This is a genomic window from uncultured Gilvimarinus sp., from assembly GCF_963972205.1.
GTDB lineage: Bacteria > Pseudomonadota > Gammaproteobacteria > Pseudomonadales > Cellvibrionaceae > Gilvimarinus > Gilvimarinus japonicus.
Genome location: NZ_CAXAUC010000001.1, coordinates 1 through 230686 on the forward strand (window position 1 = coordinate 1; position 230686 = coordinate 230686).

Below are 230686 nucleotides of genomic sequence, written 5' to 3' on the forward strand. Positions count from 1 at the left end.
AAAAACACATTAGCCTATGAAGCTAGTTGGCTGACACAGAGTTTTGAACACCCTCAACGGTCGAAGCAAATTCTCTGCAAGCTCGATGGTTATACTGAAGAATAGTCTGCGCTTCTCATTCTTCCTGCAGGCTCTCCAAGACGATGAATCTAGAATTCCTAATTTTCTAATAATGGATAACATTGAGGATAAAGGAATGGTTGCTAAGCGTAGCCAAAACTTCCAGCATCTAATAATCGATGCATGCAAAGGTGTGGCGGCCGATTATCAGTTAATCTTCACAACATCTATGATTGCAGAAGACCTCAATGATACTCCTTACTGTGTTGGCCCCTACTACCCAGAAGGTTCTTACACATTGAATCTAACCAGTTAGTAGATTAGTCAAGGTGCAGTAATTTACCACTAATGTCCGCTTTTGGCCGGATTTGGATATAAAGAAGTTGATGCAGGTAACGTATAACAAGCGCAAGCAGTCGGAAAATTTACTCGATACGCTCCTAATTTTCCGCTATTGCGAGCTTTAGGATGCCAGATCAAAACCCTGATCTGGCCCTTTCGTTACCCGTTAACCATTCTCCGTCTCCCGTTAATCAATCTTCTCCAGCTCCACTTTCAGCTCTTCCAAATACGCCTTAACTCGTTTGCGATTCTCGGGCCCAATACGCAGCATAAGTTTTTGCGGGTCGGGTAGGGCTTCGAGCTTGGGGTCGGCGAAGGTGTACATGACCGCGGGGCGCTGCAGCGTTAGCGGTTTGTTTACCTCTGGGGTGGCGAGCATGTTATTGATCGCATTCAGGGCAACTTCTTTAAAGTCGCCTTCAAGGCCTTGCTCAGCGTAGGCTTCGTTAAAAATCGGCGCCATTTCTTGGTACATGCCGGCGAGTGTTGCGGGCTCGATAGACTCCATTAGCTTTAGGTGGCGCTCATAGCGTTTAAAGTTATCGTCGGTTAAGCGGTACTCGGCGTCGGGGCCACTGGTGGTTTCTACGACTTTCATGGTGGGCAGTGGCGACATGACAGGGCGGTATTGATTAACCAGGCGGTTGTCGGATACACCAATAACGGCGCGTACCGTTTTGCGCACGACTTCTTCGGGCACAATTAAGCCCAATAGTGGGGCGTCGATTTCGGGTTTTAGTTGCTCGCCGACAAACGCATCGCTGCTGTCCAGTGGTGGCAGCTCAACCTTGGGCTCTGGCGGCTCTACCTCGGCCGCAGGCGGTGCGGGTTCTGGTTCTACTTCGGGCTCGGGCTCGGGTTCTGGCTCTGGGGCAGGCTTGGGCTGCGGCATAGGTGCTACGGGTGCCGGAGTAGCGACTGGCGGTGGCGGCGCCAGCTCGGGCTCTGGAGCGGATGTTTTATACCAGTATATAAAGCCTCCCAGCAGCACGATAACGATAACCGCAATCACTAAAACTACTGTGTTATTGGACGCTTTGCTCTCACTCATATTTTCCACCTAATGTTGCACCATGGTTGTAAAGTCTTCGTTACGGTTACGATTTGCGCGGTTGTGACGAAAACTAAGAGGCTTGGTTAACTTTGCGTTACGCGAGCCACTATTACAAGCATTAGAAGGTGAATTAATGTGATGGTTCGATTTTTTGGCGCATTTTATTTCCGGGCCGCTTGCGGCCCGGGGCAAGGTAGGAGTCGCGTTTAGAACAGCGGCTGAATCTCGGGCAGTAGCTCTCGGGCCATGGCACGGTGCTGCTGACCGGTAGGATGGGCGTCGCATTGATCGCCGGGGTGGTATTGCGACAAAATCTGGCGTAAACGGGGGTTGTTGACCTGCGCGACTGTGGCGGCAATGTAGTCGCGCAGCACGGTCTTTTGGGGGCGACTGGGGTCGGCGTTATCGTTGACGATGGCGCCCTCTGTTACAGCAATCTCGGTGCTGGGATAGAGCGTGAGCAGGCGCTGGGTAAAGTCTACGTAGGTGGACACAAAGTGCTCGCGCTCGGGCAGTTGGCCGATCCCCAGGCTGAAATCGTTGGTGCCGAGTGAGATTAAGATCACATCGGGCACAAACGCGGTTAAGTCGGCCGGTGGCGCCTCGTTGTTGGCCACGGCTTGGTTAAAAAATTGCGGCGCTTGGGGGTCGCGGGTGTTGCCGTCCCAGCTGCGGGTTAAGCCCCGGCCGCCGTAGCACACAAGCTGAGTCTCGGCGTTGAGCTTTTGCCCGAGTAGCATGCCGTAAGAATGATCGGGATCGGGCCAGCTCGCGTTCTCGGCGCAGCTGTGGTCTGCCGGCCGGTGTACGCCCTCACCGCAGGTAACCGAGTCGCCAATCACCAGAAGTTTGCGTTTAGGTGCCGGTGGTGGTGCGAGCAGCTTACCGCCGGTAAGTTCAAAGTGCTCCAGCGTAATCACGCCGCGCCAAGTCTCGGATAAGTGGCTCAATCTGATGCGGTGAGCCTCGCCGTCGTTTTTGACCAGCGTGTACAGTTGGGGCTGGGTCGATAACTCAAACCGGCGGGGTGGCTGATCGTCCACCGTTACCGCTAGGTAGCTTTGCGCTTTGCTGCTGGAGGCGAGCACTGAGAGCTCGCCACCGCTAATGTTAAGGTTGGCGCTTACGCTTGGGTAGCCAAAACGCATCGCGCCGTCCGGGAGCGCTTGGGTGCGACCACTCCAGCGGATCTGGTGATCCTGTGCCGCTATGGTCTGGAGTTGGGCTTTGGTTTGTTGCTCGGCGCAGCCCCCTAGAGCGATGAGGCCAAGGCTTATAAGTAAAGCGATTCGCATGGTTTACGACCCCTTGGCATCCAGTAGCGCTGACAAAATCGGTTGCAACGCTTCGGCCCATATTTGGTAGCCGCGCACGGAGGGGTGTAGGCGGTCTTCCATAATCTCGGCGCTAATGCGGCCATCGGCCTCTAAAAACAGTGGGCCAAAGTCGTAATAGTCGATGCGGTCGTTGTCGGCTAAGCGTTTGATTAGCTGGTTTGTCGCACTTACTCGCTGGCGCTCCGGGGTGCCCGGCATTTCGCCGTAGGGGAAGATACCTTGCAGCACGATATGGGCGTTGGGGTAGCCGTTTAATGCGCGTTTAACCACTTCGCTCACACCGGTGAAAGTGTCTTGGGCGTTGGTGTCGTTGTGCAAAAAGTTGTTAACGCCGATTAAAATCACCACAACTTCCGGGTCAAGCTTTTCAATGGCGCCGTGATCCAGGCGCCACAGCAGATTTTGCGTTAAGTCGCCGCCAATACCAAAGTTGGCCGGATGATAGGGACCAAAGGTGGCGTCCCAGGTGGCTTGGGCTTTGTTCCAGTTGTCGGTGATGGAGTCGCCTAAAAATACCACGCGCGCTTTACCCGCTTCGGCGATTTTTACGTCGTCGGCGTGTTTTTGATACCAAGTTGAGAGGCTCATCCACTCAAACTGCTTGGTGCGTGGTACTGGGTCGGTGGAGGGTAGGCCGCTAGCAAATACTGGGTAACCGGTTACAAAGGCGAGCAGAAAGCTGATGAGTAGGGCGTTTATACGTGTCTTCATGGCGGAGAGGTCTTGTTGAGGGTTAGAGTTTTAAGCCAAGCCGTACGTTGGCGGGTTTTAAGCTTACCACACCGGAAAAGCTGAGCACTAGATCGAGCAGCTCATCCCACGGGCTGGCGTTGCGCATACCTTTGATGGCGCGATCGACACCGTTGGCTTGGCGCAACAGCAGTTGCAGTTGGCCTCCGCTTAGGCGATTTAACGCGGTGCCCATAATGGCCTGGCGCTTGGCCCAGACGCCAGCCTGTTTCATCGCCCAATCTTTATGGCGCCCTTGCTGAATCAATTGCGCGCACTGCAACAGTTGGCGGATGTCGCGAGTTAGTGCCCACAGCACGGCGGGTGCCTCGGTGCCCTCGGAGCGCAGTCCGTGCAGACTTTTAACGGCGCCGCGAGCGTCTCCGGCAAGTGCTTTATCGGCCAAGGTAAAAATATCGTAGCGGGCGCTGTCGGCCACCACCGAGGCCATAAGCTGGCTGGTGATAACGCCGTCGTCAGTGAGTAGTTTTAATTTTTCGATTTCTTGTACGGCAGCCAGTAAGTTGCCCTCGACCCGCGAGACTAATAAGTCGATAGCGCTACTGTCAGCGGTTAACCCCGCGCTTTGCAGGCGCGCGCCAATCCAGCGCGGCAGTTGCGCTGCGTCTACCGGCCAAATGGTTACGTGCGCGCCGGCGCCCTCAAGTGCTTTGTACCACTTACTGCGCTGCGCGGTGCCGTCGAGCTTGCCGGTGACGATCAGTAAAATCGTGTCCTCCGGCGGGGCGCTGGCGTACTCGGTAAGTGCGCGCGAACCTTTGTCGCCGGGTTTGCCGTTGGGGATGCGCAGCTCAATGATTTTTTTGCTGGCAAACAATGACAAGCTGTTGGCGCTGGCGTGCAGTACGCCCCAGTCAAATCCGGGGTCGATATGATGCAGCTCGCGTTCGCTGTACTCTTGCTCGCGGGCAGCGTTGCGAATGGCATCGCTGGCCTCTTGCACCAATAAGGGCTCGTCGCCACTGACAAGGTAGATCGGTGCCAGCGCGCCACTCAGCGCGCGGCTGAGTTGATCACTGCGCAGTTTTGCCATCGGCGCCGTTGTCGTCCTGAAGTAAAATGTAAGCGCGGCGCATCATTTGTTGCACAAGGTCAACGCGCATTTCGCTCATTAGGATTTCTTCTTCACGCTCAATGCCAGTGGAGTCGGACGCGTCGTAACTGCGGGTAACGCGCGCCTGCTCTTGCGCGCCCACGGGAACATTGTCGGGGGTTAAAATTTGGTAGCGCACCATTAAGGTAATCGAGTAAGCGCTCGCCAAAGTGTCGGCGCCGATGCCCACGGTACGGCGGCGGGTGGTTTCGTCACCCAGTGCTAAAATGTACTCGGGGTTTTCGTCGGCGGCGACAATCTCAATATCTTGGCTTGCCAGCGAGCGGGTGAGCTCGCGCAGCAGTTCGGTATGCTCTTCAGAGCTGACCACCCGGATACGCTCAAACTCCAGCGGCGGGTTTAGGCTGCCGCGCAGGTGCCAACCGCAGGCACTGGTCAGTAGTAGCAGCGACAGGCTAAGAATCAGCGCCTTCATGAGCGGTTCCTTTTAATTGGCAACGATGTTGACGAGTTTGTTGGGAACGACGATGACTTTACGCACAGTGGCGCCGTCGATAAAGCGTTGCACGTTCTCTTGCGCCAGCGCTAACGCCTCGACATCATCGCGCTCGGCATCCACCGGGGCTTGCACTTTATCGCGCACTTTGCCGTTGACCTGAACCACAATTTCGATGCTGCTGCGCTTTAGGGCTGACTCATCCACGCTGGGCCACGGAGCATCCAAGGGGATGTCATTGTGTCCCAGTGCCTGCCATAGCGACTGGCTAATATGCGGCACGATCGGGGCCAGCAACAATGTGGCCGCGTTTAAGGCTTCACGCTCAACCGCAAGGCCCTGGCCGGTGGCGCGGTCGGCCAGCTTGGCCACCTCGTTCATAAGCTCCATAACCGCAGCGATAGCGGTGTTAAAGGTCTGGCGGCGGCCGTAATCGTCACTGACCTTATGAATGGTCTCGTGGGTTTTGCGGCGCAAGTCGCGCTGAGCATCGTTGAGGCTTTCGGTGTCGAGCTTGTCCGGTGTGCCAGCCGCCAAATGGGCGTGGACGTTTTTCCATAGGCGGCGCAAAAAGCGGTGCGCGCCCTCAACGCCTGAGTCGCTCCACTCCATGCTCTGTTCGGGCGGTGCGGCAAACATTGAGAATAACCGCACGGTGTCGGCGCCGTATTGCTCGATCAGCTCGGCCGGGTCGACAGTGTTGCCCTTGGATTTGCTCATTTTGGTGCCGTCTTTCAGCACCATGCCCTGGCACAGTAAGCGCTCGAAGGGTTCGTCGCATTCAACTAGGCCTTCGTCGCGCATTAGCTTGTGAAAAAAGCGCGCGTATAAAAGATGCAAGATGGCGTGCTCAATACCGCCCACGTATTGGTCCACTGGCAGCCAGTAATTGGCGGCATCAGAGTCGAGCATGCCGTCGGCGTAGTTGGGGCAGGTGTAGCGCGCGTAGTACCAAGACGACTCCATAAAAGTGTCGAAGGTATCGGTTTCGCGCTCGGCGGCTTGGCCGTCGATCTCGGTTTTGCGCCACTCGGGGTCGGCTTTGATGGGCGATTGGACACCGTCCATAACCACATCTTCTGGCAATAGCACGGGCAACTTGCTGGCGGGGACGGCTATCTCACCGCCATTGGGCAAGTTTAGCATTGGGATGGGCGTGCCCCAGTAACGCTGGCGTGAAACGCCCCAATCGCGCAAGCGGTAGTTGGTTTGCACCTTGCCTTTTTGCGCGGTTTTAAGGGTTTGGGCAATGGCATCGAAGGCGGCTTTAAAATCGAGGCCGTCGTACTCGCCGGAGTTAACCAGCACGCCTTTATCGACAAAAGCCTCTTGGGTTAAATCGATCTCGGCGCCGTCTTTGGGGGCAATGACCTGATGAATCGGCAAGTCGTATTTCTTGGCAAATTCAAAGTCGCGCTGGTCGTGGGCGGGCACGGCCATCACCGCACCCGAGCCGTAATCCATCAGTACGTAATTGGCGACCCATACCGAGACTTCATCACCGGTTATAGGGTGCAGTGCTTTTAGGCCGGTATCCATGCCTTTTTTGTCCATGGCGGCCATGTCGGCCTCAGCGACCGATTGCTCTTTGCAGTCGGCTATAAAAGCAGCCAGATCCGGGTTGTTGCTGGCAAGCTCGGCGGCAATTGGGTGCTCGGCGGCGAGGCTGACGTAGGTTACCCCCATAATGGTGTCGGGGCGCGTCGTGTAAACGTCAAAGCCTGCGTGCTCACCCACGGGTTGGGCCAGATCAAAGCGCATATCAATACCGCGGCTTTTACCGATCCAGTTGCGCTGCATGGTTTTTACTTGCTCGGGCCAGTGGGGTAGCTTGTCGAGGTCTTTTAATAGCTCGTCGGCGTAGGCGGTGATTTTAATAAACCACTGGGCCAGCTCGCGGCGCTGTACGGTGGTGCCGCAGCGCCAGCAGCAGCCGTCTTCTACTTGCTCGTTGGCCAGCACGGTTTGGTCCGTGGGGCACCAGTTAACGGCAGAGTTCTTTTTATACACCAAGCCTTTCTCGTACAGGCGGGTAAAAAACCACTGCTCCCAGCGGTAATAATCGCTCTGGCAGGTGGCCAGCTCGCGGGACCAGTCAAAACCAAAGCCCAGCTGCTTGAGCTGACCTTTCATATAGTCGACGTTAGAGTAAGTCCACTTAGCCGGTGCGGTGTTGTTTTTGATAGCGGCGTTTTCGGCCGGCAGGCCAAAGGCATCCCAACCCATGGGGTGCAAAACGTTTTTGCCCTGCATACGCTGGAAGCGGGCGATCACGTCCGAGATGGTATAGTTGCGCACGTGCCCCATGTGCAGTTTGCCGCTGGGGTAGGGGAACATGGCCAGGCAGTAGAACTTCTCGCGGCTGGTGTCTTCGCGCACGGCAAAGCTTTGATGTTCTTCCCAGTGTTGCTGGGCGCTAGATTCTACCTCGGACGGATGATATTGCTCTTGCATTGGGGCCAAAATTCCCTGCGGTTATGAGTTGATGATAGTAATACGATTATAAAAGACCCGGCATTATAGGGCCTCACAGGCCATAACACCAAGGGGCGTGCGGTTGCCAGTGGCCTGTCAAATAATTTCTTTTGGGCCTTGCTATAGCCGGCGGTTTCGCCTAAAATCGCCGCCCCTAAAGCTGATGATACGGCGCAAGTCAGTTGAATACGCGGCAAAGCTGCGTAACTTCGTGCCGTCCAAGACGATTGGAGCATTTATGTACGCAATTTTTGAAAGCGGTGGTAAGCAACACCGTGTAGTGGAAGGTGAAACCCTGAAGCTCGAAAAAATCGAAGTCGCCACTGGCGAGAAAATCGAATTCGATAAAGTTTACCTGGTTGCCAACGGTGACGACGTCAAAATTGGCGGTCCGGTTGTCGCTGGTGCCAAAGTGACTGCCGAGGTAGTCAGCCACGGTCGTGCGGATAAGGTGAAAATCATCAAATTCCGTCGCCGTAAGCACTCTATGAAGCGTCAGGGCCACCGTCAGTGGTTTACTGAAGTAAAAATCACCGGTATCACAGGTTAATCTAGGAGTTGACTCATGGCTCATAAAAAAGCAGGCGGTAGTACTCGTAACGGTCGCGATTCGGAAAGTAAACGCCTTGGCGTTAAATGTTTCGGCGGCCAAACAGTTTCTGCAGGTAGCATCATTGTTCGTCAGCGCGGCACTAAGTTCCACGCTGGCGCCAACGTAGGTATCGGTAAAGATCACACTTTGTTTGCCAAGGCAGACGGTCAAATTAAATTTGACGTAAAAGGTGAGCACAACCGTCGTTTTGTTAGCGTTGTAAGCGCTTAAAACGTCTGCACCTGTTGCTCGGCTGAGGGGTTTTGCCCCTGCGCCGAACTGAAAAGAGCCCCGTCGTACGCGATGGGGCTCTTTTTGTTTGTTAGACCTCTTTATTTGTTAGAATAATGTTTTACGCCACGGGGCGTATAAGCCAATAGCGCGGGAGTTGCTGTGAAATTTGTCGATGAGGCACCCATTGTTGTCGAGGCGGGTAAGGGCGGTAATGGCTGCTTGAGTTTTCGCCGTGAAAAATACATCGCTAAAGGTGGCCCCGATGGTGGTGACGGCGGCGATGGCGGCAGTATCTTTTTAAAAGCTGACGAAAACCTAAATACGCTGATCGATTACCGTTACACGCGGCGTTTTCGCGCCCAGAGCGGCGAGGGCGGTCGCGGTAAAGATTGTCGTGGTAAGGGCGGCGAAGATTTAATCCTGCCGGTACCGGTCGGCACCACCGTGATTGACGTTGATACCGGCGAGACGCTGGGTGATTTAACGGAGATTGACCAGGTGCTTAAGGTCGCTCAGGGCGGCTTTCACGGGTTGGGTAATGCCCGCTTTAAATCCAGTACCAACCGTGCGCCACGCCAGACATCAAATGGCAGTGAAGGCGAAGTACGCGAAATTAAGCTTGAGATGAAAGTGCTGGCCGACGTTGGCCTGCTGGGCTTGCCTAATGCGGGTAAGAGTACCTTTATTCGCTCGGTTAGCTCGGCCAAGCCGAAGGTGGCTGACTACCCGTTTACCACATTAATACCCAACTTGGGCGTGGTAAAAGTGCAGGAACACCGCAGTTTTGTGGTGGCCGATATCCCCGGTGTGATTGAAGGTGCGGCCGATGGCGCAGGCTTAGGGATACGCTTTTTAAAGCACTTAACCCGCTGTCGTGTTTTATTGCACTTGGTGGATGTAATGCCACCCGATGGCTCTGACCCAGTGGCAAATGTGCAAGCGATCTCCCGCGAGATTACCACCTTTAGTCCGTCACTGGCCGAGCGTGAGCGCTGGCTGGTGCTGAATAAAATTGACTTGCTGCCCGATGATGAACGCGAGCAGCGCTGCCAAGAAATTGTCGATGCGCTGGGCTGGGAAGGGCCGGTGTATCACATAGCCGCCGCTAGCGGTCTGGGCACGGAGGCGCTGGCCTCGGCCTTGATGAAGAGTCTTGAGGCGCGCTGGCAGGCCGAGCGCGAAGACCCTGAGCTCAAGCAAGTCGAGTACGATTTTCAAGATAAAATGCAAGCCGAAGTTCGCGAGCGTATTGATACTTTGCGCGAGGAGCACCGAGCGGCACGTAAGGCTGCCAAAGAGGGTGAAAGTCACGATGACGACGACTTTTACGACGATGATGATGACGATGTTGAAGTGGTCTACGTTCCCTAATGGCTAAAGTGTAAAGGCTGAGTGTAAAGGTTCATGAGTCGACGCGATCAAATAAAGACCGCCCGCCGTTGGGTGATAAAAATTGGCAGTGCGCTACTGACCAATGACGGTAAAGGCCTAAACTACGCCGGCATTGCCCACTGGGCCGAACAAATGGCCGAACTAAAAAAGCAGGGTATAGAGTTGGTGCTGGTGTCATCGGGCGCGGTCGCGGCGGGCATGACTCGGCTTGGTTGGAGCGAGCGGCCCACCGAGCTGCACCGGTTGCAGGCGGCAGCGGCCGTCGGTCAAATGGGGCTGATTCAAAACTACGAGGCTGAGTTTGCCCGGTTTGGTCTGCACACCGCCCAGGTACTGCTTGATCACGATGATTTATCATCCCGTGAGCGCTACCTTAATGCACGTTCAACACTGATTACCTTGCTGGAGCTAGGTGTCGTATCCGTGGTGAATGAAAACGATACCGTGGTAACCGACGAAATTCGTTTTGGCGATAACGACACCTTAGGTGCCTTGGTGGCCAACCTGATTGATGCCGACCTATTGGTGATACTGACCGATCAGGACGGTATGTTTGACGCCGACCCGCGCAGCAATCGCGCCGCAAAGCTGATATCTGAAGTGGCGGCGGCCGACCCCTCCCTCGATGCGATGGCCGGTGACGGCGGTAGCCTTGGGCGTGGCGGTATGATTACCAAGGTGCGGGCTGCGCGTGTCGCTGCGCGCTCGGGTGCCGACACTATTATTCTCGGTGGAAGACAAGATAATGCGTTAAAGCGATTAGCCTCGGGCGACAATATTGGTACCTACCTATGGGCTGATCAAGAGCCACAAGCGGCTCGCAAGCGCTGGTTGGCCGGGCACTTGCAAACCCGCGGCACCTTAGTGCTAGACGACGGCGCGGTGGCGGTGTTGTCAGGCCAAGGCAAAAGTCTGTTACCGGTAGGGGTTAAAGCCGTGCAGGGCACCTTTCGTCGCGGCGATATGGTGGTGTGCACTGACAGTAGCGGTCGCGAGGTTGCACGGGGGTTGGTGAACTATTCTATTGATGATACCCGCAAAATTATTGGGCAACCAAGCAGCCAAATTACCGTGTTGCTGGGTTACCAAAGTGATGAAGAGCTCATTCACCGCGACAACATGGTGTTGAGTTAAAAAGCTGGAACATTCTGTAAGTAACCCCTAAAACCGCCGTATGCCTTTCTGTGTATATTGATTGATTCCCCCATTAAAGATCGGGTCGCGCTGACCTGATCTGTTGTGTTTTTTCGTGCCCTTTGAGCATTTTTGTTTCTTAATCCTGCCGTCGACCTTTTGAGGTGTACTCCGCACCTATCGGTTTATCCGCTTGCAATTTCTAGGTATTTGTAGACAATGAGAATCATTATCTTTTTGTGCTTTGTTAGGAGGAGGTTAAGTGCGCGAGTCGGCCGAGTTAACGCATATGCAGGGAGAGCTTCAGGATTATCTTTTACAACGCTTTGGAAGTGTCCGGTTGGCACGATGGGCAACGCGCGAAACGCTTCGGCGACTTAGCGGCAGCCCGATACTGGAAACGGTGGGTAATCCCTATTTATACGCCGTGGGTTATGCGCTGTCGCTAGCTCTAAAGTGCGATGCGGAGCCGCCTTTAGCCACGGTATCTGCAGCTGCGCCGGTGCTGGTGCCGTGAGTGAGTGGTTGGCCAGAGCTCAGCTGGACCGTTTGTACAGTCATGCTATAGCCGCGCAGCGCTGGCCAGAGCTCGGCTTGGTCGATAGCGCGGCCGCCCAACTGATGAGCATCGTCTCGGGCGGTGATCGCACGTCAGTCTCGCGTGCGGAGCCGTTAGCCGTGGTGCGCAGCCGCGCGCTTGATGCACGTTGTCTGACGTTTTTACAAGAGGAGCCAAACGCCTTGGTCATTAATATCGGTGCTGGCTTGAACACGCGGTTTCATCGTTTGAGTCAGCAGTTGGACTGGCCCAGGTTCCATTGGCTTGAGCTGGGCTCCCCTGAGCTTGTAAAGGCGCAGCAGGCCTATTTGCCGTTAACCGACCATTACCGTTGTCGCGGGGTCAGTGCCGAGCAGCTCACCAGTGATGTGCAAAAAGCGCTGCAGCAATGGCAGGGGGCGGTGCTTATAATGGCCGAAAGTCCGGCTGCTTGGCTCTCGGCCGATCAGTGGCAAATGCTTTTAGCCCTGTGTAGTCAAACACCTAATAACGCTCGCTGCGATATTGTGTACGATTATTTATCCCCGGGGGCTCGTCGACGCATTTATTATTGGGGGGCGGCATTGCGCCGCTTGTATCCGCAAGCGCATTTTGCGAGCCCTGTTGTGCCTGCGCCATGGCAAGTTCGGCACCGAACAGGTTTACACGGCGACACCCGTTGTCGTATCTGGGGACACTGGTACACGGCGCATTTGTCGGTGAGCTAACGCTCTATGCAAACGTTTTGTCTTTGGTGTTAGCTCTCCTTGTTGTTCGTCATTTTTGCGTCATAACTTTTGTCTAGGTTATTTGGCAAGCTTTGTGCTTTGTACTAAGGGTGGTGACGACAACATAAAAGGGGACTGCCATGTCCGTTAGTCCAGATTCACTGTGGCCCGATTATTTTACCGAGCTAGGCCGGGCTCCCCGCGGTCACGACCCGGTTGCGGGTTTGCTGGAGCGCGAGCTGCGCTTGTCAAAGGCCGTGGCCGAGCAGCTAACGCGTACTTATACACCGCTGGCTGGCTATTGTGCGAGCAAAGTCGAGGCCAGCCCTTACGCGCCGGTTATTGTCGGCATTAACGGCGCGCAAGGGACGGGCAAATCGACCGCCGCTTACATACTGCAACACTTGCTACAGCAGCAATTCGATTTAACCGTCTGCCAAATCTCGATTGACGATTTATATTTACCCCTCGCCAGTCGCCAGCAGTTGGCTGAACAAGTGCACCCGCTATTGGCCACGCGCGGCGTACCCGGCACCCATGATTTACCCTTAGCGTTAGATGTGTTTGCGCAACTCGCTGGCGCCCAGCCGGGCACCCAAACGATGATCCCGCGCTTTAACAAAGCGACGGACGATCGCCGCCCACCGGAACAGTGGGATATTGTGATCGGGCGACCGCAAGTGATTATTTTTGAGGGATGGTGTGTGGGGGCTCGCGCGCAGCGCGCCAGTGATTTAACGCAGCCTGTGAACTCGCTAGAAGTTAATGAGGATGCCGACGGGCATTGGCGAGAATTCGTCAATCAGCGTTTGCGTGAGTATCAGCAGTTGTTCGATAAGCTTAACCTTCTGGTGATGCTAAAAGCACCATCGTTTGATCAGGTATTGCAATGGCGTCAACTGCAAGAGCAAAAGTTACGGGATACGCTAACGCCAGAAGAGCTGTCACATTCGCGAGTGATGAGCAGCGGTCAGATCGAGCGTTTTATCGCGCATTACGAGCGTTTAACTCGTTGGATGTTGCAAGAAATGCCTGCGCGCTCGGATATATTATTACAACTCGAGCGTGATCACAGTATCGCCAAGATCGACTGCCACCTGACTGGCTGATCTATATTGCTCGCTATTTTGTACTATGGGAGATTACCTTGATATCAACCGATAGCCATTCCCGCGCTTATCATACGGTTGTTTTTACCGACCTAGATGGCACCTTACTAAATCACGATGATTACTCCTATAAAGCAGCCATGCCGGCCATTGACGAACTTCGCGCAAATGGTACGCCGCTTATTTTAGTGTCCAGTAAAACCCGTGCTGAGATGGCGCAATTGTGCGCTGAGCTTGTAATTACCGATCCCTACGTGTGTGAAAACGGCAGTCTTATTGTTATGCCCGAGGCATGGGTAAAGTCTTTTGGCATCGCGACTGATTCGTTTACCTTTAGCGATGGCGCATGGCAGTTTGTGCAAGGCGCCAAGCGGCCACAAATACTGATGTTGTTAGCTGAGTTAAAGCGACATTATGACTTTACCGGCTTTGCCGATATGAGCGTGGCTAACGTCGTCGACTGTACCGGCTTAAGCGAGGCGGCCGCCGCCCAAGCGATGCAGCGTTTAGCGACAGAGCCTTTGCTGTGGCACGACAAAGAGTCGGCGTTAATTGAGTTTGCCCAACAACTGAGCAAGCACAATTTACGGGTGGTTAAAGGTGGTCGTTTTTATCACGTAATGGCTCATTGCGATAAATCCGATGCGGTACGCTATTTGCTGAACACCTATGAGTCCCATTATGGGGCGAAAGTAAAGAGCATTGCCTTGGGTGATAGCCCTAATGACCTGATAATGCTCAAAGAGGTGGATCAGGCAGTGGTAATGCCGCACAAAGATGGAACCTATATGCACGATGATGAGCTCTTAAATGAGATTCGTGCACCACAAGAGGGCGCGAGAGGTTGGCGCGCCGGTGTTGAAGCAGCGTTGCAAGCGCTGCGCAATGGCGAGGAAGCGTAATGAGCGATTTTTTTCAGAATGGCCGTATCGGAACACTGCACAATTTAGGTGACCGCCCCATTGAAGAGTTAGAGGCCGAGTTGCTGGAGTGGAGTAAGCAAAAACCCATGTGCTTGGTGTTGCCTTGCTTGTACTCTGAGCTAGAAGGCCCTGCGATGGAAAACATCGTCGACGAGCTTTCCAAAGTGCCATTTTTAGATGAAATTATTATCGGCCTCGATCGCGCCGATGAAGAGCAGTACAAAAAAGCCAAAAAATTCTTTGCCCGCTTGCCACAAAAACACTCAATTTTGTGGAACGATGGCCCGCGTTTAAAAGCCGTCGACAAAGTGTTGGATGAAGTCGGGCTCGCGCCGCAACAACTGGGTAAAGGCCGTAACGTCTGGTACTGCTTAGGTTATGCCCTAGCCAAAGGCCGAGCCCGCGCTGTTGCTCTGCACGATTGCGATATCGTCACTTACAAACGCGATATCGTCGCCAAACTTTTTTACCCCATTGCCCACCCCACCTTTAATTACATGTTCTGTAAAGGCTATTACTACCGCGCCGCCGGCGGAAAGTTAAATGGTCGGGTGAGTCGTTTGCTGGTATCGCCGTTAGTGCGCGCGCTGCAAAAAGTGTGTGGTCACAACGATTACTTAGATTTTATCGACAGCTTTCGCTACGCCCTGGCCGGTGAGTTCTCGATGAGCATGGATGTGGTTAGCTCGATTCGTATCCCCAGCGATTGGGGGCTAGAGATTGGCGTATTGTCTGAGGTAAACCGCCGCTACTCCGATGAGCGGGTGTGTCAGGTAGATATCGCCGATGCATACGACCATAAGCATCAGGATTTGTCGGCGGATGATTTAGATGCTGGCCTGTCAAAAATGAGTACCGATATTTCCAAGTCGTTTTTCCGAAAACTTGCTATTAAAGGTGAGGTGTTTACGCCCGAAGTGTTTCGCACACTTAAAGCAAGCTATTATCGCTTAGCGTTAGACTTGATTGATCGCTACCATAACGACGCCGTGATTAACGGCATGACGCTCGATCGCAACAAAGAAGAGGAAACCGTAGAGCAGTTTACCCAGTGCATCATGCGCGCCGGTGAACAGTTTTTGAATGACCCGACCGAAAAACCTTTTATGGCGAATTGGTCGCGGGTGTTAAGTGCGGTGCCGGATGTATATCAACGGTTACTGAGTGCTGTAGAGGCCGATGAAGATGACATTTAAGGCGTGATGCTGTACTAGTCAGATTTAGGTGTAATCGCTTTGAGCTAGATTGGGGGCTGGTGGGTTTTAGAGCCATGTCTAATGGGCGTAATGCCGGCGATAATGAAAACTGAGGCTTTTAAGGTGCACTTTTTAACTACGTAAGGAGAGTGAACTCGTCACTCTCCTTACGTGTCATTGCGCGTTGATGGGCAGGTGTTTGTTGAGAAAGCGACTTATGGTGTTAAAGGTTGTTACCCGGCTGTCTTCATTTGCAAGAAAGTGACCTTCATTCTCTAATACGATGTAGTCTACCGGTTTGTCTAATGCCTGCAGAGCATCGTACATGCGTTCGCTGTGTTCTGGGGGCACTTGTCTATCGGAGTCGCCGTGTATTAACAGTATCGGGACTTTGATTTTCTCGGCGTGATTAACGGGTGATACATCTTTTAACTGCTCGCCAAGCTCACCGATCTGTTCATCGACAATGTTGTGCGCTGAGCGAAAGTCGCGGTTACCCCGAACCCACTCAAAAACATCGCTGACCCCGGCAAAGCTGATCGCGCATTGGTAAAAATCCGGTGTCTTAACCGTGCCCATTAACGCCGCGTAGCCGCCATAGCTGGCACCTGCGAGGCAAATTTTATCGGGGTCGGTAATGCCATCTTTAATCAATTGTAAGGCGCCGTCCTGGATGTCGTCTTGCATCTCTTGGCCCCACTTTTTTAACCCTGCATTGCGGTGGCTAAAACCTTCGCCAACGGAGCCACGAAAGTTCATTTGTAAAACAGCGTAGCCTTGATTGGCAAAAAATTGCGCCCAGTAATCGAATGCGGCACTGTCCCTAGCCTGCGGCCCGCCATGGGGAAATAGGATGGTTGGGAGTTTTTTGGCTTTTTTGCCCTTGGGTAGAGTCAGCCAGGCTTCAATGCTCAAGCCGTCGCGGGCACTGTAGTGGTAATCTCTCGTGCTGCTCAATACTTCTGGCGGTAAGCTGCGGTAACGGTATTCTAGCGCCGTTAGTTTAGCCGGGTTGCGCTGACCTAAATAGTAAGTGCCTGATTCTTTGGCGCCGGTGGTATAGAGCAAGTAGCGGTTTTTGTCGTCTGTCAGATCGTAAATAAAGTTCTGTGTGTCGGGCATTAGCTTATTGATGCTGTTTTGCAATGCACTCAGTTTATCTGAGAAGTACACAGAGCCCTGATGAGAGGCGGAGTTAACACCAATAACATCGGCGGTGTTCGGGTCGTAAATCAGCGAGCCCATGACATCGTAGGTAGGGTCTGCGTAAACCAGCGTTTTTTCAAGTTTTGGGTCTGTTAAGTTGGTTTTAAAAATCGCAAGGCGGTCTTTGTAAGCGGCGCGTAGGTAAACAATATCAGGGTTTTTAGCAAAGCCGATAACAGAGGTTTGTGCTTTAGAGAAGGGCGTGTACGGCCAAAGTTCACGCCATTGTTTGGTGTTTAAGTCGTAAATTTGGCTGCTAACAACGCCGTCGTTAAAGCGTAGGCCAACACGCACTCGGTGTTGCAGGTCGGTCCCCCAGCCCATAATACTAGGCTCTGAGTTTTGTACGGCGGTGACGCGTTGATTGCGGATGTTGACTTTATAAACCACGTTATAGGGGCCGCCAGAAAAACCGGGCATTGCCATCAATAGGTGATCCGGGTCATCGGGTAAGAGGTCGACGATCTGGTCTTGAGATACGGGTAAAACCCGAAAGTCGTCGAGGAATGTGTGCTTAAACGGACGGGTGACGTCGCCGCTCTCGGTATTAATAATAAGCAGTCGTGTTTCCCGGGTGTCGCCACGCACTTGCCCCCAGCCGGTCCAGGTATCTCGGCGGGAGGGGTAGAAGGTGTGCACTAATAGAGTATTACTGTCTTTCCATTGGACTCTGGAAATAAAATATTTGCTGTTATCCGTAAAGAGGTGAAATTTCTTCTTTTGAGTGTTGAGGTTGGTTACCTGAACCGCAATGCCTTTTTGATCTTTTGCATCTACGCGGACTAAAGCGGCAACCTTCTGGCCATCAGGTGTTAGCGTTAACCCATCGGCATCAGGTAATTGCGCGAAATTCTCAACGCTAAGGCTGGCGGCTGCACTGTAAGCGCTTAACGTGAATGACAGTGCGGCAATCGTGCTAATAAACAGGAGCGACAGGGCTCTTGAGTGTATGGGCATACATCATCCTTGTTTCGTTATTATCATCTAAACTAGCAGAGACTGCTATTGGATGTATTTTTACCAAGCTGACGTTAAAATGCAAGTAAAGAGGTGCCGAGCTCAATCCACGACGGTTATGGTTTAAGCTCGGGTTGGGGTGAGTATTGATGGGTAGTCTATAAGGGCTCGTTGTAGTTGGTCAGCCACAGTGCTTGATAAGGGCTGAGCGTGATTTTTCCGTATAGGTCAGTGATCGGTTGATCACTGATTAAATCGAACCAGGTCTCGGTGCTGATTAGGTTTAAGTCCGATAGGCTAATCTCTTGTGGTTGGTCACTGAGGTTGTAGATGCAAAAAATGCTTTGCGTGCGGCGTATGCTCTGCCGCCAAAAGGCAAAAATCTCAGGGCGTATGTGCAGCGTAAATTGTGTGGCATTGGGATGAAATGCCGGTTGATGTGAACGCAGCCGGATAAGCCGTCGCAGCTCATCAAAGACTCGTTGGCCTGGGCCGCCGGGTTCATCAATACGCGCCTGTAAATCGCTTAAACTCCAGTTGCGTCGATTGATTGAACGGTTGTGGCCGGTGGCTTCGAGTTTGTCTTCGTCATTGGGAGTGGCAAATAGCGTATGAATATAAAACGCGGGAATCCCTTCAACGGCAAGCATGATAGTTTGCGAGCAAATAAGCCGTTCGACTTGCCATTTGTCAGTGCCGTTATACGTGCCTTTAAAGGCATCAAACAGGGCGATGTTGGCCTCGTAGGGTTTCTCGTTGCCCTCGGCGTCGGTTCGGGTTGATATGCGACCGCCAAACGATTCTAGCGTGCCTAGCATTTGTTGCAGCTCACCATCACTGAGTAACCCCTCGGCGGGTCGCAGGCCGATACCGTCGTGGCTGGCGGTAAAGTTTAAATAAGTGCAGCCCACGGGTGAGGGGGGCATACTCATCATCCAGCTTTTTAAGTAGCTGCAATCGCCCGCGAGCAGCGCGTGAATAACCAGTGGCGGCAAACTAAAATTATAAATGATGTGGGCTTCGTTGCTGTTGCCAAAGTAGGTGAGGTTTTCCCGATTGGGTACGTTGGTTTCGCTAATGAGCAGCGCGTGCGCGTTTTTGTACTCGGTAAGCAGGCGTACCAGTTTTACGACATCGTGGGTTTGCGGCAAGTGAATACAGTTGGTGCCCAGCTCCTTCCATAAAAAAGCAACGGCATCCAGCCGAATCCACTGCGCCCCCTCGTCTAAATAGCGGCCGATAATACGTAGATACTCCAGTAGCACTTGCTCGTTGCGAAAGTCCACATCGACTTGGTCGTGACTAAAAGTACACCACACATGTTTAATGCCTTCGGCGGTTTCTGTTTTGCGCAGCAGCGGACTGGTACGTGGGCGTACTACGTTGCTTAAGTCGTAGTTGGGGTCGGCCTCGACAAAGTAGCCCCGGCCTGGGTCTTTACCGTACTGATAATTGCGAAACCACAGGCTCTGGCTGGAAACGTGATTAATCACCAAATCGGCCATCAGTTTAAAGTCGTGGGACAGTGCATTGATATCGTCCCAGTCACCCAGCTCCGGGTCGACCTGGGTGTAGTCGATAACGGCAAAGCCATCGTCCGACGAGTGCGGAAAGAACGGCAGTACATGTACGGCGCTAAACACATTCTGGAGGTTGTCGTGTAAAAAGTTTTGCAGGGTGTCGAGCGGTTTATGGCCCGCTTCACGAACCGAGTTGCCATAGGTAATCAAAAGGCTGTCTTTTTCGGACCAGAGCCGCTCGGGGGCCACCACGTCTTTATTTTGTCGCGGACCAATAGCGTCCAGACAAGCTTTGGTAAGCTCGTCGGTATCCCGGTTGGGGTAGAGGGTTTCGAGCAGTGCGTGTACTTTGCAGTGCAGTTCATCAAGGGAGAGAAAATCGGTTGTCATTGCTGCGGGCCTTTTGCAGTGTGAGCAGGCCTAATGTAACGCAAGTAATATGCCGCTGTCAGTGAGCGTCCAGTGGTTGAGGCCTCTGAGCTATTCGGTCGTCGATTTTCTCGATGCAGTTGGCGATGACCTCCTCGAGCGGCGGCTCGATAGAGATTTTGCTGACCTCGGGCTCGGCCGTGGGTGATTGCATACTGGCTAGTTGGCTATCGAGTAGGCTGGAGGGCATAAAATGGTCTTGCCGACGATTCATACGCTCGGCAATGGTGGATTTTTTGCCCGCAAGGTAGATAAACACTCGGCGAAAGGGCAGTTGGCGTAATTGCTGGCGATGATCACTACGCAAACCTGAAAACGCCAGCGTGCAACTTACCTTGGCGGCGGCGCATTCACGTAAATAGGCACCAATGTTGTGCACCCAGGGGGCGCGTAATGCGTCAGTAAGGGGCGTTCCTTTGGCCATTAATGCTTTAGCCTCATCGCTGTGAAAGTCATCAGCATCGAGATAGCGGTACCCGTAATGTTGCGCGAGCGCTTTGGCGACACAGGATTTACCGGTACCGGAGACCCCCATAACGATGACTAAAACGGGTTGCTCCGTGTATGGCATTAGCGTTCTCACTTAGCTCGGTTTTAGGCGGCGAATATGGGGTTGGCTTAACAATGCTTATGATAGCGCAAACATCTACCACTGTGCTACCATGCGCGATCGAGCGAATGTAAATTTTTATTAGGACAGTGTTATGGTAGGCCGCACGCGCAATACCAAATCAAAACGGGCGACTTTGGCCGATGTGGCGAAGCTTGCTGGTGTTAGTGCGATTACCGTCTCGCGCGTGTTAAATCACCCCGATAAAGTGTCGGATGATTTATGTCACCGCGTGCGCGAGGCGATTGACACTCTTGGCTATATACCTAATCAGTCGGCCAGCTCGCTGGCGTCAGCTCGCTCGCAAGTGATTGGAGTGGCAATCCCGTCGCTGTCCAACGTCGTGTTTAACGATGTTTTACGCGGTATCTATGATGTCGCCGGGGCTGGTGGTTATAAAGTGTTGTTGGTCGATACCCACTACTCGCCCATCGAAGAAGAGAACATGATTCGCACACTGCTCAGTCAGTCGCCCGAGGCAATGATTGTCACCGGTGGCGATCAGACCCGTGCCTGCCAGCGCATGCTCAGCTCGGCGGCGATCCCGGTGGTGCAGATGATGGAAGTTTTAGAGGAGCCGTTGGACATGAATATAGGCTTCTCGCATTTTCAGGCCGGTTTTGAGGTTGCACAAAAACTGATGGCCTGCGGTTATCAACGCATTGGTTTTATCGGCGCGCGCATGGACACCCGGGTGCAGCAGCGGATGGCGGGTTTTAAAGAGGCGCTGCAAACTCAAGATTTGTATCACAGCGAGCTTTTTACCACCACGCCGTCACCGTCATCAATTGCCCTCGGTGGCGAGCTGCTGCGCGGCTTGCTTAGCACCTCTGGTGGTAAGCTGGACGCAGTGTTTTGCTGTAATGATGACTTGGCGTTGGGGGCGTTGTTTGAAAGTCAGCGCATGCACCTGAGCGTCCCGAAAGATATAGCCCTGTGCGGCTTTAACGACTTTGAAACCTCGGCCTTTGTAAACCCGTCACTGTCGAGCGTCCATGTGCCGCGCTATGAGATGGGGGTACAGGCGGCGCAGATGATTTTGAATGTGCTTAAAGGCGTACCTAATAAAGAGACGCAGGTGGACATCGGCTTTGAGATACGGATGCGCCAATCAACCCGGATGGCGAGCGCTTAGCGCTCGTCGCCGATCACTACCTCAAGCTTATAATCTTTACCTGCTTCTAACCCCTCAATACGATTACTCGTTTGCTGAACACCATCGAGCCAAACCTGTAGGCCGGCAACATCATTGGTGCGACGATAATTGACGTGCAATTGTGCACCACGAAACCGGCGGGTTACGTGAGCACTTGGCCAGTCGGCAGGAAGCTGTGGCTCGATTCGTAAACCATTGCCATCGCCCTTTAAGCCAAATAATCCTTCCGCCAGTGAACGGTATACCCAGCTCACCGTGCCGGTATTAAACAGCTGGCTTGAGCGTCCTGCGGTGCGAGGGTACTGGTGGTAGGCGCCGCGATAGTAGTTGGGAATGTAAATGGGCATTTGCCCGCGCTGCTCAAAGTCTTGCATGTCTGGGCCCGGAATCATCTGGCGCAGCAGTTTGTAGGCGCGGTCGGCCTCGCCAATGGTGTAGAGGCTGTAAATATAGAAAATAGCGGCGTGATTGTAGACCGAGCCATTTTCGGCCGAGCCGGGGTGTTTTTGTGTTACCCGGCCCACGTCTTCGCGCATGGCGGTGAAGGCGGGGGCGAGCATAGCGACGCCGTAGGGGGTTTCCAGTTGTGCCTCCACGGCTTTGATCATTTTTGCGCGCTGCTCATCTGTGCAGGTGCCAGCGAGTATGGCCCAGCTTTGCGGGTTGAGGAATATACGCCCCTCTTTGTCTTTGCTGATGCCGAACGTGACATTGTCATCGGTGATGCCGCGGCCATACCAATCGCCGTCCCACAGGTGTTTGTTTACCGACGCGTTGATCTCATCGGCCCCCGCGCGAAAATCTTGTGGGGTGTTAATGGCGTTTTGCTCGTAGATATCCGCCCACAGGTTAAGGGCGTAAGCGGTGGCAACGCTTAACCAGCCGGACACCCCTTTGCCTTTGTAGCCCACCATGTTCATTGGGTCACACCAGTCGCCCTGAGCGATGTAGGACAAGCCACGTTCATCGCGCGAGTTTAGCAGCCAGCTCATGGCGGCGCTGATACGCTCGGCAACGGTCAGGTTTTTGCCGTCTGAGCCGCTCACAGTTTCTCTAAGCAGGGCAAAGTCGCCGGTCTCATCTAAGTAGGCCTTTAGGCATACGGGCAGCCACACGCAGTGGTCGGTGTGCGGCACCTGGTTAATGTATTTAAGCTCTGCGTCTTCGTGCAGCAGTATCCCGTCGGGCATGGCGCCGGAGGCTTCCTGCTGGCTTAGGGCATGTACAAACGCGTGGCGGGCAACGGCCGGCTTAATATAGCTCATACCCATGTTGTCTTGCAGGTAGTTGCGGGTTTGCGGATCGGTACTTAGGCGGTTGACATCGCCGTGGTAAAACACTTGGCGGGCAAGCCAGTGGTTAACAAAATTATTCAGCCCGTCGTCGGGTGTTTCAATTTGCAGCACGCCGCTGCCCGAGGCTATGTAGTCGGCATATTCTTCGCGCGCTCTGGCAAAGCCTTGCTCAGATAGATAGCGCTCGCGAATGTGTTTTATTTCGGCATCGTCTAACGCTGGCCCAAAGGCAAACCGAAAAGTCTCTTGTGCATCGCAGGCTATGTTAAGGCGATACTGCAGTGCTGCCAGTGGCGTTTCATAGCGGGCGTCATCGCAGGCGAGTTGCTCGTGTTGCAGTGCGTCAGGGTTGTGCAGCCCGCCTTCGCCTTCAAAGGCTTCGCGTTGAACCTGCCAGGCAGCCGGGTCGCGCTCGTGCAAAAAATAGGTCTTATCTTTAAAGTGCTGGTTTTTAAAATAGTCGGGGTATTTTTGATACGGGGTGACACAGCTTGCGACAATGGCCCCTAACTCTTTGCGGTATTCTGCGCTTTGGTTCATCCAGCTCATATAGCCAGGCGTAAAATAGGGGTAGAGGCTAATGTTGCGTGATCGTCCGCTAAGGTTTTTAACGGAGACTTCCCACAGCTCCACCACATCGTCTACTGGCAGGGAAAGGCGCAGATTGATTTCTAAATCGCTGCATTTTACCGTCCAACGGATATCACTTTTGCCGGGGGAGAAGCAGAACTCGCTGTCGCGGTGGCGCACCGGCTCGTAGGGGGCAGAAAAGATTTCGCCGGTGTTCTCGTCTTTTACGTAAAAAAAACGACCGGGGTGATGGGCGTAGTATGGCTGCTCTGGTTGCATAAAGGTCTTTGCTTCCAGATTGGGAGCGTAGGCGTATTTAGCCGGCTCCGGTTGCATAAACTGCGCGACGGCAAAACCGCGACAGTTCATCTGGATCATCATTTGTCGGTTCCACAAAAAACCGGCGGCGCGAGGCATTAAAACGGGGCTGGTCAGATGGTAGGACGAACCGTCAGTGGCAGGAAAAAGCATAGGGACCTCGTGAAAAAAGAGCGCCCATTAACTGCGGCGCTCAAGCGTAAGAGATTTATGGAAACTTGATGGCTACTCGGTGGTGTACTTTCGCTCACTCAGCTCCTTTTGAATCTTGGCCAGTTTGTCACCGGTCAAATCATAAAAAAGTAGCGCGATAATGGCGATAAACGCAAAGGCGCCTGGGGCTAACGTTTGCATATACACGATTCCCTCTAGGGATGCGTCGCTTTGCACCTGATTGGCCTCGTAGCCCAGCATCGCTAGTACTGAAAGCATAATTGCGGAGCCCGCTGCGCTGCCTAGTTTTTGTGAAAAAGTGGTGGCAGAGAATGTCATGCCCGTAGCACGGCGGCCGGTTTTCCATTCATTGTAATCGGCCACGTCGGCATACATTGCCCAGGTTATTGGGGCTTTGGGCCCTAGCGCCAAGCTAATTAAAATGCTGAGCGCAAACATTAATAGGATTTCACCGGGGATTTCTGCGCTGTCTAAGACTGAACCATCCGCGCGGGTTTTTATGACACTGATGGTTTCGTTCTGCAGCCCTGCAAGCTCTAAAGTTGCAGAGTTATCGTCGAGGGCAACCCGATCTTTAATAATCCAAAAGACCTTTTGGTAGCGAGTCCAGGCATAAGTATCGCCGGGTTGATGAGCTTCGCCTAATAAATCCTGGGCTTTAAGGCTAGTGCGTTCGGCGTCATTAACGTCGACCACGCCCAACGCATCTGGCTTGGGTACAAAGGAGAACGCAAAGCACAGTACACTGACAATCGCCATCAGTATCATTAGGAGTTTTACTTTTTCAACATAGCGCGTCAGGGTCGATGCTGACATGGCACCAATCATAAGCCCTAACACTTGTAAGCCGATAAACGCACCGAGCAAATCGGGGCGCTCGACAAAGTATTTAAAGTAATAGGTGGCGGAGCTACCGCGCAGGGTAAAGGTGGTCATAATTACCATGGCGAGTATAAAAATAATGATCCATGGTTTGCAGACCAGCAGGTTTTTTAGATCCTCTAGCGGCTTGGACTTTTGTTCGGGCGGCGGCGTAATACGCTCTTTGGTGGTAGCAAACGTAATCACAAATAAAATAGAGGCTATGACGGCATAAATGCTCATGGTAATTTGCCAGCCAATGGGGCTGTAACGATCGCCACCGCCAAAATACTCGGCTAAATCGGGGGTCGCGGCGCCGACAATAATACCGGTGAAGTAAGCAAAGAAAAAACGAGTGCTGTTAAGGGTGTTGCGCTCCTGCGGATCGGCCGTTAAAACGGCAGAGAGGGAGTTATAGGGCATGTTGAGGACGGTGTAGGTCAGCATCAAAATCATATAGGTGGCATACGCCCATATAAGTTTGCCGCTTTCATCTAAGTCGGGCGTGGTCATGGTAAGCAGACCGGCGCCCATCATGGGTAAGGTGCCAAACAGTAGGTAGGGCCGGAATTTGCCCCAGCGTGTGTTGGTTTTGTCCGCAATAGCGCCCATTGCTGGGTCGGTAAAGGCGTCGACAATTTTGGTGACAGTCACCATGGTGGCGGCCGCCGCCGCCGATATGCCAAATATATCGGTATAAAAAAAGATTAAGTAGGACCCAATAATAGCCCAGTAAAAGTTAAAGCCAGCGTCGCCCAAGCCGTAGCCAATCCGCTCGCGCCAGCTTAATTTTGCCAATCTATCGTTGGGTGTTTGCTGTAACACTGTCTGCCCTCGCAATTATTATTTGTAGGCTTGCTGCTATGCCCGGCCTTTTTATCGTTCAGCCCGGCGCGAATTTGACGCACAGGCCAACCCTTTAAGGGAGTGGTTTGTGGCGTAGCAATCAGATGGTAGCGCTATCATATTGTGATTTGCGACAAAAATCTACCGGTGGTGCGCAAAGAAGCGTTAGGTGGTCAGTGTTGCGGGGTGTTTGCCTGACGCAAACCGGTGTCAGGCAAACGGTTGAATTGGAGGGGGGAGGGCTTAAGCGCTGCGCTTGAGGCGGCGGTTGGGTTTTTGCTCGGCCAGCAGCGCCTCGTACTTGAGCCAGGCTTGCTCTACCGGGTTAGTGGGGGTGCTTTTTTGGGTGATGATTTTAACCGTGCGCATATCGCTTAGGCTCGGGTTAAGCACGTCATCGTTAAGCAGCGCCGTAATAAGAGAGCCGTGCTTTTTAATCAGGCGCGACTGAGCGCTGGTCAGTGCCTCGGGGTTTTGCAAGTCACGGTGCCCCTGAAACGGTTGCTTAAGGTAATGTTCTCTTGGCAGCATGGCGTTAATCCTGTGTTGTTTACCTGCACAGAGTTATACGTTAGCTTTTTGATGGTTGTGTGCCAGTTTTTTGAAAGATTTGTGACAGCGGGGCGGGATGGCTGTTGCAGTGTGGAGCGGCAGGCACAAAAAAGCCGGCATAAAGCCGGCTTTTTATGCTTGAGCGCTAACTAGCTTAGGCGGCCAAGGCTTTGATTTTGCTGTTCAGGCGGCTCTTGTGACGAGCGGCTTTATTCTTGTGAATAATGCCTTTATCAGCAATGCGATCCAGAACGGGTACCGCTGCTGCGAAAGCCGCTTTAGCTTGTTCTGCGTCACCTGCTTCGATGGCTGCGTCTACTTTTTTCAAGTAGGTGCGCGCCATGGAGCGCAGGCCGGCGTTGTGCTTGCGAGCTTTTTCGTTCTGGCGTGCACGTTTTTTGGCTTGGGGTGAATTTGCCACCGTGTTGCTCCTATAATTACTGTGTATCTGAAATGATTACGAATCTGAAAGACGCGGCATTTTACCTATTTTCGACCGCATGTCAATAGCTATGATGGGCTAGCCGAGAGTCTCTGGCCGTTTGGCAAACATTCCCGGATTTTGTGCGGGGAACTCCACCGAAAAACAAACCCCGTTGGCGATGTTTTCTGCCTGAGCGCGGCCCTGGTGGCTGCGCGCGATTAGCTCGACAATATACAGCCCTAAGCCCAAATGTACTCGGTGTTCGGTGTCTTTGTTGCCCGTTGTGCCACTGCGCCAAGATGTTAGTGAATTAAACAGCTGGCCCTCAAGAGCGGGCGGTAATGCCGGCCCAGTATTGCTCACGCTGAGGCGGTAACTGGCCTCCAGCTCGTCATCCTGACACAGTTCAAGGCGTAATTCGATGACTGCGTCCGGCGGGCTAAAATCTGTGGCGTTATCGACCAGTTTATCGAGCAGCTGCACCAATAGTTCAGGTGCCGCTATGGTGCGATAGGCATCGGCACTGGTTTGGGCAATAGTGCTGTTAAATTGGTGGGAGGGGTAGGCACTGCGATAAGCCTCGGTCATGTCAATAACCAGTTGCGCCAGATCAATAGCCTCCGGCTCACTGGCTTGAATGCTGGCCTCTACCCGGTCGGCTTCGCTCATAGCGGTGATGATGGCGCTTAGGCGCTCGCTGCCCAGCCTGGCCCGCTGTAGGTAAATCGCTAGGGGCTCATCGGCGCCCGTGGTGTTGCTGATGTTATCCAGCGATGAACGAACAATGGCCAGCGGCGTGCGCAACTCGTGCGAGAGCTTGCCGGTCAGACTTTTTAGGTAATTGGTATGACCGTGTACTTGGGTGAGCAGCTCGCGATACTGACCGGCCAAGTCGGCCAGCTCGTCGTTTAGCCGATAGCGTGGCCAGCGCTCTAAAACGTCATCGAGTGGTTGGCCTTGCGCGCTGTTGGCCGCGCGCGAAAGCGTGCGAATACGCGCCGAAAGCCAGCTGGCGTAACCAATTAGCACCAGCATTAGCAGCGCACCACTGACCGCGCTAACCCACGCCAGGCGGCCGAGTGTGGTGCGGCCTAGCCCTTGCCAGGGTTGCAAGCGCTGCTCGATGATGACAGCACCCGCCAATTGCGACTCTACCGCGCCCGCGCTGGGCCACCCGAGGTACAGGGGGACGGCGACGCTGGCAATGTCGTCGTCCTCGGCGCGGTACCAGCGGCTATCGCTGTGACCGGCTATCGCCAGGCTCGCGGGCGGCTGCGTTCGCCGGCCATTGTGGCTCGGCTGCCATGGCTTTAGCGTTTGGCGATTGCCTGCAAAGTCCAGCAGCCATTGTAATACCCGGTTTCGCTGTGGGCTTAGGGACTCTAGTTGACCGGCCTGAGCCATTTTCCAGCCTTGCCGGTCGGCGACTTGTAAGCGCACTCCGGGGCGGGCAAATACCTTTAAAGCGTTGCCCAGCGGCGCGCTTTGTTGAATAAGCCGGCCTTCTGTGCCGGGTAGCACCCCGGCATCGGGGCCACCGGCAAGCTCGGCCCAGTGCCCGGCGCTTCCTGCGGCGCTAATACTGGTGCCGCTTTTGCTGATGGCCGATATGGCAAAGTGGGGTTCTGCCATATCGAGCGGCATGCGCAGCTCTATTTGGTAACCGCCGGTGGTTTCACGCCAAAAGCCGCGAATACGATAGTCCGGCCTAATGTGACCGTGGGCGTCTCGGTACACCGCCTGTATGCGCCCGGGCGCATTGGCCCGAATGGCGTAGTAGCGGCTGCCTCTACCGGTTTGTTGGTTGGCAAGAATAAGGTGATCCCCGCTGGCGAGATTGTCGCTGCCAGGTTGGTGATAGTGGCGTTCAGGGTCTTTAACCTGGGCGAGTAAAAACAGGTTGTCATTATGGATGCCGGTAGTAAGAGTAAGCGCAGGGTCGGATTGCCCTTGGGGGGCGCGTTCGCTTGCGCCGGAAAACAGCCGAGGAGTGTGTTTGTAAGCACGCCAGTCCTCGGCGTAGCCATCCACCATGGGCGGTGATGCAAGCGAGTGGGCGTAAATCTCGTGCTCGGCATCGAGGGTGGCGCGGTTGCTGAGTCGGGCGGTATCGAGCAGTGTCGTATCGGCGCCAAGCCTTGCCGCTACGGCCAGAGCTGTGGCGTTCAGGGCGCGAATTTGCCCCTCGCGCAATAGGCGGTCAAACACTTGCAGGTATTGCCCTAGCGCCCAAGGCAGTACCAGGGCAATTAGGCTAACCAGTGCCAGCTGGCGGCGTAGTTTCATGTCTATGGCGCTTCACGCCAGCGGTATCCCATGCCGTAGGCGGTTTGGATGCGGTCAAAGTCGCTGTCGTATTGGCTAAACTTGCGCCGGATGCGCTTAATATGTGAGGTGATGGTGTTGTCATCCAGCACCACGTTGGCGGCATCCATTAATTGTTGGCGGTTTTTAACGTGGCCCGGGTGCTGTGCCAGCGAGTGTAAGATCCAAAATTCGGTTACGGTTAAATCCACGGGTTGCTCTCGCCAGTGCACGCTCATGCGTGAGGTGTTAATGCGCAGCTCGCCACGGGTTAAGGTGTCGTCGGCGCGGGCCGGTTGGCGCAGAGCATCGACTCGTCTAAACAGGGCGTTAATACGCGCGAGCATATGGGCTTGGCCAATATCTTTGGTGAGGTAATCATCGGCGCCGAGGCGCAGCCCAGAAATCACATCAAACTCATCACTGCGAGCGGTTAAAAAAACGATGGGCAGCTCGGGCGCGCGGCTGCGCAACTCCCGGCACAGTTCAAAGCCGCCTTCTACGTCGTCGCCTAGGCCGACATCGATAATGGCCAAGTTAGGTAGTACCTGGCTAAAGGCGGCGGTGGCACTGGGGCGATCTAAGTAGTGGTTAACCCGATAGCCAAGCCGGGTTAGAGCGTCGCGGTAGTTGTCGGCGATGGCCTGTTCGTCTTCTACAATGGCGATAGTACGGGCCATAGGTTTCTCAGTATTAAAGAATATTGATCAAAGATGGTATCTTAAAAAGATAATAGAATACAAAAAAGGAAGCGGATATGGCTCACGGGGAAACCTACATTCAAGCGGGCACTAGAGCCTCAACCGGAATGTGGACTCGTTTTAAAAAACGCTGGGTAGGGCTGCTGTTTGGATTGCCCTTCGCGGGTGTGGGTATTGGAATGTTGCTGTTTGGAGTGATGCCACAGTTTATGGATTGGCAGCACATGAAGCACTGGCAAGCGGTGCCGGCGCAAGTGACTCAGGCCGAGTTAAAAGTCAGCCACGGCGATGAATCAACCAGCTACAAGGCGACGGCGCGTTATCACTATCAGTTTCAGGGGGCACGCTATAGCGGCTGGCGAGTGGCTATTCACGACTCGTACGATAACGTCGGTGATTTTAATTACGACCTTGGCCGCCGGTTGGAGCGCGCCGCTGAAAATAGCACCGCAGTAACCGCCTATGTTAACCCAAATAACCCAGCAGAGGCGGTGCTAAACCGCGACCTTCGGCTGGAGATGATCGGTTTTAAAATGGTTTTTGTGGTGCTGTTTGGCGGGGTGGGTGTTGGCATAATCGCCTACCTTTTACTCGCCCCTCTGGATGAGATAGAGGAGGTTGTCGAGAGCGACAAGCCTTGGCTAACCCGGCGCAGCTGGGCAAGCTCTACTATCAAGAGCAACGGTAAACTCACGATGATATTTGCCTGGTGTTTTGCCGGCTTTTGGAATGTCATTGCGATACCAACGGGCATTAACTGTATTTACGAGTTTATCAAGGGCAACAAACTGGCGCTGATCGGGCTGCTTTTTCCGCTGGTGGGGGCAGGGCTGCTGTATTGGGCGATTAAAGAGACGGCCAAGTGGCGCCGCTTTGGCCCCGCGCCGCTCACCTTAGAACCATACCCCGGCGCTATTGGCGGTCAGGTGGGCGGCACGTTGGAGGTGACTTTGCCCTATCAAGCCGACAACCGCTTTGCCGTGACCTTGCAGTGCTTGCACAGTTACTATTCGGGCTCGGGCAAAAATCGCGAGCGACACGAGTCGATGGTGTGGCAGAGTGAGGGGCTTGCCCAAACCGCGCGCACTGCCTATGGCACGCGAGTACAGTGGTTGTTTGAGGTAGAAGACGGGCTGCCGGTATCGGAGCCGCCGGGCAAACGTTATCACCTGTGGCGGGTGAATATTAAGTGTGAGCTGGCGGGCGCAGATTTTGATCGCAACTATGAGATTCCGGTCTTTGCCACGGGCGAGAAGTCTCGACAATTGGCGCAGGTAAGTGCGAGCAATCAACACCCCGAGGTGGCGCAAAAGCGCGAGCAATTACTGGAGAGTTTGTTTGATATTCGCCAAGTGCCGGGCGGTGTGGTGTTGCACTACCCAGCTTTTAGTAGCCCTAGTAGTAAAATGGTTTTGATCGTTATGGGCGCGATATTTTCGGGGGTAGGGCTGCTGGTTGATGCCGATGGATTTCCCGCGTGGATTTTTGCCGTTATTGGCCTGCCTATGTTTTTTGGGGGCCTCTATGCATTACTGTCGAGCTTAGATGTGCGCATCGACCGCACCGAGCTGGTTACCCGTCGCCGTCTTCTGGGGGTGGGGCTGGGTAATAAGCACACCCCTCGCAGCGAGATCACTAAATTGTTTATCGATGAAAGCTACTCATCCCGCACGGGCAACCAGCACACCACTTACTACAAAATAAAAGCCGAGTTGCGCAGTGGTGGCTGCAAAACCATTAGCCACAGCTTACCTGGCCGCGAGCTCGCTCAAGAGGCGTTAAAATCCCTTAGTCTGTTAACCGGAGTACCCGACGCATGAACCAAAGCATTGCCTTGCCTTTATTGTTGTTGTGGGTTGCGTTAAGTGCCGGCTGCACATCGGCCGACACCGGCGAACAACCGCTGACGCTACCGGACGGCTCACGTTATAGCGGCGCTATGAATGATGGCTTGCTTAGCGGCGAAGGTCGCTTAGAGTGGCCTAACGGCGATGTCTACGAGGGGGAGTTTCTGCAAGGTTTACTGCATGGCACTGGTACCATGACGCTTAACACCGGTGATGTTTATAGCGGCGAGTTTAGCCGAGGCGAATTTACCGGGGTAGGTGATTATATCGGTAGCGATGGTACTCTTTACCATGGTGATTTTAGCAATTACGAGTTTACCGGTGAAGGCGAACTGACCACCCCTGAGGGTGATATTTATCGCGGCGATTTTAGCTCTGGTCTGCTAACTGGAATGGGCACTTTTACCGGTGCAGACGGCAGCCAATACGCGGGTGAATTTGTCGATAACGTGTACGAGGGCTATGGCGTATGGGAAAACGACAAATGGCGCTATACCGGTGAGTTTGCGGCGGGCTACTTTGACGGTTTTGGCGAGCGGGTCGATGTAAATAACAACGAGGTATTGGAGTCTGGCCAGTGGGAATATGGTCGTTTTACGGGGGAGTCGGAGTCGGCGGATGAGCGTCGCGCACGTCAGCTAAAGGTCGAGAAAGCCCTGTTTGATCAGCCTGCGGTGTTGCAAAAAGCGTTGGATGCGCTCGCGCTGCAAAACCCAGAGTCGATTGATCTGTACCCGGTAATTGTCGCCGGCGATGGCACCCAAGATGTGTTTACTCTGGAGGCAAAAACAGTGCAAACATTATTGGATACGGAGTTTGCTAGCCAAGGGCGTTCGCTGCTAATGGGGAATCATCCCGATACTTTCGGCGCAGCGCCATTGGCGACAAATCTATCGTTGCCTCTAGCGTTGCAGTCGGTAAGTCAAAAGCTGGATCCTCAGCAGGATATTTTATTGTTATACCTGAGCAGTCATGGGTCGAGTGATCATGAGTTTTATCTGGCCGCACCGGGGCACGATTTCTTGGGGCTGGCAGCCGAGGATCTAGCCAACACCATTAACGATTTAGCGGTAAAGTGGAAGGTAATTATTATCTCGGCGTGTTATTCCGGCGGCTTTATCGAATCGCTTAAAGCGCCAGAGCATTTGGTGATTACCGCCGCGCGGGACGACCGCACCAGCTTTGGTTGTGGCGACAGTGATACCATGACTTATTTTGGGCGGGCGTATTTTGAACAAGCGCTACCCACAGCGGACAGCTTTGAGTCTGCCTACACGCGAGCGCGCGAGTTAATTACCCAGTGGGAGAGCGAAGAGGAGTTTACCCACTCAGAACCGCAGATGTACGCCGGTGAGGCAATTGTCGAGTACCTGCCGCAGTGGTGGCGTCTCCGTAAAAGACAAGCTCCCGGCGAATGACCGATTACTGATCGCTAGTGTCATCAACCGGCCAGGGAGTATTTTTGGTGCGCTCTTCACAAGGCAGCTGCATATGCAGCGCGGCTTTGCCTACAATATGCGCACTTACTGGGGCGGTAATAAATAAAAACAGTGCAATGAGCAGTTCGTGTAGGCTGAGCCCATCGCCCTGATTTGAGAAAAAAATAATCGAGCCAATGATCATTCCACCCACGCCAAGGGTCGTGGCTTTGGTGGGGCCGTGCAAGCGCAAGAAAAAATCTTGCAAACGCGCCAAACCAATCGAACCTACTAGCGCAAATCCGGCGCCGGCAAACAGTAATACACTGATTAGAATTTCCAATGCCATACTCATAGTCTATTCCTTCTCAGCCTTATTCAATGATATCGCCGCGCAATAAATATTTTGACAGCGCGACTGTGCCGACAAAACCCATAACCGCCACCAATAAGGCCGCCTCAAAGTAGAGGTTGTTGCGCTCGTACATACCAAACAATACCAGCAGGGCGATAGAGTTAATATACATCGTGTCGAGCGCTAAAATGCGATCGGGCAATGATGGCCCGAGGCACAGGCGCCAAAGGTTGAGCGCCAGCGCCAAGGCCACCATAAACAGTGTGATTTGAATTACGGAGTCGAGCATTCAAAGATCTCCTTCAGGGGTGCTTCGTAGCGGCGCTTGATCTCGGCGATGGCGGCATCTACGTCAGTGACGTGCAGGCTGTGTACCAGCAAATAACCTTCTTCCATTTGCAGGTCGACTGTTACCGTACCCGGCGTGAGCGAGATGGTATTGGCTAGCAAGGTAATGGTGAAGTCTTGCTTTAGCTCAAGCGGGATTTTCATAAACGCTGGCTGCAACTTTTCGCGCGAGCTAAGGATCAGTACGGCCACTTGCATATTGGCGATAATAATGTCCCACAGCACCAGAAAAATAAAACGCATGGCGAGCAGCGGTGACGATAACACCATCGATTGTGGCCAAAACGATTGGGTTAAAAACGGAATGCCCCAGGCCAGCAGCGCGCCCAATAACCATTGGCCCGGGCTGATGCTGTTGGCCATAAGCAGCCAGAGCACCAGCATAAACACGCTGAGCAGTTTGTGGGGAAACAGCGCTTTTTTATGAGCGGTATCAGTCATGCTGAGCTCCCGGTGCATGGGCACGGCTTACAGGTTCATGGCTTAGCACTGCATCAATGTACAATGCCGGGGTCATGGTTTGCTTCGCCAGTGCTTGGGTGAAACGTACCACCGGATCACCGGCCAAGCTTAAGAATAACGCTAAGCTCAGCATGCAAATTACGGCAAGCAGGGCGCCGCGATCGGCTTTGTCAGCTTTGGCTACGCGGTTTTCGGTACGCCAGAAAATAGTGCTGCCACTGCGGCTCAGCGCGGTAATCATGACAAAGCTTGCCAGTAGTAATATTGCCCACAGCCAAAATGTTTGCTGCTCGCTTTCGGCGGCGCTCAACATCATTAACTTACCAATAAAACCCGAAAGTGGCGGCATGCCGATAATGGCCGCCGAGGCAATAAAAAATAAACCGCCAAGTTTTACCGCTTGGCGTACCGCAGGGCCGGTAATAATGCGGTCGGCGGTGGCGCCACGCTGGCGTACGATGAGATCGGCAAGCAAAAACAGCGCCCCGCAAATCCATGTGGAATGCACCAGATAATACAGAGTCGCGCTTAGCGCTGCGGTGTTATTAAGGGCAATACCCGCTAGCAGAGTACCCACCGAGACGATCACTAAGTAGGCAATTTGCAGCCGCAACTCGCGGGCGGCGAGCGCGCCGGTGGCGCCCAGCGCCAAGGTCACCAACGCCAGCGGCCAGAGAAACGGCTGGGCAATATTGGCCAGCGCCCCGGCCTCGGCACCAAAGATAAGCGTATAGACCCGGATGATGGCGTACAGACCAATTTTGGTCATGATGCAAAACATCGCCGCCACAGGCGCTGATGCTGAAGCGTAGGCGCGCGGCAGCCAAAAATACATGGGCACCATGGCCGCTTTAAGGCCAAACACGACGAGCAGTAATAACGCCCCGGCGGTTAATAATGGCGCTTGTGCCGGTGTGGCATTGGCAACTTTAACGGCCATGTCGGCCATGTTGAGCGTACCGGTCACGCTGTACAAAATCGCGGCGGCCAACAAAAACAAACTGGAGCCGGCTAAGTTAAGCAGCACATAGTGCAGCCCCGATTTAATCCGCGCGGCGCCGCCGCCGTGCAAGAGCAGCGTATAAGAGGCGATGAGCAGCACTTCAAAAAACACAAACAAGTTAAATAAATCGCCGGTTAAAAATGCTCCGTTGACGCCCATTAATAAAAAATGCACCACACTGTGAAGACTATCGGCGGGCTTGTCGTTATCGCGCACGGCGTACCAAAGGCTAAAAAATGCCAGCACGGCGGCGGTAAATACCATTAAAGCGCTGAGCCTATCGACCACCAACACAATACCAAACGGCGGTGCCCAATTGCCTAGCGCGTAGACGGTGATGTCGCCGCCTACGGTGCCGAGGATCAGTGCGGTGGCAACGGCGAGCTGCGCGACAATACTTAAAAAGCTAATACTGCGCTGAATCACTAGCGGTCGGCCGGTGCCAAGCAGCAATAAAATGCCGGTAAGCAGCGGTATTAAAACGGGGGCAATGGCCAAATGATTCACGAGTTTACATCCTCCACACTGATGCGGCCGTCAACGTGGTCGTTGCCAAGCTCGGCGCGCGCGCGCAGGGCCAGAACCAAGACAAACGCGGTCATGGCAAAGCTAATGACAATGGCGGTTAATACCAGTGCTTGGGGAAGCGGGTCGGCGTACTGCTCGCCAATACCAATAATGGTACTGCTGTCGGGGTTAAGTCGGCCCGAGACAAAAATAAACAAATTGACGCCGTAGGTCAGCAGCGTTAAGCCGAGAATAATCGGAAAGGTGCGCCCGCGTAGCAACAGATAAACCCCGCAGCTGGTGAGCACCGCAATGACGGCGGCGATTAAAATTTCCACTAGTCCTCTCCTTTGATCAGATCTTTGCTGCTGTAGGGCTTGCTGGTAGCAGGGCGCGGCGAGTGGCTGCTTTGGGCTAACTTACCCAGATGCGCAAGAATGAGCATGGTGGCACCTACCACTGTGGTGTACACGCCAATATCAAAGGCCATGGCCGAGGCAATTTCGACCTCGCCGATGAACGGAATCGCAAAGTGACCAAAAGCGGAGGTTAAAAACGGGTAGCCGAAAAACCAACTGCCGATACCGGTAAGTGCCGCGATTAGCACACCAGATACCGCTACGCGGCGGTAACGCCAGCGCAAGCGCTCCTGCATCCAGCCGGTGCCAGAGGCGACGTATTGCAAAATTAGCGCGACACTGGTGACCAGCCCCGCGATAAATCCGCCCCCCGGCGCATTGTGACCGCGCAAAAAGATAAACACGGAAACTAACAGCGCCAGCGGTAACAGAATACGCGCCATCACGGCCAAAATAGGCGGGTGAGGCTCTTTATCCCAGCGCCGGCCTTCACCGTCGGCTTGCGGTAGGGGCAGGTGCAAACCGTTTAACATGGCGTAAATACCGACGGCGGCAATGGCCAATACGGTGATTTCGCCCAGCGTATCAAAGCCCCGGAAGTCAACCAGAATAACGTTGACAACATTGGCGCCGCCCCCGCCACTGACACTGTTGGCGAGGTAGTAGTCGGCGATGGATGTAAACGGTTGGGTAAGCATGGCGAGGGTAATTAAGCCCATGCCGAGTCCCGCCGCGCCAGCTAGTAGTACATCGCGGCTAACGCGCTTGCCGCCCGACTCGTTGGGCGTAAGCTGGGGCAAAAAGTACAGTGCCAGCATCAGCAAGACGATGGTGACAACTTCGACCGATAACTGGGTTAACGCCAAATCGGGGGCTGAGTAGCGAACAAAAATAAGCGAGACAATGAGCCCCACCACACTTAATAGCAGCAAAGCGGCGATGCGGTTGTGGTGTAGCAGTACCGTACCGAAGGCGCCGATAATTAAGATGACCGCACAGAGCAAGCTAACCGGCTCGATGTCGCTGATCGCGATAGGTCCCAGCAGTTGCGGCATACCCCACAGGGCGTAACCGATCGCCGCTACTGCGGTGGTGATCAGCAATGCCATGTAGCGTTGCAGCGAGTTGTTCTGGATAAAATCGGTAAAGCGCTGAGCGACCCGCACCGAAAACTGCACCCGTGACTCAAACACGGCTTTCTCATCGTGGCGGTATTTGCGCTCGTAAAAGGCAAATAAGCCCGTGCGCTGACTGTACATAATAATACCACCGGCCATGGCGACAAAGCTCATGACCAGCGGCAGGTTAATACCGTGCCAAATAGCAATGTGGTACTCGGGCATCTGTTCGCCCAGCACCGCGAGGCTAGCGGCCTCTAAAAAGGGTGCCACGGTTAGATTGGGAACAATACCAACCAATAAACATAGGCCCACCAGAACCTCCACCGGTACGATCATATAGCGCGGTGGCTCGTGGGGCGGAAATTTGGGTAAGTCGATGGGCTCGCCGTTGAAGAACACGTCGTGAATAAAGCGCACCGAATAGGCCACCGAGAAAATCCCGGCAAGCGTCGCCAGCAGCGGGAAAATCCAGCTGAACATGCCCATGGACTCTAGGTGCAGCGCCTCGGAAAAGAACATCTCTTTACTTAAAAAGCCATTGAGCAGCGGTACGCCGGCCATGGCCAGTGCCGCAACCATCGCCAGTAGCGCGGTGTGCGGCATGTACTTCCACATACCGTTAATTTTGCGCATATCCCGGGTGCCGGTTTCGTGGTCGATAATACCGGCGGCCATAAACAGCGAGGCTTTAAAGGTGGCGTGGTTGATGATGTGAAAAATACCCGCCGCTACCGCGAGGGGCGTCCCAAAGCCAAACAGCATGGTGATCAGCCCTAGATGGCTGATGGTGGAATAGGCCAGCAGACCTTTTAAATCGTGTTTAAAGAGCGCGTTGTAGGCGCCAAATAGCATGGTCGCCATGCCGGTAAAGGTAACGATGTAAAACCACCAGTCGGTACCGGCTAGGGCGGGATACATTCGCGCTAACAAAAAGACCCCGGCTTTGACCATGGTGGCCGAGTGCAAATACGCGGACACCGGGGTGGGGGCGCTCATGGCGTGGGGCAGCCAAAACTGAAACGGAAACTGGGCCGATTTGGTAAACGCGCCCAATAGCACCAAAATTAAGATAACGGGATAGCTGGAGTGAGCGCGAATCTCATCGCCGGCGGCAAAAATAGCCCCCAACTCAAAACTGCCGACAATGCGCTCGATTAACAGCGCGCCGGCGATCAAGCACAGGCCACCGGCGCCGGTGACCGCCAGAGCCATGCGGGCACCTTTGCGCGCGTCGGATTGGCTCGACCAGTAGCCGATGAGCAAAAAGGAGACGAGGCTGGTGATCTCCCAAAACACAATCAGCAGCATTAGGTTGTCGGACATGACGATGCCCAGCATCGCCATCATAAACAGTTGCAGCAAGGCGTAGAGTTTGGCCAGTGAGTCGCGCTGGGCCAGGTAGTAGCGGGCGTAGAGCGTGACCAATAGGCCGATGCCTACGATCAGCAGGCCAAACATTAAGCTTAAGCCATCAAGGCGCAGGTTAAGGTTGAGCCCCAGCGAGGGGAGCCAGCTTATCTGACTGTAAAGCACCTCGCCGTTAAAAATGGTGGGGGCGCTGCCGATCAGTAGCCCTAAAGCAATTAGGGGGCCGAGCGCGGCAGAGTAGGCGCAAAAGGTGCGCCCCATACGCTCGGTCATAAAGGGCACGGCGGCGCCAATCATGGGCAGCAGAATAATGATTAACAATGTCATGGTGTGAGAACACCCCAGTTGCTTGGCGCGCGCGGTTGCGGCACCCGTATTAAATAATAATTAGATGACAGTGTGGGGTAGACACGCAGGAGGATCTAAGTAGTAGGGTTGGTAGCGTCTGCCCTGACGGCTATGCATATGCGCAGAAGCTCCGGCAGAATCGGGCCCCCACAGGGTTGAGCATGCTTGTCGATTATATTGGTGTACTGCCATAAACTCGCACAGATTATGTATGACTCAAATCGGCTTTAGTGTGCATGGGGGATCGCCAATTAAGTGTCTGCGAGCCGCAAACAGCGCTCGCGCGTTTTATCGCTAATCGGCTGATCCACGACAACTTTATACACAAAGTCGCCGTTAAGTACCAGCCCTAGACGCGCTAAGCGGCGGTGCCGTTATGGGGTTTTGCTGATCACCAGCTGGATGGTGCCGACGGTAAAGCCCCATTTACTGAGGGTCGACTGATTGATCACGGTGCGTTGGTCTACCCGCCACATCCAATCGTCTACGGCCAACGCCAGTTTGCTGTCGTTGTAGTCGACTTCTAATACGTACTTAAGGTTAAGGGCGTTGCCGGCGGTGGCCCCTGTACCCGTGCCAATTACATCTCCGGCGGTAGCATCAAAAGTGGTGTCTGAGGTGGGGGTGAGGGTCCAGGTACGGTATTGAATTTCGCCATCATCAAACTCAAAGCGCTCTTCTAACGTGCCGATACCGTTTTTCCAGTTGGCCTTGATCGTGGCGTTGAAGTAGCGAGTGACATCGCCCGAGCGATTTTTTAAGACGCCGTGGGCGGTTAAATCGCCCTGAAAAAACTCTTGCGGCGCAAACCCCGGCTGGTTGCCTTGGTATTGATCCACTGAAGGGCCGGCGCAGCCCGTTAGTGCCAGCAAAAAAGTGATTAGTGCGGGGGCAAGCCAAGTGTGTGCACGCATGGGTATCTCCTGTCTGTTGGGGCGACAACAGATAATACGCACTAACGGCTAAAACAGATCGCTAAAAACGACGCCCAGCCCCAGGGATTCAGTCTCGACGTTGTAGTCGATTAAACTTGCTCCGTAGCCATTAAAGTACTTTAAATAGCCGCGTACCGTGGGGCGGATGGGAAAGCTCCAGCCCAGCTCGACGGAGCCCTTGTTGCTAAAGGGGCGGCGAGTTATTACATCAAAGATATGATTTTTATAAGAGTAGGCGCCGCCGAGTTCATAATGGCCCAGGTACTCTTCAATGTCCGGGTTGTCATCGTCCTCGGCGTCCTCCGGTAGGCGGTACCAGGGCGAGAAAGCCAGCGCTAAATTGCCGCGCTCAAAGATCGAACGCGCACGAATTCGATTCCAGCTGCGGGACAAGGTGCCTGACTGGCCGTTGGATTGGTGTACCAGGCCAATTTGGTTTACAACGTTACGAAAGCCCAAAAACTCCCAATCGCTTGTGGCGGAAAAGAGCAGCTCAGGCTCGTGATTAGTCTCGCGAAAAGGGCGCGATATATCGGCGTTGTACGCCTGCCAAAAGGAGTGGTTGGTATAGGCGATATACAGGTTGCCATTGTCGTGCAATAAATCCTGCGCGATCAGTACTTTTAAACTGATCTGAAAATCAATTTCGGTATTTTGCAAATCGATGGGTTTGCCCTGAGCCTCTTCGAAGGGGGCCGCGTTGGGGTGACGGGTGTAGCTGGCCGGTAGAATATAATTGCGATTGTGTGGCGTGAGCACAAAACGGTTAGCGCTACTGATACTCTCGACTCGCAGCCTGGTATCCAGCACCCCAATATCCTGCTCGTGCAAGGTGTTAGTGGTGGTATCAACCAATAGGGCCTGGCAGGATTGGCGCAGTTGGGCGATGGTCATATCGGGTGCTGCGCGCAAAACGTTTTCTTTTAAGCACGCTTCCATGCTCTGGTAGCGCGGCATAAGCGTTTTGTTCGCTTGGGCGTCCGGCGCTGCACCCATGGCGCCGCCGCTTGCGACGAGGGCAAAGCTCGCCACCCAAAAGTGCTTTTGTAAAACCATGCTTAACCGCCCGCACACTATTTATCGAGCCATTATTGTGCCTCATCCCGCGCGCCGGGTGCTAGTGTGCGAGTGCCTTATGGCGTTGCCGCCTGGCCGATGAGCCACTGATCCATATCGGCATCGTGCCACTGGCTGATAAGGTCGACACCGTTATCGACGATGGTTAGGTAGACGTCGATAATATCCGTGGCGAGGTTATAAATGCGGTTGCTGTCGGCGTTTTGCGCCCCTTCATGAAGGATGTCAGTCTCAACCATGTTCAGTAAAAACATCAGTTTTAACTCGTAACTTTTTAATTGGCTAAGCAGGCCAATATCTTGCTCTAAAATACCTTCTAAGCGCTTAATTTGGTGGCGCAGCTTTTCGTTGTTAACCCGCGTGCACTGGATGACATAACGCAATTTGCTGTCGTGGTGAGCATCGACATACCCGGCCGCGGCCGAGTAGGTGCCCAGCGCTCGGATACGACCTATTTGCTCCACCACAGCTGGCAAGAGCCGGGTGGTAAAATGCAGTACCTCTAAGTGCTTAAAGCGGCTCGGGTAGCTGGTGGACTCATGGGTAACGGTGGTGTCGCCCATCGCCTCGGCGCACGGTTGTTCCATTTGTCGCGACAGGCCGGCGAGCATTGCCAGCGATTGTTCGATCAAATGGCAGTGCAGTTCGTAGTTGTCAATCACACTGTCTTCTTGCCAGTCGCGACTAATAGTGACCCACGCACTGCGCAGGTTTTGTTGGTCGCGTTCGCTGAGCAACCCCTTGCTGGCTTGTGCCAGCGCTTGCAGCGCCAGAATACGCCGCTCCAGTTGGTGCTCGAGTTGGTAGAACTCTTCTTTAAAAAGCTCGTTGCCCCCCAGCAGGCCCATACTCATACCGCGATGGCGCTGTGCGGCCTTGATGGCGCGGTTAAGTTGCCTAATAAGGTTTAAGGCATCTTGCCGGCGGCGATAAAATTGATAGTACTCGGCAAACGCCGCCGAGCTGGTGCTGAGTTGTGGTGCAGTGTGCGCGCTGTTTTGCCCGTTCATAGTGCTAGCCTGTCATCCCGTTGAGCGTCCCTGATCAATAAACAACCGAGGCTCGCTAAAACATGGTTGGAAGTGGTGCATAAATCGGCTCACAGATGAATATTTGAGTTTTTGGGGTGTTAATCGGCATTTATAATTACTGCATAGCAACAGCTATGCCAACTAAGTTTAGGGGGAGCCGCTACGGGTTCTATTGGCGTGCTGATCCCGGTGAGCTTCAGCAAACGCAAAAGAAAATGCGACCTGGCGCAACTTTTTGCGTCGTGGTGGCGTCTATCTGCTCAAGCGGTAAAGGGCGCTGAGGGCGCTATCTGAGCAAAATCGGGGCACGCTGGCGGGGCGCGCATTTTATTGGGTCATTTAGGGCGATGCTGAGCGGGCAAATGCCGAGTCTTACTAAAATGCCTGGCAAGGCCTTAATGGTGCCGAGTCCCTTATAACGCTGTATGATAGCGCAACCTTTTGGGGCTGAGCCGCCGCTAACAGAGCGCACTGAATAACACTAACAACGATACTGATCGTGACTTGATCGAGACAAAGGAGCAGGTTGTACATGTCTAACCCAGGGTTTTACACCAGAAACAAGCGTTGGATTTTACCGGTCGTTATTCTACTGGCCGCGATCGTTATCGCTATTGCGCTGGCCTCCATGCGTAAGCCCCCGCCGCACAAAGAGGCAAAAGAGGGCGTGGCTCTGGTCAATGTACAGCCCCTGCAAACGCAGGCTATTCAGTTGCAGGTGTTATCCCGTGGATTAGTGCAGCCTAGATATTCCACCGAGTTAGTGGCTCAGGTCAGTGGCGAGATCGTCGCCCTCGACGAGGCTTTTGTCCGTGGCGGCATTATAAAAAAAGGTGAAGTGCTGGCGCAGATTGATCCGACTAATTACGAAGTCCAATTAGAAGAGGCCCGCGCCGGGCTTGCCAGCGCGACGGCGGCGCTGGAGCTCGAGCAAGCTCAAGGAGAGGTGGCCCGGGTAGAGTGGGAGGGCATTAGTGACCATCCGGCCCCGGCGTTGGGGCTACGCAAACCCCAGCTAAAGCAGGCCCAAGCGCAAGTTGCGGCGTCTCAGGCCAGCGTAAAACAAGCGCAAAAAGATCTGGAACGTACCAAGATTATCGCCCCATACGACGCCTTGATTGCCGAGCGTCGGGTGAGCTTAGGGACTTTTGTTAACGTAGGCTCGATGATGGGCGAAGTGCTGGATGTGAGCAGCGCCGAAATACGTTTGCCTGTTGCCAACAGCGAGCTGCAGTACCTTGTGGGCAATGGCGTGGGAAGTCAGGTCGAATTAACCGGCGACTCCATGGGTAGCAACTACCGCTGGCCCGCCAAAATTGTGCGTACCGAAGGGGTGATCGACGACGATACCCGGATGAGCTACTTAGTGGCGCGGGTGAGCGACCCCTACCATTTAAACACCAAGAGCGTAAAAAGCGAGCAACCCGGAGCGCAGACAGACTTAGCGTTTGGCAGCTTTGTGGTGGCCAATATTGTCGGCCGCGAGCTGGAAAACGCGGTACGTATCCCCCGAAACCTGATTAAAAATGGCACTCTGCCGGTGTATCACGAGGGTAAGCTGCAGCTTAAACCTGTGACGGTACTGCGTCATATCGGCGGTGAAAGTGTGGTGACAGACGGCGTCGGCAATGGTGATTTATTGGTGACTACCTCGCTGGAATACCCGGTCGTGGGCATGGCGCTTAAGCGGTTTGACGATCAGGCGGAAGAGGCTGCTGAGCCAGCTGATACGCCCAAGCCTGACGTGGCAGCGGTTGCGCGTGGCGAGCAGGGAGAGGGGTAATGGAACACGCTGACGATACTCGCAAAGGCATTATTGCGTGGTTTACCCGCAACAGTGTTGCCGCCAACTTGTTGATGATTTTTATTTTGCTGTTGGGGGTGGCAACGGCCATGACCATCCGCAAACAAATGTTCCCTCAAATCGAGATCAACTGGCTCAATATTAATATTGCCTACCCAGGTGCCGCGCCACAAGATGTGGAAGAGGCGATTACGGTTAAGCTAGAAGAGTCACTCGCCAGTATCCAGGGACTAAAGCGCGTGATTACCCGCTCCAATCGCGGCAACGCCTCGGCCAGTATCGAGGTGATGGAAGAATACGATGCGCAAGAGGTGCTGGACGAAGTTAAAACGGCGGTGGACTCTATATCGAGCTTTCCCGACGGCATGGAGCGGCCACGTATTAGTCGCGCCAAGTACCGGCAAGAAGTCATGTACGTTAGCCTTTACGGCGATTTAAACAACCACGATTTAAAACATTTGGGCGAGCGTATTCACGATGAGCTGCGCGCGCTGGATGACGTGAGCATTGTCGACTACTACAGTGGCGCCAACTACGAAATTGCCATTGAAGTTAGTCGCGATAAGCTCTACGAGTACGGCCTGTCGTTTGAAGAGATTGCGGCCGCCGTGCGCAACTGGTCGACGAATCGCTCCGCCGGGCAGATACGCGCTAAGGAAGGTTTTATTTCGGTGCGGGTAGAAGACCAAGCTTATGTGGGTGAAGAGTTTGAGCGCTTACCGCTGCGCACCCGCGCCGACGGCACCAAGATTTTGCTGGGCGATGTGGCAACGGTTAACGACGGCTTTGAAGAGGGCATCAACTACACCAAAATGAACGGCCACAATACCGTGACCTTTTTTGTCGGTGCTACCCGCGATCAAAGCATTGGCGATGTGGCCGATATTGTCGATGAGTATATTGCCGAGCGCGCTAAGAGTTTACCCGATGGCGTTACGCTGGAGCCCTGGGTTGATTTAACTTATTACCTAGATGGCCGCTTGAACATGATGCTGAGCAATATGTTCTGGGGTGGTTTGTTGGTCTTTATTATTCTCGCCTTGTTCTTGCGTATTAAGCTCGCCATGTGGGTCATGATGGGGCTGCCGGTAAGCTTTTTAGGTGCCATCATGTTGCTGCCCATGAGCTGGGTTGATGTCACCATTAATATCGGCAGTTTATTTGCCTTTATTATGGTGCTGGGGGTGGTGGTGGACGACGCCATTGTGATTGGCGAAAGTGTCCACACTGAGGTCGAAGAAAAAGGCCAGAGTATCGATAATGTTATTCGCGGTGCGCAAAAAGTCGCTATGCCGGCCACGTTTGGGGTGTTAACGACCTGTGCGGCGTTTTTCCCAATGCTACTGGAAACCGGACCGCAATCGGCATTCCCGCGCTCGATTGGTTTTGTGGTGGTGTTTTGTCTGCTGTTCTCGCTGGTGGAGTCGAAATTGATTTTGCCCGCACACTTGGCGCATATGAAGCCTCTTAAGCCCAATCCCAACAATCCGGTTTACCGCTTGCAGAGCCTTATTGATCGACACTTGCAACGTTTTATCAGCAACGTCTACCGTCCATTGTTGCAGTGGTGTTTGGCGTATCGCTACGCGGTAATGGCTATTTTTACCGGCGTTGTGTTTATTACCGCCGCACTGTTTGCCGGTGGTTTGGTCAAGTTTGTTAATCAACCCAAAATTCCTAACGATTTTGTCCGTGTCACCTTAGAGATGAATGCCAGCGTCGCCGAGCAAGAGACTATGCAGGCGATGCTTGATGTTGAGTCGATGATTCAACGAATCGAGTCTGAGACGATCGCTGAATTCGATCAGCCGATGATCGACAACCTTTTTGTCTCGATGGAGGGGCGTACCGAGGCGCGCATTGAAGTTAAATTAGTCGATCCAGAAGATCGCCCGATCGGTACTTTTGCGTTGTCGGCCAAGTGGCGTGAACAAATGCCTGAGATCAGTGGTTTAAAGAGCCTTGAGATCGCGGATACCGTTATGGGAGGCGGCACCAACGATGGTGATGTGAGTTTCCGGATTATCGGTAACGACATTACCTCGATGCGCCAAGTGGCCAGTCAAGTGCGTGAGGCTATGGGCACTATCGATGGCGTTTACGAGATCAATGACTCAGAGCAAGTGGGCGCCCAAGAGGCGCGCTTTAAGCTCAAGCCTTTGGCGGCCAGTATGGGGCTTACTACCGCCGATGTGGCGGCACAGGCCAGTTACAGTTTGTACGGCATTGAGGCGCAGCGCATTGTGCGCAACAGCGAAGAAATCAAAGTGATGGTGCGTTACCCCGAGTCTGAGCGCAATGTGTTGGGTGCGGTAAACGACTTACTGATCACCACCCCGGACGGTAGCAAGGTACCGTTAATGGAGGTGGCTGACATTGAGTTGGTCGAAGGGGTTAATCAGGTGTATCGCGAGGATGGCCGGCGTACCATTACAATGTGGGCATCGCTCGATTTTGCCAAAGTACAACCTTTGCAGGTCGCCAATGAGTTGCGTGATGGCGTATTTTCCGAAGTGGGTGATCGCTACCCTAATATCGAGATTGAAGAGGCGGGCAACCTAAAAGAAGAGCGCGACAGCGTGACGGACTTTATTATTAACTTTATGAAGATTCTGCTGCCCATTTATATTTTATTGGCTTTGCCTTTGCGCTCGTACACGCAACCGCTAATGATTATGTCGGTTATCCCCTTTGGTGTTATTGGCGCTATTTGGGGCCACGTTATTATGGGCTATGACCTGAGCGGTTTGTCGCTGTTTGGTATCTTTGCCGCCGTGGGTGTGGTGGTTAACGACTCACTGGTAATGGTGGATTACGTCAATAAAGCACGCGAGCGTGGCGAGACGTTGTTTGATGCGGTAATGAACGGCGGGCAGCGCCGCTTTAGGGCGATTATTTTAACCTCGCTGACTACCTTTATCGGCTTACTGCCCATTATGTTTGAAAGCTCGCTGCAGGCGAAATTTGTGATCCCGATGGCGATCTCGCTTGGCTACGGGGTGTTGTGCGCAACCTTTGTGACCCTAATTTTAGTACCGTGTTTGTATTTGGTGATGAACGATATGGGGCATATGAAGCGTCGTGTAGGGCGCTGGTTTGTACCGTATCGTGAGCCGCATGCTAGCCATCAGCACCGCTAAACGCGTAATTAATTAAGTTTTCAGTGACGCTACCAGCGCTCTGAGGTAGGGTGGGGAGTGTTTATTCCAACCCTACCTCAGGAGGTTAATATGAAGGTTGTAGCCGTTAGTGGCAGCTTGCGCCAAGATTCGTTTAACTCAGCTCTTTTGTCCGCTGCGCGAGAGTACTTTTTTGCCGCGGGAGAGTCGCCCGAGGTGGAGTGGATCGAAGCCGATATTGCCGCTATACCCTTGTATAACCAAGATCTCGATGGTGACACCAAGCCTGACGCAGTTGCGTTGTTGCTCGATCAAATTGCCGGTGCCGACGCGCTGGTAATCGCCACTCCCGAGTATAACTATGGTATTCCCGGCCCCCTAAAAAATGCCATCGACTGGGTTTCGCGCCCAGCGTATCGTTCAGTGCTTGCCCATATTCCTACATTAATTATGAGCGCGTCTATGAGTCCGATCGGTGGTGTGCGCGCCCAAGGCCAGCTCAAGCAGGTGTTGGCCGGCACGTTAACCCCGGTGTTTCCCTGCCCGGAGTTTGCCGTAGCCAGCGCCCATGAGTGTTTTTCGGATGGCCAACTAACCGATGCGGCCACCGCACAAAAATTAGAGCGTTTAGTCGTAGACTTTATGGCTTGGGTTAATGCCGAGATCGATTTTGAGCATTAACACTTAAGCCAACTCGGCCAGCGCACGAATCGCCAGCGCGGCGGCCGAGGTGCGGTTTTCTACCCCGAGCTTTTTAAATATTTGCTCTAAATGCTTGTTCACTGTGCGCGGGCTCATGTCTAAAATTTGGCCGATCTCCCGGTTGGTTTTGCCATTGGCGATCCACAAAAGAACGTCCGCTTCGCGTTGGGTAACAGTAAACTTACGACGTAGAACATCGGTGTTGGTTTCGTTACTCGGGGTATCAATCAGCCTAAGCAAGTACTCGCGCTGATCGACCAGCGCGAGAAACTCAACGGTAAGCGATGAGCCTAGAAAGTCGAGGTTGAGCTTATGTCCGGGCTCTGGGCTGTGGCTAAACCAGCGGCTGAGGGCCTCGGTAAACTGTGCCTGGCGGGCATCTTGATCGTTTAGCGCGCTTGCCAGCTGTGCGTGTACCGCTGGGGTTGCCCAGAGTGATTGCCCGCGCGCGTCGGTGGCAAATAGGTTTTGCCCCGCTAAGTCTAGCGCCGCCCGAGCACTGCGAGTCATACGGGCATTGGCGAGATGCACCTGCATGCGGGCGACTAATTCGTCGGCATTAATAGGCTTGGTAATATAGTCGACACCGCCGGACTTTAAGCCCATCACGACATGTTCGGTATCGCTTAGACCGGTCATAAATATGATGGGCACATCCATAAGCCTGGGGTTTTCTTTGAGTGCCCGGCAGGTTTCAAAGCCGTCCATGTTGGGCATAATGGCATCAAGTAAAATAATATCAGGGGTAATGTTACGGGTGATGGTAATGGCTTGCGCGCCCTCTAGCGCAACCAGGACCGTCATATCGGCGGCTTCTAAGACATCGTTTAGCATGCGAATACTGTCGATGGCATCATCGACCACGAGGGCGACGGTTTTACCACTGTTAGCCGTGTTCATTAGGTGTTCCTTGCAAAAGCTCGATCAGCTGTTCGAATTGAAAGTGATTGGCGTAGTCGGTGGCGGCGTTAAAAAACGCGCGCTGGCACTGACCGTTTGCCATTAAGTTATTTAAATAATGCGTGATGCCTGTTTTGTGGCCAATTTGCGCGAGCGCCTGCAACTTTTGGCAGTCGGCTTCGGTGGGTAACGCAATGCTATTGCCGCTGCGCTGCACTTGTACGGCCGGGTTTGCGAGCCTGGTTTGGTTGGTATCGTGTCGCCATTGTAAATTCAGCAGGACGCCAATTTTATCCAGCATGGCGTTGACATTAATCGGTTTAACTAAATAGGCATCGTGGGGAGCAGCGCCAGTGTCGACGGGGCGGTTTTCTCGGGCATCGGCCGATACCATAATGATGGGCGCGCTGTGGCGGGCGTCCCGTAGCTGGTGTGCTAGTTGCCATCCCGATAGAGCCGGCATGTTGACGTCGAGCATAATTAAGTCGGGTGCTTGTTGCTCGGCGATTTGTTGTGCGCTCAAAGCGTTGTCGACAAACACTAAGTCAAACTCAAGTGGCGTTAAGATGGCTTTTATCAGTTCTCTGTGGCTGGCTTCGTCATCCACGACTAAGAGTTTTTTTCGTGGCCCTTTATACCCGGTAATGTCTTTTACGCTATCGTCACTGCGCTCGGCTTGTGAGGGGTGAATGCTGGATAACATTAAGGCGACTTTAAATTCACTGCCTTGACCTACTGTGCTGGTTAGGCTGATGTCGCCGCCCATAATATCCGTTAGCAGCCTCGTGATCGTGAGCCCGAGCCCAGTGCCAGCGATGTTGCTGCCGGGGCGTTTTACTCGTTCGAAAGGGCGAAAAATACGCTCGGCATTTTCCCGGGCGATACCTTCGCCGGTATCCGTGATAATAAACTCGGCCACTTGGCTACGATAGCGCACCTGAAATGACACCTTACCCTGCGCTGTGTATTTAATGGCATTAGAGAGAAGGTTAATGAGTATCTGCCGCAGGCGCTTCTCGTCGGTTTTAACAAATTCGGGAAGATGGCTGGCACACACATAGTCAAATATTAGGCCTTTGGCTTCGGCTTCGGGCCGAAACATGTACACCAACTGCTCTAGTAGTTGCGGCAAGCGCACTTGCTCGGTGTGTAAATCGAGTTTACCGGCTTCAATTTTAGAGATATCCAGCAACCCTTCTACCAAATCACCTAAATGTTCCCCACTGCGGCGAATAACTCCGATAGCATCGCGCTTTACATCGGGAATCGTCGGGTCTTTTTCCAGTAATTGGGCGTAGCCCAAAACGGCGTTTAGCGGTGACCGCAGCTCGTGGCTTATCCCCGTTAGATAACGGCTTTTGGCTTGGTTAGCCGCCTCGGCACTTTCTTTGGCGCGCTGCAACTCGCGGTCGGTTTGCTCATGGGCAACGATCTCTTCGGTTAATAATCGAGTTTGGCGCTGAGTTTCCTCTTGTGCAACGACGCGGCTTTCATGGGCTAAAACAAACAGCCAGCTAATAATTCCGGTGATAATAACCAGTAAAAAAAACACCTTCCAAAGCGTTGAGGCGGTATTGGGCGTGGGGCTTTGAAAGTAAATCAGCGATAACAGCAGGCCAGAGAACCCGTTGATGATAACCAGTAGGCCTAAAAAGTGACCGATTCGAGAGTTGATGTTGGGGATAAATCGGGCGGGTAAAAAACGTGTAAACAGCGAGCGAATTTGTTCACTGTAACCCGCGCCGGGTTTACAGTAATCGCCGCAACGCGCGTCCAGTGAGCAGCACAGTGAGCAAATGTTGCCAGCGTACGCGGGACAGTGGCTGATATCTTCGCGCTCGAAACGGTGCTCGCAAATGCAGCAGATGGCCGTAGCTTGATCTGGTGTATCGAACTCTATATCACTGGCGATCAGCTCGCGGGCTAAATAATAGCGACCTTTAGTAAGCCAAGCGATAAATGGCACTAACAGTAGGGCCACCGCCAGAGTCATAAAGTGTGCTAGCGCCTGCATTGCATCGCCCATAACACCGCTGTAGCTAATCATGCCAAATAGGGTGGCTAAAATCATCGCGCCGCAACCGACCGGGTTAATGTCGTATAGGTGGGCGCGTTTAAACTCGATGTGCTTGGGCGATAACCCCAGGGGTTTGTTGATTATTAAATCGGCGACTAAACAGCCGACCCACGCGACGGCAACAATGGCGTAGAAGCCCAAGGTTTGTTCCAGGGCTTGATAAACCCCTAGCTCCATTAACAGCAACGCAATGGCTACGTTAAACACCAACCAAACCACGCGCCCAGGGTGTGAGTGAGTGAGACGTGAGAAAAAGTTGGACCAGGCAATAGAGCCCGCATAAGCGTTGGTGACGTTGATTTTTAGCTGACATAACACCACAAAAATACCGGCGACCGCCAAGGCAACCTCTGGGGTGTTGGAAATGTAGCCAAAAGCGATCATGTACATGCGGGTTGGGTCGGCCGCCTCCTGAGTGCTGACGCCGTAGCTAAGTGCTAATACCGCTAAAAATGAACCCGCCAACATTTTTATGGCACCGACAATAATCCAGCCGGGACCGGCGGCCATAGCGCAAACCCACCAGCGTTTGCGTGTACTTGGCGTGGGTTCGGGCATAAAACGCAAAAAATCGACCTGCTCGCCAATTTGCGCAATCAGGGCAAACATCACCGCGCAAGCTGCGCCAAAAAGCATCAGGTCGAACTGGCCGGTGGGGTCCGCGCTAGTGGTGTACTGCGTCCAGTCGTTAACGGCACTGGCATCGGCATAGATAATAAATGCAAAAGGCAGTAGCTGAAGTGTGAGCCAAATGGGCTGACTCCATACCTGAAAGCGACTAATAAAAGTAATGCCGTAAACCACTAAAGGAATCACCAGTACGGCGCTGACTAAATAGCCAATTGCCAGCGGTAGGCCAAACAGCAGTTTTAAGGCCATCGCCATAATGGCCGCTTCTAGGGCAAAGAATATAAATGTGAACGAGGCATAGATCAGTGAGGTAATGGTCGATCCGATATAGCCGAATCCAGCGCCACGAGTGAGTAAGTCGATATCGACACCGTACTTGGCGGCGTAGTAACTAATAGGTGTACCGGTGATTAAAATAATAATACTGACGGCAAAGATAGCGGCTATGGCATTGGTGAAGCCATAGTGCAGCGTAACTGTGCCGCCTATGGCTTCAAGGGCAAGAAATGAAATGGCGCCGAGGGCGGTAATGGCGACTCTGGTGGCACTCCAGCGGCGCGCGCTTTTAGCGGTGAAGCGCAGCGCGTAATCTTCTAGTGTTTGGTTGGCCACCCATTGGTTGTAATTGCGGCGCACCCGAAAGATATGCTGTTTGGCGGTCATAGGGCGCGACTACCGGGACGAGATCGCTGTGAATTTTTACGAGTTTGATACAAGGTGCTGCCTCTATTGGGTGCACCTCGCTGTGCATGGTTTCCTTTGTGGTGCGTTTGTCTTACTGAGACTTGCGTCTAATGGTTGCTGCCATTGGCGCGCGATGGTGTACAGCCAAACAACAGTCAAAAGCCATACCAATTGATCAAGTTAAACGCTTTATATTGAGTGCGCACGACCTTACGCCGCAGGTGCGGTAAACCCTATGCGTCAAATGACGTAGCTCCATGGTGCGTTTGGCGAATAGTGCCTAAGCGCGAGTTTCCTGAGAATAAACACCGTAGGCACAGCGTGTCTGTTGCTGGGCTAACCCACTTCTGGGATAACCAACGAGGAAAGAACATGGGAACTTTAAAAAATGCACAGGCCGGCCTTGGGGGTCGACTGCCAAGCTTAATGAAGGGCATCGCCTCTGCCGTCGCTGGGGCGACAATGGTGTTGTCTGCAGCGGTTAACGCGGCACCCGCGACTTCCGAGGTCAACACCACGGATCTTGCGGTGACCGACGATACAGTCACTGTCGGTATCTTACACTCGGTAACCGGGACCATGGCCATCAGTGAGACTGGCTCGGTTCAGGCAGAGAAGCTGGCCATTGAGCAGATCAATGCCATGGGTGGTGTGCTAGGCCGTCAAATCGAATACGTACAAGAAGATGGTGCCAGCGATTGGCCAACCTTCGCCGAAAAATCTCGTAAGCTGTTGCTGCAAGATAAAGTGGCCACCGTGTTTGGTTGCTGGACCTCGGCTTCACGTAAAGCGGTATTGCCCGTGTTTGAACAGTATAACGGCATGCTGTACTACCCCACGTTTTACGAGGGTTTGGAGCAATCACCTAACGTAATTTACACCGGTCAGGAAGCCACTCAGCAAATTTTGGCGGGTATTGACTGGGTAACCAAAGAGAAAGGCGCTAAAACCTTTTACTTGCTTGGTTCGGATTATATCTGGCCACGTACCTCTAACAAGATTGCGCGCAAGCACATCGAGAAGCTGGGCCTGAAAGTTGTGGGTGAGGATTACTACCCACTGGGTCACACTCAGTTCAACTCGATCATCAACAAGTTCAAGCTGAAAAAGCCTGATGTCATCTTCGCCTCAGTGGTGGGTGGTTCTAACGTTGCCTTTTATAAGCAGCTTAAAGCCGCTGGTATCGATATGACCAAAGAGAAGCCGCTGGTGCTGACCATCTCTGTGACCGAAGACGAAATCTTGGGCATCGGTGGTGAAAACATTGAAGGCGCTTACGCTTCAATGAAGTACTTCCAGAGCTTAACCAACGACAACAACCAGGCTTTTGTTAAAGCCTTTAAAGAGCGTTGGGGCGATGACATTGTTATCGGTGACGTAACTCAGGCCGCTTATCTCGGACCTTGGTTATGGAAAGCAGCGGTCGAAAAAGCCGGATCATTTGATGTGGACAAAGTACGTGAAGCATCGCCTGGTATCGAGTTAACCACTGCGCCAGAAGGCTATGTGAAGGTTCACCCGAATCACCACCTGTGGTCTAAAACCCGCATTGGTAACGCCAAAACCGATGGTCAGTATGAAATCGTGTACGAAACTGACGAGCTGATCGAGCCAGATCCGTTCCCAGAAGGTTACCAATAAGCCGCATTACCGGCCGCGCGAGCGGCCACCAGAACCCACTGCCACAGGCGGTGGGTTCGTCCCTTTCGCAAGATGAAGTTTCTTTTGAGTTTTCTGCACGAGGATTGAGCGATGTTCGCCGATTACACGACCTCTGAGTTAATGTCGATATTTGCTATGCAGGGCTTTGCAGGATTAATTTTATTTTCTGTTTTTGTCCTTATGGCGTTGGGGCTGGCTATTATTTTTGGCCAGATGGGCGTTATCAATATGGCGCATGGCGAGTTTATGATCCTCGGTGCGTACATTACCTATTTAACCTCTAATGTGTTTGCCGACTATATGCCCAATTTGTTTGGGGCCTACTTTTTTATCGCCATGATACTGGCGTTTATCGCCGCGGGCGCGCTGGGCATGCTAGTGGAGTGGGCAATGATTCGTCATTTGTACCACCGTCCATTGGATACCCTGTTGGCGACCTGGGGCTTAAGTCTAATTTTGCAGCAGTGCTACCGCACCATCTTTGGCGCCCGTGAAGTGGGTGTAACCTTACCCGATTGGCTGATGGGGTCATTTCAGTTAACGGACATTATCGAGGTGCCGATTAACGGTATCTTTGTAATGACGCTGGCGGTGGGTATCTCGGTAGCGATTGCAGCGCTTATGTACAAATCACGCTGGGGCATACAGGTGCGCTCAGTGGTGCAAAACCGCCCTATGGCGGGCGCGGTGGGCATTAATACCGCACGCGTAGATAGACTGACCTTCGGTTTAGGCTGTGGTATTGCCGGTGTTGCCGGTAGCGCATTCACCATGATTGGCTCAACCGGGCCCACGTCGGGGCAGTTGTACATTGTTGATACCTTCCTGGTTGTGGTGTTTGGTGGCGCGGCAAGTTTGCTGGGTACCATCGCTTCAGCTTTTACTATTTCGCAGGCGCAATCCACTATGGAGTTCTTCCTGAGCGGGTCAATGGCCAAAGTACTGACGCTGTTGTTTGTTGTCTTCATTCTGATGTTAAGACCACAAGGTCTTTTCTCACTGAAAGTGCGTCGCTAGGAGGGTTAGCGTATGTCTTATGCAGGTTTACGATCTCTATTGCCTAAAAATGATCTCATTAATTTTGCGGTACTCGCGTTAATTTTGGTGGTGGTCTTACCTTTAAGCCTTGATATTTTCCGGCTTAATCTGGTGGGTAAATACCTTACGTACGCGTTTGTCGCGCTTGGTTTGGTCTTGTGCTGGGGCTATGGCGGTATTTTAAGTCTAGGTCAAGGGGTGTTTTTTGGTTTGGGCGGTTATGCCATGGCGATGTTTTTAAAGCTTGAGGCATCGTCACCGGAAAACACCGCAATTCAGTCAACACCTGGGATTCCGGACTTTATGGATTGGAACCAGTTGACGGAATTGCCCTGGTTTTGGCAGCCGTTCCATAGCCTGACCTTTACCGTGATCGCCATTATTGTTATCCCGTCGATCTTTGCTTACATCATCGGTGTTGCCATGTTTAAGCGCCGGGTGGGCGGGGTGTACTTTGCCATTATTACCCAGGCAGTGGCGGCAATCTTGACGATTCTAATCATCGGTCAGCAGGGCTATACCGGCGGCGTGAATGGTATTACAGACTTGCGCACATTGTTTGGTTGGGATATCCGTACCAACGAAGCCAAGTATGTATTTTACTTTTTATGTGTGTTTATGCTGTTTTTGTGCCTGGGTGTTGCGCAGTTTGTACGCAAAAGTAAGTTGGGCCGTTTGTTGGTTGCCATGCGAGAAATGGAAGACCGTGTGCGTTTTTCAGGCTACGACGTAGCCAACTTTAAGATCTTTGTGTTTTGTCTGGGTTCGGCCTTTGCCGCAATCGGTGGCGCCATGTTTACCCTTCAGGTTGGTTTTATGTCACCTACCTTTGTGGGTATTGTTCCTTCGATTGAAATGGTGATCTTTTGTGCCGTGGGTGGCCGCCTGTCAATCTTTGGCGCGGTATATGGTGCGCTGGTGGTTAACTGGGCTAAAACGACTTTCTCCGAGAGCTTTCCTGAGTTGTGGTTGTTTGCCATGGGCGCGCTGTTTATCGGTGTGGTTATGGCGTTCCCCAATGGTTTGGCAGGGCTGTACACCAAATACTGTGAGCCTAAGGTCAATCAGTTGATTGAGCGCTTTACGGGTAAGTCAAACGATACGTCAGCGGAGCTGGCTCCTCAGATGAAAACCGAAGGGGGTAACCCATGAATTCGAGTAACACAGATTTCGTGCTGGCGGTTGAAGGGCTAACGGTTTCATTCGATGGTTTTAAAGCGGTTAACGATTTGAGTTTTTACGTTGATAAAAATGAAATACGGGTAATTGTGGGGCCGAATGGAGCGGGTAAAACCACGGTGCTGGATTTGGTGTGTGGACGAACCAAAGCCACAGAGGGCTCGATTAAGTTTCGCAACAAAGAACTCACCAAAATGAAAGAGCACCAGATTGTGCGCGCGGGGGTGGGGCGAAAGTTTCAAACTCCGTCAATCTACGGTGACTTAACGGTGTTTGAGAACCTGGAGATCTCGTTTCCTCGCGGCCGATCTGTATTGGGTGCGCTGGCGTTTAAACGAGATGCGGAGGTTCTTCAGCGTGTCAACGAAGTAGCCGGCATGATCTTTTTGGATGAGCTGCTGCACACCCGCGGTGACCTACTCAGTCACGGTCAAAAGCAATGGTTGGAAATTGGTATGTTGCTGATTCAAGACCCAGAGCTTTTGATGCTGGATGAGCCGGTGGCAGGCATGTCGGTATCCGAGCGACGCAAAACAGCAGAGCTGTTGCGCACCATCACCAAAGATCGTTCGGTGATTGTGATCGAGCATGATATGCAGTTTGTCGCCGAGATTGCCGACAAGGTTACTGTTTTGCACCAGGGTAAGATCCTAGCCGAAGGTTCGGCCGAGCACGTAAAGCAAGATCCTAAAGTCATCGAAGTGTATTTGGGTCATTGAGGAGACAACCATGCTGAATGTATCTGATTATCGAGTCAGTTATGGCCAGAGTAATATTATTAGTGGTATGAACTTCTCGGTAGCGCCCAACGAAATTGTGGCGGTTATGGGGCGTAACGGGATGGGTAAAACCACCCTGATGAAATCCTTGATGGGTGTTATTCCATCCGAGAGTGGTAGCGTCAAGCTGGAGGATACCGAGGTATCTAAGATGAAAAGCTACCAGCGGGTAGAAGCCGGTTTTGGTTTTGTGCCCCAGGGGCGCATGATTTTTTCCAGCATGACCGTTAAAGAAAATATCGAGACGGGACTGACTACCACAAAATCGCGCAACGTACCGCGCGATCTTTACGATATGTTTCCGGTGTTACTGGAGATGCGCAATCGTCGAGGCGGTAACTTGTCGGGTGGCCAGCAACAGCAGCTGGCTATTGCCCGAGCACTTGCCAGTAATCCTAAGATGTTGTTGTTGGATGAGCCCACCGAAGGTATTCAGCCTTCTATTATTCGCGATATGGCGCGCACGCTTAAAGAGATTCGCGATCAGCGCGGCCTGTCGATTGTGGTGTCAGAGCAGGTGTTGAGTTTTGCCTTGGATATTGCCGACCGCATACTGGTGATTGAAAAAGGCGAGATTGTCCACGAAGAGCTCAGATCGAGCGTGGACGAGGCGAAAGTCGCCTCGTACCTCTCGGTGTAATTTTCTAAGATTCGTTTTGGTGTAACAGCCTCACGGTTGTTGCACCGGTTTTATAGGAGTAAATCATGCGTCACGGTGATATTTCCAGCAGCCCTGATACGGTCGGTGTTGCGGTGGTCAACTACAAAATGCCTCGGTTACATACTAAGGCCGAAGTGATGGACAATGCCCGTAAGATTGCCGATATGATTCTCGGCATGAAAAAAGGCTTGCCGGGGATGGATCTGGTGGTCTTCCCCGAGTACAGCACCATGGGCATCATGTACGATAACGACGAGATGATGGCTACCGCTGCCACTATCCCGGGCGATGAGACCGCTATCTTTTCCGAAGCCTGTCGGCAGGCGGATACGTGGGGTGTTTTCTCACTGACCGGTGAGCAACACGAAGATCACCCGAATAAAGCGCCTTATAACACCTTAGTGTTGATTAACAACCAGGGTGAAATTGTACAAAAATACCGTAAATGTATTCCCTGGTGTCCGATTGAGGGCTGGTATCCGGGTGACAAAACCTATGTCACCGAAGGGCCTAAAGGTATGAAGATCAGCCTGATTATTTGTGACGACGGCAATTACCCCGAAATTTGGCGCGACTGCGCCATGAAGGGCGCTGAACTGATCGTTCGCTGTCAGGGCTATATGTATCCAGCCAAAGAGCAGCAAGTGATGATGGCGAAATCAATGGCCTGGGCAAACAACTGCTATGTGGCTGTTGCGAATGCCTCGGGTTTTGACGGGGTTTATTCCTACTTCGGGCACTCGGCCATTATTGGGTTTGATGGTCGCACCTTGGGTGAATGCGGTGAAGAAGATATGGGCGTACAGTACGCTCAGTTGTCTGTCTCGCAAATTCGCGATGCACGTAAAAACGATCAATCACAAAATCACCTGTTTAAATTACTCCATCGCGGTTATAGCGGTGTACATAACTCTGGTGATGGCGATAAAGGCATCGCCGAGTGCCCGTTTGATTTCTATCGTAGCTGGGTGCTTGATGCCGAAAAAACTCAGGCCGATGTGGAAGCTCTAACACGATCGACCATTGGTGTGGCGGATTGCCCGGTAGGGAATTTGCCGGTGGACGGAAAAGAGAAGTCGGCGGATTAACCGTTTCGCTCGCCGTAACAGGCTAACCTGTTACGGCGTTTTTTAATGTCTTGAGGTAGTTGTGCCTTTTATTAATGATATGTTAGCCGAGCAAGCACAAGGTACACCAGCGCCGGCTGTAAATACCCGCCCAGCGGCTACTCGATTAGGGCAAACCCGGTTTCGTTTTGACTTGCCTAAAGCCAAAGAGCGATTGCGCGAGCGCATTGTCGGGCAGCCCGAGGCGATGGCGGCACTTGATGATGCGTTAGATGTGATCAAGGCTGATATAGCCGACCCCGATCGACCCTTGTGGTCGGCACTACTGGCGGGGCCTACTGGCGTAGGCAAAACAGCAACGGTAAAAGCGCTCGCTGAAGTACTAACGGGTAGAGCGGATAATTTTTGTCGTATCGATATGAACACCTTGTCGCAGGCTCATTACAGTGCAGCGCTATCTGGCGCCCCACCGGGGTATGTTGGCAGTAAAGAAGGGCACACATTATTTGATGCGGCGCAGATCGCCGGTGATTATTCTACGCCCGGCATTGTATTGTTTGACGAGGTTGAGAAAGCAAGCCCAGAAGTATTGCGGGCCTTGCTAAACGTATTGGAAGACGGCCACCTGCGCTTAAGCGCCGGTGAAAAAAGTCTCGATTTTCGCAACACCCTGCTACTAATGACCAGTAACCTGGGCGGGCGTCAGTTAAGCGCCTGGCTTAAACGCTCAAGCTGGTGGCCAGGGAGAGGTGGTGCCGATTTGCCCCGTCGTGTTCAGCGGCAAGTGCACGAGCAAATAGAAGCATTTTTTGCCCCAGAGTTTATTAACCGGTTGGATCGGGTGCTTATTTATCGCCCCCTGGGAGACACCCATACCCACAGTCTTTTAGAGTTGGAGCTAGATCGATTAAATCGGCGGCTCAACAAAAAAGGTTGGCGCCTAACGCTGACGGCTGAGGCTTATGAGGGGCTCGGTAAGAACGCTCTGGACAACCGTTACGGCGCCCGCTCAGTAAGACGGCTAGTGCGCGATGCTGTTGAAGCGCCGCTGGCGAGCTTTTTATTGCAGGCGGGCGCTGAGTCTACTTCTCCTGAGTTGTGCCTGGCCGAAGGGCACTGGCAATCGGGCCAGCTTATTTTTATCGCACGTTAATATTAGTTGCTATAAGCACGGCGCTGGCAATCCGGCTGGCGCCGCGCTTATGCTATGTTCCGTCACCCGTCACCCGTCACCCGTCACCCGTCACCCGTCATCCGTTTTTCGTCCCCATTTAAGCAATGCGTCAAATGACGTAGTTCGCGGGCTATTTGTCGTATTGCCGATTTTGCTCCCGAATTCGATACTGAGCCCACATTCGCAGTCAGCCGCAATCGCGTCCTTACTGCATTATTGCTGAGCTATTCAGGAGCCTAAGTCATGACAGAAACGATCGTCAAAATCGATTTATCCAAGTCGGCCTATGAGAACGACATGATTCACAACCGTTGGCATCCGGACATTCCGATGGTGGCAACGGTTAAGCCCGGCGACGATTTTATTATGGAGTGCTACGACTGGACCGGTGGCCAGATCGAGAACAACGATAACGCCGACGACGTGCGCGATGTCGATCTTACTCAGGTGCATTTTCTGTCCGGGCCGGTCGGTGTTGAAGGTGCGGAGCCGGGCGACTTGCTGGTGGTTGATATTCTTGATATTGGTGCATTTCAAGAGAGCCAGTGGGGGTTTAACGGTTTCTTCTCTAAGCAAAACGGCGGTGGCTTTTTAACCGAGCACTTCCCCGATGCGCAGAAGTCGATCTGGGATTTTAACGGTATGTTTACCAAGTCTCGCCACATTCCGGGCGTTGAGTTTGCGGGCCTGATTCACCCGGGGTTGATTGGCTGCTTGCCATCCAAAGACCTTTTGGATACCTGGAATGAGCGTGAGAAAGAGCTCTATGACACCAACCCGGATCGGGTGCCCACGTTGGCAAACTTGCCGTACGCCGATACCGCCCATATGGGGCGTATGAAGCCCGATGAAGCAAAAGTAGCGGCGGCTGAAGGGGCCCGTACCGTACCGCCACGTGAGCACGGCGGTAACTGCGATATTAAAGATCTGTCGCGCGGCTCTAAGGTGTACTTCCCCGTTTACGTAAAAGGCGGTGGCTTGAGCGTGGGTGATTTGCACTTTAGCCAGGGCGACGGTGAGATCACCTTCTGTGGTGCGATCGAAATGGCCGGCTGGATTCATATGCGGGTTAACCTGGTTAAAAACGGTATGGAGATGTACGGTGTTAAAAACCCAATCTTCAAGCCGAGCCCGATCAAGCCGGTATACGATGATTACGTGATTTTTGAAGGTATCTCGGTCGATGAAGATGGCGGTCAGCACTTCTTGGATGTGAATGTCGCCTACCGTCAGGCCTGTTTAAACGCCATCGAGTTTTTGACTAAGTTTGGGTATAGCAAGGCGCAGGGCTACGCGCTCTTGGGTTGTGCGCCGGTACAAGGCCATATCAGTGGGGTGGTGGATGTGCCAAATGCCTGCGCTACTTTGTGGCTGCCAACCGAAATCTTTGATTTTGATATTAATCCGACGGCAGAAGGGCCAAAGAAAATGGTCGATGGCACCATCGATATTCCACTGTCGAAAGATAAGGAGTAAGTCATGCCTGTCTACGATTACCGTTGCACTGAACACGGTGTGTTTAACCAGCTAGCCACTATCGCTCAAAGTGCTGAGCCGGCTCCGTGCCCCCAGTGCGGCACAATGGCCGGTCGGGTGATTATGGTGTCGCCAACGATGTTGGATATGGCGCCCGGTAATCGTGACGCCCACGCGCGCAATGAAAAAGCGCGCGAGGCGCCACGCTTCTCTAACCCTGAGTCCCGTCTCGAGGACAAAGCGCGGCGCGAGCACAAACATGGTAAAGGGTGTGGTTGCAGCGATCGATCGGTGCGTAAGTCGCAAGTGCTTTACACGCCTGATGGCAGTAAGATCTTTCCGTCGGCTCGGCCGTGGATGATCAGCCATTGATTCCGAAAGGGTAAGATTTCTTGTTTGAGGTTTGGGGAGCTTTGCTCCCCTTTTTTTTGCCCCAAGGAGAGTGGTGAATAGTTGTCGGGTGCGGTTAGGTTGCGGTTGCGCTGATTTACATAAGTTTACATTTTGCGGTGATCTTTTGTTCACTTTGGCGCGTAAAATCGCCAGCCTTTAAATTTTGTACCGCTATTGGAACCCTATTATGTCAGGTAGTTATAACCTAACGCTGGTTTTTGCCTCGTATTGTGTGGCTGTTATCGCCGCTTACACCGCGATTTATTTTGGCACGCGAATTTTTAGTATGCACGACGGTGCCGGCCGCAAATTTTGGCTGGGTATGGGGGCTGTCTGCTTGGGTTCGGGCATTTGGTCGATGCACTTTGTGGGTATGAGTGCCTATACGATGCCCGCGGGCATGACTATGAGCTTTAGCGCGCCCTTGACGGTTTTGTCGTGGATTCCCGCGGTATTGGCGTCGGCACTGGCGCTGTATGTGATTACCCGACCTAATGTCAGCGCCCTGAGTATTGTCGCCAGTGCGGTGATTATGGGGGCGGGTATTTGCGCGATGCACTACGGCGGTATGTACGCCATGCGTATGGACCCGCAAATTCAATATGACGCGCTTATCGTGGCTATCTCGGCGGTGATTGCTGTGGTGGCCTCGGGGGCGGCGTTGGTTATCTGTCGCCAAGTGCGAGTGGTGCCTGCCAAATACGCCATGGCGGTAAAGGGTGTGGCCGCTTTAGTGATGGGAGCGGCTATTTGCGGTATGCATTATACCGGTATGGCGGCGGCAAGTTATCCAATGAACTCCATGGCCGCACAGAGCAATACATTGCAAGGGCAGTGGATGGGTATTCCCACGGCGATCGTCGCCAGTATTGTGTTGTTGTTGGCACTGATTGTCGCGTATCGCGATTTTAAACAAGCCGAGAGTGAGCGCCGTAGCGCCGCCCAGGCTCACGATAAAGTCATTGAAAATGCGTTTGTCGATCAAGCCACTGGGCTTGCCAATCGCACTCGCTTTGAGCAGCTGTTAATGCAAAAGATGGCAACGCAACATAGCCGTTTTAGTTTGCTTTATATTGAAATGAATGGTTATCGTGATTTAAACAATGCCCTGGGCGAGCAGGCGGCGCAGCAAATGGCTCAGGAGTTTGCCGGGGCTGTCCGCAGCGGGCTGGGTGATGCCAGTGAGTTGGCGCGTTACAGTAGTTCTGGGTTTATCGCTCTTGTGCCCGAGCTTAGCAATAATACCTTGGCGAATACGTTTGCCCAGCTAAAGCGCACAGTTGGCCAAATCAAATACGCGCCGTCTTACGGTCAGTGGTCGTTGGGGTACAGTAACTACCCGGACTCGGCAAGTAATAGTCGGTTATTGGTGCGCGCGGCGCAAAAAACGCGCTATACCATGGACTACCAAGCTCAGACCGCGTCATAAAGTGTCATAGGCGCCGCTCGCGAGCGATGACGGCGCCGGTGGTTCACTCAATATCGGCATTAGCCATGATCTCTATGGCGTGCGCCATTAATACCCGGATAGCCGCAAATTGCTTAGCGGAGCCGGTAATGGCGTCCGCCGATTGCACATAGCGGCTGCCGTCCAGTTCATCGCCACAGTGTTTAAGTAACGCCTGGGCCGAGTCGGTTGTTGTCTCTAGGTGAAATTGCAGGGCAAGAACCCGTGTGCCAAAGGCAAAGGCTTGCTGTTCGCAGGCCTCGCTGGCGGCTAGCGGCAGTGCTCCTTGGGGGAGGGCGAAGGTGTCCCCGTGCCAGTGAAACACTGTTGGATTGCTGGCGAATAAAGGACCGTAAATCGAGCGCGTGGGCACCCCTTGTATCGGGTGCCAACCGATCTCTCGGTGGCGGCCGGGCGTTACCGGCGCACCCAGCGCGCGCGCAATCAACTGTGCCCCGAGGCATATCCCTAATACCCGCTTACCACTGCTTATCGCCGTGGCAATAAGATGCTTCTCGGCGGTGAGCCACGGATACTGCGCGGTATCGTCGACATTCATGGGGCCGCCCATAACCACCAGCCAATCAAACTCATCTTGTTCTGGCAATGGCTCGTTGCGGTACAGGTGGTGGGTAGTAATGCAATACCCCCGCGCGGCAAACTCATCGGCCATGCTGCCGATGCCCTCAAACGGCACGTGCTGTAATACACTAATACGCATGTTAAAAAGCTCCCTAGTTTCAGAGCGTAATCATAGCCGCTTTAAAGGGCTTAGCACAGTCTCACTGGGGCGCACGGGGCACGTCACTATGCGAGGCTTTAGCGCCCGTAAAGGGCTAATAGCGGCGTAATCGTGTATACTCCGCCCACATTTTAATCAACAGGTGTTCTATTTTGATCGCAAAGCTGTTCAAAAAGATTGTCGGTGGCGACAGCTCGCCGAAGCAAACGGCAAAACCCAATCAAGACGCCGACGCGCCCAAGACCGCGCGCGGCCCTAAAAATAAGCCGGGCGATAAAACCAACGCCAAGCCTAAATCGGGCGGTAGCAAAGGTGGGGCAAATAACCGCAATAAGCGTGATGGTAAGGCCTCCAGCAAAGATAGCGCCGATACGCGCGCGCCTAAGAATACTAGCTCCAGCCGGGAGCGTTCGGGCAAAAGCGCTAAGCGCCCGCCCAAGCAGCCTTGGGATATCTCTCAGTTTCCGGTCCCGGAAGTGGCAGGCAAAGTGCGTTTCCATGACTTCCACTTAGATAACGATCTGATGCATGCCATTGCTGACTTAGGCTTTGAGTACTGTTCGCCGATTCAGGGGCAGTCGTTGCCCTTCGCCCTAAAAGGGCGCGATGTGGTGGGTAAGGCCCAGACCGGGACAGGGAAAACCGCCGCCTTTTTAACGGCGATTATTGAAGATTTATTGAAGCACCCCTTAGAGGAGCAGCGCTACGCCGGTGAGGCGCGAGCGCTGGTGATTGCACCGACCCGTGAGCTGGTGATGCAAATCGCGGAAGACGCCGAGCTGCTGTGTAAATACACTGACCTGCAAGTGCATACCTTGGTGGGTGGTATGGATTACGGCAAACAGCAACGGCGTCTCAACGATAGTTTGGTGGATATTCTGGTGGCGACACCGGGGCGTTTGTTGGACTTTTGTCGCAATAAAGATGTGCATTTGGATCAGCTCGAGATCATGGTGATCGATGAAGCCGACCGCATGTTGGATATGGGTTTTATTCCGCAGGTGCGGCAAATTGTGCGGCAAACACCGCGCCGCGAAGAGCGTCAAACCTTGTTCTTCTCGGCCACCTTTACCGATGAAGTGCACCGCTTGGTAGATCAGTGGACCAATAATCCCGAGACCATTGTGATCGAGCCGGAAAGCGTGGCCACCGATACAGTAACCCAATATGTGTATCTGGCCAGCACCGATGAAAAATACACCTTGCTCTACAATTTGATCCAAGATGAGTCGGTCGAGAGCATGATTGTATTCGCCAACCGCCGCGACGAATGCCGCCGGCTAGAAGATAAGCTCAAGCGCCACGGTATTAAAGTCGGCTTGCTGTCTGGCGAGATCGCCCAGAATAAACGCGTGTCCACCCTTAACGCCTTTAAAGATGGCGCCATTAAGGTGCTGGTTGCAACCGATGTTGCCGGCCGCGGGATTCATATCGATGGTATCAGTCATGTGGTGAACTTTACCTTGCCGGAAGAGCCCGAAGATTACGTTCACCGGATTGGCCGCACTGGCCGCGCGGGCAATAGCGGCACGTCTATTAGTTTTGCCTGTGAAGACGACGCCTTTTTGTTGGAGCCGATTCAGCAGTTGCTAGGCAAACCATTGCCCTGTGAGCAGCCGCCCGAGGCGCTGTTGGCCGAGATGCCGCCGATGGCGCCAGCGCCGCGCCGCAGTAGTAGTGATCGCTCGTCGCGCAGTGGCGGGGGCGGTCATAAGCGCGGCCCGAGCCGGGGTAATAGCCGTGGTCCGCGAGGTGGTCATCGCTCTTCGCGCTGATCGTATAATGTCTTTGTGATGGCGGGCCGGGCTCGTCCCCAAATTTATGTATAGCGCTCGTTCGGCAATGTTTACCTTGCACCTGACGGTCGTGCTCATGGGCGCGACCGGCATCTTTGCGCGGATTATCGATTTGCCCGCGTGGGAGATTACCGGTTACCGAACCGCGATTGCCGCGCTGGTGTTGTTTGCGTGGGTGCAGTGGCGCGAGGGTACTATTCGTCTTAGCAGCGCCCGCGCTTATGGTCGCATGCTGGTGTTGGGCTTATTACTTGGCCTACACTGGATTACCTACTTTCAGGCCATGCAGGTATCCAGCGTTGCCATCGGTATGATTGCATTGTTTGCCTACCCGGTGATGACCGTCTTTCTCGAACCCTTCTTTACCCGTATTCGGCTTAATTGGCGCGACTTAGTCAGTGGTCTGTTAGTGCTGCTGGGTATTTACTTGCTTGTGCCCGAGTTTGATTTAGCCAATAACGGAACTCAGGGTGTGCTGTGGGGGTTGCTCTCGGCGCTGTTGTTTGCCTTGCGCAATATCTTGCTGGGGCACTGGTTTAGCGATGTAAGCGCGGCTCGCTCACTCGCGTATCAAACCGCCATTACCGCCGTGATGATTGCCCCGGCATTGTTGTTGGTGGGAGAGTTGCCGCAAGTGGCGGACATCGGCCTGGTGCTGTTGCTCGGGGTCGTGTTTACAGCGGTTGCCCATACGTTACTGGGCTATTCTTTGCGTTTTTTACGGCCCAAAACTGTCGGCCTGGTCTCGTGCATGCAACCGGTTTACGGCGTACTTTATGCGTTGTTACTACTTGGCAGTGTGCCTACCGTTGCGACAATAGTCGGTGGGCTGCTGGTGTCATTGGCGGCTTTTTACGAAACTTTGCAGGTGCGGCGCTAACGGTTGAGTAGCAATGCTGCGCCCTGGGCCGATTTCTGCTAACGTTGCGCATTTGAGCAACCGGCCCGGGCTATGCAAAAAACCAGTACCGCTGCAGCCCATCCTTGGCTTGCGGCATTTAAGCAATACCGCGATATTCGCCTGCTGTATGTATTTTTACTGGGCTGTTCGTCTGGTTTCCCCTTCGTTTTAATTGGTTCTAATTTAACCGGCTGGTTAACCGACGCCGGCATCTCGCGCGCCGAGGTAGGGCTGATCGGCGCTGTGTTCGTCGTTTACGCTATCAATTTTTTGTGGGCGCCGCTGCTCGATAGGGTGCAATTGCCGTTTTTTACTCGCCGTTTAGGGCTGCGTCGCAGCTGGATTTTTTGCCTGCAAGGTTTGATGCTACTGCTGATTGTGGGGGTGGTTGGTACTCAGCCCGCCGTCAGTTTGCTGTGGACGGGTATTTTAGCCTTGGGTATTGCCATTTGCTCTGCCACTCACGATATCGCGATAGATGCTTACCGTATTGAAATTATCGGCAGTGATGCCGGCCGGGTTCCGGCAGCCTCGGCGGTGAGTATTATCGGTTGGTGGACGGGCTATTCTCTGCCGGGCTATTTGGCTTTTGCCAATGCCGATGTGGTCGGTTGGTCGGGCGTGTATTTGTGGATGGCGCTGGTGATGGCGTTATTGATGGTGTTTACCTTGCTCGTACGCGAGCCGGTGACGGACCGCGAACAGCTGCAAGCGGCCGCGCAGTTGCGCTATGCCGGCGCGCTAAAGGCGGGCAGTGGGCGTATTGATCGTATCTTGGTGTGGCTGAGCGTGACGGTGATTGAGCCGTTTGCTGATTTCTTTCGGCGCAACGGATGGCGCCTGGCGGTGTCGATACTGCTGTTTGTCTTTTTGTTTAAGATTGGCGAGGCATTTTTAGGGCGTATGTCGATTGTGTTTTACCGCGAGATCGGCTTCTCCAATGAAGATATTGCCCACTATTCAAAGTTGATCGGCTGGGGGTTAACGGTCGGTTTTACTTTACTGGGCAGCACCATCAATATTCGTTACGGTATTGTACGCGGCTTGTTTATTGGCGGTGTGGCCATGGCCGCTAGCAACTTAATGTTTGCCTGGATTGCCGTAACCGGCCCCGATGAAAGACTATTTATGGCGGCGATTGTCGTCGATAACTTTTGTGCGGCTTTTTCGACGGTGGCGTTTGTCTCGTTGCTTACCTGGCTTACCGGCCGCGCGTTTTCGGGCGCGCAATACGCGCTGCTGGCGTCGCTTGGCAACTTAGGCAGAACCACTTTGGCCTCTGGCAGTGGTACCTTGGTCGATTGGCTGGGCGGTAACTGGGCGTTATTTTTTGTGTTGACGGCGGTGATGGTGATGCCGGGGCTAATATTGTTGCTGGTGATTGGACGCCAGCTTAAACCTGATCGCGAGAGCCATCAGCGCGACCGGGTAGAGCGCCCTCAGCCAGATCGTGAACCCTCAGCCCGTTGACGGGGCGGTTACTCGGCAAGCCAGCGATAATGCGCAAGCCGAATACGCTCGCCCCGAAACACGACGCCTTCGGCCTCAAGCCGTGTGCGTTGACGATTGGCCGCGTCGGAGCCGGCTGGCAGTGACAGCTTGCCGCTAGCCGCCACGACCCGGTGCCAAGGCAATAGGGTGTCGTTTGGCAGGGCGCGCAATAGCCTGCCGGCCCAGCGGGCCGCGCCAGGGCGGCCCGCCAGTGCGGCCAACTGGCCGTAGGTGATAACTCGCCCTGCGGGTACCCGGGCCAGTACAGTGTAAAGTGCCGTGTAAAACGGATCGGGCGGCTTGTCAGTAAGTTGAGGCGTCTGCATGGATCGCATAAGAATTCCTTGAATAAAGCTAATGTGGGATGCGTTAGCTCGTTTGAATTAGTGTAATGCGAGAGTGGTTGCGAGTGTGAAAAAACTGGGACTCATTGTACTTTTATTGCTTAACGCGAGTGCGGCGCAGGCGGGGTTCGTCGAGTTGTTTAATGGCGACCGTCTGGAGGGGGACTTTGTTAAGCTCGATGGCGAGTCACTGGTGTGGGGCAGTAGTAATTTTGGCGATGTGAAAATAGCCCGTTCTAAAATCAAAAACATCAGCACGACTATGCCAATGAAATTAAGTGGCAGTGCGACACCGTGCTTGATCGACGGTATGAAACAGGAGTACTTGTTTTACTCCTGTGGGGGTGACCCGGATCAACGCAGTGTGCCCTTGGCGTCGCTCGAGATCATGCTGCCGTTCGAGAGTCATATCGAAGGCGAGTATATTTATCGGGGTAAGTTTGGCCTGTCGGGCTTTTTTGCCGAGGGCAACGACATTCGCAGCGATATAAAGATGAAGACCCATATCGAGTATCGCCGCAGTGAGTTTCGTCACAACGCCAATATTGAATACGCCAGCTACTCTTCTGATCGCGAAGCGCCCGATGAGCTGTGGCTGGGGCGCTACACGCTGGATTGGTTTTTTCGCGAGCGCTGGTTCTGGACCAATGATGTCTCCGTTGGCGCCGATGAGTCCCGCGGTGTTGAACAGTACTACACGTTAGGTAGTGGTACCGGTTATCAGTTTTGGGAAAACTCAGATACCGCCCTAGCGCTTACTGCCGGGCTCACGTACTTGAACGAAAAGTACGAGATACCCGATGAGCCAGAAGATGACTTTAGTGAAGTGAATGAACGGTTTGCTTTACGCCTGGGAACTAACTTCCGCTATCTGCTGCCTTTTGGCGTATCGTTTTTCCATGAAAATGAAATCACCCGATCACTCGAAGACAGCAGTGATTGGCGCCTGACCTCAGGGACCGGGCTGAGCACCTTGCTGGCGGGCAGTTTGTACTCTGAGGTCAAGGTCGATTACAACATCGACAACCAACCGCAGCAAGACAAAGAACGCGAAGACACCCGCCTGATGGTGGGGGTAAGTTACGAGTGGTAGCGCTTCAACGCTATTAAACCGAGCACACCGGAGAGCCCAGATGCCGATATTCTTTATTCTTTTTATTGTTGTTCCACTGTTGGAGATTGGCCTGTTTATTCAGGTGGGTAGCCGGATTGGGGCGATGCCCACGGTGGCGCTGGTGGTATTGACCGCCGTTTTTGGCGTGTTGCTGCTGCGCTGGCAAGGGCTGGCGACACTGATGCGCGCCCGCAGTCGCATGCAGCAGGGGCAAATGCCTGCAAGGGAGATGGTAGAGGGTATTATGCTGGCTTTTGCCGGTGCGATGCTGTTAACCCCGGGCTTTTTTACCGATACCCTAGGTTTTGTTTTGTTGATACCCGCTTGTCGGCACGCCTTGTTTAACGCTCTGGGTAAGCGCATTGTAGTAGGGGGTGCAAGCATGAACCCCGGCCGGGCCGGGCCTACTCACCCGGCCGATGGTGATGTTTACGATGGCGAGTTTAGCCGTACTGACGACGTAAAAAACGACCCCTCACTGCCTAAAAAGTGATCGCCTTGGTGTGGTCTAGACTAAATCCTTGCAAAACCTCTGCTTTTTTTGCTTTTTTCCTGTTTGAGCCATTGAAATACTCAGTGGCCAACCCCACCTTTTGAGCAAGTTCGCAAGTGTGTGGCGATGGCTGCGCGCAATATCCGAATTTTTGCCGGTTCGGCAAAGGTCCGGGGTAACCCGGGTTTGACATTGTTGTTACTACCTTTTGTTACTACATCTGTTAGTTGGAGATAGAAGTCCATGAATATTCGTCCGTTACATGATCGCGTTGTGGTTCGCCGCAAGGAAGAAGAGCAAACGACCGCTGGTGGTATTGTTTTGCCAGGCTCTGCCAAAGAAAAGCCCAATCAAGGTGAAGTTGTGGCAGTAGGTAATGGCCGCGTGCTGGATAACGGTGAGGTTCGTCCGGTAGACGTGAAAGTGGGTGACACCGTTGTATTCGGCAAATACGCCGGCAGCGACACCATCGAAGTTGAAGGTGAAGAGTTGGTGATTTTGAGCGAAGGCGATATCAAAGCCGTACTTGCTTAAGATACCCCCCTTAACGTGTTGTTGAACGATTTATTGCAAGGAATTGAATTATGTCTGCTAAAGAAGTGAAATTTGGTGATAGCGCCCGTCAGCGTATGGCAAAAGGCGTTAACATTCTGGCTGATGCCGTAAAAGCAACCTTGGGGCCCAAGGGCCGCAACGTGGTGTTAGAGAAATCTTTTGGTGCACCGACTGTCACCAAAGATGGTGTTTCTGTGGCTAAAGAAATCAGCCTGGAAGACAAGTTTGAGAACATGGGCGCGCAGATGGTGAAAGAGGTTGCCTCTAAAGCGTCTGACGATGCCGGTGACGGTACCACTACCGCGACGGTATTGGCGCAATCCATTGTTAATGAAGGTTTAAAATCAGTGGCTGCGGGCATGAACCCGATGGATCTGAAGCGCGGCATCGACAAAGCCGTGATCGCGGCGGTTGCTCACATTCAGTCTATTGCGCAACCTTGCGATACCCCTAAAGCGATTGCTCAGGTGGGTACTATCTCGGCCAATAGCGATTCGCACATCGGCGATATTATTGCCGAAGCGATGGCCAAAGTGGGCAAAGAAGGTGTGATCACCGTTGAAGAGGGCACCAGCCTTGAGAACGAGCTAGACGTCGTTGAAGGTATGCAGTTTGATCGCGGTTACTTATCCCCTTACTTTATCACCAACCAAGACAACATGATGGTTGAGCAAGACGCGCCTTACGTGTTGCTGGTCGATAAAAAAATCTCCAACATCCGCGAGCTGTTGCCAACCCTAGAAGCGGTTGCTAAGTCTGGCAAGCCGTTAGTGATTGTTGCCGAAGACGTAGAAGGCGAAGCGCTGGCCACCTTGGTGGTAAACAACATGCGCGGTATTGTTAAAGTATCAGCGTGTAAAGCGCCGGGCTTTGGTGATCGCCGTAAAGCCATGCTGCAAGACATCGCCGTACTGACTGGCGGCACTGTAATCAGCGAAGAAGTTGGCTTGGACCTAGAGAACGTGACGCTCGAGCACTTGGGTACCGCTAAGCGAGTGACCATGAGCAAAGAGAACACCACCATTGTCGATGGCGCCGGTAACGCTCAAGAAATTGAGTCGCGTGTTGGTCAACTCCGCACTCAGATCGAAGAGACTTCATCTGATTATGATCGCGAAAAACTGCAAGAGCGCGTGGCCAAGTTGGCCGGCGGTGTTGCTGTGATCAAAGTTGGTGCAGCCACTGAGATGGAAATGAAAGAGAAGAAAGCGCGCGTTGAAGATGCCCTGCACGCGACTCGCGCTGCGGTAGAAGAGGGCGTTGTGCCTGGTGGTGGTACCGCCTTGTTACGCGCTGTGGCCGCTATTATGGATCTGAAAGGTGACAACGAAGAGCAAGATGCCGGTATCGCGATCGCTCGTCGTGCGATGGAAGCGCCTCTGCGTCAAATCGTCACCAACGCCGGTGAAGAAGCCTCTGTGGTGGCCGATGTGGTTCGTAAAGGTGAAGGTAACTTCGGCTTTAACGCCGCTACTGGTGAATACGGCGATATGCTGGAAATGGGTATCCTTGATCCGGCGAAAGTAACCCGTACCGCACTGCAAGCGGCAGGTTCGGTGGCCGGCTTGATGATTACCACCGAAGCCATGGTTGCCGACAAGCCTGACGAAGGCGGTGCCGGTGGCGCGCCTGATATGGGCGGCATGGGCGGTATGGGTGGCATGGGCGGCATGATGTAAGCCCAGCCCCACTAAAGGCACCTACTTGGTAGGTGCCTTTATTTTTTTAAGAGGCGATAGTTATGGCCTCACAATTGCTTTATCTGTATAAGCATCGATCGCAAGCCCCATCGATGACAAATCTTACAAATACCGGCTGAGACTGGTGTAGTTTTTTCACGGTGTACCTTTTATCGTGCAAAATTTTAACCGTGTAGCTTTTTACCCGTGTACTTAAGGAGAACGTTATGGCTTTTGAATTACCGGAACTGCCCTACGCAAAAGATGCTTTGGCTCCACACATCTCTGAAGAGACCTTAGAATTCCATTACGGCAAACACCACAAAACCTACGTTGATAAGCTCAACGCTGCGGTACCAGGCACTGAGTTTGAAGGCAAAACTCTGGAAGAGGTGGTTAAAACTTCTAAAGGTGGTGTGTTTAACAACGCGGCACAAATTTGGAACCACACCTTTTACTGGCACTGCCTGAGCCCCAACGGTGGCGGCGCCGCTAGCGGTTCGGTGGCCAGCGCAATCGATGCAGCGTTTGGCTCTTTTGACAAGTTCAAAGAAGAGTTTACCGCGCAAGCTGTGGGTAATTTTGGTTCGGGCTGGACTTGGCTGGTTAAAAAAGCCGACGGTTCTGTGGCCATTGTTAACACCTCGAACGCTGAAACCCCGCTGACTGACGATTCAGTAACCCCGTTGCTGACCGTTGATGTGTGGGAGCACGCGTACTACATTGATTATCGCAACGCTCGTCCGAAGTACATGGACGCGTTCTGGGCACTGGTTAACTGGGAATTTGTTAACGCCAACTTTGCCTAAGTTGTTGTTTTATTGTACGAGCAAGTGCTGTGTTTATGTGCTGTAAACCAGCCCTTGTCACAAAAAACGCCGGCAATGCCGGCGTTTTTTGTATCGCAGGAACATCCCTTCTTTTTTACTGCCATAACTGTTATAACCACTACCATATTCATTGGCATGATGATTTCATGCGTTGTTGTGACTATTAGATTTGCAGTATAGGACCCTTATGGAACGCAAAGAGCCCACTCTGGGGGGAGTGATCCCCGACCGTGACGAGCATGACGATCAACCCGTACCGCGCGCAGGTGCCAATCGTGCATCGGCTGCGCATCGTCCACCGCCACCACCACCGCCATCCGATGAGCGGCAAGGGCCAGGTGCCGTTGCTGTGTTGGCGTTGTTGGTTGCTATTGCTGGCGTAGGTGGTAGTGGTTATCTAATGTGGCAATTAACCGAATCCCAAAAAGAGCTGGCCGATGCTGAGCATCGTATTGCCGGCCTAGAAACCCGGCTTAATTTAAATTCGGATCAGTCCAGCCAAACTGTGGATGAAATCCAGGACAAATTGCAGTGGGCGGACTCCGAGATCCGTAAACTTTGGGGGGTATCGCAAGACACCAACCGCAAGAGAATCGTTGCTAACGAGGATGCCTTGGCCTCAGTGAAGCGGCAGTTAAGCGCGGTCGAGAAAAGCGCCGCGAGTGCCAGTGCCAGCGCCAACGGTGTTAAGCGCGAGTTGCAAGCCCAGCTCGACAAATTGACGGCCCAGCTGACTCAGGCAAACGAGGCGGTTGCCAAGCTGAAATCCAGCGCCGATCAAATCGCAAGCTTGAGCATTGACGTGCAACGCGTATCCCAGCAGTTACCCGGGCTAAGGGATTTGGCAACTAGGGTTAAGACCAACGAAGAGGCAGTCGCCGCCATCGATGCCTACCGCCGCAACACCAACAACGATATCTTGCAGCTCAAACGGCAAATCAGTAATGCCTCTGGCGGGTCGGTAACGGCGCCGTAACGCATTAAGTTGATTGTTTTTCGTGGCGCTCGTGCCATGTACATAATGCGTACAGCGTCGGGCGCCTCCTTGGTTATCTACTGAGGGGCGTGTCCTGATCGCAGCCTTATCTAGGCGCATAGTGCGTAAGATACGTTGACGTTATGCACCCTCCCGCTAAATGGCTCGTGTAGTTTTGTCTCTGGGCAAGGATCTCTAAGCAAGTTACGGGGAGCGAGTCGTCGGCATTAATCTGTGTAGCCAGCTCATTAAAGTTCAGTGCGTATCGTAGGTGGTGCGGCTTAGTGTTACTTTGGAGATTGGTGTAAAATTGCCGGCAAAGATCCATACCCCAGAGATTTTGCTATGACTACCGTGATTAAAGAAGCCGATTTTATCGAGAGCGTCGCCGACGCCCTGCAGTTTATTTCTTATTACCACCCCGTCGATTTTATCCAGGCTGTCCACCAAGCTTACGAGCGTGAAGCTAACCCCGCCGCGAAAGACGCCATGGCACAAATTTTAATCAATTCGCGCATGTGTGCCATGGGACATCGCCCCATTTGCCAGGATACTGGCATTGTTACCGTCTTTGTAGAGGTGGGCATGGATGTACAGTGGGATGCTAGCCAAGGCGTGACCGATATGGTCAACGAGGGCGTGCGCCGCGCCTACAATAACCCCGATAACGTATTGCGCGCTTCTATTTTGGAAGATCCGGATGGTGCGCGTAAAAATACCGGTGATAATACCCCGGCGGTGATTCATTACAATATCGTGCCCGGCAACACAGTCGATGTGCACGTGGCCGCCAAAGGCGGGGGCAGTGAGGCAAAAACGAAGTTCGCCATGCTTAACCCCTCTGATTCGGTGGTTGATTGGGTGCTGGATATGGTGCCAAAAATGGGCGCGGGCTGGTGTCCACCAGGTATGTTGGGCATTGGTATTGGCGGCACCGCCGAAAAAGCCATGCTGTTGGCCAAAGAAGCACTGCTGGATCCGGTTGATATTCAGGAGCTGCAAGCGCGTGGCGCGGATAATCGCAGTGAAGAGCTGCGCTTAGAGTTATACGACAAAGTAAACCGTTTAGGGATTGGTGCGCAAGGCTTGGGCGGCCTGACCACCGTACTGGACGTTAAGGTTAAAGATTATCCCACCCACGCGGCCAACAAAGCGGTCGCGATTATCCCCAACTGCGCCGCCACCCGACACGCTCACTTTACCCTTGAGGGGGATGGGCCGGCGCTGCAGACCCCGCCTTCGCTGGATGATTGGCCAGAGATCAGCTGGGAAGTGTCCGATACCGTGCGTCGCGTAAATCTGGATACGGTTACGGCCGAAGACGTTAAACAGTGGCAACCGGGCGATACTATTTTGCTGTCGGGAAAAATGCTCACCGGCCGCGACGCCGCGCATAAAAAAATGACCGATATGCTCGCCAAAGGTGAGACATTACCCGTGGATATGACCGGGCGCTTTATCTACTACGTAGGGCCGGTCGACCCGGTGCGCGACGAGGTGGTAGGGCCTGCGGGGCCGACCACGGCAACACGCATGGACAAGTTTACTCGCACTATGCTGGAAGAAACTGGTTTGCTGGGCATGATCGGTAAAGCCGAGCGCGGTCCTATTGCAATTGAGGCTATTCGCGACAATGAATCGGTTTATCTGATGGCCGTTGGCGGCGCCGCATATTTGGTGGCACAAGCAATTAAGTCAGCAAAAGTGTTGGGCTTTCCGGAGTTGGGGATGGAGGCAATCTACGAGTTTGATGTTAAAGATATGCCCGTCACAGTCGCGGTTGATAGCAAAGGTGAGTCGGTTCACAAAACCGGTCCACAGGTATGGCGTGCCAAGATAGAAGAGGGTGTGGTGAAGGTTAGCTAATATCGCGGCTGCCACGCCTTTGGGCGTAGCAGGAACGTACCGTTTATCGGGGTGTCGCAACTAGTGAATCCAAATGATAGGAGATTGATTATGTCTGCATTACACGAGCAAACCTGCGAGGCGTGCAGCGCCGATGCAGCAAAGCTGACGAAAACGGAAATCGACAAACACGCCACTGATGTACCCGGGTGGACGGTAAAGTCTGTCGAAGGTATTCCGGTGTTGACGCGGGAGTTTGAGTTTAAAAACTTTGCCGAGGCTTTAACCTTTACCAATCAGGTTGGTGATTTGGCCGAAGAGGTTCAGCACCACCCCAAAATTGTAACCGAGTATGGCAAGGTGACGGTGGATTGGTGGACCCATAAGATCAAAGGGTTACATAAAAACGATTTTATTATGGCCGCAAAAACCAGCAAATTAGGCGATTAGGCCGCATGGATTTTCGCTGAGTGCAGCGGCGTGTAGGTAGTACATGTGCCTACTGTGCGCTCGGCGTACAGTACTAGGAGAATAAGGTTTGAAAATTATTAACCCTGATGTGGTAGCGCAGGCTTCTTTGTTGCGAGAAAAGTTTGCCTCTGCTAAGCCGTTTGGTCATGTGGTGATTGACAACTTTTTGCAGCCAGAGCTGTGTGAAACGGTATTGCAGCAGTTTCCCAGCTTTGATGAGCGACTTGCCATGAACGAGAATGGTCACGTTGGTCGCAAAGCGGTAAACGAGAAAGTGGCAAGCCTGGGCAGTGCTTATCAAGAGCTCGATAAGCTCGCGAGCTCCGATGAGTTTCGGGCCTTCGTCGGTCAAATCACGGGTTTGGATAACTTGCTTTATGATCCTTACTATTTTGGTGGTGGCAGCCACGAGAATTTATCGGGACAAGGGCTCGACGTTCACGTCGACTTTACCCACCACCCGGTGACTAACTGGCACCGCCGTCTAAATTTAATTATTTACCTTAATCACGATTGGGATCCAGCGTGGGGCGGTAACATCGAGCTGCATAAAAACCCGCGTTTGCCGCCAGAGCAAGACGAGGTAGTGACTGTGCCGCCGGTATTTAATCGCGCGGTGTTGTTTGAAACGCACAACAGCTCGTGGCACGGCTTTAAAAAAGTGCGGCTGCCTGACGAGGAAAGTGATCGGAGCCGTAAGTCATTTGCGCTTTATTACTATACCGACGATCGAGAGCAAAAGGTTCGACCGCACTCGACCATTTATGTCGAGGAACACGTAGACCCAGAGATTACCGCGCCGGGGCATACCTTAAGTGCCACTGACAGCCAGACGATTCGTGATCATGTGATGACCAGAGATCACCATTTGGGGCGCCTGTATAACAATATTACCGACCTTATGGGGCAGTTACAGGACGCGCGGGAATACATCCAACACTTGCAGCAATTTGAAGTTAAGTTTGAGGCACTGCAGCGCGAACAAGTCGCAGCGCCGCCACAAACGTTGCCGGCTTCTGACGACGCATCGAATCAAGCACCGCCGCCGATGGCCGCTAACACAGAGGCCGACATTGCGGCGCAACTGGCATTGGCAAGCTCGCGTGAACAAGCATTGCGACAACAGTTAAGCGCGATTGAGAATGCTCGTCTGTGGAAAGTATCGCAGCCGTTAAGGCGGCTCATTGATAGGATGCGAGGCTAGTCGGTCTGAGTGCGGGCAATGTACACCGAGTTGCTCGCCTCAACCTGCGCAAGCGCGTTGTAAAAACTCACAAGCTCGCTGCTCACTGTGGCGAAGACACTTTCTAGTAACTCGATAAATGATGGGTCTGGCGGGTTTTGGCTCCACATGGCAAATACGCCACCGGGTTTAAGTTGCTGTGCCATGGCGCTTAGGTTGGCTTGCGTGTAAAAGCCAGCGTTACTGCTGTTGAGAAACTCGCTGGGCGAGTGATCGATGTCCAGCAAAATGGCATCAAACAGACACTCGGGTGCGTCCGGGTCAAAGCCTACGTTGGGCTGGGCTAGTTCAAAAAAACTGCCCAGTACATAGCGGCACCGTTTATCGTTATTTAACGTCTCACCCACTGGTACCAGTTCGTTTTTGTGCCAGTTAATAACTGGCTCTAAAAACTCTACCACTAATAGCTCATCGATACGTGGATCTTTAAGCGCTGCCCTGGCGGTGTAGCCAAGCCCTAAACCGCCCACCACAACCTTAAGTTGCTCACCGGCGGTGGCGGCAAGTCCAAGGTCGGCCAGCGCCACTTCTGCGTCGACAAATAAGCTCGACATTAAAAACTCGTCGCCCAGCTTTACCTCGTAAATGTAATCATCGCCCAGCGCCGGGATCATCCGTCGGCGCAGGGAGATTTCACCTATGTCGGTGGGCTGGCTGTCTAGCTCGGCAAAGAGGCGGGCCACGTCAAATCCTTGGGCAGCCCTCGGGCTACATTGGTGTGTTAGTGGTGCTATACGATGCGGTAGCGCTCGCTAATATCGTCGGGTCCCACGATCGGGTCCATCAGATCTCGAATGATGCCGTCTTTAATACTGTAGCACCAGCCGTGTACGGTCAGCTCCTGGCCGCGCTTCCAGGCGTTTTGCACAATATTGGTGTGGGCCACGTTGGCCACTTGTTGCATCACATTGAGTTCGCACAAGCGGTCGATGCGGTCGTCTTCGTCGCCAATCGCTTCCAGCTCTTCTTGGTGGGCAAAGTACACATCGCGAATGTTGCGAATCCAGTAGTCAACGATACCAAACTGTTGGTTTTGCATAGAGGATTTAACCCCGCCGCAACCATAGTGGCCGGTAACCATAATGTGCTTAACTTTTAATACATCCACCGCAAACTGCATCACTGACATGCAGTTTAGGTCGGTGTGGACCACGAGATTGGCAACGTTGCGGTGTACAAAAAGGTCGCCCGGCATAAGGTCGACGATCTGATTGGCCGGTACGCGGCTGTCGGAGCAGCCTATCCAAAGGTATTCGGGTGATTGCTGTTGCGATAGTTTAGAAAAAAAATCAGGGTCTTCAGCTTTGATTTTTTCCGCCCAGCGGGCGTTGTTGGCAAAGAGTTCTTCCAGCTTGTTCATTGGGGTCCCCTTAAGTTTTTAAGCGTGAGCATTATATTTCAATGCGCCGCCAAAGTGTTACAGTAAAGCCACTTTTGTGGTTTTTTTGTATTTAAGGAGGGGCGGTGGCGGCCAACAACACGGGACACAACACCTTTTATTGGCACGATTACGAAACGTGGGGAGAGGTGCCGGCCAGTGATCGGCCCTCACAGTTTGCCGGGGTGCGCACGGATACCGATTTAAATGTGATCGGCGAGCCTTTAATGATCTACTGTAAGCCGCCAGAGGATTTGTTACCTAAGCCAGAGGCGTGCTTAGTGACCGGCATTGCCCCTCAGCACGCCGAGGCTCACGGTTTACCTGAAGCCGAATTTATGGCCAAAATTGCCGCCGAATTTGCGGTGGCAGGCACCTGTGGAGTGGGCTATAACTCGATTCGTTTTGATGATGAGGTAACCCGTTACGGCTTGTACCGTAACTTTTACGACCCCTACGAGCGCGAGTGGAAAAACGGTAACTCCCGCTGGGATATTATCGATATGGTGCGTATGACGCGTGCGCTGCGGCCCGAGGGTATTGAGTGGCCCAATTATGATGATGGCACGCCGTGCTTTAAGCTGGAGGCGCTTACTCAGGCCAACAACCTTGAACACGGCTTGGCCCACGATGCCTTAAGTGATGTTTACGCCACCATCGCCTTGGCTAAACTGGTTAAACGACGCCAGCCCAAATTGTTTGATTACGCCTACCGGTTGCGCAACAAGCGCTTTGCCGGCGGCATGATCGATATCGATAGTTTTAAGCCGTTGCTGCATATATCGTCGATGTTCCCTTCAAGCCAGGGCAATTGCGCACTGGTGCTGCCGTTGGCGTTCCACCCACAGAATAAAAACAGCGTTATTGCCTATAATTTGAGCGCTGCACCGGACGATTTGTTTAATCTTGAAGCCGAGGCCTTGGCCGAGCGCTTATTTGTGCGCAGCGATGAGTTGCCCGAAGGGGTGGAGCGGCTGGCACTGAAAGAAATCCACCTGAATAAATCCCCCATGCTGCTTCCCCCGGCGATGCTGGATAATGCCGCCGCAGAGCGCCTTGGCGTCGACCGCGCGCAGGCCGAAACCCATTGGCGGCGCTTTTCCGACATGACCTTAGTGGAGTCTACCGCTCTGCGCGCCAAGTTAGCTAAGCTCTACCAGAGCAGTCAATTTGCCCCGCGCACTGACCCCGAACAAATGTTGTACGACGGCTTTTTGGATGATCACGACAAACGTTTGCTCGCCATCGTGCGGCGCAGCGGTGGGCCAGAGTTGGCGGCGGACCCGCTGGATTTCCACGACCCGCGCTTGCCCGAGCTGTTGTGGCGCTATCGGGCGCGCAATTTCCCCGAGACTCTCAGCGCTGAAGAGCGCCAGCGGTGGCGCGACTTTTGTCATGCACGGCTCACAGATCCGGCAGCGGGTGCGGGGTTGGTGAAAGCCGACTTCGATCAAAGGATGAGCGCTTTGTTAGCACAAGAGGCATTAACTGCTGAGCAACAGCAGCTGCTGGTTCAGCTACAAGATTACGCCGATTCCCTGCTGCGCCGCGCTTCAGGGGGCTAAAGAAACAGCGCTATTGGACGATAGCTAAAACAAGTGGTTTAATTTTTATACGCTCCTGCGCCGACTTGTAGGCTTAGGGCTACCCTAGTAATGTCGGGTCACCACTGATAAAAACGATAAACCAGTTGAGGTCGGGTATTTATGCGTCTGTCCCTAAGAAAAAAAATAAGTGGCTCTGCCGCTGTGGCATTGATTGTAGTGGGTTCGGTGGTCGCGTGGTTAGCCTACTCGGCCGCTATGAGCCAAATGGAAAATAATATCCGCAGCCAGGTTAAAGGGATTTCCGGTACTTTTTCGCAGTACGTCAGCGATTGGTTTAGCAGTAAAGGGCGCGCGCTCGAGAGCTTTCCGGGGGAGGCCCTACCTGAGGATTATGTTACTCACCTCAACCAGGTTAAAAGGGCTGCTGATGTCGATAACGTGTTTCTCGGTTTTGAAAATGGCGATTTGGTCAATGCTAAAGAGCTAGTGCTTCCCGAGGGGAATAACGATCCGCGGATCTGGAGTTGGTATATCCACGCCAAAGAGCAGCCCAGGCAAACCGTGGTCGAAGACCCTTCGGTTGCCTCTGCCACTGGAAAAAATGTGGTATCGCTTGGGCGCGTGGTGCGCGATGGCGGCGGGCAAGTGATTGGCGTAATTGGCGCCGATGTGGTGCTCGACAGTATTGTCGAGCAGCTGCGCAGTATTAGCCTACCGGGTAACGGCTCGATGTTTATCGCTAAGCGCAAGGGGACGGTTTTTGCCCATAGCAATCAGGCACTTTTAAACGCAGAATTGGATTCGATTTCACCAGAGCTGACCACGGGTTATCTCGACCAACTACTGCGCGGCACTGATAATATCAACCTGCTTGAGGTAGAGGGTGAGACCTATCAGGTTTTTGCCGCCGAGGTGCCAAAATCTGAACTGGTACTGGTGATGATGCTTAATCGCGACGCACTGGTGGCACCAGTGCACTCGAGCCTCACCCAGCAGTTGATGGTGATCTTGCTGTTGGTGGTGATTAGTATTGTGGCGCTTAACTGGTTAATTGGTCGGTTGTTTGTGCCTTTGCATCGAGTGTCCGACGCGCTGCGCGAGATCGCCTCGGGCGGTGGCGACCTGACGCGCCGGTTACCGGAGGCTTCGAATGACGAAGTCGGTTCGCTGGCTCATAGCTTTAATCAGTTTGTTGAGCATATGCACGATTTGGTGGAGCATATTCGGCTGCAAGCCACTGAGTTGGACGCAAACGCCACGGCTACCGCAGGGCGGGCGACCGGCTCGGTGAATGAAATGCTGCATCAGCGAGAGCAGATTGACAGTGTTACCCGCGCCATGAGCGAGATGACCAACGCCACCGGCGAAATCGCCCGGCACGCAGAAAATACCGCCAACTCGGTGCACGAGGTGGTCAGCAGTGCCGGTGACGGAAAAAAACAAGTGGATACCACCACCGATTCGATTAACTCTTTGGCGCAAAAACTAGAGCAGGCCGGCGGTGTTGTCGGCTCGTTAAACGAGCGAGTGCAAGAGATTAACGGTATTTTGGCGACTATTCAGGGGATTGCCGAGCAAACCAATTTACTGGCGCTAAATGCTGCCATCGAGGCCGCCCGTGCCGGGGAGCAGGGGCGCGGTTTTGCCGTGGTGGCCGACGAAGTGCGAGTGTTGTCGCAGCGCACCCACGCTAGCACTGAAGAGATTCAAGGCATGATTAGCGCGTTGCATGACACCTCGAAAAACGCCGTCACCATTATGGACGATAGCCGCGAATTGGCCGCAGGTAGCGTCACCAACGCCCATAGTGCCTCACAGTCGCTTGTCACGATCAACGAGGCCGTTGCCACGATCAGTGCAATGGCGACGCAAATTGCCACAGCCGCCGAGCAGCAAAGTCACGTGGTGCAGGAGGTGATGCAGAATATGCAAACCATCTCGGATGTGGCCGAGCGCTCTTTGGGCGAAGCCGAGCAGGGCCAGTCGCGGGCGAAGGTGTTAAAAGAGCACTCAGAGGCACTCACAGACAAAGTGTCGACCTTCCGCCTGTAAGCGCGAGCAATACGCGTTTTCGCGCGCGAGCCCCAAGGTTATCCACAGGCGTGTTACCTAACTGTTTATCTGTGTAATTAGGTGACATTGGTGTGGGAATTTATCCGATTTGCGGGTACAATTTCGCCGCGCTGTGTAAGGCGTTTGTAAAACTGGACTGTTTAGCCAATACGGCTAGCCAACTGCGGGAGATCTCTATGTCATCCATCAAAAAAGTTGTATTGGCCTACTCTGGGGGGTTGGATACCTCGGTTATCGTTAAATGGCTGCAAGAAACCTACAACTGTGAGGTGGTGACCTTCACGGCCGACATCGGTCAGGGTGAAGAGGTGGCACCGGCGCGGGCTAAAGCCGAGGCGCTGGGTGTTAAAGAAATTTACATCGATGATCTGCGCGAAGAATTTGTGCGCGACTTTGTCTTTCCTATGTTTCGTGCCAACACGATTTACGAGGGCGAGTACTTGCTGGGTACTTCCATTGCCCGCCCGTTGATTTCTAAGCGTCTGATCGAAATTGCCAATGAAACGGGTGCCGATGCTATCTCCCACGGTGCGACCGGTAAAGGTAACGATCAGGTGCGCTTTGAGCTGGGCGCCTACGCGCTTAAGCCCGGTATTCAGGTCATCGCCCCTTGGCGCGAGTGGGATCTGACCTCCCGCGAAACCTTGATGGACTACTGCGAAAAACACAATATCCCGGTGGATTTTTCCAACAAAAAGAAAAAGTCACCTTATTCGATGGATGCCAACCTACTGCATATCTCCTATGAGGGCGGTGTGCTGGAAGACCCCTGGACCGAAGCCGAAGACGATATGTGGCGCTGGAGTGTCTCGCCCGAGAATGCCCCGGATGAGCCTACCTATGTCGATCTAACCTTTGAAAAAGGCGATATCGTGGCCATCGATGGCGAGCGCTTGTCGCCCGCTACCGTGCTGGAAAAACTCAACAAGCTTGGCGGCGATAACGGTATTGGCCGCTTGGATATCGTCGAGAACCGCTACGTGGGTATGAAGTCGCGCGGCTGCTACGAAACTCCCGGGGGCAGCATTATTTTGAAGGCGCACCGAGCCATTGAGTCGATCACCCTAGATCGCGAAGTGGCGCATTTAAAAGACAGTTTAATGCCCAAGTACGCCGAAATTATTTACAACGGTTACTGGTGGAGCCCAGAGCGCAAAATGCTGCAAACGGCCATCGATGAGTCGCAAGAGCCGGTAAACGGCGATGTCCGCGTTAAGTTATACAAAGGCGCGGTACACGTAATTGGTCGCCGCTCTGCGGATAGCCTGTTTGACGAAAAAGTCGCCACCTTTGAAGACGATGCCGGCGCGTACGATCAGAAAGATGCCGAGGGCTTTATTAAGCTTAACGCCTTGCGTATGCGGATCGCGGCCAGCAAAGGGCGCAACCTGCTATAAGTCTGAAGTGCCGGTAAGCCTTTGGCTTGCCGGCGTATTACTGCAATACCTTATTTTTCCGCGCTGCCATATACAGCGCCGGGGTTTGTACTATAGTTGATGCAAATCAGCTCATGATAAGCCCAGCGTGCGCACTTGTGTTTAACCTGTAGTGCGCCAGCGGACAGATAGACCACCTCTAATAATACAACTTTAATTAACTGTGTTTTGCCAAATATAGGGAAGATCCTATGAGTAGTAACCTTGTGATGGCCGGCGATCACCCGACCTACGATTATAAAATCGTACGTCAATTTTCGATTATGACGATCGTTTGGGGTATTTTCGGCATGGGGGTAGGTGTTTTGATCGCCGCCCAGTTGTGCTGGCCCGAGCTGAACAACCTGTTTCAACCCTTTACCCATTTTGGTCGTTTGCGTCCACTGCACACCAACGCGGTTATCTTTGCGTTTGGCGGCTGTGCCCTGATGGGAACCAGCTACTACGTGGTTCAGCGCACTTGTCAGGCCAAGCTCTTTGGCGGTTGGTTAGTGCCGTTTACGTTTTGGGGTTGGCAGTTAGTAATTGTTTTGGCCGCCATCACATTGCCACAAGGGCTGACGACGACCAAAGAGTATGCCGAGCTAGAGTGGCCCATTGATATTCTTATCGCCCTGGTGTGGATCTCTTACGCAATCGTCTTTTTTGGCACTATCGTCAAACGTAAAACCTCACATATTTATGTGGCCAACTGGTTCTACGGCGGCTTTATTTTAACCATTGCGATACTGCACATCGTTAACAGTGCCGCGATTCCGGTGAGCTGGTTTAAATCTTACTCGGCTTACGCCGGTGCGGCGGATGCCATGGTGCAGTGGTGGTACGGCCACAACGCCGTTGGCTTCTTTCTGACAGCCGGTTTCTTGGGCATGATGTACTACTTCGTGCCTAAGCAGGCGGGGCGTCCGGTTTATTCTTATCAACTGTCTATCGTTCACTTTTGGGCGCTAATCTCGGTGTACATCTGGGCCGGTGCTCACCACTTACATTACTCTGCGCTGCCCGATTGGGCGCAAAGCTTGGGCATGGTGATGTCATTGATTCTGCTTGCGCCATCGTGGGGCGGGATGATCAACGGTATTATGACGCTCTCGGGCGCTTGGCATAAATTGCGCACCGACCCGACCCTGCGCTTTTTGGTAGTGTCATTGTCGTTCTATGGTATGTCGACCTTTGAAGGGCCGATGATGTCCATCAAAACTGTTAACGCTTTGAGTCACAACACGGACTGGACCATCGGTCACGTGCACTCTGGTGCGTTGGGTTGGGTGGCCATGATTTCTATCGGCGCGGTTTATCATTTGCTGCCTATCTTGTTCGGCCGTAAAGAGATGTACAGCGTTAAGTGGGTAAACGTGCACTTTTGGTTGGCGACTATTGGCACGGTACTTTACATCGCGGCAATGTGGGTCAACGGCATTATGCAAGGCTTAATGTGGCGCGCATTTAACGACGACGGCACCTTAACCTATAGTTTCGTCGAGGCGGTGCAAGCCAGCCACCACGGTTATGTGGTGCGGTTTGTAGGTGGGGTGTTCTTCCTCTCCGGTATGATTTTGATGGCTTACAACACCTACCGTACCGCGCAAACACCGCGCGAGGTGGAGTCAGACAGCAACCCACAAGCGCAAGCGGTTTAAGGAGGCCAGTCGATGAAAGGTCACGATATAGTCGAAAAAAATATTGGTCTAATGACCGTGCTGGTGATTGTCGCCATTAGTTTTGGCGGTTTGGTAGAGATTGTTCCGCAATTTTTCTTAAAAGAAACCACCGAACCAGTCGCGGGACTTAAACCGCTTGGTCCCGTTGAGCTAGAAGGCCGCGATATCTACATTCGCGAGGGCTGCCACGTTTGCCATACACAGATGGTGCGTCCGCTGCGCGCCGAGGTAGAGCGTTATGGTCATTACTCGGTTGCCGGTGAAAGCGTGTACGAGCACCCATTCTTGTGGGGCTCTAAACGCACAGGCCCTGACCTTGCTCGTGTTGGCGGTCGCTACTCGGACGACTGGCACAAAGTGCATTTGTTTAATCCGCGCATTGTGGTGCCCGAGTCAAACATGCCTGAGTTTCCCTGGCTGTATGATAACAAGCTCGACGGCAAGCACACCGAAGATAAAATGCGAGCCTTACGCAAAGTGGGTGTTCCCTACACTGATGAGACCATCGAAGGTGCGGGCGATAAAGTGCGCGGTATGACGGAGATGGATGCATTGGTGGCTTATTTGCAACAGCTGGGCACATTGCTCAAGGAAAAACGCTAATGGATAAGGGCACTTGGGGCGCTATTAGCACCGTGTTGGCGGCCATCGCGTTTGTCGGTATTTGCTGGTGGGCGTTTGCGCCGAGCCGCCGTAAGCGCTTTGATGATGACGCTAATTTACCTTTTGCCGATGAGCAAGATGACAACGACACAACACAAAAAAGCAAAAGATAACACCCATCGACCGGTGATGTAGCAAGGCGGAATTTACTATGAGCATTTTTTGGAATATTTGGATTATCGGCCTCACCTTAACCAACTTAGCTCTGCTTTTTTGGGTGTTAATGGCCAATCGCAAAGTGGCGGTGCGGGACGACGAAGCGCCCGAAAACCGCACCACGGGCCACGTTTACGACGGTATTGAGGAGTACGACAACCCGCTGCCCAGCTGGTGGTTTAAATTGTTCCTCGCCACCTTTGTCTTTGCCGGTGTGTATTTAATTATTTATCCCGGTTTGGGTTCATACAAAGGTTTAGCTGGCTGGACGTCCCACAACCAGCTCGAGGGACAACAGCAAAAAGCCGATGAGCTTTACTCTGAGCAGTTTGGCGAATACAGCGCTATGCCCATTGAAGAACTGGCGCGCAACTCGGATGCCATGAAAATGGGCCTGCGTTTATTTGCCAACAACTGCGCCGTTTGTCACGGCGCAGACGGTGGCGGTAACTATGGGTTTCCCAATCTGACGGATCACGATTGGCTGTACGGGGGCGAGCCTGCCACTATTAAGCAAACCATCACCGGCGGTCGCAAAGGCGCTATGCCAGCATGGGCACCGATTTTGGGTGAAGAGGGGGTTCACGAAACGGCTGAGTACGTCTTGAGCCTCAGTGGCCGTGAGCACGATGCCGAATTGGCTGAGGCCGGCGCTAAACACTTTGCCCAAAACTGCGTGGTCTGCCACGGCTCGGATGGTAAAGGCACTCAGGCGATGGGTGCGCCTAACTTGACCGATGATATTTGGCTTTATGGCGGCGAGCCGCAGGATATTCGTCAAACCTTGCGCGAAGGTCGCAACGGTGTGATGCCGGCACAGCAGGATCTGCTAAAAGAAAGCCGTATTCATTTGTTGGCGGCTTATGTGTATAGCTTGTCTTTACCAATAGACGAGCAGTAACCACTCCCGGCCGAGACTATGTTTCGGCCGTCTCTCCAGCCAGTGCCTTGGATAATTTATGGGCACATCGCTGGGTGTCTGGGTAAACCCACTCGCAATGAGGTGTAGCTGTGAGTAAAGACCCGTCTTCGTCAGAGCAGGCTGCCGGCGAACCTACCATTCGTTACGTCAATTTATATGAAGCCGAAGACAAAGTTTATACCCGTCGTATTACCGGCTTTTATCAAAAACTGCGTCGCTATACCGGCCTGCCACTGATTGCTGGTTTTGTGCTAATGCCTTGGTTGTCCATTGATGGGCGCCCGGCGATGTTATTCGATTTAGCCAACCGAAAATTTCACATTCTCTGGACCACATTCTGGCCGCAGGACGGCATTTACCTCGCCTGGCTACTGATTATTGCCGCGTTTTTGTTGTTTACCGTCACCGTGCTGGTGGGGCGGGTGTGGTGCGGTTTTACCTGCCCCCAAACCGTTTGGACGCAGATGTTTATCTGGGCGGAATTTCTGTGCCAGGGCGATAGAAACAAGCGCATAAAACTAGATGCCGCGCCGTGGAGCATGAATAAAGCTCTGCGTATCGGTGCAACACACGCGATTTGGGTGCTTATTGCGCTGGTAACCGCATTAACGTTTGTCGGTTATTTTGTTCCGGTGCGAGAGTTAATTGGTGGCCTACTGCAGTTTGATAGCAGCGTTCCGGTGGTTTTTTGGGTGGCGTTTTTTACCTTAGCCACTTACACCAACGCCGGCTTTATGCGCCAGCAGGTGTGTAAGTACATGTGCCCGTACGCCAGGTTCCAGTCGGTGATGTACGATGCCGATACCCTAACGGTGTTTTATAACCATATTCGCGGTGAAAAGCGCGGCCCGCGCAAGGTTGGCGAAGATTATAAAGCCGAGGGCAAAGGCGACTGTATTGATTGCTCGTGGTGTGTGCAGGTGTGTCCGGTGGATATTGATATTCGCGATGGCATGCAAGCCGAGTGCATTGACTGTGGGCTGTGTGTGGATGCCTGTAATACCGTGATGGATAAGATGGAATACCCTCGCGGGTTGATCAGTTTTACGACCGAAGACGCGATTAAAGAGGGTAAAACCCGGGTGTTGCGACCGCGTTTGATTGGCTACTTGGTGGTGCTGGTGGTGATGATTGCGGTATTTGTCAGCAACCTGACGCACCGTACCCCGTTAGGGTTAGAGGTTCTGCGTGATCGTGGAGTGCGGATGTATCGCATTAGCGGCAAAGATGTGCAAAACGTGTACACCTTAAAGATCAATAATATGGATAATGAGCCACACCGTTACGACATTACCCTTAACGGTGAGTTTGATTTTCAACTGCAGGGCTACCGGGCCTTAGAGGTTGAGTCGGGTGAGTTGTTAACTGTTCCAGTGCGGGTGGCGGTGCCTCGCGAGGCGTTAACTGAGGTGAAGTCCGAGATAGAATTTACCTTGACGGCGAAAGACAAGCCGACACTTCGCACCACTAATAATTCATCATTTATCGGTCCGCAACAGCGAGAGTACTGAAGCTTGCCGCGCGGGCGTTGAGCGTTTGGTCGCCCGTTTTGATCGTAATCACACAGTAAGAGAGTATATGACTACAGCAGCGCAAAAACTTGAACGCCCATGGTACAAAGAGCCTTGGTTATGGTTTGTGTTAACGCCGCTAATTGTGGTGGTCGTTGTGTCAATGGTGACTGTGACGTTGGCGGTTAAATACGCTGACGATACGGTGATTGACAATTACTACAAAGAAGGGCGCATGATTAACCAAAGCCTTGAGCAAGATAAGCGCGCGAAACTGTGGGGGTTGACGGCGGATATGAGTTGGCAGGCCGAGGGCCGTGAGTTAACGGTTGTACTGCACTCCGACGCCATCCCTATGCCGGCGAGCTTATCGCTGTGGCTTGACCATCCGTTTGATGAAAAGCAAGATGCGTTTATGGTGTTGCAGCGCAGCGGCAAAAACCAGTTTCACGGTACCTTGCCCGCTTTTGACAACCTCTGGTACGTCACGCTAGCGCCCGAGCAAACTCGCGACGCGCGCCGAGCTGCCCCCTGGCGCTTGCGCACAGAGGTTAACTTTGCCGAGCGCACTGACGTAAAGCTCGCGCCTCCCGTACCTTAACTACGCGCTAGCGCCGTTTTGGAAATCATTTATTGCTATCATTGTGCCGAGCCCGTGCCAGCGGGCGTCGACTATACGGTAGAGATTGGCGGTGAGCCACAAGCCATGTGTTGCCCCGGCTGCCAGGCCGTGGCTAGCGCCATTGTCGATGGCGGCCTCACGCGCTTTTACCAGTACCGCACCGAAGCCAGCGAGCGCCCGACGAACGACGGGGCACCGAGTTGGCACATCTACGACTTACCCGAGATTCAGCAAGATTTTGTGGTCGAACTGCCGGGCGGTCATGCCCAGGCCAATTTATTATTAGAAGGAATCAGTTGTGCGGCCTGCAGCTGGCTTATTGAAACCCACCTCTATCGGCTTGATGGTGTGGAGCAGGTGCGGGTCAACGTCACCAGCTTTCGCACGCAAATCACCTACAATCCCGAGACTATTGCGTTAAGTCATGTCTTAAGCGAGCTGCACGCCATTGGCTATCGGCCGCGTCCGGCCACCGACGATCAACAGCGCGCTCTGGAGGTGCGGGACAATCGTCTGGCGTTGGCCCGCCTTGGTGTGGCTGGCTTTGGCATGATGCAGGCGGGCATGGTGGCGGTGGGGTTGTACACAGGGGCAAGTGACGAGTGGCAATCGCTGTTGCGCGGTTTAAGCATGTTGCTCTCGACTCCGGTGGTGTTTTTTAGCGCCTGGCCTTTTTTTCGTGCCGCTTGGCGCAGCCTTAAAGCCGGGCAGCTGGTTATGGATGTCCCTGTGGCATTGGCGGTGGGTATTGGTTATGGCGCCAGTTGCTGGGCGACCTTTACCGGTACTGGCGATGTGTACTTTGAATCGATCGCCATGTTTGTGTTTTTTTTATTGGTGGGGCGCTATCTAGAGATGCGTGCGCGGTATCGGCATCGCATCGGCGGCGCCAATGTTGCCCAGCTGTTACCGCCGGTGGCCAATCGCTGGGAAGCGGACGAGTGGCGTCAGGTAGCGGTTAAAATGCTGTGCACGGATGACCGTATTCGAGTGGCCGCAGGGGACACATTTCCCGCCGATGGCGAGGTGCTTGCGGGGGCCTCGGGTGTGAATGAGGCATTGCTGACGGGCGAGTCGGTTCCCGTGGCTAAAGGTGTTGGCAGTTTTGTGATTGCCGGCAGCCAAAACAATGAAAGCCCGCTGGAAATTCGCGTTAGTGCGATTGGCGGACAAACTCAGCTGTCGGCTATCGAGCAACTAATAGGCCGGGCTCAGGCCGAAAAGCCACCGCAAATGGCGCTCGCCGATAAAGTGGCGCGCTATTTTATCGCGGTTGTGCTGTTGGTTTGCACCGCAGTATTTACGGTATGGAGCTTTGTGGCACCGGAGCGAGCGCTGTGGGTGGCTTTGTCGGTATTGGTCGTTACCTGTCCCTGCGCGTTAGCGCTTGCCATGCCAACCGCGATTACCGCCGCGACTGAGTACTTGCGCCGCACTGGTGTGCTGATCGCTCGGGGCCATGTGCTCGAGACTTTAACCAAGGTCAATCGGGTGATTTTTGACAAAACTGGCACCCTGACCGAGGGGCAACTGTGTGTCGCCGAGGTTAAATCGTTGGCTGAGGGGGTAGATCGCGAGCACCTCTTAGCGCTGTGCGCCGCGCTAGAGCAGGGCAGCAACCACCCCATAGCCCGGGCTTTTAGCGGCTTTGAGACGGAGGTTACCGCCAGCTCTATAAGGCAGGTAACTGGCGGCGGTGTTAGCGGCCAGGTTGGCGCTGCGACTTATCGCTTGGGCAATGCTGCGTTTGCCGGTGGTGAGGATGCTCCCAAGCTGCCGTCCGAGCCGTATTTGTGGCTACTACTGACACGCGATGGCGTGCCCCAAGCTTTTATCGGCTTGGCCGATCAAGTGCGCCAAGAGGCCGCAGGTGTTGTGGCTGCGCTGGCGCAAAACGGGTTGGCAGTGGAGCTACTGAGCGGCGATACCGCAGCCAATACCGCGCGCTTGGCGCACGAGCTGGGTATTGGCACCTATATGGGGGCCGTGTCGCCGGCTGACAAGCTCGCGCGGTTGCAGCAACGCCAAGCTCAGGGCGATACCATTTTAATGGTGGGTGATGGCATTAATGATGTGCCGACCCTGTCTGGTGCCGATGTTTCTATTGCGATGGCTGGCGCTTCTGACCTTGCCCGCACCCACGCCGACTGCCTGCTGTTGCAACACAGCCTGCAGCCGCTGCTATTGTGCCTAAGCCGGGCCCGCGCGACGCGCACGGTTATTCGGCAAAACCTGACTTTATCGCTTGTGTACAATACCGTAGCCCTGCCGCTGGCGGCCCTTGGCTTGGTGCCGCCCTGGGCGGCGGCGCTTGGCATGACTGCCAGCTCGCTGCTGGTGGTGCTAAATGCATTGCGGTTAACCCGCTAGTTGACCTTAAGAGGCCTGATTGTGGACAGCTTGTATTTGCTTATACCCATTGCCCTGATATTTGTTGCTATTGCGATTCGGGTGTTTTTTTGGGCTATTAACTCAGGCCAGTACGATAACCTTGATACCGAGGCCCACCGCATCTTATTTGATGATGACGAGACCGCCAGCGCCTCTGAACCGCAGCAAAGCGATTCCCACCCCAACGGCAGTCATAAAACAGGGCGCACCAAGCGCGCTGCGGGCAAGCCTCACGATGATTGATGTTGCGGCTTTAAGCACCGGCTTACTGTTGGGCTTTTTTAGTAGCACTCACTGCTTGGGTATGTGTGGCGGCATTATGGGCGCACTGACCATGGCCGTTGAGAGCCCATCACAATGGCGCGCTGCTGCGATAGTCGTCTGTTATAACCTGGGCCGCTTGGCAAGTTACGCGCTGTTGGGGGCATTGGCCGGGGCGTTTGGCGAAACGGTCTATGCCCTAGGGGCGGCAACTGTATTGCGTGTTATTGCCGCTGCACTGTTGTTTGCCATGGCCTTTTATTTGGCCGGCTGGTGGCGCGGGCTGTTAAAGCTCGAGGCCATTGGCCAGCGTTTGTGGCGTTATATTCAGCCCATAGGGCGCCGTCTAATGCCAGTGCGCGGGCCGCTGCCGGCGCTGGGGTTGGGGCTTGTGTGGGGTTGGTTGCCCTGCGGTCTGGTATACAGTGCGCTTGGTTATGCCATGACGCAGCCTGCGGCTTCGGCCGGTGCACTGTTTATGCTCGCCTTTGGGGTTGGCACTTTGCCCGCGGTTTTATTAGCGGCTTTTGCGACTGGTCGGGTGCGTGGCTGGGCCCAGCGGCGCAGCTTGCGGTTGGCGGGGGCCTTGCTGTTGCTGGTTTTTGCCGGCTGGACGCTCTACGGGGCGCTTGCCCCTAGTCATGCCCATCACAATCACGGCTCGGCCCCGCCCGCGAGCGAGGCCCAGGGCCACTCCCACCATCACCACTAGTGCGCAGCGCTGGTTAAAATCTCGCCAACAAAAAGATTTATGATCTCGTTTACACTTTTATATGGCGCGTCTTAATAGTCGTGGTAACCTAGATTGACCAGATAAAACAGATTGTTAGGAGTACCCGTGATAAAACCACAAACTCGGGGTGTGCAAGGTAATCGCTCAGGTGTTGATCTAATTTGTGTATGTTAAACCCTAAAGTATTCAATAACCTGAGGTTGCCCCGGTTTCGTGGTCGGGGCCGTGGGCAAAGCTTTGTTGGTGCCTTGTCCCGCTGCATTTTGCTAGGGTTTGCGGTAATTATTGTCGTGCTACCGGCGTTAGCGCAGGCGCGCGAGAGCGAGCTAGAACAGCAGCTTCGCGGTATCGAAGAAGACCTACCCGAGGGCTGCCAAAAGCTGGATATCCGCGAGACCATTCGCAAACGTTTTACCGGTAGCCGCATCAGTACAGAAGATATTGAATCACTGCAGGGCATGACCATCCGTTCGATTGGTTACTTACAGGTCGGGGTTTTTGACGAAGAAAACCCCGATGAGAACAATAGCCTCTATCGTTTTTTAAACAAAATTCATATTAATACCAAAGAGTATGTCGTGGCGCCTCAGCTGTTGTTTGAGGAAGGCGACAGCCTTGATGCCGATATTATTTTAGAAACCGAGCGGCTGTTGCGTACCCGGGGTTACTTTTATACCGCGTTTATCGTGCCCCATGTGATTTGTGAAGGGCAGGTGGATTTGGTTGTGGTAACCCGCGATAGCTGGTCGCTTGAGGTCGAGGCTTCTTTTAGTCACAGCGGTGGCGACTCTGAGTCGAGCTTTGGGTTTAGTGAAGGCAATATTTTTGGTTCGGGCAATAGCTTTTCGGTCGGTTACGAGCAAGAAAACGAAAGCAAGGGCATGAGCTATACCTTTCGCACCGACCACCTGTTAAATTCTCGTGTTTCGACACGATTATCGTATGCCGATAAATCCGATGGCGAAGATGTGATCGCCGAGGTCGAATTACCTTTCTATTCGCGCTCTTCAACGTGGGCCGGCGGTATTGCCTATCGAGATACCGGCGAAGAAGAAATTATTCGCGCTCAAGGGGAAGAGATCAGTCGCTTTCGCCATGAGCAGCTTTACCAAGAGGCTTTTGTCGGCCGCTTATTGCACTCCAACAAGCACTCAACGCAGCGTTTACTGGTCGGTGTTGCCAGCGAGGATGATACCTTTTACGCCACCGATGATACTTTTTTAGGGTTGCCTGATGCACGCGGCGCAAAGTACCCCTGGGTAGAGTATCAATATCTAGAAGATCGTTACGCCATCTACCGGAACCTTAACCAAATTCAGCGCACCGAAGACGTTGCCATGGGCATCACTTTTGGTTTTCGTTTGGGGTATGGTGAGGCCGACCCTTCGAGTCATGGCAATGTGGTGCGCTACATCGGTAATTACCAGCATATTATCGGCGTGGGTGACGATCACTTGCTGGTGTTGGAGCTGGGAGTCGATGGCCGCGACCATCTGGATTCCGATGGCCAAGATAGCGCCATTTGGCGCAGTAAAGTGGCTTACAACATTATGCAGAACGTCAATAATCGTTGGTACGCCAGCATTCGCTATGACGCGGGCCAAGATCTGGAGCAATACGAAGAGCTGACGGTGGGCGGAAGCGACGGTATGCGGGGTTATCCCGCTGACTTCCAACGAGGTAAAAAACGCACGGTGGCCACCATCGAGCGCCGTTATTACTCCGACTGGCATTTATTTAACCTTGTGAGGGTGGGTGCCGTGGGCTTTATCGAGGCGGGTAAGGCTTGGGATGGCCCCATTCAAGGGGACAACAAAGTGCTCGCCGATGTTGGTTTCGGTTTGCGTTTCAGCTCCAGTAAAGCGCGGGTGGGCAGCGTTGTACACGTTGATATTGCTACTCCTCTGGTAGAAAAAGATGGCATCGACGAGTACCAGCTGTTGATCGAAGCCAAAAGGCAGTTTTAGCTCTGTAGCCTGTCACTACCCGCCGGCTTGCGGGGCGGACTTGGTTTTTGTCATAAATTTCATTTACAGTAGATCTTTTAGACGCGCTTAGCACCTATATCGCGGTGCTCTGTCTGTGTGATTGTTGATCGCGGGTCTGGCTGAATGTCTGCGCTGTTAAATGGCCAAGCGATTGATTGTCGATAAACAGGAGGTTGTTATGTTAAAGCATTTGCTTAATATGTCGGTACTCACCTTGGGGTTAACCATTGGCTTGGCGGGGCACGCGGCCGAAGGGCCTGAGTTTAAAACGCACAAAATTGCCGAAGGTCTATATGTGGTGTCGGGGGTAGGAGGATTTACCGGCGGCAATATCCTTATCAGCACTGGTGATGACGGCACCGTAATAATTGACGATTCTATGCCACCGCTGTTAGACAAACTGCGTGCGGCCATTGCCGATATTAGTGGCGATGATATCGAGTTTTTGATTAACACCCATCTGCATGACGACCACACTGGCAACAATGCTGCATTTGCCACACAAGGCTCGCATATTGTGGCCCACGAAAAAATGCGTTCGCGTTTAAAGTTGGATGCAAAACGCACGGCCCAGGCGCTTCCGGTTATCACCTTAAATGACCAAATGAATTTTTATTTAAACGATCAGCCCGCCCGTGTGTTTCATTTGGCTCGGGCTCATACGGATGGCGACTTGGCCATCGAGTTTAGCGATGCCAATGTACTTCACACTGGCGATGTGTTGTTTAACGGTATGTTTCCGTTTATTGATCTCGATAGCGGCGGCAGTGTTGACGGCTATATTGCGGCGCAAAAAACATTGCTTGAGCTGGTTGATGACAATACAGTGATTGTTCCGGGCCACGGCACCTTAGCCAATAAAGCGGATTTGCAGCGTGCCAACAAAATGCTGATGGATGCTCGCCAGAAAGTGGCAAAATTAATTGCACAAGGTGAGACCGAAAAAGAAATTTTGGCGGCCAACCCGCTGGCAGAGTACCACGACGACTGGAATTGGGACTTTATTACCACCGAAAAAATGACGCGTACTTTGTATCGCGATCTGACTGCGCATCGTCATGCCAGTACTAGCACCAATAGCACTAAACCTGCCGGGGGCCATGCCGGCCACAGCCATTAAATATCAATAAATAGGGACGATCGATGAAAAAATTTTTAGGGTTAATACTTGTGGTTTTGGCCTACGTGGGCTTGAGTTATTACTCGGGCATGGTGGGCGAGCAATACATTAAAGATCAGGTAGAGCTTAATCGCATTCAGGCAAATAATGCGAACATCAGTCTTGATGTTGCGAACTATCAGCGCGGCGTATTTAAAAGTAGCTTCGACTTTAGTGCGCAAACGAACGCCGAACAGTTTGATCTTGAGTCGGCGACAGTAGATTCTAAAGCCGAAGTTTTTCACGGTCCGGTTATTTTTGCCGACGGTTTAAAGTTTGGTTGGTTTTACGCTCGCACCGAAAATGCGTTAACCACGAGCGACTCCGACGTCAATGCTTTGCTTGCCACCATATTACCCCAAGGGCTTGGTCGGCTTAGTATGCTGGGCGAATACGGGGGCAGCTACGACGCCAGCTGGCGTACTGATGTCATCGCCTTTCAGGATGAAAATGGTCAATTTAACGTTGCCGGCCTTGATGTTCACAGCACCGGCTCGTTTGATTCGCTCGATTCAAGCAGTACCATCACCACCGGCGATATTAGCGCGCGTAGCAGCGATGGTATGGAGCTGGCGGTGACACCGATCCACGGCGAACTGGATGTGGAGTTTATTGCGCCGCAGGTGCCGCTGTCCTCCGGCCGTATGCAGGTGGATACTATTACGATAACGTCAGCCGAAGGACAGCAGAGCGTCGTCAATAACCTTGAGTTTGTGCAGCGCCAACGAGTAGAAAACGACAAAGTAGACACTAAAGTTCGCATGAGTGTAGCAAGTGTCGCAGGCGCTATGCCAATGAGTAACTTGTATTATGAGGTGGAGTTTAATCAGATCAGCCAAGCTGCGATTGCCGCATGGGCCGAGTTGTCACCCAAGCTGCAAACGGCTGATGATTTCAGTGCCTATGAACAAGAGCTCAATGATGCGCTGGCGCTGCTGCTGCATAAAGACTTGGCGCTGAGAATGGCCAGCGGTGGTGAGGCTATGGGTGGCTACGTTAACACCAAGTTGGATTTAAACTATGTGCCACCAGTTGGCGGCCGTACCGTAGCGAGCTTGACGACAGCCGATGAATACCTAAAGCTGATAAAAGGCAGCGGCCAGGTGGTTATCTCTAAAGAAATTATGAACGGCACGCCGCTGATGTTTTTACTGTCGCCTTATATGGATACCTATATTGTCCAGCAGGGAGATGAGTATGTCGTTAACGCCCGAATCAGCGACGGCAAGTTATGGGTTGGCGACACACCTATCGACCTAACGCCGATCGTTGCGGCATACCTCGCGCAGTAAGCGCGAGGTTTTCAGTAATTTACATAGGCGCAACAAGGGTTTTCGTTGCTAACGGTACTCTGTAAGGGTAGTGATCATTCGTTTACTGATTACCCTTTAGGAGATACACAATGAAAAAGACACTGACTACTTTAGCGTTAACCTCAGCATTGGTACTGACTACCGCAGCTTATGCGGGTAACGGCCCGCGCGATATGATGGGGCCTGCAGCGCTACTAAACGACCGGGTTGCCGAGCGCTTGGCGTTAACCGACGATCAGCAAGTGCGAATTTCTGAGCTGATTGAGTTACATCGCAGCCAGTATCCACAAGGCGACGCTAAAGAGGCCTTTGCGCAAAAACGTGAGGCGATGGACGCTTTAATGACGGAGCCTGAGTTTGACGAGTCTGCGGCACGGGCATTGTTAAGCGAGGATACAGAGCGTCGGTTGGCCGGCATGAAGTTGCGCCATGACCTTGCTCAAGTACTGACCGACGGGCAGCGCGAAAAGCTTGAGAAAATGCGTGAGCGTCAACACAAAAAAGGGCGCAATAGCAAAGGTCGCGATGGCGAGCGCCGTGGCGGGAAGCCGGAGCGTTATTAAGTGGTTGCCGGCTTACATTCAGGGTTACGACTGATAAGCAGTTGGCAGTAACCTCGCAGAAGCCAAAAAACGGTGCCATTTGGCACCGTTTTTTTGTTAGCGTATTGCTTCGGCTGCTTAAGTGGTTATCCCTAAAACTGTCAGGTGCTTTACTGGGTAGCGTGGGACAAACCGGGGTAGCTTAGGGTAAAGCACAGCCCGCCCGATGGGGCAGGGCTGGCGGTTAGATTGGCGCTCAGAGCCTGTGCGGCAGCGTGCGCGATGGCGAGGCCCAAGCCGATATTACCTTGGTGGCCTCGGGCCGGATCTCCTCGGTAAAAGGGCTCAAACAAATGCGCTAACCGCTCAGCGCTAACCCCCGGGCCATTGTCGGATACACGCAGTTGCCAAGCACCGGCTTGAGCGCTGCTGAGCGTAACCTCAATGGTGTCGGCGTAACGGCATGCATTTGACAGTAAATTATCCAGCACGCGCTGCAACAGCTGCGGTTTGGTGTTGACCGTGAGTTGCGAGGGGCCGCTGTAAATGAGCTGCTTGCCCTCGCTTTGAAAACGCCAATCGTCGATAGCTTGTTGCACTTGTTCGGCGATGTCGGTGCTTTCATTTTGTTCCTGGTAGTTAGAACCCTCCAAGCGCGATAGAGTTAATACTTGATCGACTAAATGCTCCAAGGTTTCGCACTCTTTTTCTATACGATCAATATACGAATTGCTGCCCTGGTCGGCCAGTAAACCGGCGGCTAACTTTAGCCGCGTAAGAGGCGAGCGCAACTCATGGGAAACGTCGGCCAGCAACCGTTGCTGGGTCGCGATGGAGGTTTGTAGTTTTTCGGCCATTAGGTTGAAATCGTGACCTAGCTGACCTAGCTCGCCTTTGCCCGATGCCACGCGGACTGATAACTGGCCGTCTCCGAATTGTCGTGCGGCGCGTGACAGATGTCGAATAGGGCGGCTAAGCCAGCGCGCTAATATGAGCGATAACAGTAGCACCAGCGCCATAGACGCAATCAGCCGCCAGTGGGGTGAGTCTCGTAGTGCTTGGCGCCAAATGGGTACCGGCTGTGGCGGCATAACCCAAACCGCCAGCAGGGGGCGGTCTCGGGTGTTAATAAGGAACGGGCCGATGGCCACCAAACCGCGATCTAGCGCTAAGGTATGCACGGTGTCTTGACTTGCAAGCTCGGCTAAACGCCAGTGCATTCGGTCTCTCTCGATCGGTTCGAGGGTGGTTGGATCGTAAAAGGCTAAACCGTGCCGATTGCGGCCTTTGAGTAATCGCTCTGACGACCGGCCGGCATAACGCTGTAGCGAGCGTTGATATTGATGTAAGTCCTTCATTTGTTGCGCGCTGGGTTGGTGCAGCTCGTCGTGCCGGTCTAGATAGTTACCCAAAAAAAAGTTGGCCACCAACAGCAACGTTAGTGAGAGCCAGAACCATAAAAATAATCGCCCGGTAAAACCGCTAAAAAAAGACAGCTTCATGTGCTTTGCGCCAGTAACTGATAGCCGGAGCCTCGGACGGTCTTAATACAAGGGGCGGCGTTAATGGCCGTCATTTTTTTGCGTATATGGGAGATGTGAATATCAATATGACGATCAAACGGTTGTAGTCTGCGGCCAAATGCCTCACGCGAAATCATGTCTTTATCGACCAACTCACCGGCTCGGTCAAACAAAATGTGCAGTACGCGAAACTCGGCCGCTGTCAGGTCCAGGTGCTCGTCAAAATAATAGGCCTCAAACGATTCCGGTTTCATTCGTAACGGGCCTGTCTGGGGCTTGGCCTGCGGTTGCAGTCGGCGCAAAATAGCTTGTATTCGGGCTACCAGTTCGCGATGAGAGAAAGGCTTGGCAACATAATCATCGGCGCCCAGCTCCAGCCCAAGCACTCGGTCAATCTCGTCGCCCCGTGCGGTGAGCATCAGTACGGGTACGTGAGTTTCTTGACGCAGTGCACGCAACACCTCAAAACCACTCTGGCCGGGGAGCATGACATCCAGCAGCACTAAGTCGGGTTGCTCCTGTAAGGTAACGTTTAAACCCGTAATGCCGTCGTGGCTGGCGATAACGCTAAAGCCGTTGTCGCGCAGATAATCGCCCAGTAGCTCGCAAAGAGCTTCGTCATCATCGATGATATGTACACTTGTCATAGCGTTATTGTAGCTCCAGTGGCGTATCACACACGGCTATTTACGTTAGTTTACGTCAAAAAAAACGGGGCCGAAGCCCCGTGTTGCGATACGACTAATGAAGCCGCTTAGGCCGCATCGGATTTTTGCGTAACAGGCGCGTCGGCGTGAACATCCATTTGTGGGAATGGGATCGTAATGCCGCCCTCGTCGAATGCAAGCTTGATGTTCTCAACCAAGTCGAATTTAACTGGCCAGAAATCAGATGTTTTAACCCAGGGGCGCACCACAAAGTTAACGCTGCTATCGGCTAACTCTGATACCGCAATGGTGGGGGCGGGCTCGGCCAGTACGCGTTCGTCGGCCTTAACCACACGTTCCATAATCTCTTTGGCTTTTTTGATGTCATCGCCGTAACTAATGCCAAATACCATATCTACCCGGCGGGTAGGCAGTTTGGAGTAGTTGGTAATGTTGTCATTGTAAATCTGGCCGTTGGGTACGATCACTTCTTTGTTGTCGGGAGTGTTTAAGGTAGTGGTGAAGATACTGATGGTTTTCACCACACCAGCGGTGCCACCGGCCTCAACGTAATCGCCGGCGGTAAAGGGGCGAAATACCAGCAATAAAAAGCCCGAGGCAAAGTTCTGCAGCGACCCCTGCAGTGCCAAACCAATGGCCAAGCCGGCGGCACCGATTAAGGCGATCATTGAGGTGGTATCGACACCGAGCTGATCCAGTGCCGCAATAATAACCACAATTAAGAGTAGGGCGTTGGCAATGGCCTGAACAAAGTCGACTAAGATGTTATCCAGCTTAGTGCGGCCGAGCACTTTGCCCAGTAGGTTTACCAGAATTTTAACGACGATTTTACCGATAATAAATATTAGCAGCGCAGTGACAATATTAATGCCCCACGGAATGACATGATTGTGGACAAAGGTCATGACATCGTCTTGGTTAAACTCAAACATAGTGCTTCCCTCAATATTGATTGACCGTGGCTTGCGCCCGCGCGGATAAATATGACTGGCCAACGTTGGCGTGGAATTGTGTCAAACCTATGACGGCGGTTTAGGAACCGTCAGCGTTAGCTGATTATTGCCACTAATAGGCATCAGTGCAACTTTCAAAGGCATAACAACCGCACAAGGTTGTTATGCCGTATGAATTTTAGGCGATTGTACCGGTGGTGCGCACCCGTTTGTTGCCTTTTACCGGCTTCTCTTTGCGGGCCGCGGCGCGCTGGGCCTGATGATGGTCGATGATGTTTTTTAGCGCGATCAAAAAACCCGTTACGATAAAGGCGCCGGGCGGCAAAATGGCGACTAAAAACCCTGGATAGTCGGCAAACAGCGTTAAGGTCCAACCCCGGGCAAGCTCGCCAAACAGCAGGTGCATATTGGCAAATAGAGTGCCGCTGCCCAAAATTTCACGTATCGCACCCACGGTCAGCAGCACCAAGGTAAAACCTACGCCCATCATTAAGCCGTCGATGGCGGAGGGCAATACCGGATTTTTACTGGCAAAGGCATCGGCGCGGCCTAAAATGGCGCAGTTAGTAACGATCAACGGAATAAAGATCCCCAAAATCGTGTAGAGCTCGTAAGTGTACGCTTGCATTAATAACTCAATGCAGGTGGTGAGCGAGGCAATAATCATCACAAACGCCGGCAAGCGCACGGCATCGCTCACGGTTTTGCGAATCAGTGATACGGCAATATTAGAGCTGGTCAGCACCATCATGGTGGCCAGCCCCAAACCCAGGGCATTGACCACTGAGCCGGACACGGCCAGCAGCGGGCACAGCCCCAGTAGCTGCACCAGCGCGGGGTTGTTGGTCCACAGACCTTTTTTACTGATCGTTTGCCATTCGGCGGTATTGCTCATCACTTGTCACCTACGTTGCGCGGTGTATTTACCTCAGCTTGCTCGGGGATCTCGAACAATAGGTTGCGCTCTGCTTGCACTTGTTGCAAGACCCGCTTGATTTGCCCGGTAACGGCGCGCGGGGTAATCGTCGCCCCGGTAAACTGGTCGAACTCGCCGCCGTCTTTTTTTACCGCCCAGCGCTCAGGCGCGGGGTCGGATAGTGACTTACCGTTAAAGCCTAAAATCCAATCGCTTTTGTTGGTGTCGACTTTATCGCCTAAGCCCGGTGTCTCTTTGTGCACTAAGGCCCGTGCGCCGGCTACGGTGCCATCGCGATTTACACCCACTAGCAAGCGGATGGCGCCACTGTAACCGTCGGGCGCGACGGCCGGGACGATAACGGCGATGACTTTACCGCTTTTGCGCGCGCGATAAATCGGCTCGGGTTGAGTAAGGCCTAAATCAGCCATCATGCCCGCCGGTGTGGCTATGGTGTCACTCAGCATGTCGTTATCGACGCGATCTGCGGTGACTAGCTCGTAAAGCGCGCGCTCGGCGGCTTGGCGCTCGGCCTCGGCGATACGATCGCGAGTGCTAACGTTGGTGACAGCCAGCACGCCGGCGGTTACCAGGGCAAACAGCCCGAGCAAAACACTGTTTTTACTGATTGATGCGCCCAGCATTAGAGGTCAGCCTTTTTGGTTGCGCGTTGGCTTTTCTTGTGCCCGTAAGTGCGCGGCACGGTGTAATAATCGATAAAGGGTGCGGCAAAGTTCATGAGCAGCACCGCAAAGGCGATAGCGTCTGGGTAGTTGCCCCAAATACGAATAACGTATACCAGTACGCCGATGCTGGCACCGTAGATCAATCGGCCGCGATTACTTACCGCCGAGCTGACCGGGTCGGTGACAATAAAGAACGCCCCGAGCATGGTGGCACCCGAAAACAAATGAAACAAAGCCGAGCCACCGCTGCTTGAGCTGCCGCCATCGTAAAAAATAACCGCCATCAGGGCTAGCGCGGCAAGCATACTAACGGGCGCGTGCCAGGTAAAAATACGGCGGTACAATAAGTAAACGCCGCCAACTAAAAAGGCGACATTGGCCCACTCCCAGCCGGCACCGGCAAACTGGCCGGCGGCGAGTACGGGGTCTTGTAGGTAAACACTGTCGAGCATCAACGAGCTGTTTTGTTTTACGGTATCCAGTGGGGTCGCGGCGGTGTAACCGTCAATGGCCGTGCCGGCCCAAATTTGTTTTAGCGCCTCGATTAATGTTGGTGTGTGGCCACCTACATCCATGGGCGCGGCCCACTGGCTCATTTGCAATGGAAACGAGATCAGCAAAATAACGTAGGCGACCATGGCCGGGTTAAACGGGTTAAACCCCATACCGCCGTATAGCTGTTTGGCCAGGACAATGGCGCAAAAGCTACCCACCACGACAAGCCACCAAGGGCAGTAGGGCGGTAACGCTAAACCGAGCAATACCCCGGTAACCAGCGCGCTGCAATCGCGTAAGTAAAACAGTACGGGCCGGCCGCGCAGCGCCATAATGGCCGCTTCCAAGCCCATGCAGACGGCACTGGCCAGCACCACATTGTGCAAAGCGCCGATACCAAAAAAGTACGTCAGCACGGCCAGCCCTGGCAACGTCGCCATAACCACGGTGCGCATGACCTGACCGGTGCCCAAAGCCCGGTGCGTATGCGGTGATGTGATGCGTGTCAGTGCCATGGTGTGTTCCGTCGGTTAAAGGCTAAACCTATAAAGCCTACGCCTTAATGGTTAGGCTTGCTCGTTGTGTTCGGACAGCTGTTCGCGGGTCGCGGCCAGTTTAATTTCGAGCTTTTCCACGCCGCTTTTAAAGGCGTCGATGTTGTCGTCGTTATCCGCCTCGGCTTTGGCTAGGCGGGCGCGCGATTTTTCCAAACGCGCTTCCAGCGAATCCACTTGATTGCGCAGTTTGTCGGCAACGCTCATGGTACTCATGGCTGCCGCGCGTGCTTTGGCTTTTTCGATAGCGCTGCTGGCGGCGTCAGCTGTTGTGTCAGATGTAGACGGGTCCCGTGGCGTCGGCTCGGCAACGCTTGTGGGGGTCAGCTCGTCCAATTCTTTTTGGCTGCTGGCAATTTTCTCTTTCAATTTGGCCACGCCTTGCTCTAACGCTTCGGCTTTATCCGACTCTTGCTCGCGTGCCTCGCGGGCCTTGTCTTCGGCTTTGGCTAAGCGCTTGTATAAGGACTCCAGCGAAGAGCGCAGTTTTTCCTCGGGGCTCATAGTCGCTTTGGCTTTTGCGCGCTCGATCGCGGCACTGACCGGATCGTCAGTTGCCGGTTTTGGGGTTGACGCAGGTTCCGTCGCAGCGGCGGGCTTGCTGGGCGCTGCGCCTAATGCTGCCAGCTTATCCCGCGCCCCGGCGAGTTTAACCTCGGCCTGTTTAATGCGCGCTTGCTGTTTTTCTAGCTGCTCATCGGTCGCGTCGTCCTGCGGTTTTTGCGCCTGCTTTAAGCTGTCTTCGGCGGCGGCCACAAGTCGTTCGAGTTTGGCGCGTTGTTTGTCGTTATCAACCGCACTGGGCTGCGCGGCTGGTGTTGCGCTATCGCCTGCCGCTGGTGTGGCCGCTTTTTGTTCGGCGAGTTTCTTTTTCGCCGCTTCGGCCGCTTTTTTACGGGCGAGGCGCTTGGCTTCTTTTTCGGCCTCTTCTTTCTCGATCCGCTCTTTGCGGAACTCAAAGCGACGGCGCGAGCGGTCGGATTTTTCTTTGTCAATCCGGTGCTGGCGAATCTCGCCTTTAGCTGCGCGATAATATTGCACCAGAGGAATATGGCTGGGGCAGACATACGAGCACGCGCCGCACTCAATGCAGTCAAATAAATTGTGCGCCTCGAGCTTTTCTAAATCTTCGCTCTGGGCGTACCAAAACAACTGTTGGGGCAGTAAGTCGGCCGGGCATGCCTCGGCGCACATGCCACAACGAATACACGCCTGCGCCGGCGAGGGTGCGGGTAGCTCTTTGCGGGTCGGCGCCAAAATGCAGTTGGTGGTTTTGACCAACGGCACCGAGGTGTCCGGCAGCGAGAAGCCCATCATCGGCCCGCCCATCACTAAGCGCGAGGCTTTTTTCTCGTTAAAGCCGTGTTGCTCCAACACAAACCGAATCGGCGTGCCCAGTAGCACCTCAACGTTGCGCTGAGTGTCGAGCGCCTCGCCCACGACCGTGGTAATGCGTTTTACCAAAGGCTCGCCAAAACGCACAGCGCGATACACTGCCGCAGTGGTGCCGACGTTTTGGCAGACAATGCCAATGCTGGCTGGAATCTGGCCGGCAGGCACTTCGCGCCCGGTAAGAATTTGAATGAGCTGCTTTTCGCCACCGGACGGGTACTTGGTGGGGAAGCTCACCACTTCAATGGTGGTGCCTTTGGCCGCTTCACGCAGGGTCGATATTGCCTCTGGCTTATTGTCTTCTATGCCGATGACAACACGGCCCGGCTCACCCAATAGCTTGCTTAAAATTTGCGTGCCGGCGATGACCTCGTCGGCACGGTTTTGCATCAAAATATCGTCGGCGGTGATGTAGGGCTCACACTCGGTGCCGTTGATAATCAGGGTGTCGATCACTTGATTGGCGCGCGGGTTGAGTTTTACCGCCGTGGGGAACCCAGCGCCGCCCAGTCCGGCAATACCGGCGGCGCGCACGCGCGCAAGCAGTACGGTTTTATCAAGGCTTTGGTACTCGGGCGCCTCGTCCAGTGCTAACCAGTGGTCGTCGCCATCGGTGTCTAAAATAACGCATGTGTCGGTCATGCCCGAAGGGTGCGGTACCACGTGCTCGACAATCGCGGCCACGGTGCCCGAGGTGGGGGCGTGCACGTGGGCGCTAAACACACCGTCGGCTTCGGCCAGCAGTTGCCCGCCCAATACTTTTTGGCCTACCTCGACTAATACTTTAGCCGGCGCGCCAATATGCTGATTGAGCGGTAGAATTAACTGCGGCGCTATCGCCAGTGACGTTAGCGGCTCGGTCAGCGACTGCGCTTTGTTTTCGGGCGGGTGTACGCCACCGGGAATATCCCAGACTTTGATCAACTGCGTCATTAGGCGGCTTCACCTGTATCGCTTTGCGTGTGACCGCGACCGGTATCGGTCGCAATCAAGTTGGCGGCTTGCTCGTGGCTTGCCGCGGGCAAATCCCAGCTCCATTCGCGAATGCCGGACGCCACGGGAATCATATCGATACAATCCACCGGGCAGGGCTCTACGCACAGGTCGCAGCCGGTGCACTCATCGGCAATCACGGTGTGCATTTGTTTGGCAGCGCCCAAAATAGCGTCCATGGGGCAGGCCTGAATACACTTAGTGCAGCCGATGCATTCGTCTTCGCGAATAAAGGCCACCGTGGGTACGTCGGACTCTTCGCCGTGCTCTTCATCCAGTGTCGGCGCTTCAACGTCCAGCAAATCGGCCAGCTCGTTGATGGTGGTTTGGCCACCGGGCGGGCACTTGTTGATGGCATCGCCGTTGGCAATCGCTTGCGCATAAGGCTTGCAGCCGGGGTAACCGCATTGGCCGCACTGCGTTTGCGGTAGCAATGTGTCGATTTGTTCGACCAGCGGGTCGCCCTCCACTTTAAAGCGGACGGCGGCGTAGCCCAGCAGTGCGCCAAATACGAGCGCGAGGCCGATCAGGGCGATCAGCGCCGAGGCAATGGGATGTTGTGCAATGGTTTCAAACATAGATAGCAACGCGGTGGATTAAACCAAACCGCCGAACCCCATAAAGGCGAGCGACATTAAGCCTGCGGTAATCATGCCGATAGCGGCCCCTTTAAAAGGCAAGGGTACATCGGCGACCGCTAAACGCTCGCGCATAGCAGAAAATAAAATCAGCACCAGTGAAAAACCCAGCGCAGCACCAAACCCAAACAGGGTGGACTCCATAAAATTGTGGGCTTTTTGCGTGTTTTGCAAGGCGACACCCAATACCGCGCAGTTGGTGGTAATGAGCGGCAAAAACACACCCAGCACGCGATACAGCAGTGGGCTGGTTTTTTCGATAAACATTTTGGCCAGCTGCACCACCACGGCGATCACCAGAATAAAGCTGATGGTGCGCATGTACTCCAGCCCCAAGGGCTGCAGCACCCAGGTGGCGACTAAATAGCTGCAAATAGAGGCCAGGGTGAGAACAAAGGTGGTGGCGCTCGCCATACCGATGGCGGTTTCTAATTTGTTAGAAACCCCCATAAACGGACACAAACCCAGAAACTGAACCAACACAAAGTTGTTCACTAGGATCGCGCTGAGCAAGATAACCGCAAGTTCGGTCACACTGTTCCCCTCAAGTCGTCCGCAGGCCGGGCTACCGGCGCTAAAGGCGCATTATCCGTGATGCGACCCCTACGGTTCAATATAAAACCCATTCTCAATTAGGTTGATTGGGCATATGCTTATAAATGGTTTGCGAGTACGGGTTACGGCGAGCGGAGTACGGTCTTTGTACCGTTCCCCATTATCCGTTCACCGCAACCTCTACATTACTCGTTGCCCAGGCTTGGAGCCGCTGTCGGGCTCTAATAGATAAATTTCGCTGCCACCAGGGCCGGCGGCCAGCACCATACCTTCTGACAGACCAAACTTCATCTTGCGCGGCTTGAGGTTGGCGACCATCACGGTTAAGCGGCCCTCTAAGTCTTCTGGTTGATACGCGGCCTTAATGCCCGAGAATACGTTGCGGGTTTCGCCGCCCACATCCAGTGTTAATTGCAGCAGCTTATCGGCGCCTGCAACGTGTTGTGCCTTAACGATGCGCGCCACGCGCATATCAACTTTGGCAAAGTCGCCAAATTCGATTTCATCGGCAATAGGCTCATCGGCTAATGGGCCGGTAGCGGCGGGCTTGGCTTGCTCGGCCGCCTCTTCTTTGCTGGCCTCTATCATGGCGTCTACCTTGTCTTTATCAATGCGCTGTAACAGCGGCTTAAAAGCATTGATGCGGCCCGTGCGGTAACCAGGTGCACTGTTCCAGTCGAGGGTTTCGCCTAAAAAGTCTTCGGCGCGTTTACCAAGCTCGGGCAATACTGGCTTAAGGTAAATCATTAGTGCGCGGAACATGTTGATGCCAAGGCTACAAACGTCCTGAACCTCTTGCTCGTGACCGGGTTCTTTGGCTAGCGTCCAAGGGGCTGCTGCTGCGATATATTCATTGGCGGCATCGGCCAGCGCCATAATCTTGCGCATCGCCTTAGAAAAACTGCGCGCCTCGTAGTGGGCGGCAATGCTCTCGCTGGCGTCAACAAAGCGCTGCCATAGCTCGGCATCGGCCGGTGCGGGGGCGAGTTCGCCGCCGGCTTTGCTGACAAACTTAGCGGTGCGGCTGGCAATATTCACCACTTTGCCGACTAAGTCGGAGTTTACCCGCTGCACAAAATCGTCGAGATTTAAGTCTAAATCGTCGACGTTGGCGGTGAGCTTGGCGGCAAAATAGTAGCGCAAATATTCAGGGTCTAAGTATTTTAAGTAAGTCTGACCGTTAATAAAGGTGCCGCGCGACTTGGACATCTTTTTGCCGTTGACGGTAACAAAGCCGTGTACATTCACCTTGGTGGGCGTGCGCATATTGGCTGAGTGCAGCATAGCCGGCCAAAACAAGGCGTGAAAGTTGACGATGTCTTTGCCAATAAAGTGGTGCACCTCAGCGGTGGAGTCGGGGCGCCAGTATTCTTGCCAGTCAATGCCGTTTTTGTCGGCAAAGTTTTTTAAGCTGGCGATGTAGCCAATTGGTGCGTCCAGCCAGACGTAAAAATATTTGTTCGGGTGGCCCGGAATTTCAAAGCCAAAGTAGGGCGCATCGCGCGAGATATCCCACTCTTGTAGGTCGGCGTCGAGCCATTCGGCCACTTTGTTGGCCACTTCATCTTGCAAGTGACCGGCGCGGGTCCACTGCTTTAAAAAGTCTGAAAACTCTGGCAGCTTAAAGAAAAAATGCTCGGACTCTTTGGGCACAGGGGTTGCGCCGGTTAAGGCGGAAACCGGGTCAATTAGGTCCATCGGCGCGTAGGTGGCGCCGCAGGCTTCGCAGTTATCGCCGTATTGGTCGTCAGTTTTGCACTTAGGGCAGGTGCCTTTAATGTAGCGGTCGGCCAAAAACAGCTGCTTTTCGGGGTCAAACGCCTGCACAATCGAGCGCTGGGCAATATGGCCGTTGGCCTCGAGCTTGGTGTAGATTTGCTCGGCCAGCTCGCGGTTTTCACTTGAGTGCGTGCTGTAGTAATTGTCGTGACCGATTAAAAAGCCTTGCGAGACTTCGAGGTGCGCCGCGTGCATATTCTCGATGTGCTCTTGCGGGCTAATGCCTTGCTCTTCGGCCTTGAGGGTAATGGCGGTGCCGTGAGCATCGTCGGCGCAAAAGTAATGGCACTCGTGACCGCGCAGGTTTTGAAACCTCACCCAGATATCGGTTTGGATCTGCTCCATAATATGGCCCAGGTGCAACTCGCCATTGGCGTAAGGCAATGCGCTGGTTACCATAATCTTGCGGCGTGTGGTCATAGTCTCGACATCTACTCTCGTTAGTGGCGGTAGCCCGCAGCGTATGGGCCGCGTTAGCCGTCGTAAAAAGCCTTGCCGCAGGTGGGCGGCGGGGGCAAAAATGGAGCGGTACTATACCATTTTCATCCCTTTTTTGCGCGGCGTTTCAGGGGTTTACGTTACTGATGGTTGGATTTTACAACTGTGCCCCCACCAATAGGGCACAGTTACTTATCAGAGCGCTTGCCAGAGGTTACCAAAGCCATGACTGACCAAACCGAAATTGCACGTGTACTCGGCGCTTTAGCCGATCCCTACAATGGCGCCAGCCTCGATAGCTTAGGGGCGGTAGAGTCGTTGAGCGTAGCGGGCGGCAAGGTTCAGGTGAGCCTTGCGCTGGGTTATCCGGCCGCGACCGACGAGCGCCTTGCGGAGCAAGTGCAGCGAGCGTTAATGGCGCTGGATGGCGTTGACGCGGTAGACCTCGACTTACGTTGGAGCGTAGCGGCGCACCCGGCGGCCAATAGTGCCCAAGCGGTGCCGGGGGTTAAAAATATTATCGCGGTGGCCTCGGGTAAAGGCGGGGTTGGTAAATCCACCACCGCGGCTAATTTGGCTTTGGCTCTCGCGGCGCAGGGGGCCCGTGTGGGTGTTTTGGACGCGGATATTTACGGCCCAAGCCAGCCGCAAATGTTGGGGGTAGGCCAGCGCCGCCCACAAATTGTGGGTGAGGGCAAAGCGCAACAAATGGTGCCCATTGAGGCCCACGGCTTGCAGACAATTTCGATGGGATACCTGGTGACTGAGCAAACCCCGATGGTCTGGCGTGGCCCTATGGTCAGTGGCGCGCTAAAACAATTGCTGAGTCAAACCCGCTGGGACGACGTGGATTATTTAATTATCGATATGCCACCTGGCACTGGCGACATCGCCCTAACGCTCTCGCAAAGTGTGCCGGTCACTGGTGCCGTGATTGTCACCACCCCGCAAGATATCGCGCTGTTGGATGCGGTCAAAGGCATTGAGATGTTCCGCAAGGTGAATGTGCCCGTGTTGGGTGTGATTGAAAATATGGCGACCCACGTGTGCAGCAACTGCGGTCATGAAGAGGCCATATTTGGCGCCGGTGGTGGCGAGCGTATCGCCCGAGACTACGATACCTCACTACTTGGTGCGCTGCCTTTGTCTTTGGCGGTGCGCGAACAAGCCGATAGCGGCGTGCCCTCGGTGGTCGCAGAGCCCGACGGCGATGCCGCCCAAGCGTACCGGAGTATTGCGTTAAAAATGGCGGCGCGTTTGTGGCAAGAGAACACTCAAGCGGCTCCTGCGCCTATTTTTGATGCGGTGGATGACTAACCGAATCGAGGTGTTTATGTCCTCGCGGCAGATAATGTAGGGGCGGGCTTAAAGATTTACCGGCACTAGGGGCTTTATATTTTAAATGTGAATTAGCGTTAATGCTTTTTATTCCAAAAATAATTATCTTTTTCTGAAATAAAAAGTTTTATTTTAATTGGAATTAGGTATTAGTAGTGGGCAGAACTGTGACACTACCCCGTTCACTTTGTTACGTGGCTCACGTTTTGGCGCGATTATCCTGTTTTTAGTGTTTTTGCGTGCCAGCAAGGCTCTGTTAGTAAATACCAAGTAATTTCCTTTGTGTTGAAATATTATATCTGTCGTGGTTTGATCGTATTGAACCAGTCGTATGCCAATACTTGGTGTTTAGACACTAAGTCAGAGGCGGAGCTCTTTAAACGAGCTTAGTGTTAGGGCTGGAGTCAATATTTATCGCTACGCATCTCTTTTCTTTATGTGCGATAGACAACGTTGTCTTTTGGGCTTTTGCGATAAAAAGGCGCGTGTGCGCAGTTGCGTGAATGACGACGCAATAGATGGAGTGAGGCAGGACGGAATTTATAGAGATGCCAGCGATGAATGTCCCGTTACGATAATGTTAAAGAGGGTATTACGGATGAAAGCACAATGGTTTACTCAAAAAGCGCTTAAGAGTGTGATGATTGGCTGCGTCACTGTCGCCAGTCTTAGTGCGACCTCGCTGGTTAGCGCGCACGGTACGATTACCTCACCTGAGAGTCGTATTTGGAACTGTAAGCAAGAAGGTGCCGAAACGTTGAGTTCTGCAGCGTGTCAGGCCGCTAAAGCTGAGAGTGGTACGCAGCAGTTTTACGATTGGAACGGTATTCGTCAGGGGGCGGCCGGTGGCAATCACACCTCAGTGGTACCTAATGGCGAGCTGTGTTCAGGCGGCGATCCGGGTACGTTTGGTGGTATGGATCTGGCCCGCAACGATTGGGTCGCGACGCCCGTCAATGGCTCGCAAACGTTTACTTGGTACAACTCGGCCGCCCACGCGACGCAATACTATCGTTACTACATTACTAAGCCTGGCTACAATCCAAGCCAGCCCTTGGGTTGGGACGATTTAGAGCTTATGGTGGAAACCCCTCCTGAAGCGGCCGAGCATTACCCCTCGCATACGGTAAGCTTGCCGGCGCGCAACGGCCGTCATGTGGTATACGCGGTTTGGCAACGCTCTGACAGCCCAGAGGCGTTTTACGCCTGTGTCGATGTAATGTTCAGTGGTGGTAACACGAGCTCTTCAAGCAGCTCAAGCTCGTCTAGCTCTTCGGTTTCATCCAGCAGCTCGTCTTCAAGCTCGGATAGCGGTAATACCTGTGTGGGTATTCCAAACTGGAGCACTGGAGATACTTACACCCAAGGTGATCAAGTGCGCTACAACGACAGCCGCTTTGAGGCTAAGTGGTGGACTCGTGGTGACACGCCAACCGATCACGATGGTCAGTGGGATGTGTGGATTAACCAAGGCTCTTGTGCGAATTAATCAAGTGGCTTAAAACAACACGGACGTTCTGCAAAAAAGCCGCGCCTTAGGGTGCGGCTTTTTTGCGCCTACCAAAAAGAGGTCGCAATTAGTGTTACTGGGTACTTAACTGAGTTTTGTCTGGCGGCCGGTTGTGGCGACTGCTAGGATAAAGCCGCAAAGCCAGAGGTGCATTAACGGTGAGTAAAAATATGGCGCAAAAACAGTCTTGGTGGTCGTGTGTGTTATGGGTGTTGCTGCTGGTTGTTGCGGCTGCAGCGGGGGCGGATGAGTCGGGTGACTCTGCCGAGCAAATCGGTGAGGCGAAAGTCGATAATGCCGACCGGGTCATTGCACTGGATTCGCCGTCACAAGATGCTGACATTCAAAACCGCTTAAGCGCGATTTTGACAAGCTCGGAGCAGTTCTCGCAGTTACAGATCCGGGTCGATAATGGTTTGGTGTTTTTGCGCGGTTACAGTACTGATACCGACTTTATCGGCTGGGCAAGTGATATTGCCAAAAATATTGACGGTGTTGTCGCGGTGGTTAATAACGTGGAGCTGACGCCTGTTAATTACTTTAGTGCCGCCGCTATTAAAGCTGAATTTGCCAATTTGTGGGTTAAGTTTGTGCGCGCATTGCCGCTGTTGTTAGCCGCCGCATTGACCTTCTTGTTTTTCTTTTTTACCTCGCGGCCAGTGGCGGCCTTTTTAGTTCGGCCCCTAAGGCTTATGACGGATAGCTCGTTGATACAAGTAGTATTGCGGCGCTTACTGTCAATTTTTATTTTGTTGTTGGGCTTTTATTTCTTTTTGCGAATTGCCGGGCTGACGCAATTTGCGGTAGCTGTTATCAGTGGCACCGGTTTGCTGGGGTTGGTAGTGGGGTTTGCGTTTCGCGACATCGCCGAAAACTTTATCGCCAGCTTATTGTTAAGTGTTCAGCGGCCATTCCGGTTGGGTGAAGTGATTGAGGTATCAGGGTTTCGCGGTGTGGTGCAAAAGGTGACAACGCGAGGCACGACACTGGTCGACTTTGATGGCAATCATATTCAAATCCCCAATGCTATTATTTATAAAAGTGTGATTCAGAACTTCTCTGCTAATCCAAATGTTCGCGGTAGCTTTGATATCGGTGTCGGCTACGATGCGAAAGTGCGCTTTGCCCAAGAGGTGGCGATGGCATTGATGCTAAAGCATCAGGCGGTGCTGAGTGATCCGGAGCCCCAAGTGCTGATCGATAGTTTGGGCGCCTCGACGATTAATTTAAAAATTTACTTTTGGGTCGATGCCGCCGAGTACAGTGTGGTTAAAGTGGCCTCGTCTCTGATGCGCGAAGTGGTCCGCGCCTTTGAGGCCGCGAATGTTTCGATGCCAGACGACGCCCGCGAAGTAATATTCCCCCAAGGTGTTCCCTGGGTCGACGAATCAACCCACCCCGAGCCTGCCGCACCAGCTCAACCGCCGGTGGCGCCCACAACGGCAGCCGAAGCTCACACCGGCACCACCGGTCGGTTGCTGGACGATTTAGCGAGCGATACCGATGATATTCAGCAGCAAGCTAAACGGTCCCGCGATCCGGAAGGTGGGGCCAATATTATTTAGCGTTAGGGGGCGAGATAGTGACCCGGTGCTCAGAGGGCGGCTCACGGCGTTCCATGAGACTCACGGCGTACAGCCAATCCAGCGTGTCTATCAAGGCGGGCGGCCGTATTTGCCCGCTTTGGCGGGATAGATGCATAAAGTAATCAGAGCGCCACATGGGTGTGGTTGAGCCGAGCCGGAGGCTGAAGGCGCCCCTTGTTGTAAGTCAAAGAAGCTCCCGGTGATAGTTGCAGTAGAAATAATAGTATACTAATAATCGCCAGGCTGTGGGATCGCTTGAATGTTGACCGAATGCTCCCAAAGCGCGGCAAAAACCGCTATCATGCGCGCCGTAATCACATCGTTACCTAAGGGGAGCACAATGAGCATCAAATCCGATAAATGGATGCGTCGTATGGCGGCAGAGCAGGGCATGATCGAGCCGTTCGAGCCGGGCCAGGTACGCCACGGAGCCGATCAGCAACGGATCATCTCTTACGGTACTTCAAGTTATGGCTACGATGTGCGCTGCGCCGATGAGTTTAAAATCTTTACCAATGTTTATTCGTCGGTGGTGGACCCGAAGAACTTCGATGAAAACAGCTTTGTCGATGTGAAGAGCGATGTGTGTATTATCCCACCTAACTCTTTTGCGTTAGCGCGTACCGTTGAGTACTTTCGGATACCTCGCTCAGTATTGACGGTGTGTCTGGGTAAATCGACTTACGCTCGCTGCGGCATTATCGTCAACGTCACCCCGCTTGAGCCTGAGTGGGAAGGGCACGTAACCTTGGAGTTTTCCAATACCACGCCGTTGCCGGCAAAAATTTACGCCAATGAGGGCGTTGCGCAAATGCTGTTTTTTGAGTCTGACGAAGAGTGCGAAACCAGCTATCTTGATCGCGGCGGTAAGTACCAAGGTCAGCGCGGAGTCACGTTGCCAAGGACGTAAGTCTTTGGCATGCGTTATTTTACAAAATGATATTTACCTATCTAAACTTTCTTTGATGTTCCGCGAAACTTTCTGTTTCTAGCAGCGTCCTAAGCCTGTTCGCAAAATGCACGCGTTGTGTGTTTTTGCCTGGAGGCTTTATTACAGGACGTGTTCGCCTATCCTCCATTTCTTTCGACCTGATCAGTGTTAAGTATCCGCGCGCCATTGTGCGCGGCATGGTTTCGGCTGGCTAAAATTTACCGGTCACCTGTTAAAGCAATAAAAAGCGGCATGAACCGTAGAAAAATTGGGATATTATTTTTTAAGGAGTTTTTATGCGTTTTAAATTAGGGTTGATTGCGTCGTTTGGTTTTGTGGGTTCAATGCCTGCATTGGCCGAACCGTATCAGTGGGAGATTGAGGGTGGCTACGGCGAGGGCGAAGATAAACTCTTCGTTAACGGTGATCAAGATACCAAAAGGTATACCGTGTCGGGGAAATACTATTTCTCTGCCGTGGAAACGCTCGGCCGACCTTTGGCTGAGGCTGCCTTTTTAGGGCGTGCGAGTAATATTAACCTAGTAACGGATTACCGCTCGACGGCAAGTGAGTATCAGTACTGCATTTATGGCGAGCAAGGCTGTCAGGTGCAGCATAGGCAGAATGACATGTCGCAAGTAGGCGTTGGTGCTGGCATTGAATATTTTGTGCCTAATAGCATTTTTTACCTGTCGGCGAGTATAAAGCGAAGTGAGCAAGAGCTTGAGTATCGCGCTCAGAGTCTAGCGGGTGACTCTTATTATTCGTACGATAGAAATAAAACGTATTGGTCTGCCGCGGTGGGGGTGATGCCGCTTGATGGTTGGCTGATCGCCGCCAATTTTGGCGAGAACGATGAGTTTAATGGCAGTGAAAGCAGTCTCGAAACCAAATATGTATTACCGTTAGGGGAGCGAGCGCTTAACCTAACCGGTGAGTATTATATTGACAATCATGGCTACCATTACGTCGACTGGAAAATAGGTGCCGATTACTATTTTAGTCCAACGTTTAGCGTAGGGGGTACCTACGCTGACGGTGATACTTATGGGATTCGGGCAGAGAAGTTTTTTACAGAGTCTTTTAGTCTTGCTGTTGACTACCAAGAAGGTGATTACGAGGAGTCTTTTGGTGTTTCCTTAAAAGCACGCTTTTAAGATTTGCGCTGATTTAACAAGGTGACACAAAAAGGCCGGCAATGAATGGTGCCGGCCTTTTTGTGTTGGTGGCGCTATTTGGTGATGCGTGCAAACTCATCAAAGTAGGTCGGGAAGGTTTTAGACGTACATTTGGGGTCGTTAATAACAATCTCGGCATCGCCAAAACTTGCCAGCGAGAAGCACATGGCCATGCGATGGTCGTTGTAGGTGTCGATGGCCGCGGCGCTCAGCTGCTCGGGTGGCTCGATGTAAATATAGTCCTCGCCCTCTTCTACGGTGGCTCCCACTTTGCGCAGCTCGGTTGCCATGGCCGCCAAACGGTCGGTTTCTTTAACGCGCCAGTTGTAGATGTTGCGAATACGGGTTGGCCCCTCGGCAAACAACGCGGCGGTGGCAATGGTCATGGCTGCGTCGGGGATGTGGTTTAAATCCACGTCTACGCCTTTTAAATTACCCGTGCCTTTTACTTCAATCCACATGTCAGAGTAAGTCACCTCGGCGCCCATTTGCTTCAGCACCTCGGCGAATTTTGCGTCGCCCTGAATGCTGGCGCTGCCGGTGCCGTGTACTTTTACCGGGCCACCACCAATAGCGGCAGCCGCCAAAAAGTACGAGGCCGATGAGGCGTCGCCCTCGACCATAATCTCACCCGGCGATTGATAGGTTTGCTTACCTGTAACGCTAAAGCTTTGATAGTTATTGTTGGCGACGCTTACGCCGAACTTGGCCATAGTGTCGAGGGTAATATCGATGTAGGGTTTAGAGACTAGCTCTCCATCGACGTTAATGGTCGTGTCGCCAGAAAACAGTGGCGCCACCATTAATAGTGCGGTCAGGTATTGGCTAGAGATATTACCTTTAATGCTAACCTCTCCGCCGGTCAGCGGTTTGCCTTTAATCAGCAGTGGCGGAAACCCATCGTCCTTTTGATAGCTAATATCGGCGCCCAGCTGACGCAGAGCATCGATCAAATCGCCAATGGGGCGCTCGTACATGCGCGGCTCACCGGTAATGGTAAAGTCGCCGCTGCTTGCGGCTAGGGCGGCGGTGAGTGGACGCACCGCCGTGCCGGCGTTGCCGAGGTACAAGATTGCCGCTTCGTCGATGGCGAAGGTGCCACCTAAGCCGTCGAGGGTACAGGTTTGTTTGTCGTCGCTCAGCTGGTAGTTCACGCCCAGCTCGGTTAGTGCGCTCAGCATATGGCTGACGTCGTCGCTGTCGAGCAAATTGGTGATGGTGGTTTGGCCTTTGGCCAGTGCGGCCAGCAGCAAAATACGGTTAGACAAGCTTTTGGAGCCGGGCAGGGTGACTTCGCCCCGTGCGCTAGTGATGGGTGATAGGGTCAAGGTTTCCATAAATTGCCGGCTCGTGTCAGAAAAAGGCGGTATTTTACCGGAAACCGCCACCGCTGCGCTATGGGTAGCACGCAATCGTGAGCCGACAGCGCGCGCGGCCTTTTACGTGTTACTCAAAATCGTATTTAAGTGGTAATTGTTCGCGGATGGCGTCGAGTACTTGCATGATGCCGAGGGTCTCGGCCAGCGGAATAATTGGGCTTTCAAGCTCGCCGGCGCGAATGCAGCGGGCGGCCTCACGTACCTGAAAGATAAAGCCGTTGTCGGCGTTGCGGTTACTGATGGTTTCAGTCTCGCGCCACTCGCGCCCGTTAAGTTCGCGCAAGGTAAATGCATCGGCCGATTGAAAGTTGGGGTAGTCGATGCGTCCAGTGGCGCCAAATAAGCTGACTTCTTGCCCCAGTAGCAAATTAAAGCTGGTGTTAACCGTGGCGATACAGCCGGAGGGGAAGACTAACTGGTACGAGGCAATTTCATCTACCCCGGTATTGCTAAAGTGACAATGGCTGTGACTGATTTGCGGCAGCTCGCCCAACCAATAGCACAGCATGCTGATGGGGTAAATGCCCATATCCAGGGTTACGCCGCCGGCCAGTGCGGGGTCGATTAAGCGCGGTAGGTAGTAATCTGGGGCAATGCCGCCGAAGTTGATATTGGCAACTTTGACGGCGCCGATACGTCCGCTTTGGATGGTATCGCGCAACGTAATCATGGATGGCAAAAACCGTGTCCAGATGGCTTCCATCAAAAATACTTTGTGCCGTTTGGCGCAGTCGATTAGCACCTGAGCTTGCGGCGCGTTGACCGTGAAGGGTTTTTCAATCACCACATGTTTGCCGTGGGCGAGGGCAAGCAGGGCGTTGTCGGCGTGAAAGTTGTGAGTGGTGGCAACGTAAACCACGTCGATATCGTCGCGCGATACCAGTCGAGCGTAGGTTTCACTGTCGATTTGGTATTGATCGGCAAAAGTTTGGGCGCGCTCGGGGGATTTGGATGCGACGGCTACCAGCTCGTTGTCGGGCTCTAGGTTAATCGCCTCGGCCATTTTATGAGCAATAATACCGGCACCGATAATGCCCCAACGGATAGTTTGATTGGACACGAGATCTCCATATTGTAGGGTAAGACTGTCAGGTGAAACTATTTTTAGTGTGTAAGAGCGTGGCGCAATTTTACCTTGGAGTAAATATGAGTGATGCAAAGATAGTCCAGTTAAGCAGTAAAGAAGTGTATAAAAACCAATGGTTGCGCGTACGGGAGGACCGTGTTCGTCGCCCCAGCGGTGCTGAGGGTATTTACGGCGTGGTCGAAAAACCTGATTTTGCCGTCATAGCCGCTATCGAAGACGATCATATCTACTTAGTTCAGCAGTACCGCTACACAGTGGGTGGTCGTTTTTGGGAGATGCCGCAAGGCGCGTGGGAGCAAAACCCCGATGCTGACCCGGCCCTGCTGGCGGCTGGCGAGCTGCGTGAAGAGACAGGCTTGGTAGCGGATAAGCTGACACAGCTGGGCTACCAGTACCTGGCCTATGGTTTTTGCGATCAGGGCTACCATATCTACTTGGCCGAGCATTTAAGCCAGCAGGAGCGCAAGCTCGATGCCGAGGAGGAGGATTTAATCGTAAAGCGCTTTAGTTTGGCGGATATGCGTCAAATGATACTCGACGGTGAGATTTGTGACGCCACTACGGTTAACGCCTACGGTTGGTTGCATTGGCGGGGGTATTTGGGCAAGGCGTAAAGCGCGCGCTAGTCCATCCACTGGGCGCCATTGCATGTCGGGCCCGGTGGTCTATAGTTTTAATGCTAGCGTAGGTGTTATATCCAGCGAAATGCTGTTTGCTTGATTGGGGGCGTTAGACTTACTGCACTAGGCTACGGCTTAGGCCTTAACCGCCCCGCAATCCCGATCATGGAATCATTCTATTCACCTGATGAGATCATCCAATGCGATTGCCGGCAGCAACCCCTGCACCAACAACAATAAAGATAGCCGCAGTAGGGCTCGGTTTATGGCTGTCGGCCAGCGCAGTGGCCGACACCGTGGCCAGCTCTGCTAGTGCGCAAGCCGCTACCGCCAAGCCCGCCAGCAATGTCTTGTCTGCAGGGGTATGGGGGACCTACCAATACCTGCCGGACGACCCGGCCAATAAAAACAGCGGCGGTGAGTTTACCGGCGAGGCGCTCATCCTGTATGCCGACGGCGACGCCGGTGACAGCGGCAATTGGCTGTATTCCGCCGAGTTTCGGGCCGGCCCCGGCAGCTTTACCGACCCTGATAACAACTCCAGCGGCGATGACTTCGCTTTGCACAAGGCGTGGGTGGGCTGGCAGTTGGGAGATCAGCATACTGTGCGGGTGGGTAAGTCTCAGGTGCCATTTGGCTGGAAGACCGTTAACTTTTGGCCCGGTGATATTCTCTTGGCGGGCTATGGCGATCAAATGGATGTGGGGGCCAAACTCACCGGCAGTGCCCACCGGCTGAGTTACGATGCCGCGTATTATCACGCCGATGACTGGGGCGGTGTCAGTACCGATACACTGGATGACAATGGCCACTGGGGTAGCTCCAGCACCTACCGCAAAGTCAAAACCTGGGTGGGCAATGCATCCTATGCGCTAACCAGTCAGCACTCGCTAGGTGTATCACTGCAACGCGGCAAGTTGCAAGATTTAACCGGTGACCCGGCTCGTCCTGTGAGCGGTAGCCACGAGGCCGCTGTTTTATATTACGAGGGGCAGCTGGGAAGCTTTTTCTCAAAAGCCTCGTACATCGCGGCATCGCGCGATTTACCCAAGGGTTACGCGAGTGGTGCCCAGCTAACACCTACTGTTAAGAATAAGCGCCTGAGCGCAGAGGTGGGTTACAACCTGGGCCCTTGGGCTATTTATCTTGATGCTTCGGCCGCCGAGCCCGATACCGAGGGCAGTGAAGCCAGCACTGTTCGTGCGCTAGCCCCTGGGGTTCGTTACGATTATGGCCCGGGCTGGGTTTATCTTGAGTATCTTAATCAAGATGGTTACATCGATCGCAATGGTCAGGTGGGCGAGGGCGATTTTGAAGCGCTCTATCTATCGTTAGACTTTTATCTGTAAGTCTATTCACACAATTCGTTTTACTGAGTGGGGGAATCATGGCGTCTGAAGATGTGTCAGAGCGCGAACCAAAATCGTGGATAAAAATCAATCCGCCGGTGTTTTTTGGCGCGGGCGGTTTGTGCCTGGTGTTTGTGTTATTCGCGGTACTCATGCCGACAACGGCCGAGAGCTTGTTTGGCTCGGTTCAGGGGTGGGTAATACACTCAGCCGGTTGGTTTTATATTTTGGCGGTGGCGCTCTTTTTATTGTTTGTCGTGATTTTAGCGTTTTCCAGCTTTGGCAATATCAAGCTCGGCCCCGATCACAGCGAGCCGGATTACAGCTACGCGTCTTGGTTTGCCATGTTGTTCTCAGCCGGCATGGGTATTGGGCTGATGTTTTTTGGTGTGGCAGAGCCCGTAATGCACACCATGAGTCCGCCGGTAGGCGATCCGGGCACCGCAGAGGCGGCCCGCGAGGCGATGCGCATTACCTTTTTTCACTGGGGCATTCACGCTTGGGCTATTTACGCCGTGGTGGCGCTGTCGTTGGCGTACTTTGCGTTTCGCCACAACTTGCCGCTAACCATTCGCTCTGCTTTGTACCCATTAATTGGCGATAAAATTTACGGCCCCATCGGCCACGCGGTGGATATTTTTGCCGTGCTGGGCACTTTATTTGGTGTGGCCACCTCGCTCGGTTTTGGGGTGATGCAGGTCAATGCGGGGCTCAATTATTTGTTTGATGTGCCGTTGGGAACGGGCATTCAGGTGCTGCTGATCGCGATTATTACCGTGTTTGCCACTATATCAGTAGTGCTCGGTCTCGATGGCGGCATTCGGCGAGTGTCCGAGTTAAATTTAATACTGGCGGTGGTGTTGGTGGTGTTTGTGTTGCTGGCCGGCCCGACTGTTTATTTGTTGCAAACTTATGTGCAAAACATTGGTTACTATCTCTCCCGTATCGTCGATACCACCTTTAACTTGTACGCCTATGAGCCCTCCGGCTGGATTGGCGGCTGGACGTTGTTTTATTGGGGCTGGTGGATTGCCTGGTCACCGTTTGTAGGGATGTTTATTGCGCGGGTATCCCGTGGCCGCACCATTCGCCAGTTTGTGGTTGGTGTATTAATGGTACCGGTGGGCTTTACCTGCCTGTGGATGACATTTTTTGGTAACACCGCGATCCACATGATCATTAATCAAGGTGTTACGCAATTGGCCGATGCGGTCGCCGCCGACACTTCGGTAGCGCTGTTTCAGTTTTTTGAATATTTACCTTTTTCTACGATCGCCTCGTTATTGGCCACGGTACTGGTGGTCACCTTTTTTGTTACCAGCTCCGACTCGGGCTCACTGGTGGTTGATATGCTTACCTCCGGCGGCGAAGGTGACGATACCCCGGTTTGGCAGCGTATTTTTTGGTCCGTCACCGAAGGTGTGATTGCCGCCGCGCTGCTGATGGCCGGCGGTTTACAGGCGTTGCAAACGGCTACTATCGCCAGTGCGTTGCCGTTTACGTTTGTGATGCTGTTAATGTGCTGGGGGTTACTGCGCGCGTTGAGGCTAGAGATGGTCAAGCGGATTAGCCTGCGCGACGCCATGTTAGCGCCGCGTGTGGCACACAACCCGGTCAGCTGGGAGAAACGCCTGTCGCGCATTGTCCGCAACCCTAACCGCGATGAAGTGCTTAGCTATTTAAGTACGACAGTCAGCTCGGCATTGGCGCGGGTGGCGGCCGAGCTGGGTAACAAAAAAATTCGTGCACAGGTCGAAAGCGATGAGCACGATAGGACGTGGCTCAATGTTTTTCATGGCGACGAGGCCGACTTTTTTTACTCGGTGCATGTTCGCCCATACACTCCAGCGTCTTTTTCCATGCGCGATACGCGTGCCAGCCGCGGTGAAAAACTGCGCTATTTTCGCGCCGAGGTTTACCTAAAAGAGGGTGGCCAAGATTATGATATTATGGGCTGGAATGAAGAGCAGGTAATTGCTGACGTGCTCGATCAGTATGAAAAGCACATGCATTATCTCGATGCTGTGCGTTAACCGAAAAGAATCAATAAGGGGCGGGTAAGTGCAGCAAGAAGTTGTCATTGTATTGATTACCTGGGCCGCCGGGGTAACGGCGTTAATCGGTGGCTTTGCCGCCCGCTATGAAACTTTTAAAGAGAGCGTTGCCAAGCAAGAGTTTATTCATGCCATTGTCGCCTTTGGCGGCGGCGCTTTGTTGGCCGCTGTGGCATTTGCGTTGGCACCGCACGGTATGGAGGTGCTGTCGCCACTGGTGTTGGCGGTCAGCTTTTGTGCCGGTGCGTTAATTTTTTGTGCGCTGGACGCTTATCTTGCCAAGCGCGGCGGTACATTTTCGCAGTTTTTAGCGATGTTGATGGATTTTATCCCCGAGGCAATATCGCTGGGCGCCATTTTTGCCGAGAACCGCCAAATGGGTTTGGTGTTGGCGGCGTTTATTGGCATGCAAAATCTACCCGAGGGGTTTAACGCATTTCGCGAGCTGAAAAAAAGTGGTGTGCGTGGCCGCACGATTTTATGGGTGTTTTTGGGGGTGAGCTTCTTGGGGCCACTGGCGGCATTAATGGGGCATTATTTTCTTCAGGGTCGCGAAGAGGTCACCGCCGTAATTATGTCGTTTGCCTCGGGTGGTATTTTGTATCTTATTTTTCAGGATATCGCCCCGCAGGCGTCTATGCGACGTCACTGGTCGCCACCACTGGGCGCTATATTGGGTTTTTTGGTCGGTATGCTGGGGACTGTCATTATCGCTTAAATCAGAGCCCAATAAGCGCTTGATGGAGGTGGCATGATTAACGCCATATTTTTTGATTTGTCGGGTGTGCTCTACGATGACGATACACTGTTGCCCGGTGCACTGGAAACCTTAGCTGCGTTGCGCGCAAAAAATTACACATTACGTTTTCTGACCAATACCGCAACAAAGTCTCGCGAGCAGATAGTCGCCAAGCTGCAAAACCTTGGCATCGAACTTAGCCCTACCGAGCTATTCACCGCCCCCGATGCGGCGCAGGCCTATGTCAAACAGCAGCGGTTAACTCCCTTTGCCTTAGTGCACCCGAGTATTCAGCCGCTGTTTGCTGTGAGCGGTGCGCCTAACTGTGTGGTGTTGGGTGATGCCCGCGAGGAGCTTAACTATCACAACCTCAATAAAGCCTTCCGGTTGTTAGTCCAAGGTTGCCCTTTACTGGTTATTGGCGACAACAAATACTTTCGTGAGGGCCGCGAGCTAAGCCTTGATGCTGGCCCTTTTGCCCATGCCTTGCAATGGGCTGCCGACTGTAAGGCGCGAGTATTTGGCAAACCCAGCGCCGATTTTTTTAACCAAGTGGTTGCCACCACTGAATTTGCCCCCAGCAAGTGCTTGATGGTGGGCGACGATGTGTTGGGCGATGTTGGCGGCGCCCGCGATGCAGGCTTGCAAGCGGTGTTGGTGGGTACTGGTAAATACCAGCCTGGCGATGCCGCTAAACTTACGCCTGCCGCCACTAAGGTTGACTTAGTCGCAGACATCTTACACCTGCTGTAACATAAGCATTTTGACCGAGACTAACCTATGCGCATTGCTTTAGTCGGGCTGGGCGATATCGCCCAAAAAGCCTATTTGCCCGTTGTTGCTCGTCACGCAGCGATTACGCCAATGTTATGCACCCGCGATGGCGCTGTTTTGCAGTCGTTGTCCGAGCGCTACCGCATTGCCGAGGCTTACGCCGACTACCACGAACTGCTGGCCGCGCGGCCGGATGCGGTGATGATCCACGCCAGCACCGCGAGCCATTACACCCTTGCTCGGGCGGCGTTAGAGCAGGGCATTGCGGTGTTTGTCGATAAGCCAATCAGCTACCAACTAGACGAGGCGGAGGCATTGGTAGCCTTGGCGCTGAATAGCGACACGCCTTTGTTTTGTGGTTTTAACCGACGTTACGCGCCTTTGTATCAAGCGCCGCTAGCCACACCGCCTGTGAATATTTACTATCAAAAAAATCGCCATAATTTGCCGGATGATGCCCGGGTGTTTATTTACGACGATTTTATTCACGTGTTAGATTTTGTTCGCCATGCTGCAGGTGTGTTAGATATCGACAGCGTAACTCCGTGGGTTAGTGCCTATTCTGAGCGGGGAAAACTGGGCAGCGTACAGGTGTGTTTTGCGTTGCATGGACGCCATTTTACCGCAGCCATGAACCGTTTAAGCGGCCAGGCGCGCGAGCGGCTAGAGTACAGTACACATAATCAAAGTTGGCAGGTGGATAACGTCGCAACGGCAACCCACTACAAAGAAAATTGCGCTTTGCCACTGGGGTTTAACGACTGGGATGACACCTTATACAAACGTGGCTTTGTCAGCATGATCGATGAGTTTATTGCGGCGGTACGCAACGGCCGCGCCGACGCCGACTATTTGGCCGGGGTTTTAGCAAGCCATCGTTTGTGTGAGCGAGTATTACAACAGCTGTAGCCGATGGGTTATGTCTGCCCCGCACGGTTGGGCGCGAGGCAGATCGCCGGCACAGGCTTTAGGGCGGCGGCATAAAATCGTCTTGATCGTCGGCGGCACTTTCTACCGTTAGCTTTAGCTCTAGGGCGCCGTCTTTAACGCCGGTTTGCTCGCCCAGAATAACCATCACACTCGGCTCAATTGTGCGGCCAGCGGCGCTTAAGCTGGTCTCGGCCATGGCCGAATTGGCGTTGTCGGAGGTAATGGTGATGGCAAGCTCGTAACCGTTGTCGCCGGATACTGATACCGATGCTTCTTTACCCCCGCTAACTAACATCGAAGGTGTGCCCAATACTTGGCCGTCGGCGATAACGGTTGCGGCTACGTGATAATCGTTAACGGCGTGGGCGCTAAATGATAAGCAGGCAATGGCCGCGCCAAAAATAATACCAGACAAACTAGATCGTTCCATGAAGGTGCTCCCGGTTAAGTGTGTCGTAAAATAGCCGTGTTTTACCAGCTGCCCATTAAACCCAAGCACAGCTTAATGGTTACGGCGTTAAGAATGTCGATAAAAAATGCTCCTACTAAAGGAACAATTAAAAATGCTTTGGGCGAGGGGCCGTAACGGTGAGTGGTGGAGTCCATGTTAGCAATCGCCACCGGCGTTGCGCCAAGCCCGAGCCCCGCAAAACCCGCCGATATTACCGCAGCATCATAATCGCGCCCCATCACCTTGAATACGACGTAGATCGCAAATAAGGTCATAACTAACGTTTGCAGTAAGAGTGCAAGAATAATGGGGGTAAAGCTGTTAACCAGCGACCAAAGCTGCAGGCTCATCAAACTCATGCCTAAAAACAAGCTTAATGATATCTCGCCAAACTTAGCAATAACGCCATGGCTTACCGGCAGCTTTAAATGATCGGCGGCGTTGGTGAGAACAATGCCCGCGAACATCGCGGTGAGAAACCCCGGCAGTAGGATGTTGCGTTTGGACAGCAGTTGGTTGGCCAGTTCGCCTAACTGTACACACAACGCAAGTAACAAAATAACGCCCAAAATGGCGCTTAGGCCCCAAGGTTTTTGATCTATCTCGGCGACTTCTATCTCTATATCGTGTTGTTCTTTTGCATCAACTAAGGCCGGTGATAATTGATTCTTTTCAATCAGCCATTTGGCAATAGGTGCTCCGATAATACCGCCGGCGACTAAACCAAAGGTAGCAAAGGTGATGCCTATAGCGCCGGCATCACGCAGGCCTGCGGCCTCGGCTTCGGCGCCCCAGGCAATGGCGGTACCGTGGCCGCCGGCAAGCGAGATACTACCGGCCATTAAGCCGTACCCCGGGTGCACGCCTAGCACCGTGGCAAGCACGACACCGACGATATCCTGCAAGAGTAAAAACACCGCAGCCACCGCCACTAACCTGGCCAGTGCGCGGCCCCCGCTGGCCAGACTGCTTAGTTTGGCCGCAAGGCCGATGGTAGAGAAAAACACCAGCAGTAAAAAGTCGCGTATTTGCATATCAAACAGCAGCTGGACGCCACCAATAAAATACAAGGTGGCGGTCAGTACGCTAAACAACACGCCACCGGTAACCGACGGCGGGATATTGCTGCTACCCAGCAGCTTAATGCGCTGATTAATGTAGATACCGACAAACAGTACCAGAATACTCACGATGAGCGTGGGAATGGGCGGTAGAGTCAGGGTTGTCATGGCTGTCCTTGCGTTGCCTGAGCAATTGACTCTAATTATAGCGGTATTGATACAAAAAAGCCCCGGTAAAACCGAGGCAATAGGAAGCGCGTTTTTAAAAAGCCTGAGCCTAAAATTGATAGGCTACTGTTGCTTTGATGTTGCGGCCAGGCTCGTAGTCAGTCAGGTACAGCTGACCAAAACGGGGGTGAAAACTGGTGCCCGTGCGCGATGACTGCGACGCGTAAAACTCGTCAAATACATTGTCGATGCCGGCGGTAAGCTGCAACCGTTGCAGCGGTTGCCACTGCAGCGAAATATTGTGCACGGTAAAACCATCTTTGGCGTTTTCGAGGGATGCGCCATCCAGGTCCGGGCCTGCGGCCACATCATCTACCATCAGGACATCGTAGTGCAGTGCTAAATCCAGGTTGCTAAAGGTGTAGTCAAGGTTAACGCTCCAGGTGTCGCCCTGCTGGCGGTCGATGCGGGCACCTTGGTACTGGCTGTACTCGTCAAAGGCGTCCAGTTCACTTTCGGCATCCGAATAGGTGATCAGCGCGCGCAAACCGCCAATGTCGTACCCCACGTATGCCTCAACCCCTTCAATCTCCATATCGCCGACGTTGTCCATGGCCGGACTGGCGTATTGGTAAATGTAACCGTCGATTTCAGTGTTAAAGAAGGTCGCCCCGACGCTGAACAGATCGGCGCCCACAATGGCATCGCCGTAGGCAAATGCCAGCTCGTTGTTGACGCCGCTTTCGGCTTCTAGCTCAGGGTTGGGGGTTTCAAACAGACCGGCACCAGTAAACACCTCGGATAACTCCGGGCCTTTAAACAGCTCGGTGCTGGATGCTTTAAAAACCAGCGCATCGATGGGCTGAAACTCGGCGGCGATGGAGGTGGTGACATCGTCGTAAGATTTATCCACCACGGTCGAGTTGACGTCGTACTCATCAAAGCGCACACCGGGGATTACTGCAAACATGCCAAGCTCGATGCGATCCTGAACAAAAACGGCCGAGTTGGTAGCATCTTCGCTTGAGGAGTCAACGCCGCCTTCGATGTAGCTGGCCTGGTATTCGGTCTCGTACTTAATTACGTCAACACCGTAGGTAAGGGTTTGGCTGATGCTACTGCCAAACTCGGTTTCGCCGATGATGTTAAAACCGGTATTTTTTGCATCACCCTCAACAATGGCCGCCCAGGTAACAAAATCGGTGTTTTCGGCGTAGCCGCTTTCATCGCGCCACAGGTTGCTTTCGTTTTGGAACACCGCCGCTTTAATTTCGGTGTGGCTACCAATAAGTAAATCGTAATTGGCGGTAATGGTGTCGCGGCTAAACTCGGTAGGCCATAACAGCGGCACACCCAAAGAGTTGGTAATTGCCAAATCGGTGGCTAAGCCCATATCGGGGCGGTAGCTATAGTCGCCCTCGTCGGTGTATGACTCGTAACCGATCTCCAAACGCTGGCTGGGGGTAAAGTCAAAACCGATCTTAATCAAGGCGTCATCTATCTCGCCTTTAAGGCCGCGCACCGTGCCGTCGGTACCGGGCAGCTCGTTGCCATCACTGCCGATAATCTTGCCGCCACCGACCTCGTAATTGTCGCGTTCTACCCGGTTGTAGTAGGCCAGCAAATCCACAGTGTCGCCCAGTTGCGCAAACGCTGCAATCGAGTAATTGTGGCCCGAGTTATCGCTGGCGGTGCCTTGCAGGCGTGCGCCAAAGCTTTCACCTGCGGCGAGCATGTCTTTCGCCTCTTTGGTTTCAAAGCGCACCGCGCCGCCTAAGCCACCGTTAATCACCGAGTTGGTCCCTACATCAATATCCACCGACTTAAGAATATCGGCGTGAATTTGCAGGTTACCCATATGGTGATACATGTACGTATTTTGGTTGGCGCCATCGATGCTGATACGCAGGTCTTTGTCATCCATGCTGCGGATGGTAATGCGCTGGTTCATCGAGTGGGCACCGCCCACATCCACCCCTGGGATCGTGCGCAGCAAGTCGCTAATGTGGTCGGCTTGGCGCATGGTGATATCGGTGGTGTCCATATACACGGATGAGGCTTTTACCTCAGTGCCCCATACAACGACTTGCTCGATCTCGGCGGGTGCATCACTGCTAGAGACAGAATTTTGTGCGAATGTGGCTCCCGAGGCGGCCAATAAAGCCGCGGCGGCACAGGTTGATTTAATGGGCATGGGTATTCCTATAAGTGGGATTGTGTAACGTTCGTTAATATTGATGAGAATCATTTTTATTTATGATACATTTGCCAAAGCGAATAAGCAGGCTGCAAAATCGTCAAATGGCTATGGTAAATCGTCAAACTGAGGCGAGTGCGGGGTTGCCAACATCAGGGAGGCCTTAGGCCGTGCAAAAGCTGCGAATAAAGCCCAGTAAAAGCGATTCAATCGACGCCAACCAGTTGCGCCAATTGGTGGGCCCGCTCGCGTCCGATCATCGCTTACTGGGCGAGGCGAGTGGCCCAATGCTAAAAGGACATTTTTTTAGCCGCCGCTTTGGTGCCGATATGTCGGTACACTGCGTGGATGCCCACGAACTAGAAGATCGCGCCAGCAGCAGTGAGTGCCCTGCAGGTATTAGCATTAATATTTTGTTGGCCGGCGCGGTGCAATTTAGTCTCGGGGCGCAGCAGTATGAGTGCCGCGCCGATGACCGGCCCCTTGGGTTAGGTTTGCGCTTGGCCGAGCGCGAGCTGTTTACCCGTCAACTGCGCCGCGGCGCTTATGTTTGCAAGGTTAACGTCAGCTTAAGCGAGGCTTGGGTACGCGAGCGCTTTGATGGCGCGCTACCTGATATTGGCGTATCCACTGCGCGTCAGCAGCCAGTCGTAAGCTGGCAGCCCGACGAGCCGCAACTGCTGCTAGCCCATAAATTACTCAGGTTAAGTGTAGGTGCCGAGGCCAGTGCTGAGGCTAAAACCAAGACTCAGGCGATGATCTCCATGGAGGCGGCCGCCATTGAGCTGGTGGGCCGAGTGTTGCACGGTGAGGGCAAGTCCGAGCCGCTCGCGGCAAACTCTGCCAATAGGGCGGCCGATGCGTTGCGCCAATTACTCGAACGAGACCTGGCCGGTACGCTGGGTTTAACCGCATTGGATCTAACCTCACTGGCCCACCGCGCGGGTATGAGCGTGAGCACCTTACAGCGTCGTTTTAAGTCCGAGTGCGGCATGACGGTGATGGAGTACGTGCGCCAACGCAAGCTTGAGATGGCACGCAACGCCCTCGTGGTAAAAGGCCGCTCGCTGCAAGAGGCGGCATTTCTTGCCGGTTACGAACACTCGTCTAATTTTATCAGCGCTTTTAAGCGACGCTTTGGGGTGACACCGGCAAACTTGGTGCGTCAGCACCGCGCTGACTTGTAGCGGGCGGCAAACTTGTTCACATCTGCCGCTCGGAACTGTCTCTGGTATTGCCCTAGTGCGTTGCGCTAGACTTTGTCATCTTAACTCCCATAAGCTTTGGATTTTACCGCTTCAAGGATCGATTATGTCCGCTTTTTCTACTCGTCATTTACCGGCTTTACTATGGTCGCTTATCGCGTGTGTTGCCTCTGTACAGGCTTGGGCTCACGGCTCAGGTGAACACAACCACAATACGACTGACAGCGCCGCTGAGTTTGTAAAAATACACGCAAGCGATGTGGTAAGCCCCTGGACTCATCTGAGTTTTAATAACGACCCTAATACATTTCAGTTTGCCATTGTTACCGACCGCACTGGCGGTTTGCGCCCTGGTGTGTTCTCGCAGGCCGTCGATAAACTAAACCTATTGCAACCCGAGTTTGTGGTCAGCGTGGGCGATTTGATTGAAGGCTACACAGAGGATCGCGCGCAACTGGCTACCGAGTGGAACGAGTTTGATTCCATGGTGAAACGCTTAGCCATGCCGTTTTTTTACTTGCCCGGCAATCACGATTACACCAACCCAGTAATGGCCGACGTTTGGCGCGAACGCTATGGCGCCAGCTACTATCACTTTGTTTACCGCGATGTTTTATTTGTAATGCTTAATTCCAACGACGGCGGCAGTACGCATACGATGTCGGGTGAGCAAATCGATTGGTTAAAAGGCGTATTAAAAGCTAACCCAGAGCCTAAATGGACGCTGGGGTTTACTCATGCGCCCCTGTGGGATAGAGACGAGCAAGACCGCTGGAGCGAGGTTGACGCCTTATTAGAGTCGCGCCTGTACACCGTATTTGCCGGCCATCATCACCGCTATGTAAAAACCGAGCGCAAAGGCCATAAGTATTTCACGCTAGCCACCACCGGCGGCATTAGCAGTATGCGCGGCACGCGCTTTGGCGAGTTTGACCACGTGGTGTGGGTTACCATGAGCGATGACGGCCCTATTATCGCCAACTTATTGCTCGACGGCATTTGGGATGAAAACGTGCGCACCGCACAAATGCGCGACAATCAAAACAACATGATCGACAAAGGCCGCTTGTCGGCCCCGGCATTATTGCATCGCGGTAACTTTACCGAGGGCACCGCCGAACTTCGCTTTACCAACGATTCAGATATTCCCTACACGGTAACGACAACCGCCCGCGCCAACCAAGGTTTTAGTGTGATAAGTGATTCACCACAAACCCTTACCGTGCCGCCCAACGAGGTGCGCACCATACCCGTAGCGCTAAAAAGTAGTAAGCCTGCGAGCGGCAATCACAACGCCGCCCATGTAGATTGGCAGCTTGAGTACAAAGACGGTGATACACCCATCACCTACGAGGGCAGTCGCACCATTGCCGTAAGTCGCGAATACCCGATTAAGCCTATTGCCGATATCGAACTCGACGGTAAACTTACCGAGTGGCGGGGCCACGAGTTTTTTAATGCCGCTGACAATCAGTATTTTCAGGCAGAAAACTGGAGTGGTTTGAGCGATGCTGACTTTGGTTGGTCAGTGGCCGAAAGCGGCAAGTTTTTGGTGCTCGCGTTAAAAATCACCGACGATACCCTGGTGCGCAACGACAGCGAAAACATCTGGAGCCAAGATGCGATGCTTATTACCCTAGATGCGCGCCCCAGAAGCCGACGCTTACTAAAACAAACCTACGACAACCGCGTGCCCGGCGAACGCTATATTGTGTTGCAGCCAACCGCGAATGGTTTTGTTAGCGCGTTAAAAGGTAACCCCAAAGTGCCTGATTCTGTGCGTCAGAAAGTAGTGTTGACCGACTCGGGCTACACCGCTGAAATCGCGATCCCATTTAGCTTGCTTGATGCCGATCATGGCAGCGAGTGGGACGGTGTAAGGCTGAATGTGCTGCTGCGTGATGTCGACCCGAATGAGCCCGGAATGGTAGGGCGCGAGTGGTTGTCGGCCTGGGGGTATGAAACAACGGTGGCGGGGAGCGGGAGTTTTTATCGTTTGGAGTAACGTGTGTTGCTCTGGATGATCGCGCTTTGTATCAGGTTTTATATCGTCATACCGGCCTTGAGCCGGTATCCAGTGGTTTTGCTGTCTACGTAGTGGTTTGGGTGGCATACGATGGCAATGGTTGGTTATTACCTTGTGTGCCCTTAGTCGCCGGGCGGGCGAGTCACTTTTCTGTTTGGCCAGAAAAGTGACCAAAAGAGGCCACCCCGGCATCTCAGCCCTAACGGGTCCCCTCTCTCCGGCCTATTTTAGCGGGCCGTCTCGACACTGCGTCCCTGCACTGACGAGACTTACGTGAGCGTCCTGCTCACTTACCCCCTAAAATAGACCTGCGCTCGGCTGGCTACAGGGGCCCCAAGGCGGTGCTTCGTAGCTCGCTGAACCGACGTAATATTTTTACATCGTCATACCGCCCTTGAGCCGGTATCCAGTGGCTTTGTTACCTTCTTAGTGCTTAAAATGCTATACGGTCGCAATGGTTGGCATAAAAATCATCGTTGGTTAGTATTATTAAATAACAAGCGCTTACACAATATCGGCACATATTCATACGGCGAGCAGTGTTTAAATGGATACTTGTATTTAGCTCCATTTATTCTCTTCCTTTTGGCTCTTTTACGGGGCAAACGCGTAACCGCGCGTTTATTGTGAGCCGGCTTACGTTGACCTTTCTAAGATAAGCGATTCGGCGCTTTTTTCGTTATAAAATTAACGGGGTATATCTTGGTGCTAAAGTGTATTCCATACAAGAAAGGTTGCCGGGCGTATTTTTTAACTCGCACACCAATAAGGTTATAAGCATTAAGTATGGGAGTGACTTATGGGTCGAACATTTTCATTAATTATTTTTGCATTTTTCTTCAGCAACTCAAATGCGTCTGAGTTGTGTGAAACTTTATACCGAGCTTCAGAGCTGGGCGAGTATAATACAGTGACAGAGATAGTTTCATCGAATTTAAGTGTGACTTCATGCGCGGGAAAATGGGGGTATACCCCGCTGCATGGAGTGGTAAGTGGTCATGGTGTATTGGTGAAAGGCGATTTGGATATAATAAATTATCTAATTAAAAATGGTGCCAATGTGGAGGCAAAAGCGGATGGGGGAATTACTCCATTGCATATAACACCGTACCCAGAGGTGGTTGACCTCCTTGTCAAGCGAGGTGCAAACCTTGACGCGACTGACGATGATGGCTCTACGGCAATAATGTTTAGCGTGGAAGACAATAATGGCTCAGCTGCTCTGCTGAAATTGCTTGAGTTGGGCGCTAATGTCAATCATCGCAACAAAAGAGGTCAGTCTGCGCTCGATATTGCATATAGTAGAGAGGAGCAAGATAAGGTCAAAATACTTAAGAAATATGGTGCCAAGTAGTGCTTAACCGTTAAGCTTTTACCCACCCGCAGAGCCTTTTTTGTTTACCCCCGGTTGTGCGATATAATCCGCTCTCGCATCAATTGGGGCGTGCCGTTGGGCTGTAATATAGCCTCAGTCGTGGCAGCCAACCTTGTTCTCTCAGCCTTACCCATCAAAAAGTCGACATTTTATGCTCAACACCTCTTTAACACGCCTAAATAAGTACATCAGCGAGAGTGGTATGTGCTCGCGGCGCGATGCCGACCGTTATATTGAGCAGGGCAATGTATACCTGAACGGTAAGCGTGCTCAGGTGGGCGATCAGGTGGCGCCGGGGGATGTGGTTCGCGTGAATGGCCAGCTTATCGAGCCGCAAGAGGCGGAGGATTTGATCTTTATCGCGCTGAATAAGCCTGTGGGTATTGTCAGCACCACCGAGAGCAGCGAGCGGGATAATATTGTTAACTTTGTGCGTCACAGTACCCGGATTTTTCCCATCGGGCGGTTGGATAAAGACTCTCAGGGGCTGATTTTTTTAACCAACAATGGTGATTTGGTTAATAAGATTTTGCGCGCCGGCAATAACCATGAGAAAGAGTATTTGGTGACGGTTAATAAGCCAATTCGCGACGATTTTATTGCCGGTATGAGTCAGGGCGTGCCGATACTGGGTACTAAGACGAAAAAGTGTAAGGTTAGCAAAGAGGCACCTACCGTATTTAGAATTACGCTGGTGCAGGGGCTTAACCGCCAGATTCGCCGGATGTGTGAGCATTTTGGCTACGATGTAGTGCGGCTTGAGCGCGTTAAGATTATGAATATAAACCTTAAAGGCTTACCGGTGGGAGAGTGGCGCGATCTTACCGAAAAAGAGTTGAAGGTTTTGCTGGCCTCGGTAGAGGATTCGTCGTCGGAGGCGCCTGCTGGGCGTAAAAGCTCACACAAAAGCGCGCCCAAAAAATCACCGGGTAATGGGGCGAAGGCCCGAGGTAAGGGCGCGCCGAAGGCAGCTGGCAAGTCAGTCTCCGGTAACAAGCAAAAGCCTGCGGCTGGAGGCAAGAAGAAGCCCTCCGCGGGGGGCAAGCCCGCTGCTAAGTCGTCACGTCATAAAACGGGTGATAAACCGCGAGGTGACGCAAAAAATAAGCCAGGGCCTAAAAGCAAGCCCGGCACTCGAGCCAAGCATAAACAAAAGTCCGGGCGCTCGGGGCCGCCAAAGAGTCGCCGCTAGCTATCCTTTAAAGCCTTTTGCCACAAAGTAGACTTCGCGCGATCTAGGGCGCGAGGCGTCGGGCTTGCGAATCACGACCTTATCAAACGAGCTGCGAACGTCTTTTAGGTATTCCTCGGAGCCCTCGCCCTGAAACACCTTGGCGACAAAACACCCCTTGGGTTTGAGTACTTGGCGGGCCATATCCAGCGCCAGCTCGACCAAATACATAGAGGATGCTTGGTCGGCGGCGTTTACACCGCTAATGTTGGGCGCCATGTCAGAGATGACTAAGTCTACCGGGGCTTCGCCCACGGCGGCCATGATTTCGTCAAACACGGCGTCTTCGGTGAAGTCGCCCTGAATAAAATCGACATCGGCCATTGAGTCCATGGGTAATATATCTGAGGCAATAACCCGCCCCTTGACGCCTACCATGGGAGCCACCACCTGCGACCAACCACCGGGGGCGCTGCCTAAGTCCATAACCATCATGCCGGGGCGCACGAGCTTGTCTTTTTTAATGATCTCCAGCAGTTTGTAGCTGGCGCGCGAGCGGTAGCCGTCGGCTTGGGCGCGTTTTACGTAGGGGTCATTAACGTGTTCGCTAAGCCACTGGTTGCTGCTTTTTGATCTTGCCATGGTACGACTCTGCTGTGCCCGGTAAATAATAGCCGCATTATACGCATTCTGGCGCTGGGCCGTAACAGGGGGCTTATTGCCAACCCAGTAGCGAGCGGGCGCTTAGTTTTGTGGTGCTATCAGCGATCTACTCACGCCCGCTTCGCAGGCAGATATTTCAAAGGTACAATACGCCTATTTGGCGCCCTAGGCGCTGTTAGCCCCTTTGCCGGAGACACCGGCCAGGCCCTATTTTATGATCCGACTTACCGAACTCGCCTTACCCCTCGATCACCCCGCCGAGGCGCTGCCCCAGACTGTCGCTAACCGCCTTGGTGTGGCTCAGTCCGAGCTGCAGAACTTGACTGTGTTTAAGCGCAGTTACGATGCCCGCAAGAAAAACAGCGAAATTAAGTTTATTTATATCGTCGATGTGGGCCTCACTAACGAGGCGACGGTGCTCGCGCGCTTTGAGGGTGATCACCATGTTCGCCCATCGCCCGATACCCATTATTACCCAGTGGCACAGGCGCCGGCCGAGCTAACCGAGCGGCCCGTGGTGATTGGTTTTGGCCCTTGCGGCTTGTTTGCGGCTTTGATTTTGGCGCAGATGGGGTTTAAACCCATTGTGCTGGAGCGCGGCCGCAATGTGCGCACCCGCACCAAAGATACCTGGGCGCTGTGGCGCAATAATGTGCTTACCCCCGAATCGAATGTGCAGTTTGGTGAGGGCGGCGCCGGCTTGTTCTCGGACGGCAAACTGTACAGCCAAATTAAAGACCCTAAGTTTTACGGCCGCAAAGTCATGCACGAGTTTGTTCGCGCCGGTGCCCCCGAAGAAATCATGTACGTCAGCAAGCCCCACATTGGCACCTTTCGTTTGACCGGTGTGGTGGCGGCCATGCGCGAGGAAATTATCGCCCTCGGGGGCGAGGTACGTTTTGAAAGCAAAGTGGCGTCGCTTGATGTGGAGCAAAACCGTGTTCAAGGCGTTACCCTGGCGAATGGCGAGCAGATTAAAAGTCGCTATGTGGTGTTGGCCGTGGGGCACAGCGCGCGCGATACGTTTAGGATGCTGCACGATGTGGGCGTGTATGTTGAGGCCAAGCCGTTTGCCATTGGCTTTCGGATCGAGCACCCGCAATCGTTGATTGACCATGCGCGTTTAGGCAAATACGCCGGCCACCCCGACTTGGGCGCCGCCGATTATAAATTAGTGCACCACGCCAAAAACGGCCGGGCGGTGTACAGCTTTTGTATGTGCCCTGGCGGCACGGTAGTGGCGGCCACCTCAGAGGAGGGCCGCGTTGTCACCAACGGCATGAGCCAGTACTCGCGCAATGAGCGCAATGCCAATGCCGGTATTGTGGTAAGCATTAACCCCGACGAAGACTTCCCCGGCGGCCCGCTGGCCGGTATTGATTTGCAAGAGGCGTTAGAATTCCATGCTTATGTCGCCGGTGGTAAAAATTACTGCGCGCCCGGGCAGTTGGTGGGTGATTTTATAAACGCCAAGCCCTCCACAAAACTAGGTGAGGTCGAGCCGTCTTACAAGCCTGGCATTACGTTGGGCGATTTATCGTCAACCTTGCCGAGCTATGCCGTCGACGCTATTCGCGAAGCGCTGCCGGCTTTTGGCAAAAAAATCCGCGGCTTTGATCGCGCCGATGCGGTATTGACGGGCGTTGAAACGCGCACCTCGTCGCCAGTACGCATCAGCCGCCATCGCGATAGCCTGCAAAGCGTTAACACCCAAGGTTTGTACCCGGCCGGCGAGGGCGCGGGCTACGCCGGCGGTATTTTGTCGGCCGGTGTCGATGGCATTAAAATCGCTGAAGAGCTTGCCAAGGCGATGCTGAATGATCTGGCAGGTGAAGGCGAGACCCCATGAAGCTCGACGATATTAAAAAGCTTCACCAAAAAAAATACCGCACGGAGCTAGGTTGTTTTTTGGTAGAGGGCGAGCATCTTATTCTAGAGCTGCAAAAAGCCGCTAGCACTAATCCGTTATTAGCGTCGGCTAAGGTTTACGCTAGCGATAGCTATGGTGAGGTGACAACCGATTTTGAACTGGTGCGAGTTTCTGACAAACAAATGCAGAAAATATCCGACACCAAATCCCCGCAAGGTATCGTTGCGGTGGTGCCGCTTAGCGCCACAGTAGCGCTGTCGCAAACCGCCAGCACCGAACGCACCATTTACCTACACGAGACACAAGACCCGGGAAATCTAGGCACCATCTTGCGCACCTTGGCGTGGTTTGGTGGCTTTAAATGCGTACTTAGCCCTAACAGCGTTGACCCCTATAACCCCAAAGTGCTGCGCGCCAGTATGGGAGCGATTTTTCATGTGCCCATTGAAACAGATGTTGCGCTAAGCAAGCTGCAAACACGCTTCGCTGAATTCGCCTGTTTGGATCTTAATGGCGCCGCGTTATCGGCACCATCGTTTAACCGCCACAGCTGCTTTATTTTTGGTAACGAAGCGCGTGGCGTACCCCGCGAGCAATTAGCGAGTTTGAGCGTAGAGTCGTTCTCTATATCCGGCAGCGGAGCGCTGGAATCGCTCAATTTAGCTACCGCCGTTAATATGTGTGCCTATGAGTTGAATCGTTAGCTAAACAATAGCGCAATTAATAAGGTCGCGGCGGCGTATCTATCAAGCGTACTGCCGAGCCTACAGTACGCAACTCTGAATGATAAAAATATTAAAGATAGGAGTGCCAAGATATCAAATACCTTTGGATTACCATATTTTCAATTGTTTTAGTTTGGTCGGGCATTAATCCCAAAGATCAATTTACATGGTTGCTTGAGGTGCTGCCGGCCATTGTTGGGGTTGTGTTGATGGCGGCCACTTATAAGTCGTTCAGGCTTTCGCCTGTGTTGTATTTTTTTATTCTATTGCACTGCATCGTCTTGATGGTGGGTGGGCACTATACGTATGCCGAGGTCCCATGGTTTGACGGGCTGTTTGGCGCCGAGAGAAACAACTACGATAAAGTCGGCCACTTCTTTCAGGGTTTTGTGCCTGCGCTGCTTGCGAGGGAAATACTGATCCGCAAGAGAGTCGTCAATGGCGATTTTTGGCGAGGTATCGTGGTTGTATCTATTTGCTTGGCGTTTAGTGCGTTTTACGAGCTGATCGAGTGGTGGGTCGCGCTGGCCTCGGGCGAGGAAGCTGAGGCGTTTTTAGGTACGCAAGGCTATGTTTGGGATACGCAATCAGATATGGCGCTGGCGTTACTTGGGGCGCTTTGTTCTTTGCTTGTTTTTTCCGCGTTTCACAATCGCCAGTTAAAGCAAATGGCGGGGGAGTAGGCCGAGTGACACAGGCTTTTTAGCTTTTCGGGCAATGATTTGCTAGGCTTTCAGCCTCTTTTAAACCAAGCAACCTATAAGGTCTATTTATGACGACCCTTTCAGTCGCTCAAGTGGCGCTTGGCTTTGCGGTTATTTTGTTTACCCTGTTTGATGCCTTTGTGACGATTTTAAGTTTACGCGGCGGTGGCCCAGCCACTTCATTTATCTCGCGCAAGATATGGCGTTTAATGTTAGTGATGCACCGTGCTAAGCCATCGCACAAGCTGTTGTCTGTCAGTGGGCCGGTGTTGATGGTGCTGGTTGTTCTATTTTGGTATGGCATGCTAAATGTCGGTTGGTTTTTAATATTCCACTCGGCAGACACTAATATCATAAATAGTAATTCGCTAACGTCTGCCTCGGGCCTAGAAACTCTTTATTTTACCGGCGTTACTTTAAGTGGGCTGGGCTATGGCGACTTTACCGCAAGCGGCTTTCCCTGGACGCTATACAGTACCGCAGCAGTGTCTACAGCGACTTTGTTAACCTCTTTGGGTTTGTCGTATATTATTTCGGTAGTTCCCGTGGCGCTGGAGAAGCGTCAACTAGCGCATCAGATCAACTCAGTGGTGTCTGATCAATCCACTTTGATTAAGCGGTTGCGAGAGCCCAGTGATGTTGCTTTTATCTGGGAAAAGCTGTTTTCGATTCAGCTAAATGGTACAAAATTTTCCACAAAATATGGCGCTTATCCAGTGGTGGCCTATTTTCACGCCTCCGAGGCGGTTAGCTCGTTCTCGCTTGCGTATTTAAAAGCATCGGATATCTTGTTTTACATCGCTAACCACCCGTCGCCCGAGCTTCGCCCGCCAGTAACTGCCGTAGCAACTATTAAGCACCTTATTACTTCACATAGCAAAAACCTAGAGCACATCATCGATAAGCGTGAGCCTGCACTTAATGTTAGGCCTGAGCGATACGAACCATTAGCTGTTATTACAGAACTAAGCAGTGCTGATTTTTCTTGGGAAGAGTACCAAAAGTTGCGGGATGTGTTGGTTACCGCGTGCCTTTACGATGGTTGGTAGCTAATAGCGACAGTTTTAGACGATGAAGCGCAATCGTCGTTTGTACCTCCCGCCCCACATTGTGTATATCTGTAAAAACTTCATAAAAATTTTCCTCTTTACGACATCACTGTCGCTTTTAGCTGCCTTTGCGTACTACAGCGAGTTATTCGTGGTGTTTGCGTGCATAGTCCTCGGATTTTAACTTGGCATAACTAATGCAAAACCCGAGACGCTTGTGTGACTTTTCGCTAACCCGAGGGAGTTTTATGTCTATTTATACGTACCTGAAGCAAGATCACCAAAAAATTAAGCATTTAATGAGTGAGATCGAGGCGCTGGGGCAAGAAGAGTCAGACCGGCGGAGCGAGCTTTTTAACCAATTGAAAGCGACCATCATTATTCACAGCAAGGCAGAAGAAAAAGCCTTTTACGATCCGCTAAAAAATCACACAAAAATCGAAGACGAAGTAGAACACGGTGAGGAGGAGCACCAAGAGGCTGAACAGCTCTTATCCGAGCTCACCGATTCGGAGTTAACCGGCGCCGCATGGTATCAGAAGTTTCTATCGCTTAAAGAAAGCCTGGAGCACCATATTGAAGAGGAAGAAAATGAGATCTTCTTCGATGCTAAGAAGGTTCTGGATGGCGAGCAGGCGGACTTCATGGAAACCGCAATGCGCAACGAGAAGCAGCGTCAGGTGGCCGACCAGTCCATTCAAAAGCGCCCTAATATCTAACCGGGAGAGCCGTCATGAGTGATAAACCAACGTCGTTTGCGCGTCAGCACCAGGCTCACCAGCCGGGAGATGAGCGTAAAATGCAGCCGCAGCCCGAGTCTTTTATGAAAGACTATAAGGCCGCAGGAAAGCTCACAGGTAAGATTGCTCTTGTGAGTGGCGGCGATAGTGGTATTGGTCGTGCCGTTTGTATCGGCTTCGCCAAAGAGGGCGCGAAGGTCGCGTTTATTTACAAAGACGAAGACGCCGATGCTGAAATCACTTGTGAGCATATCCGCAAAGCCGGAGCGCCGGTGTTGGCGATAAAGGGAGATATCGCCAGCGCTGAGTTTTGCCGCGATACTGTGCGCAAAACTGTCGCGGAGTTTGGTGGGTTGAATGTGTTGGTCAATAACGCTGCCGAGCAACACGTTCAAGAGGACATTACGGATATTTCAGAGGCTCAGCTGCGCCAAACCTTTGATACTAATATCTTCGGCACATTCTTTTTGACTCAGGCGGCGATGGAACATTTAAGCGATGGGGACAGTATTATTAATACCACCTCTATTGTCGCTTATCGAGGTAAGTCGGTATTGCTGGATTATGCCGCGACTAAAGGCGCGCTTGTCGCCTTGACCCGATCTTTGGCCGGCAGCTTAACTGAGCGCAATATCCGGGTGAACGCCGTGGCCCCTGGCCCCATTTGGACACCGCTGATCCCCGCGTCTTTTAGCGCCGACGAGGTGGAAAACTTTGGCGCTAGCTCCCCCATGGGCCGCGCTGGCCAGCCCGACGAAGTTGCCCCCAGTTATATATTTTTAGCCTCCAATGACGCCAGCTATATGACTGGGCAAGTGCTGCACCCCAACGGTGGCACAGTTATTGGCGGTTAGCGTATCGGGCGGGCCCAGCCTCTTTTTCGGTGGGCGCCCACTTGAGCATCCGACGATCGTTATGCACAGCAGCTAACCGTGTCAGTTTGCCACACAGTAAAGGGGCCTATTGGTGTTTTTCGGCCCGGTTAAACCAGCGCCAGCCCAAGTAAAACGCAGCGGTTACGTAGGGAACGCCCCCAAGCACCCACATCAACAGGCCTGCAAGTTGCTGGTGCTGAAGAAGGCGCGACTCTCCGTACCACGAACTCTCTGAAAACGTCAGTAACGCCCCCAAGAAACCTGTGTGCATCAAAGTGACCAAAAGTGCGAGCAGCGCAGGCGGGGTATTATTATGTTGGCTGCGCAGCACCGACCACCAGAACACGCCAGCACTGACTAAGAAGCACAGGTGCTCAAACAAATGCCACCATAAATTTTCCAGCGCTAGCACGTACAGTACCGGTGTATGCCACAGCCAAAGAATGCCGCCGTGAATTAGCGTGGCGAGCATTGGGCGGCGGGCGATCAGCAAAAGAGGTTTAAAAACCAAACCCGCCAACGTGGGCTGCAAGGCATACCACTGCGGTAAAGGCCGGGCGATAACCCACAAGGGCGCGATGGCAACCATCATCAGCATATGCTGCACCATGTGCGCTGCAGAGTTAGTTTCGGCCCAATCATCAAGTGGGCCAAATAAAGTGACAACACTCAGCGCATTGGCGATGTTAAACAGCCACCAATCGCGCTTGCTGGGGCATTGCTTTAAGCAGCCCAGCCAGTAACTGACCCAGACAATCGCCAGAAGGGCGGCGCCGGTTAATACCGCCGCTTCGCCTGGCTCGGTCAAGGGGTTGTGGGCGGCGGCCAGTGCGGGCCAGAGCATAAGCCCCATACCCACAGCACTGGTTTGAAGCAAACGAATTAAATACATGGTACTAACAACACCAAAGGTAGGCCGTTGATAAGCGTTGCCATGGCTGCCACGACATAGATAGATACGGCCACATAGTTAATAAATTGTGGCGTCGTTGGAACACTCGCAGATTGTTTGTGATCGGGGGTGGCGGGCCTTGTTTTCTTTGTGAGCTTAATAATATGCCAGCCGCGGCGCGCTTGAAACAACAGCCCCAAAGTGACCGCGAATGTCAGTAACAGTAGCGCGATGTTTACCCAGTTAAAGGCACCGCTTTGCTCCGGGGGCGCAAAGTGCTGGCAGCTGATCGATAGGCCTGCGTAAAGCACGACAAAATACAGTGCCCAAATGACTAAACCTAGCGTTAACTGTAAAGGATGAAACGGCGACAGCATTAGGCTAGGTTCCACATGTTGGGTAACAAAATCACAACCGCATAAATAAGCCAAAAAGTGCCGGTGGTGTACACCCACCAACGTTGTACCACGTTTGGCTCGTAGGGCGCGTGTATGCCGACGTAATTTCTGCCCATACGCAACGCCTGCAATACCGTCATGATAACCGCTAAAGCGCTGTGCAATATTTGGTACAGCAACATAACGGTTATAACGGCGTCGTGAGCGGTATCTTGCGGTGCAAGGTTTGAGCTTTGCCAAACGCCCACCAGTATCACTAAATGGGTAAAGCCTAACCCCGAAATTCCCCACAAGTGCGGCTGCAGGTGAGTGGCTATATCCCGGCGCAAACGTTTGATCACCCGGTTAAACCAAAAAAGTGAAGCCGTTAGCAAACCCCCAGAGCTAAGCAGCCCCAGCCAGTGTACCGGCGGGTGATCCGGCACCTGCCAGTTGGGGGCCACTGTCCATAAATAGAGCCAGCCAAACAGCAGCGATAAAAACAATGAGCCGTTGGCCAGCAAGGTGACTTTCATCCCCCATAAGCCCGGGCCATCGTGGGTGCGCGAGTGCAGTGGTGGGTCGCCCTCAACCACTTGTGCATTGGGCGCGGCGCGTGGGTGAGCGCCGTTCTCCCACGACCAGCGCAATAAAAAAGCGGTGCTGGTCAGTGCCATGATAATGGCGACTGTATAAAACTTACTGAGCAGGCAGATACACAGGCCGGCCGTCGCCAAGGCGGCAAAAAAAGGTAGCCAGCTGTTGCCGGGTAAATGAATGATCTCACGAACTTTTCCGGTAAGCGGATCGGTGCCCCAGGTTTCCCGGCGGCCGTGATCAATCGTCGCCAACCCGTGATGGCCGTGCTCAATGGTGGTTTGTAAGTCGGGGTTGTCCCACAGCGGGTGGCGGCTGGTGCACTCAGGCAAAGTGGCAAAGTTATAGGCGCTGGGGGGGAGCGAGGTGCTCCAATCAAGGGTGTCGGCGTTCCACGGGTTTCGTTTGGCGCGCTCGCCAAAACGAAAGTGCAGGATAATATCGAGCAAACAAGTGGCGACCCCGGCGGCCATAATAAAGCTGCCCACCGATGAGATCATATTGGGCAAATCCCAGCCTAAGTTGGCCTCGTAGGTGTAAATGCGCCGTGGCATACCCAGCAAGCCGGTTACGTGCATAATAATAAAAGTGACGTTAAAGCCTATAAATATCAGCCAAAACCCCCAGCGCGCCAATGAGCGGTTGGGCATACGGCCAGAAAAGTGCGGCAGCCAATAATAAATGCCCGCCATAAGCGGGAAGAACATGCCCCCCACCAACACAAAGTGAAAGTGCGCCACCACAAAGTGGGTGTCGTGTACCTGCCAGTCAAACGGCACTAGCGCGAGCATAACGCCGGTTAAACCGCCGGCCACAAAAATAAACAAAAAGCCAAGCGCCCAGAGCATAGGGGGCTCGTAAACCGGCCGGCCGTTCCAGAGGGTGGCGATCCAGGCAAACACCTGAATCGCGGTAGGAATGGCCACCATCATACTGGCCGCCGAGAAAAACGCCTGAGCCAAATGCGGGATGCCCACAGTAAACATATGGTGTACCCACAGGCCAAAGCTGATAAAACCGGTGGTAATAATCGACAAAACCACCCAGCGGTAACCGGCAATGGGCCGCTGGCAAAACACCGGTAAAATGGTGGATATCATACCGGCGGCAGGCAAAAACAGAATGTACACCTCGGGATGGCCAAACAGCCAAAATAAATGCTGCCACAGGATGGGGTCGCCGCCGCGCGCCACATCAAAAAAGGGCATGCCCGCCGCTCGCTCAAGCTCCAGTAAAATACTGCCTAAAATCAGCGGCGGAAAACCAAACACAATCATTAAGGCCATGGCTAAGATGTACCAAACAAACAGCGGCATATGTTGCAAACCCATGCCCTGAGTGCGGGTGCGCATGATGGATACCACCAGCTCGATACCCGCCGACACGGCCGATATCTCGACAAAGGTAATGCCCAGCAGCCAAAAATCTGAGCCGGGCCCCGGCGCATAAACGGCGCTGCTTAAAGGCGTGTACATAAACCAGCCGGCGGCGGGGGCGATTTCCATCACCAAGCTTGAGGTAAGAATAATACCGCCGAACAAATAGCACCAATAGCCAAAGGCGCTTAGACGCGGAAACACTAAGTCGCGCGCGCCAATCATTTTGGGTATTAAATAAATCGCAAACCCTTCCATCACCGGCACGGCAAATAAAAACATCATAATGGTGCCGTGCATGGTAAAGACTTGGTTGTAAATCTCAGGCGTTAATAAGTCGTGCCCCGGCAGCGCCAGCTGAGTGCGAATCAGCATGGCAAGCAAGCCGCCAATTAAAAAGAACACGCCACCGGTGATTAAAAAGCGCAGGCCAATGGTGGTGTGATTAACGATAGTCAGTGCCAGCAGGCCGCGAGGGTTACCCCACACTTTGTCAAACTGATGGTGAAAGTCTTCGGCCGCTTGTGGGTCGTTGGTGTTCAATCTAAAGTCTCCAGCCAGGTGGCAATGGCGTCTTGTTGCTCGGGTGTAATGTCTGAGTGGAGTGGGGTGCTCTCGCGCTGCAGCCACGTGGGGTGAGTGTTAAGCCACTGGGCAATACTAACGTGCGCACCATCGCGTGGGCTTGCCCCCATTAGCCGGCGCGCACCGATATTGCTTAGATCTGGCGCGCCAGTGCCTTGAGTAATGCCTTTTACCCGGTGGCACTCGCCGCAGTGCGTGGTAAATGCTTGCGCGGCGCTTTGGTGCTCGGGCGCAACCACGATGTCTTGCTGCTGGCGCTGCTGCCAGGCGGCATAGTCGCTTTTACTTAACACCTTAACCTGAAACACCATGTGTGCATGGCCGGTGCCGCAAAACTCGGCGCATTGCCCGCGCATGGTGCCCACCTCACTTGCCCGCAGGCGTATGCGGTTGGCGCGGCCGGGCACCACATCAATTTTACCGCCCAATCGTGGCACCCAAAACGCGTGAATCACGTTGTCACTGTAAACCTTTACCTCTATGGGGGTATCGACTGGTATGGTCAGCTCGTTGGCGGTAATTACCTCGGTGTTGGGGTAGCGAAACTCCCACCACCAACGGTGCGCGTGCACATCAATGTGCAGCGGCTTGGTGGTTTCGTCCGCTAGGGTAAGAACATGCTGCCCGGCAGGAATCCCCGCGCCCAGTAGTACAATGATGGTAATTAATGGCAGAATGATGCCGCCGCCTATAATCCACCGGTTAGTCGAGCGGATTGCATCGGCGGGGCTTACCTTGGCGTGGTTGCGTTGCATGGCGTACAGCCATAAACCCAGCACCACAAACAGCACCAGTGTAAAAAAGCCAAACATGCCCCACCACAGCCAGGCAATAACCTCGGCGGCTGGGCCTGCTGGGTCAAGCGCCGATTGCGGGCCGCTACAGCCTGTTAACGCGGCGGCAAACGCTACAGCTAACCCTTTTTTTATGGCCTTTGGCTCAGGATACAATTTATGCCCCATTCGCCCATCCCCAGCCGCACGGCTATTGCCGGCCACCCCATTCACCCCATGCTGATTCACTTTCCGGTGGCCGCGCTGATGGCGTTGGTGGCAACCGATGTGGCTTATATTGCTACCGCCGATGAATTTTGGGCCCGCGCCAGCTTGTGGCTGGCCGGTGTTGGCGCGTTGGGCGGCTGGGGCGCTGGCCTGATTGGCCTGATCGATTTGGTATCGGTAAAACAAATCCGGCGCCTTATTACCGCCTGGAGCCACGCGCTGGTCGCGGTAATGGCGCTGTCTATCGTTACCCTTAATTGGCTGCTGCGCTACCAAGATATGTTGGCTTGGGTTAGCCCTTGGGGCGTCACCTTGTCGGTTGTCACGGCCTTGCTGATCGCTTTGGCGGGTATCCTTGGTGGGCAGCTGGTGTACGAACACGGTGTGGGTGTCGATACCGACGCTTGATTGAGGCGCTCCTACTCCCATACGCATAGGCATACACATAGGCATCCACATGGGTGTAGTCATGCTATAGCTCCTGCAACGGCTTGGCTAACACCAGCCAGGTAATTGCCGTCATGGTGGCGCCCAGCAGCAGCGCGATGAGATAGGCGTATGCTTTTACGCGCTGCACCTTGCCTCGCTCGGTTTTGGCAATCAGCAGCCCCGTTAAAAGGTGCAATACCACCAATAACGTCACCAACATTAACTTAACCATCAGCCACACATCCCAAATACCGTACCGGTAAAAAACCAGTGTGCCGGCAATAATGGCGGTCAGCGCTGCGGGTGTGGCAATTCGGGTATACACCAGGCGCGGTAATGTTAAGTAATTGGCACTGTGGGCCGGCTGGGTTACTGTGTTTGCACCGCCGGATCGGCCCACAAGTAAACCCGGTAAATACAGCAAAGTCCCGCACCAGCACAGTAAGGCGGCAATGTGGAACATAAGTAACCAGGGCATGAAGGTCTTCGTCCTTGCGTTGGGGTTAAAAGCTCTCGCGGTGACACCTAATGTCTCTTTGCTAGTGTCAATATTTTCGCCTTAAAGCGCAAGTGCCGCGCGCCGTAAGGCACGCCCGGGCCCCCCAAAAGCACGACTGATTAACGCCATTTGTAGTGCGCTGTGGTGCTTAAGAGTGGGTGCTGTGAGTCATTTTTTGTTGAACAGGGTGAGAAGGCTAGTTTAGTGGAGGTAGACCTTTGTTGTGGGCGGGCTGTAATGGCGATTACAACGCTCGGGGCGGGCGCACTCAATGCAGGCGGGCGGGAGTGACTTCAAGGGGAGGGCGCTATGAGTAACAAACTTACTCGTCTTCGTTCCTCCATGCGAAGCGTTCTAACTCTTTGAAATATATGTATTATTTAGTGTCGCGGATGCATGCAAAGCCCCTCCGGGAGCTTGTTAAACACGGTGGCTTCGCTTTCACTGTGGGAAAATGTAGATAAGGGGGTGCTAACCGGTTGAGCTTGATATTATTTTTCGAAAATAAATGGAGAAAAAGAGATGTGGTTTGGTTTCGTATAGTCGAAATTCTGCTTATTGTACTGTTAAATGCAAAGGAAGCTAAGCTCCATGGATCAAATAGATTTTCATGCCCTCGATGCTGCTCAGAAGAAATTTATGTTAGAGGTTACTTTGGGTAATAAAGGGACTTGTGTTTCAGTTTCTGAAGGTATGTGCGGAGAGATTTATGTTTTTGATCAAGGTGAAAATGTATCACCCCGATATGTATGTGCGAAAATACCGAAACCTCTCAGAAACGCTCCCATTCAGGAAACGAATCAAAGATTTGTTAATGAACTAAAGAATCAGCTTTCATATAGCCACCAGATGTTTGTTCATTGGGCCTTTGATTTCTCTGAGGTTCTTGGAAACCCTGTGGCGCTATTTCGTTATTGGGGAGGAGACCTTGAGAAGGTGATGCGAAAGTCTGAGCTTTCTAGCGTGACCGAAAAGCTTTCAATAATGGTTTATGTTTGCAGTGGCTTGAGTCACTGCTATAAAAGTGGTTTAGTAGCGCATCAAGATTTGAAGCCAGCCAATATTTTTCTGAGGGACGTAAAAAGTGAATTTCGTGGTTTACCTGATCTGGATATCTATAATTTGGCACTAATCGCCGATTTCGGTCTAGCAAATGCTTTTCAAGACTCTTCCGTCTTTGGTGGTTCACGGCCTTATATGGCTCCAGAACAGTGGAGTGAGTCTCAGCTTTCACCTAAAACGGATATATTTGCGCTAGGGGTCATTCTCTATGAGCTTATGAGTGGTGGTTTCCATCCGGTTGGCATAAAACTAAATGATTATTGGCCTCGACCGGTTGGGGGTAATAGTAAAAAGTGGACTAAGGCTAATGCTTGGAAAAAGTGGGCAGCGACCGCAAGTATAGCTTTTGAGCATATTGCTTCGATAGAGCCTGAGGTCCAATCTCTTATTCATAACATGCTCTCAGTTGACGCCGCTGATAGGCCATCTATTGAGGAGGTCAAAATATCATTGCTTGGTATTATTAAACGTGAATCGCAAGAGAGCTTTGTTCAGCTAGAATTCCTTGTCAATTATTTTGAACGAAAGGCATCTACAGTACCTTTCAAAGACAGATGGCCGTATTTGTCGGAAAGGTGGAGGAAATTTCAAACAAAATTTGAAAAGTGAATTTGATAAGTTACTCGCTTCGCTCCCAATTTTCCGGTGAGAAAAGCGTTCTCTCGTCAATCCTACCGGGAGAGCTTCGGAACTGGCAACGAAAGTTGAAGTGTCGCTGAACCAGCCTGACAATTTTGATAACAGTTACAAATCGAAATATGGAGATTCGCATTGCTGTTCCAAACATATTACCGATTAGACCCGTGGGGCTTTGAACCGCCGCTTAAGGATTTTAGGGCAATTCAATTTGATGATCCAAAGCAGATGTTTTCGCTGGCAATGAGTTACAAGCATGCACTCAGCGAAGACGAGGAACCGCAAGTATTGGTGCAAACAATTCATCGCAAAGATAACCTTCCGGATTTGGTGCGCGCCGTGTTTAACGGAGACGTAGAAGCTGATTCGAATCTTGGAGGCGAGAGTCAGAACGGGTTCAAAAACTTGCCGGTCGCCTATCGTGATTTCATAGTTGCGTTGCATAAGGATATGGACCGAATGGCGTCTGAGATATTCAACGTGGTTCGCTGGCGCATGGGAATTGTCGGTGGGCCATTGGGACTTCAGAGCAGATGGTCATTCATGAGATGGCACGATGACACCAAGGAAGGAAAGGTGATCGACGAACATGGATTTTTGAACCGTCAAATGATCTCCGGAGTATTTCCCCTGCATATGCCCGAAATGCAAGAGGCTAAATTCGACAAGGAGTGTCGATCGAATATTGAAAACCTAATTCAGTTTCAATCTAAGCAACCATTATATCACGATTTATTTCGTGAAGCATGGCAGAATCAACGGGACAATCCCCGAAGTGCGCTTGTAATGGGGATTGCCGCGGCAGAGACTGGGTTTAAGACTTCTTTGATAGAATTGAACCCTTCGGTGAGTTGGATTGTCGAGAACTTGCAGTCTCCGCCACTAGATCGCATGTTACGCGACTACATGGCGCAGCTACCCGCAAGGAATCGGATTAACGGTGAAGTTCGTCGCCCCCCCAAAAAGGTCATTTCCACAATCAAGAAAGGCATAGAACTGCGGAACAAGCTCGTACATGGGCGTGAAGAAACAGTATCAACCGAAGAGGTACGCCACATGCTCGAAGCCGTTCGCGACTTACTGTACATGCTGGACTATTACCGAGGCCATGATTGGGCCATGGAGAGAGTGAGTACCGCAGTGGCTAGGAGTCTGAGCGAGGAGTAGCGCTCATTGACGACAGAGCAAGGCATTCAGGCCGACGCGGAGGAGCCGTGCGCGGGGAATTCCGGGGACAGATACCGTCGTAAATGGCAATCGCCTACAGCGTAATCCTTTTCTCTTTCTCAGACGATTCAATCGCCGCGCGCACAATGGGGAATTCCGGGGACAGTTTACTCAATATTCAACTAAAGCCCTCCGCTCAGGAGGGCTGTCAATCGCTTAAAGCGTAACTCTTTTCTTTTTGTCAGACGATTCTATCGCCGCACGCACAATGGCGATATCCCGCATGCCTTCTTCGCCCGGCACCAATACCGGCGAATCATTAATAATCGCCAGGGCGTCATCGTCCATCTGTTTGGCTTGCTGGTTGGCGAGGTATTTATCGAGCTTTTTGCCATCGCTGGTGATGCCTTGCACACCGCTGTATTCCGACATGGGCTTGAGTTGGTACCAACCGTTTTCGGCATTTACCCGCAGCTGATTACCTGATTGCACTACCGAGGTCATGCACTCGGCGACGATGTCGTTGGGAAACTCCAGCGTTAGGTGAGTGGTGTTGTCTACCTCGGTAAATTTGGGGTGATCGAACGAGCGTGTTGCGGTAACGGCAATGGGCTCTAGCCCGGTGGCGTAGCGCGCACCGTTGATGGTGTACACACCCATGTCGTAAAGCGCGCCGCCGCCCATATGTTTTTGCATGCGCCAGTTATCGGCGGGTAGGCCGTTGCCGCCGTAGGCTGCCTGGGTATTAACGGTACGGATAGCGCCATAGGGTAAATCCTGGGCGTATTGCATTACGGTTTGGGTGTTGGGCTCGTGCTGCATGCGGTAACCCACCGATAGTTTCACCTTATTTTTGCGGCAGGCGTCGATAATGCTTTGGCAGTCTTCGGGTGTTAGCGCCATGGGCTTTTCACACCACACGTGCTTGCCGGTGTTGGCGGCGATTACTGCGTATTTTTTGTGTAACCCAGTGGGCACAACGATATACACCACATCGATCTCGGGGTTGTTGGCGATCTCGTGCATGGTGTCGTAGTTATAGACGTTGGCGTCTTTAATGCCGTACTTTTCTTGCCACACGGGTATTTTGTCGGGGCTACCGGTGACAATGCCTTTAAGCTCGCAGTGCTCGGTGAGTTGCAGGGCCGGTGCCAGCAAATCGCGACTGTAGTAGCCAAGCCCCACCAGTGCCACGCCGAGCTTTTTGCCACCGCTTGCTGCCAGCACCTGTCGCCCGGCACCAACACTGAGTAAAGTGGCCCCCACGCCCATTTGCTGCAGTAGGCGGCGCCGCGATGTTAGGTAGTTGCTCATAGCCAGTCCCTCGATCAATGGTTTTAGGTAATGGCTATTGCAGCAGGGCTGGCGCCGGCCCGCAATGACCTTTACATAGGTTAATATTTAAACGGTGATGTAGATCAAAGCTGCTGTTGTTTTAGAAAGCGCCAATAATTGACAAACCCCCGCGCGCACCGTAAATTGCGCGCCACGATAGCAGGTGCCTACTGCCACCCTAACCGGTGGGCTGAGTAGGTTAAACGGGAAGTCCGGTAATCCGGCGCTGCCCCCGCAACGGTGATCAGAGCATGTGCGCGGCACACTCTGTAAGCCCGATACCGGCCTGGATCGAACCGTGATGGAGCGGAGGGCTACCATCTGGCAATACGACACTCCACGCTTTGCGTGACGCATTGCTATTCCTCCCTCGATCCCAAGCCAATATCGACTTAGGGGTTGAACCTTTGAACAAAACTATTCTGGCGGTGGCCGTTGCCTCCGCATTCAGTGCGCCTGCGTGGGCACAAGACAAAACCAATTCGGTGTCGCAAAGTGATTTGTTGCCATCGCTTGAAACCATCGTGGTCGTTAGCTCGCGCCAAGATACGCCGCTGCGCGAGGTCGCCACCTCCGTCGCGGTCATGGACGAACCGCAAATTAAAGCCCGTGGTTTCACCTCGCTGGCCGATGTGCTGCGCACCATGCCATCGGTTTCAGTGACCAACTCGGGCGGGGCGGGCAAACCTAGCTCGATTCGGGTGCGTGGCGAATCTGGTTATCGCACTTTGGTGCGGGTTGACGGCATCGATGTGACCGACCCTACGGGTACTCAGGCTTCAAGCCAAATTCAGCATATTCTTAGCGCCAACGTGGGCAAGGTCGAGCTACTGCGCGGCCCGCAAGGCATGATGTACGGCGCCGATGCTGGTGGTGTGTTAAATATCACCACTCGGGGCGTCGACGAAGGTAGCCAGATCAATCTAGCCGCAGAAGGCGGTAGTTACGGCAGCCAACGCTATAACGCCAGTATTGGCGGCGCTAATGAGAGCGTCGATTACTATGTGTCGGCCGCTTATGTCGAAACCGACGGCTTTAATACCAGCTTGTATGACACAGTGGCGCAAGATGATGACGGGTACGAAAATACCACCTTGCACGGCCGGGTAGGCTGGAATATCAGCGACAACTTGCGCTTTGAGGCCGTTGCCCGCGATACCGATGCGACCAATGAGTTTGACCAGTGTTCGCCTAAATATGGCTGCGAGCCAGACATGGTGGGGTACTTTGACCAAACCAATACACGGGTAAGTTTGATTCACTCGACGGCCATTTTTAATAATGAGCTGGCTTACTCGAATACCGATGTCGCCCGTAAAAACTATGCGGCAGGCGAGGTCTCTTACGATACCGAAGGCGATATTCAAAAACTGGAGTGGATCGGCCACGCGACCCTGAGCGATACACACACTGTGGCCTACGGCCTAGAGCAGCGCGAAGACACGGTGCGGGATATGAGCCGCGATCAATGGGGCGCCTATGTCGAGTATCAAGGTAACTACGATGATCGGTTTTATCTTACCGCCGGCGTGCGTCGCGATGATAACGACGATTTTGGTGAGTATGACAGTTACCGTGTAAGTGGCGCTTATGTGATCGATGCCGTCAGCTCGGGCACACTCAAGCTTAAAACCAGTTACGGTACAGGCTTTCGTGCGCCCAGCCTATACGAGATAGATTACAATCACTCGCAAAATAACGCGACGCTGGCCCCGCTGGCGCCAGAAGAGAGTGAAGGGTTTGATATTGGTCTGGAATACTTTGCCAACAGTGGCCTGCACCTAGAGGCCGTGCTGTTTGATCAAACGATTGATCGGGAGATTGGTTTTGATCTTGTCGGTTACACAGGCTACATTCAGGGCTCGGGCGAGAGCCAGTCTGAGGGTGTCGAGCTTATTGTGGATGCACCACTGGGTGAGTTGTTGGTGTTAAACGCTAATTACACCTATACCGACGCGAGCGATAACGACGACTCGCCGCGCGCGCGTCAGCCTAAAGATATGGTAAACCTTGGTTTTACCTACAGACCGATGGATGCGTTAACTGCCTCGTTAAATGCGCGCTGGGCTAAAGGTACGGTTGACAGTACTGGCAAGCCAATAAACGATTACCAAGTGCTTGATGCCAGCGTACGCTACCGTATAAGTCCCGCACTTACGTTTTACGTGCGCGGCGAAAACCTCACCGACGAAGATTACGTTGAAGTTCCGGGTTACCGCACTGCAGGCGCCTCGGGTTACGCTGGGGTAGAGGTTACTTTTTAGCGATAATGTTAGGCCCCGTGCGGGGGGAGTGTTGTGGGCAAGGCTATTTAATGTTGTGTGCTTGATAGTTGTACACACATAAATAGCTGCCGCTAACGCGGACATTGTTTATAAGCTCGCATCGCCGAGCGTGGCGAGTGACTTTTCTTTGTTTGGCCAAAGCAAAGTAACCAAAAGGCCGCTCTCGCGCTTCCATGCGCTCGCGGCATTAGTGCATCCGTGCACGTCAAAGGCCACCCCGGCACCTCAGCCCTGCGGGTTCCCTCGCTCCGGCCGATTTTAGGGGGCCGCATCGACACGCCGTCCATGGCGTGGCGATGCTTGCGCACGCATCCATGCGTGCTTACCCCCTAAAATAGGCCTACGCTCGGCTGGTCGCAGGGGAGCTAAAAGCGGCACTTCGTACCAAAGTGTGTAAGCAGCTCGAAGCTTAAAATTTAATGCAAAATTACAATTGGAGGCCAAATGAGCAACGATAAAGAACAGCGCCATAAAGAGGCGATGAAAAAGCAAAAGGCTAAAGTTGATGCCAATATCGCCGCCGCCGATGAAGAGCGCGGTGTAGCTATTTTGCTTACCGGTAACGGCAAAGGTAAATCCAGCTCGGCCTTTGGTATGGTGATGCGTGCGCTGGGCTACGATCACACCGTGGGCGTCGTGCAGTTTATTAAAGGCGCGCAGTTATCGGGCGAGGAGTTATTTGTTAAAAACAAATGCCCCGAGGTAACCCTCTATCAAATGGGCACAGGTTTTACCTGGAATACCCAAGATCGCAGTGGCGATATTGCCGCCGCCGAAGAAACCTGGGCCCAGGCCGAGGCCATGCTGCAAGACGAGCGGTACGATCTTGTGGTGCTGGACGAGCTGACCTATATGATTGGCTACAAATATTTAGATGAGCAAAAAATTCTTGATGCCATTAAAAATCGCCCGCGCGAGCAAAGCGTGGTGGTAACCGGCCGTGGTGGCGGTAGCGCGCTGCAAGAGTTGGTTGATACCGTGGCCGAGATAAAAGACGTAAAACACGCGTTTCGCGCCGGCGTTAAAGCGCGTAAAGGCGTGGATTATTAAATACAAGTTCTTCGTGGGTTTGCGCGAAGCGGTTGTGCACCAGTTTAGATGTTTGAAACAACCTGATTATGCACTGCACGGAACTGGGCACCGCTAACGCGGACTTTGTTTATAAGCTCGCATCGCCGAGCGTGGCGAGTGACTTTTCTTTGTTTGGCCAAATCAAAGTAACCAAAAGAAAGGCCACCCCGGCACCTCAGCCCTGAAGGGTGCCCTCGCTCCAGCCGATTTTAGAGGGCCGCATCGACAGGGCGTCCATGCCCTGGCGATGCTTGCGCAGATTTCCTATCTGCTTACCCACTAAAATCAGCTTCCGCTCGGCTGGGCGCAGGGGACCTAAAAGCGGTGCTTCGTAGAAGGGTATGAGCGCTTCAAGAATGACATTTCACTACCGTCACTCTATGCTGGATACGCTAGTGATAAAGGGTTAGTGATATTAAGTTTTCGTATCAGGCTACGAAGAACCTAAATACTAAGGCAGCACATTTATGCGCGCATTAATGGTTCAGGGCACCACCTCGGACGCTGGAAAAAGTACGCTGGTGGCGGGCCTTGCACGCCTGTTACAGCGTCGCGGTATTGCGGTTGCGCCGTTTAAGCCACAAAACATGGCCCTAAACAGCGCAGTTACTGAAGATGGCGGTGAGATCGGCCGCGCGCAGGCACTACAGGCGCAGGCCGCGGGCCTTGTGCCGCATACCGATATGAACCCGGTACTGCTTAAGCCTTCATCCGATACCGGTGCCCAGGTGATTATTCAGGGTAGGGCGCTGGGCAATATGCAGGCGCTGGATTACCACGCTTACAAAGCCACCGCCAAGGCGGCTGTGTTGGAGTCTTTTGCCCGGTTATCAAATCAGTATCAGTGTGTGCTGGTTGAAGGCGCCGGCAGCCCCGCTGAAATTAATTTGCGCGAAAACGACATCGCCAATATGGGCTTTGCCGAGGCCGTCGACTGCCCGGTGATTATTATTGCCGATATCGATAAAGGTGGCGTTTTTGCGCATTTAGTGGGTACGTTAGAGCTGCTTTCGCCCAGCGAGCAAGCGTTGGTTAAAGGCTTTGTGATCAACCGTTTTCGCGGCGATATCGCTTTACTGCAACCGGGCCTCGATTGGTTAGAGCAGCGCACCGGTAAACCGGTGCTGGGGGTCGTGCCGTATTTGCACGATTTATATTTAGACGCTGAAGACGCCATCAGCACCGCGCAGGTTAAAGGCGAGCAGCAACTGAATGTGGTCGTGCCGGTACTGCCGCGCATCAGTAATCACACCGATTTTGACCCGCTGCGGTTACACCCATCGGTTAATGTGCAGTTTGTTTCGGTGCGCGACGAATTGCCCCCGTGCGATTTAGTGATTCTGCCCGGCAGTAAAAACGTGCGCGCCGATTTACAACAGCTGCAGTTAAACAACTGGCAAACCAAGCTCGATAAACATGTGCGTTACGGTGGCAAGCTGCTGGGTATTTGTGGTGGCTTACAAATGCTGGGTAAGCGTATTGATGACCCTATGGGAGTCGAAGATACGGCCGGTAGCATCGATGGCTTTGGCTATTGCGATTACGCAACAGAGTTAACCGGCCAAAAGTCACTGTTAAATGTACAAGGCAATTTTAGTTTACGTGGCGCCGGTGAGACGCCGGCGCGCACCGGTTATTTTAGCGGTTATGAAATTCACTGCGGTATTAGCCGCGGGCCGGCGTTTGGCGCGCCGGGTAATGATGTAACCCGCCATGCGCCTTTTACCATTGCATCCGACAAACTCGATGGCCAACCAAGGCCCGAAGGCGTGATGAGTGCCGACGGGAAAATTCTGGCAACTTATATCCACGGTTTATTTGATGCCCCCGAGGCGTTAAGCGCGCTACTACACTGGGCGGGGCTCGATCGCGACGCCAACACCGAGTTTGATTTACAAGCGCACCGGGAGGCTCAGTTAAATCGGCTGGCCGATACACTCGAGCAACACCTGAGCGATGCATGGCTTAGCGAGCTTATGGCCGGTGGCGAGACAGCGGCGCCATGAGCCTGGTCAAGCGCACGGCACCGCGATTCGCCTGGTTTACTTTGAGCGGGCTGTTGGCGTTGAGCTTTTTCGTGGCAATTGCCTTTGGCTCGGTAGATTTGTCCATCGTTGATGTTGTTCGCGCGCTTACCGGTCAACCCTTAGAGGGTTATGGTGCGGCTATCGTGCACTCGATTCGTTTGCCCCGCGCCTTGCTGGCGGCATCTGTCGGGGCGATTCTCGCCATTAGTGGCGCTTACTTGCAGGGGCTGTTTCGCAACCCGCTGGCCGACCCGTCGTTAATTGGTGTTACCGCCGGTGCCTCCGTCGGCGCGAGCGTGGCTATTGTGTTTGGTGCCGGTGGGTTGGGGTTTGTCAGTGGTTTATCGCTTGTCTCGCTGGGTGCATTTGGCGGTGGCTTGTTGGCGGTGTGGTTAGTGTATAAAGTTTCGTCGTCGATCAACGGCACATCGGTGGCCACCATGTTGCTTATGGGCATCGCTGTGAGTGCGCTGGCCGCGAGCCTGACCGGTTTAATGGATTACTTTGCCGATAACGAAATGCTGCGCCGGCTAAGTTTATGGCGCATGGGCGGGCTCGATGGTGCCAACTACTGGCGAGCGGGAATCGCAGCGGCGGTACTGTTGGTTATGTTGCTTAGCATGGGCGGTTTTTCTCATGCACTTAACACGTTATTGCTGGGCGAATCCCAGGCGCGGCATTTAGGTGTCGATGTCGAGCGCTTAAAAACCCGCTTGATTATTTTGGTCGCCGGCGGCGTCGGAGTGTCTGTCGCCATGGCTGGCAGCATTGCGTTTGTCGGCTTAGTGGTGCCGCACATGGTGCGCTTGTGGGTGGGGCCGGATCACCGCTTATTGTTGCCGCTATCCGCCTTAGGCGGTGCGAGTTTACTGCTGTTGGCCGATACCTTCGCCCGTGTCGTGATCGCGCCCACAGAATTGCCGGTTGGGTTAGTCACCGCTATTTTGGGCGCGCCGTTTTTTATCTCGCTGTTAAAAAGTAGGCGGGATTTACAGTGAATAAAACTAGCCAAAATACTCCGGATAAGGGCGTGCTGACTGTCGAGAACCTCTCGGTGAGCATTGGCTCGCGTACGCTGATTAACAATATTAATCTTGCCGTTGATGCCGGCGAGGTGCTGTGCGTTATTGGCCCCAATGGCGCGGGTAAAACCACTTTGCTGCGTACCATTGGTCAGGATCTAACCCCAGACAGCGGCCATATAAGTTTTGCCCAACAGCCGCTCACGCGCATGGCACCCAGAGCCCGGGCCCGCCAGCTTGCCGTTCTCACCCAGCACAATCCGCTAACGTTTGCCTTTACCGGGCGCGAGGTGGTGGCACTAGGGCGCTCGCCGCACAGTACCGGTGTGGTGATCGATGACGACATTTGCCAGGCCGCCATGGCGGCGCTGGATGTTAGCCATTTAGCGCAGCGTTTGTATCCGTCGTTATCGGGCGGTGAACAGCAGCGTATTCAGTTGGCGCGGGTGCTGGCACAAGTTTGGCGCGCAGAAGATGCCAGCACCAGTGCGCGATTATTGTTATTGGACGAGCCTGTCACCAGTTTAGATATCGGCCATCAACACCAGCTGATGCAAGCGGTGAGGGAGTTTGCCCGCACCGGTGTGGCGGTGGTGATGACGGTGCATGACATCACCCTGGCAGGTGCGTTTGCCGATCGTATCATTGCCCTTAAAAACGGCGAGTGTATCGCCGAGGGCAGCCCCCACGAAGTGCTGACGGAATCCTTAATAAGTCACGTCTTCGATACGCCCGTGAGTATTATTAAACATCCGCAAACCGGTAAACCGGTGGTGCTGGGCGCGACCGAAACGGGAACTACAGTATGAGACAGTTAATTCTCGGCGGCGCCCGCAGTGGTAAAAGCCGCATCGCCCAGGAGCGCGCCGAAGCGTGGCGCGAGCAAACCGGTGGGGCGCTGTATTATTTGGCCACAGCGGGAGCTGGCGACGACGAGATGCGCGCGCGTATAAGTACGCACCGCGCCGAGCGCGATAGCCGCTGGCAAACCCTGGAGGAGCCCATTGCTCTGGCCGAAACGCTCAAACAGTATCGCGATCAGCCCGTGTGCATTTTGGTGGATTGCTTAACTCTGTGGATCAGCAATTGTTTGCACCAAAATGTGTGGCAACAAGAGCGCGATGCGTTGCTGGCTGAAGTTGACGCCCAAGCGGAAGCTAACAGCGAGCTTGCCGTGATTTTTGTCAGCAATGAAGTGGGCTCGGGCATTGTGCCTTTGGGGCAATTGTCGCGCGATTTTGTCGATGCCTCGGGCTGGCTGCATCAAGCCTTAGCGGCACGTTTTAATACTGTTACCTTAGTGGTGGCAGGTTTACCTCTAGCTCTTAAGTGATGTTATGACAACTGCAACAATACCCGATTGGGTCAACCACGTTATCACCGGGCCTAGCGCTAGCGCTGAAGCCGAGGCCCGTGCTCATCAAACACAACTGACTAAGCCTGCCGGTTCGCTGGGGCGGCTTGAGTCATTGGCGGTCGCTTTTGCCGGGTTCCAAGGGTGCGTTAAACCCACATTAGAGCGAATTGTTATTCGCGTATTTGCCGCCGACCACGGCATTGCCGCGCAAGGCACCTCGGCCTACCCGCAAGAAGTAACCGCGCAAATGCTGGCCAATTTTTGCCACGGCGGCGCGGCGGTATCAGTATTAGCCGGGTTGCTTGATGCGGATTTTCGCGCGGTTAACCTAGGTTGTGTGGGTAAAGTGGCGCCCCATAAAAATCTTATCGATAACACCATTGCCTCGGCTACTGTCGATTTTTCATCGGCACCGGCGATGACGGCGGAGCAACTCAGCGCGGCCTTAAATGCCGGTTTTACACAGGCGCAGTCGGGCGATTTATTTATTGGCGGCGAGATGGGTATTGGTAACACCACCTCTGCGGCGGCTTTGCTTGCCGCGTTGTTTCACTTGGCACCAGAGGCTATTACCGGTAAAGGCACCGGCATTGATGAGGCCACTTTAGCCCGTAAGACCCAGCTGATTGGCAAAGCGCTAAAGCTGCACCGAGATCAGTTAACAAACCCCGCAGCAATATTGCAGCGCTTGGGCGGCTTTGAAATTGCGGCCTTGGTCGGCGCCTATATTGGCAGTGCCCAGCAGGGTGTGCCGGTGTTGGTCGATGGGTTTATCAGCACTGCGGCAGCGGCTATTGCTGTGGCCCTGCAGCCAACCCTTGCGCCTTGGCTGTTGTACGCGCACTTATCGAACGAATCTGGCCACAAATTAGCGCTTGATAAACTAAATGCCCAACCTATTTTAGCGCTGGATATGCGCTTGGGTGAGGGCAGTGGGGCCGCATTGGCCGCCGGTGTTGTTCGTCAGGCATTGGCACTACACAACACCATGGCCACCTTTGCCGATGCCGGTGTGAGCCATGCAGATTGATTTGCTGCGCCATGGCGAGTGCGAGGGCGGAGCAATTTTTCGCGGCTCAATGGATGTAGCGCTTAACGAGAAAGGTTGGCAACAAATGCAAAACGGTTTGGCCGAGTTAAATGCCGGTTGGAGCCGCATTGTCAGCTCGCCGCTGATTCGTTGTGCCCGGTTTGCCGAGGCGCTGGCCAACAATACCGGCTTGCCCCTCGAGAGGCAAAACGACGTGCGCGAGATTTGCTTTGGCGAGTGGGAAGGGCAATCAGTCGAGCGTATTTGGCGCGAACAATCCCAGCTGTGCAACGCCTGGAGCCGCGCCCCCGATACCACAACGCCGCCCGGCGGCGAGCCGTTTACGCAGTTTCGCGCTCGCGTGTTAAAGGCTTTAACGACACTTGAGCAACACTATCCACAAGAGCGCTTGCTGATGGTGACACACGGCGGCGTGATTAAACTGCTGTTAACCGAGGCCTTGGGCACAGGGGCTGCGGGAATGATGCAGTTGAATATCGGTTATGGTTTTAGCACAACAATTACTGTTACTAATGGCGAGTTGATGCACGAGCCATTCGGTAAAGGTCAGGTTTAAGGTATGTCGCAAAATGCACGGGTAGGCGCGCTACAAGCCATGTTGTACGCCTTGATGTTTTTAACCCGGTTGCCGGTAGGCCGCTGGCTGAATGATGTCGACGAGCAAACCGCTAAACGCGCGGTATTGTTTTATCCGCTGGTGGGCTTGGTGATCGGGTGTTTGCTGACCCTGGCCGCTGGGGTATTAATGCCGTTAGGTGCGCCCTTGGCAGCCGCGTTAGTGTTAGTGTTGTGGGTGGCGGTTACCGGTGCGCTGCACCTTGATGGTTTAGCCGATTGCATGGATGCCTACTACGCCGGCCATAAATGTGTCGATGCAACACAGCGGCGCGAGAAAATTTTAACCGTGATGCATGACCCCGCATGTGGCGCGGTGGCGCTGGTATCGTTGGTGTTACTGTTATTGGTTAAATGGGCAGCTTTGTCGGCGTTGTTTACCCTTGCTGCAGGTTCATCAACACTTGTTATCTTGCCAATCTTTATTGCACTTGTTATTTCTGCGGTATTGGCGCGCACTATTATTTTACCTTTTATGGCGTTAAACGATTACGCCCGTCAGGATGGTGCGGCCTCTGTGAATGACGCCACCCATAAGCAGGTTTACTGGGCGATTGCGTTGGTTGTTTTTGCGCTGTGCGGGCTATTGGCCGGGGTGTTAACGGCATCCGCATTGTTGTTGGCATTAGTTGTATTAATGTTGTACTGGGCGCAATTGTGGCGCCGCCAAATTGGTGGCTACACTGGCGATTGCTTGGGCGCCTTGGTAGAGCTTGCCGAAGCGCTTACGTTAATTGTACTGGTGGCCTTGTGGTAACGGCCCTTGCGCTATTGCTTGGGGTGTCGCTCGATTACCGTTTGGGTGAGCCGGCGCGTTTTCACCCGTTGGTGGGTTTTGGTTATTGCGCCGATAAAATAGAGCGGCGTTTTAACCGAGAGGGTAATGGGTCGCGTTTGATGGGTGTGTTGGCGTTATTGCTGTGTATTTTACCGGCGCTTTTGGCCAGTAGTTACTTGTGGTGGTGGCTGCTAAACACTTACTCGCTATTGACGATTGTGGCCGGTGGTGTCGGTTTGTATTTTACTCTCGGCTGGCGCAGCTTAATTCAACATGTGGCGGCCGTGCAGGCCGCGCTTGAAACACCAGATTTGGAAAAAGCCCGCACGGCGGTGGCGCGTATCGTCAGCCGCGATTGCGAACAGGCCGATACGTTACAAGTGCGCCGTGCAGCGCTTGAGTCACTGCTTGAGAATAGCGCCGATGCGGTGGTGGCACCGCTGTTTTGGTTCGCCGTGGCAGGTTTGCCCGGTGCGATTGTGTACCGCTTAAGCAATACCTTAGACGCTATGTGGGGCTACAAAAATAACCGTTTTTGGCATTTTGGTTGGGCGGCGGCTCGCTGGGATGATGCGCTCAATTTTTTACCGGCGCGCTTAACAGCATTGGCGTTTGCCGCTGTAGGTGATGCGGCCGGGGCCCTACAAAACTGGCGCAAAAGCGCGGGCCATTGGGCCAGCCCGAATGCCGGCCCGGTTATCAGCGCGGGCGCTGGCGCTTTGCAGTTAAGTTTGGGCGGCGGGGCTTTTTACCATAAGCGTTGGCACGATAAGCCCGCAACGGCCGGAGCGCCGCCAGGGTCTGATGCCATACCGCGCGCGCTAGGTTTAGTGAGCCGGGCATTGATCTTGGTGGTTATTGTGCTCGTGTTGCTGGCGCTATTAATAAATAGAGTCGCGCTTGATGTTTGATGAGTTTGCCCCAGCGTTACCCCATGGCGGCGATTTAACCTACGCCAGTGCGGTTTTTGGCGAGCCGGATGAACCCTGGCAAGATTTATCGACCGGTATTAGCCCTTGGGGTTACCGGGTGATTAATATTCCCTCGCATGTTTGGCGCGACTTGCCCGGTGCCAATACGCTGTTGTGCAAGGCCGCCGCCGAGTATTACCAATCGCGCCCGGAGTTTGTGGTGCCCGTGCCAGGCAGCCAGTTTGCGCTGGGCCAGTTGCCGTTGTTATTGCCACCCGCCGCAGTGGCCCTGCCAGTTATTGGTTACGCCGAGCATGCAAAAGCGTGGCAGCAAGCAGGGCACCAGATTGTGTTTTACGATGCTATCGCCCAATTGTGCCAACTTGCCGAGCAAGCCACGGTTACTCACGCGGTGGTGATTAACCCTAACAACCCCACGGGCGAGGTCTGCCCGCTTAATACGCTAGAGTTTTTACACAGTATTTTGCCTGGCGTTGTATTGGTGGATGAGGCTTTTATCGATGCACTCGCACTGCCAAGCGCCGTTATATTACTGCCCAGCCTTCCGCGTTTGTGTGTGTTGCGCTCGGTGGGTAAATTTTTTGGGTTGGCTGGGGTAAGGCTTGGGTTTTTGCTTAACAGCGCAGAGCTGGCCGAGCCGTTGCGACAAACATTACCGCCGTGGGCTATTAGCCACCCAGCGCAGTGGTTGGGTGAGCGGGCGCTTAATGATCGCGCTTGGCAGCTGGCCCAGCGGTTGCGGGTGCGCGACGCGCAGCAACAGTTGTTAACGCTGCTGCAGCGGTTTGTAGGTGCTCAGTGTACCTTAGCCGGCGGCGGCTTATTTGTTACCTTGCGTGGGCCGTGGCACACGCTGAGGCATTTGTACCAACGTTTAGCCGAGCAGGGTATTTATACCCGTTGGTGCCATTGGCCCGAGCCCACCGGGGCCACCGTTAATGCCGATGCCTGGTTGCGTTTCGGCTTGCCCACCGATGGCGGCACGCGTTTAGCGCGTGTGTTAACCACCATCACGTTAGAGGAGTAGTTTGTGAGCGATATTTTTGCTGGCCGTTGCGGTAAGCGCTGGAGTGTTTTGGCACTGATGTTTTGGCTTGGCGCTATTGCGGGTGCGGCTTGCGCCGCGCCTATTGAGGTGACCGATGCGCGGGGTAAGCTGATTACCCTTAACGCACCGGCTGAACGAATTGTCGCGCTGGCGCCGCACTTGGTGGAGAACGCCTACAGTGCCGGGGCGGGCGGTAAATTAGTGGCGGCGGTTAGCTACAGTGATTATCCGCCTGCGGCCCAAAAACTGCCTGAGGTTGGCACCTACAAAACCGTCAGCTTAGAGTCGGTGTTAGCGCTTAAACCCGACTTGGTACTGGCCTGGTCGTCCGGTAACGGTTTAACCGCTGCTAATCAGCTAGAGCGGCTGGGTATTACCGTGTACGTCGATGAGCCGCGCACACTTGACGATATTGCCCGCGAAGTGCGCACTATTGGGCTTTTAGCAGGCACTGCGCAAGTGGCTAATAAAACCGCTGATGCGTGGCTTGCGCGCTTACAAAAGTTGCGCGAGGCTCACCATAGCAGCAAAGCCGTATCGGTGTTTTACCAAGTCTGGAACCAACCGTTGCAAACCCTTAACGGTGAGCATTTAGTGAGCGATGTGATTCGCTTGTGTGGTGGTCGCAACGCGTTTGCCGATGCCGTATCGCTGGCGCCAAAAATTAATGCAGAGTCGGTACTGGGGCGCAACCCCGATGTGATTGTCGCCAGCGGCATGGGTGAGGAGCGCCCAGAGTGGTTGGACGAGTGGAAACAGTACCCGGCGTTAACGGCGGTTGCCAATAACCATTTGTTTTTTGTGCCGCCGGATATTATTCAGCGACATACGTTGCGTATATTGGATGGTGCCGAGTTGATGTGTCAGCGGCTTGACCAGGCGCGTGCTCAAATCACTGTTTCTGAGCACCCATAATGCCGACTATTAGACACGCGGATTTGAAAAACTTGGTTAGCCTCTGTTGCTATAACCTGATACGCGTTATGGTACTTCAGCATCGTTAATCAGTCAGGAGCTTAGTATGAGTGATGAGTATACCCCACCCAAAGTGTGGTCCTTCGACAGCGAAAGTGGCGGCACCTGGGCCAAATTAAATCGCCCCGTCGCGGGAGCCACCTTTGAGCGCGAGTTACCCAAAGGCAAACACCCGTTGCAGTTACACTCTCTGGCAACCCCTAACGGGCAAAAAGTCACCATTATGCTCGAAGAGCTATTGGCCCTGGGCGAAACGGGCGCCGAGTATGATGCCTACTTAATTGATATAGGTGAGGGCGATCAATTCTCGTCCGGTTTTGTCGATGTAAACCCCAACTCTAAAATCCCTGCGCTGCTCGATTGCTCGGGCGCTACGCCCCAGCGTGTGTTTGAATCGGGCGCTATTTTATTGTATCTAGCGGAAAAATTTGGTCAGTTGTTGCCCGCTGATGCCAGCGCGCGCACCGAGGCGCTTAATTGGCTGTTTTGGCTACAGGGCTCGGCGCCGTATTTGGGCGGTGGCTTTGGGCATTTTTACGCCTATGCCCCTGAGAAGTTCGAGTACCCGATTAATCGTTTTACCATGGAGACAAAACGTCAGCTGGATGTGCTAGATAAGCAGCTTGCCAGCAACCGCTATTTGGCGGGCGACACTTATAGCATCGCCGATATTGCCACCTGGCCTTGGTATGGCGGCTTGGTGTTGGGCGCCTTGTACGATGCCGGTGAATTTTTAGATGTGACAAGTTACACCCATGTACGCCGCTGGGCGCAAGAGATACTTGAGCGCGATGCGGTGCAGCGGGGCCGCATTGTGAATCGCCCGTGGGGCGAGCCTTGGGAGCAATTACGCGAGCGGCATAACGCGGCCGATATTGATAACGTTTTAAAACTCAAGCCCTAGGGCGTGAGTTTTTGGCCGGGGTATAAACATGCGAGTATCAGCTTTAGTGTTACTGGGATTGTTGCAAGGGGTGTTGCTCTCGGGTTGTGCGAGCGCCCATGAGATAAGCCTTGTGGGCGGGCAGGAGTACGTTGTTCCGGACGAGAAGCTATGGGTGATTAAAAACACCCCGGTGGCATCGTGCCGGGTTTGTACCGCTGACGTTTACATCAAAGGTGAGCTAAGCAATGTTGAGATTGCCGGTGTGATTTTTCACGGCGAGTTTGATTTTTCTGTTAGCGCTGAGCATCATGGGGCGATCAAGATCTACCCTGGCGCACGGGTGTGGTTAGGTGATACCCGCCGTGAATTGCTGGTCAATGAAGAAGCGTTACCTTAACGATAGGGTTGCCTAAATGACCAACGTTGTTCCGTTTAAACGCCCCAGCCCGAAGCAAAAGCACAAGGGTAAGACTTTGTGTAAAAGCGGTTTTCATAGGTGGCAGGTGGTTACCAGTCAGCAGTTTGATACCAAGCAGGGGAAGCTGGTCACACGCTATAAGTGTGAGCGCTGCGGTAAAGAGAAAGTCGAGGCGCATTAGCGCGAGCCCGGCGGAAAAAACTGCGATGGGGGTTTCTTTAATTTATCTTTAACGCCACAAAAAAACGCCCCGAAGGGCGTTTAATCTGTACTTTTAACAAGGCGTTGGTGTTACATACTGCCTTCTTGATAGAGCGTGGTGACGTCTTCGGCCGAGATTGGCTCATCAAAAATCTTCAGCTCGTCCATCATGCCGGTGTAAGGCGTATCCCAAAAGTTAACACCAATGCCAAACTGCGTGGTAGCGGCAGGGGTGAATACGTCGGGGAAGTTGGCACCTGCGAAGGTTTCAACACCGTTTAAGTAAAGTTTAAGGTTGCCAGCATTGTTGACCGCGACAAAGTGCGTCCAGCTTTTGGCCGGAATTTGACTGCCGGTATCGCCGTCGTACCAAGCGGTGCCTGACCAGAGCATGGTGTTGCCATCGCCGGGGCCAAAGGGAACCACGCTAATCCAGCTTGCATCGGTTGCCGCGCCAAAAAAGGCGGGGGTAAACTGCGCTAAGACGTTAGGGTTTAACCACATCGAGATACTGTAGGTGCTGTCGGTAATCAAGTTGTTGGGCAACTTAACACCGGCGGTGCCGTCGAGCATCAGGGCTTTACCGACTACGCCATCTAAAAAGTTTACCACGCCGCCAGTGTTACCCAGGCGGTCGGCGGTGGCGGTGCCCATACCAAAGTTACCGGTGCTGTCGGCCAGGTCTTCTTCAAAGCTGAAGGTGGCGACGGGCTCAGGTGGTGCCAGCGAGCTAACGGTGGCGACAAAGGTTTTGCTGGTTGCCTGGCCATCAAGATTGATCGCGGCGGTTAGAGTGACATCGACATTGCTCGATTCGCGGCCGGGGCGGATGACTACACCTGTGTCAGCATCAATGGCGATCACCGACGGGTCGGACGAGCTCCAGTTAATGGCTGAGGCGTAAGGCCCGGTTACCGGCAGGTACAAATCGTCTTGCACAGCGCTGATATCGCCCAAGTCGAGAATCTGCTCGGCCGAGGCCAACAGCTCGGAGGACGGCAGTTTGTCGATGTCGAGTGCTTTAATTTCGCCACCGGCGAGCGCCGCTTCGTAGATGTTGAGTTCGTCGATCAGGCCGTTAAAGGGAATATCCCAGTAGTTAACGCCGAGGGCAAAGGTGCCTTCGTTGTCGCTGAAAAAGTCGCTAAGGTTGCCCGCCGAGAATTTTTCTTCGCCATTGATAAACACTTTAACCAGTCCGCGCTTCACCGAGAAGGCAACGTGCGACCAGGCCATCTCGGGGATGCGTTCGCCGGTAGTGCCATCAAGCCACGCCTCAGAGCCGCTCCAGAACATGGTGTTGCCATCCCAGCCTTGCGGTAAGAGGTTAATCCAGTTGTTGGAGAATGGATTGCCGGCATCGTCTTGCTGAATATTTACCGCGCCAAAAAACGCTGGCGTAAAGCCGGTAATAACGTTGGGATTAACCCAGAAAGACACTGTGTACTCATAATTGTTGATTAGGCCCTGGGGCAATAACACCCCATTGCTGCCATCGAGCGACAGCGCCTGTCCGTCGTGACCGCTGCTAAAGTCCACCATGCCTGTGTTAAACACGCGATCACCAGTGGCAGAACCGGCGGCAAAGTTACCTAAGGTTTCGCTGAGGTCGCCCTCAAAGTCAAACGCGGCGACCCGGTTAAAGGTTTGGCGCTCGGGCACAACAATGTCAAACGCTTGGCTGCTGCTGGCGCCCTGACGCGAGACGGTGGCGGTTAAGCGCACGCTCTGGTCGCCATCACCGGCATTGGGACGAATCACGGTGCCATCGGTTTTAATAACGCGGCCGTTGTCACTGCTCCAGCTAATGGTGCTGCCACGAGTGCCCACAGTAGGTAAATTGATCGCTTCGCCTTTAAAGTTTTCTGGCAGGCTCAAATCGTCCAGTACCGCTTGTATGACTTGAGCATTATCCAGCTCGGGTTGTTGTACACCCCAAATGGTGGCGCCATCGCCGTTTAGTGCGCTAAATACCGGCGTTAGGGTTTCGCTCGGCGCATCCCACTGCCACCGCATAACACCTTCGTAAGAGGTGTCACCGTCGATAAACACGGTAATGCGGTTTGGCTCGTTGTCGTATAAGCGGTAATAGCCGGTTATGTCGCCGGTAATTTCACGGTTGTCGGTGAGGGTAATGGCGACCGATTGTTTTGCTTCGCGGTTGATGTCTTTGCCGAGGTTAATAAATTTGTAATCGCCGACAATATCGCCCGCATCGACAATGCTATCGCCTTCAATCGGGGCGTAGCGCTCGGGTGAGGCAATTAACCAGCCGTCGGCATTAACAAACATTTCGTGTACACGAATCGCATGGCCTTCACCACGGTTGGGAAAGCGCGTGTGGGTAATTAAAAAGTGTTGCCCGGTGGCTTCGTCGTAATAGGCCGAGTTGTGTCCCGGTGCCAAGTAGCCACGACTTGCGCTGGCGTCGCCGGTGTAGGCGTTAAAGTTAAAGCCGCCCATCAGTTTTACGCCATAGGGTTCAATACTGTCCCAACCACCACGGGCGGCGGCTATGTCGTTGCCAGCGGCATCAAGGTAAGGGCCGTCTGGAGTGCGTGAGCGGGCAATGCGAATATTGTAGCCATCGGTCGAGACAAAACCGCCGAACGAGGCAAACAAATAATAGTAATCTGACTCGGGGCTATAGAGTACGTAGCTGCCTTCTATCGAGCTGTGATCACCACCGGTTAAGTGCTTGCCGTAACCTTGGTTGGGTTTGGGCATGGCGGTGGCTTCGTCCATTTCTAAAATAAAGATGCCGCCAGCGTAAGAGCCGTAGGTCATCCACAATTGGCCGTTTTTGTCGTAAAAGGTATCTGGATCAATGGTGTTGGGGTTAACAAAGCCGTTGTAGCTTTCCATGTCACCCACGCCAAAACCGGCATCAATCTCGGCGTCGCTTTGGCCCGAGCGCAAAAAGATTCCCAAGTCGCTGTAGGGGCCGAGAATGTCGTCCGCGACGGCCACCCCTAAATAAGAGCGAGGAGCATCGCATTCGCCGGTATCGGGATTGGTGCAGTGGTTGTAGTAAAAGTAGTAGTGGTCGTCACTTAACTGAATAACGTCCGATGCCCACGAGCCGGCGTAACCACCGGTCCATTCAATGCCTTCGGCCACTTCGATGTCGTAATTGCTAAACAGTGGGTTGGCGGCAAAGTCGGGGGTTTCTAAATTGATGCCCGGGGCGACTTGCTCCCAGGTGACCAAGTCGGTCGATTTAGCCGCGGCCAAATGTGACCCGACTACATAAAAGGTACCGTCGTTGGTGCGAATCACCGAGGGGTCGTGTACCGGAATGTCGTTGTAGGCAATAGCGCTGGCGTCGACGGTAGGGTCGGCGGCTGTTTCGGTGTCGGGTACCAGTTGCGCGGGTGCTTCTTTGCGATCACTGGAGCCGCCGCAGCCATATAGGGCGATGACGCCGCTCATAACCAGTGCGAGATTATTCAGTTTCATTGGGTTACCCCTTTCATATTTATATTTATATCAACGGGTTTTCGTAGGCGCCGGCCGGTATTTGTTTACTGACGGCGTTACAAAATCATCATTACCTTTATTATGGTAATACAATATTATTAATATTTGTAGGAAAATTTATGGCAATGAGTTGGATTTAGGCGATATGGTGTGCCAGAAAGGTGTTATTGGAGGTGTTTTGGTCGAGTTGACCATATCTGTTGTTTGTGTTGACTTAAAATAAGTCATACAATATTATCAGATCTTAATCAGTATAACCCGCCTCGATCGTGCTAACGCTGAGGCTCTAATAACTCTAATGAAGGGGATTCTCACCCATGTTTAAGCGCTCTGTATTAAGCAGTGCTGTGGCTTTGGTTACGGCCGTTCAGGCTCACTCTATTTACGCACAAGACGATAGCGAGGCTTTACTCGAAGAGGTTGTGGTTACCGGTATTCGCGGCAGCCTAACCGAGGCGATCGAGCTCAAGCGGGAAAACATTCAAATTGTTGACTCTATTGTCGCGGAAGATATTGGTAAGTTTCCCGATAACAACGTCGTTGAGGCGCTGCAGCGGGTCACCGGTGTGCAGGTTACCGGCCGTGGCGCGGGTGAAGTGAACGCTGTGACGATTCGTGGCTTGGGTGATGTTTCTACCACGGTGAACGGCCGTGAGATTTTCACCTCTACCGGCCGCTCGGTGGCGTTGGCCGATATCCCCGCCAGCTTGCTGAACCGCGCCGATGTTTATAAAACCCGCTCGGCCGAACAGATCGAAGGCGGCATTGCTGGCCAGATTAATGTTTTGACCAATCGCCCGTTTAATTTTGACGATTCCAAATTTGTCGTCGCGGCGCGGGGTATTTATCAGAGCAACTCGGAAGAGATCGACCCGAATATCAGTATGTTGCTGAGTGATCGCTGGGACACCAGCGCCGGTGAGTTTGGCGCGTTGGTGAATATCTCGTACGCCGAAACCAATTATCGCGACGAGAATATTTGGATCGGTTCGCTCGACCCGTATCGCTACGACGATTTCTCGCGTATTTCGGGCGATTATTATCAGGTGGGTACCGTTGAGGGGATTCCCTCACAGCCGGGCTCTAGCCTGAACGTTAACGGCCAAAACGTAGAGTATTATTTGCTGCGTGACGCGATGGGGATGACTGATTTTACCGGTCACCGTGAGCGCCCGGCGGCGAACGTCTCGTTGCAGTGGGCCCCAAATGATACCTCCGAGTATTTGTTTGAAGCCTTTTATAATGGCTATCGCAACGAGAGCTTTAACAACTTAGTGTTTATTAATACCAACGGTGCCAGCCACTTCCGTAACCCCGATTTTTACGATGGCACCAACGTTATTAAAACCAATTACATTAATAACGCTAGCATGTTCACCAGTGGTGATGGCAGCAGTGGCGATACCGACAGTTTTGTCTATGCCTTGGGTGGTAACTGGAACATTGGTGACAGTTTAACCCTTGAATCTGAAGTGACCTACCAAACCAGCGTTTACGAGCGCTCATTCCAAGCGTTGCAAACGTCGGCCATGCGCGACCGCTTAGTGGTGGATTTTAACTACGATGATGGTTTGCCGTTGGTGGCGTTTTTGGATGATGCCACCACCGCCAACGTGGATGAAAGCGTGTTAACCAACCCCGCCGATTGGCAGATGTCGAACTTTTTTGACAACAGTGGTCGCGATGAGGGTGATGCCATTACCTGGACGATGGACGGCGACTATACCACCGGCTGGGGTTTTATCGAGCGCTTAAGCTTTGGTGTGCGCTACGATGTGCGCAGCGCTTTGTCGCGCTCGCGGGATCAAAGCTCTGGTGCCTGTAGCATGGATGGCAACCCCTGTAATATTGCCGATATCGCAGGCCTTGGGAGTGTTACGCAAGATGATTTTCTGGATAACGAAGCTAATGTACCCAACCAGTGGTTGGTGGCCGACGGTTATTTTTTATCTGATAACGCCGAGCTAATGCGCGGCCTGTACGGTTTGCAATCGGGCGGCTCGGACTTCTTAGATGCCAGCACCTTTGATATCGAAGAGACCACCGCGGCGGCTTACTTTCAAGCCGACTACGCCTTTGAGTTGGGCAGCCAGATTATCGACGGTCAAATTGGTGTGCGGGTGGTAGATACCGACAGCGAGCTGAGCTTTAACGAGTCGGCGGCAACACAAGTTAACTCTAACAGCAGCTCGACCGAAGTGTTGCCTAACTTTATGGTGCGCTACGAAATTACCGAAAATTTAATGGCGCGTTTGTCTTACGGTAAATCTATCCGCAAGCCTGATTTCGGCCAGCTAAACCCCACCATGAGCCTGACCCCACCGGCGGACTTTACCAATGCCGAATACGGTTTTGCCAACAGCGGCAACCCCAATTTAAAAGCGGTGGAGTCGATCAACACTGACCTGTCGCTGGAGTGGTACTTTGCCCCCAGTAGTAGCTTGTACGGGGTGTTGTTTTCGCGCGACATCGATGGCTTTGTGTTTACCGCCAGTAAGGCGATTGAGGTTACCGATAACCCAGATCCTGAGTTAAATGCGAAGTATGTGTTGTCGCAACCGTCTAACGCCGGTAAAGGTAAGCTCAACGGTATCGAGCTGGGCTTTCAGTACTTTCCCGATAATGTCCCTGAGTGGCTGCAGGGCGCCGGGGTGCAGGCGAGCTACACAAAAATCGATGGCGAAACCAACGACCCTATTTTTGGCCCCGACACTGACGACGGCCCGGGCGAGTTAATCGGCTATGAGACTAAGCCGTTAATTGGTGTGTCCGACTCTAGCTACAGCGTGGTGCTAGCGTACGAGAAAGCCGGCTTTGATGCGCGTTTGTCCTATGTTTGGCGCGATGATTTTTTGCGTGGTTACAATGCAAATTTTGCCATGCCCGCAGGCGATTACTCTAAGCCCGAAGCCAATATGGACTTTCAGTTAAGTTACGACGTGACTGAGTCGTTGATGGTGACCTTTGATGCTACCAACCTAACCGGTGAAGTGTATCGCGGTTATTACACCGACCCTTACCTGTACAACAACGGCGCGTCTATTTTTAGTAAAACCTACGCGTTGGGTGTGCGTTACTCAATGTAGGTATTGCATCAGTAAACAGTTTTCAGGGGGCTTCGGCTCCCTTTTTTGTGTCTGTTGGTTAAATAAACGAGGCGCACATTGGCGAGTTTTCAGCGCTGACAACGGAGTGCGAAGACACAAGCTTGCGCTGCGCCGTGATGGGTATTGGGGCGAGTAAGCGAGCGGGTAGCGAAGTAGGGGCTTGATATTATGGCGTGGGGTAGCTAGCGGGTAGGAGTCGGGGCCGGCCGGTAGCCGGCCCCGGAGCGGTATTAGTGCTCGTGACCACCGGCACCGTGAGCGTGGCCGTGGGTTTTTTCTTCTTCGGTCGCTTCGCGAATGTCGGTAATCTCAACATCAAAGTTCAGATCGACGCCCGCCAGTGGGTGGTTGGCATCGACGGTAACCATGTCGCCGTTAACCGCCGCGATAGTCACAACTTGTGTACCGTTTTCGGTTTGCGCGTGAAACTCCATGCCTTCTTCGACTTTATCAACGCCGGTAAACATGTTTGCTGGCAGCTCTTGCATCATGGCGTCGTTGCGCTCGCCGTAAGCTTCGGCGGCAGGAACAGCCACTTGCAGCTTGTCGCCAACTTGCTTGCCAACAAGCTCTTTTTCCAAACCTGGGATGATGTTGCCGGCACCGTGCAAGTACGCCAGCGGCTCGCGGCCGTCGGACGAATCGAGCACCTTGCCATCTTTATCCGTCAGGGTGTAATGGAAGCTGGCAACGCAGTTGTCAGAAATAGTCATAAAATAACCTTTGCTTTTGATGAGTGAACTGTGACGTTTCACCTGCCTCGCAGGCCGTCTTAATTAAATGACGAGATTTTCTTTCCGTCGATCTCGGCCTCGTCGATGTTGATGGTGTACACATCGCCGTCTTCTTCTTGCTGCATACGCACTAACAGGTAACTATATTTGGGCGCCATCCAGGCGTAGGTAATACGGTCGCTGTCTTTGCGGGTGCGTTTAATTTTTACTGTGTCAATTTGCCCTAAGGGCGTTTTTAAGCGCTCGTTGCCGACAATGGCAAACTGGTACTCTTTGATCTTACCGCCATCGGCTATGGTGTAGGCTAGGTTTTCAGTTTTGCCGGCGATTAAGTCGCGCTGCAACTGGATCTGAAAGCTCACCTTATCCTGTGTGCCCAGTGGAACATTCATCTTCCAGGGGTTGTCGTTAATATCGTTAACGACTTTGCGTTTTTCCCAGTCAAAGGTAACACGCGCCTCGCGGTCGCGGCCTAGGCCCGATCGATCGTAGGTGTAAAGCTGTGGTTGTAACAGCTGGTCTTCGGGCGAGCTAAAAATGCTTACCTCTTCAATACTGGCCACTAGCGAGTCGGCAAAAAAGCGCAGCTTGTGGCGGTTGTCATCCAGCGGTATTAGCTCGTGGGTGACGGTGACGGTCATACCGTACACCGATGATTTATAGATGTTGCGAAATTGATTGGGCGCCGCCGCGTCGTTGGCGGCAATTGCCTGTGGTAACCAGCAGCTTGCTGCTAGTGTCGCCCCTGTGAGTAAACTCAGGGTAATACGTTTAAGTCGTGTCATAAATCCCTTACGCCGTTATGAGTTCCTTACTTGGTAACCGCTGGACGGCAAAGGTTCACCGTCAAGCAGTACCTGATTCGCGCTCATGGCTAGACGCCCTTCACAAAACCAGCGCACCGCCATGGGGTAGATAATATGCTCTTGCTGCTGTACGCGCGCCGCCAGTGTCTCGGCGTCGTCGGTGGCAAGTACCGGGACTACCGCCTGAATAGCCGCCGGGCCGCCGTCTAGCTCGGCAGTGACAAAGTGTACTGTGACACCGTGCTCGGCATCGCCGGCATCCAGCGCTCGCTGGTGCGTGTGCAGCCCTTGGTATTTGGGTAGCAGCGACGGGTGGATGTTAAGCATCCGCCCGGCAAAGTGTGTGGTAAAAACCGGGGTTAAAATCCGCATAAAGCCGGCCAGAACCACCAGCTGCGGCTGCAGCGCATCGAGCTGTGCAATTAATGCCTGGTCAAATGCGTCGCGGGTATCGTAGCCTTTGTGGTCGAGCGTGATCGCTTGAATACCGGCGTTTTGCGCGCGCTCTAGGCCGCGCACACCTGGACGGTTGCTGATCACCGCGACAATATCGATAGGCAGCTCGCCACTTTTCTGGCCGTCAATTAAGGCCTGCAAGTTGCTGCCGCTGCCCGAGATAAGTACCGCGACCCGTGTTTTAGCCATTGTCATGCTTAGCGTAAACCATCCAGTTGTACTTGCTCTTCACCCTTGGCAGCGTCGGCGATGTGGCCCACTAGCAGCGCTTGCTCGCCGGCAGCTTGTAGTTGGGTGATGGCCTCGTCGGCGCGCTCGGCGGGTACGGCGATGATCATACCGATACCGCAGTTAAAGGTGCGGTACATCTCGCGTGCGTCGACATTGCCCGCCGCTTGCAGCCACTGGAATACCGGCGGTAGTTGCCAAGCGTTGGTGTCGATTACCGCTTTGGCGTTGTCGGGCAGAACCCGGGGGATGTTCTCCAGCAGGCCACCACCGGTAATGTGCGATAACGCGTGCACAGGCATCGACTTGATCAGCTCGAGCAGCGGTTTAACGTAAATGCGAGTAGGGGCCATTAGCGCATCGGCTAAGCTCTGGCCGCCGCAATCTTGTTGTAAGTCGGCGCCGGAGACGTCAATGATTTTGCGGATCAGTGAGTAACCGTTAGAGTGCGGCCCGCTGGAGGTAATACCGATAAGCGCGTCGCCCGAGCTGACTTTGCTGCCATCGATGATCTCGGACTTTTCTACCACGCCGACACAAAAGCCGGCTAAATCGTAATCTTCGCCTTCGTACATGCCCGGCATTTCGGCGGTTTCACCACCGACCAGTGCGCAACCGGCCAGTTCGCAGCCGGCACCAATGCCGGTTACTACGTCCGAGGCAACATCCACATTAAGTTTGCCGGTGGCGTAGTAGTCGAGAAAAAACAGCGGCTCGGCGCCGGCCACGATCAGGTCGTTGACGCACATGCCGACCAGGTCAATACCAATAGTGTCGTGTTTGCCCAGGTCCATCGCTAAGCGCAGCTTGGTGCCTACGCCATCGGTGCCCGATACCAGCACTGGCTGGCGGTAGCCCTCGGGCAGCTCGCACAGAGCGCCAAAGCCACCAAGGCCGGCCATGACTTCTGGGCGACGGGTGCGCTTGGCAACACCTTTAATACGCTCTACCAACGCGTTACCGGCATCGATGTCTACACCAGCGTCTTTATAACTTAACGATTGCGGGGTTTTCTCGCTCATAGCGGCCTAGGGTCTCTCGTGCTGTGCGCCGGCCTCGACTACCGGAGGGCGTCAATGGGTGGGGCGCCGGGTCTGAAAGGCGCACATTCTAGCAGTTAATAGTGCTTAATTGCAGGTAAAGGCGGCGATATTTCACAGACAGATCCATTTTATTGCCACTATCATCGCTACACGCTGATAACGACAAGAAAAGCGCGGCATTGCCTGTTACAATGCGCGAGCTTCATTGTCAGAGTTCGGCAGTTGGGAGACGAGACGCTGATTATTCGATATTTATTATTCATCTGCGCCCTGGCGCTGGCCGGCACGGCAAGTGCCGACAAAGTGGTCGATCTCTACAGCGCCGAGGCGCTGGTTAAATCGCAATCTGAGGCGCAGCGCGGCGCGGCCGCCAAGCAGGCACTGGCCGACACGCTCGTGCGCGTGTCTGGGTCGAGCGCTATTGCCGATAACCCTGTGGTGCGCCAAGCGTTGGTGCGCGCTCAGGATTACGTCTACGAGTACAGCTACGTTTCTACCGATGAAACCCTAGAGACGCTCGATGGCAGTGAAGTTGCCGCGTCGCGCTTGCAGCTTAAGTTTTCTCCGCCTTTGGTCGAGCAGTTACTGCGCGATGCCAACCTGGCGTTTTGGCCCGCCAATCGCCCTACGGTATTGGTGTGGCTCGTGGCTAATACGCCCTCGGGCCGCGATGTGGTGAGTGATTTACCTGCTATGACCGTATTGCGCGATCGCGCGCAAGAGCGCGGTTTACCCCTGATGATCCCGCTGTTTGATTTGGAGGATCACCTCGCCATGCCCGCCGATGCGCTGTGGCAAATCCAAGAGCGACAAATTCGCGAGGCGTCCGAGCGCTATCGCGCCGACGCCATCGTGGTGGTGCGTGCCAGTGAGTTATCGGGCGAGCGCTGGCGGGCCGATTGGCAATTAATGCATGACGATGGTGCCCCCAGTTTTGACTCGGAAGGTGACTCCCTAAAGGCATTGCTGCCCGCGGTCATCGATACCGTCGCCGATCATTTTGCCGCGCGGTACGCCATTAGCCCCACCGAGGCGGGCGATGCCAATGTCGTGTTGCAAGTGAATAACGTTGCCAGCTTTGCCGATTATAAAAAGGTCGAGAATTATTTGTCGCAGTTGGCCTTGGTGCGGCGCACACAACTGGCTAATTTGAACACCGATGGTTTGACGTTAAAGTTGGCCACCGAGGGTGATATAGCTCGGTTGCAAAACACCTTATCGCTGGGCGGCGTATTGGTGCCGGCCTCCGACAGCGTTAGTTTGCCGACCAATCGCTATCTTGTGCCGGGCACGGCCAGTGCGCCCTTGCAGTATCGTCTGGCACCTTGAGGACGCCCTATGTCAACTCCGCAACAGCTGTCATTAGGCGTCAGCTTAAAAGACGACGCCACCTTCGATAACTTTTACGCCCCCGCAGGCTCTGGCAACGAGCAAGTGATTCGCGCTTTGCGCGAGCAAGTTGAGGGGCAGGGCGAGCACTTTTTGTATTTGTGGGGCGCCAGCGGCGTGGGCCTAACCCATTTATTGCAGGCCAGTTGCCACAATGCGGAGTCGCGCCGTTTGGCTGTGCAATACCTTCCTTTGCGCGAGATGACCGGCTTTGCACCCGAGGCATTGCTGGAAGGCTTAGAAGAGCTGGATATGGTTTGCCTTGACGGGCTGGAGTCGGTGGCTGGCGACCCTACCTGGGAGCGTGCGCTGTTTAATTTGTACAACGCCCTGCGCGATGCGGGCCGCTTGCTACTGGTTGCCGCACCGCAAAACCCCCGTGAGCTGAATATCCAGCTGCCCGATTTGCGCTCGCGTTTGCAGTGGGGCGTTATCCTTAAAGTGCAACCGCTGGACGATACCGACAAACAGCAGGCGTTAATGCGCCGTGCCCGCGAGCGCGGTATGGAGCTAAACGAAGAGGTAGCCAGCTATATCGTGCAGCGGGTACCGCGCGATATGAACCAGCTGTTTTGCTACCTGCATCGGCTCGATCACGCCTCGTTGGCCGAGCAGCGTAAACTGACCATCCCGTTTGTGAAAAAAACGTTGGGATTATAGTTTTTACGGGGGACGGTTGACGGAAAACTGGGCACGAGTGTGTAGGCTACTGTTATTTTCCGTGCGCCATTTCCCGTTCCTCGTACCCCATCCCCCGTACTCCGGTTTAACCATTCTTTGCGAACCCTAATATAGTCTGGCCCTTACTTCGCGCTACACTCCGTGGCGTAAAACAACAATATAACGAGGAAGAGCCCATGAAGACCTTTAGCCCCCATGCCCTGGCGGTTGCCTGCTGCGCTTGTTTAGCGCTTGCCGCGTGCGGCAGCAATAACGCCTCTGATCAAACCATCAATAGCAGTGTCTCGTTGCCGGTAAGCTCGGCGCCCGATGCCGGCAGTTCGTCTAGCGTAATAAATACCAGCGATCGTATTTTGTTAAATCAGGTGGGGTTTGCCGCTGCCGGGCCCAAAGTGGCACTTATCCCGCAGGTTAACGCCGCGACTTTCAGCGTGATTAATGTGGCCACTGGCGCCGAGGTGGCCAGTGGTGAAATCGGCGCTTATCAGCAGTGGCCCTACGCCAGCGGCCCCGTCGCCCAGGCTGATTTTAGTGAGCTTGATGCGCCGGGTGAGTATTTGGTGCGTGTGGCGGGCCTGGCCGACTCAGATACGTTTGTGGTGGCCGAAGACCCTTACCGCGAGTTGAACAAAGCGGTGATTAAAGCCTATTACTTTAACCGCGCCAGCACCGCGCTCGAGCCGCAATACGCCGGTGATTGGGCCCGCGCCGGTGGCCACCCGGATACCGAGGTGCGGATTCACCCCTCGGCGGCAAGCGCGGCGCGCCCGGCCGAGAGTGTGATTAGCTCGCCCAAAGGTTGGTACGACGCGGGTGATTATGGCAAGTACATTGTTAACTCGGGTATCTCGACCTACACCTTGCTCGCGGCGCTGGAGCATTACCCCGAGCTGTACGCCCAGCGCGAGCTAAATATCCCCGAAAGTGGCGACAACGTACCCGACCTGTTGGATGAAACCCTGTGGAATGTGGACTGGATGTTAACCATGCAAGACCCGGCCGATGGCGGTGTCTACCACAAGTTAACCACTAAGAATTTTGTCGGCAAAGTGATGCCGGCCGACACTCACGAGCCGCGTTACGTGGTGCAAAAGGGCACGGCTGCGACATTAAATTTTGCCGCGGTCATGGCCGCAGCCAGCCGGGTGCTGGAGCCTTACGACGCCGCCCGTGCAAGCGAGCTGCTAACGGCCGCCGAGCGGGCCTGGCAGTGGGCCGGGCAAAACCCCAGCACGGCTTATGAGCAACCCGATGACGTTAGCACCGGCGCCTATGGTGACGGCGAGTTCTCCGATGAGTTTGCCTGGGCCGCCGCCGAGCTCTACATAAGCACCGGTAACGATGATTATTATCAGGCGATTAAGGCTGAGGCTATCGGCAATCAGGTGCCCAGTTGGTCGCAATCGTTGGGCTTGGCGTGGATGTCGCTGGCCGCTCACGCCGATACCTTAACCGCTGTTGCCGACAAAGCGCTGATTAATCAGCGCGTTACAGAGTTGGCCGACACGATCTTGGCCGCCGGTAACGAGTCGGCCTACGGCGTATCGATGACGCGGCCTGATTTTGTTTGGGGCAGCAACGGCGTGGCCATGAACCGCGCCATGATGTTGGTGCAGGCCTATCGCCTTACCGGCGAGCAAAACTATATGGCGGGCGCGCAAGCGCTGTTGGATTACGTTTTGGGCCGCAACCCCACCGAGTACAGTTTTGTCACAGGCTTTGGTGCGCGGCCGCCTATGGATATTCACCACCGTCCATCGGTAGCCGATAATGTGGTTGCGCCGGTGCCGGGCTTTTTGGCTGGCGGCCCCTACAGCGGCCAGCAAGACGATTGTGACTATCCCTCAGATTTACCCGCCGAGTCATACGTCGATCACTGGTGCAGTTATTCCACCAACGAGATCACTATTAACTGGAATGCGCCTTTGGTGTATGTAAGTGGGGCGTTGGAGGCTTATTATTCGGTAAATGATTGACGGAGAACGGGTAACGGGGGCCGGGGAACGGAATTTCGTCCCCCGTTCCCCTTATACCGTGCGCCGTCTACACTTCCCCACAAGCCTGGTTCGCCGGCACCGCCACGTCCATCATTTTGGGATTGGGCAAATCCAGCGAGTTCATTAAGTCCACGTACTCTTCCACGTCTTTGACTTGCAGGCGCGGGTTGTGGGCGCTTTCTTCGCCGATGGTGCTGACCATCCAGCCTTTGTAGTCGTGGCCGGGGTAGACCCAGGTGTCGGCGGGCAGCGTTAACAAATTGCTGAACAAACTCTGGTACTGATCCCGCGCATTGCCGTTTTGAAAGTCGGTGCGTCCGGTGCCGCGAATTAATAGGGTATCGCCGGTAAACACATAGGTCTCGCCGTCTTGCTCCAGCATAAAGGTGTAAGAGTCGTCGGTGTGGCCCGGTGTGTAGAGGGTTTTTAATTTCAGCCCGCCCACGGTTAAGGTATCGCTATCGCGGTAGGTGCCATTGGCGCAGTCGGCTTTGGATTGCTCGCCCACTCGGGTTTCGCAGCCGGTTAGCTCGCGCAATTTACCCAGTGCCGTAATATGGTCGGCGTGGGTGTGGGTATCTATGGCCAGCACCAGCTTTAATTCCAACTCGGTTAACAAGGTGATGTAGCTGTCGGTGTTTTCTATCACCGGATCAATCAACACGGCCTGGCTGTTATCGGCTAATAAGTAGGTGTAGGTGCTGGATGTTTTGTCGAATAATTGTCTAAAAAGCATCGTTAATTCCTCACGAAAATAAACTTACGATTGAAATGGCCACCAGAGATACGGCAAATACTTTTTGCTTTATTACGTGGTTAATTTTGCCGCTGACCCATTGGCCCAGCATCATGCCCGCAATGCCGCCAGCGGCTATTTGCCCGAGCATACTCACGTCTAAGGCGCCGCCCATTTGCCAGTAGCTAACAAACCCCGCGCTGCTGATCACGGCAATAATTACCAGCGATGTCGCCACTGCCTGGGCCATACCAATGCGGCTTAAAAACAGCAGTAAGGGCACAATCAAAAAGCCGCCGCCCACGCCAAACAACCCCGACAGTAAACCCACCAACAAGCCGCCCAGCGCCAGCCCGGCCATACAGCGCGGGCGCAGTTGAAACTGGCCTGTGGGGCTTAAGCGGCATAGCGGCCCTTCAAGGGCATAGTCGCCCGGATTGGCGCGGGTGACCTTGGCGTCTTCTGGCGAGCGCACGGCGCTGATAAACATGCGCGCGGCGATAATCAACGCCAGTAGATTAAACCCGGCTAACAGCGCGGTTTCCGGCAGTCGCTGCGCGAGCCATTGCCCTAAGGGGGCGCTGATGACACCGCCTGCGCCCAGCACTAAGGCGGGCACCCATAAAATGCGCCGACTGCCCCGATTGCGCAGGCTGCCGTACAAGGCGCTGGCTGCCACTGCGGCCAGAGCAATGCCAGAGGCTTGTTGCATGGGCAGTTGCAGCAGAATTATCAGCAGGGGTACGGCAAATACCGAGCCCCCCGCGCCGGTCAGGCCCAAAACCAGCCCAATGACAACGCCAATGGTCGGGGTCATTAAAAGCTCCACATTACCCCCGTTGGTTCCAGCTCATCCGCGCCAGCAGCATGCCCATGGCGCAGGTGTCGGTGATGCCGGCAAACACCAGGCCCGCCCCCACAAAGCCCGATAGGGCGTAAAAAATGGGGTTGAGCAGGGCGCCTAAAATAACCCCCACCAATACCAAGCTGCCGGCGGTGATGCGCACCTGGCGCTCCAGCGAAATTACATTGCTGCTACCTTTTTGCAGTGGCGCATTGTCGTGCTGGCTTAGGGCATTCACCCCGCCGGTGACAATTATCAGTGGTTCGTTCACTTTACCTGCCAGGCTTTTCGCGGCCATTTCGGCGCGTTTGCCGCTTTGGCACATCAGGTAAATGGGCTTGCCTTGCTGGCCTTGGGCGGCCATTTCGGATTTAACCCGCTCGGCGGTAATTTCCTGTACCGGAATAAAAATGCTGCCGGGTACATGGTTGCCGGCCACCTCAGCCGGGGTGCGTACATCCAGTACACAGCAATCTGGGTGCTGGTTTAAAAATTCTTGTGCGGTGGCGGTTTTGTGATTCATGGTTAATCTCCGGTAAGTGCACTTAGTGAGCCCTAGGGGCAATAAATGCTCTGTAATACTTCAATAATCCGCACGGCGGCATCGCCGTTTAGGCGGTAGAACATCTTTTGTGAATCCCGCCGGGTGGCGACCAGCTCGGCCTCGCGCAGGGCGGCCAGGTGTTGCGACAGGGCAGACTGCGACAGCGGCACCTGAGCATTCAGATCGCTGACGCTCATCTCGCCGTTAATCAGGGCACACAAAATCATCAGGCGCTTTTCATTGGCCAGCATTTTTAAAAAGCCCGCCGCCTGACTGGCGTTCGCTTGTAGTTGTTCGGGTGTCATGGGCTGGCTCATGTTTATCCCTCCTTGCCTTTATAATATTAGATAAATCTAAAATAGCAATAGCTAAATTAGATTTATCTAATGTTTTGGGTTAAGTTTTTATCCCTTCTCGGATGGGGCGCCAGTTAACGGCCTGTTAAGGTACAATGCGCGCAGTTTTTCAGTGGCTGGACGGATATGCGGGTATTAATTGTTAAATTGAGCTCTATGGGTGACCTGGTGCAAACGCTGCCCGCTATCAGCGATGCGGTGCGTGCCATTCCCGGTATCCGGTTTGATTGGGCAGTGGATGAAGCCTTTGCCGAGGTACCTACGTGGCATCCGGCGGTCGAGCGCACCATCGTATCCGCCCACCGGCGCTGGAAGCGCAGCGTCAAAACCGCTTGGCAGTCGGGCGAGTTAAAGGCCTACTGGCGTAAGTTGCGCGAACGCGAGTACGATTTAGTGCTGGATGCGCAAACGAGCTTTAAAAGCGCTACGGTGGCCCGTATGGCGCGCGGTTTACGCGCGGGGCCCGATGCCGACTCGGTGCGCGAGAAGGGCGCCCATCTGTTTTACCAGCGCCGTTTTAAAGTGGCGCAAGATATTCTGGCGGTGGATCGCTGGCGAGATTTATTTGCCGCCGGGCTCGGGTATCCGCGCCCTCAAACCGCGCCCGAGTTTGGTTTGCAGGATAAAGCCTGGCCCGCGCAAACCGTTACCCATAGGCCGTATATAGTAGCCGTAACCAACGCCAGCTGGCCCACTAAGTGCCTGCCCAATACAAGCTGGCAGGGCTTGATTAAGCACGCTGCAGCGGCGGGTTTAGAGGTGTTGCTCCCGTGGGGTTCGCCCACCGAGCGCGAAACCGCCGAGGCTATTGCGCGCGACCACGCCAATGCTAAAGTACTCGAGCGTATGAGCCTGACCGAACTTGCCGGGCTTTTACACACAAGCCAAGGGGCAGTGTGTAATGATACTGGCCTGGCCCACATTGCCGCCGCGCTTAATGTGCCTACGGTAACCGCGTATGGCCCGACGGACCCTGCGCTGATTGGTGCCACCGGCCCGCGCTCGAGCCACATTGTAGCGCCTGGCTACCTGTGTGAGCAGTGCGGTAAGCGTTTATGCCGTCACCCGGACGCCAGCACAACAACGGATTTTGTGGGCAACCGCCCACGCACACTGGCCGCCATTACCGGCGACCAACTGTGGCAAGCACTTACCCAAATTCAGAACTGATACAAGAGACACTTATGACCGTTCGCACTCGTATTGCTCCGTCGCCCACCGGCGACCCCCACGTTGGCACCGCTTATATTGCGCTGTTTAACCAATGCTTTGCCCGCCAGCACGGCGGCCAGTTTATTTTGCGCATTGAAGATACCGACCAAACCCGCAGCACGCCAGAATCCGAGCAAGCGATTCTCGACAGCCTGCGCTGGTTAGGCATCGACTGGGACGAAGGGCCGGATGTTGGCGGCGAGCATGGCCCCTACCGCCAGAGCGAGCGCATGGGTATTTACAAACAATACGCCGATGAGTTGATTGAAAAAGGTCACGCCTTTTACTGCTTTGCCACCAGCGAAGAGCTGGATGAAATGCGCCGCGAGCAACAAGCCCGTGGCGAGACGCCTAAGTATGACGGCCGTGGCTTAAAACTTAGCGAGGCTGAGGTGCAATCCAAGCTCGCCGCCGGCGAGCCCTACGTGGTGCGTATGAAACTGCCGGAAGAGGGCGTGTGTGTTATCGATGACATGCTGCGCGGCAACATCGAGATCGAATGGTCGCAAGTGGATATGCAAGTGCTGCTAAAAGCCGACGGCATGCCCACTTACCATCTGGCGAACGTGGTAGACGATCACCTGATGGGTATCACCCACGTGATTCGCGGCGAAGAGTGGATTAACTCTGCCCCCAAACACTTAAAACTGTACGAATACTTTGGCTGGCAGGCACCGGTACTGTGCCACCTGCCGCTGCTGCGCAACCCGGATAAATCCAAGCTCAGCAAGCGCAAAAACCCCACCAGTATTTTGTACTACCAGCGCGCCGGTTACCTGCCCGAGGCGGTGCTTAATTACTTAGGCCGCATGGGCTGGTCTATGCCTGACGAGCGCGAGAAATTTACCCTTGCCGATATGCAGGCCAATTTTGACATTACCCGCGTCAGTTTGGGTGGGCCTATCTTTGATGTGGAGAAACTCAGCTGGCTCAATGGCCTGTGGATACGTGAAGACTTAAATACCGAGCAACTGGCCGACCGTCTGAGCGAGTGGGCGCTAAACCGCGACAACCTATTAAAAGTGTTGCCACACGCCCAGTCGCGTATGGAAACTCTGGGCGACTTTATGCCTTTGGTGGCGTTTTTAGCCTCGGGCCAGTTGCCGCTGACCGAAGCGCACTTTGCCGAAAACCGCCTACCTATGGACGAGCAAAAGCAACTGCTGCAGTTTGCTCTGTGGCGCTTAGAGGCGCTGCGTGTGTGGGAGCGCGATGAAATTTTTAACGCGCTTAAGGAGCTGGCCGGGCAAATGGATATCAAGCTCAAAGACTTTTTGGCCCCTATCTTTATCGCCATCGCCGGCACCACGGCGTCTTTTTCGGTGATGGACTCGATGACTCTGTTAGGCCCGGATATGAGCCGCGCAAGACTGCGTCAGGCGATTAATATTTGGGGTGAAGTGGGAAAGAAGCAGCTTAAAAAGCTTGAGAAAGCCTATGCGGCTTTGGGGAGTAATCCGGAGGATTAATGGTATTTGCCGGGGAGCGTTGCTCTCCGGCTGTTTAGGGCACATGGATGTGCCGGTTTCTTTTCTGCTTTACTTCTCTGTTCCTCGTTTGATTTCTTTTAAGAGTTTTCTCCGTACTTCTCGCCCTCTATCGCCGGGCGGGCGAAGCACTTTTCTGCTTGTCCAGCAAAGTACTCAAAAGAGGACACCCCGGCGTCTGGCCCTTCGGGTGCCCTCGCTCCAGCCGATTTTTGAGGGCCGTATCGACAGGCCTTCCGTGGCCTGGCGATACTTGCGCACGCGTCCATGCGTGCTTACCCACAAAAATAGGCCTGCGCTCGGCTCATTCGCAGGGGCCCCGTGGGGTGCCGGATTCGGATTTAATGGCTGGAAAGCCGACAAAAACACGCATCTTGTAGTTTGTTGTTGGAAAATTCGTCACTTCGTACAATCACTGGTCAGGCTGGCTAACTTGCTGAAATTTATTGACAAAAGGTGTTGACAGATTTCCGATTCGAGCCTAATATGCGCACCTCTTTCGGGGCCTTAGCTCAGCTGGGAGAGCGCAACACTGGCAGTGTTGAGGTCAGCGGTTCGATCCCGCTAGGCTCCACCAAAAAACGTTGTTAAATCAACGACTTAGAAGCCCGCTTAATCGCGGGCTTTTTTGTGTCTGAAATTTAAGTCCATATTAAGTCCATTATCTTAGAGTGATTCAAGCAAAGGCGGTGCTTGAGCGATTTTGGTCCTCTTATCCCAATGCAAAGGCTTTGTTTTGTTGGTAGTCCTTGATTCGTGCTTAAACAAGAAGTTATTGAATATGCTTCAGAGGTTTTCCTGTGCTGAAGGGGAGAGCAAACCAAAAAGAAGGTAGTAGCTTGCTAGCTTAAAATTACGATGTATGATGTGCTTCTCTATAGAAACTAGGCTCTAAGGATTGCTGTCGTGGCAGACGTAAAAAAACAAAGCGAATTTAATGAGTATGTACTCTTCTCTGAAGTCGAGAATCGAGCACTTGATGTACGTAGCTTTCAAAAAGAGGTGAGGGGTAAGCAAGTAACTTATGTTGAATGTCTTGTGAGAGGTAAAGATGTTCAGCTAAAACCCGAGGAAAGAAATAGGCAGCTTTGGCTAGCTAGGTTAATCGATGGTTTTGGATATAGTGTATCCCGAATTGCTGTAGAGTATCCTATAACCTTTGGTCGTGATTCATCCAAAAGAGCTGATATTGTCGTCTTTGATGAGAATCGGCCGACCGTACCTTATATAGTTATCGAAGTTAAACAAAAAAAATACAAGGATGGAAAGGAGCAACTCCGTTCTTACGCCCATGCTACTGGAGCGCCGCTTGCAGTTTGGAGTGATGGTATTCTTGCCGAGGTTTGGCATAGAAAAAATCCCAATTACTTCATGCCTATTCATGAGCTCCCTCGGTCAGATCAAACTATTGAGCAGGTGGTAGATCAGCCGTGGACCATCCAAACATTGATTGATCTCGAAAACGAAAGAATCAAAGAAGGGAAGTTTGCCAGGTCATTACGCGACCTAATTGAGGATATGGAAGACGAGGTTCTCGCAAATGCTGGGGTCGACGTTTTTGAAGAAGTCTTTAAGCTGATATTTACTAAGCTTTACGATGAGATGGTTTCGCATAGGCGCGAGACTGCTCTTCGTTTTCGAAATCAGAATACTGCCGCTCAGCTCAAAGATGCAATTCAGTATCTTTTCGATGAAGCCAAAAAAAAATGGAATGGTGTCTTTCTTGAAGATGAGCGTATTCGCCTATCCGCAGATCATCTTCAGGTATGTGTTGGTTCATTGGAAGAATGGAAGCTATTTAATTCGAACCTTGATGTGATCGATGATGCATTCGAGTACCTTGTTTCTAAGTCTTCGAAAGGTGAAAAAGGTCAGTATTTTACGCCTCGTTGGGTGATCGACATGTGTGTCATGATGATGAATCCAAAGGAGGGGGATACAGTAATTGACACTGCTTGTGGTTCGGCGGGTTTCACGGTTCACAGTATGTTCCATGTTTGGCGACAGATAATCAAGGAAATGGGAAAAGAGGAAAGCCACCTATTTACCATGGACGAAAAGCCTGCACGGTGTATTGATTATGTCCGTGAGAATGTGTTTGCAATAGATTTTGATGAAAAAAGTGTTCGAGTTTCCCGTTGTTTGAATCTGATTGCCGGTGATGGAGAAACAAATGTTCTACATCTAAATACACTAGATTTCACTAAATGGGATGAAACCGTTAAGCAGGATGAATGGCAGGACACATACGGCTCGGGGTGGAGACGATTGCGAAAATTACGAGAAAGTTCTCGCCAGAAGGGTTACAGAAATTTTTCCTTTGATGTCTTGATGGCAAACCCTCCGTTTGCAGGTGATATTAGGCAGTCTGATATGCTATCGCCCTATGATCTTGCGCATAATATAAAATCAAAAAAGATTGAGCGGGCAGTGGCGAGAGACTTATTGTTCATAGAACGAAATTTGGACTTCTTGAAGCCTGGCGGTCGAATGGCAGTTGTATTGCCTCAGGGAAGATTCAATAATTCAACAGACCAGCGTGTTCGTGAATTTATTATGGAGCGTTGCAGAATATTGGGGGTTGTCGGGCTCCATCCGAATAGTTTCAAACCGCACACCAACACTAAAACCAGCGTACTATTTGTCCAAAAGTGGAATGAAGATCCAGCTGTTGGGCCTCTGTGCTCCAAGGTCGATGATTATAATATTTTCTTTGCAACACAGCAGACAGAGAGTGTTGATAACTCTGGTCGAAAAATATATCGGAAGAATGAAGATGGTACATATTTGCGTGACACGCACGGACATTTTGTTGTAAGCCATGATCTATTTAATCACGATGGGTTGACGGAGGACGGGATTGCAGAGGCGTTTGTAGAGTTTGCACGCAAGGAGAAGTTTAGTTTTTTTCTATGAGCCCCTTCAGCAAAGATCGTTTAAATGATCTGTTGAAGGGGCGTGAAATATCCATTGTTTCAGTGAAAGACCTGCAAGAAGAGAATCCTAAATTAAGGTTCGATTCGCAGTTTCAGAGTAGGGAATCGTTAGATGCAATCAATAAAATTGCTTCTTTCGACCATTTTCGGATTTCAGATTTATCAATTGCCCCACTTAAGGGGAGGAGCATTAGTTACTCTGAAAATGGAGATTTCCCAGTGATTCGGTCTGGCGATATCTCGAATAGTTTTCAAGCAGGTTCATTGTTGCGAAGCTCAGATAGGGAGTCAGCCTTTTATGTTAAAAAAAGCGATGTTTTGATATCGTCAATAGGTCAAGGCTCAATTGGTAAAATTCAACTTTTCCGAGAAGATGGAGAATTTGCCACAGTTTCTGAAGTTACAGTTCTCCGGGTGAAAGGGTACTCTCCTGCATGTGTCGCTGCATTTCTTTCTGGGCATTATGGCCAAGCTCAGATCCATAGATATGTAACCGGCGCTACAGGGCAGCTACATTTGTATCCGAAAGATGTTGATCGAATTCTAATACCAAAGTTTACTGCTGAATTTCAGGATCGTATTTCACGCCTATATGACAGACAGGAGGTTTTGTATAGATCAAGTATAACCTCCCAGGCTCGGGCAGAGTCGAAAATCTTAGAGGCGCTTGGATTGGTTGATTGGAGTCCTCTAGAGCAGTTGAGCTTCACTGGGAGAGCTAGTGATGTGTTTGATGCAAATAGGATTGACGCTCAGTATTTTAGGCCGCTTTTTGTTGAGGTTGAAGAGAAGCTAAAGGCTACAAATTCAGCTGTTATGCTTGGTAGCGTTCTTTCTTTGAATGCTCGGGGCCGACAACCAAAATATTCTGAGAAGGGGCTGCCAGTTATTAACTCGAAACATGTGCGTACCAATCGTGTTGTTTTGTCGGGAAACAGAGTCGCTATTGAAAAAGGTTCCCCTGTGATGATTGAGCATGGTGATGTTTTACTTAATGGAACTGGTGAAGGTACTTTGGGGCGCGCTGCCCCATATCTTCATTCCGCAAAAGCGTTACCTGATAATCATGTAACGGTTTTGCGGTCTAATTTGGTTGATTCAGTTTATCTATCTGTTTTTCTAAATAGTCCGTTAGGGCAGTGGCAAATTGAGAGGCATATAAAGGGATCTTCGGGCCAGATTGAGCTATACCCAAATGATATTGATAAGATACTGATTTGGAATGCGCCTGAAGCTCTCCAGAAGTCAGTTAGAAGAGAAATACTTTCTGCCTTTGAGGAAACAAAGAAGGCAAGTGAGTTGCTCCTTTCTGCTGAGCGGGCAGTTGATACGGCGATTGAGGGCGGTGAAGTCGCTGCAATGAATTATCTAGATTCTATTGAGGGAACTACGTAATGGCTCTACCTTCTCATGCTAAGGACTGGATGAATAGGGCCGAGATTGACTATATAGGTCCCTTTGTCAAAGCTTGGGCTGCCTTCAATGCTTGGTTTCGAGACGCCTCGGGGCATAGTCAAGAACGGGCGATGTTGAATTGGGTGAAGGACCAGCCAAACGCAGTTCGCCGGAGCCTTCTACCTCTTCTACGAGAGGATAATGAAACCGCAGACGCATTCGCATTTCAGCAAGCAGTGTCGGATTTGCAGCAGAAGCTTGATGCTATTCATTTGGAGGTTATGCGAAAAGGGGTGCGCGAGCGGGTCTCATTGCGGACAGTTTGTATTAATCCTCAGTACAGAAACCAAGAACAGATCGAGCACAGGAGTCATCGGTTTGTAGTGTGCCGTATCGCTGGCGGCAATATTGAAGTGAAGGTCACATCAATTAGGACTGGTCAGGTAAAGTTCCATGAAACGCAAGAAATGTATGATCCAGCATCTTTCTATACTCTTCCTCAGTTTCAGTATCTGTCAGACGATCAGCAGGCTAAATTGAGGCGGGTTTACGATTCATTCAATCCTCGACCAATGACCGACTTGTTGCGAAACGGTGCCCCTCCCTTACAGATTGCTGCTGTTGAATTTCGTTGCACAGATGAAGATTTATTTTACGGGTTGATCGAAACGATCTACGCCATGAGGAATGCTCTTCTTCATGGGGAGGTTGAGCCTGACCCTACTGTTTTAACATGTTATGAACCTGCGTACCGTTTAATCATGCATTTTCTTGGCTGTGTGAGGTAGGTTTAAGGTTTCGTACACTTATTGACAGAACTCCAAGGGAGGGGCGTTCGCCCCTCCTGAAGAAGAAAACAGCGCGGTCGCGCTAGTATTAAAACTTTCCTTTCGTTTGATTTCCCACGTCCTAAAGCGTGTCTGAATAAATTCAGATGTTCTGTAAATCAGGCCAATAAGCTGTTTGGCAGCTTCCTCGTATCGGCTGGGTTTGTCTTTAACAATCTCAAACGGGCGTATAGGCTGATCTTTACGGGCGATAATAGGCCCACCAAATAGCTCGGTAAACGCTTGCCAGTCGCCAGTATCTGCCGCGTCTGCTATCTGCCGTAGGTGATCGTCGCTAAGGCCTTCTAATGCGGTCTCTTTCTTGTCCCCAGCGGTAAGGCGGCGTAGCTCGCGCCATACCGTGACGGGTGGGCCGCCTATTTGCTGAAACTGACGAATCTTCCACGCAGAGGCCCAAGCCCGTATGCGGCCAGCGCTTTTTACGGCGTCTTGTCCGTATAGGTCGGCGTCTAACTTCGCGCCATCGATACTTTTAGAGATGTACTTGGCGATATAGCCTGCTGCCGTTCCCTTTTTTTGGTCGATATATTCAACCTTAATACGGTGTGTTTCTGCGCCGGCTTCGCTGCCGTCGATCTGAAGGGCGTAATGGGTAAGAGTGTCGATTAATGCCTGTTTTTTTTCTGGCTCAATAAACAGCAGCATATGCCAGTGAGGGCAACCATCATGGTGTGGCTCTACGACGCGGAATCCATAAGGGGCGATATTGTCCCGCTTTAGCTTTGCCCGTACTTTGCGCCATTGGCCGTTGAAATAGCTTTGTGCATCGGCTGGAGTTAGGCTTTGATACTTAGGGTTAGAGACGCAAGGCTTTGATAGAAAGCTATGGTACTTGGAGGGTGCCGTAAGGGTAACAAACACGCCTTTATGGCCGCGAGCTTTACCTATAGCTTCAAAACCAGCAATGCGGGTCATTAACTCATTGCGTCGATTAACGGGGTTAGATACCCCGCGCTCGGCAATATCCAATAGCGTGAATGATTGGCCTAAGTCGTTTTCGGCTACGTACTGAGCCAATACATCTTTGTTGCGAGCCGCTTGCGCAAACTTCCGCTTTACGCAATTGTGGCTGGCGTAGATCCCTGCCACCTTATTAACTTGGCCCATCTCGATTTGGACAGTTTCCATTTTAATGTCTTGCAGCTTGCGAAGCTTTTGTCGCCACCACAGGTCACACTTAACCCGAGCTATAGCCCCTGCTATTTCTTCTTGGCTGGCTTCAAAGGGATTATCTAGGGGGAACGTCAGCCCTCGGTGCTCTAGGTAATCTATAGCTAGTTGTATGACCGTTTTTGAGCTGCCACGGCGGACTTTTCGAATGATGAGTTTCTCTAAATTGTGAGAATGCCACTTGGCAAAATCCCTTAGCTCATCATCGGGGCAGGAGAGGTACAAGCTATCGCTACCTGATCCAAGCTTTAGGTAATCATCTGTACGCAAAAGCATCAAGTTAGCCTCTACATGGCTTTTAGCTTTTGCCAGTCGGCAATAGTGGTGTGCTAGGTTGGTACAAATAGATGGGTGATGACCTAATAGGCGACGCCTATAGTCCGCACAGCTCTCGGTACCGATACCCTCGGTTAGCTTTAACGCCTTTTCCAGAGAAAACAGAAGCATACTAAAGCGGCCTATAGGTAAGCGCTTGAGCTATAGGGAAGCAGCCAAGGTGCGGCGCTGGAGCGTTCAGGTGCACAAGAAGACCTATAGGCCAGATTTGACCTATAGGTATAGCGAGAGCCGCTGCAAGCATTAAAGCGGCTAATGGAATATATGGCCTATAGCGCATAACGTGTTAGCCGGTAGCCTTTAGGCTAATCTGCCCAAGGTGGTCTAACTTTTGTTGGCTATCTAGCCATGAGTCCAGATCTTCGCGTAGGTAGCGAACGGAGCGCCCAATCTTGATAAATGGCGGGGCAGGGGTGCGCTTATCGCGCTTGCCGTCCATTCGCGCTTGGCGCAGAAAAGACCGGCTCATGCAGATGTATAGGGCCGCCTCAACTTCTGACAGAGAGCGCGGTAATACGGTTTGTTATTCTGTGTTCATTGTGTGCCTCAACGAATTACTTGGTTCGATGGGGGCACTATGCAGGAGTGATAGTAGTGATTTATGTGCTGGTTTAAAATTTACGTATTTGATAACGTATTTGTTTAAACTGCTTTGTTTCAAACCTCAAAACGTGACGAAGTTAAGTCGACGTTAGTGGATTCTTTAGAGTTTGGGTATACAGAAGGGAAGATTTCAAGGTCGATCAAAACCCTCGGTTGGGGTACAGACATACCCCAGTCGGGCTTATAATCCGATTCTAGTGATGAATCTTAAGTTTGTACTAGGTTTGAATTTTCATTCCTTTAGAGTGGAATACTTTCGTTCAATTAATGTGTGGATTACTCTTGCCAGCTCATATTCCTTCTCTGCTTCAATCCAACTTTCTAAGGTGACAGGAATACATACTACAACTGCTATGACGGCACCTAAAACGGAAGCCTCATGGCCGTTGCCGGCCAATAAATTTAAACCTGTATAAATGGCTGCTATTGACGAGGCAAGTATCAATAGAAAGCAAAAATAGTCACTTTCCTCTATGAGCCAACGAAACACTTTAAACCTGTGCTTAATCGCTACAATGTAGAACCCTAGAACGTTGCCCATGAGAAAGCCAGAGGAAAGGTTCCATATGTACGGCTTATCTCCTCCATCATGTCCTATTCTTAATAGCACAAGGAATAAAATTAGGAGGCTCGTAAAATAAACAGATAGAGCGAATTTCCGCTTTTTAACTTCTTTGTAAGAAAAAATTTTATCTAAATCCATATGACATCCATTTTGAGGTTAGAGGTTGGTGAGTTGTCAGGCTGAACATAGTTCGTGACAGACTTAAAAGTTTTCGGGCGAAATATGCGTGTGCCCAAACTTAAGCTAGAGTAAACACCGATGTTTATCAAATACAGATTGGGCTATACGCGAAAAAATGTACTTATAATATTGAATGTTGTCTTCGTAATTTACTCATTGTGGAGTTGAGTGAGCTATAGCTAAAGGCGGTCTTATCGCCTCGCGGTGTTTTCCACAGTAGGTCAGCATAGGTGGCATCAACCAAAATCCCTTCAGTATCATAGGCGGGGTTATCACTTTCGAAGTCTTCTCTAATTAGTTTCCAAACGCCTTTCGCTGATATTTTAGGATTATTCGATAATATTCTGTAAATAAGAGCGTGCAACTCATGGTTGATAATAGGGATGTTTGGTTTGGTGGTGTTAGCCTCTATACGTGGCTTTTCCTTGAGCTTATTAAGCTCAGAAGCGGCTAGCCTTATAGCTTCTGGCTTGATTTTGAAGTGTGGGAAATTTAAAACACGTTTCATTTTATTTTCTACGCCTGCCATTCGACCTGTCTTGGAGATGGTTTCCATTTGCTCGGTTAGACGCGTTAATTGGTCGCTTACATCGAACGTTTCTTTAGGCAGGGAGACCGCATATAAATTATCACCGTTCAAGGATTCAAACTCGCGCCCCTGCCATTTGTAGATTGGCGGTTCAGGGAGCTCGAATTTCCAAGGGTTAGAGCTGTTCCATTGGCTCACGCGAACGGGTTCAAGAATCTTGGCGGGAATTCTAGAAACTTCGAGTTCTACACCATCGAGCAAAGGCGCTAGTATATCGAGCGGGTATGCCACATGCCCTGTATAGGTGAAGGACGCTCTGCCTATCCAGTTGCCCTTGGCGTCAGCCGTTAGGTATAGCAGATTGGCATTTTTTAGCAGTATGGAAGCTGAAGCTTCACTAACGATTATTTTATGAATTAACTCTGATTTGAGTATTCCGAGTTTTTGAGCGGTTTCTTCAAGCGTGTACCATGGGCCTTGCATAGACTATCCTAATTGTCGTTATCCAATAAGCGCGACAGCATCTGCTTTATGATCTGGGGCCAAATGCGCATATCTAAGAGTTGTATTCAGGCTGGCATGGCCGCAAAGCTCGCGTACGGTGTTTAGGGGCACTCCACGCATAACCAGCTTAGATGCGAAATCGTGGCGCATATCATGCCATCTAAATTGAGTGATTCCAGCCTTTTTTAAAATCGTTGTCCACGAGCTTTTGACATTATCCAGCCTGCCGCCATCGTCAGCCGGAAATACACGGGCCTCATTTAATCCGCATTGGCCGCGCCACTTCCCCAACACCTCCCGAGCTAATGGGCTTAATGGTATATGTCGGGTTTTGCTGGATTTGGCCGTAGCGCCGTTAACCGTTATCACATTGTTTATTAGGTCAACCTCAGACCACATTAAATCGAACTGTTCGCCCCGGCGCATTCCGGTTTTCAGGGAGAGCGTAATCATAGGCGTCATACGGTCAGCGTAGGCGAGGTGTGATAAATCTGGCAAAAGAGGGTAATCCCTTTCTGCTCGGTGTTCGTTGCCTCGCGCCCGAGCTTTTTTAAGCTCATCGTCGCGCTCTTTTAGCGCGGCTAGTAGCTTGAACTCTTCATCGCTAGACAAGTAACGGGCTTTGCGGCCTTCGTCCACCTTTAGGTTTTTGAGCCGTTTCAGCGGATGCTCTTCCAGCACCTCCCACTCTACCGCTTTGGTTATCACACCGCGCAAAGCATTGACGCATCGATTAACGTAAGTAGCTTTACGGTCTAGTTGTATTTTCTCGGTTCGCCAGCGTTCCATACGTTTGAGCTGAATTTGGCTCATGGGGAGCGCCAATAGGTCAGGGAAAGAAGCTTTAACGATGTTGATCGTATTTTGACCGCTCTTGTGGTTGGCCAGCGCCCACGGTTGATACTGTTCTTCGAGAAATCGCCCTAATGTGCCTTTGAGGGTTTCTTTAGCTTTTTGGCGGCCTTCAATTTTATCCGCTTGTACATCTGTACCATCTGCCACCTTGCCTGCAAGGCTGGTGGCTTTGTCTCGCGCTTGGGCGAGTGTGAGCGAAGGGCCTAGAGGGCCAATTTTGATTCTCTTGCGGCGACCGTCCGAATTTCGATAAGAGTAATAGAAGGTTTTGAGGCCCGTTGGCTGTACCCGCATTAAAAAACCTTTTAGCTCGGTATCAACAATTTCGTAAGCTTGGTCAGCTGGCTCGAAATTTCGGGTACTGAGGGTAGTCAATTTGGCTCTCATGGCGGCAATTTCATCTCTAAATTTGGACTTAATAGGAAACTTAAGTCCATATTAAGTCCAAACTGAAAGAATCGCAAAGAAAATCTATGAACCGCCATGAACAAGAGTTTATCTTTAAGTATTTGAATTTAAAGGATAAAATAGTTATATTGTGTTCATGGTTGTTCACTGGAATACATGGAAAAACACCCATTTTATACACTGGCAGTGTTGAGGTCAGCGGTTCGATCCCGCTAGGCTCCACCAAATATACAAAAAAGCCCCCTGCTCGTATGAGCAGGGGGCTTTTTTGTATATCTCGCTGAAAGCTCAGCGAGAGCGAGGTTTAGCTCCGGTTGATGTGCATGGATGCACGAATGTCGCGGGCGCATGGAGCGCAGGAGCGACCTCTAATTTGCCGGGAGCAAATTAACACGACGGAGTCGCCCGGAGGGTGGCGCACAGGGAGGTGCGTCATGCATCCCGCGTATCGTCAAAGTCCCATATCTGCATTCGAGTTACCCCATTGGACGGGGGGGGGGTTGTTTGTGGGTCTAGTTGGGTGAGACCGCTGAGGCCAGCGTGCTTGACGTGCATGGATGCACTAATGTCGCGAGCGCAGGAGCGACTTCTAATTCGCCGGGAGCGAATTAGCACGGCGAATGCCGCCCGTAGGATGGGGCACAAGGACAAGGTGAATGCCTCTAAGAGGCAGAGAGGGCGGTCTGGGCTGAGTGCCCCGTGCATCCCGCTAAGCGGGCAGTCGAAGTCCCGCGACTTCTTACAAAGCCCTTAGCAAAACCCTTTAAAAACAATAAGATCGATGAGGGGTGGTAGCTCTCGCTATAACCCGATAAATCTTCCCGCAGGCGTTGGCAGTTTTGGGGTCTATGAGAGCGAGGGTTCGCACTGGTTGACTTGAAGGGATTCATTATTGCCGGGGGTACACTGATCCCTGCGCGTTTATCCCCTAATGGACAGCCGCTCGGCTGGATTTGGGGTAATGGCGAGCCGCCGCACTCTATAGTAGGAGTTTGCGATTTCACAAGAATTTTACGGGCGAATTCAGTAGACTGTCGCAGGAATTTGCATTAACCCAGTAATAATCTACCTCCTTTTAGTTTTTATGAAAGTTATGCCATGTCTGTTTCGCCAACCGTATCGGTAATTATAGCCGCCTATAACCGCCCAAGCGTGGTTAGTACCGCGATCAAGAGCGTTCTGAACTCAGATTTTCAAGATTTTGAGCTGATCGTTGTAGGCGATGGTTGCAATCAAGAGACGGAGGAGGCGATTTGTGCCTTTACTGATCCTCGTATTCTCTTTTGCAACCTGCCTGAAAATACCGGTCATCAATCCGCCCCACATAATAAGGGCATCGAAATGGCTAGTGGGGAATTCATCCTCTTTCTCAACCAAGATGATCTCTATTTTCCTGACCATATCTCTAGGCGTGTCGCCTTCATGCGCGAATCCAAGGCCGATATTTCTTGGTCGCCTATCCTGCTTCTGCAACGCACAGCCGCAAACCATGGGCCTGTGGATGCCCATAAAGATCGCATCGTGCTTGATGGGGCTGTGCAGGACAACAAATTCGATCCGAATGCCTTTATTATCTCATCCTGCTGGGCCGTCCGACGCGAGATCTGCTTAGACGTGGGGCCTTGGCTGCCGATCAAGAAAACGCGCCTCTCGCCTTCTCAGGAGTGGCTTTTCCGCGCCTGGAAACAAGGCTGCGATATATGCTATCACCGCGAGGCCTCGGTCTTGTGCATTCACTCTGGGGTGCGCCCTTATAGCTATATCCATGATGGATCGTTCGAGCATGAGCGTGCATGGGGGTGGATTAGCGCGGGGGCGGAAGCGCGAAGTCGTGTCTTGAACGCGGCACTCGTGGAAATGGCGGGGCGCGAATATCTATGGCGGCAAAAACTAACGCGTTTTCAAAAACCCTTGCTGTCATTCGCGCGACACATTGCGAAAAAGCTGGGCCAACACCCAGATGCGTTTCAACGGCTTATTGGGGGGCTTGGAAAAGGCGCATGGGTCAAAAGTCATACCAAATTTACCCGGGGCACTCCGCCGGTTTTAGAGGTTGGCAAACTTGTGCCGTTCTCCGCTGCTTACGCAGAAGAGCACGTGGGACTTGGCTGGCATCACTTTGAGAAAGAAGGGGCGTGGAGCGAATTTGAAACAGCCGAATTGTTTTTCTCGACAGAGCAAGACGCTCAGACAATCATCCTTTCGGGGTATCCGTTTCGGCACGACGACAAAGTGACGTTTACGCTCAACTCCGATTTGGAGCATGAGGTCTGTTTTAGCGGCAAACCCAAAAATGTCGCAATCCAGATCCCGAAAAAAGGCCGGCATCTTCTGCAGATCGAGATCGTCAACCCGACATCACCAGCCAAGCTTGGCCTGTCCGACGACACAAGAACACTTGCTTTTTGGCTGTCATCCTTCAAGGTGGCGGACAAACCTGTATCGGTGGTTACTCCCAAGCCAAGCTAATGGGTCATAACAAAGCAGTAGTTGATTTTTACGGGTTGTTACTTTAGCTGGGGGGCGGCAATGGGTATCAATGACTTCCTTGGCCGAATCATGGTTTATGGTGGGCGAGCAGATAAATATGCTGAATTTTCATTGGTAATGGCGTAAAGAATTGGCAAATTTGTCGATGGCCTGCGAGTTACGTAATGTGGTATAACACGACTCGAATTACATCTTAATGATAAGTCGTTAATGCTGGGTCGGAAATGAAGCCTGATGACCGGTCGTTTTCAGGCTTATTGTACTGCTTGGTATTGGATTTGTTCCTGTAGTCCGATCAAAGTTCCCCGCCCACGAAGCAGGTGGGTTGTGTGATGAAGCGGCATCTAGCCAAACGATATAATATTGGTCTTCTCTATGATCAGAAGGCCACAGAAAACGAGAGTCCGCTGTGCCTTCCGATAAAATCACGCAGATAAATGAGAGCCGGACTCCTGCGACCATTGCTCTGGCCTCTGTGGTAGACAATCGAGGTCGGTTGTTGCCAGTCGATTTTTCTGGCCTGCCATTTGCGCCTCGTCGAGTTTTCTTTGTGAGCGATGTGCCGGTCGGTCACATTCGCGGCGGTCATGGGCACCACACTGGGCATCAGTTGCTGATAGCCGCGCAAGGTGAAATTAACGTCGTCACTCGAGATAGCAGCGGGGCTGAGACACTGCACTTGCTTCGGCTAGGCAGTGTGGCGCTGCATATACCACCGGGATGCATCGCCTGGCAAAAGTATCTCAGTAAAAGTGCCAGCTTGTTGGTATTGGCCAGTAATCACTATGATCCAGCTGATTATTTCTATTCAGATTTAGCCTTGCCTGATTCGGCATGGGACGGGCCTTAACATTTATGGAGCCCCTCGCTATCGTGTGCACTCCTGTTTGGCAGGGAGAGGACGTGCTCGAACACGCGATCACTTGTGCACCAGATCAGACACTAGAAGGCATCCAGAGTATTATGACGTTGGGCCAAGCTACGGATAACACCGCCGAAATCGCCCAGGAGGCCACCGCCAGGAATTCACGAATTCGGGCGCTGATTCACGGGCCTCGAGAGGGAAAGACCCTAAGCATCAATTTGGCACTGAGTGAAATTTCCGGCGAGTGACTTTCTATCTATTTTCATAATTACGCTATCGAGCTTCATATCCTGGAGGCATTGCACGGGGTGCTGCGGTTAAGCCCGATGTCGGGTGCGCCATGCTGTGTGGCGCAGGACGCTGACTTCAGAACGACGTGCCACATAAGGGGCTCTGAATAATGAAACATATTGCTGTGCTGGGCGGAGGCATTATGGGTTGCTGCACCGCGTTGTCTCTCGCCCGTCTGGGTGCCACAGTCACACTATTTGAACAACATCCCCGGATTATGAGTGAAGCAAGCCGGTGGAATGAGGGAAAAATCCACCTTGGCTATCTGTACGCGGCATCGCGGACCCTAGATACCGCCAAAAAGGTCCTTACTGGCGGTTTGCGCTTTAAACCTATTGTCGAACAGCTCTTGGAAACCTCTATTGACTCGTGGATAACACCACAAGCCGACCATTACCTTGTTCATAAAAATAGCGTGGTTGGCCCCGATGAAATTTGGGATTATTTCGAAAGAGTCACCGATCTGGTATGCGAGCATCCGGATGTGAACGGTTACTTGCGTGATATTTCGTCATCTGACTTACGCCGCCTCTCCGCAACTGACGTGGATTTTAATTATAATGCTGAGCAAGTGCGCCTGGCGACTCGCGTGCCGGAATATTCCATAAATACCACCAGCTTTGCGGATGCCCTTGCGCGACGTGTGATGGATGATCCCTCCATCTCGGTCTTAACCGAACAAGCAGTGCAGGCCGTGGGTTCCAGCGACGAGAAATCCGAGCGCTACGCCATTCATACGGACCAAGATACCTTCACGGGGTTTGACGCCGTCGTCAATGCCTTGTGGGCGGGTCGCCCTTTGATCGACAAAACCGTCATGGGGCGCACCGACTTCACCACGCATCACCGCTATCGAGTGTCCGCGTTTCTGGAGTGCCCACTGGATCATTCTTATCACTCTTCTGCAGTGATTTGTGCCGGCCCCTTCGGTGACATTAAGCATTATGGCAATGGCCGCTATTATATTTCCTGGTACCCGGCTGGGCTGCTCGCTGAAGGGCGAAATGCGGAACCCCCCAAGACACCGCATCTGTCTGCCGGTGATGCAGATTCTATCGTCGCAAAGATAAAGGAGGGTTTAGGCGATATACTGCCCGGCGCGGCAGATATAATCAGTCAGGCGGATCGGGTCAACGTGCAAGGTGGCTGGGTCTATGCGCAGGCTTCGGGGGGATTGGACGACCCCAGCTCCAGCCTCCACCGCCGCGATAAGCTTGGCTTACTTCATCACGGCAACTATGTCTCTGTCGATACTGGAAAGTTTTCAGTTGCTCCCTATTTGGCCGAAGTCATTGCTCAGGCGCTTGTTTAATCCTGAGCAAGAGGTAGTTCAAGAAGCGGGCGCAGATTGAAACTTATGACATATTGAGCATCCTCTCGGATGGCTGGGTCAGCTGACGCTATGATGCGCTTACCTCGCACTGGTCCATCAAGCATCTTCCAGCATGGTAAAAAGTACTGTTTAACGATGCCGCCTCATTTATCTTTACCACTCAATTGTGCTTTCAAATCCGCAAACGGGTTATAGGTGGCGGGTTTGATTTTTGTCTCTGTGGTGCTGCGGTAGCGCACAAGGTTCTCAAATTTTGTATGCTCTTCGTCGTGGCAGTAAAGGCACAGTAACTCCCAGTTGCTGCCGTCAGGCGGGTTGTTGTCGTGATTGTGGTCGCGGTGGTGGACGGTTAACTCGGAAAGGTTTTTACGGGTGAATTCTCGGGTGCAGCGGCCACAAACCCATGGATAAAGCTTTAATGACTGCTCACGATAGCCTGCCGCTCTTTTGTTGTTATAGTCCAGCTGGGCGGCGCGTACTTTGTCAAAATCGCTGGGATTGCTCATAAAAACCTCATTTATGTGTAGCAGAAAGCATAAACCAAAGCGGTTATCAGAGATAGGTGGCAGGGGAATGGTTTTAGCAGGCCGAAATCGGGTGCTTAATCTGGCGCCTAACGTCTAGACTTTCCTTATATGCGTCCCGCGTGCGTGATAGCTTTCATCCCAATCTAACGCTAGTTGTATTTTTGACTTGGTGGCTATACGCCCAGATTGAAAGTTAATATTGGTTAGGGTATATTTCGGCCAATTCAAATATAAGGAAATAGCATTATGACAATCAAGAATTTGTTTAGCGGGATTTTGCCTTTAGTTGTCCTCGCCGGTTGCGCATCAACACCACCTCCACCAATTCAAGCACAGGACAAGACTATTTCACATGAAGGTCAAGATTATGTGGTAGGCGGGCAGTACGATGAACACCGAAATGTACTGCAGCTTACGGTAAATGGTGACCCTGTAATGAAAGGGAGTTTTCCTCCCTACACGCCAACATTGAATCTGGCGAGTGAGTATCAAAACATTGATATCTCAAGCTATTGTTATTTTGGGTCTGTATTAAATAACCAAGGCGGAGTTTTTGGTGCGGTAGCTGGTGCTATTCAGTCGTCTAATGCGAAATCTGGCGATAAGTGTGACATAAAGATCTCTGGCGAAAAAGTTACAAGCTTGTACTTTTAAATAATTTAGCTGGTTGCATTTCTGTTACTCGGGGAGGCTGGTAATAATAGCGTGCCAGCCTCCTGCGAGATGTAAGGCGTATCGACCGAGAGCGAAGGTCATCTTCTAATATCTTGATTAACGTGTCAGAGTCTAGGATAATCCGTGAATAGCGAGGTATAACTGACGTTTCCTGAGCTGTAATTCCCCTCCAAATGTTTATCTTTTGGTTGCTATTTCCTCCCCAAAAAGCCGCACCGCCAAGGGGCAATTTACGTTGCTACTTGATATGCGAGTGTTGTCTTTGAGGCGTTAAAGGGGGGGGGGGCGCGCACAAAAAGGCCGACCTAAAGGTCGGCCTTTTAGCATCGCTGTGCTGCTTTATTTCGGCAACTCAGTGCTGACTACTGCTTTACGATCAGCCCGGTTGGGCGACTGGCTGCTTGCTTCGGTTTCGCCTTTCCAGTCCAGGGTAATACGGCTTGCCGATACGCCTTTAGAAACCAGGTAAGCTTTAACGGCTTCTGCACGCTCTTTGGATAGCTCCATGTTGTACTCTGCCGTGCCCTCACCGTCGGCATAGCCGGTAATGGTGATGGCGGCTTGTGACGAGGCCAGTTCTTTGATTAGCTGATTTAGCGCGCCGGTGTTGCTGACTTCTGACGAGTCGAAGTCAAACTGACTGAGAACATGCACGGGTTTGGTTTCGGGCTCAACCGGTGCTGGCGCAGGCGTTGGAGCAGGGGTGTTTACCGGCTCGGCGATTGGCTCGCGGGTGGGCTTACTGGCGACATTGCCGAATTGCCACAAAACCCCAAGGGTAACGGCCTGTACGTCTGGCTGACGGCCCCAATCGCTGCCGCCAAAGTCGTTTACGTATTGGTATTGTAAGCGGGTTTGTAGGTGGTCAGTGGCTCGAAACACTAACCCGGCACCGGCGGTTTCAGTCCAGCCTTTGGCGTTGTTGGCTTGCTCGGGGAACAAGTCGCCACCGTCAATCAGGTTGGCATCGTAATATAATCCGCCGCCGCGAACGTAGGCCATCCAGCGATCGGATAGTGGCATACCCACCAATACAGACAAGTCGTAGCCTTCAATCGAGATCTCTGATTTTTTACCGTCGATATTCCATGAGGTTGCTTCCCCCAGCTCGTGATAACCGCTTTCAATGGCGAAGTAGTCGTTGAAGCGATAACCGGCAAAACCGCCATACACCTCATCGTCGTCTTCACAGGTGACGGACAGATCACGGCAGCCCGATTTAAATTCGCTGGCGCCGGTTTCACCGCCTAGATAGAACCCCGATTTTGCATAGGGAAAGTCATCGGCTTGAGCGGTGCTGCTCACAGCTAATAATATGCAGAATGCCCCGGGTAATCCGTATTTTATACTCATTTGTACCTCATGTAATAACGTTAAACTATCGTTTTTAGATCTAAATTTTACGATAGCGTTGCTCGCAGCAAGTGTGCTTCACTTTGCTGACGCAACGCTAATTATTGTGGTGGTTATAATTTTTTTGGCCGCTAGAGTTAGCGGTTGTCGGAGTGTCTGCGAAATTCGGTTATGGCCGCGTTGCAGAGTTTCACCCTTAGGTAATGATCCTTTACCGGAATCAATTACTAGACGCCATGGTATAGGGATTATCACGCATCTTGCGTGATGCCGGACTCATAAAACTCATCTTGCAAACATCGGTGGCGTTTTTTATTGAAGTATGTGTTGCATTACGCCTTTTGGGTGGGATGCTCTCTAGGTTTTTGCGTCGGGATTTTGAACCGAGCACCTTAACGCTGCGATTACTTTTTAAGCCTTTTGTATTCGCCTTGAAGGCATCGCGAGATGTATCGGCTACATGTCTCTTTCTAGATATTCTCTAAGTATCCGAGTATTGCGCGTATTTGCTTTAAAAAATGCGTCAAACACATCGCCCACCACAGGCACCAAGCCGCCGAGAAAGTCAATGGTCATATTCGCTAAAATGCGGAGCTTCACCCACCAGCTGGCGCCGGCGCGCTGGGCCTCGAACAGCACGTAGCCGGACAGTAGCAGGCCGGCTACGTCGCCCACTACGGGCAGTATGCCGATAATAGCCTCTGCACCAATTCGAACGTTGGTAAACGGGACTGCAACACTGCTGTCGGTGAGGCGGCTGAACTTATCCAGTCGCGCTAAAATGGCTTGCTGCTCGGCCTTCGAGGGTTTTGCTTTTGTCTTTTGGGTGTTGACGCTCATTCAGATTCCGCACCGATATCTTGAAATGCTTGCACCAGCGTGTCGGGCTCTTGCGCCCCCGAGATCAGGTACTTATTGTTGACGATAAACGCTGGCACGGCGGTAACCCCGGCCCGCTGGTAGGTTGCTTCGTCGTCGCGTACCGTTTGGGCATACTGGTCTGAGTCCAATACATTGCGCGCTTGTGCTGGGTCTAGGCCAATACTTGCAACGCAGTGCACTAGAACCTCATGGTCGGAAACATTGTCGGCGTTGCCGAAGTAGGCATCGAACAGAGCCTGTTTCATCTCGGTCTGCTTGCTTTGCTCGCCGGCCCATTTTACTAACCGATGAGCATCGAAGGTGTTGCAGGTGAAGCGCTCTTGTAGTTTGCTAAAGTTGACGCCGAGGTCTTTGGCAATTTGCATCATTTGATCTTGATTGGCGCGCATTTCGGCTTCGGTGCTGCCGTATTTGCGCACCAGTGCCGGCAAAATCGGCTCGCCTTTGCCGCTGTGTTCTGGGTCTAGCTCAAACGCATGCCACTGCACGTTAAACTCGTGCGTGGCTGCCAGTTGCTCCATGGCCTGCTCTAGGCGGGCGTAGCCGATTGCGCACCAAGGGCAGGCGATGTCAGAAACAATGTCTATTTGAATATTGTGCATAGAAAATCCTGTTAGTTAATTACAAGGTTCTATTTAAAGGCTTGGTGCGCTCTTACTTTAACACGTAGCTTAGGTTGTTTGTTCCGCCCGGTTGCTGGCAGGGCACCTCCGTTGCTTGACCCGTTTATCCTGACAGCGGTAATCTCGCCAATTATCAGAGCCTTGGGTACAGATCGAAGGTTTTGGCGCGATCCACACAGTAACTTGTTTTAATCCAACTGCGAAAACATCCATGAGCCCCACACTACACCACCTGTACTCCTTTCGTCGCTGCCCCTACGCTATGCGTGCTCGTCTCGGGCTATTGTTTGCCGGGGCTCAGGTAACGCTGCGGGAGGTCGTTTTGAAAAATAAGCCGGCCCAGATGCTGGCGATTAGCCCGAAAGGCACTGTGCCCGTGTTGCAGCTTGTGGACGGCACGGTGATTGATGAAAGCCGGGATATTATGCAGTGGGCGCTGGAGCAGCAAGACCCGCAAAAGTTATTACGTAAGGATATCTTGCCGTCGGCCAATGCTTTGATTGAACAAAATGATAGCGACTTTAAACATTGGCTGGATCGCTATAAATACGCCGACCGTCACCCTGAGATGACTCAGCTTGAGTACCGGCAACGGGGTGAGAGCTTTTTACAAATACTGGAAGAGTTACTGACTAAACACCGCTTTTTGCTGGGAGATGACGCAAGTATTGCCGATATCGGCATCATGCCTTTTGTCCGGCAGTTTGCCCATGTTGATCGCGAGGTGTTTTACCGCCTACCTTACCCAAACCTGCAGCAGTGGCTACAGCACTGGCTTGCAGACCCATTGTTTGTACAGGCCATGATCAAATATCAGCCATGGCAGGAAGGGGATGATACGGTGGTCTTTCCCTCTTAGTCGTTATGGTCGTGCCACTTTAATGCTTTCTGGTATTAACTTTTGTCTAGCAGTTGCAATGCAGGCAAGGCCACGGTTGATCGCCCAGGTTAAAACCCAGCCGTGTTAAAATATCCTTTTCTTACAGGTTGTTTTCATGTTTGCTGTTTCTCGCCTGTCACCCATGTTGGTGCTGTCGTTAGTCACTGTTATCTGGGCATTTAGTTTTTCGCTGATTGGGGTTTACCTAAGCGGTGAGGTGGACAGTTACCTGGCGGTTTTCATTCGGGTTTTTTTAGCGCTGCTGGTATTGCTGCCGTTTTTTAGGCCGCGTCAAATTCCGGCGCGAGCGCTACTGGCGTTAACGGCTATTGGCGCTGTGCAAGTAGGCGTGACCTACCAGTTTCTCTATCACGCTTTTGCCTATTTAAGTGTGCCAGAGGTTTTGCTTTTTACGATATTTACCCCACTTTGGATTACCTTGATTGATGAGGTGCTGCTGGGTAGGCGCCACCTGCCCATACGCTGGTGGTTGGGCTCGGCACTGGCGGTGGTGGGCGCGGCGATTATTCGCTACCAGCACATCAGCGCCGATGTGCTTACCGGGTTTTTACTGATTCAAGCGGCTAACCTTTGCTTTGCCTTAGGCCAAGTGGCTTATAAGCGCCTGCCGATTAATAAGCCGCAGCAACAGTTCAATACCTTTGCCTGCTTCTTTTTGGGCGCGACGCTAGTATCTGGCATTGGTTGCATTTTATTTGCCGATTGGCAATTGGTACCAGACAGTATGCTTGAGTGGGCAGTGCTTATTTGGCTCGGGTTGGGGGCATCGGGGCTGGGGTATTTATGCTGGGCCATGGCCAGCAAGCGCGTTAACACGGGGCAGTTAGCGACGATGAACAATCTACTGATCCCGGTGGGGTTGCTCGTTAATGTCGTTTTTTGGAGCCATAGTACCGATGTCGTTCGTTTGATTGCCGGAGGTGCGGTTATCGCAGTTTCGGTTTGGGTGTGCAGTCCGAGACGCAAGCCCCGCGCAACCCGCGACTTAGAGTGAACTTTCTAGGCCGAGTGTGGGGCTTGGTCTATGATCGAGTGCACGCAATATGCGTGTGCCCAGCTAGCGGCCACCAAACACTACTTGTATGTGGGCCGGTAGCGTTAAACAGTTAAGCAATACTACCTCGCCATGCTTTTTAACCAGCGGCCTGCCTGCTAAGCTAAACAATTGGCAAACGCCGACAGTGGCCGGGGACTAGTGAATGACTTTATTACTACTTTATATTGCACTGGCCCTCGGGGTCTCGTTTTTGTGTTCGGTTGCCGAGGCGGTGTTGCTGAGCGTTAACTCGGCTTACGCCTCGCTGTTAGAGCAGGGAGGTAAACGCTCAGGGAAACTCTTGGCCAACCTTACCCGCGATGTTGAGCGCCCGCTCGCAGCGATTCTAACCCTAAACACCATCGCCCATACGATTGGCGCAGCCGGGGCCGGTGCGCAGGCCACTGTGGTGTTTGGCAGTGCGTATTTGGGGGCATTTTCGGCCGTTTTAACACTGCTCATTTTGGTATTGTCAGAAATTATTCCAAAAACGCTGGGGGCTTACTATTGGCGAGCGCTTGCCCCTTATACGGCTTACGGATTGCACTATTTAATTAAGGCGCTTTATCCATTTATCTTATTATCGGAAAGACTAACTCGCTTAATTACCCGAGGGGAGCGAGCGGGTAGTGGGTTGGACCGCCACGAGCTGGCGGTCGCGGCGGACATCAGTAGCGCCGAGGGCCACCTGGATGAGAATGAGAGCGAGGTGGTAAAAAACTTACTGCAGCTGCGCCAAACGACTCTGCGTGAAGTTATGACGCCGCGCACGGTGTTGTTTAGTGAAAATCAATCCAGCCTCGTCGGGGAGGTGTTCGCACAGCACAGCAGTATTCCCTTTTCACGTATTCCGATATTTGCCGACGACTCCGACAATATTACCGGGGTTGTACTGCTTAGCGATTTACTGCTCGCCCAGGCAAGAGGCGAGGAACAGGCGCCGATTGTTAATTATCGGCGCGAGTTGCCGGTGTTGTTAGGCGCAATGCCTTTGACCCAGGCCTTAGAAGAGTTTTTGCGCAAAAAGACGCATATGATTTTGGTGGTTACCGAGTTCGGCGATGTACAGGGCATTATCACCCTAGAGGATGTGCTGGAAACTTTACTGGGGCGGGAAATTGTCGACGAGAACGATAAAACCCGCGATATGCAAGAGTTGGCAAGAAGACACTGGCGCCGTCAAGAGATGAAAAGATCGGACGCCGATATCGGCCAGAACCGAGTGAATGATTCTGACCTAGATTCTTGAGCCTATATAGCAGGGGCTATCTCGATTATTTTAAACGGCCTCGACGGTTTTAATCGTTACTAATCAGTCCAGAGTAAATGCGTTTAGAGCTTGAGCGTTTGTCGCAATCGTTGTCTGTTTACGTACCGGAATGTGCGAGTGATTCAGGATTTGCCGATGACTTGCACCGAATCCAGTCTCGGCACGAGCTGTTAACCAAAGCGCTGCTCTAAGTACTGGATAATATCCCCGGACTCATACATCCACGTGTTAGTACCGTTTTCATCAATGCGTAAGCAGGGCACTTTAATTCTGCCACCGCCTTGTTCTAGCGCTTGGCGATGTGGGCTTCCGGCTTGGGCGTTGCGCAGTTCTATCGGTAGGTTTAAGCGGTGCAGTGCACGGCGAGTTTTGATGCAAAAGGGGCAGGCAAAAAACTGGTACAAGGCAAAGTTTTTTAGCTCGTTTTCGACCTTGGCTTGTGCCTCTGGGGTGCGCTTGAGCTTGGCCGGGCGTGTGAGCCAACTAACAAAGGCGATAATGCTGCCTAAGCCTTCGCGAACAAGTTTTATCAGTAACTTCATACGTCATCCTATCGTGCTGTGTTAACCGGTGGCCGTTTAAGGGGGCGGTGGTTTGTGGGGCAGGGGTTACCGCTACAACCGTGCGGCGGCTACCATACCGTATTTACGGCATGTTTTTCTAGCCGTGTGCAGTACCAATTGATCGCTCGCGTACTGAGGTGGTCTATGCGGCGGCTGACCAGTGTCGCCGCCGGTTAGCAGGGGGCTAGACGTTTGTCGTTCACCCCTGAGGTTTTGGGGCCTGTATCGGTATATTAAGATGCCTGCCGATGTTGTCGCCGGAGACAATCGAGATCGCGCTAACGGCAGCCCGCAACACCCATTACATCGTTTAGAGTTTAAGCAGTGGGCATTGCGGTGGCAGTACCACCTGAACCGCTGCGGGGCAAACGCTAAAGCGAATATCTCTGCTTTCGATAGGTTCGCCATCCAAATTAATAGGCATGGGTACTTGCGATTGCCACTCGATCCATTCGCAGGTGAAAGCTTTGACGTATTGGTTATCGCTGGCGGGCTGCTGAAGCTCTTTAAGAACTTGCGTAAATGCCTCGGCCGGAAAGCGACGAATAGCGACGGTATTGAGTAGTCCGTCATTGATTTTTGCGTGCTCTGCCAGCACTTGCCCGCCGCCCGCTTGCGTGCCATTGCATACGGCACTAACGATGATCTCATCATGCCATTCGTTTTCGGCGTACTTTATACGGCCTTTGTGAGGTGTAAAGCGCAGTGCCTGCACCAAGCCGGATAGCGTATAGGCTCCGCCACCCAAACAGTTTTTTAGAGCGGTGGGGGTTGAGGCGGTTACCTGTGCGCCAAAGCCGCCGCTGGCGACATTGATAAAATACCTCTGGTTGGCCTGAATAACGTCGATATCGCTTGGCGCACCGGTTTGAGCCAGGCTGAGTGCGTTGGCGTAGTTGCCGGGGATGTTAGCGGCAGTGGCAAAATCGTTGGCGGTACCCATGGGAATTATTGCAAAGGGCAAACGCTGCTCAATGGGTAAAGCCATCAGAGCGTTGGCCATCTCATTCACGGTGCCGTCACCGCCGGCAATGACTAAGCGCCGGACATCCTCTGCGCAGGCTTCGCGTACTAAGCGGGCTAGATCACCGTGCTCCCACGTCACCCGAATTTCAATAGGTGCCTTTTTACGGGCGTTAAAGACGGCCTCACGAAACGCTTCTAGTCCGGCTTTTTTGCCATTTACGATAACGCGAATAGGGTGCATGCTGTGTCCTTACCAAGTCGTTTGGGGCCGCAAAAGGGTGTTGCAGAGCCAATGCTTGTGCGGTGCGATGGGTCAGCCCGTGGAGCCTGCTCGACGAATTAAATAGTGCCTGCGATGTTTGAAAATCACAATGTCTTCATGGTGTTTAAGCGTGGCACCGCCGGGTTAGCAACGGTACTAACCATCGCCTGTGAACTATAGCGGGGTTTGTTCGAAGATTCCTGTAGGGTGTTAGCCGCCGGGGGGGGACTGCTAACATTCTGTGATAAAAAGCGGTATGCTGGTGCGCATAGGTTTTCCCATTCTCGCTCATTTTCTACAGGGCCAGCTCATGTGGTTGCGCGCCAGTTGTGAACTAAGTTTTGATATTTCGGTGCCTACGCCTTTTATTTTGATGTTGCGTCCGCGCAGCGGGGCGCAGCAGTGGATTGCGCGAGAGGAATACAATATTTCGCCCAGCGTAGAGGTGTACGAGTTTACCGACCTTTATGGCAACCTGTGTCAGCGTCTGGTGGCGCCGCCGGGGAATTTCTCGATTAGCACCGTGGCCGAAGTCAGAACGGCGGATTACGTAGACCGCGCGCCAGGGGCGGAGTTTGTTGAGGTGCAGTATCTGCCAGATGGGGTGTTGGGGTATTTATTGCCGAGCCGTTACTGCGAGTCGGAGCTGTTTTGTCAGATGGCCACCGAGATTACCGCAGGCTGCCATTTGGGCTATGACCAAGTGGCAGCGATTGAGACCTGGCTGCGCGAGTCGATACGGTATGAGCCCGGCAGCAGCAGTATCCCGCTATCGGCCGTGGACGTAAACCAGCGGCAAGTGGGCGTTTGCCGCGATCTAGCACACTTGGGCATTGCCTTGTGTCGCAGTATTAGTATTCCAGCACGACTGGTCGTGGGGTATCTATACGGGCTGACACCGATGGATCTACACGCGTGGTTTGAGGCTTACGTGGGCGGACGTTGGTATACGTTTGATGCGACGCAACCGGTGCTAAATGGCGGCTATGTAACGGTCGGGTACGGCCGCGACGCTGCGGATGTGGCGGTTTACAGCCAATTTGGCCCTATGGTTTATTCAACGGCCCAGCGTATTGCTGTGCAACTTATCGAATAGTCAGATCGCGTGGTGGCGGCTTAGGCTCTAGCCCCGCTGGCGGTCTTTGTCCCCCGTTTCAATCTGTAGCGCCCATCGCCCGCAAGGTTTGCCAGATCTTCAGAAATCCCCGTTTTAGCCGTAACCTTATTATCACACACGTTCGTTATACCCACTGTCGTGTTTGGCGCTGAGAGGCAGCAGTACGCCATTGACGTCCGCCTTTGCGGCTGGTGTCCCGCTATAGGTGGGCGGTAACGACTGTAAAGAGTGCATTTATTTGGCTATTATGACTTTATGGTGGCGCATATTTCATCTATATTGAGGTGTCGGTATACATATTTTTTACCTTAATACCGCCCTGGCCATGCCTATGATTTGTTGAGGGTCGCAAATGCTATCGGATTTTTTCTTTATTAATCAAGATCCTGCCTTAGTGCTGAGCGGTGTGTATAACTATAAGTTGGTGAGCCTCTCCATTTGTACCGCGATTTTTGCCGGTTACTTTACGTTTTACCTGCTGGATTTAGCGAGGCACACGCCCATTAAGTTGTATCGCTACGTCGCCAAAGTCATGGCGGCAGTGATAATGGCGGGTGGCATTTGGAGCATGCACTTTATCGGCATGCTGGCATTTTCGTTGTGCCGGCAAATAGGGTATGACCCAACCATCACGCTATTGTCGTTTTTCCCGGCGCTTGTCTCTTGTTTGTATGCAATATTTCTTTTAAGTCGTCGGGCATCGCTAAAAAACTTAATGGCCGCCTCGGTACTGCTGGGAGCGGGCATTGGTACCATGCATTACAGCGGTATGGCCGCGATGGAGCTGGCGCCATTGCTTCGTTATGATCCGCTGACGTTTGCTTTGTCGATTGTGGTGGCGGTGAGCCTGTCGTTTATCGCGGTGTTGTCTCGGTTTTATTTAGGTCGAGTGATTCCGCGGTTAAGCAGCGGACAAAGCCGGCTAATTAGCGCTGTGGTATTGGGGTTCGCGGTGTCCGGCATGCACTATATGGGGATGCTCGCCACTCGGTTTATCGATACCAGCGCGAGCGGCCCGGTTAACGCCATTGTGCAGTCCGACTTGTCTTTTATCGCCATTAGCGTTGCCAGTACCACAGTGGTGCTGACGTTAGGGGTAGCGGTGCTCAATGGTCTGTTGCGCTTTCAGTTATTGTTGGCCGAAAAAACCGAGCAGGAGTCACGCTTAAGTGCCATTTTGTCTACAGCGGTTGACGGCATTATTACCATTGGTGAAAACGGCGATATCTTAAGTGCCAATAAAGCGGCAGAAGCCATACTTGGCTATAGCGAAGATGAGCTCAAAGGGCAGAGCGCTTTGCGCCTGACATCCGATGAAGATGACACGATGACCGTGTGTCGCATCTCCGGCGCGCCGATCGATTTATCGGGATTTGTCGGGCACAACCAACTAGTGAATACGCTGCACAAAGATGGCCGCAGTATCCCCATTCGCTTAGGGGTTGGTGAGGTACAGCTGTCGTTGCGGCAGAGATTGTATGTGGCTTTTTTAACGGATTTGACCGAGCAGCACAAACTGCAGCAAGAGCTGCTAGAAAAAGAGCGCCAGTACCGCTCGTTAATTCACAATATGCCTGGGGTGGCGTTTCGTTGCGAGATTAATGCCAGCTGGAGCATGATTTTTGCCAGTCCCAGTATTCAGGGGCTTACGGGTTATGATCTCAGTACGTTTATGGCCCGTGATATTGACATGGGCGACCTTATCGTTGAGGAAGACCTACCCCGTATTGAAACCTCGGTAAATAAAGCATTGGTAGACCGCCAAGCGTACTCGCTTGAGTATCGCATACGCCACCGCTCGGGCGATATCCGATGGGTCTTGGATCAGGGCAGTTATCACTTTAACGATGACGGTGAGGCGCAGTGGATTGATGGGGTGTTAATTGATATTACGGAGCGGCATGCTTACGAAGATCAATTAAAAGCCGCTAAGCAGCAGGCTGAGCACGCCGCTCAGGCAAAGCAGTCGTTTTTGGCCAATATGAGCCATGAGATTCGCACGCCGATGAACTCGATTATCGGCTTTAGTGAGGTAATGCTGGAGTCCGAGTTAGTCGCGGAGCAAAGAAAACAGTTGAGTACGATTAATGCTTCCGCGCGCTCTTTGATGTATTTACTGAACGATATTTTAGACTCCGCGAAGCTTGAAAAAGGTAAAGTCGATATAGCGCGGGAGCACTTTTCTTTGTCGTCTTTGTTAGATGAGGTTATTTCCTCTTTCTGGTTGCTCGCCAAACAAAAAGATATCGTCATTAATCTAGCATTAGCCGAAGGTTTGTCGCCTGTGTATGTGGGCGACAGCAACCGAATACGGCAAATATTGAATAATTTAGTGGGTAATGCGGTTAAGTTTACCGATACCGGATCGGTCACTGCGCGGGTGACGCCATCAGGCAGTCACGAGGTGCTCTTTGAGGTTGTTGATACCGGTATTGGCATTGCGGCTGAGCGAGTCGAGTCTATTTTTCAGGCCTTTGAGCAAGCCGATAGTACGACTACGCGGCGTTTTGGCGGTACGGGTTTAGGTACCACCATTAGCAAACAACTGGTTGAGCTAATGGGTGGACATATTGGATTAGAGAGCGACGAAAATAAAGGCAGTCGCTTTTATTTTAGTCTGCCGCTGGAGGTGGGCGAAGAGACCAAGCTAAAGCGCGATACCCGAGACACCGATGTCGATTTACCGCCGTTAAATATTTTGGTAGTGGATGATATCGAAACCAATATCGAGCTGCTGTTTCTTCTGTTGTCGAGGCAGGGACATCGAGTGGTGTCGGCCAGTAATGGTTTAGAGGCGTTCGATCGGTTTCGCGCCAACGAGTTTGATATCGTGCTAATGGATGTGCATATGCCAGAGTGTGATGGTATTTGTGCGACCGAAAAAATCAGGCAATACGAGCAAGATAAAAAGCGTGGGCGAACCCCTATAGTTGCGCTAACCGCCAGTGTTTTGCAGCAAGACCGAGCCACAGCGTATAACGCGGGTATGGACGGCTTTGCCAACAAACCGATCAATCCGTCGCAGCTATATGGCGAAATGGCCGCTGCGTTAGGTATCTCTAAGCGCGAGCCGAGCGGCGCGACCGCGCCCGCGTTGGGCGCTCAGGTGGACTTTGAACACGGTGAGTTATTATGGGGAAGCCGCGAGCGACAATGCCATGAGATTAATGAGTTTATTGCTAAACATAAAGATTCATGGACACTCATCGCGCGCTTAGAGACCTATCAAACAGAAGACAACGCTACACGGTTGCATACCCTGAAAGGCGCGGCGGGAAACCTTGGGTTGGTGCAGCTGGCGCGCCTGCTGCAATTAATGGAGCAAGCAACCTCTGCTGACCAGTATCAGACGCATGCTCGGTGTCTGGATGCTAGTCTGGCTGATATCGCGCAAACACTCGATAACGCGAGTGTGGGTGATAGCGATAAGGCGACGGATCAGTCGCAAAAGCGCCTAACCATGGATGACACTAAAGCCATTTGCCAAAACCTTTTTGTTTTAGCGCAACAGGCCGAAACAGACGCTGAGCTGCTGAGTGTTTTACAACAGCAGAGCGACGATAAACTGGCGTCTAAGGTCGAGCAGTTGGTTACCGCCTTTGATGATTTTGAGTTTGAACAGGCGGTATCTATTATTACCTCAATATTAGATCAGTTATCGCGCTCGTCAGCTGACTCTGAGCAGGACAAGTTATGATTGAAAAACCTAGAATACTGGTTGTTGACGATGAGTCGACCAACCTAAAAGTGATACAAACGGTGTTGGCGGATGAGTACCGTTTGGCGTTTGCAAAGTCAGGCCAAGCGGCGCTTGAGGTGATTCAGCAGAATCCGCCCAACTTAATTTTATTGGACGTTATGATGCCTGGTATGAGTGGTATCGACGTTTGTCGGGCATTAAAGGCGGATGCTGCAACGCAGCATATTCCGGTTATCTTTGTTACCGCACTGAATGATGACGACGATGAGTACAATGGCTTTTCGGTCGGTGCGGTGGATTATATTACCAAGCCTATTACCCCAGCATTGGTGCGGGCACGGGTGAAAACGCACTTATCGCTGGTGCAGGCAAAACAGCTTAAAAAAGCGCATATCGATTTGGTGCAGCGCCTTGGTGCGGCCGCCGAGTACAAAGACACGGATACCGGCGAGCACATTATTCGTATGAGTCTTTACAGTAAGCGTTTAGCGCTGGCCTACGGCATTAGTGAGGAGTATGCCGAGCTTATTCGACAAGCGGCACCCATGCACGATATTGGCAAAATTGGTATTCCCGATGCCATTTTGCTTAAACCTGGACGCTTAAGTACCGAAGAGTTTGCATCGATGCGCGAACACACCACGATTGGCGCCAAGATTCTTGAAGACTCTGACTCGCCGTTGATTCAGCTGGCTCGGGTGTTGGCCATGGAGCACCACGAAAAGTGGGATGGAACCGGTTATCCCAATGGGCTGGAGGGAGAGGCGATATCGCTAGAGGCGCGTATCGTCGCCATTGCCGATGTGTTTGACGCGCTGACCTCTAAGCGTCCATACAAAGAGGCATGGACTGAGGCCGAGGCCTTCGCATTGATTAAAGAGCAAAGCGGATGTCATTTTGATCCGGCATTGGCCGAGTTATTTTTGTCAATCAAAAGTGAGATACTCGACATTAAACAAAACTACAGTCGTTAGCGGGTGACACCCCGGACAATGACGCTGCGTTGCCGGTACAATCGCGCAATGCCCGTTCAACCTAAAGGTAAAAATCGTTTGCTGCTCATAAACGGCGCTGGGTCGCCACAGCCAAACAGACTTAATGATATGGTAAACCTGTGGTGGCACGTTTTGCGTAAGGTTGTATTGTGTTGAATCGTTTAGCGTGGCGTGCCCTCGCTGTGTTATTTGTCGGTTTGGGGTTAATCGGCGCTGTGGTGCCGGGCTTGCCAACCACGGTGTTTTTACTGCTGGGGGCATGGGCATCTAGTCATGGATGGCCCGCACTTAATCAGTGGCTGGTTACTCACCCTCGATTTGGGCCAGCTATTCAGCACTGGCAGCGTCACCGTGCAATACCTCGGCGGGCTAAGGTTGCTGCGGCGCTAACCATGATCATTAGCGCCGTGTTGATTGGCCAGTCGAGTATATTGTTGTGGGTAAAGTGGTTGCTGATATTAACAATGGGTGGTGTGCTGATATGGCTTTGTACGCGACCGAACGGCCCTAGTGATACCGCGGGCAACAGTAACTATCACGAGCAATAAAGCGGCCCCGCAGGGCCGGCTTTAATACTTTTGCTTTAATATTCTTGCTTTAATCTATCCAACTTTATCCAGAGCTTGATCTATATCCGCCAAAATATCATCTATATGCTCAATACCTACCGATAATCGTATTAAATCTTCCGAGACACCGGCCGACTTTAATTCATCTTCGTTCAGTTGGCGGTGGGTCGTGGTGGCGGGGTGGCAGGCGAGTGATTTAGCATCGCCGATATTAACTAAACGCAAGATCATTTGCAGGGCATCGATAAACTGCGCGCCGGCCGCCATACCGCCTTGTACGCCAAAACTTAAAATCCCCGAGGCATGACCGCCGGTGATTTTTTTGCATAGCCCTTGATAAGGGCTGTCGGGCAGGGCGGCGTATTTTACCCAGGTAACTTTGGGGTGCGCTTGTAGGTGTTTGGCCACGGCTAATGCGTTTTCGCAGTGGCGCTCCATGCGGATGCCTAAGGTCTCAAGCCCCTGCATAATTAAAAACGCGCTGTGGGGCGCGAGAGCAGAGCCGGTATTGCGCAGTGGCACTACGCGGCAGCGGCCGATGTAGGCAGCCTCGCCCAGCGCCTCAGTGTAGATCACGTTGTGGTAAGACGGGTCGGGCTCGTTGAGCATAGGATAGCGCGCTTTATTGGCGACCCAGTCAAATTTTCCCGAGTCGACAATCATGCCGCCCACGGTGGTGCCGTGGCCACCAATGTACTTGGTGAGCGAATGCACAACGATGTCGGCACCGTATTCAAAAGGCTTGCATAAAAATGGTGTGGCCACTGTGTTATCGACAATCAGCACAACGCCGTGCTTGTGGGCGATGGTGGCGAGTTTTTCTACATCGACAATATTGCCCGCCGGGTTGCCAATAGATTCGCAAAACAGCGCTTTGGTGTTGTCGTCGATTAAACTTTCAAGCTTGTCGTAGTCGTCGAAAGAGGCCATACGTACCTCAATGCCCTGGCGCGGAAAGCTGTGGGCAAATAGGTTGTAGGTGCCGCCGTAGAGTTGGCTGGTGCTCACGATATTATCGCCGGTGCCGGCTATGCATTGGATCGCGTAGGTAATAGCGGCCATGCCGGACGCTACCGCCAACCCGCCAATACCGCCTTCCATGGCGGCTACGCGTGCCTCTAATACCGCGTTAGTCGGGTTCATAATGCGGGTGTAAATATTGCCTGCCACTTTTAAGTCAAACAGGTCCGCACCATGCTGGGTGTCGTCAAAGGTATAAGACGTGGTTTGATAAATCGGCGTCGTTGCCGCCTTCGTGGTGGGCTCCGATTCATAGCCGCAGTGTAGTGCCAGGGATTCCAGTTTCATGGTCGTCTCCGTTGCGAGTTTATGTAAGGCTGACGTGAATGTAGCACATATTAGCTGCCGCTAAGCCTGCGCCGGCGGGGCCACTTTATTGACGTGTACCACCGTATTTTTACTGGTGGATATTGGCCAGGCAATCTGAGCCCCTTCTTGCAGGCCGATCAGGGCGCTGCCCACCGGGCTTAAAATCGACAACTTTTGTTCGCTATTGTCCAACTCAGATGGGTACACAAGTTGATAGGTAAAGGTTTTTTGCGTCGATTCAACCATAAAGGTAACGGTGGAATTCATAGTGACGACATTGGCGGGCAGCTTTTGCGGCGACACGATTTTGGCGCGCTCCAGCTCGTCGAGCAGTTGTTCGGTAATGGGGTCTTCTGGCACTGAGTCGATCAATGCGGATAACCGATTGTAGATACTACGGGTTAGCGTAATTTTGGGTTTAGCGCCCATGGGAGCCTCCTGATGTAAGCGATTAAGCGGTGATAAAGTATTGCCCTTACAGCCCCCACGGTTGTGCCGTGTATAGCGGGTTAGGCCGGGTGGGGCGGTTTGTGGTATTGCGAATAGCTCTAGCTAATATGCGGGCGTGCTGCGGGTACAGTTCTGCCGGTATTTTTAGAGCGACGAAGTTCGGAGTGCTAAAGAAAGCACCCTTATAGGGGGAAGAGGGGCGTGAGCCTCCACATAAGAAACTGTAGGATGATGTGCATAGTGGCGATTAATGGCGTTGCAGCGATACTGCTGAGATTACCTTAACCGCCTTTAAAGTCAATGCTGTAGCTGATGTTCCTGATAGGACGCATATAGTTGACTGTTTTAGTCGGGTATTTTGTGTCGCGCCGAGCGGTGGTATAATGGCGCTTTTCTCGTCCACACCTATTCTATTCAGGATGCATTTATGCAGCCCAAGCTTCAAATCTCTGACTCCGCCCGAGATTATCTGATTGATTTACTGTATGGCCGCGGCGTAGAGGCGGTACGCGTGTTTGTCGATCAGCCGGGAACGGCGCGCGCCGAAACCTGTTTGGCCTATTGCCGGCCCGGCGAAGAGGTCGAGACGGACGTGACCGTGCAAGCGGGCGATTTAACGCTGCGCCTAGACAAACCGAGTTTGCCTTACCTTGAGGGGCTGGATATTGACCTTAACGAGATTGGCGGCCGCAATCAGTTGGTTATGCGCGCCCCCAACGCCAAAAAGCCCTTTAACGCACAGGGGCGCGAGGTAGAGTTTGAGCGCGAGTGTTTGGTTAAAGTTGTCCCAGCCGGTGATGATTTAATGGTCCCGAAAGGCGCTGAGGCGATTATTACCCAAGCGCTGGGTGCCAGTTATACACTGTTGTACCACGGCAACTTAATTCGCATTGATGGCAAAGACGCCGACGCTATTGGCCTTAGCACCAACGCGCTGGAGTTTGAGGCCCGAGAAGACGGCCAAATTGATGAAGACCATGTGTGGGAAGCGCTCGGTATGGTGTACGACCCCGAGATCCCCGTTAACGTGGTGAGCCTAGGGCTGGTGTATAAAATGACGATCGACCAAGCCGCGCAACGAGTTGCTGTGGTGATGACCCTAACGGCGCCCGGCTGCGGTATGGGCGATGTGCTGGTGGCCGATGTGAAGCGTCGTTTAGAAGAGGTCCCCTACGTAACCTCGAGTCATGTGGAGCTGGTGTTTGAGCCGCCATGGGATCGCACGATGATGAGCGAAGAAGCCCAGCTTGAAACTGGCATGTTCTTTTAAGTCGAGACCGCTGTGCAACAACCAATGGTGGGGTTTCAGCTCGATAGTGAGGGCCACTGGGTGGCCCGACTTGAATGCGGCCATTATCAGCATGTACGCCACAATCCGCCCTGGGTTGTGCGTTATTGGGTTACTACCGAGATGGGCCGCGCGGCGATGTTGGGGCATTGTTTAAACTGTAAAAAATGCGACGATAAAGCACCGCGGGATTACTGATTGATTTGCTCTCGCGCTCGTCAGTGCAGTGGGCATTAATTTGTACTCTGGTCACCCGTTATGTTGGCGGTTTTTTGTTGTGCGTTATCCGAAAATTATTCAATGAGCCGTTATTAAACGCAATAGCGGCTTAAATGTTTGTACACCTGTTTATCGCTCACTGGGCCCGCCTTGTCTTGCGGTGGCTTGTACCGCTGACGTTTTTGGTGCAAGTTGACACCCCTCACATGACGTATCGTGCCCAGCAGAGCCACACTATAAAAATATAACCCTTCGCCTTAAGGGTTTGGCCACGCTTTGATACCCCTGCCTGACTAATAATGAATAATTTAATCGCAGGATAGCTCTCATGAGAAAACCATTGTGGCAGGCTTTAACGCTTGTGGGCGTATGCGCCGTAGCGCCACTAGCAAGCGCCCAAACAACCCCCATTTGGTCCGATGAATTTGACGGTGATCGTTTAGATCGCTCGACCTGGACTTTTACCACCGGTGGTAGCGGTAATGGCAACGGCGAGTTGCAGTATTACACCGCATCGGATAACAACGTTTACCTTGATGATGGAAAATTAGTGATCGAGGCCAAACGTGAAACACGCGAGGGCAAAGAATTTACCTCAGGGCGGATTCACACCAATGGTCGCTTTGGGTTTCGTTACGGCACTATAGAGGCGCGTATTAAATTACCCGATTTAGCCGATGGTCTGTGGCCCGCTTTTTGGATGCTGGGAAATAATTTTGGCGTAGATGGTTGGCCTAAATCTGGCGAGTGGGACATTCTCGAGGCGGGTTATAAAGCGGCGATTGACGCCGGTAAGGTTAATAGCTCGGTCTCTGGGGCCATGCACTGGTGGCACGATATTGACGGTGGTTCACAAGCTGACTATGCCGCCGATGTCGAGCTGCCGTTTAATATGAATGATGACTTCCATAATTACAAATTGGTGTGGACGCCCGAGCAAGTGGTTATGAGTGTGGATGATATTCAATACTTTGCGATGGATATTACCGATCCCACTATGTCGGAGTTTCGTGAAAACCCCGCCCATATTATTCTTAACCTGGCGGTGGGCGGCTGGAACTTTGTTGAAATAACCGACCCGGCCGCCATTACCGCACCGTTGCCCGCAAAAATGGAAGTGGATTATGTGCGCTTGTATGAAAACGAGCACACCGAAGTACATTTGGCCGAAGATAACGAAGCCACCGGCAATTACGGTATTAGCACCGAACTGACTCCGGTCATGAGCGAGCTCAATTGGGGCGATGGCACCCACTTGTATATTTGGAACAATATGGTTGGGGTGGCGACTGAGCCTTTCGAAGGTAGCTCGGCGATGGCTTACGATATCGCGCCAGACAACTGGTGGGGCATGGGGCTGCTGCACAAAGACCAAAATTTACGCAATTACAAACACGGTTACCTGCATTTTCATATGAAAACCGAAGCGGCCAGTAATATTGAAATCAATATGGACAGCACATCGGGCGGTGCAGGCAAAGTAACTTTGGCGCCCGGTGGCGATGAGTACGGGTTGCAGCGCGACGGGGAGTGGCACCATGTAGCGATTCCGCTCAGTCAGTTCGCCGGCCTTGATTTTCAGACGGTGCAGCAGACGTTTAGTATGTCTGGGCCTGGGCAGTCTACGCCTATGACTATTGCGGTCGACAATATTTATTTGTCCGAGAGTGTCGCGCTTGAGGTGGCCGAGTACGGCAGCTTTGGTATTTTTACAGAGACTGCCGAACACCGTGATGCGGGCGACTTTGCCTTTGGCGTAAACGGCGATTTGTTTATCTGGGAAGATACTTTGGCCGTTGCTGCTGAGGATGTGCTTGAAGGTAATGGTTCACTGGATTTAACCTCGACCGGTAAAGGTTGGTACGGACTGGGCTTGACCGCCCGTGAAGGTTTTAACCTGAGCGCGTTTGATAATCCCAACGGTATGCTTCACTTCTCGATGAAAACAGAATCGGATGCGACGTTCGATATCGGCATGAAAAGCGGCAGCGATGCTGTTATCGGTCAGTTGTGGCTTAACTTTTCGCCCGGCTCAGACCCTTATGGTTTTGTGCGTGACGGTGCTTGGCACGAAATTACTATCCCAGTATCCGAGCTTGCGCAAGATGTCGATTTTAGCGATGTGCGTCAAGTGTTTCAGGTGTTAGGTGTGGGTGAGATTGATGATTTGGCCATTGATGATATCTATTTGTCGGGTGGTGAGCAGGCCGATATAGCTGGCGGTGGTGAAGAGGTAAATCGTGCGCCAGTAGCATCGATTAAAACCTCAGTTCGTTCAGGGACCGCTCCTTTAACCGTCGAGTTTGATGCGGGCAGTTCAGTAGATGTGAACGGCGATGAGCTGACTTATGTGTGGGACTTTGGTGACGGAAGTCTTGGCAGCGGAGTAATAGCCACCCATGAATATCAAAACGAAGGCAGCTTTGCGGTTACTCTAAGCGTGAGCGATGGCGAGCTAGAGGATGTCACCACTAATTACGTACTGGTAAATGGTAATCATAGCTCCGATAAAAGCGCAAAACGCGGTTTGGGTTTTGGTCATCACTCAGAAGCTGATTTTGCGGCTATCTCTGAGGGTATTAGTTGGTGGTATAACTGGAGCCACAAACCTGATGTGCAGATCGCCGAGGTTTATCAAAACTACGGCGTTGAGTTTGCGCCTATGGCCTGGAATGGCGGCTTTGATGATGCGGCTATGCGCGAGTACATAGCCGCGCACCCGGATGTGAAGTATATCTTGGCCTTTAACGAACCTAACTTTCTTGAGCAGGCGAATATGACGCCATCGCAAGCGGCGGCCGAATGGCCGCGTCTGGAAGCGATTGCCGATGAATTTGGTCTTAAGATTGTCAGTGTGGCGATGAATTACTGTGGCGAATGTAACAGCGAGGGCGGCACCACTTACTATGATCCGATCGACTACTTTGACGACTTTTTTGATGTTTGTCCCGACTGTCGTGTGGATGCGATTTCGATTCACGCCTACATGGAGGATGCCGGCGGAGTTGAGTGGTACGTTAATCGTTTTAAAAAGTACAACAAACCCATTTGGATGACAGAGTTTTCACACTGGAAGGATTGGACTACGCTCGAGGATCAAAAACGCTTTTTGATTCAAGTGGTGGATTCGTTTGAAAACGATGACGATCTTGAGCGCTACGCTTGGTTTACCGGCCGCCGTAATGGTCATCCGTACAATGGTTTGTTTGACTACCGTCAGTCTGGGGTGTTGACTGAGCTTGGCAGTATTTATGTGAACATGCCAGTTCATAATGAGAGCAATGTTCATACGTTGCCTGCGCGTATTGAGGCTGAGCAATACAAGGGCATGAGCGACATTGTTTATCCCACGGTTGAAGAAGACAAAATTGATGTTCGGGTTGAGCAAACAGAGGACTACAACGGCTTTTTAAACCTAAGCAATATGGATCCGGGTAGTTCGGTGCTGTACAACGTGGTCGTGCCAGACGCGGGCGCTTACGACTTTGAGCTACGTGTTGCCAGCGAGCTAGGCGGTACTTTGCGTTTTTATGTTGAGGACGTTCAAGCCGCTCAGGTGACTGTGCCGAGTACCGGCGGTTTACAGCAGTGGGACACCATTACAGATACCCTAACGTTACCCCGGGGCGCGTTTACCCTGCGCATGGAGTTTAGTGACGTGATTAACGTTAACTGGCTGGATGCCAGTAAGGCAGAAGTGGTTGCAAGTTCATCCAGCTCCAGTGTGGTGAGCAGTTCCAGCATTGCCAGTAGTTCAAGCTCGAGTGTAGTCAGCAGTTCAAGCTCCAGTGTGATGAGTAGCTCAAGCTCTAGTATCGCCAGCAGCTCAAGCAGTGTCAGCAGTGCTAGCTCAGTAAGTTCGAGCAGTGTGGCCTCCGAATCGTCCAGTAGCGATAGCTCCTCAGAGCAGAGCAGTGAAAGCTCCGTTAGCTCAAGCAGCGAGTCAAGCAGCTCAGTAAGCAGTGTTAGCTCGGCATCGAGCTCATCGGTAAGCTCATCTGCCAGCTCAGAGCCCAATGATGACCAAAGCGAAGAGCCTGAAAGCAATAGCGACAGTAGCTCCATCGTTGCCAATGGTTCCTCTGGTGGTGGTGGTAGCTTTGGTCTGATGGGGTTAATGCTACTGGCATTTGCTGGTGCTTTGGGCAAGACACCCCCTGGGTGTTGGCGTAAAAGATTGTAGCGAACGCGTCTCAATAAAGGTTGTCCAGCTTAATTGGGCAACCTTTATTGGGTTTTCTCGCCATCGCTTGGAGCCCTTGAAGATCTCGGTAAGGTGGTGGAGAGGCATAAAAATTGGCTTGTTGTTTTTATTTTCGTGATTTTTAAAACAATAGTAATCGGTTACATTTGTCTGTGTGACAGCGCTGTCGTAATGGCTTGCAGGGCGAGCCCAACTGGGAGTAGGCCTTGGGCGAATAATGGTGGTATTTTTGAGTGAGAGCATTAGCTGGCTGAGTAAAGGTATAGCTTTGTTATGAAAAAGTTCACTTTTTTTGACATTATTCAAAGTGCCCGTAAATCGGGCACTTTGAAAATGATAGCGTCATCATCTGTTTCTTCTAACGTGACGCATTTTTGAACTCAATGGCTTCCTTTGTTTTTAGTTATTTTTCAATAAAAACAATAGGTTACTGTTTTATTTCTTGTCTTTATTGATTTTTTTCATATTTATGCTTCTTGCCCAAGCTCTGGGCTGAGTGAACGGCTTCTTGAGCGCTGTTGAATAGCGTTAGACTATCTCGTTAATGTTAACATTTTTCAGTGTAATCGGTTACTTTTTTTGCGAAAACAAAAACCTATTGAATCCGTCATTAAGCTACCGTAAATTCTCGTTATGCGGGGCGCCGTGCGACTCGTAAAGTAGTTAAGCGTTGCGTATTTTTTGCAGAGATATTTGTTTACTGGGATAACAGCAGGGCATTACCCACATGGTCTGTGTTCTGACACTTGGGTCAGTTGCCTTGTCATAATTGTGTTCCGGTGTTTTTCCGCAGTAACGTAATGTTTATATTTGCGTGCTAATGGTAAGCGGTCTAATGTTTTTTTGACTAGGTTAAGATTTTGTAAAGAGCTTGAATCTCTTGGTGGGATAACGTAGATTTGGCTTCCTCTTAAAGTCAAAAAGACCAGAACGGTTTTGTTAGGTTGCACAAGATAAGCATCTTACAGGTGCCGCCCAGCACCCAGAATTCGCAAGCTATATCTGCTTACCTGCTACGAGATTATTAATAGGAGTTAGCGGGTAGGTTATATGCTGTAACGGAAGTTTGTTCCGAATGATAATAAAGGAGAGTCCCATGTATAACAAAGTAAGCTTTAAAAGAAAGCTGATCGCATCGGCGGTTGCTTCCTGTGCTCTGTCCGGCTTTAGTAGTTTGGCCTTTGCTCAGGATAGCGACCCGATGCTAGAAGAGGTAGTTGTGACTGGTATCCGTGCATCATTGGATCGTGCTATGGATGTCAAGCGAGACTCCTCAGGCGTTGTTGATGCAATTTCTGCAGAAGATATTGGTAAGTTCCCTGACACCAACCTGGCTGAGTCTCTGCAGCGCATTACCGGGGTTTCAATCGACCGTCAGAACGGCGAAGGCTCGCAGGTAACGGTGCGTGGTTTTGGCCCTGACTACAACATGGTAACCCTAAACGGTCGCTCCATGCCTACGGCGGCGGCATCGCCTACTGGTATAAGTACATCGCGTGCCTTTGATTTTGCGCAGGTTGCCTCAGAAGTGGTTAGTGGCGTTGAGGTATACAAAACTGGTAAAGCTAGCGTAGCCAGTGGCGGCATCGGTGCTACTATTAATGTTAAGACGGCGCGCCCCCTAGATAATCCCGGCCTTAATATCAGTGTTGGAGCCAAAGCGGTTACAGATACTTCTAATCGCAACGGCAGTGATGTAACTCCTGAAGTGTCGGGCTTGTTTAGCTGGACCGATGACAGTGAAATGTTTGGGGTGGGTTTGTCTGTTAGTCACCAACAGCGTGATAGCGGTGCATCGGGCTCTTATGTGACTCAATGGAATACGCAAGCCTGGACAGACAACACTTTCTCGGCTGCCGATATTACCAACGAGCCAGACGTGGGGCAGTTATATTCTCAGCCAACAGATATTCGTTACACCATCGCCGATCGGGAGCGCACGCGTGATAATGCGCAGCTGGTATTGCAATTCCGTCCGATGGATAGCTTAACGGGTACGTTAGATTATACATACGCGCAAAATGATCTTGAAGAGACTCGCTCTGAACAGTCAATTTGGTTTTTGAATGGCTTTGATGCCCTGACCTATGACGATAGTCCAGTCGCTTCGCCAATCGTGTTGTCGCAAGATGTGCTGCCAATTAACGGCGGCAACAGTAAAGATTTGGGCTTAGCGCAGCAAGCCCGTGGTACGAGCAGCACGCTTGAATCTACCGGTTTAAACCTGAGCTGGGATGTTACCGATAATTTTAGCCTGACATTGGATGCCCACGACTCGTCGGCTGAAACTACCCCTGATACATCGTTTGGCGGTAGCTGGGTGAACTTTGGCATGGGTGCCAATATCGTTGCTCACCAAATTGGCTACTTTAATGACGGTCTGCCGCGTTTTGTAATTGATGAATTTTCTGATTGTGTCGGTATCGGAGATGATGAGCCACGCAATGATATGAATTGTAATGGTGAGTTTGACCCGGGTGATGTGGGTAGCCAGGTGAACCAAACTACTTACTCAGCACAGTACAACGATGTGACTCAAGTACGCTTGGTGGGTGATTTAGCCTTTGATAATGGCGGCTTCAGATTTGGTATCGAGTCTCGCGAGACAGAGAACCGCACCGAGTACTCACAAACCACGGACATTATGGGTAACTGGGCGTTGGCGCGTCCTGGCGACGTTTCAGACTTGCTGTCTTTAGAAGACTTCCCTAGTGAGTTTGATGAGTACGATGCATCGCCTGCAGGCAATCAGTCGTTTGGCGATGTTTACATTGGCAGTGCGGTTGATCTAGCTGAGAGGGTGTCTGGTTATGAGACGCAAGATGACACATATTACATCTTTGATAATGGCTTTGCGCCGGCTCCTTTAAGTACCAACGATACAGTTAAAGAAGAGGTTGATGCTGCATTTTTCGAGGTTAACCTCGATAGCGAGATTGGCGGAATGCCGACACATGTGACTGCAGGTGTGCGCTATGAAACGACTGATGTGACTTCCACATCACAAGTTCGTCAGCCTACCTCTATTACTTGGTTGAGCGATGATGACTTCTTGCGTAATTACGCAAGCGCTAACGCAGAGCCATACACTGTAACAGCCAGTTATGATCACTTGTTACCAAGTTTTGACTTTGACATTAATGTACTTGAAGATGTTAAAGCGCGCTTCTCCTACAGTAAAACGATTGCTCGGCCGACCTACAACAACTTGTCCGCAAGTACCTCTGTAGATCAGCCATCGCGCCCAACCATTAACAACCCCGGCACGCCAAACGCGATCGCTAACGCAAATGATCCGTCGCTGGTGCCGTTAGAGTCTAACAATATCGACCTGTCGGTTGAGTGGTACTACGATGACTCTAGCTATGTGTCCGTGGGTTTTTACGAAAAGCGTGTTGACAACTTTATCGGTATCGAGCCGGTTGATGAGCCTCAGTTTGGTTTACGTGATGCCACAAACGGTCCGCGTGCTCAGGCTGCAGTCGCTGCGCTCAACGATCAAGGCATTGAAGTTACCGATGGCAACCTTTATACAATGGTTGTTGCCATGGAGAATGGTATCGATTTTGACGACTTAGATCCGTTAGATGCTCAAGCGAACTATAGTGTCAATCCTAATGCCGATGATCCGCTTTATATGTTCCAGACCAACAAGCCTGTTAACAACAAAGAGGCGAAGATTTATGGTTCTGAGTGGGCAATACAGCACTTCTTTGGTGAAACGGGCTTTGGTGTCCAAGCTAACTACACGACAGTAGAGGGTGATGTAGGCTTCGATAACACCGGTGATCCTAGTGTTGCCCAGTTTGCATTGGTGGGGCTAAGTGATACGGCAAACATCGTTTTGCTTTACGATAACTATGGCTTCCAAGGACGTTTGGCGTACAATTGGCGTGATGAGTTCTTGAATAATGCCAACCGATACGCGAACAACCCCGAGTACACTGAGGCTTACCAGCAATTAGACTTTAATGTGAGTTATGAATTAACTGATAATCTCACAGTGTCTCTTGAGGGTATTAACCTTACAGAGGAAAGCAAGCGTACCTACAACCGTAGCGTGAATCAGCTTTGGAACTACGAACAAGGCGCGGCACGTTACCAGTTAGGGGCTCGTTATACCTTCTAAGGTTTGAGTGATTTATACACAGCTTTTGATGTTGTGTGTCTTAAAAGCCGCTGTCGTTGTGCAGCGGCTTTTTTGTAACTAGAGTATCCCAAGTTACGGTGGGACCTCTCTTATGTTTGCTATGAATGATTGTATAACGTGCATTACGAGAGGGCGGACTAAATATTAGGCTGGTGATTAATGGCTAAATACGAATTGTTAAACAATACCTCGCACAAAGATTTAAAGGTCGATACACAGCTAAAATCGGATTATGGGGATAATGTTCATGCGGTACCAACATACCTAACAGAGTTTGAGGATGTTCAGCGTGAATACCCTATTTTATTTAGGCATGATTCAGACGATTTTGAGGCGTTTGTTGTATTTGGTTTTCAGCGAGAAGAGAACCTGTTTTTAACGCAGGCTGGCTGGTCTGCCAAATACGTTCCGGCCGTTGTGGCGCGAGGTCCTTTTTTGATCGGTTATCAAAGAGGCGAAAATGGCGGGCCAGAGGAGCCCATGATTCATGTGGATATGGATAGTCCGCGCCTTAGTGAGGCTGAAGGTCAGCCTGTCTTTTTAGAGCATGGTGGTAATACGCCTTACATTGATCGTGTTAGCAGGCAATTGCTGGCAATTCATGAGGGGATCGAGCTAAATAAAGCTATGTTTTCGGCGTTTTCGGCGCTAGATCTTATTGAGCCGGTAGTAATGGATGTTGAAATCCCCGGCCAACAGCCTTTTCGATTGCAGGGCTATTACACGATACATGAAGAAAAGCTGGCAAACTTAAAAGAGGCTGATTTGGTGGCCTTGCATCGCGCGGGTTTTCTTCGGGCGGCATATTTAGTGTTGTCTTCACTCGGCAATCTGTCTCGTATGGTAGAAATGAAAAAAGCTAGAATGCTAGATGAGTGAGGGTTACGTCTTCACGCATTAAATGTATATTTTCTCGTAAGGATTGCTGAGGGTAGTTTTTGAAAAATAATATCAAGCGAATTGTCATTGCGGGCGGTGGTACTGCAGGCTGGATGACTGCGGCCATGTTCTCTGAGTACTTTAAAGGTATTATGGATGTGATTCTTGTTGAGTCCGATACCATTGGCACAGTGGGGGTTGGCGAGGCAACCATTCCTCCAATACGTGTGTTTCATCGTATTCTCAATATTGATGAGCAAGAATTTATGCGGGCGACGCAGGCCACCTTTAAATTGGGGATTGGTTTTGATGGTTGGCGCAGCGAGAATCAAGATTATATTCATTCGTTTGGGAAAACAGGTAAAGAGTACTGGGCTTGTGACTTTCAAAATTTTTGGCTGAGAGCAAAGGGGCTGGGGGTTGAGTGTGAATACGGTGACTTTTGCTATGAGTTACAGGCCGCGAAGGCTGAAAAGTTCGGCGTGTCTGAAAAGTCTAGCATCAATTATGCGTACCACTTAGATGCCTCCCGATACGCAAAATATTTGCGATCGTACAGTGAGGCTCGCGGGGTAAAGCGAATAGAAGGCCTGATCGATAACGTTGCGATAAACACCGATAGTGGGTTTATCGAATCATTGCAGCTTGATAGTGGCGAGTGCGTGGCTGGCGATTTGTTTATTGATTGTACTGGTTTTCGTGCGCTGTTGATCGATAAAGTTACAGAGAGCCGTTTTGAGGACTGGTCCCATTGGTTAAAGGCAGACCGGGCCGTTGCCTTGCAAACAACACTATCCGGGCCTGCCGTCCCATATACAAAAAGCGTTGCTCATGATGCCGGTTGGCGCTGGCGTATTCCGTTACAGCATCGTGTTGGAAATGGTTTTGTTTATAGTAGTCAGTATTTGGGAGATGACCAAGCGGTAGAAGAGTTAGTCTCTAGCGTATCAGGCGATACAGTTTCTGATCCGCGTGTGATTAAGTTTAAAACCGGGCGGCGCGCAGAAGGTTGGAGCAAAAACTGTATTGCTCTGGGGCTTGCAAGTGGGTTTGTAGAGCCTCTGGAATCTACTAGTATTCACTTGGTGATGTCGTCGTTGGTACGTCTTATAAAATTGTTGCCTTCGACCGGCTCGCTTAGCTCGGTGGCTCGTGAATACAATGCCCAAACGAATCGTGAGCTAGAGAATATTCGTGATTTTATTATTCTGCATTATCATATTAATGGCAGGAAGGGCAGTCCATATTGGCGCGATTATGCCAATATGGATATACCCGATACGCTCAAGCACCGTATTGAACTTTTTAAAGAGTCCGGCAGGGCATTTAACCGGGATGGTGAAGTCTTTATTGCCGAGTCCTGGGTGCAAGTGATGCTGGGACAGGGCATCACTCCTCATTTTTACAACCCTATTGTTAGTGCCATGAGCAAATCAGATCTCGAGAAACTGCTGGCCGGAATTCGTCAGGCTGTTGATAAATCGGTTGCTCGACTGCCAAATCACAATGATTTCGTACAAAAGTATTGTGCGGCTGAAAAGCCCTAGCGCTATGTCAGGTTAAACGTTTAACGTTGAGGCTAAATGTTTTTAGAGATGATATGAGTACACCGATAGTAAACAGCAAGGTTGAGTGGCGCGAATCGGTCGATCAAGATGTATTTTTGAATGATATTGTGACCGCTGCCAAACCAGTAATTTTTAAAGGCTTGACTAATCATTGGCCATTAACCAAAGCGGGTGCTGACTCCAATGAGGCACTTGTCGCCTATTTAAAAAGGTTTAATGTCGATAACGACGTTCGAATCTTGATAGGCAATGATGGGATTAAAGGCCGCTTTTTTTATAATGAAGATATGAGTGGCTTTAATTTTCAGGAGAAACGTGGACCTTTTGGAATGGCTCTGGCGTTGCTAGATGCCTATCGCGGAAAACCCTCGGAGCCCGCCTTATACATGGGTGCGACCTCGGTCGCCAAAGTTCTTCCGGGTATGGAGGTGGACAACTCCCTTGATATCGTTGCTGATGTGCCGCCTCATATCTGGATTGGCAATGCGGTGACGATTGCTCCTCATTTTGATACCTCCACCAACGTTGCCTGTGCGGTCGCTGGACGTCGGCGTTTTACACTTTTTCCTCCAGAGCAAGTTGCAAATCTGTACGTTGGGCCAATAGAGTTTAACCCCGCTGGTCAACCGATCAGCTTGGTCGATTTAAAGCAGCCTGATTATGAGCGTTTTCCACGCTTTCGGGAGGCGTTGAACCATGCGCTGGTGGCTGACCTGGAGCCAGGAGACGCATTGTTTATTCCTCCTTTGTGGTGGCATAACGTCGAGTCGTTTGACCCCTTAAATGTTTTGGTTAACTACTGGTGGGAGCCTTTAACACCCATAACCGGTTCACCTCTTAATGGATTAGTGCAGTCCATGCTGACAATTGGCCACCTTCCTGACACACAAAAAGCGGCGTGGCGCGCGCTTTTTGATCATTATGTTTTTTCCGCCGAACCTCCGGGTGAGCATCTGACGCCTGAGATCCGTGGTTTAATGGGGGCTTTGACACCTAGCCTGAGAGACCAGGTAAACGAGTTCTTGAACAACAAAACTGATGGCAGTCGTTAATGCTTATTTTACGATGCCTGACTTTGTCGAGTCTCGGTGTTGAGTGAGGGAAAGTTGGAGCCTATATGAAGCCTATAACGTCACGTAAAACCAAGCAAATTGAGGGCGTGACGCCCAATACAATACCCTTTGATGAGTTAGTCGATGCCGGTGAGCCCGTTATCTTGAAGGGCACTGTGAAAAACTGGGGGTTGGTACAAGCGGGGCAAACCTCATGCACCGATGGAATTGATTACCTTAAATCGTATTACGGTGGCCGCCCAGTCGGTGCGTATTACGGCGCTCCTGAAGTCTCGGGGCGTTACTTTTATACTAACGATGTATCGGCGCTGAACTTTGAAAAGCGTCGCGTGGCTTTAGATGAGTTTCTCGATACAGTTGAAGAGCATTTAGTCGATGAGCGGCCGCCATCTCTTTATGTGGGCTCCAGCGATATAGATCTTTGCTTGCCCGGGATGCGAGAGGACAACAGCTTAGGCTTAAACCATCCCATGTTCGAGTTTCGGCGCCCGTTTTATAGTATCTGGCTGGGCAACCCCTCGGTTATATCTGCGCATTACGACGTGCCCAATAACTTGGCGTGCTGTTG

General features: G+C 52.6%; 193 protein-coding genes, 1 tRNA gene and 1 riboswitch (1 of these 195 cut by a window edge). Of the genes, 121 read left to right on the forward strand and 73 right to left on the reverse strand.

Annotated features, from left to right (window positions below; all coding sequences use genetic code 11):
* Positions 1-589 precede the first annotated feature (589 nt).
* The 6 genes from AACY82_RS00005 to leuS form a co-directional block, all read right to left on the reverse strand.
* The gene (locus tag AACY82_RS00005; RefSeq protein ID WP_339614691.1) at positions 590-1453 is read right to left on the reverse strand and encodes a DUF3014 domain-containing protein; all 864 of its coding nucleotides are present in this window, start codon (positions 1451-1453) and stop codon (positions 590-592) included.
* Positions 1454-1662: 209 nt separating this feature from the next.
* Positions 1663-2751: an SGNH/GDSL hydrolase family protein gene (locus AACY82_RS00010; protein WP_339614692.1), complete on the reverse strand. Its 1089-nt coding sequence runs from the start codon at positions 2749-2751 to the stop codon at positions 1663-1665.
* 3 nt (positions 2752-2754) lie between these two features.
* Entirely contained in the window at positions 2755-3504 is a 750-nt protein-coding gene (locus AACY82_RS00015; protein WP_339614693.1) for a GDSL-type esterase/lipase family protein, read from the reverse strand.
* Between the two features lie 22 nt (positions 3505-3526).
* Entirely contained in the window at positions 3527-4576 is a 1050-nt protein-coding gene (gene holA, locus AACY82_RS00020; protein WP_339614694.1) for a DNA polymerase III subunit delta, read from the reverse strand.
* Complete coding sequence (gene lptE / locus AACY82_RS00025; protein WP_339614695.1) at positions 4557-5072, reverse strand: LPS assembly lipoprotein LptE; 516 nt, start codon at positions 5070-5072, stop codon at positions 4557-4559. The genes holA and lptE overlap by 20 nt, the downstream gene beginning before the upstream one ends.
* Positions 5073-5084: 12 nt before the next feature.
* Positions 5085-7547: a leucine--tRNA ligase gene (leuS, locus tag AACY82_RS00030; protein WP_339614696.1), complete on the reverse strand. Its 2463-nt coding sequence runs from the start codon at positions 7545-7547 to the stop codon at positions 5085-5087.
* 259 nt (positions 7548-7806) lie between these two features.
* Between leuS and rplU the strand changes: the two genes are divergently transcribed.
* The 8 genes from rplU (at position 7807) to AACY82_RS00070 (ending at position 15414) form a co-directional block, all read left to right on the forward strand.
* Entirely contained in the window at positions 7807-8118 is a 312-nt protein-coding gene (rplU, locus tag AACY82_RS00035; RefSeq protein WP_339614697.1) for a 50S ribosomal protein L21, read from the forward strand.
* 15 nt (positions 8119-8133) lie between these two features.
* Entirely contained in the window at positions 8134-8391 is a 258-nt protein-coding gene (gene rpmA, locus AACY82_RS00040; protein WP_041522800.1) for a 50S ribosomal protein L27, read from the forward strand.
* Between the two features lie 162 nt (positions 8392-8553).
* Positions 8554-9765, forward strand: a complete 1212-nt coding sequence (cgtA, locus tag AACY82_RS00045) for an Obg family GTPase CgtA (protein ID WP_339614699.1) — start codon at positions 8554-8556, stop codon at positions 9763-9765.
* A gap of 33 nt (positions 9766-9798) precedes the next feature.
* On the forward strand, positions 9799-10920 hold the full coding sequence (gene proB, locus AACY82_RS00050; RefSeq protein WP_339614700.1) for a glutamate 5-kinase: 1122 nt from the start codon (positions 9799-9801) through the stop codon (positions 10918-10920).
* Between the two features lie 513 nt (positions 10921-11433).
* Entirely contained in the window at positions 11434-12186 is a 753-nt protein-coding gene (locus tag AACY82_RS00055) for a class I SAM-dependent methyltransferase (protein WP_339614701.1), read from the forward strand.
* A gap of 140 nt (positions 12187-12326) precedes the next feature.
* A complete protein-coding gene (locus AACY82_RS00060) occupies positions 12327-13295 on the forward strand; it encodes a phosphoribulokinase (protein WP_339614702.1) in 969 nt (322 codons plus the stop codon).
* A 38-nt stretch (positions 13296-13333) separates the two neighbouring features.
* Positions 13334-14197 (forward strand): HAD-IIB family hydrolase, encoded by an 864-nt coding sequence (locus AACY82_RS00065; protein ID WP_339614704.1) that lies wholly within the window; start codon positions 13334-13336, stop codon positions 14195-14197.
* A complete protein-coding gene (locus AACY82_RS00070) occupies positions 14197-15414 on the forward strand; it encodes a glycosyl transferase (protein ID WP_339614705.1) in 1218 nt (405 codons plus the stop codon). Before AACY82_RS00065 ends, AACY82_RS00070 begins: the two co-directional genes overlap by 1 nt.
* 174 nt (positions 15415-15588) lie before the next feature.
* Here AACY82_RS00070 and AACY82_RS00075 read toward each other — a convergent pair whose 3' ends face one another.
* The 3 genes from AACY82_RS00075 to AACY82_RS00085 form a co-directional block, all read right to left on the reverse strand.
* On the reverse strand, positions 15589-17577 hold the full coding sequence (locus tag AACY82_RS00075; protein WP_339614706.1) for a S9 family peptidase: 1989 nt from the start codon (positions 17575-17577) through the stop codon (positions 15589-15591).
* 158 nt (positions 17578-17735) lie between these two features.
* On the reverse strand, positions 17736-19487 hold the full coding sequence (locus tag AACY82_RS00080; RefSeq protein ID WP_339614707.1) for an alpha-amylase family glycosyl hydrolase: 1752 nt from the start codon (positions 19485-19487) through the stop codon (positions 17736-17738).
* Between the two features lie 58 nt (positions 19488-19545).
* Positions 19546-20097 (reverse strand): gluconokinase, GntK/IdnK-type, encoded by a 552-nt coding sequence (locus AACY82_RS00085; protein ID WP_339614708.1) that lies wholly within the window; start codon positions 20095-20097, stop codon positions 19546-19548.
* Positions 20098-20230: 133 nt separating this feature from the next.
* On the opposite strand from AACY82_RS00085, the gene AACY82_RS00090 reads away from it, so the two are divergent.
* Positions 20231-21271 carry a LacI family DNA-binding transcriptional regulator gene (locus AACY82_RS00090; protein WP_339614709.1) on the forward strand — a complete coding sequence of 347 codons (1041 nt, stop codon included), beginning with the start codon at positions 20231-20233 and terminating at the stop codon, positions 21269-21271.
* On the opposite strand, the gene AACY82_RS00095 is transcribed toward AACY82_RS00090, so the two are convergent.
* From AACY82_RS00095 to pdsR, 6 genes are all read right to left on the reverse strand, one after another.
* A complete protein-coding gene (locus AACY82_RS00095) occupies positions 21268-23628 on the reverse strand; it encodes an amylo-alpha-1,6-glucosidase (RefSeq protein ID WP_339614710.1) in 2361 nt (786 codons plus the stop codon). The genes AACY82_RS00090 and AACY82_RS00095 overlap by 4 nt on opposite strands.
* 72 nt (positions 23629-23700) lie before the next feature.
* A complete protein-coding gene (locus tag AACY82_RS00100) occupies positions 23701-25335 on the reverse strand; it encodes an MFS transporter (protein ID WP_339614711.1) in 1635 nt (544 codons plus the stop codon).
* 264 nt (positions 25336-25599) lie between these two features.
* Positions 25600-25887 carry a DUF413 domain-containing protein gene (gene maoP, locus AACY82_RS00105; RefSeq protein ID WP_339614712.1) on the reverse strand — a complete coding sequence of 96 codons (288 nt, stop codon included), beginning with the start codon at positions 25885-25887 and terminating at the stop codon, positions 25600-25602.
* A 175-nt stretch (positions 25888-26062) separates the two neighbouring features.
* Positions 26063-26329 carry a 30S ribosomal protein S20 gene (rpsT, locus tag AACY82_RS00110; protein ID WP_339614714.1) on the reverse strand — a complete coding sequence of 89 codons (267 nt, stop codon included), beginning with the start codon at positions 26327-26329 and terminating at the stop codon, positions 26063-26065.
* A 99-nt stretch (positions 26330-26428) separates the two neighbouring features.
* Positions 26429-28618, reverse strand: a complete 2190-nt coding sequence (locus AACY82_RS00115; protein WP_339614715.1) for an ATP-binding protein — start codon at positions 28616-28618, stop codon at positions 26429-26431.
* A gap of 2 nt (positions 28619-28620) precedes the next feature.
* On the reverse strand, positions 28621-29316 hold the full coding sequence (pdsR, locus tag AACY82_RS00120) for a proteobacterial dedicated sortase system response regulator (RefSeq protein WP_339614716.1): 696 nt from the start codon (positions 29314-29316) through the stop codon (positions 28621-28623).
* Positions 29317-29393: 77 nt separating this feature from the next.
* On the opposite strand from pdsR, the gene AACY82_RS00125 reads away from it, so the two are divergent.
* Together AACY82_RS00125 and AACY82_RS00130 are read left to right on the forward strand one after the other, a co-directional pair.
* Entirely contained in the window at positions 29394-31157 is a 1764-nt protein-coding gene (locus tag AACY82_RS00125; protein ID WP_339614718.1) for a DUF3592 domain-containing protein, read from the forward strand.
* Positions 31154-32602 (forward strand): C13 family peptidase, encoded by a 1449-nt coding sequence (locus tag AACY82_RS00130; protein WP_339614720.1) that lies wholly within the window; start codon positions 31154-31156, stop codon positions 32600-32602. The genes AACY82_RS00125 and AACY82_RS00130 overlap by 4 nt, the downstream gene beginning before the upstream one ends.
* Positions 32603-32606: 4 nt before the next feature.
* On the opposite strand, the gene AACY82_RS00135 is transcribed toward AACY82_RS00130, so the two are convergent.
* From AACY82_RS00135 to AACY82_RS00175, 9 genes are all read right to left on the reverse strand, one after another.
* On the reverse strand, positions 32607-32957 hold the full coding sequence (locus AACY82_RS00135) for a Na+/H+ antiporter subunit G (protein ID WP_339614721.1): 351 nt from the start codon (positions 32955-32957) through the stop codon (positions 32607-32609).
* Between the two features lie 19 nt (positions 32958-32976).
* Positions 32977-33246 (reverse strand): K+/H+ antiporter subunit F, encoded by a 270-nt coding sequence (locus AACY82_RS00140; protein WP_339614723.1) that lies wholly within the window; start codon positions 33244-33246, stop codon positions 32977-32979.
* Positions 33231-33746 (reverse strand): Na+/H+ antiporter subunit E, encoded by a 516-nt coding sequence (locus tag AACY82_RS00145; protein ID WP_339614724.1) that lies wholly within the window; start codon positions 33744-33746, stop codon positions 33231-33233. Before AACY82_RS00145 ends, AACY82_RS00140 begins: the two co-directional genes overlap by 16 nt.
* Positions 33739-35277 carry a monovalent cation/H+ antiporter subunit D gene (locus tag AACY82_RS00150; protein WP_339614726.1) on the reverse strand — a complete coding sequence of 513 codons (1539 nt, stop codon included), beginning with the start codon at positions 35275-35277 and terminating at the stop codon, positions 33739-33741. Before AACY82_RS00150 ends, AACY82_RS00145 begins: the two co-directional genes overlap by 8 nt.
* Positions 35274-35615: a Na+/H+ antiporter subunit C gene (locus AACY82_RS00155; protein ID WP_339614728.1), complete on the reverse strand. Its 342-nt coding sequence runs from the start codon at positions 35613-35615 to the stop codon at positions 35274-35276. Before AACY82_RS00155 ends, AACY82_RS00150 begins: the two co-directional genes overlap by 4 nt.
* Positions 35615-38452, reverse strand: a complete 2838-nt coding sequence (locus AACY82_RS00160; protein WP_339614730.1) for a monovalent cation/H+ antiporter subunit A — start codon at positions 38450-38452, stop codon at positions 35615-35617. Before AACY82_RS00160 ends, AACY82_RS00155 begins: the two co-directional genes overlap by 1 nt.
* A gap of 395 nt (positions 38453-38847) precedes the next feature.
* Entirely contained in the window at positions 38848-39387 is a 540-nt protein-coding gene (locus tag AACY82_RS00165) for a DUF3833 domain-containing protein (RefSeq protein ID WP_339614732.1), read from the reverse strand.
* A 48-nt stretch (positions 39388-39435) separates the two neighbouring features.
* Positions 39436-40464: a phospholipase A gene (locus tag AACY82_RS00170; RefSeq protein WP_339614734.1), complete on the reverse strand. Its 1029-nt coding sequence runs from the start codon at positions 40462-40464 to the stop codon at positions 39436-39438.
* 77 nt (positions 40465-40541) lie between these two features.
* Positions 40542-41495 carry a hypothetical protein gene (locus AACY82_RS00175; protein ID WP_339614736.1) on the reverse strand — a complete coding sequence of 318 codons (954 nt, stop codon included), beginning with the start codon at positions 41493-41495 and terminating at the stop codon, positions 40542-40544.
* Positions 41496-42048: 553 nt separating this feature from the next.
* Here AACY82_RS00175 and AACY82_RS00180 point away from each other — a divergent pair.
* From AACY82_RS00180 to AACY82_RS00190, 3 genes are all read left to right on the forward strand, one after another.
* Positions 42049-43299 carry an efflux RND transporter periplasmic adaptor subunit gene (locus AACY82_RS00180; protein ID WP_339614738.1) on the forward strand — a complete coding sequence of 417 codons (1251 nt, stop codon included), beginning with the start codon at positions 42049-42051 and terminating at the stop codon, positions 43297-43299.
* Positions 43299-46460: an efflux RND transporter permease subunit gene (locus AACY82_RS00185; RefSeq protein ID WP_339614739.1), complete on the forward strand. Its 3162-nt coding sequence runs from the start codon at positions 43299-43301 to the stop codon at positions 46458-46460. The genes AACY82_RS00180 and AACY82_RS00185 overlap by 1 nt, the downstream gene beginning before the upstream one ends.
* A gap of 90 nt (positions 46461-46550) precedes the next feature.
* The gene (locus tag AACY82_RS00190; RefSeq protein WP_339614741.1) at positions 46551-47120 is read left to right on the forward strand and encodes an NADPH-dependent FMN reductase; all 570 of its coding nucleotides are present in this window, start codon (positions 46551-46553) and stop codon (positions 47118-47120) included.
* Positions 47121-47123: 3 nt separating this feature from the next.
* Here AACY82_RS00190 and AACY82_RS00195 read toward each other — a convergent pair whose 3' ends face one another.
* On the reverse strand, positions 47124-48041 hold the full coding sequence (locus AACY82_RS00195) for a response regulator (protein WP_339614742.1): 918 nt from the start codon (positions 48039-48041) through the stop codon (positions 47124-47126).
* Complete coding sequence (locus AACY82_RS00200; protein WP_339614743.1) at positions 48028-51411, reverse strand: ATP-binding protein; 3384 nt, start codon at positions 51409-51411, stop codon at positions 48028-48030. The genes AACY82_RS00195 and AACY82_RS00200 overlap by 14 nt, the downstream gene beginning before the upstream one ends.
* Positions 51412-51858: 447 nt before the next feature.
* Here AACY82_RS00200 and urtA point away from each other — a divergent pair, with 447 nt between their 5' ends.
* The 10 genes from urtA to AACY82_RS00250 all read left to right on the forward strand — a co-directional run bounded on the left by urtA (position 51859) and on the right by AACY82_RS00250 (position 62290).
* The gene (urtA, locus tag AACY82_RS00205; protein ID WP_339615583.1) at positions 51859-53073 is read left to right on the forward strand and encodes an urea ABC transporter substrate-binding protein; all 1215 of its coding nucleotides are present in this window, start codon (positions 51859-51861) and stop codon (positions 53071-53073) included.
* Between the two features lie 111 nt (positions 53074-53184).
* Positions 53185-54111 carry an urea ABC transporter permease subunit UrtB gene (gene urtB / locus AACY82_RS00210; RefSeq protein WP_041522832.1) on the forward strand — a complete coding sequence of 309 codons (927 nt, stop codon included), beginning with the start codon at positions 53185-53187 and terminating at the stop codon, positions 54109-54111.
* Positions 54112-54123: 12 nt separating this feature from the next.
* Complete coding sequence (gene urtC / locus AACY82_RS00215; RefSeq protein ID WP_339614744.1) at positions 54124-55284, forward strand: urea ABC transporter permease subunit UrtC; 1161 nt, start codon at positions 54124-54126, stop codon at positions 55282-55284.
* Positions 55281-56030 (forward strand): urea ABC transporter ATP-binding protein UrtD, encoded by a 750-nt coding sequence (urtD, locus tag AACY82_RS00220; protein WP_339614745.1) that lies wholly within the window; start codon positions 55281-55283, stop codon positions 56028-56030. Before urtC ends, urtD begins: the two co-directional genes overlap by 4 nt.
* A 10-nt stretch (positions 56031-56040) precedes the next feature.
* The gene (gene urtE / locus AACY82_RS00225) at positions 56041-56730 is read left to right on the forward strand and encodes an urea ABC transporter ATP-binding subunit UrtE (protein ID WP_041522835.1); all 690 of its coding nucleotides are present in this window, start codon (positions 56041-56043) and stop codon (positions 56728-56730) included.
* Between the two features lie 65 nt (positions 56731-56795).
* A complete protein-coding gene (locus AACY82_RS00230) occupies positions 56796-57839 on the forward strand; it encodes an aliphatic amidase (RefSeq protein WP_041522836.1) in 1044 nt (347 codons plus the stop codon).
* A gap of 61 nt (positions 57840-57900) precedes the next feature.
* Positions 57901-58971 (forward strand): AAA family ATPase, encoded by a 1071-nt coding sequence (locus AACY82_RS00235; protein WP_339614746.1) that lies wholly within the window; start codon positions 57901-57903, stop codon positions 58969-58971.
* Positions 58972-59235: 264 nt separating this feature from the next.
* Positions 59236-60468: a formamidase gene (gene fmdA, locus AACY82_RS00240; protein ID WP_041522837.1), complete on the forward strand. Its 1233-nt coding sequence runs from the start codon at positions 59236-59238 to the stop codon at positions 60466-60468.
* A gap of 3 nt (positions 60469-60471) precedes the next feature.
* The gene (locus AACY82_RS00245) at positions 60472-60840 is read left to right on the forward strand and encodes an FmdB family zinc ribbon protein (protein ID WP_041522838.1); all 369 of its coding nucleotides are present in this window, start codon (positions 60472-60474) and stop codon (positions 60838-60840) included.
* Between the two features lie 208 nt (positions 60841-61048).
* Positions 61049-62290, forward strand: a complete 1242-nt coding sequence (locus AACY82_RS00250) for an MHYT domain-containing protein (RefSeq protein ID WP_339614747.1) — start codon at positions 61049-61051, stop codon at positions 62288-62290.
* A 43-nt stretch (positions 62291-62333) separates the two neighbouring features.
* Here AACY82_RS00250 and AACY82_RS00255 read toward each other — a convergent pair whose 3' ends face one another.
* Positions 62334-63029, reverse strand: coding sequence for an amidotransferase (locus AACY82_RS00255; RefSeq protein WP_339614748.1), 696 nt, complete (start codon positions 63027-63029; stop codon positions 62334-62336).
* Positions 63030-63202: 173 nt separating this feature from the next.
* Between AACY82_RS00255 and rhlB the strand changes: the two genes are divergently transcribed.
* The 3 genes from rhlB to AACY82_RS00270 all read left to right on the forward strand — a co-directional run bounded on the left by rhlB (position 63203) and on the right by AACY82_RS00270 (position 67217).
* On the forward strand, positions 63203-64825 hold the full coding sequence (gene rhlB, locus AACY82_RS00260; RefSeq protein WP_339614749.1) for an ATP-dependent RNA helicase RhlB: 1623 nt from the start codon (positions 63203-63205) through the stop codon (positions 64823-64825).
* A 46-nt stretch (positions 64826-64871) separates the two neighbouring features.
* Positions 64872-65726 (forward strand): DMT family transporter, encoded by an 855-nt coding sequence (locus AACY82_RS00265; RefSeq protein WP_339614750.1) that lies wholly within the window; start codon positions 64872-64874, stop codon positions 65724-65726.
* Positions 65727-65798: 72 nt separating this feature from the next.
* Positions 65799-67217 carry an MFS transporter gene (locus AACY82_RS00270; RefSeq protein ID WP_339614751.1) on the forward strand — a complete coding sequence of 473 codons (1419 nt, stop codon included), beginning with the start codon at positions 65799-65801 and terminating at the stop codon, positions 67215-67217.
* An 8-nt stretch (positions 67218-67225) separates the two neighbouring features.
* Here AACY82_RS00270 and AACY82_RS00275 read toward each other — a convergent pair whose 3' ends face one another.
* On the reverse strand, positions 67226-67573 hold the full coding sequence (locus AACY82_RS00275; protein WP_339614752.1) for an MGMT family protein: 348 nt from the start codon (positions 67571-67573) through the stop codon (positions 67226-67228).
* A gap of 76 nt (positions 67574-67649) precedes the next feature.
* Here AACY82_RS00275 and AACY82_RS00280 point away from each other — a divergent pair, with 76 nt between their 5' ends.
* From AACY82_RS00280 to AACY82_RS00320, 9 genes are all read left to right on the forward strand, one after another.
* Positions 67650-68675, forward strand: a complete 1026-nt coding sequence (locus AACY82_RS00280) for a DUF481 domain-containing protein (protein WP_339614753.1) — start codon at positions 67650-67652, stop codon at positions 68673-68675.
* A 40-nt stretch (positions 68676-68715) separates the two neighbouring features.
* On the forward strand, positions 68716-69189 hold the full coding sequence (locus AACY82_RS00285) for an FxsA family protein (RefSeq protein WP_339614754.1): 474 nt from the start codon (positions 68716-68718) through the stop codon (positions 69187-69189).
* Positions 69190-69432: 243 nt separating this feature from the next.
* Positions 69433-69723 (forward strand): co-chaperone GroES, encoded by a 291-nt coding sequence (groES, locus tag AACY82_RS00290; RefSeq protein WP_339614755.1) that lies wholly within the window; start codon positions 69433-69435, stop codon positions 69721-69723.
* Positions 69724-69773: 50 nt separating this feature from the next.
* The gene (gene groL / locus AACY82_RS00295; protein ID WP_339614756.1) at positions 69774-71423 is read left to right on the forward strand and encodes a chaperonin GroEL; all 1650 of its coding nucleotides are present in this window, start codon (positions 69774-69776) and stop codon (positions 71421-71423) included.
* A gap of 227 nt (positions 71424-71650) precedes the next feature.
* Positions 71651-72232, forward strand: coding sequence for a Fe-Mn family superoxide dismutase (locus AACY82_RS00300; RefSeq protein ID WP_339614757.1), 582 nt, complete (start codon positions 71651-71653; stop codon positions 72230-72232).
* A gap of 208 nt (positions 72233-72440) precedes the next feature.
* On the forward strand, positions 72441-73229 hold the full coding sequence (locus AACY82_RS00305) for a hypothetical protein (protein ID WP_339614758.1): 789 nt from the start codon (positions 72441-72443) through the stop codon (positions 73227-73229).
* 345 nt (positions 73230-73574) lie between these two features.
* Positions 73575-75095 (forward strand): fumarate hydratase, encoded by a 1521-nt coding sequence (locus tag AACY82_RS00310; protein WP_339614759.1) that lies wholly within the window; start codon positions 73575-73577, stop codon positions 75093-75095.
* A 90-nt stretch (positions 75096-75185) separates the two neighbouring features.
* Complete coding sequence (locus AACY82_RS00315) at positions 75186-75524, forward strand: 4a-hydroxytetrahydrobiopterin dehydratase (RefSeq protein ID WP_339614760.1); 339 nt, start codon at positions 75186-75188, stop codon at positions 75522-75524.
* 88 nt (positions 75525-75612) lie between these two features.
* Positions 75613-76749, forward strand: a complete 1137-nt coding sequence (locus AACY82_RS00320) for a 2OG-Fe(II) oxygenase (protein ID WP_339614761.1) — start codon at positions 75613-75615, stop codon at positions 76747-76749.
* Here AACY82_RS00320 and AACY82_RS00325 read toward each other — a convergent pair.
* Both AACY82_RS00325 and can read right to left on the reverse strand, forming a co-directional pair.
* Positions 76746-77471, reverse strand: a complete 726-nt coding sequence (locus AACY82_RS00325) for a spermidine synthase (RefSeq protein ID WP_339614762.1) — start codon at positions 77469-77471, stop codon at positions 76746-76748. The two genes, AACY82_RS00320 and AACY82_RS00325, sit on opposite strands and share 4 nt — an antisense overlap.
* A gap of 47 nt (positions 77472-77518) precedes the next feature.
* The gene (can, locus tag AACY82_RS00330; protein ID WP_339614763.1) at positions 77519-78148 is read right to left on the reverse strand and encodes a carbonate dehydratase; all 630 of its coding nucleotides are present in this window, start codon (positions 78146-78148) and stop codon (positions 77519-77521) included.
* A 104-nt stretch (positions 78149-78252) separates the two neighbouring features.
* On the opposite strand from can, the gene sbcB reads away from it, so the two are divergent.
* The 16 genes from sbcB (at position 78253) to AACY82_RS00410 (ending at position 97165) form a co-directional block, all read left to right on the forward strand.
* Positions 78253-79731, forward strand: a complete 1479-nt coding sequence (sbcB, locus tag AACY82_RS00335) for an exodeoxyribonuclease I (protein WP_339614764.1) — start codon at positions 78253-78255, stop codon at positions 79729-79731.
* Between the two features lie 183 nt (positions 79732-79914).
* Positions 79915-81765 (forward strand): methyl-accepting chemotaxis protein, encoded by a 1851-nt coding sequence (locus AACY82_RS00340; RefSeq protein ID WP_339614765.1) that lies wholly within the window; start codon positions 79915-79917, stop codon positions 81763-81765.
* A gap of 197 nt (positions 81766-81962) precedes the next feature.
* Complete coding sequence (locus AACY82_RS00345; RefSeq protein WP_339614766.1) at positions 81963-83183, forward strand: argininosuccinate synthase; 1221 nt, start codon at positions 81963-81965, stop codon at positions 83181-83183.
* 230 nt (positions 83184-83413) lie between these two features.
* The gene (ccoN, locus tag AACY82_RS00350) at positions 83414-84862 is read left to right on the forward strand and encodes a cytochrome-c oxidase, cbb3-type subunit I (protein WP_339614767.1); all 1449 of its coding nucleotides are present in this window, start codon (positions 83414-83416) and stop codon (positions 84860-84862) included.
* A gap of 12 nt (positions 84863-84874) precedes the next feature.
* The gene (gene ccoO, locus AACY82_RS00355) at positions 84875-85486 is read left to right on the forward strand and encodes a cytochrome-c oxidase, cbb3-type subunit II (protein WP_339614768.1); all 612 of its coding nucleotides are present in this window, start codon (positions 84875-84877) and stop codon (positions 85484-85486) included.
* The gene (locus AACY82_RS00360; RefSeq protein ID WP_339614769.1) at positions 85486-85659 is read left to right on the forward strand and encodes a cbb3-type cytochrome c oxidase subunit 3; all 174 of its coding nucleotides are present in this window, start codon (positions 85486-85488) and stop codon (positions 85657-85659) included. Before ccoO ends, AACY82_RS00360 begins: the two co-directional genes overlap by 1 nt.
* Before the next feature lie 38 nt (positions 85660-85697).
* Positions 85698-86603 (forward strand): cytochrome-c oxidase, cbb3-type subunit III, encoded by a 906-nt coding sequence (ccoP, locus tag AACY82_RS00365; protein ID WP_339614770.1) that lies wholly within the window; start codon positions 85698-85700, stop codon positions 86601-86603.
* 110 nt (positions 86604-86713) lie between these two features.
* On the forward strand, positions 86714-88135 hold the full coding sequence (gene ccoG / locus AACY82_RS00370; protein ID WP_339614771.1) for a cytochrome c oxidase accessory protein CcoG: 1422 nt from the start codon (positions 86714-86716) through the stop codon (positions 88133-88135).
* Positions 88136-88202: 67 nt separating this feature from the next.
* A complete protein-coding gene (locus AACY82_RS00375; protein WP_339614772.1) occupies positions 88203-88736 on the forward strand; it encodes a FixH family protein in 534 nt (177 codons plus the stop codon).
* A gap of 18 nt (positions 88737-88754) precedes the next feature.
* The gene (locus AACY82_RS00380) at positions 88755-91127 is read left to right on the forward strand and encodes a heavy metal translocating P-type ATPase (protein ID WP_339614773.1); all 2373 of its coding nucleotides are present in this window, start codon (positions 88755-88757) and stop codon (positions 91125-91127) included.
* Positions 91128-91148: 21 nt separating this feature from the next.
* Positions 91149-91391 carry a cbb3-type cytochrome oxidase assembly protein CcoS gene (gene ccoS, locus AACY82_RS00385; protein ID WP_339614774.1) on the forward strand — a complete coding sequence of 81 codons (243 nt, stop codon included), beginning with the start codon at positions 91149-91151 and terminating at the stop codon, positions 91389-91391.
* Positions 91384-92121 carry a sulfite exporter TauE/SafE family protein gene (locus AACY82_RS00390; protein WP_339614775.1) on the forward strand — a complete coding sequence of 246 codons (738 nt, stop codon included), beginning with the start codon at positions 91384-91386 and terminating at the stop codon, positions 92119-92121. The genes ccoS and AACY82_RS00390 overlap by 8 nt, the downstream gene beginning before the upstream one ends.
* Positions 92122-92390: 269 nt before the next feature.
* Positions 92391-94109, forward strand: a complete 1719-nt coding sequence (locus AACY82_RS00395) for a hypothetical protein (RefSeq protein WP_339614776.1) — start codon at positions 92391-92393, stop codon at positions 94107-94109.
* A gap of 199 nt (positions 94110-94308) precedes the next feature.
* Positions 94309-95250, forward strand: a complete 942-nt coding sequence (locus AACY82_RS00400; RefSeq protein ID WP_339614777.1) for an MBL fold metallo-hydrolase — start codon at positions 94309-94311, stop codon at positions 95248-95250.
* Between the two features lie 23 nt (positions 95251-95273).
* Positions 95274-96581, forward strand: a complete 1308-nt coding sequence (locus AACY82_RS00405; RefSeq protein WP_339614778.1) for a DUF945 family protein — start codon at positions 95274-95276, stop codon at positions 96579-96581.
* Positions 96582-96691: 110 nt separating this feature from the next.
* The gene (locus AACY82_RS00410; RefSeq protein WP_339614779.1) at positions 96692-97165 is read left to right on the forward strand and encodes a Spy/CpxP family protein refolding chaperone; all 474 of its coding nucleotides are present in this window, start codon (positions 96692-96694) and stop codon (positions 97163-97165) included.
* Between the two features lie 149 nt (positions 97166-97314).
* Here AACY82_RS00410 and AACY82_RS00415 read toward each other — a convergent pair whose 3' ends face one another.
* From AACY82_RS00415 to metG, 10 genes are all read right to left on the reverse strand, one after another.
* Positions 97315-98646 (reverse strand): ATP-binding protein, encoded by a 1332-nt coding sequence (locus AACY82_RS00415; protein ID WP_339614780.1) that lies wholly within the window; start codon positions 98644-98646, stop codon positions 97315-97317.
* Positions 98643-99314: a response regulator transcription factor gene (locus AACY82_RS00420; RefSeq protein ID WP_339614781.1), complete on the reverse strand. Its 672-nt coding sequence runs from the start codon at positions 99312-99314 to the stop codon at positions 98643-98645. The genes AACY82_RS00415 and AACY82_RS00420 overlap by 4 nt, the downstream gene beginning before the upstream one ends.
* Before the next feature lie 107 nt (positions 99315-99421).
* The gene (locus tag AACY82_RS00425; protein WP_339614782.1) at positions 99422-100267 is read right to left on the reverse strand and encodes a mechanosensitive ion channel domain-containing protein; all 846 of its coding nucleotides are present in this window, start codon (positions 100265-100267) and stop codon (positions 99422-99424) included.
* A 199-nt stretch (positions 100268-100466) separates the two neighbouring features.
* Complete coding sequence (locus AACY82_RS00430; RefSeq protein WP_339614783.1) at positions 100467-101183, reverse strand: electron transport complex subunit E; 717 nt, start codon at positions 101181-101183, stop codon at positions 100467-100469.
* Positions 101183-101848, reverse strand: coding sequence for an electron transport complex subunit RsxG (gene rsxG, locus AACY82_RS00435; RefSeq protein WP_339614784.1), 666 nt, complete (start codon positions 101846-101848; stop codon positions 101183-101185). Before rsxG ends, AACY82_RS00430 begins: the two co-directional genes overlap by 1 nt.
* The gene (gene rsxD, locus AACY82_RS00440; RefSeq protein WP_339614785.1) at positions 101848-102900 is read right to left on the reverse strand and encodes an electron transport complex subunit RsxD; all 1053 of its coding nucleotides are present in this window, start codon (positions 102898-102900) and stop codon (positions 101848-101850) included. Before rsxD ends, rsxG begins: the two co-directional genes overlap by 1 nt.
* 51 nt (positions 102901-102951) lie before the next feature.
* Positions 102952-105264 (reverse strand): electron transport complex subunit RsxC, encoded by a 2313-nt coding sequence (rsxC, locus tag AACY82_RS00445; protein WP_339614786.1) that lies wholly within the window; start codon positions 105262-105264, stop codon positions 102952-102954.
* A complete protein-coding gene (gene rsxB, locus AACY82_RS00450) occupies positions 105264-105902 on the reverse strand; it encodes an electron transport complex subunit RsxB (RefSeq protein ID WP_339614787.1) in 639 nt (212 codons plus the stop codon). Before rsxB ends, rsxC begins: the two co-directional genes overlap by 1 nt.
* 18 nt (positions 105903-105920) lie before the next feature.
* Positions 105921-106496, reverse strand: coding sequence for an electron transport complex subunit RsxA (rsxA, locus tag AACY82_RS00455; protein WP_339614788.1), 576 nt, complete (start codon positions 106494-106496; stop codon positions 105921-105923).
* 201 nt (positions 106497-106697) lie between these two features.
* On the reverse strand, positions 106698-108716 hold the full coding sequence (gene metG, locus AACY82_RS00460; protein ID WP_339614789.1) for a methionine--tRNA ligase: 2019 nt from the start codon (positions 108714-108716) through the stop codon (positions 106698-106700).
* Between the two features lie 243 nt (positions 108717-108959).
* Between metG and apbC the strand changes: the two genes are divergently transcribed.
* The 5 genes from apbC to AACY82_RS00485 all read left to right on the forward strand — a co-directional run bounded on the left by apbC (position 108960) and on the right by AACY82_RS00485 (position 115256).
* Positions 108960-110051: an iron-sulfur cluster carrier protein ApbC gene (apbC, locus tag AACY82_RS00465; protein WP_339614790.1), complete on the forward strand. Its 1092-nt coding sequence runs from the start codon at positions 108960-108962 to the stop codon at positions 110049-110051.
* Positions 110052-110670: 619 nt separating this feature from the next.
* Positions 110671-111561 carry a lytic polysaccharide monooxygenase gene (locus AACY82_RS00470; protein ID WP_339614791.1) on the forward strand — a complete coding sequence of 297 codons (891 nt, stop codon included), beginning with the start codon at positions 110671-110673 and terminating at the stop codon, positions 111559-111561.
* Between the two features lie 179 nt (positions 111562-111740).
* Complete coding sequence (locus AACY82_RS00475) at positions 111741-113147, forward strand: mechanosensitive ion channel family protein (protein WP_339614792.1); 1407 nt, start codon at positions 111741-111743, stop codon at positions 113145-113147.
* 361 nt (positions 113148-113508) lie between these two features.
* Positions 113509-114078 (forward strand): dCTP deaminase, encoded by a 570-nt coding sequence (dcd, locus tag AACY82_RS00480; RefSeq protein WP_339614793.1) that lies wholly within the window; start codon positions 113509-113511, stop codon positions 114076-114078.
* Positions 114079-114395: 317 nt separating this feature from the next.
* Positions 114396-115256, forward strand: coding sequence for a putative porin (locus tag AACY82_RS00485; protein ID WP_339614794.1), 861 nt, complete (start codon positions 114396-114398; stop codon positions 115254-115256).
* Between the two features lie 74 nt (positions 115257-115330).
* On the opposite strand, the gene aroA is transcribed toward AACY82_RS00485, so the two are convergent.
* Both aroA and AACY82_RS00495 read right to left on the reverse strand, forming a co-directional pair.
* Positions 115331-116614 carry a 3-phosphoshikimate 1-carboxyvinyltransferase gene (aroA, locus tag AACY82_RS00490; RefSeq protein ID WP_339614795.1) on the reverse strand — a complete coding sequence of 428 codons (1284 nt, stop codon included), beginning with the start codon at positions 116612-116614 and terminating at the stop codon, positions 115331-115333.
* A 109-nt stretch (positions 116615-116723) separates the two neighbouring features.
* Positions 116724-117716 (reverse strand): Gfo/Idh/MocA family oxidoreductase, encoded by a 993-nt coding sequence (locus AACY82_RS00495; protein WP_339614796.1) that lies wholly within the window; start codon positions 117714-117716, stop codon positions 116724-116726.
* Between the two features lie 86 nt (positions 117717-117802).
* Between AACY82_RS00495 and AACY82_RS00500 the strand changes: the two genes are divergently transcribed.
* The 6 genes from AACY82_RS00500 to AACY82_RS00525 all read left to right on the forward strand — a co-directional run bounded on the left by AACY82_RS00500 (position 117803) and on the right by AACY82_RS00525 (position 124188).
* Positions 117803-118357: an NUDIX hydrolase gene (locus AACY82_RS00500; RefSeq protein ID WP_339614797.1), complete on the forward strand. Its 555-nt coding sequence runs from the start codon at positions 117803-117805 to the stop codon at positions 118355-118357.
* Between the two features lie 206 nt (positions 118358-118563).
* Positions 118564-119712 (forward strand): porin, encoded by a 1149-nt coding sequence (locus AACY82_RS00505; RefSeq protein ID WP_339614798.1) that lies wholly within the window; start codon positions 118564-118566, stop codon positions 119710-119712.
* A 38-nt stretch (positions 119713-119750) separates the two neighbouring features.
* Positions 119751-121745, forward strand: a complete 1995-nt coding sequence (betT, locus tag AACY82_RS00510) for a choline BCCT transporter BetT (RefSeq protein WP_339614799.1) — start codon at positions 119751-119753, stop codon at positions 121743-121745.
* Positions 121746-121773: 28 nt separating this feature from the next.
* Entirely contained in the window at positions 121774-122484 is a 711-nt protein-coding gene (locus AACY82_RS00515) for a ZIP family metal transporter (RefSeq protein WP_339614800.1), read from the forward strand.
* Positions 122485-122517: 33 nt separating this feature from the next.
* On the forward strand, positions 122518-123258 hold the full coding sequence (locus AACY82_RS00520) for a TIGR01458 family HAD-type hydrolase (RefSeq protein WP_339614801.1): 741 nt from the start codon (positions 122518-122520) through the stop codon (positions 123256-123258).
* A gap of 27 nt (positions 123259-123285) precedes the next feature.
* Positions 123286-124188: a Gfo/Idh/MocA family oxidoreductase gene (locus AACY82_RS00525; RefSeq protein WP_339614803.1), complete on the forward strand. Its 903-nt coding sequence runs from the start codon at positions 123286-123288 to the stop codon at positions 124186-124188.
* Positions 124189-124246: 58 nt separating this feature from the next.
* Here the strand turns inward: AACY82_RS00525 and AACY82_RS00530 are convergent, their stop codons facing one another.
* The 3 genes from AACY82_RS00530 to AACY82_RS00540 form a co-directional block, all read right to left on the reverse strand.
* Entirely contained in the window at positions 124247-124639 is a 393-nt protein-coding gene (locus AACY82_RS00530) for a hypothetical protein (protein ID WP_339614804.1), read from the reverse strand.
* Between the two features lie 41 nt (positions 124640-124680).
* Complete coding sequence (gene gltS / locus AACY82_RS00535; protein WP_339614805.1) at positions 124681-125889, reverse strand: sodium/glutamate symporter; 1209 nt, start codon at positions 125887-125889, stop codon at positions 124681-124683.
* Positions 125890-125998: 109 nt separating this feature from the next.
* Positions 125999-128083, reverse strand: coding sequence for a TonB-dependent receptor (locus AACY82_RS00540; RefSeq protein ID WP_339614806.1), 2085 nt, complete (start codon positions 128081-128083; stop codon positions 125999-126001).
* Between the two features lie 173 nt (positions 128084-128256).
* Between AACY82_RS00540 and AACY82_RS00545 the strand changes: the two genes are divergently transcribed.
* From AACY82_RS00545 to rluF, 4 genes are all read left to right on the forward strand, one after another.
* On the forward strand, positions 128257-129273 hold the full coding sequence (locus AACY82_RS00545; RefSeq protein ID WP_339614807.1) for a helix-turn-helix transcriptional regulator: 1017 nt from the start codon (positions 128257-128259) through the stop codon (positions 129271-129273).
* Positions 129274-129397: 124 nt separating this feature from the next.
* Complete coding sequence (locus tag AACY82_RS00550; protein ID WP_339614808.1) at positions 129398-131296, forward strand: metallophosphoesterase; 1899 nt, start codon at positions 129398-129400, stop codon at positions 131294-131296.
* 820 nt (positions 131297-132116) lie between these two features.
* A complete protein-coding gene (locus AACY82_RS00555) occupies positions 132117-132671 on the forward strand; it encodes an ankyrin repeat domain-containing protein (protein ID WP_339614809.1) in 555 nt (184 codons plus the stop codon).
* A gap of 172 nt (positions 132672-132843) precedes the next feature.
* Positions 132844-133884: a 23S rRNA pseudouridine(2604) synthase RluF gene (gene rluF, locus AACY82_RS00560; protein ID WP_339614810.1), complete on the forward strand. Its 1041-nt coding sequence runs from the start codon at positions 132844-132846 to the stop codon at positions 133882-133884.
* On the opposite strand, the gene rlmE is transcribed toward rluF, so the two are convergent.
* The gene (rlmE, locus tag AACY82_RS00565; RefSeq protein ID WP_339614811.1) at positions 133885-134505 is read right to left on the reverse strand and encodes a 23S rRNA (uridine(2552)-2'-O)-methyltransferase RlmE; all 621 of its coding nucleotides are present in this window, start codon (positions 134503-134505) and stop codon (positions 133885-133887) included.
* Between the two features lie 235 nt (positions 134506-134740).
* On the opposite strand from rlmE, the gene AACY82_RS00570 reads away from it, so the two are divergent.
* The 6 genes from AACY82_RS00570 (at position 134741) to AACY82_RS00595 (ending at position 140468) form a co-directional block, all read left to right on the forward strand.
* On the forward strand, positions 134741-136375 hold the full coding sequence (locus AACY82_RS00570; protein ID WP_339614812.1) for an NAD(P)/FAD-dependent oxidoreductase: 1635 nt from the start codon (positions 134741-134743) through the stop codon (positions 136373-136375).
* A complete protein-coding gene (locus tag AACY82_RS00575; RefSeq protein ID WP_339614813.1) occupies positions 136372-137100 on the forward strand; it encodes an RNA methyltransferase in 729 nt (242 codons plus the stop codon). The genes AACY82_RS00570 and AACY82_RS00575 overlap by 4 nt, the downstream gene beginning before the upstream one ends.
* A gap of 224 nt (positions 137101-137324) precedes the next feature.
* On the forward strand, positions 137325-137804 hold the full coding sequence (locus tag AACY82_RS00580; RefSeq protein ID WP_339615584.1) for a DUF2238 domain-containing protein: 480 nt from the start codon (positions 137325-137327) through the stop codon (positions 137802-137804).
* An 89-nt stretch (positions 137805-137893) separates the two neighbouring features.
* Positions 137894-138874, forward strand: a complete 981-nt coding sequence (locus tag AACY82_RS00585; RefSeq protein ID WP_339614814.1) for a hypothetical protein — start codon at positions 137894-137896, stop codon at positions 138872-138874.
* Between the two features lie 248 nt (positions 138875-139122).
* Positions 139123-139593 (forward strand): hemerythrin domain-containing protein, encoded by a 471-nt coding sequence (locus AACY82_RS00590; protein WP_339614815.1) that lies wholly within the window; start codon positions 139123-139125, stop codon positions 139591-139593.
* 14 nt (positions 139594-139607) lie between these two features.
* Positions 139608-140468, forward strand: a complete 861-nt coding sequence (locus AACY82_RS00595) for an SDR family oxidoreductase (RefSeq protein WP_339614816.1) — start codon at positions 139608-139610, stop codon at positions 140466-140468.
* 106 nt (positions 140469-140574) lie between these two features.
* Here the strand turns inward: AACY82_RS00595 and AACY82_RS00600 are convergent, their stop codons facing one another.
* The 4 genes from AACY82_RS00600 to coxB are packed head-to-tail and all read right to left on the reverse strand — an operon-like array spanning position 140575 to position 145278.
* Entirely contained in the window at positions 140575-141381 is an 807-nt protein-coding gene (locus AACY82_RS00600) for a cytochrome c oxidase assembly protein (protein WP_339614817.1), read from the reverse strand.
* The gene (locus AACY82_RS00605) at positions 141372-141758 is read right to left on the reverse strand and encodes a hypothetical protein (protein WP_339614818.1); all 387 of its coding nucleotides are present in this window, start codon (positions 141756-141758) and stop codon (positions 141372-141374) included. The genes AACY82_RS00600 and AACY82_RS00605 overlap by 10 nt, the downstream gene beginning before the upstream one ends.
* Positions 141758-144274, reverse strand: a complete 2517-nt coding sequence (gene ctaD / locus AACY82_RS00610) for a cytochrome c oxidase subunit I (protein ID WP_339614819.1) — start codon at positions 144272-144274, stop codon at positions 141758-141760. Before ctaD ends, AACY82_RS00605 begins: the two co-directional genes overlap by 1 nt.
* On the reverse strand, positions 144271-145278 hold the full coding sequence (coxB, locus tag AACY82_RS00615) for a cytochrome c oxidase subunit II (protein WP_339614820.1): 1008 nt from the start codon (positions 145276-145278) through the stop codon (positions 144271-144273). Before coxB ends, ctaD begins: the two co-directional genes overlap by 4 nt.
* Here coxB and AACY82_RS00620 point away from each other — a divergent pair.
* Positions 145270-145725: a DUF2231 domain-containing protein gene (locus tag AACY82_RS00620; RefSeq protein ID WP_339614821.1), complete on the forward strand. Its 456-nt coding sequence runs from the start codon at positions 145270-145272 to the stop codon at positions 145723-145725. The two genes, coxB and AACY82_RS00620, sit on opposite strands and share 9 nt — an antisense overlap.
* Positions 145726-145789: 64 nt before the next feature.
* Here AACY82_RS00620 and AACY82_RS00625 read toward each other — a convergent pair whose 3' ends face one another.
* The gene (locus AACY82_RS00625) at positions 145790-146224 is read right to left on the reverse strand and encodes a CopD family protein (RefSeq protein WP_339614822.1); all 435 of its coding nucleotides are present in this window, start codon (positions 146222-146224) and stop codon (positions 145790-145792) included.
* Between the two features lie 612 nt (positions 146225-146836).
* Between AACY82_RS00625 and AACY82_RS00630 the strand changes: the two genes are divergently transcribed.
* Complete coding sequence (locus AACY82_RS00630; RefSeq protein WP_339614823.1) at positions 146837-147916, forward strand: protein kinase; 1080 nt, start codon at positions 146837-146839, stop codon at positions 147914-147916.
* A 162-nt stretch (positions 147917-148078) separates the two neighbouring features.
* Positions 148079-149110, forward strand: a complete 1032-nt coding sequence (locus AACY82_RS00635) for a hypothetical protein (RefSeq protein ID WP_339614824.1) — start codon at positions 148079-148081, stop codon at positions 149108-149110.
* Between the two features lie 216 nt (positions 149111-149326).
* On the opposite strand, the gene AACY82_RS00640 is transcribed toward AACY82_RS00635, so the two are convergent.
* Positions 149327-150424 (reverse strand): Gfo/Idh/MocA family oxidoreductase, encoded by a 1098-nt coding sequence (locus AACY82_RS00640; RefSeq protein WP_339614825.1) that lies wholly within the window; start codon positions 150422-150424, stop codon positions 149327-149329.
* Positions 150425-150589: 165 nt separating this feature from the next.
* A riboswitch (cobalamin riboswitch) is annotated at positions 150590-150750 on the forward strand.
* A gap of 102 nt (positions 150751-150852) precedes the next feature.
* Between AACY82_RS00640 and AACY82_RS00645 the strand changes: the two genes are divergently transcribed.
* From AACY82_RS00645 to AACY82_RS00715, 15 genes are all read left to right on the forward strand, one after another.
* Positions 150853-152709: a TonB-dependent receptor gene (locus AACY82_RS00645; RefSeq protein WP_339614826.1), complete on the forward strand. Its 1857-nt coding sequence runs from the start codon at positions 150853-150855 to the stop codon at positions 152707-152709.
* A gap of 465 nt (positions 152710-153174) precedes the next feature.
* Positions 153175-153780, forward strand: a complete 606-nt coding sequence (gene cobO, locus AACY82_RS00650) for a cob(I)yrinic acid a,c-diamide adenosyltransferase (RefSeq protein WP_339614827.1) — start codon at positions 153175-153177, stop codon at positions 153778-153780.
* Positions 153781-154268: 488 nt separating this feature from the next.
* Entirely contained in the window at positions 154269-155807 is a 1539-nt protein-coding gene (locus AACY82_RS00655; protein ID WP_339614828.1) for a cobyric acid synthase, read from the forward strand.
* Positions 155804-156826, forward strand: a complete 1023-nt coding sequence (locus AACY82_RS00660; RefSeq protein WP_339614829.1) for an iron ABC transporter permease — start codon at positions 155804-155806, stop codon at positions 156824-156826. Before AACY82_RS00655 ends, AACY82_RS00660 begins: the two co-directional genes overlap by 4 nt.
* A complete protein-coding gene (locus AACY82_RS00665) occupies positions 156823-157659 on the forward strand; it encodes a heme ABC transporter ATP-binding protein (RefSeq protein ID WP_339614830.1) in 837 nt (278 codons plus the stop codon). Before AACY82_RS00660 ends, AACY82_RS00665 begins: the two co-directional genes overlap by 4 nt.
* The gene (gene cobU / locus AACY82_RS00670; protein ID WP_339614831.1) at positions 157656-158183 is read left to right on the forward strand and encodes a bifunctional adenosylcobinamide kinase/adenosylcobinamide-phosphate guanylyltransferase; all 528 of its coding nucleotides are present in this window, start codon (positions 157656-157658) and stop codon (positions 158181-158183) included. Before AACY82_RS00665 ends, cobU begins: the two co-directional genes overlap by 4 nt.
* Before the next feature lie 4 nt (positions 158184-158187).
* Positions 158188-159237 (forward strand): nicotinate-nucleotide--dimethylbenzimidazole phosphoribosyltransferase, encoded by a 1050-nt coding sequence (gene cobT / locus AACY82_RS00675; RefSeq protein ID WP_339614832.1) that lies wholly within the window; start codon positions 158188-158190, stop codon positions 159235-159237.
* Positions 159227-159814: an alpha-ribazole phosphatase family protein gene (cobC, locus tag AACY82_RS00680; RefSeq protein WP_339614833.1), complete on the forward strand. Its 588-nt coding sequence runs from the start codon at positions 159227-159229 to the stop codon at positions 159812-159814. The genes cobT and cobC overlap by 11 nt, the downstream gene beginning before the upstream one ends.
* A 3-nt stretch (positions 159815-159817) precedes the next feature.
* Positions 159818-160630, forward strand: a complete 813-nt coding sequence (locus AACY82_RS00685; RefSeq protein WP_339614834.1) for an adenosylcobinamide-GDP ribazoletransferase — start codon at positions 159818-159820, stop codon at positions 160628-160630.
* Positions 160624-161562 (forward strand): adenosylcobinamide-phosphate synthase CbiB, encoded by a 939-nt coding sequence (gene cbiB, locus AACY82_RS00690; protein WP_339614835.1) that lies wholly within the window; start codon positions 160624-160626, stop codon positions 161560-161562. Before AACY82_RS00685 ends, cbiB begins: the two co-directional genes overlap by 7 nt.
* Positions 161555-162610, forward strand: coding sequence for an aminotransferase class I/II-fold pyridoxal phosphate-dependent enzyme (locus tag AACY82_RS00695; protein WP_339615585.1), 1056 nt, complete (start codon positions 161555-161557; stop codon positions 162608-162610). The genes cbiB and AACY82_RS00695 overlap by 8 nt, the downstream gene beginning before the upstream one ends.
* Before the next feature lie 3 nt (positions 162611-162613).
* Complete coding sequence (locus AACY82_RS00700; RefSeq protein WP_339614836.1) at positions 162614-163546, forward strand: cobalamin-binding protein; 933 nt, start codon at positions 162614-162616, stop codon at positions 163544-163546.
* Between the two features lie 106 nt (positions 163547-163652).
* A complete protein-coding gene (gene yghU / locus AACY82_RS00705; RefSeq protein ID WP_339614837.1) occupies positions 163653-164510 on the forward strand; it encodes a glutathione-dependent disulfide-bond oxidoreductase in 858 nt (285 codons plus the stop codon).
* Positions 164511-164538: 28 nt separating this feature from the next.
* A complete protein-coding gene (locus AACY82_RS00710) occupies positions 164539-164889 on the forward strand; it encodes a hypothetical protein (RefSeq protein WP_339614838.1) in 351 nt (116 codons plus the stop codon).
* A gap of 16 nt (positions 164890-164905) precedes the next feature.
* Positions 164906-165091, forward strand: coding sequence for a hypothetical protein (locus tag AACY82_RS00715; protein WP_339614839.1), 186 nt, complete (start codon positions 164906-164908; stop codon positions 165089-165091).
* 110 nt (positions 165092-165201) lie between these two features.
* On the opposite strand, the gene AACY82_RS00720 is transcribed toward AACY82_RS00715, so the two are convergent.
* Positions 165202-168570: a LamG-like jellyroll fold domain-containing protein gene (locus AACY82_RS00720; protein WP_339614840.1), complete on the reverse strand. Its 3369-nt coding sequence runs from the start codon at positions 168568-168570 to the stop codon at positions 165202-165204.
* A 338-nt stretch (positions 168571-168908) separates the two neighbouring features.
* Between AACY82_RS00720 and AACY82_RS00725 the strand changes: the two genes are divergently transcribed.
* Entirely contained in the window at positions 168909-171677 is a 2769-nt protein-coding gene (locus AACY82_RS00725; RefSeq protein WP_339614841.1) for a TonB-dependent receptor, read from the forward strand.
* A gap of 251 nt (positions 171678-171928) precedes the next feature.
* Here AACY82_RS00725 and AACY82_RS00730 read toward each other — a convergent pair whose 3' ends face one another.
* Genes AACY82_RS00730 through purM form a run of 4 tightly spaced genes read right to left on the reverse strand, consistent with a single transcriptional unit; the run spans position 171929 to position 174944 of the window.
* On the reverse strand, positions 171929-172411 hold the full coding sequence (locus AACY82_RS00730; protein ID WP_339614842.1) for a peptidylprolyl isomerase: 483 nt from the start codon (positions 172409-172411) through the stop codon (positions 171929-171931).
* A gap of 59 nt (positions 172412-172470) precedes the next feature.
* On the reverse strand, positions 172471-173217 hold the full coding sequence (locus AACY82_RS00735) for a DUF3108 domain-containing protein (RefSeq protein WP_339614843.1): 747 nt from the start codon (positions 173215-173217) through the stop codon (positions 172471-172473).
* Positions 173218-173232: 15 nt separating this feature from the next.
* Positions 173233-173883, reverse strand: a complete 651-nt coding sequence (purN, locus tag AACY82_RS00740) for a phosphoribosylglycinamide formyltransferase (RefSeq protein ID WP_339615586.1) — start codon at positions 173881-173883, stop codon at positions 173233-173235.
* A gap of 8 nt (positions 173884-173891) precedes the next feature.
* The gene (gene purM / locus AACY82_RS00745) at positions 173892-174944 is read right to left on the reverse strand and encodes a phosphoribosylformylglycinamidine cyclo-ligase (RefSeq protein WP_339614844.1); all 1053 of its coding nucleotides are present in this window, start codon (positions 174942-174944) and stop codon (positions 173892-173894) included.
* Between the two features lie 243 nt (positions 174945-175187).
* Between purM and AACY82_RS00750 the strand changes: the two genes are divergently transcribed.
* The 3 genes from AACY82_RS00750 to AACY82_RS00760 all read left to right on the forward strand — a co-directional run bounded on the left by AACY82_RS00750 (position 175188) and on the right by AACY82_RS00760 (position 179011).
* Positions 175188-176294, forward strand: a complete 1107-nt coding sequence (locus tag AACY82_RS00750; protein WP_339614845.1) for a DUF2066 domain-containing protein — start codon at positions 175188-175190, stop codon at positions 176292-176294.
* A gap of 9 nt (positions 176295-176303) precedes the next feature.
* On the forward strand, positions 176304-177014 hold the full coding sequence (gene hda, locus AACY82_RS00755) for a DnaA regulatory inactivator Hda (RefSeq protein ID WP_339614846.1): 711 nt from the start codon (positions 176304-176306) through the stop codon (positions 177012-177014).
* Between the two features lie 197 nt (positions 177015-177211).
* On the forward strand, positions 177212-179011 hold the full coding sequence (locus AACY82_RS00760) for a glycoside hydrolase family 9 protein (protein WP_339614847.1): 1800 nt from the start codon (positions 177212-177214) through the stop codon (positions 179009-179011).
* 67 nt (positions 179012-179078) lie between these two features.
* Here the strand turns inward: AACY82_RS00760 and AACY82_RS00765 are convergent, their stop codons facing one another.
* Genes AACY82_RS00765 through AACY82_RS00780 form a run of 4 tightly spaced genes read right to left on the reverse strand, consistent with a single transcriptional unit; the run spans position 179079 to position 181473 of the window.
* Positions 179079-179768: an MBL fold metallo-hydrolase gene (locus AACY82_RS00765; protein WP_339614848.1), complete on the reverse strand. Its 690-nt coding sequence runs from the start codon at positions 179766-179768 to the stop codon at positions 179079-179081.
* A gap of 10 nt (positions 179769-179778) precedes the next feature.
* The gene (locus AACY82_RS00770) at positions 179779-180585 is read right to left on the reverse strand and encodes a sulfite exporter TauE/SafE family protein (protein ID WP_339614849.1); all 807 of its coding nucleotides are present in this window, start codon (positions 180583-180585) and stop codon (positions 179779-179781) included.
* A gap of 13 nt (positions 180586-180598) precedes the next feature.
* Positions 180599-181135 carry a rhodanese-like domain-containing protein gene (locus AACY82_RS00775; protein ID WP_339614850.1) on the reverse strand — a complete coding sequence of 179 codons (537 nt, stop codon included), beginning with the start codon at positions 181133-181135 and terminating at the stop codon, positions 180599-180601.
* Positions 181136-181167: 32 nt separating this feature from the next.
* Positions 181168-181473, reverse strand: coding sequence for a metalloregulator ArsR/SmtB family transcription factor (locus AACY82_RS00780; RefSeq protein WP_339614851.1), 306 nt, complete (start codon positions 181471-181473; stop codon positions 181168-181170).
* Positions 181474-181638: 165 nt separating this feature from the next.
* On the opposite strand from AACY82_RS00780, the gene waaC reads away from it, so the two are divergent.
* The 6 genes from waaC (at position 181639) to AACY82_RS00810 (ending at position 189330) form a co-directional block, all read left to right on the forward strand.
* Complete coding sequence (gene waaC, locus AACY82_RS00785; protein ID WP_339614852.1) at positions 181639-182682, forward strand: lipopolysaccharide heptosyltransferase I; 1044 nt, start codon at positions 181639-181641, stop codon at positions 182680-182682.
* A 14-nt stretch (positions 182683-182696) separates the two neighbouring features.
* The gene (gene gltX, locus AACY82_RS00790; protein ID WP_339614853.1) at positions 182697-184193 is read left to right on the forward strand and encodes a glutamate--tRNA ligase; all 1497 of its coding nucleotides are present in this window, start codon (positions 182697-182699) and stop codon (positions 184191-184193) included.
* A 519-nt stretch (positions 184194-184712) separates the two neighbouring features.
* Positions 184713-184788 (forward strand) — tRNA-Ala (locus AACY82_RS00795).
* A 329-nt stretch (positions 184789-185117) separates the two neighbouring features.
* Positions 185118-187127, forward strand: coding sequence for an N-6 DNA methylase (locus AACY82_RS00800; RefSeq protein WP_339614854.1), 2010 nt, complete (start codon positions 185118-185120; stop codon positions 187125-187127).
* Positions 187124-188542: a restriction endonuclease subunit S gene (locus AACY82_RS00805; protein WP_339614855.1), complete on the forward strand. Its 1419-nt coding sequence runs from the start codon at positions 187124-187126 to the stop codon at positions 188540-188542. The genes AACY82_RS00800 and AACY82_RS00805 overlap by 4 nt, the downstream gene beginning before the upstream one ends.
* A complete protein-coding gene (locus AACY82_RS00810) occupies positions 188542-189330 on the forward strand; it encodes a hypothetical protein (RefSeq protein ID WP_339614856.1) in 789 nt (262 codons plus the stop codon). The genes AACY82_RS00805 and AACY82_RS00810 overlap by 1 nt, the downstream gene beginning before the upstream one ends.
* A gap of 18 nt (positions 189331-189348) precedes the next feature.
* On the opposite strand, the gene AACY82_RS00815 is transcribed toward AACY82_RS00810, so the two are convergent.
* The 4 genes from AACY82_RS00815 to AACY82_RS00830 all read right to left on the reverse strand — a co-directional run bounded on the left by AACY82_RS00815 (position 189349) and on the right by AACY82_RS00830 (position 194519).
* Positions 189349-191007, reverse strand: a complete 1659-nt coding sequence (locus AACY82_RS00815; RefSeq protein WP_339614857.1) for a replication endonuclease — start codon at positions 191005-191007, stop codon at positions 189349-189351.
* Between the two features lie 724 nt (positions 191008-191731).
* Entirely contained in the window at positions 191732-192202 is a 471-nt protein-coding gene (locus AACY82_RS00820) for a hypothetical protein (protein ID WP_339614858.1), read from the reverse strand.
* A 163-nt stretch (positions 192203-192365) separates the two neighbouring features.
* Entirely contained in the window at positions 192366-193256 is an 891-nt protein-coding gene (locus tag AACY82_RS00825) for a hypothetical protein (protein ID WP_339614859.1), read from the reverse strand.
* A gap of 18 nt (positions 193257-193274) precedes the next feature.
* Positions 193275-194519 (reverse strand): site-specific integrase, encoded by a 1245-nt coding sequence (locus AACY82_RS00830; RefSeq protein WP_339614860.1) that lies wholly within the window; start codon positions 194517-194519, stop codon positions 193275-193277.
* Positions 194520-195638: 1119 nt separating this feature from the next.
* Between AACY82_RS00830 and AACY82_RS00835 the strand changes: the two genes are divergently transcribed.
* The 4 genes from AACY82_RS00835 to AACY82_RS00850 all read left to right on the forward strand — a co-directional run bounded on the left by AACY82_RS00835 (position 195639) and on the right by AACY82_RS00850 (position 199498).
* Positions 195639-197009, forward strand: coding sequence for a glycosyltransferase family 2 protein (locus AACY82_RS00835; protein ID WP_339614861.1), 1371 nt, complete (start codon positions 195639-195641; stop codon positions 197007-197009).
* A 430-nt stretch (positions 197010-197439) separates the two neighbouring features.
* Positions 197440-197880, forward strand: a complete 441-nt coding sequence (locus AACY82_RS00840) for an FdtA/QdtA family cupin domain-containing protein (protein WP_339614862.1) — start codon at positions 197440-197442, stop codon at positions 197878-197880.
* Positions 197881-197885: 5 nt separating this feature from the next.
* Complete coding sequence (locus tag AACY82_RS00845) at positions 197886-198143, forward strand: glycosyltransferase (protein WP_339614863.1); 258 nt, start codon at positions 197886-197888, stop codon at positions 198141-198143.
* Between the two features lie 152 nt (positions 198144-198295).
* Positions 198296-199498 carry an FAD-dependent oxidoreductase gene (locus tag AACY82_RS00850; RefSeq protein ID WP_339614865.1) on the forward strand — a complete coding sequence of 401 codons (1203 nt, stop codon included), beginning with the start codon at positions 198296-198298 and terminating at the stop codon, positions 199496-199498.
* A 164-nt stretch (positions 199499-199662) separates the two neighbouring features.
* Here AACY82_RS00850 and AACY82_RS00855 read toward each other — a convergent pair whose 3' ends face one another.
* Positions 199663-200025 carry a YajD family HNH nuclease gene (locus AACY82_RS00855; RefSeq protein ID WP_339614866.1) on the reverse strand — a complete coding sequence of 121 codons (363 nt, stop codon included), beginning with the start codon at positions 200023-200025 and terminating at the stop codon, positions 199663-199665.
* 267 nt (positions 200026-200292) lie between these two features.
* On the opposite strand from AACY82_RS00855, the gene AACY82_RS00860 reads away from it, so the two are divergent.
* Entirely contained in the window at positions 200293-200700 is a 408-nt protein-coding gene (locus AACY82_RS00860) for a hypothetical protein (protein ID WP_339614867.1), read from the forward strand.
* Between the two features lie 360 nt (positions 200701-201060).
* Here AACY82_RS00860 and AACY82_RS00865 read toward each other — a convergent pair whose 3' ends face one another.
* The 3 genes from AACY82_RS00865 to AACY82_RS00875 all read right to left on the reverse strand — a co-directional run bounded on the left by AACY82_RS00865 (position 201061) and on the right by AACY82_RS00875 (position 203558).
* A complete protein-coding gene (locus AACY82_RS00865) occupies positions 201061-202074 on the reverse strand; it encodes an outer membrane beta-barrel protein (protein WP_339614868.1) in 1014 nt (337 codons plus the stop codon).
* Positions 202075-202530: 456 nt separating this feature from the next.
* Positions 202531-202914 (reverse strand): DUF4112 domain-containing protein, encoded by a 384-nt coding sequence (locus AACY82_RS00870; protein ID WP_339614869.1) that lies wholly within the window; start codon positions 202912-202914, stop codon positions 202531-202533.
* Entirely contained in the window at positions 202911-203558 is a 648-nt protein-coding gene (locus AACY82_RS00875) for a DsbA family oxidoreductase (protein WP_339614870.1), read from the reverse strand. The genes AACY82_RS00870 and AACY82_RS00875 overlap by 4 nt, the downstream gene beginning before the upstream one ends.
* A 232-nt stretch (positions 203559-203790) precedes the next feature.
* Here AACY82_RS00875 and AACY82_RS00880 point away from each other — a divergent pair, with 232 nt between their 5' ends.
* From AACY82_RS00880 to AACY82_RS00890, 3 genes are all read left to right on the forward strand, one after another.
* The gene (locus AACY82_RS00880; RefSeq protein WP_339614871.1) at positions 203791-204438 is read left to right on the forward strand and encodes a glutathione S-transferase; all 648 of its coding nucleotides are present in this window, start codon (positions 203791-203793) and stop codon (positions 204436-204438) included.
* A gap of 136 nt (positions 204439-204574) precedes the next feature.
* A complete protein-coding gene (locus tag AACY82_RS00885) occupies positions 204575-205474 on the forward strand; it encodes an EamA family transporter (RefSeq protein WP_339614872.1) in 900 nt (299 codons plus the stop codon).
* A gap of 205 nt (positions 205475-205679) precedes the next feature.
* Positions 205680-206765 (forward strand): hemolysin family protein, encoded by a 1086-nt coding sequence (locus AACY82_RS00890; RefSeq protein ID WP_339614873.1) that lies wholly within the window; start codon positions 205680-205682, stop codon positions 206763-206765.
* Positions 206766-206956: 191 nt separating this feature from the next.
* On the opposite strand, the gene AACY82_RS00895 is transcribed toward AACY82_RS00890, so the two are convergent.
* Together AACY82_RS00895 and yegS are read right to left on the reverse strand one after the other, a co-directional pair.
* Entirely contained in the window at positions 206957-207328 is a 372-nt protein-coding gene (locus AACY82_RS00895; protein WP_339614874.1) for a glutathione S-transferase N-terminal domain-containing protein, read from the reverse strand.
* Between the two features lie 331 nt (positions 207329-207659).
* Positions 207660-208556, reverse strand: a complete 897-nt coding sequence (yegS, locus tag AACY82_RS00900) for a lipid kinase YegS (protein WP_339614875.1) — start codon at positions 208554-208556, stop codon at positions 207660-207662.
* 262 nt (positions 208557-208818) lie between these two features.
* On the opposite strand from yegS, the gene AACY82_RS00905 reads away from it, so the two are divergent.
* From AACY82_RS00905 to AACY82_RS00920, 4 genes are all read left to right on the forward strand, one after another.
* A complete protein-coding gene (locus tag AACY82_RS00905; RefSeq protein ID WP_339614876.1) occupies positions 208819-209673 on the forward strand; it encodes a transglutaminase family protein in 855 nt (284 codons plus the stop codon).
* Between the two features lie 373 nt (positions 209674-210046).
* Positions 210047-213391, forward strand: coding sequence for an MHYT domain-containing protein (locus AACY82_RS00910; RefSeq protein ID WP_339614877.1), 3345 nt, complete (start codon positions 210047-210049; stop codon positions 213389-213391).
* On the forward strand, positions 213388-214368 hold the full coding sequence (locus tag AACY82_RS00915) for an HD domain-containing phosphohydrolase (protein ID WP_339614878.1): 981 nt from the start codon (positions 213388-213390) through the stop codon (positions 214366-214368). Before AACY82_RS00910 ends, AACY82_RS00915 begins: the two co-directional genes overlap by 4 nt.
* 170 nt (positions 214369-214538) lie before the next feature.
* On the forward strand, positions 214539-214937 hold the full coding sequence (locus tag AACY82_RS00920) for a YbaN family protein (RefSeq protein ID WP_339614879.1): 399 nt from the start codon (positions 214539-214541) through the stop codon (positions 214935-214937).
* A 54-nt stretch (positions 214938-214991) separates the two neighbouring features.
* On the opposite strand, the gene AACY82_RS00925 is transcribed toward AACY82_RS00920, so the two are convergent.
* Together AACY82_RS00925 and rnk are read right to left on the reverse strand one after the other, a co-directional pair.
* Positions 214992-216266, reverse strand: coding sequence for an aminotransferase class I/II-fold pyridoxal phosphate-dependent enzyme (locus AACY82_RS00925; protein WP_339614880.1), 1275 nt, complete (start codon positions 216264-216266; stop codon positions 214992-214994).
* A gap of 60 nt (positions 216267-216326) precedes the next feature.
* The gene (gene rnk, locus AACY82_RS00930; RefSeq protein WP_339614881.1) at positions 216327-216716 is read right to left on the reverse strand and encodes a nucleoside diphosphate kinase regulator; all 390 of its coding nucleotides are present in this window, start codon (positions 216714-216716) and stop codon (positions 216327-216329) included.
* 724 nt (positions 216717-217440) lie between these two features.
* On the opposite strand from rnk, the gene sufT reads away from it, so the two are divergent.
* The 8 genes from sufT to AACY82_RS00970 all read left to right on the forward strand — a co-directional run.
* Positions 217441-218007 carry a putative Fe-S cluster assembly protein SufT gene (sufT, locus tag AACY82_RS00935; protein ID WP_339615587.1) on the forward strand — a complete coding sequence of 189 codons (567 nt, stop codon included), beginning with the start codon at positions 217441-217443 and terminating at the stop codon, positions 218005-218007.
* Positions 218008-218031: 24 nt separating this feature from the next.
* On the forward strand, positions 218032-218223 hold the full coding sequence (locus AACY82_RS00940) for a DUF3565 domain-containing protein (RefSeq protein ID WP_339615588.1): 192 nt from the start codon (positions 218032-218034) through the stop codon (positions 218221-218223).
* A gap of 349 nt (positions 218224-218572) precedes the next feature.
* Positions 218573-222427, forward strand: a complete 3855-nt coding sequence (locus AACY82_RS00945; RefSeq protein WP_339614882.1) for a glycosyl hydrolase — start codon at positions 218573-218575, stop codon at positions 222425-222427.
* 1117 nt (positions 222428-223544) lie between these two features.
* Positions 223545-226577, forward strand: a complete 3033-nt coding sequence (locus AACY82_RS00950; protein WP_339614883.1) for a TonB-dependent receptor — start codon at positions 223545-223547, stop codon at positions 226575-226577.
* Positions 226578-226757: 180 nt separating this feature from the next.
* A complete protein-coding gene (locus AACY82_RS00955; RefSeq protein WP_339614884.1) occupies positions 226758-227477 on the forward strand; it encodes a SapC family protein in 720 nt (239 codons plus the stop codon).
* A 59-nt stretch (positions 227478-227536) separates the two neighbouring features.
* Positions 227537-229024 carry a tryptophan halogenase family protein gene (locus tag AACY82_RS00960; RefSeq protein WP_339614885.1) on the forward strand — a complete coding sequence of 496 codons (1488 nt, stop codon included), beginning with the start codon at positions 227537-227539 and terminating at the stop codon, positions 229022-229024.
* A gap of 53 nt (positions 229025-229077) precedes the next feature.
* Positions 229078-230097 carry a cupin-like domain-containing protein gene (locus AACY82_RS00965; RefSeq protein ID WP_339614886.1) on the forward strand — a complete coding sequence of 340 codons (1020 nt, stop codon included), beginning with the start codon at positions 229078-229080 and terminating at the stop codon, positions 230095-230097.
* A gap of 65 nt (positions 230098-230162) precedes the next feature.
* A protein-coding gene (locus AACY82_RS00970; RefSeq protein ID WP_339614887.1) for a cupin-like domain-containing protein crosses the window boundary here: on the forward strand, positions 230163-230686 show its 5' portion. 511 nt of this gene lie beyond the right edge of the window; the window shows 524 of its 1035 coding nt (coding positions 1-524); its start codon is at positions 230163-230165; its stop codon lies beyond the right edge, outside the window.

Bases quoted from the DNA above. Each gene is read 5' to 3' on its own strand.
- rpmA (WP_041522800.1), top strand. From the start codon at position 8,134: ATGGCTCATAAAAAAGCAGGCGGTAGTACTCGTAACGGTCGCGATTCG.
- AACY82_RS00620 (WP_339614821.1), top strand. From the start codon at position 145,270: ATGCCCCATTCGCCCATCCCCAGCCGCACGGCTATTGCCGGCCACCCC.
- purM (WP_339614844.1), bottom strand. From the start codon at position 174,944: ATGAGCGAGAAAACCCCGCAATCGTTAAGTTATAAAGACGCTGGTGTA.
- AACY82_RS00810 (WP_339614856.1), top strand. From the start codon at position 188,542: ATGGCTCTACCTTCTCATGCTAAGGACTGGATGAATAGGGCCGAGATT.
- AACY82_RS00265 (WP_339614750.1), top strand. From the start codon at position 64,872: ATGTATAGCGCTCGTTCGGCAATGTTTACCTTGCACCTGACGGTCGTG.
- AACY82_RS00950 (WP_339614883.1), top strand. From the start codon at position 223,545: ATGTATAACAAAGTAAGCTTTAAAAGAAAGCTGATCGCATCGGCGGTT.
- AACY82_RS00165 (WP_339614732.1), bottom strand. From the start codon at position 39,387: ATGCGTGCACACACTTGGCTTGCCCCCGCACTAATCACTTTTTTGCTG.
- AACY82_RS00085 (WP_339614708.1), bottom strand. From the start codon at position 20,097: ATGCCATACACGGAGCAACCCGTTTTAGTCATCGTTATGGGGGTCTCC.
- betT (WP_339614799.1), top strand. From the start codon at position 119,751: ATGGCGTCTGAAGATGTGTCAGAGCGCGAACCAAAATCGTGGATAAAA.
- AACY82_RS00885 (WP_339614872.1), top strand. From the start codon at position 204,575: ATGTTTGCTGTTTCTCGCCTGTCACCCATGTTGGTGCTGTCGTTAGTC.
- AACY82_RS00170 (WP_339614734.1), bottom strand. From the start codon at position 40,464: ATGGTTTTACAAAAGCACTTTTGGGTGGCGAGCTTTGCCCTCGTCGCA.
- AACY82_RS00765 (WP_339614848.1), bottom strand. From the start codon at position 179,768: ATGCTTTTTAGACAATTATTCGACAAAACATCCAGCACCTACACCTAC.
- AACY82_RS00140 (WP_339614723.1), bottom strand. From the start codon at position 33,246: ATGCTCGACTCCGTAATTCAAATCACACTGTTTATGGTGGCCTTGGCG.
- AACY82_RS00060 (WP_339614702.1), top strand. From the start codon at position 12,327: ATGTCCGTTAGTCCAGATTCACTGTGGCCCGATTATTTTACCGAGCTA.
- AACY82_RS00095 (WP_339614710.1), bottom strand. From the start codon at position 23,628: ATGCTTTTTCCTGCCACTGACGGTTCGTCCTACCATCTGACCAGCCCC.
- rsxD (WP_339614785.1), bottom strand. From the start codon at position 102,900: ATGGCACTGACACGCATCACATCACCGCATACGCACCGGGCTTTGGGC.
- AACY82_RS00600 (WP_339614817.1), bottom strand. From the start codon at position 141,381: ATGTATTTAATTCGTTTGCTTCAAACCAGTGCTGTGGGTATGGGGCTT.
- sufT (WP_339615587.1), top strand. From the start codon at position 217,441: ATGCGCGCCCCCAACGCCAAAAAGCCCTTTAACGCACAGGGGCGCGAG.
- AACY82_RS00830 (WP_339614860.1), bottom strand. From the start codon at position 194,519: ATGAGAGCCAAATTGACTACCCTCAGTACCCGAAATTTCGAGCCAGCT.
- AACY82_RS00190 (WP_339614741.1), top strand. From the start codon at position 46,551: ATGAAGGTTGTAGCCGTTAGTGGCAGCTTGCGCCAAGATTCGTTTAAC.
- AACY82_RS00270 (WP_339614751.1), top strand. From the start codon at position 65,799: ATGCAAAAAACCAGTACCGCTGCAGCCCATCCTTGGCTTGCGGCATTT.
- urtE (WP_041522835.1), top strand. From the start codon at position 56,041: ATGCTGAATGTATCTGATTATCGAGTCAGTTATGGCCAGAGTAATATT.
- AACY82_RS00115 (WP_339614715.1), bottom strand. From the start codon at position 28,618: ATGAAACTACGCCGCCAGCTGGCACTGGTTAGCCTAATTGCCCTGGTA.
- groES (WP_339614755.1), top strand. From the start codon at position 69,433: ATGAATATTCGTCCGTTACATGATCGCGTTGTGGTTCGCCGCAAGGAA.
- can (WP_339614763.1), bottom strand. From the start codon at position 78,148: ATGAACAAGCTGGAAGAACTCTTTGCCAACAACGCCCGCTGGGCGGAA.
- AACY82_RS00005 (WP_339614691.1), bottom strand. From the start codon at position 1,453: ATGAGTGAGAGCAAAGCGTCCAATAACACAGTAGTTTTAGTGATTGCG.
- AACY82_RS00590 (WP_339614815.1), top strand. From the start codon at position 139,123: ATGTCTATTTATACGTACCTGAAGCAAGATCACCAAAAAATTAAGCAT.
- AACY82_RS00015 (WP_339614693.1), bottom strand. From the start codon at position 3,504: ATGAAGACACGTATAAACGCCCTACTCATCAGCTTTCTGCTCGCCTTT.
- AACY82_RS00530 (WP_339614804.1), bottom strand. From the start codon at position 124,639: ATGGAACGATCTAGTTTGTCTGGTATTATTTTTGGCGCGGCCATTGCC.
- ccoO (WP_339614768.1), top strand. From the start codon at position 84,875: ATGAAAGGTCACGATATAGTCGAAAAAAATATTGGTCTAATGACCGTG.
- pdsR (WP_339614716.1), bottom strand. From the start codon at position 29,316: ATGGCCCGTACTATCGCCATTGTAGAAGACGAACAGGCCATCGCCGAC.
- AACY82_RS00245 (WP_041522838.1), top strand. From the start codon at position 60,472: ATGCCTGTCTACGATTACCGTTGCACTGAACACGGTGTGTTTAACCAG.
- AACY82_RS00595 (WP_339614816.1), top strand. From the start codon at position 139,608: ATGAGTGATAAACCAACGTCGTTTGCGCGTCAGCACCAGGCTCACCAG.
- groL (WP_339614756.1), top strand. From the start codon at position 69,774: ATGTCTGCTAAAGAAGTGAAATTTGGTGATAGCGCCCGTCAGCGTATG.
- rnk (WP_339614881.1), bottom strand. From the start codon at position 216,716: ATGGGCGCTAAACCCAAAATTACGCTAACCCGTAGTATCTACAATCGG.
- AACY82_RS00070 (WP_339614705.1), top strand. From the start codon at position 14,197: ATGAGCGATTTTTTTCAGAATGGCCGTATCGGAACACTGCACAATTTA.
- rsxC (WP_339614786.1), bottom strand. From the start codon at position 105,264: ATGACGCAGTTGATCAAAGTCTGGGATATTCCCGGTGGCGTACACCCG.
- AACY82_RS00145 (WP_339614724.1), bottom strand. From the start codon at position 33,746: ATGACTGATACCGCTCATAAAAAAGCGCTGTTTCCCCACAAACTGCTC.
- urtC (WP_339614744.1), top strand. From the start codon at position 54,124: ATGTCTTATGCAGGTTTACGATCTCTATTGCCTAAAAATGATCTCATT.
- AACY82_RS00285 (WP_339614754.1), top strand. From the start codon at position 68,716: ATGCCGATATTCTTTATTCTTTTTATTGTTGTTCCACTGTTGGAGATT.
- dcd (WP_339614793.1), top strand. From the start codon at position 113,509: ATGAGCATCAAATCCGATAAATGGATGCGTCGTATGGCGGCAGAGCAG.
- AACY82_RS00910 (WP_339614877.1), top strand. From the start codon at position 210,047: ATGCTATCGGATTTTTTCTTTATTAATCAAGATCCTGCCTTAGTGCTG.
- AACY82_RS00850 (WP_339614865.1), top strand. From the start codon at position 198,296: ATGAAACATATTGCTGTGCTGGGCGGAGGCATTATGGGTTGCTGCACC.
- AACY82_RS00955 (WP_339614884.1), top strand. From the start codon at position 226,758: ATGGCTAAATACGAATTGTTAAACAATACCTCGCACAAAGATTTAAAG.
- AACY82_RS00175 (WP_339614736.1), bottom strand. From the start codon at position 41,495: ATGAACGGGCAAAACAGCGCGCACACTGCACCACAACTCAGCACCAGC.
- AACY82_RS00605 (WP_339614818.1), bottom strand. From the start codon at position 141,758: ATGCTGTCGCCGTTTCATCCTTTACAGTTAACGCTAGGTTTAGTCATT.
- purN (WP_339615586.1), bottom strand. From the start codon at position 173,883: ATGGCTAAAACACGGGTCGCGGTACTTATCTCGGGCAGCGGCAGCAAC.
- waaC (WP_339614852.1), top strand. From the start codon at position 181,639: ATGCGGGTATTAATTGTTAAATTGAGCTCTATGGGTGACCTGGTGCAA.
- AACY82_RS00660 (WP_339614829.1), top strand. From the start codon at position 155,804: ATGAGCCTGGTCAAGCGCACGGCACCGCGATTCGCCTGGTTTACTTTG.
- gltX (WP_339614853.1), top strand. From the start codon at position 182,697: ATGACCGTTCGCACTCGTATTGCTCCGTCGCCCACCGGCGACCCCCAC.
- urtA (WP_339615583.1), top strand. From the start codon at position 51,859: ATGAAGGGCATCGCCTCTGCCGTCGCTGGGGCGACAATGGTGTTGTCT.
- AACY82_RS00135 (WP_339614721.1), bottom strand. From the start codon at position 32,957: ATGAGTATGGCATTGGAAATTCTAATCAGTGTATTACTGTTTGCCGGC.
- AACY82_RS00715 (WP_339614839.1), top strand. From the start codon at position 164,906: ATGACCAACGTTGTTCCGTTTAAACGCCCCAGCCCGAAGCAAAAGCAC.
- AACY82_RS00430 (WP_339614783.1), bottom strand. From the start codon at position 101,183: ATGAGCAATACCGCCGAATGGCAAACGATCAGTAAAAAAGGTCTGTGG.
- AACY82_RS00895 (WP_339614874.1), bottom strand. From the start codon at position 207,328: ATGAAGTTACTGATAAAACTTGTTCGCGAAGGCTTAGGCAGCATTATC.
- AACY82_RS00775 (WP_339614850.1), bottom strand. From the start codon at position 181,135: ATGAATCACAAAACCGCCACCGCACAAGAATTTTTAAACCAGCACCCA.
- AACY82_RS00410 (WP_339614779.1), top strand. From the start codon at position 96,692: ATGAAAAAGACACTGACTACTTTAGCGTTAACCTCAGCATTGGTACTG.
- yegS (WP_339614875.1), bottom strand. From the start codon at position 208,556: ATGCACCCTATTCGCGTTATCGTAAATGGCAAAAAAGCCGGACTAGAA.
- yghU (WP_339614837.1), top strand. From the start codon at position 163,653: ATGAGTGATGAGTATACCCCACCCAAAGTGTGGTCCTTCGACAGCGAA.
- AACY82_RS00125 (WP_339614718.1), top strand. From the start codon at position 29,394: ATGGCTCACGGGGAAACCTACATTCAAGCGGGCACTAGAGCCTCAACC.
- AACY82_RS00485 (WP_339614794.1), top strand. From the start codon at position 114,396: ATGCGTTTTAAATTAGGGTTGATTGCGTCGTTTGGTTTTGTGGGTTCA.
- AACY82_RS00305 (WP_339614758.1), top strand. From the start codon at position 72,441: ATGGAACGCAAAGAGCCCACTCTGGGGGGAGTGATCCCCGACCGTGAC.
- AACY82_RS00525 (WP_339614803.1), top strand. From the start codon at position 123,286: ATGCGCATTGCTTTAGTCGGGCTGGGCGATATCGCCCAAAAAGCCTAT.
- AACY82_RS00695 (WP_339615585.1), top strand. From the start codon at position 161,555: ATGTTTGATGAGTTTGCCCCAGCGTTACCCCATGGCGGCGATTTAACC.
- coxB (WP_339614820.1), bottom strand. From the start codon at position 145,278: ATGGGGCATAAATTGTATCCTGAGCCAAAGGCCATAAAAAAAGGGTTA.
- AACY82_RS00820 (WP_339614858.1), bottom strand. From the start codon at position 192,202: ATGGATTTAGATAAAATTTTTTCTTACAAAGAAGTTAAAAAGCGGAAA.
- AACY82_RS00780 (WP_339614851.1), bottom strand. From the start codon at position 181,473: ATGAGCCAGCCCATGACACCCGAACAACTACAAGCGAACGCCAGTCAG.
- AACY82_RS00130 (WP_339614720.1), top strand. From the start codon at position 31,154: ATGAACCAAAGCATTGCCTTGCCTTTATTGTTGTTGTGGGTTGCGTTA.
- rlmE (WP_339614811.1), bottom strand. From the start codon at position 134,505: ATGGCAAGATCAAAAAGCAGCAACCAGTGGCTTAGCGAACACGTTAAT.
- AACY82_RS00180 (WP_339614738.1), top strand. From the start codon at position 42,049: ATGTCTAACCCAGGGTTTTACACCAGAAACAAGCGTTGGATTTTACCG.
- holA (WP_339614694.1), bottom strand. From the start codon at position 4,576: ATGGCAAAACTGCGCAGTGATCAACTCAGCCGCGCGCTGAGTGGCGCG.
- AACY82_RS00940 (WP_339615588.1), top strand. From the start codon at position 218,032: ATGGTGGGGTTTCAGCTCGATAGTGAGGGCCACTGGGTGGCCCGACTT.
- AACY82_RS00425 (WP_339614782.1), bottom strand. From the start codon at position 100,267: ATGTTTGAGTTTAACCAAGACGATGTCATGACCTTTGTCCACAATCAT.
- aroA (WP_339614795.1), bottom strand. From the start codon at position 116,614: ATGGAAACCTTGACCCTATCACCCATCACTAGCGCACGGGGCGAAGTC.
- AACY82_RS00195 (WP_339614742.1), bottom strand. From the start codon at position 48,041: ATGAACACGGCTAACAGTGGTAAAACCGTCGCCCTCGTGGTCGATGAT.
- AACY82_RS00770 (WP_339614849.1), bottom strand. From the start codon at position 180,585: ATGACCCCGACCATTGGCGTTGTCATTGGGCTGGTTTTGGGCCTGACC.
- AACY82_RS00845 (WP_339614863.1), top strand. From the start codon at position 197,886: ATGGAGCCCCTCGCTATCGTGTGCACTCCTGTTTGGCAGGGAGAGGAC.
- AACY82_RS00855 (WP_339614866.1), bottom strand. From the start codon at position 200,025: ATGAGCAATCCCAGCGATTTTGACAAAGTACGCGCCGCCCAGCTGGAC.
- AACY82_RS00730 (WP_339614842.1), bottom strand. From the start codon at position 172,411: ATGACTATTTCTGACAACTGCGTTGCCAGCTTCCATTACACCCTGACG.
- AACY82_RS00685 (WP_339614834.1), top strand. From the start codon at position 159,818: ATGTCGCAAAATGCACGGGTAGGCGCGCTACAAGCCATGTTGTACGCC.
- AACY82_RS00090 (WP_339614709.1), top strand. From the start codon at position 20,231: ATGGTAGGCCGCACGCGCAATACCAAATCAAAACGGGCGACTTTGGCC.
- AACY82_RS00570 (WP_339614812.1), top strand. From the start codon at position 134,741: ATGATCCGACTTACCGAACTCGCCTTACCCCTCGATCACCCCGCCGAG.
- AACY82_RS00860 (WP_339614867.1), top strand. From the start codon at position 200,293: ATGACAATCAAGAATTTGTTTAGCGGGATTTTGCCTTTAGTTGTCCTC.
- AACY82_RS00160 (WP_339614730.1), bottom strand. From the start codon at position 38,452: ATGACATTGTTAATCATTATTCTGCTGCCCATGATTGGCGCCGCCGTG.
- AACY82_RS00965 (WP_339614886.1), top strand. From the start codon at position 229,078: ATGAGTACACCGATAGTAAACAGCAAGGTTGAGTGGCGCGAATCGGTC.
- cobO (WP_339614827.1), top strand. From the start codon at position 153,175: ATGAGCAACGATAAAGAACAGCGCCATAAAGAGGCGATGAAAAAGCAA.
- AACY82_RS00185 (WP_339614739.1), top strand. From the start codon at position 43,299: ATGGAACACGCTGACGATACTCGCAAAGGCATTATTGCGTGGTTTACC.
- AACY82_RS00870 (WP_339614869.1), bottom strand. From the start codon at position 202,914: ATGAGCGTCAACACCCAAAAGACAAAAGCAAAACCCTCGAAGGCCGAG.
- AACY82_RS00080 (WP_339614707.1), bottom strand. From the start codon at position 19,487: ATGACAACCGATTTTCTCTCCCTTGATGAACTGCACTGCAAAGTACAC.
- AACY82_RS00625 (WP_339614822.1), bottom strand. From the start codon at position 146,224: ATGCCCTGGTTACTTATGTTCCACATTGCCGCCTTACTGTGCTGGTGC.
- AACY82_RS00925 (WP_339614880.1), bottom strand. From the start codon at position 216,266: ATGAAACTGGAATCCCTGGCACTACACTGCGGCTATGAATCGGAGCCC.
- AACY82_RS00230 (WP_041522836.1), top strand. From the start codon at position 56,796: ATGCGTCACGGTGATATTTCCAGCAGCCCTGATACGGTCGGTGTTGCG.
- rplU (WP_339614697.1), top strand. From the start codon at position 7,807: ATGTACGCAATTTTTGAAAGCGGTGGTAAGCAACACCGTGTAGTGGAA.
- apbC (WP_339614790.1), top strand. From the start codon at position 108,960: ATGACTGACCAAACCGAAATTGCACGTGTACTCGGCGCTTTAGCCGAT.
- AACY82_RS00400 (WP_339614777.1), top strand. From the start codon at position 94,309: ATGTTAAAGCATTTGCTTAATATGTCGGTACTCACCTTGGGGTTAACC.
- AACY82_RS00550 (WP_339614808.1), top strand. From the start codon at position 129,398: ATGTCCGCTTTTTCTACTCGTCATTTACCGGCTTTACTATGGTCGCTT.
- AACY82_RS00375 (WP_339614772.1), top strand. From the start codon at position 88,203: ATGACTACAGCAGCGCAAAAACTTGAACGCCCATGGTACAAAGAGCCT.
- AACY82_RS00200 (WP_339614743.1), bottom strand. From the start codon at position 51,411: ATGACCGCCAAACAGCATATCTTTCGGGTGCGCCGCAATTACAACCAA.
- leuS (WP_339614696.1), bottom strand. From the start codon at position 7,547: ATGCAAGAGCAATATCATCCGTCCGAGGTAGAATCTAGCGCCCAGCAA.
- AACY82_RS00390 (WP_339614775.1), top strand. From the start codon at position 91,384: ATGATTGATGTTGCGGCTTTAAGCACCGGCTTACTGTTGGGCTTTTTT.
- AACY82_RS00420 (WP_339614781.1), bottom strand. From the start codon at position 99,314: ATGACAAGTGTACATATCATCGATGATGACGAAGCTCTTTGCGAGCTA.
- AACY82_RS00880 (WP_339614871.1), top strand. From the start codon at position 203,791: ATGAGCCCCACACTACACCACCTGTACTCCTTTCGTCGCTGCCCCTAC.
- AACY82_RS00640 (WP_339614825.1), bottom strand. From the start codon at position 150,424: ATGAGCAACTACCTAACATCGCGGCGCCGCCTACTGCAGCAAATGGGC.
- AACY82_RS00300 (WP_339614757.1), top strand. From the start codon at position 71,651: ATGGCTTTTGAATTACCGGAACTGCCCTACGCAAAAGATGCTTTGGCT.
- AACY82_RS00500 (WP_339614797.1), top strand. From the start codon at position 117,803: ATGAGTGATGCAAAGATAGTCCAGTTAAGCAGTAAAGAAGTGTATAAA.
- rluF (WP_339614810.1), top strand. From the start codon at position 132,844: ATGCTCAACACCTCTTTAACACGCCTAAATAAGTACATCAGCGAGAGT.
- AACY82_RS00725 (WP_339614841.1), top strand. From the start codon at position 168,909: ATGTTTAAGCGCTCTGTATTAAGCAGTGCTGTGGCTTTGGTTACGGCC.
- fmdA (WP_041522837.1), top strand. From the start codon at position 59,236: ATGACAGAAACGATCGTCAAAATCGATTTATCCAAGTCGGCCTATGAG.
- AACY82_RS00865 (WP_339614868.1), bottom strand. From the start codon at position 202,074: ATGAGTATAAAATACGGATTACCCGGGGCATTCTGCATATTATTAGCT.
- AACY82_RS00630 (WP_339614823.1), top strand. From the start codon at position 146,837: ATGGATCAAATAGATTTTCATGCCCTCGATGCTGCTCAGAAGAAATTT.
- proB (WP_339614700.1), top strand. From the start codon at position 9,799: ATGAGTCGACGCGATCAAATAAAGACCGCCCGCCGTTGGGTGATAAAA.
- cobT (WP_339614832.1), top strand. From the start codon at position 158,188: ATGACAACTGCAACAATACCCGATTGGGTCAACCACGTTATCACCGGG.
- AACY82_RS00655 (WP_339614828.1), top strand. From the start codon at position 154,269: ATGCGCGCATTAATGGTTCAGGGCACCACCTCGGACGCTGGAAAAAGT.
- AACY82_RS00575 (WP_339614813.1), top strand. From the start codon at position 136,372: ATGAAGCTCGACGATATTAAAAAGCTTCACCAAAAAAAATACCGCACG.
- rsxG (WP_339614784.1), bottom strand. From the start codon at position 101,848: ATGCTGGGCGCATCAATCAGTAAAAACAGTGTTTTGCTCGGGCTGTTT.
- ccoP (WP_339614770.1), top strand. From the start codon at position 85,698: ATGAGCATTTTTTGGAATATTTGGATTATCGGCCTCACCTTAACCAAC.
- AACY82_RS00710 (WP_339614838.1), top strand. From the start codon at position 164,539: ATGCGAGTATCAGCTTTAGTGTTACTGGGATTGTTGCAAGGGGTGTTG.
- metG (WP_339614789.1), bottom strand. From the start codon at position 108,716: ATGACCACACGCCGCAAGATTATGGTAACCAGCGCATTGCCTTACGCC.
- AACY82_RS00815 (WP_339614857.1), bottom strand. From the start codon at position 191,007: ATGCTTCTGTTTTCTCTGGAAAAGGCGTTAAAGCTAACCGAGGGTATC.
- AACY82_RS00875 (WP_339614870.1), bottom strand. From the start codon at position 203,558: ATGCACAATATTCAAATAGACATTGTTTCTGACATCGCCTGCCCTTGG.
- AACY82_RS00360 (WP_339614769.1), top strand. From the start codon at position 85,486: ATGGATAAGGGCACTTGGGGCGCTATTAGCACCGTGTTGGCGGCCATC.
- urtB (WP_041522832.1), top strand. From the start codon at position 53,185: ATGTTCGCCGATTACACGACCTCTGAGTTAATGTCGATATTTGCTATG.
- AACY82_RS00890 (WP_339614873.1), top strand. From the start codon at position 205,680: ATGACTTTATTACTACTTTATATTGCACTGGCCCTCGGGGTCTCGTTT.
- ccoN (WP_339614767.1), top strand. From the start codon at position 83,414: ATGAGTAGTAACCTTGTGATGGCCGGCGATCACCCGACCTACGATTAT.
- AACY82_RS00010 (WP_339614692.1), bottom strand. From the start codon at position 2,751: ATGCGAATCGCTTTACTTATAAGCCTTGGCCTCATCGCTCTAGGGGGC.
- AACY82_RS00805 (WP_339614855.1), top strand. From the start codon at position 187,124: ATGAGCCCCTTCAGCAAAGATCGTTTAAATGATCTGTTGAAGGGGCGT.
- AACY82_RS00555 (WP_339614809.1), top strand. From the start codon at position 132,117: ATGGGTCGAACATTTTCATTAATTATTTTTGCATTTTTCTTCAGCAAC.
- AACY82_RS00345 (WP_339614766.1), top strand. From the start codon at position 81,963: ATGTCATCCATCAAAAAAGTTGTATTGGCCTACTCTGGGGGGTTGGAT.
- AACY82_RS00505 (WP_339614798.1), top strand. From the start codon at position 118,564: ATGCGATTGCCGGCAGCAACCCCTGCACCAACAACAATAAAGATAGCC.
- AACY82_RS00415 (WP_339614780.1), bottom strand. From the start codon at position 98,646: ATGAAGCTGTCTTTTTTTAGCGGTTTTACCGGGCGATTATTTTTATGG.
- cobU (WP_339614831.1), top strand. From the start codon at position 157,656: ATGAGACAGTTAATTCTCGGCGGCGCCCGCAGTGGTAAAAGCCGCATC.
- urtD (WP_339614745.1), top strand. From the start codon at position 55,281: ATGAATTCGAGTAACACAGATTTCGTGCTGGCGGTTGAAGGGCTAACG.
- AACY82_RS00825 (WP_339614859.1), bottom strand. From the start codon at position 193,256: ATGCAAGGCCCATGGTACACGCTTGAAGAAACCGCTCAAAAACTCGGA.
- AACY82_RS00275 (WP_339614752.1), bottom strand. From the start codon at position 67,573: ATGCGATCCATGCAGACGCCTCAACTTACTGACAAGCCGCCCGATCCG.
- maoP (WP_339614712.1), bottom strand. From the start codon at position 25,887: ATGCTGCCAAGAGAACATTACCTTAAGCAACCGTTTCAGGGGCACCGT.
- lptE (WP_339614695.1), bottom strand. From the start codon at position 5,072: ATGAAGGCGCTGATTCTTAGCCTGTCGCTGCTACTACTGACCAGTGCC.
- AACY82_RS00945 (WP_339614882.1), top strand. From the start codon at position 218,573: ATGAGAAAACCATTGTGGCAGGCTTTAACGCTTGTGGGCGTATGCGCC.
- AACY82_RS00075 (WP_339614706.1), bottom strand. From the start codon at position 17,577: ATGCCCATACACTCAAGAGCCCTGTCGCTCCTGTTTATTAGCACGATT.
- cobC (WP_339614833.1), top strand. From the start codon at position 159,227: ATGCAGATTGATTTGCTGCGCCATGGCGAGTGCGAGGGCGGAGCAATT.
- gltS (WP_339614805.1), bottom strand. From the start codon at position 125,889: ATGACAACCCTGACTCTACCGCCCATTCCCACGCTCATCGTGAGTATT.
- AACY82_RS00405 (WP_339614778.1), top strand. From the start codon at position 95,274: ATGAAAAAATTTTTAGGGTTAATACTTGTGGTTTTGGCCTACGTGGGC.
- AACY82_RS00735 (WP_339614843.1), bottom strand. From the start codon at position 173,217: ATGACACGACTTAAACGTATTACCCTGAGTTTACTCACAGGGGCGACA.
- rsxB (WP_339614787.1), bottom strand. From the start codon at position 105,902: ATGTTTGAAACCATTGCACAACATCCCATTGCCTCGGCGCTGATCGCC.
- AACY82_RS00540 (WP_339614806.1), bottom strand. From the start codon at position 128,083: ATGCCCATTAAATCAACCTGTGCCGCCGCGGCTTTATTGGCCGCCTCG.
- AACY82_RS00520 (WP_339614801.1), top strand. From the start codon at position 122,518: ATGATTAACGCCATATTTTTTGATTTGTCGGGTGTGCTCTACGATGAC.
- AACY82_RS00250 (WP_339614747.1), top strand. From the start codon at position 61,049: ATGTCAGGTAGTTATAACCTAACGCTGGTTTTTGCCTCGTATTGTGTG.
- AACY82_RS00310 (WP_339614759.1), top strand. From the start codon at position 73,575: ATGACTACCGTGATTAAAGAAGCCGATTTTATCGAGAGCGTCGCCGAC.
- hda (WP_339614846.1), top strand. From the start codon at position 176,304: ATGTCAACTCCGCAACAGCTGTCATTAGGCGTCAGCTTAAAAGACGAC.
- AACY82_RS00470 (WP_339614791.1), top strand. From the start codon at position 110,671: ATGAAAGCACAATGGTTTACTCAAAAAGCGCTTAAGAGTGTGATGATT.
- AACY82_RS00255 (WP_339614748.1), bottom strand. From the start codon at position 63,029: ATGCGTATTAGTGTATTACAGCACGTGCCGTTTGAGGGCATCGGCAGC.
- AACY82_RS00315 (WP_339614760.1), top strand. From the start codon at position 75,186: ATGTCTGCATTACACGAGCAAACCTGCGAGGCGTGCAGCGCCGATGCA.
- AACY82_RS00835 (WP_339614861.1), top strand. From the start codon at position 195,639: ATGTCTGTTTCGCCAACCGTATCGGTAATTATAGCCGCCTATAACCGC.
- AACY82_RS00915 (WP_339614878.1), top strand. From the start codon at position 213,388: ATGATTGAAAAACCTAGAATACTGGTTGTTGACGATGAGTCGACCAAC.
- AACY82_RS00585 (WP_339614814.1), top strand. From the start codon at position 137,894: ATGACGACCCTTTCAGTCGCTCAAGTGGCGCTTGGCTTTGCGGTTATT.
- AACY82_RS00720 (WP_339614840.1), bottom strand. From the start codon at position 168,570: ATGAAACTGAATAATCTCGCACTGGTTATGAGCGGCGTCATCGCCCTA.
- AACY82_RS00760 (WP_339614847.1), top strand. From the start codon at position 177,212: ATGAAGACCTTTAGCCCCCATGCCCTGGCGGTTGCCTGCTGCGCTTGT.